Origin of the sequence: Curtobacterium sp. AB7 (genome assembly GCF_044909335.1) — a bacterium.
Lineage (GTDB): Bacteria > Actinomycetota > Actinomycetes > Actinomycetales > Microbacteriaceae > Curtobacterium.
On record NZ_JBIYED010000004.1, the window covers coordinates 1 to 230686 of the forward strand.

General features: G+C 71.4%; 199 protein-coding genes, 4 tRNA genes and 1 other RNA gene. 136 read left to right on the plus strand and 68 right to left on the minus strand.

Annotated elements, in window-relative coordinates; all coding sequences use genetic code 11:
- Positions 1 to 138: 138 nt before the first annotated feature.
- The 9 genes from gltX (at position 139) to ABH929_RS10330 (ending at position 14618) form a co-directional block, all read left to right on the plus strand.
- Positions 139 to 1626: a glutamate--tRNA ligase gene (gltX, locus tag ABH929_RS10290; protein WP_404561129.1), complete on the plus strand. Its 1488-nt coding sequence runs from the start codon at positions 139 to 141 to the stop codon at positions 1624 to 1626.
- Between the two features lie 10 nt (positions 1627 to 1636).
- Entirely contained in the window at positions 1637 to 2635 is a 999-nt protein-coding gene (locus tag ABH929_RS10295; protein WP_404561130.1) for an NAD(P)/FAD-dependent oxidoreductase, read from the plus strand.
- Positions 2636 to 2680: 45 nt separating this feature from the next.
- A tRNA-Gln gene (locus ABH929_RS10300) sits at positions 2681 to 2752 on the plus strand.
- A gap of 338 nt (positions 2753 to 3090) precedes the next feature.
- Positions 3091 to 5868, plus strand: a complete 2778-nt coding sequence (locus ABH929_RS10305; protein WP_404561132.1) for an alpha/beta fold hydrolase — start codon at positions 3091 to 3093, stop codon at positions 5866 to 5868.
- 340 nt (positions 5869 to 6208) lie between these two features.
- Complete coding sequence (locus ABH929_RS10310) at positions 6209 to 7138, plus strand: glycosyltransferase family 2 protein (protein WP_205462643.1); 930 nt, start codon at positions 6209 to 6211, stop codon at positions 7136 to 7138.
- Positions 7135 to 8097 carry a glycosyltransferase family 2 protein gene (locus tag ABH929_RS10315; RefSeq protein ID WP_111086028.1) on the plus strand — a complete coding sequence of 321 codons (963 nt, stop codon included), beginning with the start codon at positions 7135 to 7137 and terminating at the stop codon, positions 8095 to 8097. Before ABH929_RS10310 ends, ABH929_RS10315 begins: the two co-directional genes overlap by 4 nt.
- A complete protein-coding gene (locus tag ABH929_RS10320) occupies positions 8094 to 11645 on the plus strand; it encodes a glycosyltransferase (protein WP_404561133.1) in 3552 nt (1183 codons plus the stop codon). Before ABH929_RS10315 ends, ABH929_RS10320 begins: the two co-directional genes overlap by 4 nt.
- Positions 11632 to 13614, plus strand: coding sequence for a PIG-L family deacetylase (locus ABH929_RS10325; RefSeq protein ID WP_404561135.1), 1983 nt, complete (start codon positions 11632 to 11634; stop codon positions 13612 to 13614). The genes ABH929_RS10320 and ABH929_RS10325 overlap by 14 nt, the downstream gene beginning before the upstream one ends.
- Positions 13611 to 14618: a glycoside hydrolase family 16 protein gene (locus ABH929_RS10330; RefSeq protein ID WP_263092015.1), complete on the plus strand. Its 1008-nt coding sequence runs from the start codon at positions 13611 to 13613 to the stop codon at positions 14616 to 14618. Before ABH929_RS10325 ends, ABH929_RS10330 begins: the two co-directional genes overlap by 4 nt.
- A gap of 45 nt (positions 14619 to 14663) precedes the next feature.
- On the opposite strand, the gene ABH929_RS10335 is transcribed toward ABH929_RS10330, so the two are convergent.
- From ABH929_RS10335 to ABH929_RS10350, 4 genes are all read right to left on the minus strand, one after another.
- Positions 14664 to 15845 (minus strand): glycosyltransferase family 4 protein, encoded by a 1182-nt coding sequence (locus tag ABH929_RS10335; protein WP_404561136.1) that lies wholly within the window; start codon positions 15843 to 15845, stop codon positions 14664 to 14666.
- Complete coding sequence (locus ABH929_RS10340) at positions 15842 to 17389, minus strand: lipopolysaccharide biosynthesis protein (protein ID WP_404561138.1); 1548 nt, start codon at positions 17387 to 17389, stop codon at positions 15842 to 15844. Before ABH929_RS10340 ends, ABH929_RS10335 begins: the two co-directional genes overlap by 4 nt.
- Positions 17386 to 18300: a beta-1,6-N-acetylglucosaminyltransferase gene (locus tag ABH929_RS10345; RefSeq protein ID WP_263092012.1), complete on the minus strand. Its 915-nt coding sequence runs from the start codon at positions 18298 to 18300 to the stop codon at positions 17386 to 17388. Before ABH929_RS10345 ends, ABH929_RS10340 begins: the two co-directional genes overlap by 4 nt.
- A gap of 117 nt (positions 18301 to 18417) precedes the next feature.
- Positions 18418 to 18642, minus strand: a complete 225-nt coding sequence (locus tag ABH929_RS10350) for a hypothetical protein (RefSeq protein WP_404561140.1) — start codon at positions 18640 to 18642, stop codon at positions 18418 to 18420.
- 182 nt (positions 18643 to 18824) lie between these two features.
- Between ABH929_RS10350 and ABH929_RS10355 the strand changes: the two genes are divergently transcribed.
- The gene (locus tag ABH929_RS10355; protein ID WP_404561142.1) at positions 18825 to 20117 is read left to right on the plus strand and encodes a glycosyltransferase family 2 protein; all 1293 of its coding nucleotides are present in this window, start codon (positions 18825 to 18827) and stop codon (positions 20115 to 20117) included.
- Positions 20118 to 20351: 234 nt separating this feature from the next.
- Here the strand turns inward: ABH929_RS10355 and ABH929_RS10360 are convergent, their stop codons facing one another.
- Positions 20352 to 21671, minus strand: coding sequence for a glycosyltransferase family 2 protein (locus tag ABH929_RS10360; RefSeq protein ID WP_263092009.1), 1320 nt, complete (start codon positions 21669 to 21671; stop codon positions 20352 to 20354).
- 295 nt (positions 21672 to 21966) lie between these two features.
- Here ABH929_RS10360 and ABH929_RS10365 point away from each other — a divergent pair, with 295 nt between their 5' ends.
- From ABH929_RS10365 to ABH929_RS10420, 12 genes are all read left to right on the plus strand, one after another.
- The gene (locus tag ABH929_RS10365) at positions 21967 to 23250 is read left to right on the plus strand and encodes an ABC transporter substrate-binding protein (protein ID WP_263092008.1); all 1284 of its coding nucleotides are present in this window, start codon (positions 21967 to 21969) and stop codon (positions 23248 to 23250) included.
- 108 nt (positions 23251 to 23358) lie between these two features.
- Positions 23359 to 24384 carry a carbohydrate ABC transporter permease gene (locus tag ABH929_RS10370; RefSeq protein ID WP_205462630.1) on the plus strand — a complete coding sequence of 342 codons (1026 nt, stop codon included), beginning with the start codon at positions 23359 to 23361 and terminating at the stop codon, positions 24382 to 24384.
- A 95-nt stretch (positions 24385 to 24479) separates the two neighbouring features.
- On the plus strand, positions 24480 to 25292 hold the full coding sequence (locus ABH929_RS10375) for a carbohydrate ABC transporter permease (protein WP_240347742.1): 813 nt from the start codon (positions 24480 to 24482) through the stop codon (positions 25290 to 25292).
- 5 nt (positions 25293 to 25297) lie between these two features.
- Positions 25298 to 25768, plus strand: coding sequence for a hypothetical protein (locus ABH929_RS10380; protein ID WP_404561143.1), 471 nt, complete (start codon positions 25298 to 25300; stop codon positions 25766 to 25768).
- 21 nt (positions 25769 to 25789) lie between these two features.
- Positions 25790 to 26821, plus strand: a complete 1032-nt coding sequence (locus tag ABH929_RS10385) for a LacI family DNA-binding transcriptional regulator (protein WP_404561144.1) — start codon at positions 25790 to 25792, stop codon at positions 26819 to 26821.
- A 129-nt stretch (positions 26822 to 26950) separates the two neighbouring features.
- Complete coding sequence (locus ABH929_RS10390; RefSeq protein WP_404561146.1) at positions 26951 to 27586, plus strand: MBL fold metallo-hydrolase; 636 nt, start codon at positions 26951 to 26953, stop codon at positions 27584 to 27586.
- A 372-nt stretch (positions 27587 to 27958) separates the two neighbouring features.
- Positions 27959 to 28034 (plus strand) — tRNA-Glu (locus ABH929_RS10395).
- A gap of 33 nt (positions 28035 to 28067) precedes the next feature.
- Positions 28068 to 28143, plus strand: a tRNA-Glu gene (locus ABH929_RS10400).
- 66 nt (positions 28144 to 28209) lie between these two features.
- Positions 28210 to 28617 (plus strand): RidA family protein, encoded by a 408-nt coding sequence (locus ABH929_RS10405; RefSeq protein WP_404561148.1) that lies wholly within the window; start codon positions 28210 to 28212, stop codon positions 28615 to 28617.
- A 136-nt stretch (positions 28618 to 28753) separates the two neighbouring features.
- Complete coding sequence (locus ABH929_RS10410) at positions 28754 to 29197, plus strand: fluoride efflux transporter FluC (RefSeq protein WP_404561149.1); 444 nt, start codon at positions 28754 to 28756, stop codon at positions 29195 to 29197.
- Positions 29194 to 29583: a fluoride efflux transporter CrcB gene (crcB, locus tag ABH929_RS10415; protein ID WP_404561151.1), complete on the plus strand. Its 390-nt coding sequence runs from the start codon at positions 29194 to 29196 to the stop codon at positions 29581 to 29583. Before ABH929_RS10410 ends, crcB begins: the two co-directional genes overlap by 4 nt.
- The gene (locus tag ABH929_RS10420; protein ID WP_404561152.1) at positions 29580 to 30185 is read left to right on the plus strand and encodes a histidine phosphatase family protein; all 606 of its coding nucleotides are present in this window, start codon (positions 29580 to 29582) and stop codon (positions 30183 to 30185) included. Before crcB ends, ABH929_RS10420 begins: the two co-directional genes overlap by 4 nt.
- A 115-nt stretch (positions 30186 to 30300) precedes the next feature.
- Here the strand turns inward: ABH929_RS10420 and ABH929_RS10425 are convergent, their stop codons facing one another.
- Positions 30301 to 31368: an FUSC family protein gene (locus ABH929_RS10425; RefSeq protein ID WP_404561154.1), complete on the minus strand. Its 1068-nt coding sequence runs from the start codon at positions 31366 to 31368 to the stop codon at positions 30301 to 30303.
- 193 nt (positions 31369 to 31561) lie between these two features.
- On the opposite strand from ABH929_RS10425, the gene leuC reads away from it, so the two are divergent.
- The 6 genes from leuC (at position 31562) to ABH929_RS10455 (ending at position 38071) form a co-directional block, all read left to right on the plus strand.
- Complete coding sequence (gene leuC / locus ABH929_RS10430; protein ID WP_404561156.1) at positions 31562 to 33001, plus strand: 3-isopropylmalate dehydratase large subunit; 1440 nt, start codon at positions 31562 to 31564, stop codon at positions 32999 to 33001.
- Positions 33001 to 33597 carry a 3-isopropylmalate dehydratase small subunit gene (leuD, locus tag ABH929_RS10435; protein ID WP_205462620.1) on the plus strand — a complete coding sequence of 199 codons (597 nt, stop codon included), beginning with the start codon at positions 33001 to 33003 and terminating at the stop codon, positions 33595 to 33597. The genes leuC and leuD overlap by 1 nt, the downstream gene beginning before the upstream one ends.
- The gene (murA, locus tag ABH929_RS10440; protein ID WP_123294811.1) at positions 33597 to 34964 is read left to right on the plus strand and encodes a UDP-N-acetylglucosamine 1-carboxyvinyltransferase; all 1368 of its coding nucleotides are present in this window, start codon (positions 33597 to 33599) and stop codon (positions 34962 to 34964) included. Before leuD ends, murA begins: the two co-directional genes overlap by 1 nt.
- A gap of 98 nt (positions 34965 to 35062) precedes the next feature.
- On the plus strand, positions 35063 to 35836 hold the full coding sequence (locus ABH929_RS10445) for a lysophospholipid acyltransferase family protein (RefSeq protein ID WP_240347347.1): 774 nt from the start codon (positions 35063 to 35065) through the stop codon (positions 35834 to 35836).
- A gap of 79 nt (positions 35837 to 35915) precedes the next feature.
- Positions 35916 to 36929, plus strand: a complete 1014-nt coding sequence (locus tag ABH929_RS10450) for an NAD(P)H-dependent glycerol-3-phosphate dehydrogenase (RefSeq protein ID WP_111086095.1) — start codon at positions 35916 to 35918, stop codon at positions 36927 to 36929.
- A gap of 32 nt (positions 36930 to 36961) precedes the next feature.
- Positions 36962 to 38071 (plus strand): D-alanine--D-alanine ligase family protein, encoded by a 1110-nt coding sequence (locus ABH929_RS10455; RefSeq protein WP_404561158.1) that lies wholly within the window; start codon positions 36962 to 36964, stop codon positions 38069 to 38071.
- A gap of 13 nt (positions 38072 to 38084) precedes the next feature.
- Here the strand turns inward: ABH929_RS10455 and ABH929_RS10460 are convergent, their stop codons facing one another.
- On the minus strand, positions 38085 to 38570 hold the full coding sequence (locus tag ABH929_RS10460; RefSeq protein ID WP_404561159.1) for a DUF3515 family protein: 486 nt from the start codon (positions 38568 to 38570) through the stop codon (positions 38085 to 38087).
- Between the two features lie 24 nt (positions 38571 to 38594).
- Here ABH929_RS10460 and thiL point away from each other — a divergent pair, with 24 nt between their 5' ends.
- The gene (gene thiL, locus ABH929_RS10465) at positions 38595 to 39590 is read left to right on the plus strand and encodes a thiamine-phosphate kinase (RefSeq protein WP_404561161.1); all 996 of its coding nucleotides are present in this window, start codon (positions 38595 to 38597) and stop codon (positions 39588 to 39590) included.
- Positions 39591 to 39834: 244 nt separating this feature from the next.
- Here the strand turns inward: thiL and ABH929_RS10470 are convergent, their stop codons facing one another.
- A complete protein-coding gene (locus ABH929_RS10470) occupies positions 39835 to 40395 on the minus strand; it encodes an RsmD family RNA methyltransferase (protein ID WP_404561162.1) in 561 nt (186 codons plus the stop codon).
- Between the two features lie 86 nt (positions 40396 to 40481).
- Between ABH929_RS10470 and ABH929_RS10475 the strand changes: the two genes are divergently transcribed.
- From ABH929_RS10475 to ABH929_RS10505, 7 genes are all read left to right on the plus strand, one after another.
- On the plus strand, positions 40482 to 42710 hold the full coding sequence (locus ABH929_RS10475) for an ATP-dependent DNA helicase RecG (protein ID WP_404561163.1): 2229 nt from the start codon (positions 40482 to 40484) through the stop codon (positions 42708 to 42710).
- A gap of 43 nt (positions 42711 to 42753) precedes the next feature.
- Positions 42754 to 43239: a pantetheine-phosphate adenylyltransferase gene (gene coaD / locus ABH929_RS10480; RefSeq protein WP_111086053.1), complete on the plus strand. Its 486-nt coding sequence runs from the start codon at positions 42754 to 42756 to the stop codon at positions 43237 to 43239.
- A gap of 130 nt (positions 43240 to 43369) precedes the next feature.
- Positions 43370 to 43951, plus strand: coding sequence for a YceD family protein (locus ABH929_RS10485; RefSeq protein WP_404561353.1), 582 nt, complete (start codon positions 43370 to 43372; stop codon positions 43949 to 43951).
- 55 nt (positions 43952 to 44006) lie between these two features.
- Positions 44007 to 44210 (plus strand): 50S ribosomal protein L32, encoded by a 204-nt coding sequence (rpmF, locus tag ABH929_RS10490; RefSeq protein WP_017888273.1) that lies wholly within the window; start codon positions 44007 to 44009, stop codon positions 44208 to 44210.
- Between the two features lie 13 nt (positions 44211 to 44223).
- Positions 44224 to 44949, plus strand: a complete 726-nt coding sequence (gene rnc, locus ABH929_RS10495; protein WP_228506018.1) for a ribonuclease III — start codon at positions 44224 to 44226, stop codon at positions 44947 to 44949.
- A gap of 4 nt (positions 44950 to 44953) precedes the next feature.
- A complete protein-coding gene (mutM, locus tag ABH929_RS10500) occupies positions 44954 to 45925 on the plus strand; it encodes a bifunctional DNA-formamidopyrimidine glycosylase/DNA-(apurinic or apyrimidinic site) lyase (protein ID WP_404561166.1) in 972 nt (323 codons plus the stop codon).
- Positions 45926 to 45979: 54 nt separating this feature from the next.
- The gene (locus ABH929_RS10505; protein WP_404561167.1) at positions 45980 to 49807 is read left to right on the plus strand and encodes an AAA family ATPase; all 3828 of its coding nucleotides are present in this window, start codon (positions 45980 to 45982) and stop codon (positions 49805 to 49807) included.
- Between the two features lie 201 nt (positions 49808 to 50008).
- Here ABH929_RS10505 and ABH929_RS10510 read toward each other — a convergent pair whose 3' ends face one another.
- The gene (locus tag ABH929_RS10510; protein WP_123312276.1) at positions 50009 to 51037 is read right to left on the minus strand and encodes a TerC family protein; all 1029 of its coding nucleotides are present in this window, start codon (positions 51035 to 51037) and stop codon (positions 50009 to 50011) included.
- A gap of 233 nt (positions 51038 to 51270) precedes the next feature.
- Between ABH929_RS10510 and ftsY the strand changes: the two genes are divergently transcribed.
- Together ftsY and ABH929_RS10520 are read left to right on the plus strand one after the other, a co-directional pair.
- Entirely contained in the window at positions 51271 to 52140 is an 870-nt protein-coding gene (ftsY, locus tag ABH929_RS10515; RefSeq protein WP_111086057.1) for a signal recognition particle-docking protein FtsY, read from the plus strand.
- Positions 52141 to 52199: 59 nt separating this feature from the next.
- A complete protein-coding gene (locus tag ABH929_RS10520; RefSeq protein ID WP_139199230.1) occupies positions 52200 to 52358 on the plus strand; it encodes a DUF4175 domain-containing protein in 159 nt (52 codons plus the stop codon).
- Between the two features lie 189 nt (positions 52359 to 52547).
- Here the strand turns inward: ABH929_RS10520 and lipA are convergent, their stop codons facing one another.
- Positions 52548 to 53531 (minus strand): lipoyl synthase, encoded by a 984-nt coding sequence (gene lipA / locus ABH929_RS10525; protein ID WP_263091505.1) that lies wholly within the window; start codon positions 53529 to 53531, stop codon positions 52548 to 52550.
- Positions 53528 to 54295 (minus strand): lipoyl(octanoyl) transferase LipB, encoded by a 768-nt coding sequence (gene lipB, locus ABH929_RS10530; protein WP_263091506.1) that lies wholly within the window; start codon positions 54293 to 54295, stop codon positions 53528 to 53530. Before lipB ends, lipA begins: the two co-directional genes overlap by 4 nt.
- Before the next feature lie 89 nt (positions 54296 to 54384).
- Between lipB and ABH929_RS10535 the strand changes: the two genes are divergently transcribed.
- Both ABH929_RS10535 and ffh read left to right on the plus strand, forming a co-directional pair.
- Entirely contained in the window at positions 54385 to 55056 is a 672-nt protein-coding gene (locus ABH929_RS10535) for a hypothetical protein (protein WP_404561170.1), read from the plus strand.
- Between the two features lie 43 nt (positions 55057 to 55099).
- On the plus strand, positions 55100 to 56653 hold the full coding sequence (gene ffh, locus ABH929_RS10540) for a signal recognition particle protein (protein WP_111086061.1): 1554 nt from the start codon (positions 55100 to 55102) through the stop codon (positions 56651 to 56653).
- 181 nt (positions 56654 to 56834) lie between these two features.
- Here the strand turns inward: ffh and ABH929_RS10545 are convergent, their stop codons facing one another.
- Positions 56835 to 57974, minus strand: a complete 1140-nt coding sequence (locus tag ABH929_RS10545) for a glutamate--cysteine ligase (RefSeq protein ID WP_185021391.1) — start codon at positions 57972 to 57974, stop codon at positions 56835 to 56837.
- Positions 57975 to 58093: 119 nt separating this feature from the next.
- Here ABH929_RS10545 and aroA (ABH929_RS10550) point away from each other — a divergent pair, with 119 nt between their 5' ends.
- The 8 genes from aroA (ABH929_RS10550) to trmD all read left to right on the plus strand — a co-directional run bounded on the left by aroA (ABH929_RS10550) (position 58094) and on the right by trmD (position 67593).
- Complete coding sequence (aroA, locus tag ABH929_RS10550; RefSeq protein WP_404561173.1) at positions 58094 to 61306, plus strand: 3-phosphoshikimate 1-carboxyvinyltransferase; 3213 nt, start codon at positions 58094 to 58096, stop codon at positions 61304 to 61306.
- A 3-nt stretch (positions 61307 to 61309) separates the two neighbouring features.
- Positions 61310 to 62479: an acyl-CoA dehydrogenase family protein gene (locus ABH929_RS10555; RefSeq protein WP_404561175.1), complete on the plus strand. Its 1170-nt coding sequence runs from the start codon at positions 61310 to 61312 to the stop codon at positions 62477 to 62479.
- Positions 62480 to 62562: 83 nt separating this feature from the next.
- Positions 62563 to 63387 (plus strand): SDR family oxidoreductase, encoded by an 825-nt coding sequence (locus ABH929_RS10560; protein ID WP_404561177.1) that lies wholly within the window; start codon positions 62563 to 62565, stop codon positions 63385 to 63387.
- A gap of 4 nt (positions 63388 to 63391) precedes the next feature.
- Complete coding sequence (locus ABH929_RS10565) at positions 63392 to 65512, plus strand: FAD-dependent oxidoreductase (protein WP_404561179.1); 2121 nt, start codon at positions 63392 to 63394, stop codon at positions 65510 to 65512.
- 164 nt (positions 65513 to 65676) lie between these two features.
- Complete coding sequence (rpsP, locus tag ABH929_RS10570; RefSeq protein WP_111086066.1) at positions 65677 to 66090, plus strand: 30S ribosomal protein S16; 414 nt, start codon at positions 65677 to 65679, stop codon at positions 66088 to 66090.
- A 3-nt stretch (positions 66091 to 66093) separates the two neighbouring features.
- Positions 66094 to 66330, plus strand: a complete 237-nt coding sequence (locus ABH929_RS10575; RefSeq protein WP_111086067.1) for an RNA-binding protein — start codon at positions 66094 to 66096, stop codon at positions 66328 to 66330.
- 19 nt (positions 66331 to 66349) lie between these two features.
- Positions 66350 to 66895 (plus strand): ribosome maturation factor RimM, encoded by a 546-nt coding sequence (gene rimM, locus ABH929_RS10580; RefSeq protein ID WP_123294799.1) that lies wholly within the window; start codon positions 66350 to 66352, stop codon positions 66893 to 66895.
- A 5-nt stretch (positions 66896 to 66900) separates the two neighbouring features.
- Positions 66901 to 67593, plus strand: coding sequence for a tRNA (guanosine(37)-N1)-methyltransferase TrmD (gene trmD / locus ABH929_RS10585; protein ID WP_205462607.1), 693 nt, complete (start codon positions 66901 to 66903; stop codon positions 67591 to 67593).
- A 144-nt stretch (positions 67594 to 67737) separates the two neighbouring features.
- Here trmD and map (ABH929_RS10590) read toward each other — a convergent pair whose 3' ends face one another.
- Complete coding sequence (map, locus tag ABH929_RS10590) at positions 67738 to 68529, minus strand: type I methionyl aminopeptidase (protein WP_263091513.1); 792 nt, start codon at positions 68527 to 68529, stop codon at positions 67738 to 67740.
- A 167-nt stretch (positions 68530 to 68696) separates the two neighbouring features.
- Between map (ABH929_RS10590) and rplS the strand changes: the two genes are divergently transcribed.
- The 9 genes from rplS (at position 68697) to ABH929_RS10635 (ending at position 75951) form a co-directional block, all read left to right on the plus strand.
- Positions 68697 to 69053, plus strand: coding sequence for a 50S ribosomal protein L19 (gene rplS, locus ABH929_RS10595; RefSeq protein WP_123339832.1), 357 nt, complete (start codon positions 68697 to 68699; stop codon positions 69051 to 69053).
- Between the two features lie 132 nt (positions 69054 to 69185).
- Entirely contained in the window at positions 69186 to 69929 is a 744-nt protein-coding gene (lepB, locus tag ABH929_RS10600) for a signal peptidase I (RefSeq protein WP_205462605.1), read from the plus strand.
- Positions 69926 to 70624: a ribonuclease HII gene (locus ABH929_RS10605; RefSeq protein WP_263091514.1), complete on the plus strand. Its 699-nt coding sequence runs from the start codon at positions 69926 to 69928 to the stop codon at positions 70622 to 70624. Before lepB ends, ABH929_RS10605 begins: the two co-directional genes overlap by 4 nt.
- A gap of 280 nt (positions 70625 to 70904) precedes the next feature.
- The gene (locus ABH929_RS10610) at positions 70905 to 71228 is read left to right on the plus strand and encodes a DUF2469 family protein (protein ID WP_111086072.1); all 324 of its coding nucleotides are present in this window, start codon (positions 70905 to 70907) and stop codon (positions 71226 to 71228) included.
- Positions 71229 to 71333: 105 nt separating this feature from the next.
- Positions 71334 to 71681 (plus strand): Lsr2 family protein, encoded by a 348-nt coding sequence (locus ABH929_RS10615; protein ID WP_404561184.1) that lies wholly within the window; start codon positions 71334 to 71336, stop codon positions 71679 to 71681.
- Between the two features lie 152 nt (positions 71682 to 71833).
- A complete protein-coding gene (locus ABH929_RS10620) occupies positions 71834 to 72223 on the plus strand; it encodes a YraN family protein (RefSeq protein WP_263091517.1) in 390 nt (129 codons plus the stop codon).
- On the plus strand, positions 72220 to 73743 hold the full coding sequence (locus tag ABH929_RS10625) for a YifB family Mg chelatase-like AAA ATPase (RefSeq protein WP_263091518.1): 1524 nt from the start codon (positions 72220 to 72222) through the stop codon (positions 73741 to 73743). Before ABH929_RS10620 ends, ABH929_RS10625 begins: the two co-directional genes overlap by 4 nt.
- Positions 73740 to 74987 carry a DNA-processing protein DprA gene (gene dprA / locus ABH929_RS10630; protein WP_404561186.1) on the plus strand — a complete coding sequence of 416 codons (1248 nt, stop codon included), beginning with the start codon at positions 73740 to 73742 and terminating at the stop codon, positions 74985 to 74987. The genes ABH929_RS10625 and dprA overlap by 4 nt, the downstream gene beginning before the upstream one ends.
- Positions 74988 to 75012: 25 nt before the next feature.
- The gene (locus ABH929_RS10635; RefSeq protein ID WP_263091520.1) at positions 75013 to 75951 is read left to right on the plus strand and encodes a tyrosine recombinase XerC; all 939 of its coding nucleotides are present in this window, start codon (positions 75013 to 75015) and stop codon (positions 75949 to 75951) included.
- 3 nt (positions 75952 to 75954) lie between these two features.
- Here the strand turns inward: ABH929_RS10635 and ABH929_RS10640 are convergent, their stop codons facing one another.
- Positions 75955 to 76344: a M23 family metallopeptidase gene (locus ABH929_RS10640; protein WP_205462600.1), complete on the minus strand. Its 390-nt coding sequence runs from the start codon at positions 76342 to 76344 to the stop codon at positions 75955 to 75957.
- Positions 76345 to 76960: 616 nt separating this feature from the next.
- Between ABH929_RS10640 and ABH929_RS10645 the strand changes: the two genes are divergently transcribed.
- The 10 genes from ABH929_RS10645 (at position 76961) to ABH929_RS10690 (ending at position 85795) form a co-directional block, all read left to right on the plus strand.
- Positions 76961 to 78403, plus strand: a complete 1443-nt coding sequence (locus tag ABH929_RS10645; protein WP_263091521.1) for a sugar porter family MFS transporter — start codon at positions 76961 to 76963, stop codon at positions 78401 to 78403.
- A gap of 356 nt (positions 78404 to 78759) precedes the next feature.
- Entirely contained in the window at positions 78760 to 79689 is a 930-nt protein-coding gene (gene rpsB / locus ABH929_RS10650) for a 30S ribosomal protein S2 (protein WP_263091522.1), read from the plus strand.
- Positions 79690 to 79771: 82 nt separating this feature from the next.
- Positions 79772 to 80599, plus strand: a complete 828-nt coding sequence (tsf, locus tag ABH929_RS10655) for a translation elongation factor Ts (protein WP_205462597.1) — start codon at positions 79772 to 79774, stop codon at positions 80597 to 80599.
- Positions 80600 to 80725: 126 nt separating this feature from the next.
- Entirely contained in the window at positions 80726 to 81445 is a 720-nt protein-coding gene (gene pyrH, locus ABH929_RS10660; protein ID WP_123339825.1) for a UMP kinase, read from the plus strand.
- Positions 81446 to 81492: 47 nt separating this feature from the next.
- Positions 81493 to 82047 carry a ribosome recycling factor gene (gene frr, locus ABH929_RS10665; RefSeq protein ID WP_111086089.1) on the plus strand — a complete coding sequence of 185 codons (555 nt, stop codon included), beginning with the start codon at positions 81493 to 81495 and terminating at the stop codon, positions 82045 to 82047.
- 65 nt (positions 82048 to 82112) lie between these two features.
- A complete protein-coding gene (locus ABH929_RS10670) occupies positions 82113 to 83057 on the plus strand; it encodes a phosphatidate cytidylyltransferase (protein ID WP_263091523.1) in 945 nt (314 codons plus the stop codon).
- A 90-nt stretch (positions 83058 to 83147) separates the two neighbouring features.
- Positions 83148 to 83696, plus strand: a complete 549-nt coding sequence (locus ABH929_RS10675) for a DivIVA domain-containing protein (protein ID WP_205462596.1) — start codon at positions 83148 to 83150, stop codon at positions 83694 to 83696.
- A 60-nt stretch (positions 83697 to 83756) separates the two neighbouring features.
- Positions 83757 to 84749 (plus strand): transglycosylase SLT domain-containing protein, encoded by a 993-nt coding sequence (locus tag ABH929_RS10680; protein WP_404561187.1) that lies wholly within the window; start codon positions 83757 to 83759, stop codon positions 84747 to 84749.
- A 12-nt stretch (positions 84750 to 84761) separates the two neighbouring features.
- On the plus strand, positions 84762 to 85064 hold the full coding sequence (locus tag ABH929_RS10685; protein WP_240347341.1) for a hypothetical protein: 303 nt from the start codon (positions 84762 to 84764) through the stop codon (positions 85062 to 85064).
- Positions 85061 to 85795 (plus strand): alpha/beta hydrolase, encoded by a 735-nt coding sequence (locus tag ABH929_RS10690; protein ID WP_404561188.1) that lies wholly within the window; start codon positions 85061 to 85063, stop codon positions 85793 to 85795. Before ABH929_RS10685 ends, ABH929_RS10690 begins: the two co-directional genes overlap by 4 nt.
- Positions 85796 to 85886: 91 nt before the next feature.
- Here the strand turns inward: ABH929_RS10690 and ABH929_RS10695 are convergent, their stop codons facing one another.
- On the minus strand, positions 85887 to 87713 hold the full coding sequence (locus ABH929_RS10695) for a hypothetical protein (RefSeq protein WP_404561189.1): 1827 nt from the start codon (positions 87711 to 87713) through the stop codon (positions 85887 to 85889).
- Between the two features lie 184 nt (positions 87714 to 87897).
- Here ABH929_RS10695 and ABH929_RS10700 point away from each other — a divergent pair, with 184 nt between their 5' ends.
- On the plus strand, positions 87898 to 89640 hold the full coding sequence (locus ABH929_RS10700) for a hypothetical protein (protein WP_404561190.1): 1743 nt from the start codon (positions 87898 to 87900) through the stop codon (positions 89638 to 89640).
- Entirely contained in the window at positions 89637 to 90644 is a 1008-nt protein-coding gene (locus ABH929_RS10705) for a tetratricopeptide repeat protein (protein WP_263091528.1), read from the plus strand. Before ABH929_RS10700 ends, ABH929_RS10705 begins: the two co-directional genes overlap by 4 nt.
- Positions 90645 to 90814: 170 nt before the next feature.
- On the opposite strand, the gene glgB is transcribed toward ABH929_RS10705, so the two are convergent.
- The 3 genes from glgB to ABH929_RS10720 form a co-directional block, all read right to left on the minus strand.
- Complete coding sequence (gene glgB, locus ABH929_RS10710) at positions 90815 to 93370, minus strand: 1,4-alpha-glucan branching protein GlgB (RefSeq protein ID WP_404561191.1); 2556 nt, start codon at positions 93368 to 93370, stop codon at positions 90815 to 90817.
- Positions 93367 to 95367 carry a maltotransferase domain-containing protein gene (locus ABH929_RS10715; RefSeq protein ID WP_404561192.1) on the minus strand — a complete coding sequence of 667 codons (2001 nt, stop codon included), beginning with the start codon at positions 95365 to 95367 and terminating at the stop codon, positions 93367 to 93369. Before ABH929_RS10715 ends, glgB begins: the two co-directional genes overlap by 4 nt.
- A gap of 248 nt (positions 95368 to 95615) precedes the next feature.
- Positions 95616 to 97724 carry a glycogen debranching protein gene (locus ABH929_RS10720; protein WP_404561193.1) on the minus strand — a complete coding sequence of 703 codons (2109 nt, stop codon included), beginning with the start codon at positions 97722 to 97724 and terminating at the stop codon, positions 95616 to 95618.
- Between the two features lie 59 nt (positions 97725 to 97783).
- Here ABH929_RS10720 and ABH929_RS10725 point away from each other — a divergent pair, with 59 nt between their 5' ends.
- The gene (locus ABH929_RS10725) at positions 97784 to 98965 is read left to right on the plus strand and encodes a cysteine desulfurase family protein (RefSeq protein WP_404561194.1); all 1182 of its coding nucleotides are present in this window, start codon (positions 97784 to 97786) and stop codon (positions 98963 to 98965) included.
- A 24-nt stretch (positions 98966 to 98989) separates the two neighbouring features.
- On the opposite strand, the gene ABH929_RS10730 is transcribed toward ABH929_RS10725, so the two are convergent.
- Together ABH929_RS10730 and ABH929_RS10735 are read right to left on the minus strand one after the other, a co-directional pair.
- Complete coding sequence (locus tag ABH929_RS10730) at positions 98990 to 99619, minus strand: DUF1345 domain-containing protein (protein ID WP_404561195.1); 630 nt, start codon at positions 99617 to 99619, stop codon at positions 98990 to 98992.
- Between the two features lie 55 nt (positions 99620 to 99674).
- A complete protein-coding gene (locus ABH929_RS10735; protein WP_404561196.1) occupies positions 99675 to 100310 on the minus strand; it encodes a response regulator transcription factor in 636 nt (211 codons plus the stop codon).
- A gap of 533 nt (positions 100311 to 100843) precedes the next feature.
- Here ABH929_RS10735 and ABH929_RS10740 point away from each other — a divergent pair.
- The 10 genes from ABH929_RS10740 (at position 100844) to ABH929_RS10785 (ending at position 110371) form a co-directional block, all read left to right on the plus strand.
- Positions 100844 to 101995, plus strand: coding sequence for a glutathione-independent formaldehyde dehydrogenase (locus ABH929_RS10740; protein ID WP_404561197.1), 1152 nt, complete (start codon positions 100844 to 100846; stop codon positions 101993 to 101995).
- A 2-nt stretch (positions 101996 to 101997) separates the two neighbouring features.
- On the plus strand, positions 101998 to 102456 hold the full coding sequence (locus ABH929_RS10745; protein WP_404561198.1) for a hypothetical protein: 459 nt from the start codon (positions 101998 to 102000) through the stop codon (positions 102454 to 102456).
- A gap of 35 nt (positions 102457 to 102491) precedes the next feature.
- The gene (locus ABH929_RS10750) at positions 102492 to 103622 is read left to right on the plus strand and encodes a zinc-dependent alcohol dehydrogenase (RefSeq protein WP_404561199.1); all 1131 of its coding nucleotides are present in this window, start codon (positions 102492 to 102494) and stop codon (positions 103620 to 103622) included.
- A 103-nt stretch (positions 103623 to 103725) separates the two neighbouring features.
- Positions 103726 to 104835 (plus strand): peptide chain release factor 2, encoded by a 1110-nt coding sequence (prfB, locus tag ABH929_RS10755; protein ID WP_111086442.1) that lies wholly within the window; start codon positions 103726 to 103728, stop codon positions 104833 to 104835.
- 61 nt (positions 104836 to 104896) lie between these two features.
- The gene (gene ftsE, locus ABH929_RS10760) at positions 104897 to 105652 is read left to right on the plus strand and encodes a cell division ATP-binding protein FtsE (protein ID WP_111086441.1); all 756 of its coding nucleotides are present in this window, start codon (positions 104897 to 104899) and stop codon (positions 105650 to 105652) included.
- Positions 105649 to 106563 (plus strand): permease-like cell division protein FtsX, encoded by a 915-nt coding sequence (gene ftsX, locus ABH929_RS10765; RefSeq protein ID WP_111086440.1) that lies wholly within the window; start codon positions 105649 to 105651, stop codon positions 106561 to 106563. The genes ftsE and ftsX overlap by 4 nt, the downstream gene beginning before the upstream one ends.
- Before the next feature lie 89 nt (positions 106564 to 106652).
- Complete coding sequence (smpB, locus tag ABH929_RS10770; protein WP_205462589.1) at positions 106653 to 107129, plus strand: SsrA-binding protein SmpB; 477 nt, start codon at positions 106653 to 106655, stop codon at positions 107127 to 107129.
- Positions 107130 to 107230: 101 nt separating this feature from the next.
- Positions 107231 to 107607, plus strand: a transfer-messenger RNA (tmRNA) gene (ssrA, locus tag ABH929_RS10775).
- Between the two features lie 160 nt (positions 107608 to 107767).
- The gene (locus tag ABH929_RS10780; protein WP_404561201.1) at positions 107768 to 108574 is read left to right on the plus strand and encodes a hypothetical protein; all 807 of its coding nucleotides are present in this window, start codon (positions 107768 to 107770) and stop codon (positions 108572 to 108574) included.
- 129 nt (positions 108575 to 108703) lie between these two features.
- Positions 108704 to 110371 carry an APC family permease gene (locus ABH929_RS10785; RefSeq protein WP_404561202.1) on the plus strand — a complete coding sequence of 556 codons (1668 nt, stop codon included), beginning with the start codon at positions 108704 to 108706 and terminating at the stop codon, positions 110369 to 110371.
- On the opposite strand, the gene ABH929_RS10790 is transcribed toward ABH929_RS10785, so the two are convergent.
- The 6 genes from ABH929_RS10790 to ABH929_RS10815 all read right to left on the minus strand — a co-directional run bounded on the left by ABH929_RS10790 (position 110368) and on the right by ABH929_RS10815 (position 119228).
- On the minus strand, positions 110368 to 111672 hold the full coding sequence (locus ABH929_RS10790) for an LLM class flavin-dependent oxidoreductase (RefSeq protein WP_404561204.1): 1305 nt from the start codon (positions 111670 to 111672) through the stop codon (positions 110368 to 110370). The genes ABH929_RS10785 and ABH929_RS10790 overlap by 4 nt on opposite strands.
- Before the next feature lie 3 nt (positions 111673 to 111675).
- Positions 111676 to 113073 (minus strand): O-acetylhomoserine aminocarboxypropyltransferase/cysteine synthase family protein, encoded by a 1398-nt coding sequence (locus ABH929_RS10795; protein WP_404561206.1) that lies wholly within the window; start codon positions 113071 to 113073, stop codon positions 111676 to 111678.
- A gap of 172 nt (positions 113074 to 113245) precedes the next feature.
- A complete protein-coding gene (locus tag ABH929_RS10800) occupies positions 113246 to 113959 on the minus strand; it encodes a M50 family metallopeptidase (RefSeq protein WP_263091541.1) in 714 nt (237 codons plus the stop codon).
- A gap of 151 nt (positions 113960 to 114110) precedes the next feature.
- Positions 114111 to 114224, minus strand: a complete 114-nt coding sequence (locus tag ABH929_RS10805; RefSeq protein WP_240347339.1) for a Rax2 family protein — start codon at positions 114222 to 114224, stop codon at positions 114111 to 114113.
- Positions 114224 to 116038 (minus strand): glutamine--fructose-6-phosphate transaminase (isomerizing), encoded by a 1815-nt coding sequence (glmS, locus tag ABH929_RS10810; RefSeq protein ID WP_404561209.1) that lies wholly within the window; start codon positions 116036 to 116038, stop codon positions 114224 to 114226. The genes ABH929_RS10805 and glmS overlap by 1 nt, the downstream gene beginning before the upstream one ends.
- Positions 116039 to 116531: 493 nt before the next feature.
- Positions 116532 to 119228, minus strand: coding sequence for a LuxR C-terminal-related transcriptional regulator (locus ABH929_RS10815; RefSeq protein WP_404561211.1), 2697 nt, complete (start codon positions 119226 to 119228; stop codon positions 116532 to 116534).
- Between the two features lie 463 nt (positions 119229 to 119691).
- On the opposite strand from ABH929_RS10815, the gene ABH929_RS10820 reads away from it, so the two are divergent.
- On the plus strand, positions 119692 to 121209 hold the full coding sequence (locus ABH929_RS10820) for an MFS transporter (protein ID WP_404561213.1): 1518 nt from the start codon (positions 119692 to 119694) through the stop codon (positions 121207 to 121209).
- A gap of 59 nt (positions 121210 to 121268) precedes the next feature.
- Here the strand turns inward: ABH929_RS10820 and hisN are convergent, their stop codons facing one another.
- The 4 genes from hisN to aroA (ABH929_RS10840) form a co-directional block, all read right to left on the minus strand.
- A complete protein-coding gene (hisN, locus tag ABH929_RS10825) occupies positions 121269 to 122051 on the minus strand; it encodes a histidinol-phosphatase (protein ID WP_111086431.1) in 783 nt (260 codons plus the stop codon).
- Between the two features lie 18 nt (positions 122052 to 122069).
- Positions 122070 to 123242 (minus strand): hypothetical protein, encoded by a 1173-nt coding sequence (locus tag ABH929_RS10830; protein ID WP_404561216.1) that lies wholly within the window; start codon positions 123240 to 123242, stop codon positions 122070 to 122072.
- A 230-nt stretch (positions 123243 to 123472) separates the two neighbouring features.
- Positions 123473 to 124546, minus strand: a complete 1074-nt coding sequence (gene rsgA / locus ABH929_RS10835) for a ribosome small subunit-dependent GTPase A (RefSeq protein ID WP_404561218.1) — start codon at positions 124544 to 124546, stop codon at positions 123473 to 123475.
- A gap of 4 nt (positions 124547 to 124550) precedes the next feature.
- Positions 124551 to 125942 (minus strand): 3-phosphoshikimate 1-carboxyvinyltransferase, encoded by a 1392-nt coding sequence (gene aroA, locus ABH929_RS10840; protein WP_404561220.1) that lies wholly within the window; start codon positions 125940 to 125942, stop codon positions 124551 to 124553.
- A gap of 111 nt (positions 125943 to 126053) precedes the next feature.
- On the opposite strand from aroA (ABH929_RS10840), the gene ABH929_RS10845 reads away from it, so the two are divergent.
- Both ABH929_RS10845 and ABH929_RS10850 read left to right on the plus strand, forming a co-directional pair.
- Positions 126054 to 126815 carry a sigma-70 family RNA polymerase sigma factor gene (locus ABH929_RS10845; protein ID WP_205462577.1) on the plus strand — a complete coding sequence of 254 codons (762 nt, stop codon included), beginning with the start codon at positions 126054 to 126056 and terminating at the stop codon, positions 126813 to 126815.
- Complete coding sequence (locus tag ABH929_RS10850; protein ID WP_111086426.1) at positions 126812 to 127054, plus strand: zf-HC2 domain-containing protein; 243 nt, start codon at positions 126812 to 126814, stop codon at positions 127052 to 127054. Before ABH929_RS10845 ends, ABH929_RS10850 begins: the two co-directional genes overlap by 4 nt.
- 40 nt (positions 127055 to 127094) lie before the next feature.
- Here ABH929_RS10850 and ABH929_RS10855 read toward each other — a convergent pair whose 3' ends face one another.
- Complete coding sequence (locus ABH929_RS10855; protein WP_404561223.1) at positions 127095 to 128504, minus strand: LamG-like jellyroll fold domain-containing protein; 1410 nt, start codon at positions 128502 to 128504, stop codon at positions 127095 to 127097.
- Between the two features lie 65 nt (positions 128505 to 128569).
- Complete coding sequence (locus ABH929_RS10860; RefSeq protein WP_404561225.1) at positions 128570 to 129151, minus strand: hypothetical protein; 582 nt, start codon at positions 129149 to 129151, stop codon at positions 128570 to 128572.
- A 114-nt stretch (positions 129152 to 129265) separates the two neighbouring features.
- Between ABH929_RS10860 and ABH929_RS10865 the strand changes: the two genes are divergently transcribed.
- On the plus strand, positions 129266 to 129706 hold the full coding sequence (locus ABH929_RS10865) for a GNAT family N-acetyltransferase (RefSeq protein ID WP_123294768.1): 441 nt from the start codon (positions 129266 to 129268) through the stop codon (positions 129704 to 129706).
- A gap of 77 nt (positions 129707 to 129783) precedes the next feature.
- On the opposite strand, the gene ABH929_RS10870 is transcribed toward ABH929_RS10865, so the two are convergent.
- Complete coding sequence (locus ABH929_RS10870; RefSeq protein WP_404561227.1) at positions 129784 to 133530, minus strand: multifunctional oxoglutarate decarboxylase/oxoglutarate dehydrogenase thiamine pyrophosphate-binding subunit/dihydrolipoyllysine-residue succinyltransferase subunit; 3747 nt, start codon at positions 133528 to 133530, stop codon at positions 129784 to 129786.
- Between the two features lie 166 nt (positions 133531 to 133696).
- Here ABH929_RS10870 and ABH929_RS10875 point away from each other — a divergent pair, with 166 nt between their 5' ends.
- On the plus strand, positions 133697 to 135136 hold the full coding sequence (locus ABH929_RS10875) for a GuaB1 family IMP dehydrogenase-related protein (RefSeq protein WP_404561229.1): 1440 nt from the start codon (positions 133697 to 133699) through the stop codon (positions 135134 to 135136).
- Between the two features lie 95 nt (positions 135137 to 135231).
- On the opposite strand, the gene ABH929_RS10880 is transcribed toward ABH929_RS10875, so the two are convergent.
- From ABH929_RS10880 to ABH929_RS10895, 4 genes are all read right to left on the minus strand, one after another.
- Complete coding sequence (locus ABH929_RS10880; protein ID WP_111086420.1) at positions 135232 to 136269, minus strand: hemolysin family protein; 1038 nt, start codon at positions 136267 to 136269, stop codon at positions 135232 to 135234.
- A complete protein-coding gene (locus tag ABH929_RS10885) occupies positions 136266 to 137624 on the minus strand; it encodes a hemolysin family protein (RefSeq protein WP_263091941.1) in 1359 nt (452 codons plus the stop codon). The genes ABH929_RS10880 and ABH929_RS10885 overlap by 4 nt, the downstream gene beginning before the upstream one ends.
- Positions 137625 to 137781: 157 nt before the next feature.
- On the minus strand, positions 137782 to 138864 hold the full coding sequence (locus ABH929_RS10890; protein ID WP_404561231.1) for an NADH:flavin oxidoreductase/NADH oxidase: 1083 nt from the start codon (positions 138862 to 138864) through the stop codon (positions 137782 to 137784).
- A gap of 10 nt (positions 138865 to 138874) precedes the next feature.
- Positions 138875 to 139507, minus strand: coding sequence for an HAD family hydrolase (locus tag ABH929_RS10895; RefSeq protein ID WP_404561233.1), 633 nt, complete (start codon positions 139505 to 139507; stop codon positions 138875 to 138877).
- Between the two features lie 24 nt (positions 139508 to 139531).
- Here ABH929_RS10895 and ABH929_RS10900 point away from each other — a divergent pair, with 24 nt between their 5' ends.
- Positions 139532 to 140392 carry an NAD(P)H-hydrate dehydratase gene (locus ABH929_RS10900; RefSeq protein ID WP_404561235.1) on the plus strand — a complete coding sequence of 287 codons (861 nt, stop codon included), beginning with the start codon at positions 139532 to 139534 and terminating at the stop codon, positions 140390 to 140392.
- Positions 140393 to 140656: 264 nt separating this feature from the next.
- Here the strand turns inward: ABH929_RS10900 and ABH929_RS10905 are convergent, their stop codons facing one another.
- On the minus strand, positions 140657 to 141367 hold the full coding sequence (locus ABH929_RS10905) for a YceI family protein (protein ID WP_404561237.1): 711 nt from the start codon (positions 141365 to 141367) through the stop codon (positions 140657 to 140659).
- Between the two features lie 113 nt (positions 141368 to 141480).
- Between ABH929_RS10905 and ABH929_RS10910 the strand changes: the two genes are divergently transcribed.
- The 4 genes from ABH929_RS10910 to ABH929_RS10925 all read left to right on the plus strand — a co-directional run bounded on the left by ABH929_RS10910 (position 141481) and on the right by ABH929_RS10925 (position 145161).
- Entirely contained in the window at positions 141481 to 142746 is a 1266-nt protein-coding gene (locus ABH929_RS10910; protein WP_404561239.1) for a hypothetical protein, read from the plus strand.
- Positions 142743 to 143051 (plus strand): MTH1187 family thiamine-binding protein, encoded by a 309-nt coding sequence (locus ABH929_RS10915; RefSeq protein ID WP_404561241.1) that lies wholly within the window; start codon positions 142743 to 142745, stop codon positions 143049 to 143051. Before ABH929_RS10910 ends, ABH929_RS10915 begins: the two co-directional genes overlap by 4 nt.
- A 351-nt stretch (positions 143052 to 143402) precedes the next feature.
- Positions 143403 to 143588, plus strand: coding sequence for a hypothetical protein (locus tag ABH929_RS10920; protein ID WP_396288690.1), 186 nt, complete (start codon positions 143403 to 143405; stop codon positions 143586 to 143588).
- 307 nt (positions 143589 to 143895) lie between these two features.
- Positions 143896 to 145161: an MFS transporter gene (locus ABH929_RS10925; RefSeq protein ID WP_404561244.1), complete on the plus strand. Its 1266-nt coding sequence runs from the start codon at positions 143896 to 143898 to the stop codon at positions 145159 to 145161.
- 314 nt (positions 145162 to 145475) lie between these two features.
- On the opposite strand, the gene ABH929_RS10930 is transcribed toward ABH929_RS10925, so the two are convergent.
- From ABH929_RS10930 to ABH929_RS10955, 6 genes are all read right to left on the minus strand, one after another.
- Positions 145476 to 146147 (minus strand): response regulator transcription factor, encoded by a 672-nt coding sequence (locus ABH929_RS10930; protein ID WP_111086410.1) that lies wholly within the window; start codon positions 146145 to 146147, stop codon positions 145476 to 145478.
- Positions 146148 to 146234: 87 nt separating this feature from the next.
- A complete protein-coding gene (locus ABH929_RS10935; RefSeq protein ID WP_263091950.1) occupies positions 146235 to 147560 on the minus strand; it encodes a hypothetical protein in 1326 nt (441 codons plus the stop codon).
- Positions 147557 to 148714, minus strand: coding sequence for a sensor histidine kinase (locus ABH929_RS10940; RefSeq protein WP_263091951.1), 1158 nt, complete (start codon positions 148712 to 148714; stop codon positions 147557 to 147559). Before ABH929_RS10940 ends, ABH929_RS10935 begins: the two co-directional genes overlap by 4 nt.
- 384 nt (positions 148715 to 149098) lie before the next feature.
- Positions 149099 to 150301 (minus strand): homoserine O-acetyltransferase, encoded by a 1203-nt coding sequence (locus ABH929_RS10945; RefSeq protein ID WP_263091952.1) that lies wholly within the window; start codon positions 150299 to 150301, stop codon positions 149099 to 149101.
- A gap of 267 nt (positions 150302 to 150568) precedes the next feature.
- Positions 150569 to 151900 carry a bifunctional o-acetylhomoserine/o-acetylserine sulfhydrylase gene (locus tag ABH929_RS10950; RefSeq protein WP_123312349.1) on the minus strand — a complete coding sequence of 444 codons (1332 nt, stop codon included), beginning with the start codon at positions 151898 to 151900 and terminating at the stop codon, positions 150569 to 150571.
- Between the two features lie 348 nt (positions 151901 to 152248).
- Complete coding sequence (locus ABH929_RS10955; protein WP_404561249.1) at positions 152249 to 153340, minus strand: acyltransferase family protein; 1092 nt, start codon at positions 153338 to 153340, stop codon at positions 152249 to 152251.
- 123 nt (positions 153341 to 153463) lie between these two features.
- On the opposite strand from ABH929_RS10955, the gene ABH929_RS10960 reads away from it, so the two are divergent.
- The 5 genes from ABH929_RS10960 to ABH929_RS10980 all read left to right on the plus strand — a co-directional run bounded on the left by ABH929_RS10960 (position 153464) and on the right by ABH929_RS10980 (position 156857).
- Complete coding sequence (locus tag ABH929_RS10960; protein ID WP_404561251.1) at positions 153464 to 154237, plus strand: SDR family oxidoreductase; 774 nt, start codon at positions 153464 to 153466, stop codon at positions 154235 to 154237.
- 69 nt (positions 154238 to 154306) lie between these two features.
- Positions 154307 to 154840, plus strand: coding sequence for a phosphoribosyltransferase (locus ABH929_RS10965; RefSeq protein ID WP_173168683.1), 534 nt, complete (start codon positions 154307 to 154309; stop codon positions 154838 to 154840).
- Positions 154837 to 155556: a Type 1 glutamine amidotransferase-like domain-containing protein gene (locus tag ABH929_RS10970; RefSeq protein WP_111086446.1), complete on the plus strand. Its 720-nt coding sequence runs from the start codon at positions 154837 to 154839 to the stop codon at positions 155554 to 155556. Before ABH929_RS10965 ends, ABH929_RS10970 begins: the two co-directional genes overlap by 4 nt.
- Positions 155557 to 155561: 5 nt before the next feature.
- Entirely contained in the window at positions 155562 to 156245 is a 684-nt protein-coding gene (locus tag ABH929_RS10975) for a uracil-DNA glycosylase (RefSeq protein WP_404561354.1), read from the plus strand.
- 9 nt (positions 156246 to 156254) lie between these two features.
- Positions 156255 to 156857: a GNAT family N-acetyltransferase gene (locus tag ABH929_RS10980; protein ID WP_111086403.1), complete on the plus strand. Its 603-nt coding sequence runs from the start codon at positions 156255 to 156257 to the stop codon at positions 156855 to 156857.
- A 405-nt stretch (positions 156858 to 157262) separates the two neighbouring features.
- Here ABH929_RS10980 and ABH929_RS10985 read toward each other — a convergent pair whose 3' ends face one another.
- Complete coding sequence (locus tag ABH929_RS10985) at positions 157263 to 157961, minus strand: FadR/GntR family transcriptional regulator (RefSeq protein ID WP_404561255.1); 699 nt, start codon at positions 157959 to 157961, stop codon at positions 157263 to 157265.
- A gap of 205 nt (positions 157962 to 158166) precedes the next feature.
- Between ABH929_RS10985 and ABH929_RS10990 the strand changes: the two genes are divergently transcribed.
- Together ABH929_RS10990 and ABH929_RS10995 are read left to right on the plus strand one after the other, a co-directional pair.
- The gene (locus tag ABH929_RS10990; RefSeq protein WP_404561257.1) at positions 158167 to 159738 is read left to right on the plus strand and encodes a GntP family permease; all 1572 of its coding nucleotides are present in this window, start codon (positions 158167 to 158169) and stop codon (positions 159736 to 159738) included.
- A complete protein-coding gene (locus ABH929_RS10995; RefSeq protein ID WP_205462558.1) occupies positions 159735 to 160262 on the plus strand; it encodes a gluconokinase in 528 nt (175 codons plus the stop codon). Before ABH929_RS10990 ends, ABH929_RS10995 begins: the two co-directional genes overlap by 4 nt.
- 232 nt (positions 160263 to 160494) lie before the next feature.
- Here the strand turns inward: ABH929_RS10995 and ABH929_RS11000 are convergent, their stop codons facing one another.
- Both ABH929_RS11000 and ABH929_RS11005 read right to left on the minus strand, forming a co-directional pair.
- Positions 160495 to 161403 carry a L,D-transpeptidase gene (locus ABH929_RS11000; RefSeq protein ID WP_404561260.1) on the minus strand — a complete coding sequence of 303 codons (909 nt, stop codon included), beginning with the start codon at positions 161401 to 161403 and terminating at the stop codon, positions 160495 to 160497.
- Between the two features lie 26 nt (positions 161404 to 161429).
- Positions 161430 to 163094, minus strand: a complete 1665-nt coding sequence (locus tag ABH929_RS11005) for an ABC-F family ATP-binding cassette domain-containing protein (RefSeq protein WP_404561262.1) — start codon at positions 163092 to 163094, stop codon at positions 161430 to 161432.
- Between the two features lie 81 nt (positions 163095 to 163175).
- Here ABH929_RS11005 and ABH929_RS11010 point away from each other — a divergent pair, with 81 nt between their 5' ends.
- Both ABH929_RS11010 and ABH929_RS11015 read left to right on the plus strand, forming a co-directional pair.
- Complete coding sequence (locus ABH929_RS11010; protein WP_123294238.1) at positions 163176 to 163592, plus strand: HIT domain-containing protein; 417 nt, start codon at positions 163176 to 163178, stop codon at positions 163590 to 163592.
- A gap of 92 nt (positions 163593 to 163684) precedes the next feature.
- On the plus strand, positions 163685 to 163990 hold the full coding sequence (locus tag ABH929_RS11015; RefSeq protein WP_404561264.1) for an EthD family reductase: 306 nt from the start codon (positions 163685 to 163687) through the stop codon (positions 163988 to 163990).
- Positions 163991 to 164095: 105 nt separating this feature from the next.
- Here the strand turns inward: ABH929_RS11015 and ABH929_RS11020 are convergent, their stop codons facing one another.
- The gene (locus tag ABH929_RS11020; RefSeq protein WP_404561266.1) at positions 164096 to 164434 is read right to left on the minus strand and encodes a hypothetical protein; all 339 of its coding nucleotides are present in this window, start codon (positions 164432 to 164434) and stop codon (positions 164096 to 164098) included.
- A gap of 63 nt (positions 164435 to 164497) precedes the next feature.
- Between ABH929_RS11020 and ABH929_RS11025 the strand changes: the two genes are divergently transcribed.
- A complete protein-coding gene (locus ABH929_RS11025) occupies positions 164498 to 165397 on the plus strand; it encodes an NmrA family NAD(P)-binding protein (protein ID WP_404561268.1) in 900 nt (299 codons plus the stop codon).
- Between the two features lie 99 nt (positions 165398 to 165496).
- Here ABH929_RS11025 and ABH929_RS11030 read toward each other — a convergent pair whose 3' ends face one another.
- From ABH929_RS11030 to ABH929_RS11040, 3 genes are read right to left on the minus strand one after another with little or no spacing between them, the layout of a single operon-like run.
- Positions 165497 to 166384 carry an alpha/beta hydrolase fold domain-containing protein gene (locus ABH929_RS11030; protein WP_404561270.1) on the minus strand — a complete coding sequence of 296 codons (888 nt, stop codon included), beginning with the start codon at positions 166382 to 166384 and terminating at the stop codon, positions 165497 to 165499.
- Positions 166381 to 167055, minus strand: a complete 675-nt coding sequence (locus ABH929_RS11035) for a TetR/AcrR family transcriptional regulator (RefSeq protein ID WP_404561271.1) — start codon at positions 167053 to 167055, stop codon at positions 166381 to 166383. Before ABH929_RS11035 ends, ABH929_RS11030 begins: the two co-directional genes overlap by 4 nt.
- 9 nt (positions 167056 to 167064) lie before the next feature.
- Complete coding sequence (locus ABH929_RS11040; RefSeq protein ID WP_404561273.1) at positions 167065 to 167829, minus strand: acetoacetate decarboxylase; 765 nt, start codon at positions 167827 to 167829, stop codon at positions 167065 to 167067.
- A gap of 80 nt (positions 167830 to 167909) precedes the next feature.
- Between ABH929_RS11040 and ABH929_RS11045 the strand changes: the two genes are divergently transcribed.
- Positions 167910 to 168776 (plus strand): 3-hydroxyacyl-CoA dehydrogenase family protein, encoded by an 867-nt coding sequence (locus ABH929_RS11045; protein WP_404561274.1) that lies wholly within the window; start codon positions 167910 to 167912, stop codon positions 168774 to 168776.
- A gap of 72 nt (positions 168777 to 168848) precedes the next feature.
- A complete protein-coding gene (locus tag ABH929_RS11050; RefSeq protein WP_404561275.1) occupies positions 168849 to 170294 on the plus strand; it encodes an amidase in 1446 nt (481 codons plus the stop codon).
- Positions 170295 to 170468: 174 nt separating this feature from the next.
- On the opposite strand, the gene ABH929_RS11055 is transcribed toward ABH929_RS11050, so the two are convergent.
- From ABH929_RS11055 to ABH929_RS11080, 6 genes are read right to left on the minus strand one after another with little or no spacing between them, the layout of a single operon-like run.
- Positions 170469 to 171251: an ABC transporter ATP-binding protein gene (locus ABH929_RS11055; RefSeq protein ID WP_404561276.1), complete on the minus strand. Its 783-nt coding sequence runs from the start codon at positions 171249 to 171251 to the stop codon at positions 170469 to 170471.
- Positions 171248 to 172072 (minus strand): ABC transporter ATP-binding protein, encoded by an 825-nt coding sequence (locus ABH929_RS11060; RefSeq protein WP_404561277.1) that lies wholly within the window; start codon positions 172070 to 172072, stop codon positions 171248 to 171250. Before ABH929_RS11060 ends, ABH929_RS11055 begins: the two co-directional genes overlap by 4 nt.
- The gene (locus tag ABH929_RS11065; protein ID WP_214548594.1) at positions 172069 to 172956 is read right to left on the minus strand and encodes an ABC transporter permease; all 888 of its coding nucleotides are present in this window, start codon (positions 172954 to 172956) and stop codon (positions 172069 to 172071) included. The genes ABH929_RS11060 and ABH929_RS11065 overlap by 4 nt, the downstream gene beginning before the upstream one ends.
- The gene (locus ABH929_RS11070; protein WP_404561278.1) at positions 172953 to 173906 is read right to left on the minus strand and encodes an ABC transporter permease; all 954 of its coding nucleotides are present in this window, start codon (positions 173904 to 173906) and stop codon (positions 172953 to 172955) included. The genes ABH929_RS11065 and ABH929_RS11070 overlap by 4 nt, the downstream gene beginning before the upstream one ends.
- Positions 173907 to 173934: 28 nt before the next feature.
- Complete coding sequence (locus ABH929_RS11075; protein ID WP_404561279.1) at positions 173935 to 175488, minus strand: ABC transporter substrate-binding protein; 1554 nt, start codon at positions 175486 to 175488, stop codon at positions 173935 to 173937.
- 58 nt (positions 175489 to 175546) lie between these two features.
- Entirely contained in the window at positions 175547 to 176488 is a 942-nt protein-coding gene (locus ABH929_RS11080; protein ID WP_404561280.1) for an alpha/beta fold hydrolase, read from the minus strand.
- Between the two features lie 65 nt (positions 176489 to 176553).
- On the opposite strand from ABH929_RS11080, the gene ABH929_RS11085 reads away from it, so the two are divergent.
- Both ABH929_RS11085 and ABH929_RS11090 read left to right on the plus strand, forming a co-directional pair.
- Positions 176554 to 177489, plus strand: a complete 936-nt coding sequence (locus ABH929_RS11085; RefSeq protein ID WP_263092297.1) for a siderophore-interacting protein — start codon at positions 176554 to 176556, stop codon at positions 177487 to 177489.
- A 56-nt stretch (positions 177490 to 177545) separates the two neighbouring features.
- The gene (locus ABH929_RS11090; RefSeq protein WP_240347335.1) at positions 177546 to 178313 is read left to right on the plus strand and encodes an ABC transporter ATP-binding protein; all 768 of its coding nucleotides are present in this window, start codon (positions 177546 to 177548) and stop codon (positions 178311 to 178313) included.
- Positions 178314 to 178833: 520 nt separating this feature from the next.
- On the opposite strand, the gene ABH929_RS11095 is transcribed toward ABH929_RS11090, so the two are convergent.
- The 5 genes from ABH929_RS11095 to ABH929_RS11115 all read right to left on the minus strand — a co-directional run bounded on the left by ABH929_RS11095 (position 178834) and on the right by ABH929_RS11115 (position 184265).
- A complete protein-coding gene (locus ABH929_RS11095) occupies positions 178834 to 179202 on the minus strand; it encodes a Fe-S oxidoreductase (protein ID WP_131846467.1) in 369 nt (122 codons plus the stop codon).
- A gap of 2 nt (positions 179203 to 179204) precedes the next feature.
- Entirely contained in the window at positions 179205 to 180608 is a 1404-nt protein-coding gene (locus tag ABH929_RS11100; protein WP_404561281.1) for a dihydrolipoyl dehydrogenase family protein, read from the minus strand.
- Positions 180609 to 180663: 55 nt separating this feature from the next.
- Positions 180664 to 181485 carry an arginase family protein gene (locus ABH929_RS11105; RefSeq protein ID WP_404561282.1) on the minus strand — a complete coding sequence of 274 codons (822 nt, stop codon included), beginning with the start codon at positions 181483 to 181485 and terminating at the stop codon, positions 180664 to 180666.
- Between the two features lie 42 nt (positions 181486 to 181527).
- On the minus strand, positions 181528 to 182253 hold the full coding sequence (locus ABH929_RS11110; protein ID WP_123294264.1) for a PspA/IM30 family protein: 726 nt from the start codon (positions 182251 to 182253) through the stop codon (positions 181528 to 181530).
- A 95-nt stretch (positions 182254 to 182348) separates the two neighbouring features.
- Positions 182349 to 184265 (minus strand): TPM domain-containing protein, encoded by a 1917-nt coding sequence (locus ABH929_RS11115; RefSeq protein ID WP_404561355.1) that lies wholly within the window; start codon positions 184263 to 184265, stop codon positions 182349 to 182351.
- 301 nt (positions 184266 to 184566) lie between these two features.
- Between ABH929_RS11115 and ABH929_RS11120 the strand changes: the two genes are divergently transcribed.
- Together ABH929_RS11120 and ABH929_RS11125 are read left to right on the plus strand one after the other, a co-directional pair.
- Complete coding sequence (locus tag ABH929_RS11120; RefSeq protein ID WP_071255966.1) at positions 184567 to 184770, plus strand: hypothetical protein; 204 nt, start codon at positions 184567 to 184569, stop codon at positions 184768 to 184770.
- A gap of 47 nt (positions 184771 to 184817) precedes the next feature.
- On the plus strand, positions 184818 to 185408 hold the full coding sequence (locus tag ABH929_RS11125; RefSeq protein ID WP_404561283.1) for a 4'-phosphopantetheinyl transferase family protein: 591 nt from the start codon (positions 184818 to 184820) through the stop codon (positions 185406 to 185408).
- Here ABH929_RS11125 and map (ABH929_RS11130) read toward each other — a convergent pair.
- Positions 185392 to 186159, minus strand: a complete 768-nt coding sequence (gene map, locus ABH929_RS11130; RefSeq protein WP_404561284.1) for a type I methionyl aminopeptidase — start codon at positions 186157 to 186159, stop codon at positions 185392 to 185394. The two genes, ABH929_RS11125 and map (ABH929_RS11130), sit on opposite strands and share 17 nt — an antisense overlap.
- Before the next feature lie 32 nt (positions 186160 to 186191).
- Here map (ABH929_RS11130) and ABH929_RS11135 point away from each other — a divergent pair, with 32 nt between their 5' ends.
- Positions 186192 to 186464 carry a helix-turn-helix domain-containing protein gene (locus tag ABH929_RS11135; RefSeq protein WP_263090533.1) on the plus strand — a complete coding sequence of 91 codons (273 nt, stop codon included), beginning with the start codon at positions 186192 to 186194 and terminating at the stop codon, positions 186462 to 186464.
- Here the strand turns inward: ABH929_RS11135 and ABH929_RS11140 are convergent.
- The 4 genes from ABH929_RS11140 to ABH929_RS11155 all read right to left on the minus strand — a co-directional run bounded on the left by ABH929_RS11140 (position 186461) and on the right by ABH929_RS11155 (position 192910).
- Positions 186461 to 187789, minus strand: coding sequence for a M1 family metallopeptidase (locus ABH929_RS11140; RefSeq protein ID WP_404561285.1), 1329 nt, complete (start codon positions 187787 to 187789; stop codon positions 186461 to 186463). The genes ABH929_RS11135 and ABH929_RS11140 overlap by 4 nt on opposite strands.
- 26 nt (positions 187790 to 187815) lie before the next feature.
- Entirely contained in the window at positions 187816 to 191700 is a 3885-nt protein-coding gene (locus tag ABH929_RS11145; RefSeq protein WP_404561286.1) for a Pls/PosA family non-ribosomal peptide synthetase, read from the minus strand.
- A 308-nt stretch (positions 191701 to 192008) separates the two neighbouring features.
- Positions 192009 to 192080, minus strand: a tRNA-Arg gene (locus ABH929_RS11150).
- A 242-nt stretch (positions 192081 to 192322) separates the two neighbouring features.
- On the minus strand, positions 192323 to 192910 hold the full coding sequence (locus ABH929_RS11155) for a hypothetical protein (RefSeq protein WP_404561287.1): 588 nt from the start codon (positions 192908 to 192910) through the stop codon (positions 192323 to 192325).
- Positions 192911 to 192969: 59 nt separating this feature from the next.
- Between ABH929_RS11155 and argS the strand changes: the two genes are divergently transcribed.
- The 9 genes from argS to prmC all read left to right on the plus strand — a co-directional run bounded on the left by argS (position 192970) and on the right by prmC (position 204991).
- Positions 192970 to 194640 carry an arginine--tRNA ligase gene (gene argS, locus ABH929_RS11160; RefSeq protein ID WP_404561289.1) on the plus strand — a complete coding sequence of 557 codons (1671 nt, stop codon included), beginning with the start codon at positions 192970 to 192972 and terminating at the stop codon, positions 194638 to 194640.
- A 192-nt stretch (positions 194641 to 194832) separates the two neighbouring features.
- Positions 194833 to 195576: a DUF2993 domain-containing protein gene (locus tag ABH929_RS11165; protein ID WP_263090545.1), complete on the plus strand. Its 744-nt coding sequence runs from the start codon at positions 194833 to 194835 to the stop codon at positions 195574 to 195576.
- A gap of 57 nt (positions 195577 to 195633) precedes the next feature.
- On the plus strand, positions 195634 to 197061 hold the full coding sequence (lysA, locus tag ABH929_RS11170; protein ID WP_404561290.1) for a diaminopimelate decarboxylase: 1428 nt from the start codon (positions 195634 to 195636) through the stop codon (positions 197059 to 197061).
- A gap of 25 nt (positions 197062 to 197086) precedes the next feature.
- The gene (locus ABH929_RS11175; protein ID WP_404561291.1) at positions 197087 to 198394 is read left to right on the plus strand and encodes a homoserine dehydrogenase; all 1308 of its coding nucleotides are present in this window, start codon (positions 197087 to 197089) and stop codon (positions 198392 to 198394) included.
- 70 nt (positions 198395 to 198464) lie between these two features.
- Complete coding sequence (gene thrC / locus ABH929_RS11180) at positions 198465 to 199544, plus strand: threonine synthase (protein WP_123294272.1); 1080 nt, start codon at positions 198465 to 198467, stop codon at positions 199542 to 199544.
- Between the two features lie 77 nt (positions 199545 to 199621).
- On the plus strand, positions 199622 to 200560 hold the full coding sequence (gene thrB, locus ABH929_RS11185) for a homoserine kinase (protein ID WP_404561292.1): 939 nt from the start codon (positions 199622 to 199624) through the stop codon (positions 200558 to 200560).
- A gap of 193 nt (positions 200561 to 200753) precedes the next feature.
- Positions 200754 to 203015, plus strand: a complete 2262-nt coding sequence (rho, locus tag ABH929_RS11190; protein ID WP_404561293.1) for a transcription termination factor Rho — start codon at positions 200754 to 200756, stop codon at positions 203013 to 203015.
- Positions 203016 to 203018: 3 nt separating this feature from the next.
- On the plus strand, positions 203019 to 204101 hold the full coding sequence (gene prfA / locus ABH929_RS11195; RefSeq protein ID WP_111083862.1) for a peptide chain release factor 1: 1083 nt from the start codon (positions 203019 to 203021) through the stop codon (positions 204099 to 204101).
- Positions 204102 to 204115: 14 nt separating this feature from the next.
- Positions 204116 to 204991, plus strand: coding sequence for a peptide chain release factor N(5)-glutamine methyltransferase (gene prmC, locus ABH929_RS11200; RefSeq protein WP_404561356.1), 876 nt, complete (start codon positions 204116 to 204118; stop codon positions 204989 to 204991).
- A 120-nt stretch (positions 204992 to 205111) separates the two neighbouring features.
- On the opposite strand, the gene ABH929_RS11205 is transcribed toward prmC, so the two are convergent.
- On the minus strand, positions 205112 to 205762 hold the full coding sequence (locus ABH929_RS11205) for an HAD family hydrolase (protein WP_404561295.1): 651 nt from the start codon (positions 205760 to 205762) through the stop codon (positions 205112 to 205114).
- Between the two features lie 37 nt (positions 205763 to 205799).
- Between ABH929_RS11205 and ABH929_RS11210 the strand changes: the two genes are divergently transcribed.
- The 20 genes from ABH929_RS11210 (at position 205800) to ABH929_RS11305 (ending at position 230573) form a co-directional block, all read left to right on the plus strand.
- Complete coding sequence (locus ABH929_RS11210) at positions 205800 to 206474, plus strand: L-threonylcarbamoyladenylate synthase (RefSeq protein ID WP_404561296.1); 675 nt, start codon at positions 205800 to 205802, stop codon at positions 206472 to 206474.
- Positions 206471 to 207697, plus strand: coding sequence for an MraY family glycosyltransferase (locus tag ABH929_RS11215; RefSeq protein ID WP_111083866.1), 1227 nt, complete (start codon positions 206471 to 206473; stop codon positions 207695 to 207697). The genes ABH929_RS11210 and ABH929_RS11215 overlap by 4 nt, the downstream gene beginning before the upstream one ends.
- The gene (locus tag ABH929_RS11220) at positions 207694 to 208185 is read left to right on the plus strand and encodes a hypothetical protein (protein WP_404561297.1); all 492 of its coding nucleotides are present in this window, start codon (positions 207694 to 207696) and stop codon (positions 208183 to 208185) included. Before ABH929_RS11215 ends, ABH929_RS11220 begins: the two co-directional genes overlap by 4 nt.
- A gap of 107 nt (positions 208186 to 208292) precedes the next feature.
- Positions 208293 to 209153 carry a F0F1 ATP synthase subunit A gene (gene atpB, locus ABH929_RS11225; RefSeq protein WP_333925860.1) on the plus strand — a complete coding sequence of 287 codons (861 nt, stop codon included), beginning with the start codon at positions 208293 to 208295 and terminating at the stop codon, positions 209151 to 209153.
- 61 nt (positions 209154 to 209214) lie between these two features.
- On the plus strand, positions 209215 to 209451 hold the full coding sequence (atpE, locus tag ABH929_RS11230) for an ATP synthase F0 subunit C (RefSeq protein WP_027465781.1): 237 nt from the start codon (positions 209215 to 209217) through the stop codon (positions 209449 to 209451).
- 9 nt (positions 209452 to 209460) lie between these two features.
- A complete protein-coding gene (locus ABH929_RS11235; RefSeq protein ID WP_123937768.1) occupies positions 209461 to 210015 on the plus strand; it encodes a F0F1 ATP synthase subunit B in 555 nt (184 codons plus the stop codon).
- 2 nt (positions 210016 to 210017) lie between these two features.
- The gene (locus ABH929_RS11240; protein ID WP_404561300.1) at positions 210018 to 210812 is read left to right on the plus strand and encodes a F0F1 ATP synthase subunit delta; all 795 of its coding nucleotides are present in this window, start codon (positions 210018 to 210020) and stop codon (positions 210810 to 210812) included.
- A 107-nt stretch (positions 210813 to 210919) separates the two neighbouring features.
- Positions 210920 to 212548: a F0F1 ATP synthase subunit alpha gene (gene atpA, locus ABH929_RS11245; RefSeq protein WP_123312397.1), complete on the plus strand. Its 1629-nt coding sequence runs from the start codon at positions 210920 to 210922 to the stop codon at positions 212546 to 212548.
- Positions 212549 to 213451, plus strand: a complete 903-nt coding sequence (locus ABH929_RS11250; protein ID WP_123312398.1) for a F0F1 ATP synthase subunit gamma — start codon at positions 212549 to 212551, stop codon at positions 213449 to 213451.
- A gap of 47 nt (positions 213452 to 213498) precedes the next feature.
- Complete coding sequence (gene atpD, locus ABH929_RS11255) at positions 213499 to 214953, plus strand: F0F1 ATP synthase subunit beta (protein ID WP_065959250.1); 1455 nt, start codon at positions 213499 to 213501, stop codon at positions 214951 to 214953.
- A 1-nt stretch (position 214954) separates the two neighbouring features.
- Entirely contained in the window at positions 214955 to 215218 is a 264-nt protein-coding gene (locus ABH929_RS11260) for a F0F1 ATP synthase subunit epsilon (protein WP_027465776.1), read from the plus strand.
- Positions 215219 to 215223: 5 nt separating this feature from the next.
- Positions 215224 to 215985 (plus strand): YaaA family protein, encoded by a 762-nt coding sequence (locus ABH929_RS11265; protein WP_404561357.1) that lies wholly within the window; start codon positions 215224 to 215226, stop codon positions 215983 to 215985.
- A 104-nt stretch (positions 215986 to 216089) separates the two neighbouring features.
- Positions 216090 to 216668 (plus strand): hypothetical protein, encoded by a 579-nt coding sequence (locus ABH929_RS11270; RefSeq protein ID WP_404561301.1) that lies wholly within the window; start codon positions 216090 to 216092, stop codon positions 216666 to 216668.
- A 52-nt stretch (positions 216669 to 216720) separates the two neighbouring features.
- Positions 216721 to 217458 carry an FHA domain-containing protein gene (locus ABH929_RS11275; protein ID WP_404561302.1) on the plus strand — a complete coding sequence of 246 codons (738 nt, stop codon included), beginning with the start codon at positions 216721 to 216723 and terminating at the stop codon, positions 217456 to 217458.
- 3 nt (positions 217459 to 217461) lie between these two features.
- On the plus strand, positions 217462 to 218283 hold the full coding sequence (locus ABH929_RS11280; protein WP_123294286.1) for a PP2C family serine/threonine-protein phosphatase: 822 nt from the start codon (positions 217462 to 217464) through the stop codon (positions 218281 to 218283).
- A gap of 140 nt (positions 218284 to 218423) precedes the next feature.
- Positions 218424 to 219836 carry a serine/threonine-protein kinase gene (locus ABH929_RS11285; RefSeq protein ID WP_404561303.1) on the plus strand — a complete coding sequence of 471 codons (1413 nt, stop codon included), beginning with the start codon at positions 218424 to 218426 and terminating at the stop codon, positions 219834 to 219836.
- Complete coding sequence (locus ABH929_RS11290; protein WP_404561304.1) at positions 219809 to 225664, plus strand: Ig-like domain-containing protein; 5856 nt, start codon at positions 219809 to 219811, stop codon at positions 225662 to 225664. Before ABH929_RS11285 ends, ABH929_RS11290 begins: the two co-directional genes overlap by 28 nt.
- 72 nt (positions 225665 to 225736) lie before the next feature.
- Positions 225737 to 226708, plus strand: a complete 972-nt coding sequence (locus ABH929_RS11295) for a MoxR family ATPase (RefSeq protein WP_123294288.1) — start codon at positions 225737 to 225739, stop codon at positions 226706 to 226708.
- Positions 226705 to 228117, plus strand: a complete 1413-nt coding sequence (locus ABH929_RS11300; protein WP_111083878.1) for a DUF58 domain-containing protein — start codon at positions 226705 to 226707, stop codon at positions 228115 to 228117. The genes ABH929_RS11295 and ABH929_RS11300 overlap by 4 nt, the downstream gene beginning before the upstream one ends.
- Complete coding sequence (locus ABH929_RS11305; RefSeq protein ID WP_404561305.1) at positions 228114 to 230573, plus strand: DUF3488 domain-containing protein; 2460 nt, start codon at positions 228114 to 228116, stop codon at positions 230571 to 230573. The genes ABH929_RS11300 and ABH929_RS11305 overlap by 4 nt, the downstream gene beginning before the upstream one ends.
- Positions 230574 to 230686: the final 113 nt, after the last annotated feature.

Genomic DNA, 230686 nt, shown 5'->3' on the forward strand with positions numbered 1-230686 from the left:
CAAGGGGGACCTTGTGGGAGAGTAGGACGCCGCCGGACTTACCGTAGTAACACCAGGGAACCCCTGACCAGCACTGGTCAGGGGTTTTCTGCGTTCACGGGTCGCTCGAGCAGGGCGTGACGGTAGCATTGGCGGGTCATGACTGCGCCATTCACCTCTGCTTCCGGGTCCGAGATCCGCGTCCGTTTCTGCCCGAGCCCGACGGGGACCCCGCACGTGGGGCTCATCCGCACGGCGCTCTTCAACTGGGCGTACGCACGCCACACCGGCGGCAAGCTCGTGTTCCGCATCGAGGACACCGACGCCGCGCGGGACAGTGAAGAGTCCTACGCGCAGATCCTCGACGGCTTGCGCTGGCTCCGGCTGGACTGGGACGAGGGCGTCGACGCCGGCGGCGAGCACGGACCGTACCGGCAGTCGGAGCGCACCGCGATCTACGACGACGTCATCGCGAAGCTCAAGGCGTCCGGGCACATCTACGAGTCCTTCGTCACCCCCGAGGAGATGGAGGCCCGCAACAAGGCTGCTGGCCGCGATCCGAAGCAGGGCTACGACAACCACGAGCGGGACCTGTCCGACGACGAGCGCCAGGCGTTCCGCGACCAGGGCCGCGAGCCGGCGCTGCGACTCCGGGTCCCGGACCGTGACCTGAGCTTCGACGACCTCGTCCGTGGCGAGATCACCTTCAAGCAGGGGACGTTCCCGGACTTCGTGGTCGTCCGGCCGAACGGCAAGCCGCTGTACACGTTCACGAACCCGGTGGACGACGCCCTGATGGGCATCACGCACGTCCTCCGCGGCGAGGACCTGCTGTCGTCGACCCCGCGACAGATCGCCCTGTACGAGGCGCTGTACGAGATCGGGCTCGCACCGGCGATCCCGGTGTTCGGTCACCTGCCGTACGTCATGGGCGAGGGCAACAAGAAGCTCTCGAAGCGCGACCCCGAGGCGAACCTGTTCCACCACCGCGATGCCGGCATGATCCCCGAGGGGCTCGTCAACTACCTGGCGCTGCTCGGGTGGTCGATCGGTGCCGACCGCGACGTCTTCTCGATCGACGAGATGGTGGCGGCGTTCGACGTCACCGACGTCAACCCGAACCCGGCGCGCTTCGACCACAAGAAGGCCGAGGCGATCAACGGCGACCACATCCGGCTGCTCGAGGCGTCGGACTTCCGCTCCCGGCTCCTGCCGTACCTGACCGACCTCGTTGCCGACCCGCCGACCGCGGAGCAGACCGAGGTCCTGACGAAGGCGGCGCCCCTCGTCCAGGAGCGCATGCAGCTGCTCGGCGAGGCCCCGGCGATGCTCGGCTTCCTGTTCACCGCTGACGCCGACCTGGTGGTCGAGGACGACGCACTGGCATCGCTCAAGGGCGACACCGGCGCCGTGCTCACGGCCGGCATCGCAGCGCTCGAGCAGCTCGACGACTGGCGCACCGAGGCGATCGAGGGGGCCCTCCGGACGGCGCTCATCGACGACCTCGGGCTGAAGCCCCGGGTTGCCTTCGGTCCGCTGCGCGTGGGGGTCTCCGGGCGCCGGATCAGCCCGCCGCTCTTCGAGTCGATGGAGATCCTCGGCAAGGAGTCCACCCTGACGCGGCTCCGCGCCCTCGCGGCCCGCTGAGCGGCGAACGATGAGCACCGCGGACAGCGCTGCAGGGCCCACGGACGCGCCGAGCCCCCCGGTCGTCCACGACGTCGCGGTCATCGGCGCCGGACCGGCCGGCCTGAGCGCTGCGCTCAACCTGGTGCGGGCGAAGCGCACGGTGCTCCTCGTCGACGCCAACCGGCCGCGCAACGCAGCGACCCTGCGGTCGCACGGCTTCCTGACGCGCGACGGGATCTCCCCGCTCGAGCTCCGGAAGCTCGGTCGTGCCGAGGTCGAGGAGTACCCCGAGGCGACGATCGTGCAGGCCGTGGTCGACCTGGTGGCCCCCGACGCCGACGGCTGGCGGCTGCACGGGACCTGGCGCGGCACCGAGGTGGATGCGCGGGCGCGGACCGTCGTCGTCGCCACGGGGCTGCGCGAGGAGTTCCCGGCACTGCCGATGCTCCGTGCGTTCTACGGCACCGCGGTGCACAGCTGCGTCGAGTGCGACGCGTACGAGAAGGCGGGGGAGCCGCTCGCGTTCATCTGCGAGACCGACGACGTCGTGGACCGGGCACTGCTCATCGCGGCGTGGGCCGACGACCTCATCGTCTACACGAACGGTGTCGCTCCGCTCGACGACGCGGGGCGGGCGCGGCTGGCACGTGCCGGTGTCGTGGTCGACGAGCGGGTGATCGAGGACCTCGAGGGCGACCGGACCGGCATGACCGGTGTCCGGCTCGTCGACGGCCACGTGGAGCCACGGACGGGCGGGTTCGTCCGGCCGACCTGGCACGCCGACCTCGACTGGCTCTGCACCGACACGCCCGGCGCGCCGACCGCTCCTGAGCGAGATGCCCACGGACTCCTCGTCGTCGACCGGGTCGGCCGGACCACGGTTCCCGGGCTGTACGCCGTGGGGGACGTGACCCCTCCCGGGCCGGAGCAGCTCATCGTCGCCGCCGGGCACGGTGCCACGACGGCCGCGGCAGTGCACCGAGACCTCGTGGGTGGTCTCGTGGACCTCCGGGATGCTGTACAGTAGTTGATCGTGCCCCGGACAACGGGGACAGAAGGCCAGCAGGCCTTTTGGGGTATGGTGTAATTGGCAACACAGCGGTTTCTGGTACCGTCGTTCTTGGTTCGAGTCCAGGTACCCCAGCACTCGAAGAACAGCCCCCGGGATCCCCGGGGGCTGTTCTCGTCTCCGGACTCCTGCGTCTCCGAGCCTCCATCGGAGATCCACAGGCTCCGGACTGCGCATCCCGAGGTTGCGCGGAACCGCACGATGCTCCGCGCCCACCCGGGCCGGCCCCGGCCCTGAACCGTCCCCGTTCGCGGGCCGAGCACGCTGGCGGAGGTGCGCCGGGCCTCCCGGTCGGGTTGCGGGACCCCGCACCCCGCGTGACACGGCTCGTGGGCCGTACCGTGTCGGACGTACCGTCGCAGGACCGGCGCGGGACCCGCGGCGGCCCGCCGACGAGCATCCGAGGTGTCATCGTGACCTCCGCCGACCCGCTGACGACGACCGAGCACTGGACCCACCGCGCCGCGATCCCGCTGGCCGACGACCACTCCGTCCTGGACCGCTGGGACCGTGTGGTCGCGCTCCACGGCGACGCCGCTGCTCTTGCCGGGGACGGCCGTCCCTACACGTTCACCGAGGCGGACCGGGCGGCGCGCGACCTCGCCTCGGTGCTCGGGGCCGAGCTCCGACCCGACGACCACAGTGGTGCCGGCGTCGGCGCCGTGGCCGGTGGCGCGTCGAAGCCGGTCGGGGTGATGGCCGGCCAGACCACCGAGGCCGTCGTCGCGATCCTGGCGCTCGTCCGCGCGGGGCGCACCGTGGTGGTGCTCGACGAGCACCTGCCGGCGGTCCGCCTCGGGCACGTCGCACAGCTCGCCGGGGTCGACGAGGTCCTGGCGGACGCCGCACGCGCCGACCTGGCGGCGACCGTCGTCGCCGACCGTGACGGCCGGGTGCACGCACTCGACGAGCTGATCGAACGACGCGGCGAGACCGCGGGCAACGGAACGGAGACGAGCTCTCCGGCCGACGCGAACGGCACCACAGCGGCCGACAGCCGTGCCGGCACCCGCCCGGGCGGCCACGACGCGTTCGCGATCGTGTTCACCTCCGGCTCGACGGGCATGCCGAAGGGCGTCGTCCTGACGCACCGGCAGCAGCTCGCGAACGCCGAGCAGGACGCCGTCGCCCTCGGCACCGGACCCGGCGACCGCCTCGGCGTGGTCCTGCCGCTGTCGTTCGCCGCCGGTCTGCTGTTCTCGTTCGACACCCTGCTGAGCGGCGGCAGCGTCGTGCTCCTCGAACCCCGCGAGCTCGGGGTCGAACGCCTGCTCGCACGGTTCGCCGACGACGGTGTGAACGTCCTCGTCTGCACCCCGCACCTGCTGCGCTCGATCGTCGGCTCGCAGACGGCTCCCGGGGCGCAGGCGTCCGGGGCGGGCCCCGCGCTCGGCGGCCTCCGCTTCCTGATGACCACCGGCGAGGCGGTGACCGGTGCCGACATCGCTGCCGCCCGACCGCACCTCGACCCGACGACACTGCTGCTGAACGCCTTCGGGTCGAGCGAGACCGGCTGCGTGGCGTACTGCCCCGTGGAACCCGCTGCCCCGGTGCCCGAGGGCGTCGTGCCCGCTGGGTGGCCGCTGCCCGGCAAGCAGGTGCTCGTGCTGCGCGAGGACGGCAGCCCCGCCGACCCGGGGGAGACCGGCGAACTCGTCATCGTCTCCCAGGGCCTGACCGCCGGGTACTGGGGCGCCCCGGAGAAGACCGCCGAGCGCGCCGGACGCACCGACGATGGCACGCCGACCTGGCGTCAGGGGGACCTGGCCCGGATCGAGCCGGACGGGCGGCTCGTGCTGCTCGGACGCTCCGACGACGCCGTCAAGGTGCGCGGGTACCTCGTGGAACCGAGCGAGGTCGAGGCGGCGCTCCGCGCGATCCCCGAGGTGCACGACGCCGTCGTCACCGCGCAGGTCGACCCGCCCGCCGTCACGCGCCTCGTCGCGTACGTCGTCGGCCGTCCGGGCCAGCGCACGCCCGCGCCCGCGGCCCTGCGCCTGGCCCTGCGCGACCGCCTGCCGGAGTACATGGTGCCGGCGTCGATCGTGCCCATGACCGAGCTGCCGCGGAACGAACGCGGCAAGGTCGACCGTGCCGAGCTGCCGGGAGCACCGAGCATCGAGACCGAGATGGTCGAGGGCGAGTACGACCAGTGGGAGCTCGTGGTCGGGCAGATCTGGGCCGAGGTGCTGGGCCTGCGCGGCGTGCACCTCGACGAGGACTTCTCGGCCCTCGGCGGCGACTCGTTGTCGGCGGAGGAGATGCTCGCGCTCGTGCAGAGCCGTCTCGGCATCGACCTGCGCTCGTCGGACGTCCTGCAGCACCCGACGCTCCGGGCGTTCGCCCGTCGGGTGCGGAGCGGCACGACGGCGCTGCCGAGCCACCCCGACGTCGTCAAGGTGTCCGGCGCGCGCGAGTCCGGCCGTCCGCCGGTGTTCTGCTTCGCCGGCGGTGGAGCGCTCGCCCTGACGTTCCTGCCGTTGTCCCGCTACCTGCCCGAGCACGACGTGTACGCGTTCCAGCAGCACGGCCTCGAGCGTCGGGGCGTGCCGGACTGGAGCATCCAGGCCAGCGCCCGCCGGTACGTCGCCCTGATGCGCATCGTGCAGCCGCGCGGACCGTACCTGCTGGTCGGCCACTCGCTCGGCGGGCTGATCGCGCTCGAGATCGCCCGGCTGCTCACCGAGAGCGGTGAGCAGGTCGAGCACGTCGCGTTGCTGGACACCTACCTGCCGCGGACCGGGGCCGAGGGGGTCCGACAGCAGTTCGGACGGCTCGAGCCCCGCGAGCACCGCAACCCCGCCGTCCGTGTCGTCAGCCAGCGCCTCGCCGGGGCCGTCCGGCGGGTCATGCCGTCCGGCATGTCGTGGGGCGAGCACGTCGCGAAGCGCGCGCGGGCCTACAGCGCGGGCGTGCTGCGGCACGGTGGGCAGAAGGACTTCGACGCCTTCTTCGACCAGGCCGAGCTCGTCACCCGGCGGCACCACCCGACGCCGTTCCACGGACGGGCGACGTACGTGCTCGCCGATGCGAACCCGGACGCGACCGGCTGGTCCGCGCTGCTGCGCGGGCGGACCGAGACCGTGCGGATCGCGGCCGAGCACAGCTCGCTGCTGCGGGAACCGCACGTGGCCGACCTCGCGACGGCGCTGCGTGCGGCGTTCGCGACGGAGGGCGCGGCCCGGAACTGAGCCGGGTGACGGACGGGAGGCGCGGGGCCAGCTGGCACCGCGCCTCCCGTCCGCCTGTCGGAGCGTCCACGGCACGCGGCCGGCGCGGTGTTGCGGGTTTCCGTATCCGCAGCCGAGTGTCCGCAATGGACCGCACCGCGCATTGACCGCCTGCCAGCCCGCGACGATGGTTGGACACGCGGGGGAGAGTACCCACTCACCTGCGAAGCCGGCGGCGTCGTACCCGCGTCCCGCTGCTCGACCGACGACGGTCACCGTCGTCGATGCGTCATCCGAGGACGCGCCGCTCGTCACACGAGCCACAACCCGACAGCAACCCTGACCCGACAGGACCGCGCCCATGCCCGCACGTACCGTTCGCCCTGCAGACCCGAGGGTCTCCGTCGTCATCCCGGCGCGGAACGAGGCCCGAAACCTCGAGATCATCCTGCCGAAGCTCCCGCCGGTGTACGAGGTGATCCTCGTCGACGGCAACTCCGTCGACGACACCATCGCCACCGCGCAGCGCGTGATGCCCGACATCCGCGTCGTGCACCAGACCCGCAAGGGCAAGGGCAACGCCCTCGCCTGCGGGTTCGAGGCCGTCACCGGCGACGTCGTCGTCATGTTCGACGCCGACTGCTCCGCCGACCCGGACGAGATCCCGCGCTTCGTGCAGGCGCTCGTCGAGGGTGCCGACGTCGCGAAGGGCACCCGCTACTCGCTCGGCGGCGGCAGCGACGACATCACGATCGTCCGCAACATGGGCAACCGTGGCCTGAACATGCTCTGCAACATCATCCTCGGCACCCGCTACAGCGACCTCTGCTACGGCTACAACGCCTTCTGGGCCGACGTCCTGCCGGAGATCGGCCTGCTGTCCTCCGAGCTGCCGAAGCCGTCCGACGGCTCGATGCTCTGGGGCGACGGGTTCGAGATCGAGACCGTGCTCACCTGCCGCTGGTCGGCCGCCGAGCTCGCGATCACCGAGGTCCCCAGCCACGAGAAGCTCCGCGTGCACGGCTCGAGCAACCTGAACGCCGTGACCGACGGCATCCGCGTGCTGAAGTCGATCATGCACGAGCGTCGTCGCGCAGCGATCGGCCGCTCCGAGGTCCGTCGCGCGGCGATGAGCGTCGTGCCGCCGGCCGAGCAGCTGGCCGCCGCACCGCACGCCGCCGCACCCCACGCCGCGTCGGCCGGAGCGCACGCCTCGGTCCACGCGGCCGGGCACGCCCCGCACGCCGCTCCCGTCGCCGCCGTGGCCAGCCTCGAGGAGGAAGTCGCGTGACGACCGTCGCGGTCGTCATCTGCGCCTACACCCAGCAGCGCTGGGGCGACCTGCAGGACAGCGTCGAGTCCGCCAAGCGCCAGCCCGAGGCCCCCGAGGTCGTCGTCGTGATCGACCACGAACCCGAGCTCCTCGCCCGCGCCGCGGCGCGCTGGCCCGAGCTCCGCGTCGTCCCGAACACCGAGGACCGCGGCCTGTCCGGCGCCCGCAACACGGGCGTCGCCCTCACCGACGCCGACGTCGTCGCGTTCCTGGACGACGACGCGACGGCCGACCCGGACTGGCTCGGCCACATGCTCACCGCCCTCGAGGACCCGGACGTCGTCGGCGTCGGCGGCCGGGCCACACCGTCCTGGCCCACCGCCACCGGTGCCGGCCCGTACGCGGACGAGCTCCTCTGGATCGTCGGCTGCTCCTACCGCGGCCTGCCCGAGACCCCCGGCGACGTGCGCAACGTCATCGGCTCGAGCATGGCGTTCCGCCGTGACGCGATCATGCTCGCCGGCGGGTTCCGCTCCGGCATCGGCCGCGTCGGCAACCAGCCGCTCGGCTGCGAGGAGACCGAACTCTGCATCCGCATCGCACAGGCCCGTCCGGGTGCACGCATCCGCCACGAACCGCGCTCGAACGTCTCGCACCGGGTCTCCCCGGACCGCGTGACGATGCGCTACCTGCGCCGTCGCAGCTACTACGAGGGCATCTCGAAGGCCGTCCTGAGCCGACGCGTCGGCACGGGTGACTCGCTCGCCAGCGAGTCGACGTACCTGACGAAGGTCATCCCCGGAGCGGTGCTGCGCGAACTGCGCCACATCGGTCGTGGCGGTGCCCTGCGTGCCTTCGCGATCGTGCTCTCCGTCGCGTCGACCGTCACGGGTTACGCCGTCGGGCGTGTCCTCGGTGGCGTCGTCGTCCGCACCCCGGCTCCCGTCCCGGTCGCACAACCGGTGGGTACGCGGTGACCCGCGCGACCCTGGCGATGGTCATCTCGCCGATCGTGACCGGGGCGCTGTCCCCGACGTGGGACGGCGCCCTGTGGGTCGGCGAGGTGGACCGCGCCGACGTGCACGCGTCCAGCCACCGCGACGTGGTCGCACTCGAGGGCGCCGCGGGCTACCGGCGCGCTCGACTGCTCGTTCGCGACCACGGTGAGCCGCTCGGCTTCGTCGAGGCGGACATCACCGAGCGTCGCCGCATCGGCGGGACGATCGACGTCCGCGCCCTCCAGCGCGCGATCCGGCCGATGCCGGGACCCGAGCGTCGGCCGGCAGCAGGTCTGGTGCTGCCGTCCGTCACCGTGGTGCTCTGCACGGACGGGGCCGCTGGTACCACCATGCGGTCGGTGCTCGCCAACGAGTACCCCGACTTCGACGTCGTCGTCGTCTCGCACGGCGCCGACGACGGCGGCACCGCGACGGTCGAGATCGGCGGTCGGCACGTCACCACGATCGCCGCGCCGACCGGTGGCCTCGCGGCCGCCCGCAACGCCGGACTCCTCGCCGCGAGCGGCGAGGTCGTCGCGTTCGTCGCCGAGGGCGCCGTCGTGGACGGTGGCTGGGTCGCCGCGTTGGCAGCCGCGTTCGCCGCGGACCCCGACGTCGCCTGCGTCACCGGTCTCGTCCCCAGCGCCGAACTGCGCACCCCCGCGCAGCGCTGGCACGACGACCGCACCGCGGCCGGCCGCACCGTCCGCCGTCGGGTGTTCCGCCTCGACGACACCGACGACGCGCCCCCGCACCACCCCTTCGCCGCCGCTGCCTACGGCACCGGTGACAACCTCGCCGTGCACCGCGCGACCGCGCTCCGGATCGGCGGCTTCGACACCGCCTTCGGACCGGGCACCCGCGTCGGTGCCGGCGACGACCTCGACCTCTTCACACGACTGCTGTTCGCCGGATCCGCGATCGCCGTCGAACCGGCCGCCATCGCGTGGCAGCGATCGGCGGACGACGTCGCGTCGCTCCGCGCCGCTGCAGCCGCGCACGGCCACGGACTCGGAGCCTGGATGACCAAGAACGCCATCGACCGCGAGTCGCTCACCGCATCGGTGGACGCAGCGCCCGAGGCGCTCAGCGCCTTCGCACGACTCGGCCTCGAGCAGGGCGACCGTGCGACGGACATCGCCGGCGACCAGCCCGGTGACGCGAACCGCGTGCCCGACGCGGTCGACGCCGAGTTCGCCGCCACCCAGCGGCGGCTGCGCGGGGTCGAGCAGCGCTCGGTCCTGACGGCGCCGTTCCTGGCGCTCGTCGAACGCCTGCGTGGCGGCGGCACGATCGACCGGAACGCCCGTGGTCGTCACGAGCTCCGGCACGGCATGGCCTCGGCCGGTCCCGCCCGCCCGCTCGCGGTGGACGCGATGAGCCCGATCGCTCGACTCACCGCAGCGGCGATCGTCGTCCTGACGCTCCTCGTCGCCGGGGTCGCCGCGATCGCCGGACTCCCGGTGCTGCGGGGGAGCGCGATCGGCGTGTACCTGTTCGCGCTGCTCGGCGTCGCACCCCTCCTGCTCGTCCGCCCGATGCCGCTGGCACGCTTCAGCGTCTTCGCGGTCACGGCGTCGCTCGTCGGCACGATCGGCATCGGCTACACGATGGCGACGTTCCAGCTCTGGAACCCCACGGTGCCGTTCGTCGGGGTCGTCGTGCTCACCGCCGTCGCCCTCGCGATCGCCGTGCCGCGTGACGTCGCCGAACTGCAGCGCGCCCGCCTCGAGCCGGCCGCCGACGGCACCACGGCCCGTCGCTGGACCACGACCGACACCGTCACCGCCGGCTCGGTCGTCGGCCTACTCGTCATCGTCGTCGCCGCGCTCACGCACATCGGCGACCCGGTACCGGACGGGCTGTTCGGGTCGCTCGGGCCGGGCCTGGTCATCGGACTGGCGATCGTCGTCGCCGCTGCCGTCGTCGCCCTGGTGCGCGGTCGCGGACTCGCGATCCCGGTCGTCGTGCTCGGCGGGTCGATCCAGCTCGCACAGGCCATCACCTACGGCATGCCCACCGTGATGGCGGCCGCCCGCCACATCGGCGTGCTCGAGTACATCCGCCGCTGGGGCTCCACGAACCCGGCCGCCGACATCTTCCAGACGTGGTCCGGCCTGTTCGCCGGCGGCGCCTGGGTCGCGGACGTCGGTGGGATCGACAACGCGATGACCATCGCCGCGTGGGTCCCCGTCCTGCTGGCCTTCAGCACGACGATCGCCGTCGGGGTCCTGGCCGCCAACTGGCTGTCCGGCAACCGTCGCCCCTGGATCGCCGCGTTCCTGACCGCGATGACCGGCTCGCTCAACACGACGTACTTCTCGCCGCAGTCGGTGGGCATCCTGATGTCCCTGGTGATCCTCGTGCTGGCAGTCGGCCCGCTGCGACGCACCGCGGTGACCGCAGCCGACGGCGTCCGCTCGACGATCCTGCGGGCACGCCGCGTCGGCCTGTCGCGGATCATCGCGATCACCGTGATCGGCATCGTGCTGGTCGTCACCCACCAGATCTCGCCGTACCTGACGGTCGCCGCACTCGTGACGCTCATCGTGTTCCGGCTGCTCCGCCCCTGGTGGCTGCCCGTCGTGGTGCTCGTGCCGGCCGTCGGCTTCGCGCTGCTGAACGACGACATCCTCGGCAAGTTCCTGTCCCTGGGCGCCGTCGGCAAGGTGCTCGACAACGTGCAGCCGCCGTCGCACGACATGACGGTCCTGCCGAAGCCGCTCGTCACACGGCTCGCGTTCGACATCCCCGCGGCAGCCCTCGTGGTCCTCGGCCTCGTCGCCGTGATCACCGTGCTGATGCGCCGCGACCGCGTGCACTGGGGACTGCTGGCCACGGCGGCGAGCCCGATCTCGCTGCTCGTGGCGACGAACTACGGCCAGGAGGGCATCTTCCGTGTCGTGCTGTTCGCGACACCGTGGATCGCGATCCTGGCGGCTGGGCTCCCGATGCCCAGCGGCCGGCTGGCTCCCGTCGGTCGACTCGTCACCCGTGCGGTGCGGCCCACGGCGGTCAAGGTCGTCATCGCTGCGGCCGCGGTCGCCGCGATGGTCGGGATCGGCGCGTTCGGTCAGACCGCCCTCGACTGGAACCGCGTCCCGACGCGCAGTCAGTCGGCGGCGACGCAGTTCTACGACGCGAACGCGCCGAAGGGCTCCATGATGCTGCTGACCGGTTCGGCGAACGCCGTCCCGAGCAACACCGGTGCACGCTACTTCGACGTCGGGGCGCTGTCCCGCGAGGTCCTCGGGGCGTACCCGGAGCCGGAGGGCTACGACGCCGAGGCCGACGTGTCCACGATGACCCGCCAGCTCGTCCTGGACTGGCCGGCGACGAAGTACTACGCACTGGTCGCCGAGCCCTTCGGCGCCTACGACGAGCGGTACGGGTACCAGACCGACGCCGACTACCAGGAGCTCGCGGCCGCCATGGCCGACTCGCCCTACTGGAAGCGCGTCTTCGGCTCGGGCACCACCGCCGTCTACGAACTGACCCCGGCAGGACTCGCACATGCCACGAACTGAACACCGCACGACCCGGGCCCCCCGGCGGACGTGGCGCACGCGCGCCGCGTCCGCCGGGGCGGTCCTGGGGGTCCTGGCGGTCGTCGTCGCCGTCATCGCCGGACCCGGCGGTGCGATGTCCGCCGACGCACGAGGCCGGAAGACACCGCCGCCGAGCACCCCGACCAGCACGTCGACGCCCACGCCGAGCAGCACACCGACGAGTGGCACGCCCTCCGCGAACGCCGACTGCAGCGCTGGCCGGGTCCTCACGATGGTGGCGCACGCCGACGACGACCTGCTGTTCTCCGGAACCGAGCTCCGCGCCGACATCGACGCCGGCAAGTGCGTCCGTTCGGTCGTCGTCACCGCAGGTGACGCCGGCAAGCCCGCCTGGTACTGGCAGGCCCGCGAGGACGGGTTGATGGCGTCGTACGCGTCGATCGCCGGCGTCTCCTCGAACTGGACCGCCGGGCAGCTGTCGGTCGCCGGCCACACGCTCCGCACGGCGACCCTGGCGACGGCCCCGCGGCTCAGCCTGGTGTTCCTCGAGCTGCCGGACGGCAACATCGACGGCTCCGGCTTCGCGGCCACGGGCGGCGAGAGCCTGGAGAAGCTCTACGAGGGCCAGATCAGCACGATCCACACCGTCACCGGGGCAGCCCAACCGACCTCCTTCTCGCTGACCGACCTGCGCGCGACGTTCTCCGGGCTCGTCACCGGGTACGCGCCGACCGAGATCCACACGCTCGAACACGGCGGCACGTACGGCGACGGCGACCACAGCGACCACCACACCGTCGCGTACCTCGCCGACCAGGCGCAGTCCGCCTACACGGCGACGCACACGTTCACGGGCTACCTCGGGTACCCGATCGCGGACCGTCCGTCGAACCTGAGCTCCGCGCAGACGGCCGCGAAGGCCGCCGCCTTCTTCGCGTACGCCGCGTACGACGGTGAGACGTGCGGTTCCACGTCCGCCTGCGCGTCGCGCCCGGAGGGCTCCTGGCTGAGCCGGCAGTACGCCGTCGGCTCGTCGGCCCAGCCCCCGACGGACCCGCCGACCTCGCAGGGCACCGACGTCACCGCCGGTGCGACCGTCACCGCGAGCGCCGAGAACCCGGCCGACGGTCAGACCGCCGTGAAGGCCGTCGACGGTGTCGTGAGCGGCTACCCGGACGCCCCGACGGCGGAGTGGGCGGCGCCCGGTGGCCGGGCGGGCACGTGGATCCAGCTGAACTGGTCCGTCGGCACGACCCTGCACGAGATCGACCTGGCCGACCGGCCGAACGGCGACGACCAGGTGACCGGCGGCACGCTGACGTTCTCCGACGGCACCAGCGTCGCCGTCCCGTCGCTCGACAACGGGGGAGCCGTGCAGCGCGTCGCGTTCAGCGCCCGACAGGTCACCTGGGTGCGGTTCACGGTCGGTTCCGTGAGCAGCACGACCCGGAACGTCGGCCTCGCCGAGATCCGGGCGTTCCGGCCGGCGGACACCACGCCGACGCCCACGCCCACCCCGACGCCGACGCCGACGCCGACGCCGACCCCCACCCCGACGCCGACGCTGTCGGACGTCACCGGGTCGGCCACCCCGACCGCCGCGTGGGACGACCAGTCCACCGGGCAGACCGTCGCGAAGGCCGTCGACGGCGTCGTGTCGGGCTACCCCGACAACCCGACGGCCGAGTGGGTCGCCCCGTGGGGCCGGACCGGGGTGTGGATCCAGCTGGACTGGGCCGCCTCCCAGCACCTCGGTCGGATCGTCCTGCACGACCGCCCGAACAGCTCGGACCAGGTCACCAGCGGCACCCTGACGTTCTCGGACGGCAGCCAGGTCGCGGTCGGCACCCTGCCGAACGGCGGCGACGCCCTGACGGTCGACTTCACCCCGCGTGACGTCACCTGGGTGCGGTTCACGGTGACGGGCGTCTCGAACAGCACAGGCAACGTGGGACTCTCCGAGATCCGCGCGTGGACGACCGGGTGACCGACGAGCAGGGTGACGGCCAGGAGGCCCGCCCCACCTGGTCGGAACACGTCGCCGACGACGCGGCATCGGCCCACGGCGCCCCACCGGCACACGGTCGCGGCCTGTCCCGGCACCGACCGCCGCGGCGCCCCGGCACCCGCCGGACCGCGCTCGCGGCCGGCGCCCTGCTCGTGGCCGCCGGCATCGTCGCCGGCACCACGACCGCGACCACCACGGCGAACGGTGACGACGTGACCCTCGACGACCCGAGTGGCGTCTCGATGCCGAGCTCCGAGCCCGAGGGGTGGACCCGGGTGTTCGGCGAGGACTTCGCCGACGCCGCCACGAACCGCACGTTCGAGTCCCGGTACTCGGACCGGTTCGTCGCCTACCACGGGTTCGCCGACACCGCGGGGACGGGGCGCTACCAGGCGTCGACCCTGTCGACGCACGACGGCGTGCTCGACGTGCGTCTGCGCACCACGCGCGCCGGGGTGCCGCTGGCGGGAGGTGTCGTGCCGCTCGTCGACGGCGAGTGGGGCGGGCAGACCGCCGGCCGGTACAGCATCCGGATGCGCAGCGACGAGGTCGACGGCTACGGCGTCGCCGTGCTGCTCTGGAGCGACGAGAACCTGTGGTCGGACGGTGAGATCGACTTCCCCGAGGGAGCGCTCGGCGCGCCCGCGTGGCTCAACGTGCACTGCCTGGCCGACCCCGCCGAGAAGTGCATCCACCAGCAGACCGAGGCGTCGCTGAAGGACTGGCACACCTACACGATCGAGTGGACCGCCGACCGGATGTCGTTCCTGGTCGACGACGAGGTCGTCGGCACCACGACGGAGAACATCCCGACCGCTCGGATGCACCTGGTGGTGCAGGCCGGGTCGAACGCCGGGAACCCGCCTGCGGACGCCGCCGGGTCGCTCCTCATCGACTGGATGACGATCGACGTGCCGGCGGACGGTGCCGAGCCGAGCGCGTCGGTGCCGGACGACACCGCGACGACGGTCCCGAACGACTGAAGCGGCACCGACGTCGTCGTCGGCACCGCTTCAGGTCGTCGTCCGTCAGTGCTTCGCGTGCACCTCGAGCGACCGGAGCAGCGCCGCGACGTGCCGCTCCCGGCCGTACCGGTCCCGCACCCAGGCGCGGCACCGGTCCGCCAGTCCGGGTTCCGTCTCGGCCGCGTGCAGCGCCTCGAGCACCTTGTCGGCCAGCGCGCCGGTCTCGGTGGGGTCGACGGTGAACCGCGCCCACTCACCGCTGAGGATCTCGGCGGTGCCGCCCGACGCCGCCGCGACGACGGGTCGTCCGGTGGACATCGCCTCGACGACCACGCGGCCGAACCCCTCGGGCTCGATGGAGGGTGCCACCACGACGTCGGCTGCGTGCAGCAGGGGGACGACGTCGTCGCGCTCGGGCACCACGACCACCGACCCCTCGGGCAGCCTGGCGATCGCGCGCTGCACGGCGGGGGCGTCCTGCGGGTACAGCGCACCCGCCAGGACGAGCACCGGAGGCGGGGCGGGCGGTGTGCCGGGCCCCACGAGGACGCGGGCCGACGCGTGGACGCGACCCCACGCCTCCAGGAGGGCCAGGACGCCCTTCGACCGCGTGAGCCGTCCGTAGTAGAGCACCACGGGGCGGTCCTGGTCGATGCCGAGCGCAGCGCGTGCTCGGCGCGTGCTCGTCGGCGTGGCGGCGGGGAACGCCGCGGTGTCGACGCCGTTCGGGACCACGTCGACGCGGTCCGGCGGGGCACCGACGGCGGTCCAGGCACGTGCCATCGCCGCCGAGACCGCGAGGTACCGGGTCCGGCCGCCGGCGAACGGGCCGAGCCGACGGTAGTTCGGAGCGTGGTGCAGGTGCACGGCCAGGGGGACGCCGGACACGAAGGACACGACGCGGCCCCACGGCAGGAACTCCGGACGGTTCAGCCACAGGACGTCCGGGCGCGAGCGGCGGAGGCGCAGGCCCTCACGGACGAAGCGGAACACGTCCGTCGGGACGGTCCGGATGCCGAAACGGTAGTCGCGGGCATGGCGCAGTCGGACACCGAGCCGGTCGAACACCGCGCGGCCCTCGTCCGGGTCGCCGTCCGGGCCGGCGCGGTGCCACACCTCGACGTCGTGGCCGGCCGCGACGAGCTCGCCGACGTCCTCGACGACGCAGCGTTCGACACCGCCGGTGATGGCGAGTCCGTTGGTGGCGACGACGACACGCAGCGGACGGGGGGCGGGACGGGTCATGCGGATCCTCCGCGAGCGAGTTTCAGGCGGCGGAAGAACCAGGGCAGGCACGCTGCGACGCCGACGATGCGCACGGTGTTCCAGGCGAGGTCCTGCGGCGGGAGGAGCGAGGCCGCGGCGACGACGATCGCGATCGCGATGGCGAGCAGCACACGGCGGCGGGGGCCGCGCCACTCGCGGCGGTCCGGCAGGGAGGCCTGCTGCAGCGCGGCGAGGATGCCGTAGGCGATGACCGTGGCGATGCCCGCGCCGACGATGCCGGTCAGGGGCACCAGCACCAGGTTCGCCGCGATGTTGACGACGCCGGCGACCGCGCCGATGACGCCGACCGTCACCCCGCGGCGCTCGACCAGCAGGAGTCGACCGGTCGCACCGCTCGCGACCACCGGGAACGCGGTCAGGGCGACCACGAAGACGACGACGGTGAGGGACTCGACCCGGTACGACGCCGGCGCCAGGATCGGCAGCGCCACCGGCGACACGAGCGTCACGGCGACGAGCACGGGGGCGAGCAGCATGTAGAGCTCGTCCCGGGCGTGCATGGCGAGCCGGCGGCGGGCCACGGCGTCGCGAAGGGCGGCGAAGTGCGGCGCCCAGGCCTGGTTCGTGAAGGTCAGCAGCAGGATGACCGCGGAGCCGACGACGTAGGCGATCTGGTAGCGGGCGACCTCGTCGGCACCGAGCAGGCGCTGCACGACGAGCCGGTCACCGGCGTTCAGGACGAAGTACGACAGGCTGCCGAGCGCGATCGGGACACCGAGCTTGAAGGCCCGGATCGTGGTGCGGTGGTCGAACAGACCGCGGAGGCGCGGCTTCGTGGCGATGATGCCGATGACCATCGCGGCGCCCTGCGCCACGACCCCACCCCAGGCGTACGTGGTCGCGTCGGCGTGCACGGCGGCGAGGAGCCCGAGGCCGATGATCGACCCGCCGACGGACGACAGCAGGCTCGTCACGGCGAACACGCGGATGCGGTCCTGGGCGACGAGCAGCGCGAGGGACAGCTGCACGATCGCAGCGGGCCCGGTCCAGAGCACGGCGACGAGCAGCAGGGGGTGCTGGTCGACGAAGCCCGCGGCGTCGCCCCAGAGCGGGATCGACACCAGGGCGAACACGGTGACCGTGACCGCGGTGACCATGCCGACGAACATCAGGCCGCGGGCACGCCGGTCGTCGCCGTCCTCGGCGCGCTGCAGCACCGACGCCTGGTCGATGCCGCAGACGGCCACGACCACCAGGGCCTGGTACAGCGCGATCGCCGAGGCCAGCACGCCGAACTCGGCCGGTGGCATCAGGTGCGCGAGCACGGGGGAGATCAGCGAGCTCACGACGAGCTGCATCGACCAGACGACCACGTAGAGCAGACCGCGGCCGAACAGGACGGACGAGCCGCGTGCGACGGCGATCGAGTCCGTGTCGGTGGACAGCGCGCCGGGGGCTGCGGGCTGCACGGACGCCTCGAGCTCGTCGTCGTCGGGCTGCTGTGCCGCCAGCGCAGCCGCCTCGGCCGCACGCGCCTCGCGTCGGGTCTGGGGGACGGTCACTGCGCCACCACCACCGGCTGGTCGTCGGCGGACGTGCGGAGCCCGAAGGTCGCGTCGACCACGTCGAGCAGGTCGGTGCTCCGGGACGTCGAGAACTTCCGGGCGAACACGTACGGGGTCGACTGGTCAGCCGCCGTGCGACGTTCCAGCACCCGGCCGGCGTCCTCGATCCCGAGCCACGGCGGGCTCTTCTGCTTCGTGCCGTCCCACCCGATCCACCAGAGCGGCTGCGCCGCGTGGGCGTCCGCGAAGTCGGGGGTGAACGCCGGGGTCAGCAGGACCGACGGCACGAAGGTCTCGTCGCCGATCCACACCCGCTCCCAGAACGCCACCAGGTCGGGGCGCCCGTCGAACACGTCGACGACCCCCTGCGCGTGGTGCCGGGCCAGGACCTTGAGCTGCGAGCCGCCGCCGAACACGACGTCGCGCGGCACCCGACGGGGGACCGGCAGGCGCAGCATGTGCTTCCGCCACGCCCAGTGCCGGAACCGCACGCGCGACCGACCGCCGTCGCGACCCCACGCGGGGTGCGGGAGTGGCTTCGCCTCGACGAACGACCGTCCGGGGTTCGCCGTCAGGAGCGCCGAGATCTCGTCGGCGTCGGCGAGCGGGTAGTCGCTGCCGGTCAGCAGCGCCACGTGCGTGGCGTCGGTCTGCGCCAGGGCAGCACGGTAGCCGGCGACCTCGGCCGCGACGTTCTCCCACTTCGCCCATCCGGTGCGCATCCGCGGCAGCACGTGCACGCGGTCGGGCAGGCCGGCGGTCATCGCCTCGAAGACGGCGTCGTCGGTGCTCGCGTCGCAGTGCAGGAACACCGGGAACGGGTCGAGCGCCGCCACGAGCCGACGGACGTGCGTCGGGTCCTCGTGGGCGAGGACGATGCACGCGAGTGGCGTGGGAGTGATGGCCATGCCCGCGACGCTAAGCGGGCCCGGCAGCACCGACAAGGGAGGTCGGGACCACCTGCGGGGGAACGGCGGTTTCCCGCAGGCGCCCCCCGATCGAGGGGGATCGCGGGGAGGATCGCGTCAGCGGGCGCGGCGGAACCTCGGGCAGTCGCAGAGCGCGCAGTCCGTGCCCGGACGGTAGTGCTCGTGCGCCGCCTGGGCGTGCCCGCACGTGCCGCACGCGGCGTCGTCGGCATTGAGGTGCACCACGACGAGGTCGGAGGCGTCGGGGTCCGGAACCAGGTGCAACGTCGGGCGCGGACGCCTGGTCAGGCCGAGCCGGTCCATCGTTCGGGCCAGCGGCATGCGTCCTCCTCGTGTCCGGCGGGGACCGGGGTCGCACCGGCGGGTCGACCGGCGTCTCCCGCGAGTCTAGTGGCGGCAAACCGCAGCCTCCCCGCATCCTCCGAGCATCGCGGTTGACCCCCTGTCGACGCGCGCGGAGCATTGCCACGTCCACCCGACCAGACCGGCCCGACGGGACGAACATGACCGACCACACCACCACCGCGGAACGAGCCCTCACGCTCGACCCCGCGATGCCCTCGCCCGACGCCCCCACCTGGGTCGGCGCTGCCTGGGTCGGCGCCGTCGACCGGTCCGCGGCGCTCGCCGCCGACACCGTGCACCTCGCCGGCGCCAGTGGCTTCCGTCGCGCCCGCCTCATGGTGCGCGACGGCCGCGACGTCGCGGGGTTCGTCGACGTGCGCGTCGACGACCGCGGGGCGGTGGACCCGGCCGAGCTGGGACCGGCCCTGCGTCGGTTGCCGGCCCCGGGCCTCCCGGTCGACGCCCCCGCGGACGGCGCACGCGTCTCCGTCGTCATCGGCACCCGCGAGCGCCCCGTGGCGCTCGCCCGCGCCGTGCGCTCCGTCCTCGACTCCGCGTACGACGACTTCGAGCTGTTCGTCGTCGACAACGCCCCCGTCACCAGCGGCACCCGCGACGTCGTGGCCGCCATCGACGACCCGCGCGTGCACTATGTCCTCGAGGCACGTGCCGGCGTCTCCCGGGCCCGCAACGCCGGACTCGCCCGCGCCACCGGCGGCATCGTCGCGTTCATCGACGACGACGTCGTCGTCGACCGCCACTGGATGGCCGCCATCGCCGCCGCCTACGAGCGCGACGCCGACGTCTGGTGCGTCACCGGCCTGGTCCCCAGCGGCGAGCTCCGCACCCCCACGCAGCGCTTCTTCGACGAGCGGGTGACCTGGGCGCGGAACCTCGAGCGCCGGGTGTACCGCACGTCCGCCCCGCCCGCCGACGAGCCCCTGTTCCCCTTCACCGTCGGCGCGTTCGGCACGGGCGCGAACATGTCCGTGCGCCGCGACGCCGTCCGGCAGCTCGGCGGCTTCGACGTCGCCCTCGGGCCCGGCACCCGCGCCCGAGCCGGTGAGGACCCGGACCTGTTCACCCGCGTCCTGCTCGCCGGTGGGGCGCTCGCCGTGGAACCCTCGGCCGTCGTCTGGCACGAGCACCGGAAGGACCGTGCCGCGTTGCGCTCGCAGGCGATCGGCTACGGCACCGGGCTCGGTGCCTGGGTGACGAAGCTCGTGCTGCGGCCCTCCACGGCCTTCGCGGTGCTGCGGCGTGCGGCCGGTGCGCTCCGGCGGCTCGGCGCGCTCGGGCAGGGTGCCGACGAGCGCCCCGTCGACGCGAGCGGCGGCTGGCCCGTCGACGCCGAGTTCACCGAGGCGACGCGCGGGCTCAAGCGCGCCGAGCTGACGGCCGCGCTGGGCGGGCCGTGGCGCTACGTGGCCGGGCGGCTGACTGCGCGCTGAGGCGCGGATGCCGGCGGGCGCGGCGAGCGGAGTCGCCGCACCAGGTTTGCGACAAGACGGTCGTCGTACGACACGTGTCTTGTCGCTTGTTGCGCGTGCAACGGTTGCGTGCGCGTGGGTGCGACATCCGCGACGTCGTACGACCACGCGAGTGTCGCTTGTTGCGTGCGCAACGGACGGACGGGAGGCCCGTGGCGACACTGCCACGGGCCTCCCGTCCGTCACGCTCCGCGACTACGGCCGGAAGCGGCCGGCCTCGACGTCGCGCCAGCGGCGTCGGCTGCGGAACCAGGCTGCCGGGCCGGCGGGGAACCCGCGCAGCTCGTGGTAGGCCAGGGTCTTCGGGATGCGCGTGGTCGAGGCGTCGTTGGTGACCTCCGTCGCGGCGTCCCGGCGACCGGCCAGGCGGGAGAGCATCTGCTTCGACTTGACCTTCGCGGCGAGCGGCATCAGGCGGGCGAGGACGGCGACGTGCCGCTTGTCCTTCGCGGCGAGCGCGAACATCAGCGCGGTGAAGCCGACGCCGTTGCCGTGCAGCTGCTTGTGCAGGTCCTCGATGGTCTGGCGGTGCCGGTGGTGCACGACCGCGCGGGGCTCGAAGCCGATCTTCCCACCGCGCCACAGCGTCTCTATGAACATCGCCAGGTCCTCCCCACCACGGGCCGGGGAGCCGGCGCCGAGGGTGTGGTCGAAGCCGCCGACGGCCTCGATCAGGGTGCGTCGGTACGCCATGTTCGCGCCGGCGCCGTACGCGCCGATGCCGTAGACGGCGAAGTGCTTGAGGACCTCGCCGGACGGGGTGACCGCCGAGACGCGGGCGTGGCGCATGGTGCCCTGGACGTCGTCCGGGACGATCGTCACGGGCGAGAAGGTGCGCTCGGCGCTGAAGCCGCCGTAGTACGCCTCGTACCAGATCTGCGCGGGGGTGGTGAGCTCGCTCGGCAGGATCACGCCGGTGACGGCGTCCAGGCCGGGCTCGCTGACGAACCGGGACCCGATGGCGCGCAGCCACTGCGGGTCGACGCGGACGTCGTCGTCGGTGAAGGCGATGACGTCGCCGGTCGCAGCGGCGACGCCGGCGTTCCGTCCGGCGGACAGACCGGGGCGGCGTTCCTCGACCAAGCGGACGTTGCGCCCGGCGAGCATCGCGGGCAGGGCGTCGCCGGCGGGGACGCGGACGCGGTTGTCGACGAGGATGACCTCGTGCCGCGGGTAGTCGAGGTGCTCGAGGACGTCGAGCAGCTTGCCGAGGTCCTCGACGCGGTCGACGACGGTGGACACGACGACCGAGATGGTCGGCAGGTCGTCGTCGGACACCGCGGGGACGTCAGCCAGGACGGTCTCCTGCAGCGCCTCGAGGGCGCGGGCCGCGTCGGCGGGGTCGTCGGTGAGCCGTACGTCGAGGGTGCCGGTGGGGTGGCCGCCGCGGTAGCCGATCACCATGGCGGACTCGCCGGTCTCGTCGGCGACGAGACGGGGGAGCGGGGCGTCGAGGTCGACGCCGATGACACGGCGCGGTGCGGGCACGGTGTCGGCGGTGTGGAGGGTGGCCATGTCGTGGACGCTACGTGGGGCAGTGGGTGCGGACAACGGCGCAGGACCCCAGTGGCGGTGTTCATGCGGAGTTCCGCAGTGGCGCGCGGGAGTTCCTCGAACGAGGGTGAGCGCTCACCCAGGAAGTCTCCGGGACTTCCAAGGTCACGCTCAGGTCACGGAACCGATGCAACCGGTTGCGGAACCCCTGCGGCGGGCGTAGCTTCCTCCACCAGCAGGCAGCGGCGCCTGCTCCAGGGCAGTGTCGTCGAACCCGGTCGATGCCCCCTGGTGATCTCAATGAGGAGACAACGCTGTGAAGACAACACGCTCCAGGGTGCGGTTCGCATCCGTTGCCGGGGTCGCCGTCATCGGCCTCGTGCTCACCGGCTGCTCGAGCGGGAGCTCCGGCGCCGGCTCGGACGACGCCAAGAGCGGCCAGGACAGCCGCGGGCCCATCACCTACGTGCAGGGCAAGGACAACTCCAACGTCGTCCGGCCGCTGATCGCGAAGTGGAACAAGGCCCACCCCGACGAGAAGGTCACCTTCAAGGAGCAGTCCGACCAGGCCGACCAGCAGCACGACGACCTCGTGCAGCACTTCCAGGCCAAGGACGCCAACTACGACGTCGTCGACGTCGACGTCGTCTGGACCGCCGAGTTCGCCGCGAAGAGCTGGCTGACGCCGCTGACCGGTGACATGGAGATCGACACCTCGAAGCTGCTGCCGGCCACGGTGAAGACCGCGACCTACAACGACACCCTGTACGCCGCCCCGCAGACCTCGGACGGCGCACTGCTCTACTACCGCAAGGACCTCGTCAAGACGCCTCCGACCACGTGGAAGGAGATGATGGCCGACTGCCAGATCGCGAAGGACAAGGGCATCGGCTGCTACGCCGGGCAGTTCGCGAAGTACGAGGGCCTGACGGTGAACGCCTCTGAAGCGATCAACGGCTCCGGTGGTTCGGTGCTCAGCAAGAGCGGGGACCCGGACGTCGACACCGCGGACGCCAAGGCCGGCCTGCAGAACCTGGTCGACGCGTTCGAGGACGGGAACATCCCGGCCGAGGCGATCACCTACCAGGAGGAGCAGGGCCGCACGGCGTTCGAAGCCGGCAAGCTGCTGTTCCTGCGCAACTGGCCGTACGTCTACAACCTGGCGAAGACCGACGGTTCGAGCAAGGTCAAGGACACGTTCGGCATCGCCCCCATCCCGGGTGCGGACGGCACCGGTGCCTCGACGCTCGGCGGGCACAACGCCGCGATCAGCGTGTACTCGAAGCACAAGGCGACGGCGCACGACTTCCTCGAGTTCCTCATCTCGAACGACACGCAGAAGTTCTTCGCGACGCAGGGGTCGCTCGCCCCGGTCGTCGGTGACCTCTACACCGACTCGGAGCTGACGGCGAAGCTGCCGTACCTGCCGACGCTGCTCAAGTCGATCGAGTCGGCGGAGCCGCGGCCGGTCACGCCGTTCTACCCGGCGGTGACGAAGGCGATCCAGGACAACACCTACGCGGCGCTCAAGGGATCGAAGTCGGTCGACGAAGCCCTGAAGGACATGCAGGACGCCCTCAAGTCGGCGACCAGCAGCTAGCAACGCGCGGCGCACGCCGCATCGGACTGGAGGCACGGTGCCATCCCGGCACGTGCCTCCAGTCCGCCCCTACTTGCGTTCCGACACCCCCGGCAAGGAGGCCGACACGTGTCAGCAGCAACCGAGATCCCCGCAGCCATCCCGAACCCGACGGGCACGGAACCGAAGCGCCAACGGCGCAAGGGCGGACTCAACGCCGAGCACGGCCGGTGGGCCGTGTACCTCATCGGCCCGACGATCCTGCTCCTCGCGATCGTCATCGGCTACCCGGTCGTCAGTGCGATCATCCAGTCGTTCCAGCTCGACCAGGGCCTCGACAAGGCCACCGGCCTGTTCGTTCAGGGCGGGTTCGCCGGCATCACGAACTACGCGCACTGGCTCGGCCAGCAGTGCGGCAACGTCACCTGCCCGCCCGGCAGCCTCGGCTCCCAGTTCTGGGTGTCGATGGGCAACACGTTCTTCTTCACGGTCGTCACCGTGGCGTTCGAGACGGCCATCGGCGTGTGGATGGCGATCATCATGAACCGCAACTTCACGGGCCGCGCCCTCGTCCGCGCCGCGATCCTGGTGCCGTGGGCGATCCCGACCGCCGTCACCGCGAAGCTCTGGTACTTCATCTTCGACGCGAACGGCGTCCTGAACCACGTCCTCGGGCAGCAGATCCTGTGGACGAGCGGCGAGTGGGCGTCCCGGTGGGCGGTCATCATCGCCGACACCTGGAAGACCACGCCGTTCATGGCACTGCTCATCCTGGCGGGGCTCCAGCTGATCCCGGAGGAGGTCTACGAGGCCGGCAAGATGGACGGCGCGTCGACGTTCCAGCGCTTCGTGCTCATCACCCTGCCGCTCATCAAGCCCGCGCTGATGGTCGCGATCCTGTTCCGCGTGCTCGACGCGCTGCGCATGTACGACCTGCCCGCGATCCTCACCGGCGGTGGCGGTGGTTCCGGCAACGCCACCACGACCCTGTCGATCCTGGTCGTCGAACAGATCCGGCAGGGCTTCAACTCCGCGTCGGCCCTGTCGACCATCACCTTCCTGGTGATCTTCATCGTGGCGTTCGTCTTCGTCCGGTTCCTCGGCGCCAACGTCGTGCAGACGCAGGCCGCCCAGCAGAAGGGTGAACTCAAGTGACCCTCGCAGCAGACCGCCCCCGGTCGGTGCCAGTCCCCGGCGAACGTGCTGGCGCACGCGCCGACGTCCGGGTCCGCCGCGACACCGGCCCCCGCATCCGCACGGCCGTGCAGGCGATCGTCATCGCCGTGTGGTGCCTCCTGCCGTTCTACTGGATGGTGGTGACGAGCTTCCGCGACGTCGGTTTCACGTTCGACGCCACCCCGTGGCCGACGCACGTCACGCTCGACAACTACGCGACCGCGTTCTCCACGTCGCTCGGCAACCACCTCGGGCGGGCGCTGGCCAACAGCCTGCTCATCGGCGGCGTCGTGACGATCATCGCCCTGCTCGTCGGCACGACGGCGGCGTACGCGCTGGCCCGCCTCGAGTTCGGCGGGAAGTCCTTGATCGCCGGCGCGATCCTGGCGGCGTCGATGTTCCCGGGCGTCGCGCTCATCTCCCCGCTGTTCCAGCTCTTCACGGACATCGGGTGGATGGGCACGTACCAGGCGCTCATCCTGCCGAGCATCTCGTTCGTGCTGCCACTGACGGTCTACACGCTCGCGTCGTTCTTCCGCGAGATGCCGTGGGACCTCGAGGAAGCAGCGCGCATCGACGGCTGCACCCGGGTGCAGGCGTTCCGGCGGATCATCCTGCCGCTCGCCGCCCCCGCGGTGTTCACGACGGCGATCCTGGCGTTCATCTCCAGCTGGAACGAGTACCTGATCTCCTCGCAGCTCTCGAGCGACGCGACGCAGCCGGTGACCGTGGCGATCGCCTCGTTCGCCGGGTCGCAGCCGCACCAGGAGCCGTACACGGCGGTCATGGCAGCGGGCACGATCGTCACGATCCCGCTCGTCATCCTGGTCCTCGTCTTCCAGCGACGCATCGTGGCCGGCCTCACCGCCGGTGGCGTGAAGGGGTGACGACCATGGCACAGCGCGGACCCACCCGGCCCACGGCCCGGATCGAAGAGGCGATCGGCTTCGTCGGCATGTTCGGCATCCTGTTCCTCGGTGCCACGGTGTTCTGCGAGGTCACCGGTCGCCCGGCACTCGGGTGGGCGCTCACCCTGCTGGTGTGCGTGCTCGGGGTCGTGGCGCTCGACCGCTGGCGGGTCGCGGTCCTCCGCCGCCACGCGGCCGTCGACGGGGTCACCGACGGCATCGGTGCCGCTCCTGCCGCCGCCCCCGTCCGCACCGCTCGCGGCGACGACACCCGTCGTCAGCCACGGCCCTCGGCGGACGGGCGGGTGCACCAGCACAGCGGGTGGGACGAGCTCGCACCAGCGGGTCGTCGTGCACCGCACCGGGCGCGCCGGACCGCAGCGGCCGTCGCGCACACCGTCCCCGGCACTGCTGCCGACCGTCCGGCGGGCGTGACGCACCGTACGGACGGCTGACGGGCCTCCCGGGTCGCATCGATGGGGATCCAGGAGATCGCGACCGTCACGGGACTGTCGAAGTCCACGGTGTCGCGAGCGCTGCGCGGCATGGAGAACGTGGCGGAGACCACGATCGACGAGGTGCGTCGGGTCGCCGACGAGCTCGGGTACGTCCCGAGCTCGGCGGCGGCCGGCCTCGCCACCGGGCGGCAGCGCGCCGTGGGCGTCGTCGTCCCGGTGATCGACCGGTGGTTCTACGTCAAGGCGCTCGGTGGCGTCGATGCGGAACTCCGTCGGGCCGGGTACGACCTCGTGCTCTACAACCTGGGCGGGCCGGGCGGCGACCGCGACCGGGCGTTCCGACGCTCGATGCTGCGGCACCGGGTCGACGCCCTCGTCCTGCTGTCCCTGGTGCTCGACGCGACCGAGCGTGCCGAACTCGAACTCACCCGGCACCCGATGATCGTCATCGGCGGACCCGCACCGGGCCTGCGGAACATCGGGGTCGACGACCGAGCCGTCACCCGGGTCGCGGTCGACCACCTGTGCGGACTCGGGCACCGACGGGTCGCCTACGTCGGCGGGCAGGACGAGGCCGGCATGAACGTGGCGGTGCCGCACCTGCGGCGGGACGGGTTCGTCGACGCGATGCGGATCGCCGGACACGCGGTGCCTGATCGGTGGCTGCTCGACGGACGGTTCTCGTTCGCCGGAGGGCTGGCGGCGGGTGCGGCGCTGTTCGGCGGGAGCACGGTGGCGGGTGTGGCGGGCGTCGGGTTCGATCGTCCGACCGCGGTGTTGTGCGCATCGGACGAGATGGCGCTCGGGGTGCTCCTCGCCGCCGGGCAGGCCGGGCTGTCGGTGCCGGGAGACGTCTCCGTGATCGGGATCGACGGCCACGAGTACGGCACCACCGTGGGCCTGACGACCGTGGCACAGGACCCGGAGGCGCAGGGGCGGGCAGCGGCGCGAGCAGTGCTGGCCGAGGTCGACGGCGGCGCTGCCGGAGCGATCGTCGCGGCGCCGGCGCACCTGGTGGTGCGGGGGACGACGGGACCGCCTCCGGGGTGAGGGTGTGTGGTGGTGCGTGGGCGGGATCGACTCGGAACGACGTTCCCGATGTCGTACGACAACGGGAACGTCGTTCCGGGTCGGCGCCGGCCGAGTCGGCCCGAGCCCGCCGCGGGTAGCGTCGCCCGCATGGAGGTCACGAAGCTCGAACACGCCTGCCAGATCCTGTCGGACGGCGACACCCGCCTGGTGCTCGACCCGGGGAACTTCACCCGCCCCGTCGACGTGACCGGGGTCGTCGCGGTCGTCGTCACCCACGAGCACCCCGACCACGTCACGCCCGAGCAGCTGCACCGGATCCTCACCGCCAACCCCGATGCCGTCGTGTTCGGCCCCGAGGGTGTGCGCGCGGCGCTCGCCGATTCCGGCATCGCGGTCGAGGTCGTCACCGACGGGGACCACCGCACCGTCGGCCCGTTCGGACTCGACTTCCACGGCACGCGGCACCAGCTCATCCACTCCTCGGTGCCCATCGTCGACAACACCGGCGTGCTCGTGAACCGCACGCTCTTCCACCCCGGCGACTCGTACACCGACCCGGGCGTCCCTGTCGGGGTCCTCGCTGCACCGGTCGGAGCCCCGTGGCTCAAGGTCGCCGAGATGATGGACTACGTCGCCGCGCTCGCCCCGGCCCGTGCCTACCCGATCCACGAGGCCACGCTCTCCGACATCGGCTACGGCATGCACACCGGTCGGCTCCGCGAGGCGCTCGCGCCGAGCGGCGTCCTCGAGATCCTGCGGCCGGGGGAGTCGCTCACGATCTGACCGCGCGGGACGCGACCGTTCCTGCCCACGCGGCGCGGCCCCGGACGTGCACGCGGTCGGACGGGAGGCCCGTGGCGGGCCCGCCCCGCGCCTCCCGTCCGCTGGGCGGTCGCGTCCACGGCCGCGCGACCGATGCGTGCGCATGTTGCGACAGCACGCTCGTCGTTCAACGGGTGTTTCGACGCTCGATGCGCACGCAACGGATGCGTGTGCATGTTGCGACAGAACGCGCGTCGTTCAACCGGTGTTCCGTCGGAATCTGCACATGCGACGAGCGCCGTATGCCGGGCGCGGCATGGCGGCACACCCGGGCGACACGCCTCGTTTTGGAGCGATGCGCGGCTTGTGCAATACTTGTCGAGTTGTCGGAACGGCCCCATCGTATAGCGGCCTAGTACGCTGCCCTCTCACGGCGGTAACGCGGGTTCGAATCCCGCTGGGGTCACCACAGGTGACATGCTCCGAGTCCGACAACAGCCGCGGCCCCATCGTATAGCGGCCTAGTACGCTGCCCTCTCACGGCGGTAACGCGGGTTCGAATCCCGCTGGGGTCACCAGCACACGAAACCCCCGACGAGCTCCGGCTCGCCGGGGGTTTCGTCGTCGTGTGCCAGGCTGAGGCCGTGTCCAGCGCCGTCCAGCTCATCCGGTCCGCAGCCCTCAGCGACGTCGCGGAGTACGCCTACGCCGCAACCGTCCCCGCCGGTACACGGTTGGTGTTCCTGGCGGGGGCGTGTCCGCTCGACGAGGACGGCGGGACGGTCGCCGTCGGGTACGTCGCCGGGCAGGCCGCGCAGTGCGTCGCGAACCTGCGGATCGCGCTCGCGGCCGCCGGCGCGGGGATCGACGACCTCGTGCAGACGCGGGTGCTCGTCGCGACGACCGAGCAGCAGGACCTCGTCGCTGCCTGGGACGTCGTCCGCGCCGCGATGGGGGACCACGACGTGCCGAGCACACTGCTCGGCGTGACCGTCCTCGGCTACGACGACCAGCTCGTCGAGGTCGAAGCGATCGCCGCCGTCGCCGACTGACGCGGTACGCTGATCGGGTCGTCAGACCCGGCAGTGGGGCCTGCCGGACCCAACCGCGCACCAGCCGCCAACGGTCCCTATCCCGAGAACACCGCACGCGCGGAGACGATCCGGCGTGCTCGGCGATAGGAGCACCATGACCGACGAACGACCACCGCACCTCCGCTGGGGCTTCCTCGGCCTCGTCGCGCTCGGTGGGGCGATCGGCACCGCCGTCCGGGCCGTGCTGGCCGACGCGTTCCCCGCGCACGACGGCATCAGCTGGGTGATCCTCGTGATCAACGTCGTCGGTGCCTGTTGCCTCGGGTTCCTGCTCGACGCCCTCGCGCACCGCGGCCCCGACGTCGGACGCCGCCGCTCACTCCGGCTCTTCGTCGGCACGGGCGTCCTCGGCGGGTTCACGACGTACAGCACCCTCGCCGACGACACGGCGCAGCTGCTCGACGTCGGTCGGTGGGGTGCGGGCAGCGGGTACGCGCTGCTGTCGGTCGTCCTCGGGCTCGCCGCCGTCGCGCTCGGCATGTGGGTCGCGGCGCGGTTCCGACCGCGGTCGACCGGTCCCGACGGAGGCGCCTCGTGAACCCGCTCGACCTGCTGCTCGTCGCCGTCGGCGGGGGAGTCGGTGCCGCGCTCCGCTTCCTGCTGGACGGACTCGTCAAGACGCGCACGTCCCGCTCGCGGACTGCCGGGTTCCCGCTCGGGACCGTGCTGATCAACGTGACCGGATCGCTCGTCCTCGGGGTGCTCACCGGCCTCGGGCAGGCCGGCACGATCCCGCTCCCGGCGGTCGCGGTGCTCGGGACGGGCATGATGGGTGGGTACACGACGTTCTCGACGGCGAGCGTCGAGACCGTCCAGCTCCTCCGATCCGGCAAGCCCCGGCTCGCCGTCCTGCACGGCCTCGGGATGCTCGTCGTCTCGGTCGGCGCAGCTGCGCTCGGCCTCTGGATCGGAAGGAACTCATGACCTCGGAACGCCCCGGCGAACTCGTCCTCGTCCGTCACGGAGAGACGGAGTGGTCGAAGAGCGGGCAGCACACCGGCCGCACCGACATCCCGCTGACGGACAACGGTGTCGAGCAGGCGAAGCGCGCCGGCCGGTACCTGGCCGACCGCTCGTTCGCGTTGGCCCTGTCGAGTCCGCTGCAGCGTGCGCGCGACACCGCGCACCTGATCGGCGTCGACCCCGAGCTCGACGAGGACCTGTACGAGTGGGACTACGGCGCGTACGAGGGGCTCACCACCCCGCAGATCAAGGTGCTGCGCCACGGGCCGTGGGACCTCTGGACCGACGGAGTGCCTGCCGGTGACACCCCCGGTGAGAACGCCGCGGAGGTCCGGGTCCGCGTCGAGCGCATCCTGGACCGCGCTCGTCCGGTGCTCGCCGACGGGCAGGACGCCGTGTTCATCGCGCACGGCCATGTGCTGCGTGCCCTCGGCGCCGCGTGGATCCGGCTCGCGCCGCAGGACGGTGCCGTTCTGAAGCTCGGCACCGCATCGATCAGCGTCCTCGGTTACGAGCACGGCCGCCCGGTCATCGACGCCTGGAACATCCAGCCCCGCGACTGACGCGCCCGTTCTTTCCCCGAACGCGCGCGATGGTCGGTGGAATCGGGCGTACCTGGTCAGAAGAAATGGTCAGGTATGCCCGGAACGACCAGGTACGGCACGGGTCTCCAGGTACTCAGACGGTACGGATCGCGCTCGTGGCACCCAGGGCACGGCCGCGACGCCGCTCGATCGCGCGCCCCGCGAACAGCAGCCCGACGCTGACGAGCGCACCGAGGGTGGTCTGCGCGACCCGGTCGAGCGCGAGGAGCTCCGGGGCCTCGGGCAGGCTCAGCCACGACACGGCGAGGGCGAGCGGCGTCAGGAACAGCAGGCAGACGGCGTAGTTCCGGGCGACGAAGATCTCCGCGAAGAACTGCCCCACGACGGCGATGACGACGATCCACCACGCCGACGGCTCGAGCAGCAGGATCCCGACGGCGATCACGGTGCCGCCGATCGTGCCGATGAAGCGCTGGAACGCCCGGATCACGGTGTGCCGCTGGCGGAGGGCCGGCAGGGTCGACACCACCGCGATGACGGCCCAGTACGGGTGCCCGAGCCAGGGGATGGTCGACGCCACCGCGCCGGCGACGAGGGACCCCACGACGTTGAGCGCCACGGTCTCCCACAGCGCGGCCGTGCGGAGGATGCCGAAGCCGCGCTGCTTGAGCGGCGCCAGCGGCCGGAACCGGTGCGGGGCGCGCGGGTGCCACACGTGCCGGATGACGAACCCGGACATCGCGACGAGCCACGCCCAGACGACCGAGCAGACGATTATCGTCGCGACGAGCGGGACGTCCGCGGGCCTGAGCGGCACGAGGGCGGAGACCACGAACGCGAACACGGGGAAGATCGGCTGCGCGGGGATCGTCCGCAGGGTCGACAGGGTGCAGACCGCGATGACGAGCACCACGACGAGCCCGGCCGCCTGCAACCAGAGCGGGGAACCGAGCAGGGCGACACCGATGCCCGCGAACATGCACAGGGTCTGCAGCGCACCCGCGACGCCGGTGGTGACGGCGCGCTGCCGGTACGGCTCGGTCGCCCCGAAGATCGCGGTGAAGCCGGCGAACATGGCGAACGCGGCGTAGCCCGGCATCCCGAGGGCGATGAGCAGCGCCAGTGGTGCACCGCCCGCGATCGCTGCGCGTGCCGCGCCCTCGAGGTTGATCGTTCGGGTCGAGTGCGCAGGTGTCGTCATGTCCCGACCATCTTCCCACCGCGACGGGTGTCGCGGAGTCGCCACGGGCCTCCCGGTCGACCGTCGCACCACGCGGCGCCCGTGACCCGCGTTGGTATACCAACCTGGTAGAGTCGGCGGATCGCGCCGCGTCAGCGGTGACGGCAGCGCCGCACCAGCGGCGCCGGACGACGAGAACGAGGGAGTCGAGCTCATGGGTAGGACGCTCGCCGAGAAGGTGTGGGACGACCACGTCGTGGTCAAGGGCGAGGACGGGAACCCGGACCTCCTCTACATCGACCTCCACCTCGTGCACGAGGTCACGAGCCCGCAGGCGTTCGACGGTCTGCGCCAGGCCGGCCGCCCGGTGCGCCGGTTGGACCTGACGATCGCGACCGAGGACCACAACACCCCGACGCTCGCCATCGACCGCCCCATCGCGGACCCGACGAGCCGGATCCAGATCGAGACCCTGCGCCGCAACTGCGAGGAGTTCGGCGTCCGCCTGCACTCGCTCGGCGACAAGGAGCAGGGGATCGTGCACGTCGTCGGCCCGCAGCTCGGCCTGACGATGCCCGGTATCACCGTGGTCTGCGGCGACTCGCACACCAGCACCCACGGGGCGTTCGGTGCGATGGCGTTCGGCATCGGCACCTCCGAGGTCGAGCACGTGCTGGCGACGCAGACCCTGCCGCTGAAGCCCTTCAAGACGATGGCCATCACGGTCGAGGGAACGCTGCGCCCGGGCGTCACCGCGAAGGACATCATCCTGGCGGTCATCGCCAAGATCGGGACCGGCGGCGGACAGGGCTACGTGCTCGAGTACCGCGGCTCCGCGATCCGCGCGCTCTCGATGGAGGGCCGGATGACCATCTGCAACATGTCGATCGAGGCGGGAGCCCGCGCCGGCATGGTCGCCCCCGACCAGACCACCTACGACTACGTGCAGGGCCGCGACCACGCGCCGACCGGTCAGGACTGGGACGACGCCGTCGCGTACTGGGACACCCTGGCGACCGACGACGACGCCGTCTTCGACGCCGAGGTCTTCATCGACGCCGACGAGCTCGAGCCCTTCGTCACCTGGGGCACCAACCCCGGTCAGGGTGTCTCGCTGTCCGAGCGCGTGCCGGACCCCGCGAGCTACAGCGACCCGAACGACCAGGCCGCGGCGCAGCGGGCGCTGGAGTACATGGACATCGCCGCCGGCACCCCGATGAAGGACATCGCCGTCGACGCGGTGTTCATGGGCTCGTGCACGAACTCGCGGATCGAGGACCTGCGGGCCTTCGCGTCGATCATCCAGGGGCGCGAGAAGGCCCCCGGTGTCCGCGTCATGGTCGTGCCGGGGTCCGCACGCGTGCGGCTCGAGGCCGAGGCCGAGGGGCTCGACGTCGTGATCAAGGAGTTCGGGGCCGAGTGGCGGTACGCCGGGTGCTCGATGTGCCTCGGCATGAATCCCGACCAGCTCGCGCCGGGGGAGCGCTGCGCCAGCACCTCGAACCGCAACTTCGAGGGGCGCCAGGGCAAGGGCGGCCGCACCCACCTGGTGTCGCCGCTCGTCGCCGCCGCCACCGCGATCCGCGGCACGCTGTCCAGCCCGTGGGACCTGGAGAACTCCGAAGCGAACACCGTCCTGGAAGGGGCAGTCTGATGGACAAGATCACCACTGTCACCGGCATCGCCGCCCCGCTCAAGCGGTCGAACGTCGACACCGACCAGATCATCCCCGCGGTCTACCTCAAGCGCGTCACGAAGACCGGCTTCGAGGACGCCCTGTTCTCCGGCTGGCGGCAGGACCCGGCGTTCGTGCTGAACCAGCCCGAGTACCAGGGCGCGAAGGTGCTCGTTGCCGGTCCTGACTTCGGTACCGGTTCGTCGCGCGAGCACGCGGTGTGGGCGCTCCGCGACTTCGGCTTCGCGGTCGTGATCTCGCCCCGGTTCGCCGACATCTTCAAGGGCAACGCGGGCAAGCAGGGCCTGGTCACCGCGATCGTGACCGAATCGGAAGTCGAGCGGCTCTGGGCCGAGATCGAGCGGAACCCGGGGGTGTCGGCGACCGTGGACCTGGTGGCGCAGCGCGTGTCGCTCGGGGATGTGGACGTCCCCTTCGAGATCGACGCTTACACTCGTTGGCGGTTGATGGAAGGGCTCGACGACATCGGGCTCACCCTCCGTGACGAGACCTCGATCACGGAGTTCGAATCCCGCCGCTCCAGTTGGCGGCCGAAGACATTGCCGGTGAAGTAGTGAACTCTCTCGTACAGGACGCAGCGGCCGCAGGGGCGCGCGTGGGCCTCAAGTCGGACGAGATCGTCATCCGCGGGGGCAAGCCGCTCGTGGGGCGCATCGAGGTCCGCGGGGCGAAGAACCTCGCGACCAAGGCCATGGTGGCTTCGCTGCTCGGTGACACCCCGTCGATCCTCAAGGACGTCCCGGACATCTCCGACGTCAAGGTCGTCCGCGGGCTGCTCGAGGTGCACGGCGTGCGCATCACCGATCCTGCGCGAGGCGAGCTCATCCTCGACCCGGCCAACGTCGAGTCGGCGCACTTCGCCGAGATCGACGCCCACGCTGGCTCGAGCCGCATCCCGATCCTGTTCTGCGGCCCGCTGCTGCACAAGCTGGGCGAGGCGTTCATCCCCGACCTCGGTGGCTGCCGCATCGGCGACCGCCCGATCGACTTCCACCTCGACGCGCTCCGCGCCATGGGTGCCGTCGTCGACAAGCAGGTGAACGGCATCCACCTGACGGCTCCGAACGGGCTGAAGGGCGCGTCGATCGAGCTGCCGTACCCGAGCGTCGGTGCGACCGAGCAGGTCCTGCTGTCGTCCGTCCTGGCGACCGGCGTCACCGAGCTGCGGAACGCGGCGATCGAGCCCGAGATCATGGACCTCATCGCGATCCTGCAGAAGATGGGCGCGATCGTGTCCGTCGAGCCGAACCGCGTGATCTTCATCGAGGGCGTCGAGTCGCTGCGCGGCTACACCCACCGTGCGATCAACGACCGCAACGAGGCAGCCAGCTGGGCCTCCGCCGCACTCGCCACCGACGGCGACATCTTCGTCGAGGGGGCGAACCAGCAGGAGCTCATGACGTTCCTCAACGTCTTCCGCAAGGTCGGCGGCGGCTTCGACGTGCAAGAGGACGGCATCCGGTTCTACCGCGAGCGCGACACCCTCAAGCCCGTCGTCATCGAGACCGACGTGCACCCCGGCTTCATGACCGACTGGCAGCAGCCGCTCGTCGTGGCGCTGACCCAGGCCGAGGGCCAGAGCATCGTGCACGAGACCGTGTACGAGAACCGCTTCGGCTTCACCGACGCGCTGAACGAGATGGGCGCCGACATCGTCGTCCACAAGGAAGGCCTCCCCGGGCACGACCGCCGTGTCGCCCGCCGTCCGTTCGAGCAGGCCGCGGTCATCACCGGTCCGACGACGCTGCACGCGGCGAACGTCCGGGTCCCCGACCTGCGCGGTGGCTTCAGCCACCTCATCGCGGCGCTGACCGCCGACGGCGAGTCCCACATCACCAACGTCGGCATCATCAGCCGCGGCTACGAGCACTTCATCCCGAAGCTGCGGAAGCTGGGCGCCGACTTCGACTTCGCGGGTTAGTCGCGGTGTCGGTTCCGCAGCCGGGTGACGGTCCGTCGCGTCCGGGTGACGGCCCGTCGCGCCAGGGCGATGGCCGGGAGGCCCGTGACGCGTCCGCCGTGCAGGTCGCGACCGGCCTGCCGGTGCGTGGACGGCGTTGGAAGCGTGGGGAGCTCAACCCCGCGTTCCGCATTGTGGCGTCGGTCGTCATCCCGACGTTCCGGTTCTCATCGAACTACCACTGGTACGGCCCGAACCGCCTGCCGGCGGACGGTGCCTTCGTGCTCGCGCCGAACCACTTCACGAACATCGACCCGCTGGTCGTCGGCACCGCCGTCTACATCAGTCGGCGGGCCCCGCGCTTCCTGGCCAAGGCGTCGCTGTTCAAGGTGCCCGTCTTCGGCAAGCTCATGTCCGGCATGGGCCAGATCCCGGTCGAGCGCTCCGGCCGCACCCGGTTGAGCGACCCGCTCGGCGGCGGCCGGTCGCTCATCGAGCAGGGTGGAGCGATCATCGTCTACCCCGAGGGCACGCTCACCCGCGACCCCGACCTGTGGCCGATGCGCGGCAAGACCGGCGCGGTCCGCATCGCGCTCGAGAACGACGTGCCGCTGATCCCGATGGCCCACTGGGGCACGCAGGGCATCATGGCGCGCTACTCGAACAAGCTCCGCCTCTTCCCGCGGTCGCGCGTGGACGTCATCGTCGGCGACCCCGTCGACCTGTCCGCCTACCGTGGCCGACCGATCGACCAGCAGATGCTGATCGAGGCCACCGAGCTGCTCATGCAGCGCATCACGGAGCTGCTCGAGCAGCTCCGTGGCGAGCAGGCCCCGAAGACCCGCTGGGACCCGGCGGCGAACAACCAGAAGGAGACCGGCCGGTTTGAGTGACCTCCGCCCGCACGACGATCGTCCCGACCCCGTCGCCGCAGCGCCGGGTGCCTTCGACACCGCCGCGATCCGGGTGGTGATGCAGTCGACCGACAAGCCCCGTGTCGCGGTCATCGGTGCCGGCAGCTGGGGCACCACGTTCGCGAAGGTGCTCGCCGAGGGCGGTGCCTCCACGGTGGTGTGGGCCCGTCGTCCCGAGGTCGCCCGCGAGATCACCGAGACGAAGCGGAACTCCGACTACCTGCCCGGCATCAACCTGCCCCGCACCCTCACGGCGTCGACGTCGCTCGAGCAGGTGCTCGACGGCGCCACCCAGGTGTACGTGTCGGTGCCGTCGCAGACCCTGCGCTCGAACCTCGACGCGATCCGTGAGCTCCTGCCCGCCGGTGTTCCCGTCGTCAGCCTGATGAAGGGCGTCGAGAAGAGCACCGGCCTGCGGATGAGCGAGGTCCTGCTCCAGGGGCTCGGCATCGACCAGGACCGCATCGCCGTCGCGAGCGGACCGAACCTGGCGCTCGAGATCGCCCGCCGGCAGCCGACCGCCGCCGTGGTGTCGTCGTCGAGCGTGGAGACCGCGACCGCTGTCGCCGCCGTCGCGACGAACCCGTACTTCCGGTCGTTCATCAACACCGACGTCATCGGCACCGAGTTCGGCGGCGTGCTGAAGAACCTCATCGCCGTGGCGATCGGCATCGTCGACGGCGTCGGTTACGGCGAGAACACCAAGGCGTCGATCATCACCCGCGGCCTCGCCGAGATGACCGAGTTCGCGGTGTCGCTCGGCGCGCAGCCGTCGACCTTGTCGGGCCTCGCGGGCCTCGGTGACCTCATCGCCACCTGCCAGTCGCCGCTGTCCCGGAACAACACCGCCGGGCGCCTGCTCGGTCAGGGGTACCGGTTCGACGAGGTCGTGCGGCAGATGAACCAGACCGCCGAGGGTCTGGCGTCCGTCGCACCGATCCTCGAGCTCGCCGCCGCGAACGGCGTCGACATGCCCATCGTCAGCCAGGTCGGCGAGGTCCTCGCCGGTAGGCTCGATCCGCGCAACATCGCGCCGCACCTCACCGAGACCGACGAGCCCCAGGGCGAGTGACCGGTCTCGCACCGAGTCACGAAGGGACTCCCGTGCCCACGATCCCCGAGGGAACCGACGTTCCCACGACCACCGTCGCCGTCCTGTTCGGCGGGCGCTCGAGCGAGCACGAGATCAGCTGCGTGACCGCCGGCGGCATCATGGACGTCGTCGACCGCACCGAGTACGAGATCGTCCCGATCGGCATCACGAAGGACGGCGCGTTCACGCTGCAGTCCGACGACCCCTCGCAGTGGGCGATCCGCGACGGCTCCCTGCCGACCGTGCCCGACAACGGCACGCGTGTGGCGTTCCCGACCTCGCCGGCGACCAACGAACTCGTCGTCTCGCACCCGGACGGCTCGGTCACGACCGTCGCCGTCGACGTGGTGTTCCCGATCCTGCACGGTCCGTTCGGCGAGGACGGCACGATCCAGGGCCTGCTCGAGATCGCGGGTCTGCCCTACGTCGGTGACGGCGTGCTCGCGAGTGCCCTGGCGATGGACAAGCACGTCGCGAAGGCTGTCCTCGAGCACGCCGGTCTGCGGGTCGCTCCCTGGACGACCGTGCTCCGCCGCGAGTGGGCAGCCGCCCCGGTCGACGTCGCCGAGACGATCGCGGCGCACGGCTGGCCCCTGTTCGTGAAGCCGGCGCGCGCCGGGTCGAGCATGGGCGTCTCGCGCGTCGACGGGCCCGACGAGGTCGGTGCCGCGATGGACCTGGCGTTCGAGCACGACTCCAAGGTGATCGTCGAACCCCGGGTCGTCGGCCGCGAGGTCGAGGTCGCCGTGCTCGAGGGCCGTGACGGTGCACCGCGCACGAGCCTGCCCGGCGAGATCGTCGTGGCCGAGGACGGCTTCTACGACTTCGCGTCGAAGTACCTCGGTGGCGACGAGTCGCTGCTGTGCCCGGCGCCGCTCACCGAGGCGCAGACCGACGAGATCCGGTCGATCGGTGCCCGTGCGTTCGAGGCCATCGGCGGCTCGGGGCTGGCCCGCGTCGACTGCTTCCTGACCGACGACGGCTTCGTCGTGAACGAGGTCAACACGATGCCCGGGTTCACCCCGCTGTCGATGTACCCGCGCTGCTGGGCGGCGTCGGGTGTGTCCTACGGCGAGCTGGTCAGCGAGCTCATCGAGCTGGGGCGCGCCGCCGTCCGCTGACCGCCAGCGGGCGTCAGCCCTGCACGTCGGACGGGTCCAGGCACTTGTGGCCGTCCTTCGGCAGCGTCGACACCGCCGTCGCGAGGTCCTGCAGCACCGCGCTGCCGGTCTTCGACGTGTCGACGACGACCTGCACCGCGGGGGACCGTCCGAACGTCGTGTAGACGATCTGCTTCCCGCGGTCGTCGCGGATCCAGTCGACCGACCCGAGCGTGACGCACGGCAGGTCGGAGACGGTCGGCACGGCCACGCCGCAGTGGTACAGCGCGGCCTCGGGGTCGCCCCAGGCCGCTGTGGACTGCGCGTTGGTGTTCCGCAGGTCGTACGTCGAGTCCACGGTCGCCGGCAACCGCACCTGTGCCGCCGCGCACGCCGCTGCGTTCGCTGAGGGTGCCGCGCTCATGCCGACGGCGTTGGTGCACCCGGTCAGCCCGGCGGCGAGGGCGATCACGACCCCCGCGATCGCGAGGGTGCGAGGGGTGCGGCGCGCGGTGTCCATCGCGGTCCAGGCTACCGTTCTCGTGTGGACGCGACGTACGACGCCTGGGCCGGACCGACCGTGGGGGCGCTCGGCGAGCTGGTCGTCCTCGACCGGATCACGAGCCGCCTGCCGACGGGCTCGCCGCTCGTGGGCCCCGGGGACGACTGCGCCGTGGTCGCCGCTCCCGACGGCCGGTTCGTCGTGACGACGGACATGATGGTGCACGGCCCGGACTTCCGGTGGGCGTGGTCCTCACCCGAGGACGTCGGGTGGAAGGCCGCCGCGACGAACCTCTCCGACGTCGCGGCGATGGGCGCGGTGCCGAGCGGCCTCGTCATCGCCCTCGCCGCACCGCAGGACACCCCTGTGGCGGTGCTCGAGGGCATCGCGGACGGCTTCCGCCTCGCTGTCGACGCCCTCGCACCCGGATGCGGTGTGGTCGGCGGCGACCTCTCCACCTCGGCGACCTTCACGGTCGCGGTGACGGCGTTCGGCGACCTCGGTGGTCGCGCCCCGGTGCTCCGGTCAGGAGCTCGTGTGGGCGACGTCGTGGCGGTGTCCGGCGAACTCGGTCGCGCTGCCCGCGGGCTCGCACGGCTCTTCCGTGACGGCGTGGACGCGCAGGGCGAGCCGGACCGTGCAGCGACGGTGGCGAGCGGTGCGGACGCCGATCCCGGCGTCGACCGCCAGCGCCGACCCGTGCCTCCGATCGGCGACGGGCCCCGCGCCGCTGTCGCCGGGGCGACGGCGATGCTCGACCTGTCCGACGGCCTGGCGATCGACGCCGGGCGGCTCGCCCGTGCGAGCCGGGTGACGCTCGAACTCGACGCCGACGCCCCGCTCGACGAGGTCGCGCTGCACGGCGGCGAAGACCACGGCCTGCTCGCGACCTTCCCCGCGGGGGCTGTGCTGCCGGGTGGCTTCCGCCGCATCGGTGTCGTGCGCGACCGCGGCGACGCGGACCTGCTGCGCGCCGGGTCTCCCGTGCCGACGACCGGCTGGGACCCGTACGCCGACTGGGACGGTGCCGCCGGCTGACCCACCCGGCCCGGGCCGGACGGAGGGGACATGGCGGAGCCGAGCCGGGCCTCCCGGTCAGTGCGCGCGCATCTGTCGACGGAACACGCGTCGATCACCTGGTGTCCTGTCGGAAGATGCGCACGCATCCGATGCATGCGCATCTTGCGACACGGCACGCGTCGATCGACTCGTGGATCGTCGCGAAACGCGCCCACCCAGCGACGCCCACCCAGCGACGCCCACCCACCCACGCCCGCGCGGCTCAGCCAGCGGCGACGGCCTCCCACGCCACGGTCTCGCCGTAGCTGCGCTTGCTGAACGGGTCGAGCCCAGCGGGCCACGTCGGTTCGGCGGAGCGCTTGCTCCGCTCGACCACCACGACGGCACCGGCGGTCAACCGCGGCACGAGCGTCTCGAGCACCTCGGCGATCTCGTGCTCGGTCACGTCGTACGGCGGGTCGATGAACACCAGGTCGAACGTGCGCACCGTCCCGCGCAGGTACCCGAGCACCGGCTGCGGCTGCACGTCGATCCGCACCCCGGGGATTCGCTGCTGCACGGCCTTCGCGTTCGCCCGGCACGCCTGCGCCGCGGCCGACGCGCGGTCGACCAGCACGACCTCGACCGCACCGCGCGACGCCGCTTCGAGCCCGAGGGCACCGGTGCCGGCGTAGAGGTCCGCGACGGACGTGTCGTCGACGAGCCCACGGGCCTCCAACGACGAGAAGAGTGCCTCGCGCACCCGGTCGCTCGTCGGCCGGGTGCCGGACTTCGGCACACGGAGCGTCGTGTTGCCGGCGGCGCCGGCGATGATGCGGGTCATGCAGCCACCGTATCGGCCGGCGGCGTCGTCCACAGGCCGGACGGGAGGCACGTGGCACGTCGGTCGTGCCCGGTACCGTGGTGTCCGTGGTCACCACCGGAACCCCCGCTGCGCCGGCCGCGCCCGACCTCGGTCCGGCGCCCCTCGACGCGCGGCTCGCGAACGTGCTCGGTGGCCGGACCGCGTCCGCGATCGAGAAGGCGTTCGGCCACCGCACGGTGGGGGAGTTCCTCGAGCACGCACCCCGGCGCTACGCCGAGCGCGGCGCGCTGACGGCGCTCGACTCCCTGGCGATCGGAGAGCCGGTCACCATCGTGGCCGAGGTGGTCGACGTCCGCGAGCGCACGATGCGCGCCCGCCGCGGATCGATCCTCGAAGCCAAGATCGGCGACGGCAAGGGGCTGCTCACCCTGACGTTCTTCAACCAGGGATGGCGCACCAAGGACCTGGTGCCCGGTGCCCGCGGCATCTTCTCCGGCAAGGTCAGCGACTACCGCGGTGCCCGCCAGCTCGCCCACCCGGACTACGAGCTCTTCCACCCCGACGACCCCCGTGCCACGGCCGACCCCGGATCGGACGAAGCAATCCGGTGGTCACGGCAGCCGATCCCGATCTACCCGGCGACGGCCTCGCTCACCTCGTGGCAGATCGCGAAGTCGATGGGCATCGTGCTCGACACCCTGCCGGACCTGCCCGACCCGGTGCCGGCCTCGGCGCGCAGCCGGCTCGACCTCGTCCCGTTCCGCCGGGCGCTCGAGCTGCTCCACCGCCCCGAGAAGGTCGCGGACTTCAAGCGCGCGCAGGACGCCCTGCGCTACCGCGAGGCGTTCGTGCTGCAGACCGCCCTGGTGCAGCGCCGGATCCGCGCCCGACGCACCGCGGCGACCCCGCGGGTGGCCGTTCCCGGTGGCATCCTCGAGCGCTTCGACGCCACCCTGCCGTTCACCCTGACCGACGACCAGCGTGCCGTCGGCGCCGAGATCGACACCGACATCGCCCGCACCTGGCCGATGCACCGGCTGGTGCAGGGCGAGGTCGGCTCCGGCAAGACCCTCGTGGCCATCCGCGCCATGCTCACGGTGGCCGAGTCCGGTGGGCAGTCCGCCCTCATCGCCCCGACCGAGGTGCTGGCCGCACAGCACCTGCGGTCCATCGTGAAGTTCCTCGGACCGGACCTGGCGGCCGAGCTCCGTCCGGTGATCCTGACCGGGTCACAGTCCACCGACGAACGCCGACGGGCCCTGCTCGCCGCGGCGTCGGGCAGCTCGAGGCTGGTGGTGGGCACCCACGCGCTGCTCGGCGACCGCGTCGACTTCGCCGAGCTCGGGCTCGTGGTCGTCGACGAGCAGCACCGCTTCGGCGTCGAGCAGCGTGAAGCGCTCCGGACCAAGGGCGCCACCCCACCGCACGTCCTGGTGCTCACCGCCACGCCGATCCCGCGCACCGTCGCGATGACGGTGTTCGGCGACCTCGACGTCTCGACGATCACCGGGCTGCCCTCCGGTCGTGCCGGCGTCGAGACCTTCACGGTCCCGCTGGCGGAGCACCCCGGGTGGGAGTCCCGCATCTGGTCCCGGATGGCGGAGGAGCTCGACAAGGGGCGTCAGGCCTTCGTGGTCTGCCCCGCGATCGACGACGCCCACGCCGAGGACGACGGCGAACCCGCGCCCGCCGAGTCCGAGGACGACGCCCCCGAGCGCGCGCCGGCGACCGTGCTCGCCACCGCCGAGCGGATGCGCACGATGCCCGTGCTCGACGGCCGGCGGATCGCGGTGCTGCACGGCCGGATGACGGCGGAGGAGAAGGACCGCGTGATGACGTCCTTCGCCGCCGGCGACCTGGACGCCCTCGTCGCGACGACCGTGATCGAGGTCGGTGTCGACGTGCCGAACGCCGCGATGATGGCCGTGCTCGACGCCGATCGCTTCGGTGTCTCCCAGCTGCACCAGCTGCGCGGCCGCATCGGGCGCGGGCAGTGGGCGGGCGTCTGCCTGCTCGTCACCACCGCCGAGCTCGAGACCACCTCGCGGGAGCGCGTCGACGCGGTGTCCGCCTCGGACGACGGCTTCGAGCTCGCCCGGGTCGACCTCGAGCTCCGGCGCGAGGGCGACGTGCTCGGCGAGCGGCAGTCGGGCGGCCGGTCGTCGCTCAACCTGCTGCGCGTGGTCGAGCACGCCGACCTCATCGTGGACGCACGTGGCGAAGCCGAACGGGTCCTCGAACCCGATCCCGAGCTCGACGGGTCCCCGGCCCTACGCGAGGCACTGGCGCGCCGCCTCGACGAGTCCGACGCGGCGTTCCTCGGCAAGAACTGACCCCTGCCCGGACGCCCCGGCCTGGACCGGTATCGTCGCTGCCATGGCGCAGATCGCGGTGGTCCCCGGTTCCTTCGACCCCGTCACGCTCGGGCACCTCGACGTCATCGGTCGAGCTGCCGGGCTGTTCGACGAGGTGCACGTGCTCGTGGTGCACAACCCGGACAAGAAGCCCGCGATGTTCGAGGCGGTCGACCGCGTCCGGCTCATCGAGGAGTCCCTGGCCGAGGTCGGGACGCCCGGAACGGTCCGGGTCGGGGAGTGGACCTCCGGGCTCCTGGTCGACTACTGCCGGCAGGTCGGGGCGAAGGTGCTCGTCAAGGGCGTGCGGTCGGGCGAGGACGTCGCGTACGAGACCCCGATGGCGATCATGAACCGGCACCTCGCCGACGTCGAGACCGTGTTCCTGCTGCCCGACGCCTCGCGCTCCCACGTGTCGAGCTCGCTCATCCGCCAGGTGTCGACGCTCGGCGGTGACGTCACCCCCTACGTGCCGAAGGCCGTGGCGGCGGCCCTCGCCGCGCGCTGAAGCGCGCGCTGAGCCGCGCGCTGAGCCGCACGCCGAGCCGCAGGCACGGTCGCCCGACGCGCGGACACACCCCCGCCTGCCTCGACTCTCGGCTGCGTTCACGCTAGAGTTGACGATCGTGTCTTCCCACGTGAACAGCCCCTACGCCCTGCGCGTGCGCGACCTGGCGCACCGTCCGGGCGAGATGCGCGAGCACTCGCTCGACATCGTGGTGCCGGACGCGCTGGGAGCCGGTGTGATCGCGGTGCGCGAAGGTGCTCCGCTGCGCATCGACCTGCGGCTCGAGGGCCTGCACGAGGGTGTCCTCGTGTCCGGTCACGCCTCGGCCGACGCGACGGGGGAGTGCTCGCGCTGCCTCATCGACATCAGCGAACCCGTCGAGGTCGATTTCGCCGAGCTGTTCGCGTATGATGCCTCGGAGGATTTCGACTTCTTCGTTCGCGATGACCACGTGGACTGCGAACAGGTCGTTCGAGATGCGGTGGTGCTGGCGCTGCCGTTCCAGCCGGTCTGCCGACCGGACTGCCCAGGCCTCGACCCGGTGACGGGCGAGCGACTGGCCGACCTCGATGAGCAGCCCGTTCACGAGACCCTGGACCCGCGCTGGGCAGCCCTCACCGGCATCCAGCTCGAAGCAGCCGAGTGTGCCGCCCACGGCGACACCACCGACACGAAGACCACCGAGGGCGAGGAGCGGGCCGAGGCCGAGTAGGCCCCGACACCGCCAGCCCCCGTACCGACCACCGACCAACCGAAAGAGATTCACCATGGCCGTTCCCAAGCGCAAGCAGTCCCGTGCGAACACGCACGCCCGTCGTTCGCAGTGGAAGGCCACGCCGATCCAGCTCGTCAAGACGATCGAGAACGGTCAGGTCACCTACAGCCTCCCGCACCGCGCGAAGGTCGTCGAGGACTCGGCCGGCACCCCCCTGTACATGGAGTACAAGGGCCGCAAGGTCGCCGACGTCTGATCGGACCGAACGCATGACGACGACGTCCGGCGCAACGGGGTCCCGCCCCGTTGGGCCGGACGTCGTTCGTCTGCAGGGCCAGCTCGGGGTCGACATCGACCTCGAGCTGCTCCAGCTCGCCCTGACGCACCGCTCCTACGCCTACGAGCACGGGGGCATCAAGCACAACGAGCGCCTCGAGTTCCTCGGCGACTCGATCCTCGGCCAGGCCGTGACCGTGAAGCTCTACCGGTCCTTCCCCGACCTCGACGAGGGTGACCTCGCGAAGCGTCGAGCCAGCCTGGTGTCGACGGTCGCCTTGGCCGAGATCGCCCGGATGATCGGGCTCGGCCAGTACCTGCGCCTCGGCAAGGGCGAGGAACAGACCGGCGGCCGCGACAAGTCGTCGATCCTCGCTGACACCGTCGAGGCCGTCATCGGCGCCACCTACCTGTCCGCGGGCCCCGACCCGGCGACCGACCTCGTGCTCCGCCTGGTCGAGCCGCTGATGATCGACCCCGACCGGTTCGGCGCCGCGATGGACCCGAAGACGAGCCTGCAGGAGCTCGCGGCGAGCCTCTCGCTCGGCAACCCGGCCTACCGCGTCACCGAGACCGGCCCGGACCACGACAAGACCTTCAGCGCGACCGTCGTCCTGCAGGGCGAGGACATCGCGGTCGGCACCGGCTCGAGTAAGAAGGCCGCCGAGATGTCCGCGGCGCTCGACGCCTGGACCCGGCTGTCCGGCCGAGCGGCCTGACCGCGTGCCCGAACTCCCCGAGGTCGAGGTCGTCCGCGCCGGCCTCGAACCCGCGGTCAGCGGCGCTCGGGTGCTGCACGTCGACGTCGTGGACGACCGAGCGCTCACCCGGCACGACGGACCGGCCGAGGACTTCGCCGACCGCCTGACCGGTCGCACCATCGCCGCAGCAGTCCGTCGGGGCAAGTTCCTCTGGATGCCGTTGGAGCCGGAGCACGAGGGCGACCGGCCCGAAGCGCTCGTCGCCCACCTCGGCATGAGCGGCCAGATCCTGCTCGGCCGCGGTCGACCGGCGGCGAAGCACCGCCGCATCCGCATCGACGTGCAACCCGTCGGCACCGCCCGCGACGGCACCACCGAACCCGCGGTCGAGCTCGAGTTCGTCGACCAGCGCACCTTCGGCTCGATGGCGATCGACGCGATGGTGCCGACGGTGGACGGCGCCCCCGCGGGGTTCGCCGGGCACGTCGACGCATCGGACCCCGGTGCCGTGTGGCGCCGGAGCGTGCCGCAGCAGGTGTCGCACATCGCCCGAGACCCGCTCGACCCCGCGTTCGACGACGACCGCTTCACCGCCATCGCCCGGAAGCGTTCGAGCGGCATCAAGCGGATCCTGCTCGACCAGGGCGTCGTGAGCGGCATCGGCAACATCTACGCCGACGAGTCCCTCTGGGCTGCGAGGCTGCACTACGACCGACCGGCCGAACGGCTGACCCGTGCCGACCTCGCACGCCTGCTGCACGAGGTGCGCAGCGTCCTCCGGCGGGCGCTCGAGGACGGCGGGACGAGCTTCGACGCCCAGTACGTCAACGTCAACGGGCAGTCGGGGTACTTCTCGCAGCGGCTGAACGTCTACGGGCAGCAGGGGAAGCCCTGCCCCCGCTGCGGCACGACGATCGTGCGCGAGGCCTTCATGAACCGGTCGAGCCACATCTGCCCCGTGTGCCAACCGCGTCCCCGCGCTCGCACGCGTTAGCCTGACGCCCAGCAGCACCACAGCGCCGCACGAGCGAGCACACCCGGAGACCGCATGTACTTGAAGAGCCTGACCATCAAGGGGTTCAAGTCCTTCGCGCAGCCGACGACGTTCGCGTTCGAGCCGGGGGTCACCTGCATCGTCGGCCCGAACGGGTCGGGCAAGTCCAACGTCGTCGACGCCCTGGCCTGGGTGATGGGTGAGCAGGGGGCGAAGACCCTCCGCGGCGGCAAGATGGAGGACGTCATCTTCGCGGGCACCTCGACCCGCGGGCCGCTCGGCCGTGCCCAGGTGCTGCTGACGATCGACAACACCGACGGGCTGCTGCCGATCGACTACTCCGAGGTGACGATCGCGCGCACGCTGTTCCGCAACGGCGGCAGCGAGTACGCCATCAACGGCGAGAACTGTCGACTGCTCGACGTGCAGGAGCTCCTGAGCGACACCGGGCTCGGCCGCGAGATGCACGTCATCGTCGGGCAGGGGCAGCTCGACAAGGTCCTGCACGCCACCCCGGAGGACCGCCGCGGCTTCATCGAGGAAGCCGCCGGCATCCTGAAGCACCGTCGCCGCAAGGAGAAGACCCTCCGCAAGCTCGACGCGATGCAGACGAACCTGACCCGCCTGTCCGACCTCGCGGGCGAGATCCGGCGCCAGCTGAAGCCGCTCGGACGCCAGGCCGAGGTCGCCCGCAAGGCCCAGTCCGTCGCCGCCGTCGCGCGGGACGCCAAGGCCCGCATCCTCGCCGACGACGTCGTCCGACTGCGCCGGGAACTGCACGACCACCAAGAGGTCGAGGCTGGTCGCAAGTCCGAGCGCATCGTCCTGACCGAACGACTCGACCAGACCCGGGTCCGCCAGCAGCACGTCGAGCAGAGCATGGTCGGGGACGACGTCGACCGCGCCCGGACCGTGGTGCACCGTCTGGAGAGCGTGCAGGAGCGCCTGCGCGGGCTGTCCAGCCTGGCGAACCAGCGGCTGATGTTCCTGGCGCAGCAGGCCGACGCCCCGCAGCAGGGCCCCTCGATCACCCCGGAGCGGGTGGCGGGTGTGCGTGCCGAGGCCGATCGTCTCGCCGCCCGCGCCGACGAGATGCAGGGCGGTTCCGCCGAGACCGCCCGTGCGGTGCAGGCCGCCCGTGACGCGCTCGACGCCCTCGACGAACGCATCGCCGCGCAGGCCGCCCGGGTCTCGCAGCACGACCTCGAGGCGCAACGGCTCGCGAACGCCGTCGACGTGGCCCGGTCGAAGCGCGGGTCCACGGTCGCGGACCGTGAACGTCGCGAGCGCGCCCTCGCCGAGGCGGGCGAGCGCGCCGAGCGTGCGACGGCGGCTCTCGCCGAACTCGGCACCGATCCGTCCGAGGGCGTCGACGACGATGCCCTCGCCACCACGCTCCAGGCGGCTCGTGCGCAGTTGGAGACTGCTCAGGCCTCCCGCGACGAGCAGCGCGACCGGCTGCACGCCCTCGAGCGCGAGCGAGATGCCCTCGACGCGCGGGTCGCGGCGCTCGGCATGTCGATCGACGTCCGCGACGGTTCGCAGGCGCTCATCGACGCCGGACACGCGGGCATCGTCGGGCGCCTGGCCGACGCGCTCACGGTGACGCCCGGGTTCGAGGGCGCCGTCGCCGTCGCGCTCGACGGGCTCGCCGACGCCGTCCTCGCCGACGACCGGTCGGTCGCGCTCGACGCCGTCGACCACGCCCGCTCCGCGGACATCGGTCGCATCGACGTCGTCGTCGCAGACGCCGAGGTCGTCCCCACGGACCTGCCGGACACGCTGCCGGCCGGCGTCCGCCGTGCACTCGACCTGGTGCAGGGCCCGCCGGCGATCGCCGCGATCCTGCGGAACACCCTGATCGCGGACGTCCCAGCGCGCGAGGACGAGGACGAGTACGAGCACGAGGACGGACACCCGGACACGCTCGACCTGGAGGCCGTGCTCGCCGCCGCCCCCCAGGCGACGGTCGTCACCCGTGCCGGCGACCTCGTGCGCGCCGTCCGCGTGACCGGCGGCGGGGAGCGCGTGACCTCGCGGATCGAGCTCGTCGCGGAGCGCGACGACGCCGTGACGCGACGCGACGCCATCAGGGCGGACGCCGAGGACGCAGCCACGGGCCTCCAGGCAGCACGCACCGCCGTCGAGGACGCACGCCGCCGCGCGGACGAGGCCGACGCTGCGTCCCGCGCCCACGCCAAGGCGACGGCCGAGTACGACCGGGCCAGCGCCTCGTCGCGGGCGAAGGCCGAGAACGCGGCGGCCGAGGTGGAGCGCCTGCGCGCTGCCCTCGCCGAGACCGACGGCGCCGTCGAGGTCGTCGAGGCCGCCCTGACGGAGGCCGAGACGGCGCTCCACGCGTTCGCCGAGCAGGAGCGTCCCGTCGTCGACGCCTCCGAGCGTCCGGGCCTGCAGGACGCACTCGAGGCCGCACGCGCCGCCGAGGTCGAGCAGCGCATCCAGGTGCAGACCGTGCGCGAGCGCGTCCGCGCCGAGCGGCACCGTGCCGACCAGCTCGAACGCCAGCTCGAGGCGGAGCGCGCGGCGGCGGAGGAAGCAGCGCGTCGTGCGGTGATCCGCCGCGGGCAGATCGAGACCGCCGAAGCCGTCCTCGCCGACCTGCCGGGTGTGCTGGGCGCCGTCGACCGGTCGCTGGCCGAGGCACGCGTGCAGCTCGCGACCGAGGAGTCCGAACGGTCGAAGCGGAACACCGAACTGCAGGCGATCCGGAACGAGGAGCGCGAGCTCCGCGACCGGCTGCAGACGATCACCGACGGCGTGCACTCACTCGAGATGGAGATCTACGAGAAGAAGCTGCACGTGTCGGGCGTGCTCGACCGGGCGCTGAGCGACCTCGGGCTGACCGAGGCCGTGCTCGTCACCGAGTACAGGCCGACCGTGCCGGTGCCGGTCGACGTGCTGGTGGACCCGCGGGTGCTCGCACGGAAGCACCGCGACGCCGAGCGCGCGGCGGCTGCCGCGGCGGGGCTCGACGGGCCGGCGGACGGTGCCACGGCGCCGGTCGACGAGGCGGAGACCGACACCGACATCGTCCCCGACGACGGCACGGCGGACCTCGACACCAGCGCCGGCGACGACACGGTGGCGCTCGTCGACGCCGATTCGACGTTGCCCGGCGGCCCCGCCCTGCCCGAGTTCGACGTCACCGACGAGGTCGACCCCGACGACGTCGAGACCGTGCCGTACGTCCGCGCCGAGCAGGAGCGCCGCCTGCAGGCCGCCGAACGCGACCTCGGGCGGCTCGGCAAGGTGAACCCGCTCGCGCTCGAGGAGTTCCAGGCCCTGGAGCAGCGGCACGCGTTCCTCGCCGAGCAGCTCGAGGACCTGCAGAAGACCCGCACCGACCTGATGACGATCATCGACGAGCTCGACACGAAGATGCAGACGATCTTCGAGTCCGCGTTCAACGACACCAAGGACGCCTTCGACGTCATCTTCCCGATCCTGTTCCCGGGCGGCTCCGGCTCGATCACCCTCACCGATCCCACCGACCTGCTCGGCACCGGGATCGACGTGCAGGTGAAGCCCGCCGGCAAGAAGATCGACCGCCTGACGCTGCTGTCCGGTGGCGAGCGGTCCCTGGCCGCAGTGGCGCTGCTCGTCGCGATCTTCACCGCCAGACCGTCGCCGTTCTACATCATGGACGAGGTCGAGGCCGCCCTCGACGACGCCAACCTCGGTCGCCTGCTGACGGTGTTCGAGCGGCTCCGCGAGTCCTCGCAGCTCATCGTCATCACCCACCAGAAGCGGACGATGGAGATCGCCGACGCCCTGTACGGGGTGTCGATGCGGCAGGACGGCGTGTCCGCCGTCGTCGGGCAACGGGTGCAGCGGCGCGAGCCCGCCGACGCGGTCGCGTAGCCGTCTGGCTGGCCGGCCGGTTGGCTGGCTGGCTGAGACTCGCGCTGAGCGACAGTTCACGCGCTCCGGAGCGCGTGAACTCTCGCCCAGCCCGAGACTCGGCGCGCGCGTCCCGAGACTCGGGGACGGACAGACGGGAGGCACGGTGCCAGCTGGCACCGTGCCTCCCGTCCGCGTTGCCGCCCGTCCAGGGCGTCGCGACTACTCCGCGTCGGCCGCGACCGACTCCTTCGGCTCGCCCGTCGGGGTGAGCCCGCGCTCCTGACGCTTCTTCGAGACGACGAGCGAGGCGGTCGTCGCGACCGCGATGGTCAGCATGATGAAGCCCAGCGAGAACCAGATCGGGATCTCGGGCGCCCACTCGATGTGCTCGCCGCCGTTGATGAACGGCAGTTCGTTGACGTGCATGGCGTGGAAGACGAGCTTCACACCGATGAAGCCGAGGATGACCGCGAGGCCCTGACCGAGGTAGATCAGACGCTCGAGCAGCCCGGCGATCAGGAAGTACAGCTGCCGCAGGCCGAGCAGCGAGAACGCGTTCGCGGTGAACACGATGAAGGCGTCCTGGGTGAGCCCGAAGATCGCGGGGATCGAGTCGAGTGCGAACAGCACGTCGGTCAGACCGATCGCCACCATGACGAGCAGCATCGGGGTGAACAGGCGCTTGCCGTCGACCTTGGTGGTCAGGCGGTCGCCGTCGTAGTGGTCCGACGTCGGGATGATGCGCTTCAGGATGCGGATCAGGCGGGAGTCGCCCTCGTCGCCACCGTGGTCGTTGCCACTGCGGGCCTGCGACCACGCGAGCCAGAACAGCAGCGCACCGAACAGGTAGAACACCCACGAGAAGTTCTCGATGATCGTGACGCCGAGGGCGATGAAGATGCCTCGGGCGACGAGTGCGATCGCGACGCCGACCAGCAGGACCTTCTGCTGGAACTCCTTCGGCACGGCGAAGCTCGTCATGATGATGAGGAAGACGAACAGGTTGTCGACCGACAACGCCTTCTCGGTGAGCCACCCGGCGAAGTACTCACCGCCGGCCTGTCCGCCGCCGAAGACCAGGATGCCGAAGCCGAACAGGATCGCGAGTCCGATGTAGAACACGGACCAGAACGCGGATTCGCGGATGTGTGGCACGTGCGGGGTACGCACGTGCGAGTAGAAGTCGAACACCAGCAGGGCGAGGATGCCTGCGATGGTGAGGAGCCAGACGAAGAGTGGGACGTCCACGGTTTCCTTCAGGTAGGCGACGTACGAGTGCGTGTCGTGGGACGACACGTGGGTACGCCGAGGCCTGAAGGTCTCTTCCGCCGTGTCGCACCGGATCCGGTGCTGCACGACCGGCGCCCCGGGACCGGATCGTTCCGGGCCGTACTGACGGGGTCACCGAGAGGGAATACTCCCCTTCGTGAGACCGAGCATACCGGGCACAGCGGACATGCGCCGCGCTCTAAGCTGGGAGCATGGCGAGTTCCTGGTCACTGTCCTCACGGCTGCGCGGCCTCTTCCAGCGCAAGACGATCGACGAGACCACGTGGGAGGACCTCGAGACCGCGCTGATCGGCGCCGACTTCGGTCCGGACATCTCCGAGGCGATCATCGAGGACCTGCACGCGCGCGTCGACCGGTACGGCACGACCGACCCGGCCGACCTGCAGCGCATGCTGCGGGAGGTGCTCGAGGAACGGCTGTCGAAGCTCGACACCACGCTCAAGCTCAGCGCGCGGCCCGCCGTCGTGCTCGTCGTCGGGGTGAACGGTGTCGGCAAGACCACGACGATCGGCAAGTTCGCCAAGTTCCTGAAGACCTACGACCGCACGGTCCTCGTCGGTGCGGCCGACACCTTCCGTGCTGCCGCGGTCGAGCAGGTCGCGACCTGGGCCGAGCGCGCCGGCGTCGACGTCGTCCGGCCGTCGCAGCCCGGGCAGGACCCGGCCTCGGTGGCGTACCAGACCGTCGAGAAGGCGATCCGCGACAACACCGAGATCGTCGTCATCGACACCGCCGGCCGCCTGCACACCAAGGCCGGCCTGATGGACGAGCTGACGAAGATCAAGCGCGTCGTCGAGAAGCAGACCGAGATCAGCGAGGTGCTGCTCGTCCTCGACGCCACGACCGGGCAGAACGGCCTGGCCCAGGCGCAGGCGTTCATCGAGGGTGCCGGGGTCACCGGCCTCGTCATCACCAAGCTCGACGGCTCCGCGAAGGCGGGGTTCGTGCTCAGCGTGCAGGAGAAGACGGGCATCCCGATCAAGTTGATCGGCCAGGGTGAGGGCATCAACGACCTGACCGGTTTCACCCCGCACGTGTTCGTGCAGAACCTCGTCGGCTGATTCCGGGTACTGTCTCCGCAGTACAGGGATCGTCCAGGTACACCGGAAGGAGCCCCTCAATGCCCGCTCTCCTGATCATCGCGATCATCGTCGGCCTCGTCCTGCTCTTCAGCGGCATCTTCGTCGGTGCGCTGAAGTTCCTGCTGTGGGTCGGGATCGTCCTCATCATCCTGGCCGTCATCGGTTGGCTCCTCAGGAGCATCCGCGGTCGCGCATAGCGCTCGCGTCGCCCTGAACGGGCGGATGGACGAACGGGAGGCACGGTGCCAGCTGGCACCGTGCCTCCCGTCTGTCCGTGCCCGAGTCTCGGGCCGCGCGCGCCGAGTCTCGGCCTGGGCGACACTTCTCGCGCTCCGGAGCGCGAGAAGTGTCGCTGAGCGCGAAACTCGCGCAGCACCGCGCGAGACTCAGACCGCCTGGCGACCCGGCGCCGCGTCGAGCAGGTGCGACAGGTGCTCGGGAACCGAGCCGCCGCGCGCGACCGTGGCGCGCGCCCACAGGCGTCCGGCGCGGTACGACGACCGGACGAGCGGGCCGGCGAGCACCCCGGCGAAGCCCATCTCCTCGGCGACCTCGCGCAGCGCGACGAACTCTTCCGGCTTGACCCAGCGCGCCACCGGCAGGTGCCGCGGCGACGGGCGGAGGTACTGCGTCAACGTGATGATGTCCGTGCCGGCGTCGAACAGTCGTTGCAGCGCGTCCTCGATCTCGATGCGCTCCTCGCCCATGCCGAGGATCAGGTTCGACTTCGTGACGAGTCCCGCTTCGCGACCCTGCGTGATGACGTCGAGGGAGCGCTCGAACGTGAACGCCGGTCGGATCCGCTTGAAGATCCGCGGCACGGTCTCGACGTTGTGGGCGAAGACCTCGGGTCGGGCGTCGAACACCTGGCCGAGCTGATCCGGGCGGCCGTTGAAGTCCGGTACCAGGATCTCGACGCCGGTGCCGGGGGAGTGCTCGTGGATCTGGCGGATGGTCTCGGCGTAGAGCCAGGACCCGCCGTCGGCCAGGTCGTCGCGGGCGACTCCGGTCACGGTGGCGTACTTCAGGCCCATCGACACGACCGAGTCGGCGACCCGGCGGGGCTCGTCGCGGTCGAGCGGCTCGGGCTTGCCGGTGTCGATCTGGCAGAAGTCGCACCGGCGGGTGCACTGCGAGCCGCCGATCAGGAAGGTGGCCTCGCGGTCCTCCCAGCACTCGAAGATGTTCGGGCAGCCGGCCTCCTGACAAACGGTGTGCAGCTGCTTGTCCTTGACCAGGGCGGACAGCTCGCGGAACTCCGGGCCCTGGGTGGCACGGGTCTTGATCCACCCGGGCTTCGTCTCGATCGGGGTCTCGGCGTTGCGGGCCTCGACGCGGAGCATCCGGCGGCCTTCGGGGGCGAGGGTCATACGAGGGTCTCCTGTCGAGCGGGCGCAGTGCTGGTGGCTGCGGTGCTGGTGGCTGCGGTGCTGATGCTCGCGGCGCTGCGTGCCGCGCGGCTGATCCGGTCGCCGCTGCGCATGCCGTGCTCGGCGGCACGGATGCGGTCGACCACGACGTCGGCGAGGTCGGCCACCGTGACGGGGTGCCCGGCGGCGGCGCTCAGCGTCGTCACCCCGGCGTCGGCGATGCCGCACGGCACGATCGCGGCGTAGGCGTCGAGCGCGTTGTCGCAGTTGATCGCGATGCCGTGGGTCGTCACGCCGTCGGCGACGTGCAGCCCGATGGCGCCGACCTTGGCGGGTGGCGCGCCGGTCGTCGGGACGGCCCCGGTCGTCGGCGACGACGTCCACGCGCCGCTCCGGCCGTCGATGCGCCGTGCGTCGACCCCGACGGTCGCCGCCGCGTCGATGATGACCTGCTCGAGGTCGCGCACCCATGCCACGACGTCGATCGGAACGGCCAGTCGGACGATCGGGTAGGCGACGAGCTGCCCCGGGCCGTGCCAGGTGATGCGTCCGCCCCGGTTGACGTCGACGACCGGGGCGCCGTTCGTCGGCAGGTCGGACGGCTCGGTGCGCCGGCCGGCGGTGTACACGGACGGGTGCTCGCACAGCACGAGGGCCCCGGGGGAGCGGCCGGCGACGACGTCGGCGTGGAGGTCCCGCTGCAGCGCGAGTCCCTCGGCGTAGTCGAGCAGCCCGGCAGGCCGCACGATCTCGAGTTCCGGCATGCGAGCGAGCCTACGACGGTTTCTGGACGGAGTACAACAACGGGGGCGACCTTGACCTGAACCGTGGTTGAGGGCTTCGGATGGCGAACATGGACATCCGCCAGGCACAGCTCGCCACCCGCTCGCTCGACGACACCGCCCGGTTCTGGGAACAGCTCGGCTGCCCGGTCGACCGCGCCGACGGAGTCGTCGAGGTCGCTGTGGGGTCCACGCGCCTCCTGTTCCGGGAACTGCCGTCGATGACCGGTGCGCTGCACCTCGCGATCACGATCCCGGCGGGCACGTTCGACGTGGCTGCCGAGTGGATCGCCGGGATCGCGACGGTGCTGGTCGACGCCGACGGGCGTGACGAGTTCGAGGGCCCGCCGAACTGGAACTCGCGATCGGTGTACTTCGAGGGACCGGACCAGCAGCTGCTCGAGCTCATCGAACGGCGGGATCTCGCCGCTGGGGCAGGTGCGACCCGTGCCGGTGTGTCCACCGGGCCGCTGCCGCTCGTCTCCGTCAGCGAGGTCGGCATCGCGGTGCCCGACGTTCTCGGTGCCGTCGGGACACTGCGCCGCGCCGGACTCGAGCCCTACGCCAACCCGGCAGGCGAGGGCTTCGCCGCGGTCGGCGACGTCGACGGTCTCGTCATCCTGGTGTCGTCGGAACGGCGCTGGTTCCCGACCGGTGACCGCCTGCCGTCGACCGCGCCGGTGGTCCTCGACGTCGGGCTGGACACCCCGGTCGAGCTCACGCCCGGCGTGCTGCTGCGCTGACCGACCAGGACCCGCGCTCCGAGCCTTGTAGAATCGACGGATCATGGCGCAATTCGGTTCACTCTCCGATCGGCTGACCGAGACCTTCCGCAATCTGCGGAGCAAGGGTCGGCTGACTCCGTCCGACGTCGACGGCACCGTCCGCGAGATCCGGCGGGCGCTCCTCGACGCCGACGTCGCGCTCGAGGTCGTCAAGGCGTTCACCGCTTCCGTGCGCGAGCGTGCCCTCTCCGACGAGGTCAACCGCGCGCTGAACCCGGCGCAGCAGGTCGTCCAGATCGTCAACGAGGAACTCGTCGGCATCCTGGGCGGGCAGCAGCGTCGCCTCGAGTTCGCGAAGAAGCCGCCGACGGTCATCATGCTCGCTGGTCTGCAGGGTGCCGGTAAGACCACCCTCGCCGGCAAGCTCGGCAAGTGGCTCAAGAAGGACGGCCACACCCCGATGCTCGTCGCGGCGGACCTCCAGCGTCCGAACGCTGTGCAGCAGCTGCAGGTCGTCGGCGAGCAGGCCGGCGTCCACGTCTTCGCGCCGGAGCCCGGCAACGGCGTCGGTGACCCGGTCAAGGTCGCCAAGAACGCCATCAAGGCCGCGGTCGACCAGCAGTACGACACCGTCATCGTGGACACCGCCGGTCGTCTCGGTGTCGATGCCGAGCTGATGAAGCAGGCCGCGAACATCCGCAAGGCCGTCGACCCCGACGAGGTCCTGTTCGTCATCGACGCGATGATCGGTCAGGACGCCGTCGTCACGGCCCGCGCGTTCCAGGAAGGCGTCGACTTCACCGGTGTCGTGCTGTCGAAGCTCGACGGCGACGCCCGCGGTGGTGCGGCCCTGTCGGTCGCCAGCGTCACCGGTCGCCCGATCATGTTCGCCTCCACGGGTGAGGGCCTCGACGACTTCGAGCCGTTCCACCCGGACCGCATGGCGAGCCGCATCCTCGACCTCGGCGACATCATGTCGCTCATCGAGCAGGCCCAGTCGGCCTTCGACGAGGACGAAGCCCGCGCGGTCGCCGAGAAGATCGCGTCCGACTCGTTCACGCTGAACGACTTCCTGCAGCAGATGCAGCAGCTCCGCAAGGCCGGCTCGATCAAGGGCATGCTCGGCATGCTCCCGGGCGCCAAGGGCATGCGCGAGGCGCTGGACAACTTCGACGAGCGCGAGATCGTCCGCACCGAGGCGATCATCCAGTCGATGACGCCGAAGGAGCGCGAACTCCCGAAGCTCCTCAACGGCTCGCGTCGACTCCGCATCGCCAAGGGTGCCGGCTCCACGGTCACCGAGGTCAACGCCCTCGTGAACCGGTTCGAGCAGGCCGCGAAGATGATGAAGACCGTCGCCCGTGGTGGCGTGCCGCAGATGCCGGGCATGGGTCCGATCCCGGGCATGCACGGCGGCAAGAAGCAGCAGCAGGGCGGCAAGAAGAAGTCGAAGGTCGGCAACCCGGCCAAGCGTGCGGCGATCGCCGCCGGTACCGCTGCCGCTCCGCAGCAGGCGCCGAAGGGCTCCGGCCTCGGCCTCGGCGGTGCCGCCAAGGGCGGCAAGGCGCCGACCGAGGAAGAGCTCGCGAGCCTGCAGAAGTTCCTGGGGCGCTAGTCGCGACCGCTGACGGACGGGAGGCCCGGTGCCAGCTGGCACCGGGCCTCCCGTCCGTCTGCGCGCACCTCGCGACGTTCCTTCCCAGAACGGGCGCGATGGCAGGCGGCATCGGGCGTACCTGGTCGGAAGTAACGACCCGGTACGCCCGATCCGACCAGTTACGCGGAGCGGCCCGGGGTCACAGCGACTCGCGGAACTCCGTGACCAGGTGGCGGACGACCTCACGCAGGTCACCGCCGTGCTCCTGCGCGACCCGCAGCTGCCGCTGGTACGACGCCCCGTTCGCGATCATCGTGTCGAGGTGGTGCAACTCCTGCTGGCAGCCGAGCCGCTCGGCCACCGGGTCGAGCCGCTGCACCAGGTCGTGCACCTCGTCGGTCACGAGCCGCTCGTCGCCGGCGGCATTCGTGATGATCTCGGCCTCCATGCCGTAGCGGGCGGCGCGCCACTTGTTCTCGCGGATGAACCACGGCTGCATCGTCGGCAGGGTCTCGCCGGCGTCGAGCCGGTCGGACATCGTGGTGACCAGGCACTGCACGAGCGCGGTGACGGCACCGACCTCGTGCAGGGTCGAGATGCCGTCCGACACCCGGTTCTCGAGCGTGCCCCACTTCGGCGACGGGCGGATGTCCCAGCGCAGGTCCTTCACGCTGTCGATGACGCCGGTGTGCGTGAGGTCGCTCACCACCTCTTCGAAGTTCGCCCAGGCCCCGAGGGCGGGCGGCAGGCCACCGGTGGGGAGCTGCTGGAACATCAGCGCGCGGTTCGAGGCGTAGCCGGTGTCGATGCCGGCCCAGAACGGGCTCGACGCGGTGAAGGCCTGCAGGTGCGGGACGTACGCGAGCATCGCGCCGAGGATCGGCAGGGCCTTGTCGCGGTCGTCGATGCCGACGTGCACGTGCACACCCCAGATGAGCATCTGACGGCCCCACCAGCGCGTCCGGTCGATCAGGGTCGTGTAGTGCTCACTGTCCGGGGTGATCTCCTGCTGGTCCCAGACGGCGAACGGATGCGTGCCGGAGCACATGACCTGGGCGTCGAGCGGCTCGGCGGCGTCGATGACCTCGCCGATGATGCCCGACAGCTCGCTCGTGGCGTCGCCGACCCGGGAGTGCACGCTGGAGACGACCTCGACGGTGTTCGTCAGGAGTTCCTCGGTCACCCGCTCGCGGTCGCCGATCCGTTCGTGCACGGCCGCGATGACGGCAGGGGCACGGGGCGTGAGGTCGCCGGTCGACAGATCGACCAGCGGCAGTTCCCACTCGACGCCGATGGTCGACGGAGGGGACTCGGTGAAGCGGATGTCCATGCTGTACATCCTGCCCGGAAGGTTGTCGGACACGCACAACGACGGCGGGTTCTGGTCGTGCGGATCCGATTCACAGTAGTTCCACACCGGGCGTACCGTTGATATGTACAGAGCAGGAAGAGGTACGCATGCAGTTGGTCGTGCGCGGCACGTCCGCACCACTCGTCGGTGAACTCGACGTCCCGGTCTCGAAGTACCACGCGCACCGCGCGCTGGTGCTCGCGTCGCTGGCGAAGGGGACGAGCATCGTCTCCGGCATCAGCGCCACCCGTCAGGTCGAGTGGACCGTCGGCACGCTCCGCGCCCTCGGCGTCGACGTGAAGCGTCGCGGGGACGAGTACCACGTCACCGGGCTGGGCGGCCGGTACGCGGCCACCGACGTCGTCGACCACGGGTCCCGTGGCGCCGACGGCATCCTGAACATGGGGTCCTCCGGCACCACGCTCTACTTCATGACGGGTCTTGCGTCGCTCGCCGACAAGCCGATGACGCTCGCCGGCATGAAGTACTTCCAGCGCCGGCCCATCAAGGCACTGCTGACTTCCCTGACCCAGATGGGCATCGAGCTCGAGGCGACGAACGACTGCCCGCCCGTCACCGTCCAGCCGAAGCGCCCCCGCGGCGGTGACGTCACGATCGCCGGCACCCTGTCGCAGTGGGTCTCCGGCCTGCTGCTGGTGGCCCCGTTCGCCGAGCAGGAGACCCGGATCCACATCACCGGCGACCGGCTCAACGAGCAGCCCTACGTCGAACTGACCGTCCGGATGATGCGACAGTTCGGCCTGACGGTCGAGGTCTCCGACGACTGGCTCGAGTACCGGATCCCGGCGAACCAGCAGGCCTCCCCGCACGACTACGTCATCCCGCCGGACATCGGCTCCGCCGCGTTCGGCATCGCCGCGGCCGGCATCCGCGAGTCGAACCTGCTCCTGCGCGGCATGACGGCCTTCACCACCGCCGAGACCGACCACCCGGAGAGCGAGTTCCTCGACCTCGCGACGGCGATGGGCGTCCCGATGCGGATCGACGAGGAGACCGGGTTCGTGCGCATCGAGCACGACGGCTCCCCGCTGCGACCGCTCGACATCGACTGCCAGCCGATCCCCGATCTGCTGCCGGTGCTGTCGACCATGGCCACGTTCGCCGAGGGCACCACCCGGCTCTGGAACGTTGCCCACATCCGGTTGAAGGAGTCCGACCGTGTCGCCGCGATGCTGCAGCTCAACCGCATGGGCGGCCGGGCCGAGCAGGGTGCGGACGAGCTCCGCGTCACCGGCGTCGGGGCCGAGGGGCTCCACGGCGCGCAGATGTCGTCGTTCAACGACCACCGCGTGCTCATGTCGCTCGCCGTCGCCGCCTCGAAGGCGCGCGGCACCTCGGGGCTGACCTACCCGCGGGCCTACCGGATCTCGTACCCGACGTTCCTCGAGGCGATGAACTCCGTCGGCCTCGACATGGAGGTCGGCGACGCCCTCGCCGCGCAGATCGCTCGCGACGACCGGGCCGACGCGGCCGAGGCCGCCGAGATCGCCGACGCCCGCACCGACCTCGGCGAGCGCACCGACGGGGAGCGCACCGACGGCGAGCGCACTGACGGCGAGCAGCAGCCGCTCGCGCCCACGACCCTGGAGCCGCTCGCGCTCGCCGGTGTCGACGCCGACCCCCTCGTGCTGAGCGAGAAGGTCCGCGCGCTCGCGACGACCGATCCCGACGGCCTCGCGGTCATCGAGGTCGGCGGCGCAGCACCCGTGAACACCACGTGGCGGGAACTGCAGGACGAGGCCGACAAGGTCTCCGCGCTCCTGCTCGAGCTCGGGGTCCGCACGGGCGAGTCGGTCGCCATGCAGCTGCCGAACTGGCGCGAGTTCGTCTCCATCACCCTCGGGGCGATCCAGATCGGGGCGGTCGCGACGCCGATCATGCCGGTGTTCGGTCCGCGCGAGACGACGATGACGCTCGCCCGGTCCCGCGCCCGCGTGGTGTTCCTGCCGAACGTGTTCCGCAAGCGCCGGCCCGCGCTCGAGCTCCTCGACGTCATCGACGAGGCGAAGGCCCAGCAGCGCCGGCTGTCGGTCGAGCACGTCGTCGTGCTCCGGTCCGAGGCGCGCGGCCAGGTCGACGCCCCGACCAACCAGCCGCCGCTGCCGGCCGATGCCCTGGACCGGGTGGCCGCGAGCGACTGGCACTGGCGCTACTTCGACAACGCCCTCGACGCCGTGCACGTGGACGTCGACGAGATCACCTCGCGCGCGCCGGGCCCCGACGACGTCTGCCAGCTGCTGTTCACGAGCGGCACGACGGGGGAGCCGAAGGGCGTGCAGCACCCGCACCGCACCCTCGGTCTGGCCACGGCCATGCACGTCGCGCAGTCCGGTCTGACGAGCGCGGACCGGATCTACATCCCGTCGCCGCTCGCGCACCAGACCGGGTTCCTGTACGGCATGCTGCTGGCGTTCCGGCTCGGTGCGCCGCAGGTCATCCAGCCGGTGTGGGACGGCACCGTGGCGCTCGAGCAGGCGTTCGGCGTCGCGAAGGCGTCGTTCGTGCAGTGCGCGACCCCGTTCCTGACCGACCTCGTGGACCTGGTCGAAGCCGGTGCCGCCCAGCCCGAGTCGCTGCGGATCTTCGTGCCGACCGGTGCCGCCGTGCCGCGGGCCCTCGCCCAGCGGGCCGCGACGGTGCTCGGCACGGCCATCCTCGGCGCGTTCGGCACGAGCGAGACCTGCCTCGGCGCCCTGTCCAGCCCGAGCGACGACCCGGCGGCAGCGTACGGGCACGACGGTCGTGCGCTGCCGGGCATCCGGATCCGGATCGTCGACGACGAGGGCCACGAGCTCCCCGCCGACACCGAGGGCAACTTCGAGCTGCACTCGCCGACGATGTTCGACGGCTACCTCGACCGCCAGGACCTGACCGACGACGTCTTCACCGAGGACGGCTGGTACAAGACCGGCGACCTGGCGAAGGTCGACGCGAACGGCTTCCTGTCGATCACCGGCCGGATCAAGGACGTCATCAACCGTGGCGGCGAGAAGATCCCGGTCGTCGAGATCGAGAACCTGCTCTACCAGCACCCCCTGGTGACCGACGTGGCGATCGTCGCGATGCCGGATGCCCGACTCGGTGAGCGTGCCTGCGCGTTCGTCGTGCCGGCCGCCGGTGCCGAGCGGCTCGACTTCGCGGCGTTGCAGCAGGCGCTCGACAAGGCGGGCGTGAGCAAGTACTACTGGCCGGAGCGGCTCGAGTACATCGACGAACTGCCGCGCAACGCCGTCGGCAAGGTCCAGAAGAACGTCCTGCGCGAGCAGGCGGCCGCGCTCGTCGCGACGAAGGAGAACTGAGAGATGACGATGGTCACGGAGCCGGACACCGAGACGGCCTTCCAGCAGCTCAAGGCCGAGGTCACCGAGTGGGTCCGCGGCCGTGGTGAGGAGTGGGCCGACGAGATCGAGCGCACCGGCCAGGTCGCCCCGGAGCTCTTCCAGGAGCTCAAGGACAAGGGGTGGCTGTCGCTCGCGGCGCCGACCGAGCTCGGCGGACGGGGCATCCCGTTCTCGCGCTACCTCGAGATCATGGAGATCGTCTCCCGCTCGCACGCGTCGATCCGCATGCTCGTCCACGTCATCAACGGCACGTGGCGCGCCATGGCGCCGTACGCGACGCCCGAGCAGATCGAACAGGTCGTGAAGCCGAGCGTCGCGGGCGACAAGCTCGTCGCGTTCACCCTGACCGAGGCCACGGCCGGCACCGGCGCGGACATCCGCACCACCGTCCGCCGCGAGGGCGACACCTACGTGATGAACGGCGAGAAGCACCTCATCACGTTCGGCGTCAAGGCCGACTACTGGCTCATCGCGGCCCGCCTCGAGGGCACCACCGGCCAGGACGGCACGGTCGCGTTCCTCATGCCGAACTCCGGTCTGCCGGGTGCCGAGGTGATCGACGACTCCGACACCATGGGCATCCGCGGTACCGACCACGCGATCCTGCGCTTCACCGACGTGCCGGTACCGGCCAGTGCGCTGCTCGGCGCCGAGGGCCAGGGGCTCGAGGTCGCGCTCGGCGGCTTCCTGCTGCCGAGTCGCGTGTCCGTCGCGATGAGCGCCGTCGGCCTCGCCGAGCGCGCGAACGAGCTCGCCGTCGAGTACGCGAACAAGCGGGAGACCTTCGGCAAGCAGCTCTCCAGCCGCCAGGCGATCCAGTTCTACCTGGCCGAGAACTACGCCGACATCGCCGCCGCCCGCGCCCTGGTGCTCGAAGCCGCCCGCGCCTACGAAGAGGACCGCCCGGACGCCGGCACGCTGTCCAGCGCCTCGAAGATGGTCGCGGTCGACATGCTCGCCCGCGTCACCGACAAGGCCCTGCAGGTGCACGGCGGCCAGGGCTACTGGAAGCGCAACGCGATCGAGCGCGTCTACCGCGACGCGCGCGCGCAGCGCTTCGAAGAGGGCACCAACGAGATCCAGAAGCTGGTCGTCGGCCGCGCCGTCGTCACCGGCAAGGCCGGGTTCTAGACAGCAACCACCCACCGGACGGGAGGCCCGTGGCAGGCCCGCCCCGCGCCTCCCGTCCCTCCCCACGCACGTAGAGGACCGCAGTGACCGACAACACCAACGCACCCATCGCATTGATCACGGGCGCTTCGCGCGGCATCGGCCGCCTGCTCGCGCAGAAGCTCGGCCAGCGCGGCGTGACAGTCGTGGTCACGTACAAGGGCAACTCCGACCTGGCCGAGGAGTCGCTGGCCGACGTCAAGGCCGCCGGCGGCGACGGCATCACCGCGCAGGTCGACATCGAGCAGCCGGAGTCGATCGACGCTCTGTTCGACCTGGTGCGGGACACCTACGGTCGCCTCGACCACTTCGTCGCGAACGCCGCTGCCAGCGCGTTCAAGCCGGTCAAGGAACTGAAGCTGCACCACCTCGACCGCAGCTACGCCACCAACGCCCGCTCGTTCGTGCTCGGGGCGCAGCGTGCCGCCGAGCTGATGGACCGCGGTGGGCGCATCGTCGTCGTGACCTCGTACGGATCGCTCCGCGCGTTCCCGACCTACGCCGCGCTCGGCGCCGCGAAGGCCATGAGCGAGTCGTACATGAAGTACATGGCGGTCGAGTTCGGTCCGCGCCAGATCACGGTGAACGCGGTCAACGGTGGCCTGATCGACACCGACTCGCTCGAGTACTTCTACACGAAGGTCCCCGGCCAGGCGCCGATCGACTCGGTGTTCGAGAAGCTCCCGCTGCAGCGCCCCGGCACCGCCGACGACATGGCGGACGCGGTGGACTTCCTGCTGTCCGACAAGGCCGGCTACATCACCGGCCAGGTGCTGTCGGTCGACGGCGGCCTGACCGTGATCGCCCCGCCGTTCTGGGCGGACACGACGTCGCCGCTGCGCGACGCGGTGCTTCCTCCGGCAGAGTAGGGGCATGAGCACCGTCGCCATGCCCGAGCTCGCCGTCGTCTCTTCGCCGTGGACCCTCGGCCCCCTGACCCTGCCCAACCGGGTCGTCATGGGGTCGATGCACACCGGACTCGAGGTGCACGACGACGGTGGGGCCGGCATGGCGGCGTTCTACCGCGAACGTGCCGCCGGCGGCGCCGCCTGCATCATCACCGGCGGCATCGCGGTGAACGACGAGGCCCGGGGCGGCCCCGACTTCGCCGTGTTCGGTGTCGGGGGAGCGGACGAGCGGTTCCGCGCCGCGGTCGACGCCGTGCACGACGAGGGCTCCACGATCCTCGCGCAGCTGTTCCACGCCGGGCGGTACGCGCTCGCCGCGGGGATGGTCGACCGGCACGGGGACCCCCAGCGCGTGGTGGCACCGTCGGCCCTGCCCTGGGCGGCCGCCCGTGGCGTGGTGCCGACCGAGCTGACGCCGGCCGAGATCGAGCGCACCATCGAGGACTTCGCCGCCGCGGCCCGGTCCGCGCGCGACATCGGGTTCGACGGCGTCGAGATCATGGCGTCCGAGGGGTACCTCATCAACCAGTTCCAGTCGCCGCTGACGAACCTGCGTGACGACGAGTGGGGCGGTTCTCCCGAACGCCGACGCCGCTTCACGATCGCGGTGGTGTCGGCCGTGCGTGCCGCGGTGCCGGACCTCGCCGTGACGATCCGGCTCTCCGGCGCCGACCTGATGCCCGGTTCGTCGTCCGAGGACGACGTCGACGCGCTGGTGCACGACCTGCTGCCGCTCGGGCTCGACGGCATCTCGGTGGGGATCGGCTGGCACGAGTCCCGCACGCCGACCGTGCAGGCCGCCGTGCCGCACGGTGCCTGGCTCGCCTACGCCGCGCGCATCGCCGGGGTCGTGCGCGCCTCGTCGTACCCAGACGTCCGGGTGATCGCGTCGAACCGGATGACCGACCTGCGCGACGGTGAGACCGTCCTCGCCGACGGGAGCATCGACGCCGTCGCCCTGGCCCGACCGTTCCTCGCCGACCCCGCACTCGTGAACCGGTCGCTGGCGGGCCGGTTCGCCCTGGTGAACACCTGCATCGGCTGCAACCAGGCCTGCCTCGACCGCTCGATCGTCGCCGCGCCGGTGTCCTGCCTGGTGAACCCGCGCGCCGCCCGCGAGGTCGCGTTCCCCGCGCGTCCGACCACCGACCCCAAGCGCGTCGACGTCGTCGGCGGGGGACCGGCCGGACTCGCCGCAGCCGTCGACGCCGCCCGACGGGGCCACCACGTCACCGTGTGGGAGGCCGCCGACCGGCTCGGTGGCCAGTTCGGCCTCGCCGCGCTCGTCCCCGGCAAGGAGGACTACGCCGCCACCGTGCGGGCTGCCCGCGCCGAACTCGACGAGCGGGGGGCCACGGTGCACCTCGGCCGCCCGGCGACGCCCGCGGACCTCGCCGACAGCGACGCCGTGGTGCTCGCCGCCGGGGTGGTCCCGCGCGACGTCGACATCCCCGGTGCACACCTGCCGCACGTCCTGTCGTACGAGCAGGCGCTGCGCGATGGCGTGCCGGCCGGCACCGTCGCGATCATCGGTGGCGGCGGCATCGGCGTCGACACCGCGGCGTTCCTGACCGAGTCGCCGGACGAGTCGGTCCGCGCCACCGAGTTCGCGGCGCGCTGGGACCTCGACGTCTCCGAGGAGCTCGTCGGTGACGTGCCCCAGCGGCTGCCCGCCGCGTCGCGCACGATCCGGCCGGGCTCCGACGTCACCGTGCTGCGCCGATCGGGCAAGTTCGGGCAGGGCGTCGGGATCACCTCGCGCTGGGTCGCCATCGGTCGCCTCCGTGACGCCGGGGTGCGCATGGTCGGTGGCGTGCAGGAGTACCTGCGCATCGAGCCCGGTGTCCTCTGGATCCGCGACGAGCACGGCGAAGAGCGCGCGATCCCGGCGGACAACGTCGTGGTCTGCGCCGGGCAGGAACGCGCGATCGACACCGAGGGTGACGTGCCTGACGGACTCGTGACGGGCCTCCAGGCCGCCGGTGTGCCGTTCGCCGTCGTCGGCGGCGCACGCGACGCACGGAGCGTGGACGCGGTCCGCGCGACGTCCGAGGCCCTCGAAGCGGTCCGGCGACTCGCGCCGTAGCGCGTCGGCTCGCATCGCGGCCCGGAATCTGTAAGAATGAACGGTCGAATCGCCGCAGCTCGACCCTCTATCCAGCTGTGAGCGATCTCTCTCGAGCTTTCACCGTGTGTGCCCCCACGCCCGCGGTTCCAGTTCAACCACAACGTAAGCAAACAGGAGCAATTGTGGCTGTCAAGATCCGTCTGAAGCGTCTCGGTAAGATCCGTGCGCCCTACTACCGCATCGTCGTCGCCGACTCGCGCACCAAGCGCGATGGTCGTGTCCTCGAGGAGATCGGTCAGTACCACCCGACCGAGGAGCCCTCGGTCATCAAGATCGAGTCCGAGCGTGCGCTCTACTGGCTCGGCGTCGGCGCGCAGCCGACCGAGCAGGTCGCGGCCCTCCTCAAGCTGACCGGCGACTGGGCCAAGTTCAAGGGCGAGAAGGACACCGCGTCCAAGGTCAAGGTCGCCGAGCCGAAGCAGGCCTTCCAGGTCGACTCCTCGAAGAAGGCCGTCCTCAAGCCGAAGTCGGAGAAGACGGCTCCCGCCGCCAAGACCGACGACGCCGAGACCGCCGACGAGACGACCGAGGCGTAGTCCTTGCTCGAATCCGCGCTGACGCACCTCGTCAAGGGGATCGTCGATCACCCTGACGACGTGCGCGTCGCCAGCTCCACCTCCCCGCGGGGCGAGGTCCTCGAGGTGCGCGTGCACCCCGAGGACCTCGGCCGCGTGATCGGACGTGCCGGGCGGACCGCCAAGGCACTCCGCACCCTCGTCTCGGCCCTGGCCGACGGCAAGCGGGTGCGGGTCGACGTGGTCGACACCGATTCCTAGGGAGACGACCCAGCTCCGGGTGGGTCGAATCACGAAGGCACACGGGCTCAAGGGCGGCATCAAGCTCGAGCTCTACACCGACGACCCGGATCGTCGGTTCACCCCCGGTGCCACGTTCACGCTCCAGGTCCCCGACGACTCACCGTGGTCGGGCAAGACCCTCGAGCTGGACGAGCTCCGCTGGTACAACGGTCACCCCGTCGCGTTCTTCGCCGGGATCGACGACCGCACCGGCGCCGAGTCGCTCGCCCGGATCATCCTCTGGGTCGAACAGGACGCCGACGCCGAGACCGGCGAGGACGACGCCTGGTACGACCACCAGCTCGTCGGGCTGAAGGTGCTGCGCGACGGCGTCGAGGTCGGCACCGTCGCCCGCGTGGACCACATGCCGGCGCAGGACCTGCTCGCGATCGACACCCCGTCGCGCGGCGAGGTCCTCGTGCCGTTCGTCGCGGCGATCGTGCCCGCGGTCGACATCGCGTCCGGCACCGTCACGGTCACGCCGCCGCAGGGCCTGTTCGAGGACCCCGAGGACACATCACGTCCCGAGACGGTCACGGACTAGCAGCCGTGCGCATCGACATCGTCACGATCTTCCCGGAGTTCTTCTCCGTGCTGGACGTGTCCCTGCTCGGCAAGGCCCGCTCCGGTGGGCTGCTCGACCTGCACGTGCACGACCTGCGCTCCTGGACGACCGACCGGCACCGCACCGTCGACGACACCCCGTACGGCGGTGGCGCCGGCATGGTGATGAAGCCGGAACCGTGGGCGCAGGCGCTCGAAGCCCTGCTCCGGCCGGACGGCTCGTCGACCCTCGTGGTCCCGACACCCGCCGGCACACCGTTCACGCAGTCCATCGCCCGCTCGCTCGCCTCGACCTCCGACCACCTCGTGTTCGCCTGCGGGCGGTACGAGGGCATCGACGCCCGCGTCTTCGAGTGGGCGGCGTCACGCTGCTCGGTCGTCGAGCTCTCGCTCGGCGACTACGTGCTGAACGGTGGCGAGGTCGCGGCGATGGCCATGATCGAGGCCGTCGGGCGACTCGTCCCCGGCGTCGTCGGCAACCCCGAGTCCCTGGTCGAGGAGTCCCACGAGGACGGCCTGCTCGAGTACCCCTCGTACACGAAGCCCGCGTCCTGGCGCGACCACGACGTGCCCGAGGTGCTGCTCAGCGGCCACCACGGCAGGGTCGCCGCGTGGCGGCACGAGCAGCAGGTGGAGCGGACGCGGCGCGTCCGGCCGGACCTGCTGCCCGACTCGTAGCGCCTTCCTGCCTCCCCCCCCGAGACTCGGGCTGAGCGACAGTTCTAGCGGTCGCGATCGCGAGAACTGTCGCTGGGCATGAGACTCGGCTCCGCCGTTTCGGACTGGAGGCGCGGGGCGGGCCCGCACCGCGCCTCCAGTCCGTCAGGTGGTCGCGCCGGCGCGCTGGGCGCGACGCAGGGTCAGGACCTCGGGTCCGGCCTCGGTGACCGCCACCGTGTGCTCGACGTGCGCTGCGCGCGAGCCGTCGACGCTCCGCAGCGTCCAGCCGTCGTCGTCCTGGTACAGCTCGTCGGTGCCCTGCATGAGCCACGGCTCGATCGCGACCACCAGGCCCGGCCGGAGCTTCAGACCGCGACCGGGACGTCCGTCGTTCGGCACGTGCGGGTCCCCGTGCATCGTGCGACCGACTCCGTGCCCGCCGAACTGCAGGTTGACGCCGTAGCCCGCCCGCTTCGCCACGTGCCCGATCGCGTGCGACACGTCGCCGAGCTTGTTGCCGGGCGCAGCCTGCGCGATGCCAGCGGCCAGGGCGCGCTCGACGGTGTCGATGAGCGTCTGGTCCTCGTCGCGGGGCGTTCCGACCTGCACCGACACGGCCGAGTCCGCCACCCAGCCGTCGACGCTCGCGGCGAAGTCGAGGCTGACGAGGTCGCCGTCCTGCAGCACGTGGTCGAACGGCAGGCCGTGCAGCGCGGCGTCGTTCACCGAGGTGCACAGGTTCTTGCCGAACGGCGACTTGCCGAACGAGGGGTGGTAGTCGACGTAGCAGCTCTCGGCACCCCGGTCGGCGATCATCCGGGCGGCGACGCGGTCGAGCTCGAGCAGGTTCACGCCGACGTCGACGGTGTCGAGCAGTTCGTCGAGGACGTCGGCCACGAACCGACCGGCGGCGCGGAGGCCGTCGAGTTCCGTGGGGGTGCGCAGTTCGATCATGGGTCCATCCTCGCTGTTTTGCCCCCGGCGTTCCGTGTGGCAGTATGGATCGCTGTGCCCTGGCTGGACTCTGCCACGGGGGAGTCGCCGACACCGGGCACGCACCACCACTTCATCAGACATCGATCCGCGGCGACCCGTGTGCGTCCGCAGAGAGTAGAACAGCCATGAGCCAGCTCCTCGACAACGTCGACGCAGCATCGCTGCGGACCGACGTCCCGGATTTCCGCGCCGGTGACACCATCAAGGTGCACGTGAACATCGTGGAAGGCACGCGCTCGCGTATCCAGGTCTTCCAGGGTGTCGTCATCGGCCGCCAGGGCCACGGCATCGGCGAGACCTTCAAGGTCCGCAAGGTGAGCTTCCAGGTCGGCGTCGAGCGCTGGTTCCCGGTGCACTCGCCGATCATCGACCACATCGAGATCGTCACCAAGGGTGACGTCCGTCGCGCGAAGCTCTACTACCTGCGCGAACTGCGCGGCAAGGCGGCCCGCCGCAAGATCAAGGAGAAGCGCGACGCCTGATCGCCTTCACAGTGAGCGTCCGCGAGCCGGACGCCGCTGCTGGCCCCTCGCCGATGTACGGTTGTGCATCGACGGGGGGCTTTCCCTTTGCGCCCGCTGAACCCGGGCGGGCACGTGTGAACGAGAGCGGAAATGACGGACACGACTGAGGAATCCGGGCGCAGACCCCGGCCCGAGAAGCAGCGCAACGGGGTCCTCACATTCCTCCGCGACCTCGTCATCATCTTCATCGCGGCGCTGCTCGTGTCGTTCTTGGTCAAGACGTTCCTGATCCGCTCGTTCTACATCCCGTCGGCGTCGATGGAGAACACGCTGCAGATCAACGACCGCGTGATCGTCAACGAACTCGTCCCGGGTGTCGTGGCGCTGAAACGCGGCGACGTCGTCGTGTTCAAGGACCCGGGTGGATGGCTCGCCGGGTCCGAGGTGCCGAGCGTCACGCCGGACACCCAGCCCGCCAAGGCGATCGACTGGGTCCTGACGCAGATCGGCCTCGGGACCGGTGACAGCGACGACCACCTCATCAAGCGAGTGATCGGTCTGCCGGGGGACAAGGTCTCCTGCTGCAACGACCTCGGGCAGATGTCCGTGAACGGCGTCCCGATCAAGGAGCCGTACCTCAAGCTGCCAGCCGGCGCTCCCGCCTCGGCGACCGACTTCTCCGTCACCGTGCCGAAGGGCACCATCTGGGTGATGGGCGACAACCGCAACGACTCCAAGGACTCCCGGTACAACGGGGACACACCGTCGAAGGGGTTCGTGCCGTTGTCCGACGTGACCGGCCGTGCGTTCGTGATCTCCTGGCCGACGAGCCGCTGGACGTGGCTCGACGACCACCCCGAGGTGTTCGCCGGGGTGGAGGAGCGCGACCAGTGACACCCGTCCGCCCCTCCCTCCGCGTCGAGAAGCGGCTGCTGGCCGACGGCCGTGTCACGGTCATCGGGATGGACGAGGTCGGACGCGGTGCGATCGCCGGTCCCGTCGGCGTGGGCGTCGCGGCCGTGACGATCGACGTCGGCCGGGTGCCGCAGGGTCTGGCTGACTCGAAGCTGCTGTCCGCAACCCGCCGGACGGACCTGGTCCCCGTCGTCACCCGGTGGGCACGCACGGCCGTCGGCATGGCGTCCGCCGAGTACGTCGACCGGCAGGGGATCGTCCCGGCGCTCGGAGCCGCGGGGGCGCAGGCGCTCGAGTCGCTGGTCGCCGACGGGCTGTCGCTCGACGGCGCAGTGGTCGTGCTGGACGGTTCGTTCGACTGGCTGACCCGTGCCGTCCCCACCTCGCTCCGTCCGACGACGGACCCGCTCGAGGTCGTCGTGCAGGTCAAGGCCGACCGGGACTGCGCCTCGGTCGCCGCAGCGTCGATCGTGGCGAAGGTCGCGCGGGACGCCCTGATGATCGCGGCGCACGACGAGGCACCCCACTACGCCTGGGCGTCGAACAAGGGCTACGGCTCGACCGCGCACTACGACGCCATCCGCGCGGTCGGGGCGCACGCGCTGCACCGGAAGTCGTGGTTGCACCAGGCGTCGAGCGTGTCACTGGACGGCTTCGACGCGCTCGTCAGCTGAGGCGCTGCGGTCGCCCCTGCCCGGCGGTGGCCTCAGCGGTCCTGCCGCGGCGGCGGCCCGTTCGGCGGCCCTCAAGGTTCCGAGATCTCGGCATCTCGGCGCACGCCCGGTGCCGCTGCGGAACCTCGGCAGAGCGCACGCGGCGTGTTGTGGAACCTCGGTGAGCTCGTTGGGGAGCGGCCGGCCTCGGTGCGTTCGCCCTTCACGTTCGCGGCGCTGGGGCACATGGCTGCGGGGTGGTCGCGCACTGGTGCGGCTGCCGCCGTAGACTGTGGGCGCAATGGATGAAGACGAATTCGACGACTACGACCGCGAGGTCGAGCTGGCCCTGTACCGCGAGTACCGCGACGTCGTGTCGCAGTTCCGCTACGTGGTCGAGACCGAGCGGCGTTTCTACCTGGCGAACGAGGTCGAACTCGTACGCCGGGACACCGAACACGATTTCTACTTCGAACTGACGATGAACGACGTCTGGGTGTGGGACGTCTACCGTTCCGACCGGTTCGTGAAGGGCGTCCGCGTCCTCACCTTCAAGGACGTGAATGTCGAAGAACTGACATCGCGAGAACTCGAACTGCCGAAGGAACTCGCACTCGACGAGTGATCGTCAATTCCGGTGCATTCGGTGAATCGCCGGTGATCGGTGACGTGCCGGAATTCCACGCGCTATTCTGGTCGGGATTTCCCGTCCAATGAACAGGAGCCGCGCATGGCACAGAAGGTCACCGTCCAGCTCGTCGACGACCTCGACGATTCCCCCATCACCACCGGTGAAGGTCGCACGGTCGAATTCGGTTTCGACGGCTCGTCGTACGAGATCGACCTGACGAACGACAACGTCGACAAGTTCCGCGAAGCGATCTCCGACTACATCGCCGCAGCGCGCAAGGTCTCCGGTCGTCGCACCGGCAGCATGGTGCCGAAGTCGACCCCGAAGCGCGGCAACTCCGAAGAGCTCGGCAAGATCCGCGAGTGGGCGAAGGAGAACGGCTACGAGGTCTCGACCCGTGGTCGCATCTCGACCCAGGTGCAGGAAGCGTACGCAGCCGCACACTGAGCCGCTGTCGACGAAGGACCCGGGTGATCGTGATCACCCGGGTCCTTCGTCATTCCTCCCCAAGGGCGATCGTCGTCGTCTGATTCCACAGAGCCGTCGTCGGCGCCCACCCACGCTGCCGTTCCCGCGATCGTTGCCGTGGAGGCAATGACATGGAACAGAAGCTGCATGATCGCCCCGGACGAACACTCCGGAACAGCCGCCTGGGGCGGTTCGGCGAGGACCAGGCCGTGGCGTGGTTGCACGAACGGGGATTCCGGGTCCTCGAGCGGAATTGGCGGTGTGCCCGGGGCGAGATCGACATCGTCGCGTGGGATTCCTGCACACTCGCGTTCATCGAGGTGAAGACGCGATCCGGTACGACGACGGGGCATCCGTTCGAGGCGATCACGGCGACGAAGCGCACCCGGATGCGACGACTCGTGGCCGAGTGGTTCGACGCCCATCCGGAGGTGTCGGCACGCGCGATCCGCATCGACGTCGTCGCGGTCCACGTCGACGGCCCCCGGGCGGTCGTGCACCACGTGGCGGGTGTGCTGTGACGGGCATCGGGCGCGCTGCGGCTGTCGCCCTGCTCGGCGTGACCGGGCGCCGGATCGAGGTCGAGGCCCACCTGACCAGCCAGCTGCCCGCCTTCAGCATCATCGGACTGCCGGACACCTCGCTCGGCGAGGCGCGCGAGCGGGTCCGTGCCGCCGCTGCGAACGCCGGGTGTCCGTTGCCGGCTCGCCGGATCACGGTGAACCTGACGCCGGCGGCGATCCCGAAACGGGGTTCCGGGTTCGACCTGGCGATCGCGATGGCCGTGCTCGCCGGCGCCGGACTCGCACCCGAGGTCAGTGAGCGGATCGTCTACATCGGGGAGCTCGGTCTGGATGGTCGGGTCCGACCGGTCGCCGGCGTCATCCCGATGCTGCTCGCCGCCCGCGACGCCGGGGCCGACCGGGTCGTGCTGCCGATCGGCAACCTGCCCGAGGCCCGCGTGGTCGACGGCGTGCGCAGCACCGGGGTCGACTCGCTCCGGGCCGCCGCGATCGACGCCGGCGCGCTGCTGCCGCCCGTCGAGGTCGACGCCGTACTACCGGTGCCGGTGCCCTCGGTCCAACGGCCGGTGGCCGAACTGTCGGACGTCGTCGGGAACCCGATCGGGGTGCGCGCCGTCGTCGCGGCGGCGGCCGGAGGGCACCACGCTCTCCTGCTCGGTCCGCCCGGTGCCGGCAAGACGATGCTCGCCGAGCGACTCCCCGGACTCCTGCCTGACCTCGACGACGCGACAGCGCTCGAGGTCGCCGCCGTCCGGTCCGTCGCCGGACTCGGGCCGGCGTCGTGGAGCACGAAGCCCCCGTGGGAGGCCCCGCACCACTCCGCGTCGGCGATCTCGCTGATCGGCGGCGGCTCCGGTGTGCTGCGACCCGGAGCAGTGTCGCGGGCGACCGGCGGCATCCTGTTCCTCGACGAAGCACCGGAGTTCCCCCGAGCGGTGCTCGACGCGCTCCGCCAACCGCTCGAGTCCGGTCGGATCACCATCCACCGGGCTGCGGGCGCCGCCGAGTTCCCGGCGCGGTGCCAGGTCGTGCTCGCTGCCAACCCCTGCCCGTGCGGCAACGCCGGCGGAGCGCACGGGCAGCCGTGTGAGTGTCCGCCGAGTGCGGTCCGGCGGTACCTCGGGCGGATGTCCGGACCGCTGCTCGACCGGATGGACATCCGGGTGCTCGTACCCCGGGTGACGACCGGGAAGATGCGCGGTGCCGACGGGAGCACCCCGACGACGGCCGAGGCCCGCGACGGTGTCGCCGCGGCCCGCGCTCGGATGGCCGAACGCCTCCGGGGCACCGGGTGGACGAAGAACGCCGAGGTCACCGGGGCCTGGCTGCGTGCGGACGGTCGGATCGAACCGGGTTCGACCACCGAGCTCGACCGGGCGCTCGACCTCGGCACCCTGACCATGCGCGGGTGGGACCGGGTGATGCGGCTCGCGTGGACCCTCGCCGACCTCGAAGCGGTCGACCGTCCGAGCAGAGCGCACGTCCGGGGCGCCCTCGCCCTGCGGAGCGCGCTGTGAGCGGCGTCGGGCCCGGCCACGGCAGCGAACTGCTCGCCGCGATCCGGCGGCTCCTCGGGACGGACGAAGCGTCGGATCCGGTCGAGACCGCTGCCCGCGTGGCGTGGTCCGTGATCGTGGAGCCGGGGGACTCCGTCGCCGGTGAACTCATGTCGGCCCTCGGGCCCGAGCGCGCCCTGGGGTCGGTCCTGCTCGCGGCCGACGGTGCGTTCGACGAGCTGCTCGAGCGCTGCGGGGAAGCGGGTGTGCCCGGTGCGGAGGACCCCGATGCGCTCGTTGGTGTGCTGCACACGGCCATCGACCGGTGGCGACCGCGCTTGGTCCGGTCCGACGTGGCCGACGTCGTCGCCTCGGCCGACGCCGTCGGGGCACGACTGCTCGTGCCCGGGTCCGCTGGGTGGCCGACGGCGATCGACGACCTCGGCCCCCACGCACCGCTCGTCCTCTGGATCCGCAGCGCCACGGCGGGTGTCGGCGACGGGGCCCCCGCCCTGGCCGTGGTCGGGTCACGGGCGAACACCGTCGCCGGGGCCGAAGCAGCCGCCGAGATCACCTCGGCCGCCGCGGACGTCGGCTGCACGATCGTCAGCGGCGGCGCCTACGGGATCGACGCGGTCGCACACCGGGTGGCGATCGCCGCGGGGGCCACGACGGTCGCGGTCCTGGCCGGGGGGATCGACCAGCTCTACCCCGCCGGCAACGTGCAGCTGCTCCACAACGTCGCTCGGCAGGGTGCCCTGGTGGCGGAGTCGGCACCGGGGACCCGTCCGACCCGGTGGCGTTTCCTGGCCCGGAACCGGTTGATCGCCGCCCTCGCCGACGCCGCCGTCGTCGTCGAGGCCGGCGCGCGGTCCGGTGCGCTCAACACCGCGCACCACGCCGGGCAGCTCGGTCGCCCGGTGTTCGCCGTCCCGGGGGCGTTCGCGTCCTCGGCGTCGGTCGGGTGCCACCGGCTCGTGGCACAGGGCCGGGCGCAGCTCGTCGTGCACCCGGGGGACCCGGTCGCCGCGATGCGTCCCGTGGCCGCGTCCGGTGCGTCCGCGGTTGCGGACGAACCCCTCGTGTCGGTCCAGCGCGATCCCGAGGTCGTCCGGGTCCTCGACGCGCTCGGCCGTCGTGCCCTGCCGGAGGCCGAGATCGCTCGACGGTCCGGGCTGTCAGGAGCCGACGTGGCGGATGCTCTCGCGCTCGCGCAACTGCAGGGGCTCGTGGCGCACAGCAGCGGCGGGTGGGGCCGCGCATGACGTCGGCCAGCCGTACGCTGACGACGTGGCGGACCGAGCAGAGCAGAAGGAAGCGCGACTCGTGGCAGCGGTCGACTCGTTCCTCGGGCACGCTCGACACGCCAGGGGGCTCAGCGAGCAGACGCTCCGCGCGTACGCGAACGACCTCGACCAGTTCGTCGGGTTCGCCGCCCGACGCGGCGTCGTCGGCATCGACGCGGTCGACCTCGAACTCCTCCGTGACTGGTTGTGGGAAGCCGACCAGCGGGGGCTCGCACGGTCGACGATCGCCCGCCGGTCGTCGTCGGTGCGGGCGTTCACCCGGTGGGCGAGCGAGACCGGGGTGACCGCGACGGACGCCGGTGTGCGGCTCCGTGCGCCGAAGGGCGGTTCGCACCTGCCGCGGGTGGTGTCAGCCGACCAGGTTCGTCAGCTGCTCGACGGCCTCGCGGCCCGTGCAGCGACCGACGATCCCGGGGCGCTGCGGGACCTGGCGCTCGTGGAGCTGCTGTACGCCGCGGCCATCCGGGTGAGCGAGCTCGTCGGCATCGACGTCGCCGACGTCGATCGCGGGCGGCTCACGGTCCGCGTGCTCGGGAAGGGGGGGAAGGAACGGGTCGTTCCGTTCGGTGTCCCGGCCCGTGACGCACTCGAGGCGTGGACGTCGCGGGGGCGTCCGACCCTCGCGGCGCGGGCCGACGTACCGAGCACAGCACTGTTCCTCGGCGACCAGGGCGGCCGGCTCGGGGTGCGCAGTGCGTACCGCGTGGTGGCTCGCCTGCTCGGGGACCTCCCCGGCGAAGGGCCGAGCGGACCGCACACCTTCCGGCACACCGCGGCGACGCACCTGCTCGACGGGGGAGCGGACCTGCGGGCGGTCCAGGAACTGCTCGGGCACGCGAGCCTCGGGACGACGCAGATCTACACGCACGTGTCCTCGGCACGGCTGCGCGAGGTCTACCGGACCGCTCACCCGCGCGCCTGACGCTCACCCCGGCCAGGCGGACTCCGGCAACAGCACGGGCCACTCGGCCGGGGGAAGGTACGCCGTCGGGTCCACGTAGCGGCCGTCGACCCGCGCGCCGAGGTGCAGACACGGTGCCGAGGCCGGGCAGTGCCCCACGGACACCCGGCCGACCGGATCACCCTGGCGGACGTCGTCCCCGGCGGCGACGAGTGGCTGCACCGAGTCGAGGGTGCTGACGAGCCCTCCGCCGTGGTCGATCGTCACGACGCTCCTGCCGCCCACCGGTCCGGCGAACGCCACCGTACCGTCGTCGACCGCCGCCGCGGTCGTGCCGAGCGGCGCCGGGACGTCGATCCCGCGGTGACCGGCGGCGTAGTCGTCGGACGGTGGTTCCCACCCGCGCTCGACCACCCGCGAGCCGGTCGGCCAGACCCACGGCTCGGCAGCACGGGCGGCCGCCGTGCGGTCCCGATGGCCGCGGAGGTCCTGCGGCGCGGGCCCAGGCGCGAGCCCAGGCGCGGGCCCGGGTGCGGGCCCGGGTGCGGGCCCAGGTGCGGGCCCAGGCGCGGGCAACGACGCGGTGGCCATCCCGGACGCCCCCAACATCCCGACCACCACCACCACCGCGACGACCGGGGGGAGCCGAGTGCCGGAGCCGGGGAACAGGAACATGCCGCCACTCTGTCCGCCCGGGACCGGCCACACGACCGAGGTGAGGCGGTCCGTGGAGGGCGGGGCGGGCCTCCCGGCCTGTGGAGGGACGACGCGACCGCAACGAACGAGCATGCGGACGCGTCTCGCGACGAAGCGCGAGGCGATCGACGCGTGGACTGTCGGAGAGGTCGTGCGCAGGCCCAGCCCCCGACCCGACCGCCCCGCGCCCGGGCGCACCCGGTTATGACCACATCCGCCACGAGGAGTACAGTCGGGGCCGCTCCGGACCACGCAACGCCGCACGGACGGCGAACGAGCCGACCGCCGGGGCACCGTGCCCACAGCAGCACGGCCGGCAGAACCCAGGAGCATCGTGTCCAACACAGCCACCGGGCACGGCGAGGACCGTGCGTTCAAGGGGAAGGTCACCGCGTTCGCCATCGCAGCAGCGGTGGGCGGTTTCCTCTTCGGTTTCGACTCGTCGGTCATCAACGGCGCCGTCGAGGCCATCAAGGGCGAGTTCGGCCTGTCCGAGGCGGCGAGCGGCTTCGCGGTCGCGTCCGCACTCATCGGCTGTGCGTTCGGCGCCTACTTCGCCGGTCGACTCGCTGACCGCTGGGGCCGCACCCGGGTCATGTTCTGGGCCGCCGTCCTGTTCTTGGTGAGCTCGATCGGCTCCGGCTTCGCGTTCGCCACGTGGGACTTCGTCCTGTGGCGTCTCGTCGGTGGCCTCGGCATCGGTACGGCCTCGGTGATCGCGCCGGCGTACATCTCCGAGGTCTCGCCGAAGGCGATCCGCGGGCGTCTCGCCTCGTTCCAGCAGCTCGCCATCACGCTCGGTATCTTCGCCGCGCTGCTCTCCGACCAGTTCTTCGCCGTCACCGCTGGTGGCGCCTCCGAGGTCGTCCTCGGCCTGCCGGCCTGGCGCTGGATGTTCCTGGTCGGCGTGATCCCGTCGGTGGTCTACGGCATCCTGGCGATCACGCTGCCGGAGTCGCCGCGGTACCTGCTCGCCAAGGGACGGACGGAGGACGCCCGTGCGGTCATGACGAAGATCGTCCCGCGCGACACGGTGAACACGAGCCTGGAGGAGATCCAGGACGGCATCAAGAAGGAAGCCAACGAGAAGAAGGGCTCCATCCGGGGCAACCGCTTCGGCCTGCAGCCCATCGTCTGGGTCGGGATCATCCTGGCGGTGCTGCAGCAGTTCGTCGGCATCAACGTGATCTTCTACTACTCGACGACGCTCTGGCAGGCGGTCGGGTTCAAGGAGAGCGACTCGTTCCTCATCTCGACGATCACGTCGGTGGTCAACGTCGCGGTCACGTTCATCGCGATCTTCCTGGTCGACAAGGTCGGTCGGAAGCCGCTGCTCGTCACCGGTTCCGCCGGCATGTTCGTGTCGCTGGCGATGGTCGCGATCGCGTTCTCGCAGTCGACGATCGTGGACGGCAACCCGAGCCTGCCCGGCTCGTGGGGCGTCATCGCCCTCGTCTTCGCGAACCTGTTCGTCGTGTCGTTCGGTGCGACGTGGGGTCCGCTCATGTGGGTACTGCTCGGCGAGATGTTCCCGAACCGCATCCGTGCCACGGCGCTCGGCATCGGCTCGGCCGCCAACTGGGTCGCGAACTTCATCGTCACGATCACCTTCCCGGTGCTGTCCGGCTTCAACCTGACGGTCACGTACGGCATCTACGCGCTGTTCGCGCTGATCTCGTTCTTCTTCGTCATCGCGAAGATCCCCGAGACCAAGGGTCGCTCGCTCGAGGAGATGGGCATCTCCGCCGAGGGCGACACGGTGAACGCGAAGGCGTGATCAGACGCGCCTGACACACCCAGAACACCGGACGGGGCCCACGCCGCCGGTTCCGGCCCGTCGCGCCAGCGACGGGCCGGCCGTGCCGGTGGGGAGGCCCGGATCACGTCAGCCGGTCGGCGCGCGTGATCCGGGCCTCCCGTCTGCTAGCATTTCTCCAGCAGTGCGCTGATGCGCGCTGACTTCGCGTGTCCACCAAGCCGCTTTCGGCTCGGTACCCGACCACCGGTCCTGCTCTCACGAGCGGGCGGTCGCGTGCCAGGACACCAGGGATCACGACCTCCGGTCGTGCTCGACACAACCGCAACAGGGGCACAGCGCAGCTGTGCGCCGAGAACACAGAAGGAGGACGGCACATGGCCGTCGTCACCATCCGCCAGCTGCTCGACAGCGGCGTCCACTTCGGACACCAGACCCGTCGGTGGAACCCGAAGGTGAAGCGCTTCATCCTCGCCGAGCGCTCGGGCATCCACATCATCGACCTGCAGCAGTCGCTGGCCTTCATCGACCGCGCGTACGACTTCGTCAAGGAGACGGTCGCGCACGGTGGCACGATCCTCTTCGTGGGCACCAAGAAGCAGGCGCAGGGCTCCATCGCCGAGCAGGCGACCCGCGTCGGCCAGCCGTACGTCAACCAGCGTTGGCTCGGCGGTCTGCTCACGAACTTCCAGACGGTCTCCAAGCGCCTCGCGCGCATGAAGGAGCTCGAGGAGATCGACTTCGACGACACGACGAAGGGCTTCACCAAGAAGGAGCTCCTCATCAAGAAGCGCGAGCTGGACAAGCTCCACAAGACCCTCGGTGGTATCCGCAACCTCACGCGGACCCCGAGCGCGCTCTGGATCGTCGACACCAAGAAGGAGCACCTCGCCGTCGACGAGGCGCAGAAGCTCGGTATCCCGATCATCGGCATCCTCGACACCAACTGCGACCCCGACGAGATCACGTACCCGATCCCGGGCAACGACGACGCGATCCGCTCCGTCGGCCTCCTCACCCGCATCGTCGCCGACGCCGCGGCCGAGGGCCTGAAGACCCGCCACAACGGTGGCGACGACGAAGCGGCCGCAGAGCCCCTCGCCGAGTGGGAGCAGGAGCTCCTCAGCGGCGGCGACGCCGCGACGCCGTCCGCCGACGCCGCTCCCGAGGGCGCGACCGTCGAGGAGAACAACGCTGACGCGCAGGTCGCCGCGAAGGAGATCGGCGAGCCGATCGCCGACGACGCGAAGAACGCGGAGCCGACGGCCGAGGCCGAGGCAGCCGCGGAGACCACCCCCGCCGAGTGACCTGTCGCAGGCGCCGGATCCGATCGGGTCCGGCGCCTGCTTCACCACTCTCCACACACGTACCGTCCAGAAAGGACAGTCAATGGCAAACTTCACCGCTGCTGACGTGAAGAAGCTCCGCGAGGACCTCGGCGCCGGCATGATGGACGCGAAGAACGCGCTCGTCGAGGCCGACGGCGACTACGACAAGGCCGTCGAGCTGCTCCGCATCAAGGGTGCGAAGGCCGTCGCCAAGCGCGACGACCGTGCCACCTCGGAGGGCGTCGTCGTCGCTTCCGCCGAGAACGGCGCCGCCACGGTCGTCGAGCTCGCGAGCGAGACCGACTTCGTCGCGAAGAACGAGAAGTTCACGACGCTGGCCGACAAGGTGCTCGGGGCCGTCGCGGCCGCCGGTGCTGCTGACGTCGCCGCCGCGAACGCCGCCCCCGTCGACGGCAAGACCGTCCTCGAGGTCGTCAACGAGTCGGCCGCCGCACTGGGCGAGAAGCTCGAGGTCCGCACGGTTCGCCGTGTCGAGGGCTCGGCCTTCGAGATCTACCTGCACAAGACCAGCCAGGACCTGCCGCCGCAGATCGCCGTCGTCATCGCGTACGAGGGTGACAACGCTGCCGAGGCCCGCTCGATCGCCCAGCACGTCGCGTTCGCGAACCCGACGTACCTGACCCGCGACGAGGTCCCGGCGGACGAGATCGCCAAGGAGCGTGCGACCGTCGAGGCGATCACGCGCGAGGAGGGCAAGCCCGAGGCTGCGCTCCCGAAGATCGTCGAGGGTCGGGTGAACGCCTACATCAAGCAGGTGTCGCTCCTCGACCAGGACTACGCGAAGGACAACAAGATCTCCGTCGCGAAGGCCGCCGAGAACGCCGGCATCACGATCCAGGGCTTCGCCCGCGTCAAGGTCGGCGCGTAACGAACCCGTGACGGGGTCAGGAACCAACCAGGTTCCTGGCCCCGTTTTTCGCGCCTCCGGACGCGACACACACGCGACACATCCGCGAGTACATTTCCACGAGACCACGACGAAGGGTGCGATCAGATGACCGACGAGAAGACCGGACGACGCCGCGTACTGCTGAAGCTGTCGGGAGAGGCCTTCGGGGCCGGATCGCTCGGTGTGAACCCCGACGTGATCGGGGCCATCGCCAAGGAGATCGCCGTCGCCGCGCGCGAGGTGGAGATCGCGATCGTCGTCGGCGGGGGCAACTTCTTCCGCGGCGCCGAGCTCTCGCAGCGCGGCATGGACCGCGGCCGCGCCGACTACATGGGCATGCTCGGCACCGTGATGAACGCGCTCGCACTGCAGGACTTCCTCGAGCAGGCCGGGGCCGCTACGCGCGTGCAGTCGGCCATCGCGATGACCCAGGTCGCCGAGCCGTACATCCCGCGGCGCGCCGAGCGACACCTCGAGAAGGGTCGCGTCGTCATCTTCGGCGCCGGCGCCGGTCTGCCGTACTTCTCGACCGACACGGTGGCCGCGCAGCGAGCGCTCGAGATCAAGGCCGACGAGGTCCTCGTCGCCAAGAACGGTGTCGACGGCGTGTACACGGCGGACCCGAAGAAGGACGCCACGGCCGAGAAGCTGCACCACGTGACCTACCAGGACGCGCTCCTGAAGGGCCTGAAGGTCGTCGACGCCACCGCGTTCTCGCTCTGCATGGACAACGGCATGCCGATGCACGTCTTCGGCATGGAGGGCGAGGGCAACGTCCAGGCCGCCATCCGTGGCGAGCGCATCGGCACGGTGGTCAGCAACTGACCCGCACCGCTGACTAGACTCGACGCCAGTACCGAAGGAGTAACACCGTGATCAGTGATGTCCTGACCGAAGCCACCGAGAAGATGGCGAAGGCTGTCGAGGTCGCCAAGGACGACTTCTCGACCGTCCGCACCGGCCGCATCAACGCGGCGCTCTTCCAGAAGATCCCGGTCGAGTACTACGGCACGCCGACGCCGCTCGCGCAGCTCGCGTCGCTGCAGACGCCCGAGGCCCGCACGCTCATCGTGACGCCGTACGACAAGACGGCGCTCAAGGAGATCGAGCGCGCGATCGCGACGTTCCCGAACCTCGGCGCCAGCCCGACGAACGACGGCGACATCGTCCGCGTGACGATCCCGGAGCTCACCAAGGACCGCCGCAAGGAGTTCGTCAAGCTCGTGCGGACGAAGGGCGAGGACCACAAGGTCGTCATCCGGAACATCCGCCGCAAGGCCAAGGACGACCTCGACGCACTCAAGGGCGAGATCTCGGACGACGAGATCTCGCGCGGCGACAAGGACCTCGAGGCCCTGACGAAGAAGCACGTCGACCAGATCGACGAGTCGCTGAAGAAGAAGGAAGCCGAACTCCTCGAGGTCTGATGCGGCGCCCGGACCAGGGCGGTGAACGCCCCACAGCAGAGCACGGACCCGACCAGACCGGGCCCGTGAAGAAGGGGCTCCGCCAGGACTTCGATGCGCGTGCCCGAGCGGCCCGCACCGACTTCGAGGCGCAGCTCCGCCAGCGCAAGGCCGACTTCGGTGCGCGCAACGAGGCCCTGACGGCGCGGACCGGGCGCAACCTGCCGGCGGCGATCGGCATCGCGCTCGCGTTCGCCGTGGTCATGCTCGGCACGCTCCTCATCTGGCCGCCGTCGTTCATGGTCGTGGCGGCGTTCCTGCTCGGCGTGGGCGTCTACGAGCTCACGAGCGCCATGCGCTTCGCGGGCCGGGACGTCCCGCGGATCCCGAGCGTCGCCGTCGCGATCGCGATCGTGCCGGCGGCGTTCCTGCTCGGGCAGGTCGCGGCACTCTTCACGCTGCTCGGTGGCATCGTCCTGATCAGCCTCTGGCGTCTGGTCGAGGTCGCGCTCTCGCGGCAGAAGCCGTCGGCAGGCGACGTGTTCCGAGACGTCACGAACGGCCTGTTCGTGCAGGCGTACATCTCGTTGCTCGGCGCCTGCGTCGTCCTGCTCTCCGCGCAGTCGCGGGGCAACCTCTGGGTGATCGGTTTCATCCTCGTCGTCGTCGCTGTCGACACCGGTGCGTACGCCACCGGGTTGAACCTCGGCAAGCACCCGATGGCGCCGCGGATCAGCCCGAAGAAGACGTGGGAGGGCTTCGCCGGCTCGGTCGCAGCGAGCATCATCGTCGGCATCCTGGTCGCCTGGCTCATGCTCGGCCTGCCGTGGTGGACCGGCGTCGTCCTCGGCGTGCTGATCTCGGGGTCGGCGACCCTGGGTGACCTCACCGAGTCGATGATCAAGCGCGACCTGGGCATCAAGGACATCTCGTCCTTCCTGCCCGGGCACGGCGGTCTGCTCGACCGCATCGACAGCATCCTGCCGTCGGCTGCCGTCGCCTACGTGCTGTACCTGATCGTCAACCACTGACCGACCTCGATCGACCTCGTCGGCCCACCCTGAGCGCTGCCCTCAGCGCGCCCAGGTTGTGCCACGGTTCGGGACTGGCAGAATGACGCCGTGGCCACCACCTTCCCGACCGCAGCCCGCTCCGCCCTCGGATACGACGTCGACGAGGTCGAGCGTTTCCTCGAGGACGCCCGTCGTGCGTACTCCGCCGACGACAGCGCCCCCGGCATCGAGGCGGCGAAGATCCGTGCCACCGCGTTCTCGATGCGCAAGGGCGGCTACTCGACCTCGCACGTCGACGCAGCGCTGGAGCGTCTCGAGGACGCCTTCGCGGCCCGGGAGCGCGAGCGGGAGATCGGCGATGCCGGGCAGAAGGCCTGGTACGCCGAAGCCCGCACGAAGGCCTCCGACGTCGTGGCTCGCCTCGAGCGGCCCGACGGACAGCGGTTCAGCCGGGTGAGCGTGCTCGGCACCGGTTACCACCCGAAGGACGTCGACGCGTTCGCGGCCCGCCTCGGCGGCTACTTCCGCGAGGGCAAGCCGCTGAGCCTCACCGAGGTGCGGTCGATCGTGTTCCGCCCGAAGCACGGCGGCTACCGCGAAGCCCAGGTCGACGCGCTGCTCGACGCCGTCGTCGAGGTCATGCTCGCCGTCCGCTGACGACGCGCTGCACCCAGGTGCTTCGCTTTCCGTGATCGTTCCGTTACCCTGGTCCTACTCATGGGCAGGCACACGGCAGACCACAGCTCCGACCGCGATCTCCGCGAGCACCTGAGCCTCCAGGCTTCGGGTGAACGCCGCGCGGCACTGAACCGAACCCGTACGGCGGACACCTCGGTGCTCCAGGCGAACCCGCAGGTCCTGCCGGAGACCGGTCCCGTCGCGACGCCGAAGTCGGTCGCGGCGAACCGCGTGTCCGACGAACGCATCGCCGCGTTCGCGCACGAGGCCCCAGCGTCCCGGGTGGACCCGCGTGCCGTGAAGCAGCAGAACGCGACGGCGATCCAGCGCACCGCGACGGCGCAGCAGCCGAACCGTGGCGCAGCCGCTGCGGTCAACGCCTTCGCACGGAAGCGTTCCTCGGTTCCCGCGTTCTCGTTCGTCGGGGTCTTCCTCTTCGTCGGGGCGTCGCTCTTCAACCCGCTCCAGGCCGACGTCGCGCAGGCCGCGGTCGACACCCCGGTGCTCGTGAAGACGCCGCAGGCCCCGCAGCAGTACACCGCGCACGGCACCTACGGCGACGCCGCTGCCGACCGCGACGGCTACGGCGTGACCGTGCCGGCCCCCAAGGTCGTCAAGCCCGTCGTCGAAGAAGCAGCCGACGACGCCACCACCGACGAGACGACCGACGCCGCCGCGACCGAGAGCGTCTCCGCCGCGAACACGCTGGCCGCCGTGGCCGCGACGCCCGACGCGGGCAGCGCACAGGCCATCGCCCTGCAGCTCGTCACGGCCCGGGGCTGGGGAACCGACCAGTACAACTGCCTCGTCTCGCTATGGAACAAGGAGTCCGGCTGGCGGGTGAACGCCTACAACCCCAGCGGTGCGTACGGCATCCCGCAGGCGCTCCCGGGCAGCAAGATGGCGACCGCCGGTGCCGACTGGCAGACGAACCCCGCAACGCAGATCACCTGGGGGCTCAACTACATCGCCGGTGTCTACGGCACGCCCTGCGGCGCCTGGGGCCACAGCCAGGCGAACAACTGGTACTGATCGGCAGTTGGGGTGCCGCGCAGCAACCGGCCGCGGCGTCCCCGTGGTCGCGACGTCGAGCCTGACGAGGACACCGGCCTCGACCGGCTGATGAGTTCGTGGAAGCGCACCGAGGTGCGTCGCGGGCGCGAGTACCTCGTCCAGCCCGTCTCCGCGGCGTCGGCGCTGAAGGAGTACGTCTGCCCCGGGTGCGGCGGAACCGTCCTGCCCGGCACCGCTCACGTGGTGGTCTGGCGATCCGACGGGGTCCTCGGCGACGCTGCTGACCTGGCATCACGCCGACACTGGCACAACCACTGCTGGAGCATCGCATGACCGACGACGGCGAGATCCGCTCCGCCACGCAGCTGCCCGCCCGCCGCACCGACGTCGAGCTCGTCACCGACGACCACGTCACGCTGGTCGGGGAACTCGCCGAACCGGCGTCGGGCCCGGCACGGGGCACCGTCGTGACGCTGCACCCACTGCCGACCGCGCACGGCTTCATGGACTCGCACGTGCTCAAGAAGGCCGCCGCGCGTCTGCCGGCTCTGGCGGACATCGCGGTCCTGCGCTTCAACTTCCGGTCGGTGACGTCGCCGCGCGGCACGTCCGAGGGCGTGTTCGGCGAGGGCGTCTCCGAGGGCTTCGACCTACGCGCCGCCGTTGCCGAGGTGGTCGACCGTGGTCTTCCGACGCCGTGGTTGGTCGGGTGGTCCTTCGGCACCGAGGTGATCCTCAAGCACGCCCTCGAGCACGTCGAGGCCGGCACCGTGGCGGGCGTGGTCCTGCTCTCACCGCCGTTGCACCGCACCACGGAGGACGAGCTCGCGCGCTGGGCGGCCGTGGACGTCCCGGTGGTGGCCCTGGTGCCCGAGCACGACGACTTCCTGCAGCCCGACGAAGCGATCGCCCGGTTCGCCGTCGCCCCGAACGTCCGGGTCGTCCCGATCGAGGGCGCGAAGCACCTGTGGGTCGGGGAGCGGTACGTCCGGATCGTCCTCGACGCCGTTGCCGACCTCGTCGTGCCGGGCAGCGCGCCGCTGCCGACGCACTGGCCGGTCTGACGGCATCCACCGGTTCGACGCACGGTGCGTGCCGACCTCGGTGCGGTGAGCGGACCGGGAGGCGCGACCCGCGCCTCCCGGTCGGCTCGCGTCAGCGTTCGGTCGCGTCCACTGCGTCGTCGGCTGCTCCAGGGGCGGTCCCCAGCAGGCCGGTCGCGTGCGTGAGCACGCCGCGCAGGTTCTCCAGGTAGCCCGCCACGGCCTCGCGCTCGGTGCGGATCGCCGACAGTCGGTCCTCGGCCTCGGCGGTGATGGCAGCCGTCCGCTCCTCGGCATCGGAGACCATCCGGTGCACGCGGTCCTGGGCGTCGGCGACGATGGTGCGGGCGTGCTCCTGCGCCTCGGCGGTGCTGGTGCGCTCGAGGTCGTCGGCTTCCTGCTGGAGCCGTTCGGCGCGCTCACGGGCCTCGGTGGCACGGCGCGTGGCCTCGGCGAGCTGCAGGTTCGCCTCGTCGAGGTACTTCTGCGTCTCGGTGACGGTCTCGTGGTGCTTCTGCAGGTAGTCCTGCTCGGCGTCGTCCCGGCGTGCGGAGAGCTCGGACTCGAGCGTCGTGCGGGCCTCGTCGCGCTCGCGGGCGACCTCGGCGCGGGCCTCGTCACGTTCCTTCGCCAGGTCGGCGCGGGCCGTGTCGATCTCCTGACGGAGGGCGGTGCGCTCGGACTCGAGCGTGTCGAGCTCTGCCGAGCGGCGGTCGGCGATCTCGGTGTCCACCTCGGCGTGCTCGCGTTCGCGGCGTGCGGCGAGCGCGTTCTCGTGCTCGCGGTCCGCGCGTTCGGCGGCAGCATCGGCTTCGGCGCGCTCCCGCTCGATTCGGGTGTCGTGCTCCTCGAGCTCGCGTGCGATGCGATCGGCGGTCTCGTGCACGAGCCGCTCGTTCTCGACGCGCGTCTGTTCCTCGTCGACGCGCAGCTGCGCACGCGATGCCTCGGCCTCCTGCGCCAGGGCGGCACGCGCCGAGGCGAGTTCCCGGTCCCACTCGGCACGGGCTGCGGCGAGTTCCTCGTCCACGACACGGCGGCGGTCGGCGAACTCGCCGTCGATCTCGGCGCGGCGGCGGTCGACCTCGGCCTGCAGCTCGGCGCGGCCGGTCTCGATCGCCAGGGCGTGCGCCTGCTGCTGCTCGTCGCGCTCCCGGTGCCACGCAGCACGCCCCTCGGCGACCTCGCGCTCGAGTGCCTGACGGCGGGTGGACTCCTCGTGGTCGAGGTCCTCGACCCGGCGGGCGTGGTCGGCCTCGAACACGGAGCGGCGGTGCTCGGTCTCGCGGTCGAGGTCGGCCGCGGCGGTGCGCGAGTCGGCCGACTCGCGCTGGGCGATCTCGCGCAGCTCGGCGACCTCGTGCTCGACCTGGGCGCGCAGGGCGTTCGTCTCACGGATGGCGACGGAGCGGACCTCGGCGGCCTCGGTCACCGCGGCACCTCTGATGGCGGCGGCCTCGTTGCGGGCGTCCTGTGTCAGGAGGCCGGCTTCGGCACGGGCACGCTCGACGGTGTCGGCGGCCTCGGCCCGAGCACGGGTGAGTTCGTTGGTCGAGCGGGTGCGCGCGTCCTCGAGGGTGTCGCGGGCTTCCTCCTGCGCCTCGCGCACGGTGCGGTCGGCCTCGGCCCGGCTCGACGCCCGCAGACGCTGCGCGTCGATGTCCGCCTGACTGATGAGACGAGTGGACTGCTCCTCCGCCACGCGCAGGGTGGACTCGAGTCGTGTGCCCAGGCCGCTGTAGGTGGGGGTGCCGGCTTCGTCGAGCTCGCCCTGGAGCTCGGAGACGCGGGACTGCAGGAGACGGATCTCCTTCGCGGCGTCGGCACGGTCGGTGTTCGACTTGATGAGCTCACGGCGCAGGTCGTTCAGTGAGCGGTCGACGTCGTCGCGGCGGTACCCGCGCAGCTCGGTCCCGAACTCTGCCTCGTCGTTCGCCACGTGTCGCTCCTGGGTGCTCGGCGGAGGGCCCGATCCGGCCCGCGGTCGATTGTAGTGGTGGCCCGACGGGGTCGTCTGAGTCCGGCGACAGCCCGGATGGATGCGCTGCTCAGCCATGCTCGCTATCCTGAGTCGCTGATTCGCGCGCCGACATCCCCACCCCGGCGCGGTAGGGAGAGTGTTCGTGCGATTCGTCCTGGCGATCGTCAGTTTCGTCATCGGCCTGCTGCTCGTCGCGTTGGCGGTCGGACAGCGGACCGTGTTCGCTCCGCCGTCCTCGCTCGTCGCGGACAGCTCGACCACCAGCTCCGCTCCGGTCACCGTGATCCCCGGGTCGACGCTCAACGCGAACCCCGGCTACCAGCGCATCAACGTGTCCGGCTCCGGCAAGGTCTTCGCGGCGTACGGCAAGACGGCCGACGTCGACGCGTGGGTCGGCGACGCCGAGCACACCACGCTCCGGTTCGACGCCGAGAGCGCGAAGCTGGTGGGCAAGACCACCGGCTCCGAGGCGTCCGTCCCGTCGCCGAAGGGCAGCGACCTCTGGTACCAGGAGTACGACGGCTCCGGGCAGTTCACGGTCCGTCTGCCACAGGACGTCTCGGTCCTCATCGTCAGCGACGGCACCGCCGCCGCCCCGAGCGACGTCTCGGTCACCTGGCCGAAGGACACCGCGACGCCGTCCGTCGGGCCACTGCTGGTCGCCGGTGGCGTCTTCGCACTCGGCGGCATCGTGCTGCTGGTCCTGGCGTTCCTGCACCAGCGCCGCGGTCGTGGGCCGCGTCGTCGCAGCGGTGGCACCCGACCGCCGCGCGTGCGGGCGTCGCGCCGCGCCGCCGCCGCCGGTGCCCAGGTCCCGACCCGGGGTCGCCGCGGTTCGCGCGCGTTCATCGCGGTCCCCGTGGTGCTCGTCGGCACGCTCGCACTGGCCGGCTGCTCGTCCGACTACTGGCCGCAGGGTGGGGATCCCTCGCTCGCGACCCCGACCCCCACGGCCAGCGCGACCGGCGTGGCGGAGACCACCGAGCCCACGGCGGCGACCAAGCAGCAGATCACCCGCGTGGTCGAGCGGATCGCAGCGGTCGCCGAGAAGGCCGACGGAGCCCGCGACACCGACCTCGCGACGACCCGGTTCACCGGTGCCGCGCTCGACCTGCGGACGGCGAACTACGCCATCCGCGGCAAGGACTCCGAGGTCAAGGCCCCGCCGGCGATCTCAGCCGGCCAGGTGTGCGTCGCGTTGCCGCAGCAGACCGACACGTGGCCGCGCACGGTCTTCGTGATCGTCGCCGAGGACTGCGACGCCAAGTCGGCACCGCAGGCCCTGACGCTCGTGCAGGACACCGCGCGCGACCCGTACAAGGTCGCCTACGACGTCTCGCTCGAGGCCGACGCGAAGATCCCGAGCCTCGCGCCGACGTCGATCGGCGCGGCGCTCCTGGCCCCGCAGTCGAAGCTCCTCGCGATCGCCCCGGACCAGGTCGCGACCGCCTACGGCGACATCCTGTCCAAGGACTCGAAGAGCGAGTACTCCGACCTGTTCGCCACCGAGGGTGACGGCCTTCGCACCACCATCGGCAAGGCGTACAAGGACAAGAAGGCGGAGTCCCTGCCGGACACGGCGAAGATCGAGTACTCGTCCGAGGCCCCGGAGGACTCCTCCGTCGCGATCGCGACCGACGACGCCGGCGCGCTCGTCTCCGCCGACCTCAACGAGATCGAGAAGGTGACCCCGACCGCCTCCGGCGCCGAGGTCAACACCGAGGGTGCCGTCAAGGCACTGTCCGGGGTCGACACGAGCAAGAAGGGCATCAGCGCCACGTACGGCGTCCAGCTGCTCTTCTACGTGCCACCGGTCGCCTCGGATGACAAAGTGGTCCTGCTCGGGTTCACGCAGGGCCTGACCGCAGCGAGTGAGGTGCAATGAGCAACATCCCCCCGACCCCGTCCGGGCTCCGCGGAGCCGTGGACCTGTCGTCCCTCGTCGACCGCGCACAGCGGCCGCCCCAGCCGCCCGCCGGTGCTCCGGCGCAGGCGGGAAGCCCGACCGGAGCTGCGGTGCCGGGCACCGAGACCGGTGGCGACCTGACCGTCCCGTCGCTCGTCCTCGACGTCACCGACGACACGTTCCAGGACGTCCTGGAGCTGTCGTCCGTGGTGCCGGTCATCGTCGACATCTGGGCCGAGTGGTGCGGGCCGTGCAAGCAGCTCTCGCCGATCCTCGAGCAGCTGACCGCCGAGTACGGCGGGCGCGTGCTGCTCGCCAAGGTTGACGCCGACACGAACCCGCAGCTCGTCCAGGCGTTCCAGGCGCAGTCGATCCCGACCGTGGCCGCGCTGATCGGCGGACGCCCGCTCGGGCTCTTCGTCGGCGCGCTGCCCGAGGCGCAGGTCCGCGACGTCTACGAGCAGGTCCTCCAGGCAGCCGAGCAGAACGGCGTCTCCGGTCGCGTCACCGTGGACGGTGCCGCCGCGACCGACGACGCCGCCGAGCAGGGCGAGCCGGAGCCCGAGCCGCTGCCGCCGCACCACCAGGCCGCGTACGACGCGATCGAGCAGGGCGACTACGCCACGGCGATCACCGAGTACAAGACCGCGATCCTGCAGGACCCGCACGACCAGATGGCCGTCGCGGGGCTCGCGCAGGTGTCGCTGCTGGACCGGCTGAACGGCCACACCGCCGACGACATCCGTGCCGCCGCCGGCGCGGGTCCGAAGGACGTCCCGGCGCAGCTCGCGGTCGCCGACCTCGACATCTCCGGTGGCCACGTCGAGGACGCCTTCGGGCGCCTGCTCGACCTGGTGCCGACGGTGTTCGGCGAGGACCGTGAAGCCCTGCGCGTCCGCCTCGTCGAGTACTTCGAGCTCATCGGGACCGACGACCCGCGCGTGGTCGCGGCCCGCCGTCGCCTGGCGAGCGCCCTGTACTAGACGCGCGCGACGAACGGACGGGAGGCCCGTGGCGGATCCGCCACGGGCCTCCCGTCCGTTCGTGCGGGCGTTCCGACCCCTTGCGCAGGCCATGAGATGACGAATCGCGCGTGGGAGGCCGGGATGTCCGGCCTCCCACGCGCGAAACGGCTTCGTACGCGCGGAACGTCCTACTGCGCGAGCTCGAGCCAGACGGCGCCGAGCGGCGGCACCACGAGGTGCGCCGACGCCGGGCGGCCGGCCCACGGGGTGTCCTCGGCCGTGACGACCCCGAGGTTGCCGACACCGGAGCCGCCGTACTCTGCGGCGTCGGTGTTGAGCACCTCGTGCCACTCACCGGCGCTCGGCAGGCCGAACCGCCGCTCGACGGGCACGCCCGAGAAGTTCACGAACACCGCCAGCCGGTCGTCGCCGGCCTTGCGCAGGAACCCGAGTGTCGAGTGGGGTGCGTCGCCGCCCTCGATCCACTCGACGCCGTCGGCCGTGCTGTCGTGCGTCCAGAGGGCGGGCGTGTCCTTGTAGACCCGGTTCAGGGCAGCGACGAGGTCCTGCACGCCGCGGTGCCCGGGTTGGTCGAGAAGCCACCAGTCGAGCCCCTTCGCCTCGGACCACTCTGCGGGCTGGGCGAACTCCTGCCCCATGAAGAGCAGCTGCTTGCCGGGGTGCGCCCACATGAACGCCAGGTAGGCCCGGACGTTCGCGAGCTTCTGCCACTCGTCGCCGGGCATCTTGCCGTAGAGCGAGCCCTTGCCGTGCACGACCTCGTCGTGGCTGATCGGCAGGGTGAACTGCTCACTGAAGGCGTAGACGAACGAGAACGTGATCTCGTCGTGGTGGTAGCTGCGGTATGCGGGGTCGCGCTGCACGTACTCGAGCGAGTCGTGCATCCAGCCCATGTTCCACTTCTGGCCGAACCCGAGCCCACCAGCGCTGGTCGGCTGGGTCACGCCGGGCCACGAGGTGCTCTCCTCGGCGATCATCACGATGCCCGGGTAGCGCTTGTACGCGGTGGCGTTCGTCTCCTGCAGGAACGCGACGGCGTCGAGGTTCTCGCGGCCGCCGTGGATGTTCGGCAGCCAGTCGGTGCGGGAGTAGTCGAGGTACAGGATCGAGGCGACGGCGTCGACGCGCAGGCCGTCGATGTGGAACTCCTCGAGCCAGTACAGGGCGTTGGCGACCAGGAAGTTCCGGACCTGCGGCTGCCCGAAGTCGAACACGTACGTGCCCCAGTCGAGCTGCTCGCCGCGGCGGGGATCCGGGTGCTCGAACAGCGCGTGGCCATCGAAGCGTCCGAGTGCCCACTCGTCCTTCGGGAAGTGTCCGGGGACCCAGTCCATGATCACGCCGATGCCGGCGGAGTGCAGGCGGTCGATCAGGTACCGCAGGTCGTCGGGGGAGCCGTAGCGTGCGGTCGGGGCGTAGTACCCGGTGACCTGGTAGCCCCACGAACCGCCGAACGGGTGCTCGGCGAGCGGCAGGAACTCCACGTGCGTGAAGCCCGTGTACTGCACGTGCCCGATGAGCTGGTCAGCGACCTCGCGGTACGACAGCCCGGGGCGCCACGAGCCGAGGTGGACCTCGTAGACGCTCATCGGCTGGTCGTGCGTGGTCGTCTCCGCGCGGCGTTCCATCCAGGCGCGGTCGCCGTCGGACCACGTGTAGCTCGACTCGGTGATGACCGAGGCGGTGGCCGGGGCGATCTCGGCCTCGCGGGCGAACGGGTCCGCGCGCTCGACCCAGCCGGAGTCGGTGAGGATCTGGAACTTGTACCGCTGCCCCGCGACGGCCCCGGGCCAGAACAGCTCCCAGACGCCGAGGTCGCTCAGACGGCGCATCGCCGTGGTGCGGCCCTCCCAGCCCTCGAAGTCGCCGATCACGCGGACGGCGGTGGCTCGGGGTGCCCACACGGCGAACGCGACGCCGTCGACGCCGTCGATCGTGCGGACGTGCGCGCCGAGGTGGTGCCAGAGCTGCTCGTCGCGGCCCTCACCGAACAGGTGCAGGTCGAGTTCGCCGAGCGTCGGGGCGAACCGGTACGCGTCGTCCGTCGTCCAGGTGGCGTCGTCCTCTTCCGAGGACTCGTCGAAGTCGTAGTCGGCCTCGACCCGGTAGCGCCCGAGCTCCTCGGCGGTGGCACCGGCCCAGAGACCGTCGCCCTCGTGGGTCAACTCGACGTCGTCGCCGTCGAGCCGGACGAGCCGGACCGCCTGCGCCAGGTGACGCACCACGCGGACGCTCGTGCCGCCGTCGACGGCGTGCGGGCCGAGGACGTCGTGGGGCTGGGACCAGCGGCCCTCGGCGACCTGTTGGCGCAGCCACTGCTCGACCGGAGCCGGGCGCGGGCTCGTGCTGTCGGCGGTGGCGGGCTCGGGATCCGGCAGTGTCGGGAGGGCGGTCGACGGCGCAACGGTGGACGGGCCTCCGGTCGGAGTGCCCGAGGACGCGACGGCGTCGACGGACGGTCCCCGCGGGTGCGTCGCGTCGGCGGGGTGCCCCGCCAGCGTGGCGGACTCGGCGACACCGCGGTCGGGCGCCTCGCGCGGTGCAGCGGGAGCACCGGGCAGGTCCTCGTCGGGGGCGGAGACCCGCGGCTCGTAGCGCGGTTCCGGCGCGGCGTCGGACGGCGTCCGCGCGGGCACGGGCGGCGGCGGAGGCGGTACCGGCGGCACGGCGGGGCCGCGGCGCGACGGCGGGGTCGGCTGGGGTGCGGTCGGGTCGTTCGTCATCGGTGCAGTCCTTCCACGACGAGCAGGTGCACGGGTTCCTGGAACGCGTCCAGGCGGACGTAGTTCGACGCGCCCCAGACCCAGCGCTGCCCGGTCACGACGTCACGGACGTCGAACCGGCTGTCGGCCGGCAGGCCGAGCGCAGCGAGGTCCAGGTGCACGGTGGTCTCACGCGCCGAGTGTGGGTCGACGTTCGCCACGACGATCACGGTGTCGGCGTGCCCGGAGCGGATGAACTCGCCGGACAGGTGCTTCGAGTACACGACGGTCGCGGGGTCGTCCGCCGCGTGCACGTGCAGGTTCCGCAGCTGGCGGAGCGCAGGGTGCGCGGCACGGAGTCGGTTGAGCATCGTCACGTACGGGGCGAGCGATGCGCCCTCGGCCTCGGCCAGGGCGAAGTCACGCGGCTTGTACTCGTACTTCTCGTTGTCGATGTTCTCTTCCGAGCCCGGTCGGGCGACGTCCTCGAACAGCTCGTACCCGGAGTACATGCCCCACGTCGGGGCGCCCGTCGCGGCGAGCGCCGCACGCACCTTGTACCCGGCGCGACCACCGAACTGCAGGTACTCGGTGAGGATGTCCGGCGTGTTCACGAACAGGTTCGGGCGCAGGTAGTCGCTCGTCTCGTGCGACAGCTCCTCGAAGTAGGACTCGACCTCTTCCTTCGTGTTCCGCCACGTGAAGTACGAGTACGACTGCTGGAACCCGACCTCTGCCAGTGCGCGCATCATCGCCGGACGGGTGAACGCCTCGGCCAGGAACACGGTGTCCGGGTGCTCGTCGCGGACTTCGCGGATCACGCGCTCCCAGAACCAGAGCGGCTTGGTGTGCGGATTGTCGACCCGGAAGATCCGGATGCCGAAGTCGATCCAGTGCCGCAGGACGCGGAGGACCTCGGCGACCAGGCCCTCGGGGTCGGAGTCGAACTGGATCGGGTAGATGTCCTGGTAGCGCTTCGGCGGGTTCTCGGCCGTGGCGATCGAGCCGTCGGCGCGTTGCGTGAACCAGTTCGGGTGCTCGGTGACCCAGGGGTGGTCGGGGGAGCACTGCAACGCGAAGTCGAGCGCCACTTCCATGCCGGTGTTCTTCGCGGTCTCGACGAAGTCGCGGAAGTCGTCCTCCGACCCGAGGTCGGGGTGGATCGCGTCGTGACCGCCCTCGGGGGAGCCGATCGCCCAGGGGCTGCCGGGGTCGTGCGGCCCCGGGGTGAGCGTGTTGTTCGGGCCCTTGCGTGCGGTCGTGCCGATCGGGTGGATCGGCGGCAGGTAGACGACGTCGAAGCCCATCCGGGCGACGGCGGGCAGACGACGGGCAGCGGTGCGGAAGTCGCCGCTCTTCCACGAGCCGTCCGCGTTCTTCTTCGCGCCTTCGCTGCGCGGGAAGAACTCGTACCAGGCGCCGACGCCGGCGCGGGTGCGCTCGACGTCGAGCAGCTGCGTCGGAGAGTGCGTGCGGAGCGAGGTGAGCGGGGCTTCCTCGACCTCGGCCACGATGCGCGGGTCGTCGACGGCGGCCAGGCGCTCGGCCGGGTCGAGGTCGGTGTCACGCACCTTGGCTGCCGCACGGGTGGCGGCGGGGGAGTCGGTCTCGTCGGCGAGGCGGTCGAGCAGCAGGGCGCCGTCGAGGAGCGTCGCCTCGGTGTCCACCCCGGCCGCGATCTTCAACCGTGCGGCGTGCAGCCACGTGGCCCAGTCGTCGGAGTAGGACTCGACGTGCCAGGTCCAGACGCCGACGTGGTCGACCTGGACGGTCGCCTCGTACCGGTCGGTCCCGGGCGCGCCGAGGGCCAGGGGGACGGTCCTGGTGCCCCCGTCCGGGCGTTCGAGGACGAGGTCGGCGCCGATGATGCCGTGTCCTTCTCGGAAGACGGTCGCACCGAACGTGATCACCTCGCCGTCGAACGCCTTGCCGGGGAACCCGTTCGGCGTCCTCGGGGCGAGCTCGGTGATCGGGATGCGCCCGATCTTCGGTCGGCGGGGTCGGTCTGCGGTGGCCACGTGCCGAACCTACCCGGAAGCCGCCCGGACGTTCCCCGGAACGCGTGTCGTGTGGACAGCTCGTCGGTCGCTCGTGCCGGTGGAGGGACGGACGGGAGGCGCGGGACGGGGCCGCCACGGGCCTCCCGTCCGACCGCCGATTGGGACCACGTTGCGCCCCGCCGTGGTCATCGCGCCCCGACTCTCCGGGGCGCGATGACGTTGACGGGGCGCAGCGCGCGAGCGCGCGAGCGCCCGAACGCCCGGCGCTAGGCCGGCTCGAACAGGTGGATGCCGGGGCCGTAGGCGGTGAACACCTGACCGGCGGGGCGGAGCCGCTCGTGGTCACGGTGCTTCTCGCTCGACCACGCGAGGCGGTAGCCGAGCACGTCCTCGCGCACCGGCAGCGTCAGGTCCCGTGTGCGCCCGCTGCCGTGCACGACGACCAGCACGCGGTCGTACGGCTCGTGTTCCGGCGTCGACTCGGCGAAGTACTGCAGGACGCGGTGCACCGGCTGGTCCCAGCCCTCGATGGTCATCGGGTGCCCGTCCGGTCCGTACCAGGTCATCCGCGAGGCGCCCGGGGTCTCCTGCCCCTCGACGCCGAAGCGCGTCGGCCGGAGTGCGGGGTGCGCCTGCCGGAACCGGGCGAGCGCGGCGACGGCCTCGGTCATCGACTCGGCGTCCTCGTCGTCGGACCAGTCCACCGGGGTGAGGTCGTCGGAGACGACGTACGCGTTGTTGTTGCCGTGCTGCGTGCGGCTCCGCTCGTCGCCCGCGGTGAGCATCGGCACCCCGGCGGAGAGCAGCAGCGTCGCCGCGAGGTTCCGCATCGACCGGCCGCGCGCTGCCCGGACGCCGCGGTCGGCGGTGTCGCCCTCGACGCCGTGGTTGAACGAGCGGTTGTCGTTCGAGCCGTCGCGGTTCTCCTCGCCGTTCGCCGCGTTGTGCTTGCCGTCGTACGACACCAGGTCGAGCAGCGTGAAGCCGTCGTGGGCGGTGACGAAGTTGACGCTCGCGAGCGGGCCGCGCTCGGCGCCGAACAGGTGGCGGGAGCCGGTCAACGCGCCGGCCAGCGCACCGATGCCGGTGTGGGGCATGCCGTTGCGGCGTTCCTCGGCGATGTCGGTGAGCCAGAACTGGCGGACCGTGTTGCGGAAGCCGTCGTTCCACTCACTGGTGCGGTCGCCGGCCGCCCCGAACGAGCCGGTCTTCCAACCGTCGGGTCCGACGTCCCACGGCTCGGCGATGACCAGGGTGTCCTGCAGGTCGGGGTGGTTCCGGATCCGCTCGAGCAGCGGGTGCGACGGGTCGAAGACGTGGTCGGCGTTCCGGGCCAGGGCGGCCATCAGGTCGAAGCGGAAGCCGTCGACCTGCACCTCGCGCGCCCAGTAGACCAGGCTGTCGACGATCAGGTCCGCCGTGGACTCCACGGAGGTGTCCAGGGTGTTCCCGCAGCCGGTGGTGTCGTAGTAGGTGTCCCGGAACGGCGGGTTCGCCTGGGTCCACCGGTACCGGTCCGCGCCGTCGATGCCGCGCAGGCTGGTGGTGGGTCCGCCGAGGCCCTCTTCCGCCGTGTGGTTGTAGACGACGTCGAGCACCACCTGGATGCCGGCCTCGTGCAGCAGTCGGACCATGCCCTTGAACTCGCGCAGGACCGCGGACGCGCCCTCCGCCCGTGCGGGTGCCGAGGCGTGCGCGGCGTGCGGCGCGAAGAACCCGAGCGTGTTGTAGCCCCAGGCGTTCTCGCGGCCGGCGTCCCGCAACCAGTTCTCGGTGTCGAACGCGTGCACCGGCAGGAGCTCGAGCGTCGTGACGCCGATCCGGTACAGGTGCGCGATGGTGCTCTCGTGCGCCACCCCGGCGTACGTGCCGCGCAGGTGCTCCGGCAGGTGCGGGTTCGCGGCGGTCAGGGTGCGGACGTTCGCCTCGTAGACCACGGCGCGGTCGAGCGGGATCGTGGGCTTCACGACGCCGCCCCAGTCGAAGGCGTCGTCCACGACGACGCTCGTCCAGCGGGGCGCGCGGGTCCCGGTGTCGGTTCCGGTCCCGGTGTCGGCTCCGGCCTCGTCGGCGCCGGTCGGGACGATGCCGCGCGCGTACGGGTCGAGCAGGGGCCGCGTCGGGTCGAACTCGTTGCGCGGTCCGACGGGCCCGTCGACGAGCAGGTGGTAGCGGTCACCCGGGGCGATGCCGGGGGTCTCGGCCGTCCACAGGTCGGTCGCCGGCAGCCGCTCGAGCGGGTACCGGACCGGCTGCCCGTCCGCTCGCTCGACGACCACGACGACGGCCGTGGCGGTGGCGGACCGCAGGGAGAACCGCGGGACGTCGGCCCCGAGGTCGAACCCCGGGGTGTGGTCGATCGCTGTCTCGTGCACCCGACAAGGGTACGAGGACCGACGCGTATCCTGGACACCGCTCGTTCCAGGGGGTGCAGATGCCGGTCTACCTCGACCACGCCGCGACGACGCCGATCCTGCCGGAGGCGCTCGCCGCGTTCACCGACGCGCTCGGAACCGTCGGCAACCCGTCGTCGATCCACAGCGCCGGGCAGCGTGCGAAGATGCTGCTCGAGGACGGCCGCGCCGCGGTCGCCCGGTCGCTCGACGCCGACACCGTCGAGGTCGTGTTCACCTCCGGCGGCACCGAGAGCATCAACCTCGCCGTGAAGGGCCTGTTCTGGGCGCGTCAACGCGACCGTGCCCGCCCCCGCATCGTCGTGCCCGGCGGCGAGCACCACGCCACCGTCGACACCCTGACCTGGTTGGAGACGCACGAGGGTGCCGTCATCGACGTGGTCCCGTTGGACGCGCAGGGTCGCGTCGACCTCGTCGGACTGGAGGCACGACTCGCCTCCGCCGACGACGTCGCCCTGGTCACGTTCCTGTGGGCGAACAACGAGGTGGGCACCATCCAGCCCGTGTCACGCATCGTGGAGCTGGCGCACGCCGCCGGCGTGCCCGTGCACAGCGACGCCGTCGCCGCCTACGGCCAGGTGCCGGTGTCGTTCGCCGCGTCCGGCCTCGACGCCCTGAGCGTCTCCGCCCACAAGGTCGGTGGGCCGGTCGGCATCGGTGCGCTGGTGCTCGGGCGGAAGGCCACCGTCGAGCCCCTCATCCACGGCGGCGGGCAGCAGCGGCAGGTGCGGAGCGGCACCCAGGACGCCCCCGCTGCGGCGTCGTTCGGCGTCGCGGCCGCGACGATCGCCGCCGAGCCGATGCCGCATCCGTCGCTCGTGGCCCTGCGCGACCGGCTCGTCGCCGGTGTCCGCGCGGCCGTGCCGTCCGCCGTGCTGATGGGCGACCCCGACGACCGGCTGCCCGGCAATGCGCACTTCACGTTCCCGGGCTGCGAGGGCGACTCGCTGCTGTTCCTGCTCGACGCGGCCGGGGTGGCCGTGTCGACCGGTTCGGCGTGCCAGGCCGGCGTTCCCGAGGCGTCGCACGTGCTGCTCGCGATGGGACTGTCGGAGCAGGACGCCCGCGGCGCGCTCCGGATCACGCTCGGACACACCTCGACCGGTGCCGACGTCGACGCCTTCCTGGCGGCGCTGCCGGACGCGGTCGCCCGGGCCGGGGCTGCCGGGATGGCGTCGCGGGAGCCGTTGCTGGGGCGGTAGCCGGTCGGTGGGCGGTGGTCGTCCTCACCCTCCCTGGGCGAGGCCGGTGATCAGGTTGATGGCGACTGCGACCACGAAGGTCCCGAAGAAGTAGGACAGCAGGGCATGGCCCAACGCGATGCGGCGTGAGGGGGTGGACGACTGGGTGATGTTGCTCGCGCTGTAGGCCATCCCGATGGAGAACGCCGTGTAGGCGAAGTCGCTGTACGACGGATCCTCGTCCAGGTCCATGTCGAAGCGATGGCTGTCGTCGATGTAGTACATGCGCGCGTACTTGAAGGCGTAGACGGTGTTCATGACCGCCCACGCCGCCACGACGCCGACCACCGCGAGGATCGCGGCCGCGGATCCGACCGGATCGTTCTGCTGGCTGCGGACGAGCGCGAACACCACGAGGACCAGGCTGAGGAACGTGGCGGCGATGATGAGCAGGTCGACCACCTTCCGTGACCGGTCCTCGTGCCGGGCGAGGGAGCGGGTCCGTTCCGGGTCGGCCGGCCACGCCGTCGACCACGCCCAGGCGAGGAACACCCCGGAGGCGATCGACCAGCCGAGGAGCGGCGACAGATCGGGGACGCCGAGGAGCACGGCGATCAACGCAGCCGCTCCGCCGATGATCGCGGCGATGCCGGCCTTCACTGAAAGGTGGGACATGACGCTTCCTTCCTGCACGGCGGCTCCCTCGTCCGGGCGCGCATCCGTCTCGATGTCACTGCGTGTGCGACCACCCGGGCCGGGCGTGCGTGAGGGGGACGTAGAGGCCGGTAAGCTCGGCGCGCACGGCGGCGAGCGTGCGAGACGTGGCGTCCAGCTTCATCAGGATGTGCTCGATGTGCGCGGCGACCGTGCGGGGAGCGATCGTCAGCGCTCGGGCGATCTCGACGTTGGAGCACCCTTCGACCACGTGTCCCAACACCTCGAGTTCCCGAGGCGTCAGACCCCGCAGGCGCACGGCCGGTGAGAGCACGACGACGCCGTAGGCCACCGCGCTGATATCGCTCTCGCAGGTGAGCACGGTCACCCGCACGTACCCGTCCCGCGACTGCCGGTGTCCGCGCGGCCACAGGAACGACGCGGAGACCCCTCCCTCACCGATGACGTCCCTCGCGGCGTCGACCAGAGCCGAACCGGTGGAGAGGAGGTCGTCGTCGGACAGGCCCGGGAGGCGAGCGACTCCCCGGTCGGGAAGGAGCACCACGCCTGCTCGTGCTCCGCCGACGAAGGCTGCGGACGCGGCGAGTGACCGGAAGGGGTCGATCCCCGACGCGAGCTCCGGTACGAGTCGTGCCAATCGGCGGCGCAGCGACTCCGGCGGCGGGTCCGCGTTCCGGGACAGCACGGTCATGAAGCCCACGTGCCGACCCCCGTCCTCGAAGAGCGCGACGGACAGCACCTCACGGAATCCCGCGGGGAACAGACACCCCGCCCAGGTCCGGAGGTCGCGCGACGCGGAGGGCAGGTCCGACAGGCTGGTGGGAGGCCGTTCGCGACCGAGCTGTCCGCCGTGCCACCCCGTTCGGCGAGCGCCATCCGCGCACCGTCGAAGGGGATGAGGGGGTGGAGCTCGTCCAACAGCGCCTGGGTCCGCTCGTGGACCGGACCCGGGCGCGCCGCGATCTCAGCGAGCTGGAACGCACCAGTGCGTGTCACGGGACTCGACCACCTCAGGACCATCGCCAGCATGAGTGAAAGGAACTGTCCGAAACCGTCGCTCCACGGTCTACCACGGTCAGCCGACCTCCGCGCGGCTGCTCGCGGGAAGCGCGGATGGGCATGTCTGCCGATGGTGCTCCGTCCCCGTGGGGCGTGCCATTGGTGTGTCGCCCGGTGCATCGGCCCGCGGCGTCCGAAGGCACGTCACGCAGTGAGGAGACGACCATGAAAGCTGTCGTGTACGAAGGGCCGCGCGAGGTCGCGGTGAGAGACGTTCCGGACGCGCGCATCGAGCGCTCCACCGACGTGCTGGTGCGCGTCACGACGACCAACATCTGCGGGTCCGACCTCCACATGTACGAGGGGCGCACCAGCTTCGAGACGGGACGCTGGTTCGGCCACGAGAACATGGGCGTGGTGGTCGAGGTCGGAGAGGGCGTCGACAAGGTCGCGGTCGGCGATCACGTCGTGCTCCCGTTCAACGTGGCATGCGGTCACTGCAAGAACTGCGAACGAGGGCTGACCAACTACTGCCTCACCGCTCAGCCCGTCCCGGATTGGGCCGGCGCGGCGTACGGGTTCGCGGACATGGGGCCGTGGGCGGGCGGCCAGGCTGAGCTGTTGCGGGTGCCGTGGGGCGATTTCAATTGCCTCCGTCTGGGAGAGGACGCTGAGGAGAAGTCCGCCGACTACGTGATGCTCGCCGACGTCTTCCCGACCGGGTACCACGCGACCGAGATGGCCGGAGTGCGGCCGGGGGACCAGACCGTCATCTACGGTGCCGGCCCCGTCGGCTTGATGGCCGCCCTGTCGGCGACCATCCAGGGCGCGGGCAAGGTCATGGTCGTGGACCGCCATCCGGATCGACTCCGGCTGGCGGAATCGATCGGTGCGATCGCGATCGACGACTCGAAGGTCGACCCGGTGCAGGCTGTGCTCGAGCAGACGATGGGACTCGGCGCTGACAACGGCTGCGAGTGCGTCGGCTACCAGGCGCACGACCCGGGCGGGGACGAGCAGCCGGAGCTCACGCTCAACCGTCTGGTGCAGTCGGTCCGGTTCACCGGGCGGATCGGCACCGTCGGTGTGTTCGTGCCGCAGGACCCGGGCAGTCCCGACGAGCTGGCGAGACAGGGGCGGATCGCGTTCGACATGGGACTGCACTGGTTCAAGGGCCAGACGATGGGGACCGGGCAGGCACCCGTCAAGAAGTACAACCGCCGGCTCCGGGACCTCATCGCCGCGGGCAAGGCAACGCCGTCGTTCATCGTCAGCCACGAGCTGCCACTCGACCAGGCACCCGAGGCGTACGAGCACTTCGACAGCCGCGACGACGGGTGGACCAAGGTCGTCCTCAAGCCGGGGAAGGCGGGCTGATCATGGCTGGGAGAGCGGCTGCCGCAGTCGGACTCGGCGTCGCAGGTGTCGCGGCGGGCCTCGTCGCACGCTCCCTCGTCAAGAAGGAGCGCGAGTCGGACGGCGACGGCGCACACCCCGAAGGGTGGAAAGCGGTCACCGTCCTCGGCGACGCCTCTGACTTCGCGCGCGATGGATACCCCGAACCGTTGCAGCGTCTGGCGGGATCGCTCGAGATCCGGATCGACCCGGCTCCCGGAGTCGAGGGCTTCGAGGTCCACGCCCGAGTCCGCAAGGGGGTGGACGTGGACGGCGACCCGAACGCTGCGTTGCGTGCAGCGCTGCGCGATGCGAAGCAGGTCTTCGAGACCGGCGAGATCCTCCGAGCGACACCGAGACCGCACGGAAAACGCCCGCGCACCCTGCTGGGCGCTGCGGTCGACACGGCAGAAGACGATGCGAAGGGCGAGGGTGTGCTGTGAAGGCGCTGTGCTGGACCGGAGTGAACGAACTCTCTGTGGAGAACGTCGACGATCCGGAGATCCTCAACGCTCAGGACGCCATCGTCAGGGTGACGTTGAGCACGACCTGCGGGTCCGACCTCCACCTCCTCGGCGGGTACGTCCCGACCATGCGGGCAGGCGACGTGCTCGGTCACGAGTTCATCGGCGAGGTCGTCGAAGTCGGATCGGCCGTCACCAAGCACAAGGTCGGAGATCGCGTCGTCGTCTGCTCGTTCATCAGCTGCGGGAAGTGCTGGTACTGCCGGAACGAGCTCTACTCGCTCTGCGACAACGGCAACCCGAACGCTGGCATCCCCGAGATGCTCTGGGGTCAGGCACCCGGCGGCTGCTACGGCTACTCCCACGCGTTGGGCGGGTGGGTCGGGAGCCACGCCGAGTACATCCGTGTGCCGTACGCCGACCAGGGCGCCTTTGCCGTTCCCGAGGGGGTCAGCGACGAGCGGGCGCTCTTCGCCTCCGATGCCGCCCCGACCGGATGGATGGGCGCGGAACTCGGTGGCGTCCAGCCAGGCGACACCGTCGCGGTCTGGGGCGCCGGTGGCGTCGGGCAGATGGCTGCGCGGGCCTCGCTGCTGCTCGGTGCTGAGCGCGTCGTCGTGATCGACCGCTTCCAGGAGCGGCTGACCCAGGTGGAGCGGGTCATCGGCGCGGAGACCATGAACTACGAGACCAGCGAGGTGACGGCCGAGCTCCGCGAACGCACCGGGGGACGAGGCCCCGACGTGTGCATCGAGGCGGTCGGCATGGAGGCGCACCGCGAGCGACCGGACTTCGCCTTCGACCAGCTGAAGCAGCAGCTGCGGCTGCAGACGGACAGACCCACGGCCGTCCGTGAAGCGATCTTCGCCGCACGCAAGGGCGGCAGCGTCTTCGTGCTGGGGGTGTTCGGAGGCTTCGTCGACAAGTTCCCGCTGGGGGCGGTGATGAACAAGGGCCTCACGCTCCGGTCCGCTCAGCAGCACGGGCACCGGTTCATCCCGATGCTCCTGGAGCGGATGGCGCGGGACGAGATCGTCACCGAGCACTTCGCGACGCACGTCATGCCGCTCGACGACGGACCCGCCGGCTACGCCATGTTCAAGGACAAGACCGACGGGTGCGTCCGGGCCGTCTTCCGCCCCTGACCGTCGGTCGTCCGCGCGGGCGGTCGCGACCGACCTGGCGGACCCGCACCGGGCCTCCCGGTCGGTCTGACGTGGCGGGCTCGCGCCGGTAGGATCGGTGACCATGGTCGAACTGGACTTCACCGAGCAGCTCTCCGCCCTCCGAGAGACCTTCGGCAACATCCGCTCGGTGGTCGACGTCGACCGCCTGCAGCGCGAGATCGCCGACCTCAGCGAGCAGGCCGGGGCCCAGGACCTCTGGGACGACGTCGAGCACGCGCAGCAGGTGACGAGCGCGCTCTCGCACCGGCAGTCGGAGCTCAAGAAGATCACCGACACCGAGCGACGCATCGACGACCTCGAAGTGTTGGTCGAGATGGCGAACGAGGGTGACGACCAGGACTCGGCCGACGAAGCCGTCGCCGAGCTCAAGGCGATCCAGAAGACCATGGGCGACCTCGAGGTGCAGACGCTCCTCGACGGCGAGTACGACGACCGCCCCGCCGTGATCACCATCCGTGCCGGGGCCGGTGGCGTCGACGCCGCGGACTTCGCCGAGATGCTCATGCGCATGTACCTGCGGTACGCCGAGCAGCACGGCTTCAAGACCACCGTGATGGAGACGTCCTACGCCGAGGAAGCGGGCATCAAGTCCGCCACGTTCGAGGTCGACGCGCCCCACGCCTTCGGCACCCTGTCGATCGAGGCCGGCACCCACCGCCTCGTCCGCATGTCGCCGTTCGGCGCCGCGGGCAAGCGGCAGACCTCGTTCGCCGCGGTCGAGGTCATCCCGCTGATGCCGGAGACGATGGTCATCGACATCCCCGAGAACGACATCCGCGTCGACGTCTTCCGCTCGTCGGGCCCCGGCGGGCAGTCCGTCAACACGACGGACTCCGCGGTCCGCCTGACGCACATCCCGACCGGCACCGTCGTCTCGATGCAGAACGAGAAGTCGCAGATCCAGAACCGTGCAGCTGCCATGCGCGTGCTGCAGTCGCGCCTGCTCCTCCTGAAGAAGGAAGAGGAGAACGCGAAGAAGAAGGAGCTCGCCGGCAACATCACGGCGAGCTGGGGCGACCAGATCCGGTCCTACGTGCTGGCGCCGTACCAGATGGTCAAGGACCTGCGGAGCGAGCACGAGGTGAACAACCCCTCAGCCGTGTTCGACGGCGACCTGGACGGCTTCATCAACGCCGGCATCCGCTGGCGCAAGCAATCCGTCGACGCGTAGGGGTTCGTGAGCCGCGCGCCTCGCTTGCTTTCCGAGCGGGGCGACCTACCCTGATCCGGTCATGATCAAATTCGACCAGGTCACCAAGGTCTACTCGGGCAACCCGAGTCCGGCGCTCGACAACCTCACCCTCGAGATCCTCAAGGGCGAGTTCGTGTTCCTCGTGGGCGCCTCGGGTTCCGGCAAGTCCAGCTTCCTGCGACTCGTGCTCAAGGAGGAGAAGCCCTCACGCGGCCAGATCCACGTGCTCGGGCAACGCCTCGGCTCCCTGGCGTCGCGGAAGGTCCCGTACTTCCGGCGCAACCTCGGCGTCGTGTTCCAGGACTTCCGACTCCTGCCGAACAAGAACGTCTTCGACAACGTCGCGTTCTCGCTGCAGGTGATCGGCAAGAGCAAGGGCTTCATCAGCGAGGCCGTGACCGACGTGCTGAAGCTCGTCGGTCTCGCGGGCAAGGCGACCCGCATGCCGCACGAGCTCTCCGGTGGTGAGCAGCAGCGCGTGGCGATCGCCCGCGCCGTCGTCAACAAACCGGCGATCCTGCTGGCCGACGAGCCCACCGGCAACCTGGACCCCACCACGTCCGCCGGCATCATGGCGCTCCTCGAACGCATCAACCAGGGAGGCACCACCGTGCTCATGGCGACCCACGACGCCAGCATCGTGAACCAGATGCAGCGTCGGGTCATCGAGCTGTCGAACGGCACGGTCCTCCGTGACGAGCAGTCCGGCGGCTACCAGACCCAGGCGGTCCCGATCCAGCGCGGCACCGTGTCGAACACCACCGGCATCCAGACCATCCCGGGGCTCATCCGATGAGGCTCGGGCTCGTCATGTCCGAGGTCGGCTCGGGCCTTCGGCGCAACGCGTCGATGGTCGTCTCCGTCGTCCTCGTGACCTTCATCTCGCTCACCTTCGTCGGGACCGCGATCCTGCTCCAGATGCAGATCAACCAGATGAAGGGGTACTGGTACGACCGGGCGCAGGTCGCCGTCTACCTGTGCACCGACACCGACACCACCGGCAACTGCACGGGTGCCAAGGCCACCGAGGACCAGCGGAAGCAGGTCCAGGCCCAGCTCGAGTCGTCCACCCTCAAGCCGTACATCGAGAAGACGTACTACGAGGACCAGGACCAGGCGTTCACCCGCTTCAAGGAGCAGTTCAAGGACTCCGCGGCGACCGAGTTCGTCAAGCCCGAGTACCTCAACGAGACCTTCTGGGTGAACCTGAAGAACCCGTCGCAGGCCGACGTCCTCGTCGAGAGCCTGTCGAAGGTCGCCGGTGTGCAGAGCGTCGTCGACCAACGTGGCTACCTGCAACCGATCTTCAACCTCCTGAACGCGTCGTCGTACACGGCGATCGGCATCGCGGCGCTCATGCTCGTCGCCGCCGTGCTCCTCATCGCGACCACGATCCGGTTGTCCGCGTTCAGTCGACGGCGAGAGCTCGGCATCATGCGGCTGGTCGGTGCGTCGAACCGGTTCATCCAGACGCCGTTCGTGCTCGAGGGGGTGATCGCCGCCGCCATCGGAGCCGTCCTGGCGGGTGGTGCCATCACCGCGGTCGTGTGGTTCTTCGTCCGGAACTTCCTGGCGGAGCGCTTCACCGGCACGGCGTTCATCGGCATGGGCGACGCGGCCATCGTGGTGCCGTCGGTGATCGTCATCGGGGTGTTGCTCGCCGCGGTGTCGGCGTCGATCGCCATCCGCCGCTACCTCAAGGTCTGATCCGCCGCGCCGGGAAGGTGCGTGGGGTCCCTGCTGTTGGGTAGTCTGTAGGGCTGCGCAGTGCAGCGCCCGGAACGAGAGGAGTCGTCATGGCGAAGGAACGCGGTGAGAAGATCGTCGCGACGAACCGTCGCGCCCGACACGACTACCTCATCGAGGACACGTACGAGGCCGGCATGGTCCTGTCCGGCACCGAGGTGAAGTCGCTGCGCATGGGACGCGCCTCGCTGGTCGACGGGTACGCCTACATCGACCGGGGTGAGGCCTGGATCGATGCGGTGCACATCCCCGAGTACACCGAGGGAACGTGGAACAACCACGCACCGCGGCGCAAGCGGAAGCTGCTCCTCCACAAGCAGCAGATCGTGAAGATCTCGCACAAGACGTCACAGGGCGGCTACACCCTCGTGCCGCTGCAGATCTACTTCCACGACGGTCGGGCCAAGATCGAGATCGCGGTCGCCAAGGGCAAGCGCGAGTTCGACAAGCGGCAGGCCCTGCGGGAGAAGACCGACAAGCGTGAGGCCGAGCGGGCCATGCGCACGAAGAACCGCGTCGGCGAGTAGCGCCCTCGCGCCTCGGTCAGCTAGACTGAGGGACTGCTCCGATCGGAGCAGCGGCAACACAACTCAACAGCGTGACAGCGGCTCGCACGTCCGGCCCGCATGGGGATGATCGGTTTCGACATTGCCTGTGTGCCGACGGGAAGCGGGCCGAGGACCCACGGTTATCTCGTGAACGATCCGTGGAAAACAACAAGTGCCAATTCCAAGCGCACTGACTTCGCTCTCGCTGCGTAAGCAGCCCAGCACATGAAGTCCGTCGGCCAGGTGACCGTCCCCTAACCTGATCCCGGCGTCATCCAGAGGACTTGCTGCACGGTTGCGCCTCAGGGCCGTGCGGGACTTGCACTGAGACTGGGCCCGTCGTCCTAGAAGCCGGTAGCAAAGGACGGGGCCGAGCAGAACGAACCATCCGGATACGCCCGTAGAAGACGTCGAATTGCAGCGATGGACGGGGGTTCGATTCCCCCCATCTCCACCATTCGCCGGTCGTCGAGCCGCTGTCACCACGTGTTGCACGAACGCCCCGTCACCGTCCCTGGACGATGCCGGGGCGTTCGCTGTCTCGCCACGTCAGGGGACTACGCTCCGGAGGGGGCGCAGGGAAATGCCCGCGTCGATCCCGAACGGAAGGCCCCCACGTGGTGCAGGAGATCGCGATCCGAGTCCGTCTGCGCGAGCAGGAGCGAGTGGTGCTCGCCGACTACGAGCGGATCGTCGGGTCCGTCGCGACGGTCGCAGCCCTCGCCGCCTGGCTGCCCACGCCCGACGCTCGCCTGGTCGTCCGCGGCCGGGGTGCCGAGCCCGTGCGCCTCGAGACCGTCACCTACGGTTCGGTCGTCGAGATGCTCGTCGTGCTCGACCAGCGCTCGGCTGCCGTCGAGCGGGGTGCTGCAGCGATCGCGGCGCTGATCTCGTCGGTGCGGCACGAGCACGTCGCCGACGACGTGGCCGGGGTCGCCGGTGAGCTGGACCGCCTGGACCGCGCTGCGCCGCGTGGGCGGTCGGTCGTCGAGCGGACGCTCCGCACGTTCCTCGAGGGTGCGCGCGCCGACGTCCTGGCACGCAAGACCACGACCCGCGTGCGGACCGCGCAGGCGCTGTTGCGTCTCGCCGAAGACGACGCGGTGCTCACCGTCGAGCGGGTCACCGATGCGCTCGCGCCCGTACTCGAGGAGCACGCGGTCGATGTCGCGCTGGACACGGGTTCCGCCGTGGTCGTCGAGCCGATCGACGGGGTCGAGTCGCCGGAGCAGGCCCCGCTTCTGCCGCTGCCCTCGGGGGAGGCGAAGCAGGAGAAGTCGGAGAAGAAGCCGTCCAAGAAGAAGTCCGACAAGAAGAAGTCGGACGAGAAGAAGTCCGACAAGAAGAAGTCCGACAAGAAGAACGACGGCAAGAAGAAGTCGGACAAGAAGAACGACGGCAAGAAGAAGAAGTCCAAGAAGTAGCAGCCTGAGTGCTTATACAGCACAATTGTTTCCGGCGTGTTACAAAATCCGACCAAGCCGCGGCCACGGTGCCAGAGTCGATGAGCGCGACCCCCGTTCGTGGGGCCCGCTCACTCGACGGGAGCAGCAGTGGCTACAACGACGACGCCGGCGTTGCCGGACTCAGGCCTCAAGCGGAACGTGGGCTTCATCGGGCTCATCTGGGCCTCGACGGGGTCGATCATCGGCTCCGGTTGGCTCTTCGGGTCGCAGGAGGCCCTGAAGACCGCCGGCCCGGCCGCGATCATCTCGTGGCTCATCGGTGGTGTGGCGATCCTCGTCCTCGCCCTCGTCCACGCCGAACTCGGCGGCATGTTCCCGATCGCGGGCGGGACGGCGCGGTTCCCGCACATCGCGTTCGGGGGCGTCGCCGGTGCGTCGTTCGGCTGGTTCTCCTGGTTGCAGTCCGTGACCGTCGCCCCGATCGAGGTCGAGGCGATGATCAAGTACGCGCAGCACTGGCAGTTCGCGCACCCGTGGCTGCACACCACGACGGTGGACGGGGAGACGCAGCAGCTGCTCACCGGCGCGGGCATCGCGGTCGCCGTCCTGCTCATGGCGGTGGTCACGGTGATCAACCTGTTCAGCGTCCGGATCCTCGCGAACACGAACTCGGCGGCGACGTGGTGGAAGGTCGCCATCCCGCTGCTGGTCATCGTCGTGCTGGCGTTCAGCGGGTTCCACGGCTCGAACTTCACGGCGGCCGACGGCTTCATGCCCGAGGGTGCCAAGGGGGTCCTGGCGGCCGTGTCGACCTCCGGCATCATCTTCGCCTTCCTCGGCTTCGAGCAGGCCGACCAGCTCGCGGGTGAGGCGAAGAACCCGCGACGGGACATCCCGCGTGCCGTCATCGGCTCGGTGCTCATCGGGCTGGTGATCTACCTGCTGCTGCAGGTCGTGTTCCTCGGGGTGCTCCGGTCGGATGCGATCCAGGGGTCCTGGGCCACCGCCGACTTCACGAAGTACACGGGGCCGTTCGCCGACATCGCGATGGCCGCCGGCATCACCTGGCTGGCGGTGGTCATCTTCATCGACGCGATCATCTCGCCCGCGGGGACCGGGTTGATCTACGTGACGGCGACGAGCCGCATCTCCTACGGGCTCAGTCGCAACGGGTACTTCCCGAAGGCGTTCGAGTGGACGACGAAGCAGGGCGTGCCGTGGGTCGGGCTCGTCACGGCGTTCGTCGTCGGTTGCGCGTGCTTCGCTCCGTTCCCGTCGTGGCAGGGGCTGGTGAGCCTCATCACGAGCGCGTCGGTCCTGATGTACGCCGGTGCCCCGTTGGCGCTCGGTGCGTTCCGGAAGCGGATCCCGGAGATCGAGCGCCCCTACCGGATGCCCGCCGCTGCGGTCCTGTCGCCGATCGCGTTCATCGTCGCGAACCTCATCATCCTGTGGACCGGGTGGGACACCGACTGGAAGCTCGGCGTCGCGATCCTCATCGGTGCCGTGGTGATCGTCCTGAACAACGTGTTCCGTGGCCGGTCCAGCGTCCGGCCGCGATGGGACTGGAAGGCGGCACAGTGGCTGCTGCCGTACCTGATCGGCATGGGGCTCATCGTGTTCCTCAGCGACTTCGGTCCGCTGACGCACCCGGTGTTCCCGCTGTGGATCGACATCGTCGTCGTCGCGGTGTTCTCGCTGGTGGTCTACTACTGGGCGATCAACTCCGCGTCGGACCGTGCGGAGATCCTCCGAACGGCCGACGACGTGCGTGACGTCGAGGAATCAGGCGTGGTCGAGCCGGTCCACCACTAGAAGTCGAACAGGTTCGCCCGGATGCCCCCGGCGCCGTACTCCCGCCGCAGGAGCCCATGGCGCCGGAGCACCGGCACCAGGTCGCCGAACATCCGGTGGATCTGCGCCGGGTGCAGGTCGCCCGAGAAGATGATGCCGTCGTTGTCGGCGTCCGACCCGAGTTCCTCGATGAAGTCGGCGAACTCGTCGGCGGTCCCGACGAAGCCCTCGTGCGAGGACACCCGCCCCTTGCGGGCCTTGCGTTCCAGGAGCGTGCGCAGCGGGGCGTCCGGGGTGTCGCCGAGCAGCCCGCGGATCGTGCCGGCGGAGACGTGGTCGCCGAAGGTGCCGTCCGGCACGGGAGCATCGAGGTCGAGCGCGAGCAGGTCCGTCTCGGAGTCGCTCGACCACGCGATCGCCGCGGTCCGCAGGTCGTCGTCGGACGGGTGCCGGGACGCCTCGACGATGCGGTCGGCCTCGTCGGACGACGAGACGATCTCGGGCTTGAGGACGAACAGGATGCGCAGGTCGGCGGCCGTGCGTCCGGCGCTCTGCGCTGCGGCGATCACGCGACCGCGGTAGTCCGCCACCGCGGCGGCCGACAGCGGCGCGAGCGCGAGTTGCACGTCCGAGTGGGTCCCGGCGAACGCGAGGCCCCGACCGGAACCACCGGGGGAGACGACCACCGGGTCCGAGTCGAGCGGCAGTGCGTTGAGCGGCCCGTCCGCGGTGAAGTACTCGCCCTCGTGGTGGAAGGCGTCGAGCGCGTCGCCGTCAGCGAAACTCCAGTCCGATCGGTTCCCGATGAACCCGGATCCCCAGGAACCCCAGAGCCGGCGGAGCAGCGTGATCCACTCCTCGGCACGGTCGTACGCCTGGTCGTGCGGCAGCGGTGGCAGACCGGCGTGCCGGGCACTGCCGACGTCGGTCACGACGTTGATGCCGAGGCGCTCCGACGACAGGTGCGCCAGCGTGGCGAACTGTCGTGCAGCCAGGTACGGCGGCGTGAAGCCGGCGTTCACGGTCGGCGCGATGCCGATGTGCGAGGTCGCCGCGAACAGGTACGGCGCGAGCAGCAGCGGGTCGTGCTTCGGGCCGCCGTACGCCTGGCGGATGCGCAGGTCGAGCGTCGACGGGTTGCCGAGCGAGATGGCGTCCTCGGCGATGACCAGGTCCATGCCGGCCTGCTCGAGCGTGCGGACCGACTGCTGGTACAGGTCGGGCTTGGTCCAGTCGTGGCCCCAGTCCCAGTCCGAGCGCCCCCACGCCTGCGGGCCGAACCCGCGCGAGAAGAAGTACCCGAAGTGTTGCGGTCGTGCCATCGTCTAGAGCTCCTCCGAGATCACGTGCGTGCCTGGGACCGAGTGTTCCAGGGACGCGCGCTCCGCGTCGGACGTGCCACGGGCCTCCAGGCTCTCCCCGTCGATCCCGGAACGCAACGCGGCGAACCCGCGCTCCAGGTCGCGGAGCAGGTCCGCGACGTCCTCGATGCCGACCGACAGTCGGATGAGGCCGTCGTCGATGCCCTGGTCGGCGCGCTCCGCGGCGGTCTTGCCGGCGTGGGTCGTCGTCGCGGGGTGCAGGATCAGCGAGCGGACGTCACCCAGGTGGGTCATCCGGCTGAACAGCTGGACGCTGTCGATGAAGGTGTGCGCGGCGGCTTCGCCGCCCGCCAGCGTGAACGCGAAGACGGAGCCGGCTCCGCGCGGCAGGTAGCGCTGGGCGAGGTCGTGGAACGGACTGGAGGCCAGACCCGCGTGGTCGACGCTCGTCACCTCCGGCTGTGCTTCCAACCACTGCGCCACCGCCAGCGCGTTCGCGCTGTGGCGTTCGACGCGCAGGCTCAGCGTCTCGATGCCCTGGCGGATCAGGAACGCGTTGAACGGCGACGGGGTGGGGCCGATGCGCGAGGCGACGACGTCACGGGCGAAGACGACGAACGCCCGGTTGCCGTAGCGCTCGACGTAGCTGTCGCCGCCGAGCGACCGCTCCGGGTTGGTGAGGTGCTGCCAGCGCTCGGGGGAGGCGGACCAGTCGAACGTGCCGCCGTCGACGACCACACCGCCGAGGCCCGCGCCGTGGCCGGACAGGAACTTCGATGCCGAGTGGATGACGATGTCGGCGCCGTGCTCGACCGGGCGGACCAGGTACGGCGTCGCCAGCGTGTTGTCCACGATCAGGGGGACGCCGGCGCGGTGCGCGGTGTCGGCGACGCCGGTGATGTCGAGGACGTCGTTCTTCGGATTCGGGATCGTCTCGGCGAAGAACGCCTTCGTGTTCGGGCGGACGAGCCGTGCCCACTCGTCGAGGTCGCGCTGGTCGGCGACGAAGTCGACTTCGATGCCGAGACGGCCGAGGTTCTGCACGAGCAGCCCCTTGGTGCCCTCGTAGATGCTGCGCGCGGCGACGACGTGGTCGCCCGCCTGCAGGAGGCCGAGGAACGCGATGGTGGCCGCCGCCTGGCCGCTGCCGACCAGGATCGCCTCGACACCACGCTCGAGCAGGGCGACGCGGCGCTCGACGTCGGCGTTCGTCGGGTTGCCGAGGCGGGTGTACGTGTAGCCGTCCTCGGTGCCGGCGAAGCGGCCGCGCGCCTGGTCGAAGTCGTCGAAGAGGAAGCCGGAGGACATGTGGATGGCTGGGATCCGTGCGCCGTGCCCTGCGTCGGGCACGAAGCCGCCGTGCACCTGTTCGGTCGAGAAACCGTGATCGTCGTTCGCCATGGGACACCTCCGGGAGTCGTCTGGCGGTAGCCTCGCAGCCTTCGCCGTGCGGACAGGCGATTGCGGCGTTCCGTTACGCGGGACGGGGACGCAGTGCCGGTCCCGATGCGGAACGACGAGGTCGACGTCGTCCGACATCGAGGACGTCGTTCCGGGTCGACCGGCGCCCCCGTCAGAAGAGTGCGCGCACGCCCGCCGCCACGGTGTCCCAGACCTCGAGCAGCGGGACCCGTGCGAGCCACACCGCCAGGCCGTTCACCAGCACGAACAGCACGAACCAGACGCCGGCCGGCACCCGCATCTCGGCTGCGGCGATGTGGAAGTCCGTCTGCACGCGGGCACCGGTGAGCAGCCACCGTGCGACCTGCGCGACGGACCGCAGTCCGTCGACGACGAAGAACGCGCCGACGGCGGCGACCACGAGCACCGTGGTCTCGGACGGACGCAGTGCCACCCACAGCGCCAGGACGTCGAACCCGAGCACGACGAGCAGCCCGAACCAGTTCCGCACGAACACCAGCGCCACGAGCCCGATCACACCGAGGACCGCGACGGGCAGCCACCGCGAGCCGTGCAGGACCCCGGTCACCAGGAGCACCCCGGCCCAGAGCGGCGCGCTGTACCCGGCGTAGAGGTTGAGGATCCGGACGAGCCAGCGGGTGCCGCCGGGGACCCGCCCGAGCTGGACCCAGGCTTCACCGGAGCCGTCCGGGTGCAGGTCGATGCGCTGGATGCGGCCGCCGAACGGGACGACGACGACGCAGTGCCCGACCTCGTGGGCGATGGTCGCGGCGATCCGGGCGACGCGTCCGACGAGCGGCAGGAAGGGCAGGAGCGCGCCGACGAGGAGTGCGACGAACACGAGGGGCGGGGCTGCGGTGGTCAAGGGACCAGCATCGCAGCCGTGTCCCGCGAACTGCCCGAGACCCGGCGTCGAGGACGATGTGGAACGACATCCTCGACGTCGTACGACATCGAGGACGTCGTTCCGAGTCGTTCCGCTCCGGCCGTCGGCGCCCGGCCCGCGCGCGCCGGGGTCAGCCCAGGACGGTCGGCCCGGCCACCACGACGACGAGCACCGTCGTCATGGCGATCGCGAACGCCGTGAGCACGACCAGGAACGTCGTCAGGTGGTTCATCCGACCGCGCATCACTCGACCGTCACCGACTTCGCCAGGTTGCGCGGCTTGTCGACGTCGCAGCCGAGCTGCAGCGCGAGTTCGCGGGCGAGCATCTGCAGCGGCACGACGGCCTCGAGCGGACCCCACGGCGCCGCCATGGCGCCCCAGGCGAGTCCGCCGGTGCCGCGGCTGCCGAGCGCCGGGATGTCCGACCCGTCGCCGCCGATGGTGATGACGAACCCGCCGCGGGCCCGGACCTCGGCGATCGCCGACTGGATCTTCGGCTCGCCGTGGTCGATCACGACGACGGGGGTGCCCTCGTCGACGAGTGCGAGCGGACCGTGCTTCAGCTCGCCTGCGGGGTACGCCTCGGCCCAGAGGTAGCTGAGCTCCTTGAGCTTGAGTGCGCCCTCGGCGGCGTACGGCAGGCCGGCACCGCGGCCGAGGAACAGGAAGCCGGTGGCCTCCTTCACGCTCGACACCAGGAGCGGCATCCGGTCGGCGGACACCTGCGTGGCGTGCTCGATGCGCGACGGCAGGTCGAGCAGTTCGTCGACGAGCGCGTGGGCACGTGCGACCTCGATGCGGCCGGACGCCACGAGCGCGGAGATCACCGCGGCGACGCCGACGACGACCTGCGCGGTGAACGTCTTCGTCGCGGCGACGCCGATCTCCGGACCCGCGTGGCAGTCCAGCACGGCGTCGGCGCGACGGGCCAGCGAGGAGTGCATGTTGTTCGTCAGCGCGAGCACTGGGTGGCGGTCCTCGAAGCGGTCGAGCGCGCGGAGCACGTCGGCGGTCTCGCCGGACTGGCTGATCGCGACGACCAGGGTGTCGGGGCCGAGCACGGCCTGGTCGGCCTCGCTGGCGACGACGATGTCGGTCGGGACGCCGCCGATGCCGCGCAGCGCGGTGGCGATGACCTGGCCGGCGTTGAGCGAGGTGCCGCACGCGACGATCGCCAGGCGCTGGAATGCGGGCAGCCCGAGGCCGACCCACATGCTGCCGTCCGCGGTGCGGCGGGCGATGCGGTCCAGGATGGTGCTGACGACGTCGGCCTGCTCGCCGATCTCCTTCGCCATGTGGTCGGGGTGGTCGCCGAGGTCCAGCGCGGTGGCGGCGAACGGCGACGGGGTGGGGAACGGCACGGGCACGGTGATCCCGTTCGACGACCAGGTCCAGGCCTCGCCGAGCTCGACGACGTCACCGTCGCGGAGCGCCACGAAGGTCTCGCACCACTCGGCGATCGCACCGATGTCGCTCGCCACGAAGTCGCCGCGGGCGGACCGGGCGACGACGAGCGGGGAACGGTCCGCGGCCACGACCATCCGGCCGTCGCGGGCGTCGAGGACGACGATCGCCCACGACCCCTCGAGCTGCGCGGTCGCGATCTGCACGGCGAGCATCAGGTCCGGGTCGACGGCCAGGGCACGCTCGACGAGGTGCGCGATGACCTCGGAGTCGACCTCGGAGCGGAACCGGTGGCCCTGCGCCGTGAGCATGTCGCGCAGGCGCTCGGCGTTCTCGATGATGCCGTTGTGCACGATGCTGATCCGGCGCGAGCAGTCGGCGTGCGGGTGGGCGTTCGCCTCGCGCACGGCACCGTGCGTGGCCCAGCGGGTGTGGCCGATACCGACGCCCGTCAGGGCGTCGCCGGACCGGGCGGCGACGAGCGTGCGCAGGTCCCCGACGCGGGAGACCGATCGGATCGTCTCGGTGCGTCCGGCGGCGGTCCGGACGGCGATGCCGGCGGAGTCGTAGCCGCGGTACTCGAGTCGTTCGAGTCCGTCGAGCAGGTAGGGCGTCGCGTCGTCAGACACGCGGGCCGCGATGATGCCGCACATCGGCTGTCCCTTCGGGGGAACGGGGTGGGGGAGTGGAGCGGGGGTTCGGCACCGACCGCCGTCGGGTCTGCCGCGCGTCCGGGTCCTCGCGGTCCTGACCGGCGCCCGTCCTCGGATCAGGCGAGGACGGACGACGGAGTGGGTGGGCCACGAGGTTCGGGTACCGGACGGGGTACCGCGGTCTGGCCCCTGGGGAGGGGCACGGCGGTCGGTGCATGAGAAGCCTCACCCGGCGACGCCGCCACGGCAACAGTCGTCGACTGCTCTTGCGGTTCCCCGCGTGCGGGGGACGCCGCGGTGCGGTCGCGTGCGGACTCCCGCAACGCGCGCGCTCCGCATGAAGCGACGCGCCAGCGGCGCGCGGCGCCAGCGCCGACCGAGCCTGCGAGGTCGGTTGCATGAAGACCGCGAAAAGACGGACGGGAGGCCCGGTACCAGCTGGTACCGGGCCTCCCGTCCGTCCTGTGGTCGCGTCGACCTGTGCGCTCTTCGACTACGTGAGCAGCGCGACCAGGTGGGAGCGCGACCGCGCGCCCACCTTGCGGTAGATCTGCGTGAGTCGCAGCTCCACCGTGCGCTGCGACATGAACAGCGACGACGCGATCTCGCGGTTGCGGTAGCCCTCCGTCACCTTCTGCACCACGGCGCGCTCCTCGGCCGTGAGCGAGGTGAGCACCGCGGAGGCGTCCGGGGCGCTCCGAGGCGTGCCCGGCATCGACGCGGACAGCACCGGTGCGGACCGGAGCGACGGCCCCGTGCCGAACGGCGGCATGGCCGCTGCCGGTGCGGGGGTGACGAGGGGACGGCGCATGCCGGCCGCCTCGTACGCCGCCGCTGCTGCCGCACCGAGGCGCGGACGCTCGGCGGGGTTACCGACCGTCGCGAGGGCCGCGAACGTCCGTGCCCGCTCGAACTGCGAGTCGTGCGGCTGGAACAGCTCCAACGCGCGGCGACGGGCGGTGTCGCGGGTGGTGTCGTCGGCGACGAGCGCGAGGCTCCTCGCCAGCACGAGCGCACCCCAGCGACCCGGACGGGCGTGGTGGTCCGCAGCGAGCCGCGCGGTGATGGTGCGGGCGTCGTCGATCCGTCCGAGGCGCGCGTACGCCTCGACCAGGTCGCCGAGGTGCCGGAGCACCGCGGGGTTCCGCAGGGACCGGCCGATGGCGTCCGCCGCTTCGAGTGCGGCGGCTGCCTCCTCCAGTCGGCCATCGAGCAGCAGGACCCGACCGCGGAGCGCGTGCAGCTTCGCCGTCGCGCCCCACAAGCGGCTCGTCGAACGCTGCTCGAGGCACCGGTCGACGACGGCGAGGGCCTCGGCCGAGCGCCCCTCGGCGAAGTGCCGCCAGGCGATCGCGATGGCCCGCGACGGCTCACGGAGCCGCTCGACCACCGAGGAACCGGCCTCCCAGACGTCGATCGCGCGGAGCGCCTGCCGGAAGTTCCCGGAGCGCACCTCGTTCTCGGCGGTCAGGTAGCGGGCTGCCTCGGTCCACACCGGCGCCGTCTGCGGGCCACGGGCGAGGACGAGTGCGAACACCCGACGCGCGCTCCGGTACCGCTCGGCGATGCTCAGCGCGTGGGCGAGGAGCAGCAGGGCCGGGTCGGACATCGCCAGCAGCACCGACGTCGCGAGTCCGTCGTGCAGGTCGGTGTCCGACGGCAGGGTGCCGTCGATCGCCGCGATGAGCTCCCGCGCGGTCGCCGTGATCTCCAACGTGTGCGGAGATACCGACGCCTCGAGGGGCTCGACGCGGTGCAGCAGGTCCCGCGCCTGGTCGAGCTCCCACGCCTCGGCACGGAAGCACGCCACCATGGCCATCAGCCCGGCGACCGCGTCCACGTCGGCCGGTTCGGTCGCGTCCACCGACACGAGGAGTTCGTCCGCGTGCACGGCGTCGCCGCTGAGGTACTGCGCCGAGTACTGCAGGCGCAGCCGGCGGACCTCGTGCGCCGTCGTCCGGAACGGACGGAGCGCGGCGAGGTAGCGCGCGGCGAAGCCGAGCAGCCGGTTGCCGAGCAGGGCCTCGGCGACCCCGAGCAGCGCGACGAGCTCGTCCTCGGTGCCGCCACCGACGTGCAGGGCACGCTCGGTGAGGGCGATCGCGGCGTGCACGTTGCCGTCCACCACGTAGGACCGTGCGGCGCCGAGCAACGCGACCACGTCGGGGACGTCGTCGACGAAGCTCCGGTGCCACGCGGCTGCCCGCGGGTCGGACTCGGTGCTCGCCGTGGCCAGCGCGGCGTGCGCCGCGCGGCGGTCACGGGCGGGCATCCGCCAGTACAGCGCGGATCGGACGAGGGGGTCACGGACCGTCACGCTCTGGCCCCGCACGGTGGCGAGGCCTGCTCCGACCAGGTCGTCCAACTCGTCGCGGTCCCAGGCCGTGGTCTTCGCGACCGGCACCAGGGCGAGTTTCGCGAGGACGTCCAGATCTCGTCCCGCGGCGGACCCGAGTGCGAGGGCTGCGAGGGCCTCGGTCGTCGGAGTGGGTCGGAGCGGGAGCACGATCGGCTCCGCGCCGGTGAGCTGCTCGCGGCTGAGCACCGCGAGCTGTTCGCGGAGTGCGCCGGGGTTGCCGCCGGTCTCCGCGGCGAGGACGGCGAGGACGCCGTCGTTCGCTTCTTCCGGTGCCATGGTCCGGGCGAGGATCAGTGCCTCGTCGGACGGCAGCGGCTCGATGCGGAGCGTCGGCAGGGCCGCGAGCGGACCGTCCGACGGCACCGAACGGACCGTCGCCACGACGCGCAGGGCGGTGCCTGCGAGTCGGCCGGCGAGGAACGCGATGAGCTCCTGGCTCTCGACGTCCATGCGGTCGAGGTCGTCGATCAGCACGAGCGTCGGCGGCAGGGTGAGGGCGTGCACGGCGTCGAGGAAGTCGTGCGCCGCCGCCAGTCCGGCGGTCACGGGGACCGCCGTCTCACCCGTCTGCAGGAGATGGGCGATGTGCGCCGTCGCACGGGGGTCGTCGAGCGCGGTGAACAAGGAGGTCACGCCGGCCAGCGGCCAACGGGATTCGCTCCCGTTGACACCGACCCGCACGACGGGGAGGGAAACGCGGTTCGAGACCGCGTCGAGGACGCTGCTGCGTCCGGAACCAGGGTCGCCGACCACGACCATCGCGGACTCCCGAGGGAGTACAGCGAGGGTCGCGATCCGGTCGACCTCGAGACGTCGACCGGTGAGTGCCATGACTCACCGGCCTCCGGGCCCGGAAGTGGATCCTGCGGAGAGGTCGTCGGCGAGCGCGGTGAACGCTGCGACGGGGCGCCGTGAGGCGGACCGGACTGCTGCACGGTGGGTGGCCGTGTCGGAGTGCGGACGGATGGCGGCGACTGCGCGCGCGCCGGAGCTGTCGTGGATTGAATGCGGTCGACGAGTGAGGGTGCACTCGGTTCCGCTCGGGAACGATGATGTCATCGTCTGTATCACCCCTCGGGTTAGGGTCTTCGGACGAACACGGTCGGCTGCGCACGTGCACTCGGATCTAGGGAATCCAGGTGCTTGCGTGACCTTCCGTAGGAGCACGATAACTCAGGTCCTGGCCATCTGAGCCGCCCCGCGCACCGCGTATCCGGCAACGGTGCCCCCAGTCCGGGGGGCCACGACGAGGGGTGTCACCCGGTGGGGGACGGTCGGTGTACGAACGATGGTGATGTCCAGCCCTGACCCGACCGACGCCCGCCTCGACGACCGTACGCGTTGGAGGGCCTTCGCCGTGTGCGTCGCGGTGGCCGCCCTGACGATCCTCGACCTGTCGAAGGTCAACGTCGGGCTGCCGTCGATCGAGAAGTCCCTCGACGCCACCAGTTCATCCCTGCAGCTCATCGTGGCGGGGTACGCGCTGGCCTTCGGCCTCGCCCTCGTGCCCGCCGGTCGGCTCGGCGACCTGAAGAGCCGCCGTGCCCTGTTCATCATCGGACTCGTGGCGTTCACCGTGTCGAGCCTGCTCTGTGCCGTGGCGCCGACCATCGAGGTGCTCATGGTCACGCGGATCCTGCAGGGCTTCGCCGCCGGCACCCAGATGCCGCAGGTGATCGGGCTCGTGCAGCAGCTGTTCCGAGGCCCGGAGCGCGGACGGGCCTTCGGGCTGTTCGGCGCCATGATCGGCATCTCGACGGCACTCGGCCCGACGATCGGCGGGGGCCTCATCGCGATCGGCGGCGAGGAGAACGGCTGGCGGCTGCTGTTCTGGATGAACGTGCCGCTCGGACTCGTCGCGCTGTTCTTCGCGATGCGGCTGCTGCCCAACGGTGCACAGGTGCAGGCGAAGGACCGCGAGCTGGACATCGTCGGCATCCTGCTGCTCGGCGCCGCCATCGTCACGTTGATGCTGCCGTTCGTGCTCACCACGGGTGCCGGCGACTCCGGTGCCCGGTGGCTCTGGCTGGTCGCCTTCGTCGTGTTCCTCGGCCTGTTCGTGTTCTGGGAGGTCCAGTACAAGCAGCAGGGCAAGTCGCCGGTGGTGCACTTCGAGCTGTTCCGGTTGTCGTCGTACCGCAACGGGCTGTCGATCGTGGCCGTCTACTTCGCGGCGATCCCGGCGTCCTTCCTGATGGTGACGCTGTTCCTGCAGGAGGGGCTCGGGCTGTCACCGCTGTTCGCCGGCATGGTGAGCATCCCGTTCGCGGCCACGAGCGCCGTCGGGTCGTACATCGGCGGACGGATCGTCGACCGGGTCGGACGGGCCCTGGTGGTCTTCGGGCTGTTCATGGTCGTCGTCGGCTTCGTGCTCCTCATGCTCGCCGCGGTGCTGACCCCGCCGGAGGTCACGCCGTGGGCGATGGCCGGGGCGTTCCTGGTCGGCGGGCTCGGCGGCGGGTTCGTGGTGTCGCCGAACCAGACGCTCACCCTGGCCGAGATCCCCGTGGAGCAGTCCGGGGTCGCCGGGTCCATGCAGCAGCTCGGGCAGCGCGTCGGGACCGCGATCGGAACCGCGGTGGCGACGAGCATCTTCTACGGGATCGTGCGGGGTGCCGCCGCCGGTTCGGACGGTTCCGGCGGTTCCGGCGGCTTCGCCGGCGGGAGTCGGCTCGACGCGTACCACGACGCGTTCCGGAGCGGCACGACGTTCACGGTGTCGCTGATGGCGCTCGCGCTCGTGCTGGCGGTCGGGGACCTGGTGGTGCGGCGGCGCGCTGCCCGGCGTGAGGCGGCGGCTGCGGCTGCCTGAACGACTCGGAACGACACCCGCCACGTCGTCCGACGTCGAGAGTGTCGTTCGGGGTCGTGCTAGCGGCGGATGACCTCGACGACGGCGTCGTGCACCAGGCCGTTCGTCGCGAGTGCACTGCCGTGCCAGGCCCCGGGGTCGCCGTCGAGCGAACTGAAGCGCCCGCCGGCCTCTTCCACGATGGGCACGAGGGCCGCGATGTCCCACGGCTTCAGGTCGGGTTCGCCCGCGATGTCGATGACCCCCTCGGCGACCAGCATGTACGACCACATGTCGCCGTAGGCGCGCGTCCGCCAGACCTTGCGGGACAGGTCGACGAGGGACTCGAGCCGGTCGTCGTCGTCCCACTGCTGGATGCTGTTGTAGCTCAGGCTCGCGTCGGACAGGTCCGCGACGCCGGAGACGCGCAGCTCGCCGTCGAACGAGTGCGCGCCGAGCCCCTCGGCCGCCCACCAGCGCTTGCCGAGCGCGGGGGCGCTCACGACGCCGAGCACCGGGCGTCCGTCGACCGCCAGGGCGATGAGCGTCGCCCACACCGGCACGCCGCGCAGGTAGTTCGCGGTGCCGTCGATCGGGTCGACGACCCACTGACGGTGCCCCTCGCTGGTCGCCTCGGCACCGGTGTCTGCCGTGGTCTCCTCGCCGAGGAACGCGTCGTCGGGTCGTTCCGTCGCGATCCGCTCGCGCAGGGCGTGTTCGACGGCCTGGTCGGCGTCGGTCACGTGCGTGCTGTCGGCCTTCTTCGACACGTGCAGGTCGGCGGCACGGAACCGCTCGAGGCTGATCGTGTCGGCGATGTCGGCGAGCGAGCGGGCGAAGTCCAGGTCGGCGCTGAGGTCCACGGGTCGAGCGTAGCGGGGCTACGCGGCGACGACCTCTTCCTCTTCGAGCCGGGTGACCTCACGCTCGCGGGCGATGCGGGTGCGGCGGGCCACGAGGCCGTGCACGACCACGCAGAGCAGGACGGCGGCGGCGAGCCACAGCGCGAGCACCAGGGATGACCGGCCGAGCGAGGCGTCGGGGAAGTACTGCAGGTCCTGGGCCGCCTGCAGCCAGGCTGCGCCGCTCCAGAAGGAGTGGAGCGCGGCGAAGAACCCGGGCACGAACGACGCCTGGAAGATGCCGCCCGACGACGTGAAGTTGAGCATCACGAACAGCATCGTGAGCACGGGCGTGGTCCACCGCCCGAGGACCGGGTGCAGGCCGACGCCGATCGCGACGATGATCGCGTCGTACAGCCAGGCGAACAGGAACACCTGCCAGTGGTGGGTCGTGATGACGCCGTAGATCGGTCCGGCGACGATGACCCCGATGCCGGCGACGACCCCGGCGGTGGCGAGGCCGACGACCGCGGTCCACACCGCGCGGAGCTTCGTCGCGACGGACGCCACGGCGATGGCCGATGCGTAGCCGCCGACGCTCAGCGCGACGAGCAGGAAGAACAGCCCCTGTCCGGTGCTGTCCTGCTCACCCGTGGGGACGACGTCGACGACCCGGAACGGCACGTGCTGCTCGTACGCGATCGGCAGGAAGACCTTCTGTGCGGCGCTCGCGGTCGTCTCCGACGCTGCCGTCGAGACGTAGAGCGTCGCGCCCGTGGCGGTCGGGGCGTACACGGCGGCCAGGTCGCGGTCGCGGATCTGCCGCTCGGCGTCCTTGGTCGACGCGACGACGTGGGCGACGAGGGCGCCGTCGGACTCGTCGGTGACGGTCTGCGCGAACACCTGGGTGGCGGCGGCCTGCCCGACGATGCCGACCGGTAGCTCCTTCGGTGCGGGGGCGTGGAAGGCGCCGAGGTAGGCGAGGCCCATCCCGGCGGCGAGGAACAGCGGCACGAGGATGTGCGTGGCGAAGGTCAGGAGCACCCGTCCGAGGCCGTCCGGGCGCAGGACGCTGTCGGTGCGCTGCGGTCGCGGTGCTCGCGAGGACTTGTGGGTGGGGGAGTGGTGCGCGTGCGACGTCGTTGTCGTGCTCGAGGACGGGGCGTCGACGGCGGGGGTCGGCGCAAAGTTGTACTTTGCAACTTCAGACACGAGGGTTCACTGTATAACACCGCTGCACACTTGTCGACGCGTGCTGGCCGGTGGGTCGAGGCCCGAGCGCAGTGGGGCGAAGCGCCATGCCCGAGCGCCCTCCGCCGGGGTTCCACGACATGCCGCATGCGGTTCCCCGAGGTTCCACGAACGGCCCGATCTGCCGCCGAGATGTGCAGATTTCGGAACCTCGACGGCGGCGCGGGGCGCGGGCGCAGCTCGGCGCCGGGCTACTCGAGGCCGGGGTCGGAGGCGCCCATGCCCGTCAGGAGCGCGCGGAACGAGTCGAGCCGTTCGACACCGGTGGCGCCGAGCTCGCCGTCCTGCACCCGGTCGACGATCTCCCAGTCGTGCGCCTGCGCCAACGGGATGTCGTCCCGCGCGGGCCGCACCGGGATCGCGTGCGCGGCGAACGCGCGGAAGACGTTCGCGGGGTCGACGTGGCCGAGGCCGAACGACCGCACGCCGGGGGTGTCGATGATCCAGCCGCCGTCACGGACCCGCAGCGCGATCGACGACGACGAGGTGTGCCGCCCGCGCCCGGTCACCGAGTTCACGACGCCGATCGCCCGGGTGGACCCGGTCAGGGCGTTCACGAGCGTCGACTTGCCGACACCGGAGTGCCCGACGGTCACGGTCACCTTGTCGTCGAGCAGGTCGTGCAGGGCCTCGAACGGGACGTCGTCGGACCGGCTCGTCACGATCCGCAGGTCGAGGCACGCGAAGTGGGCCAGGAACGGCGCCGGGTCGGCGAGGTCCGTCTTCGTGATGCAGAGGATCGGGTCGAGCCCGGCGTCGAACGCGGCGACCAGGTAGCGGTCGATGAGCCGGGTGCGGGGCTCGGGGTCGGCGGCCGCCACGACGATGAGCATCTGGTCGGCGTTCGCCACGATGACGCGCTCGACCTCGTCGGAGTCGTCGGCGCTGCGGCGGAGCAGCGTGGTGCGCTCGGCGACCTTCACGATGCGCGCCAGCGACCCGGGGTCGCCGGAGACGTCGCCGACGAGCGACACGCGGTCGCCGGTGACGACCGACTTCTTGCCGAGCTCGCGGGCCTTCGTCGCCGTGATGACGTGCTCGGATCCGGAATCGGAGTCGGACCCCGTCGCCACCAGCACGCCGAACCGCCCACGGTCGACGTTCGTGACCCACCCCACGGGCGCGTCGTCGTACGTCGGCCGGGTCTTCGTGCGGGGCCGGTTGCCCTTCGGGTTCGGACGCACCCGCACGCTCGACTCGTCGTACTGTCCGTACGGCTCGTCCGCGTCGGAGTCGTCACCGTCGACGTCGTCCCACCAGCTCATCGGATCAGCGCTCCATATCCGGTGTGCCGGAGGCGGTCGCGACCAGGTCGGCCCACAGCTCGGGGAACTGCGGCAGCGTCTTCGCCGTGCACCCGATGTCGTCGACGGCGACACCGTCGACGACGAGGCCCACGACGGCGCCGGCGGTCGCCATCCGGTGGTCGTCGTACGCGGCCCAGTCGCCGCCGTGGAGCGTGGCAGGCTCGATGCGCAGGCCGTCGTCGAGTTCGCGCACTGAGCCTCCCGACCGGTTCACGTCCGCCGCGAGCGCGGCGAGACGATCCGTCTCGTGCCCACGCAGGTGGCCGATCCCGGTGATCTCGGTCGGCCCGCCGGCCAGCGCGGCCAGCGCGACGAGCGCCGGTGCGAGTTCGCCGCCGCGGCTGAGGTCCAGGTCGAGACCCGGCAAGGAGGCCCCACCCCGGATCCCGACGCCGCCGTCGACGAGCAGGTCGTCGCCGTCACGGGCCACGGTCGCGCCCCACAGGGGCAGGAGCGTCTCGAGGTCGGCGCCGACCTGCGTGGTCTCGCGCGGCCAGGTACGGATGCGGACGGTGCCACCCGCGACGAGCGCGGCGACCGCGAACGGCGCGGCGTTCGACAGGTCGGGCTCGATCGTGACGTCGCGCGCGGCGATCGAACCGGGGTGGACGACCCACTCGCCGACCGCGGGTTCGTCGACGGTCACGCCTCGGGCACGGAGCGCAGCGACGGTCATCTCGATGTGCGGCAGGCTCGGCAGGCGCTCCCCGACGTGGGTGAGGTGCAGGCCCTCGTCGAAGCGCGGCGCGGAGAGCAGCAGGCCCGACACGAACTGCGACGAGGCCGACGCATCGATCGACAGGTTGCCGCCGCGCACCGAACCGGTGCCGGTGAAGGCAAACGGCATCGAGCCGTCGCCGTCGTCGGTGACGTCGACACCCAGGTCGACGAGCGCCCCGATGATCGCGTGCATCGGACGCTTGCGGGCGTAGGGGTCGCCGTCGATGACGACCGGGCCGACCGCCAGGGCGGCCAGCGGCGGCAGGAACCGCATCACGGTGCCGGCGAGGCCGCAGTCGACGCGGACGTCGCCGTGCATCGGTGCCGGGGTGATCCGGAGGTCCGGGCCGTAGGGGTTCGGCTGCGCACCAGGTGCCGGCTCGACCTCGTCGATCCCGACGCCGAGCTGCCGGAGCGCCGTGATCATGAGCGCCGAGTCGCGCGAGTGCAGCGGCAGGCGGATGACGGAGGGGCCGTCCGCGAGGGCGGCGAGCACGAGCTCGCGGTTCGTCAGCGACTTCGAGCCGGGCAGCGCGACGTCGCCGCGCAGGGGACCGCGCGCGAGCGGGGCGATCCAGGGGGCCGGGTCCGCGGCGGCCGGTGCGCCGCTCTGGGAATGCGTCGTGTCTGCCATCGGTTCACAAGACTAGTGAAACGATCGGGAGGACCCTTGGCGACAGCACTCGCACCCTCGCGGCCGCGCCTGCCCGGCGTGTCCACGTCGCTCGCTCTAGACTGGCCCGCGATGACGACCGACGAGCCGCAGGCAGCACCGCACGACCTGGTCGAGGAGACCGAGGAGCAGCTCGACGCGGTCGAGGCGGAAGAAGAGGCGTCGTTCGTCGACGCGAAGACCGTGCCGGCCGACGAGCTCCGCGCCCTCTTCGAGACCCAGGCGCTGCCCTTCATGGACCAGCTGTACGGCGCGGCGATGCGGATGACCCGCAACCCGGCCGACGCCTCGGACCTCGTGCAGGAGACCTTCGTCAAGGCGTTCGCCGCGTTCCGTCAGTTCAAGCAGGGCACGAACCTGAAGGCCTGGCTGTACCGGATCCTGACGAACACGTTCATCAACACGTACCGCAAGAACCAGCGGAACCCGTACCAGGGCACCATCGACGAGCTCGAGGACTGGCAGCTCGGCGGCGCCGAGAGCGTCACCCAGTCGATCTCCGCACGCTCGGCCGAGGCCGACGCGATCGACCACCTGCCGTCGTCCGCGGTCAAGGACGCCCTGCAGGCCATCCCCGAGGACTTCCGGATGGCCGTGTACTTCGCCGACGTCGAGGGCTTCTCGTACCAGGAGATCGCCGACATCATGAAGACTCCCGTGGGGACGGTCATGAGCCGTCTGCACCGTGGCCGCCGGCTCCTCCGAGGGCTCCTGGCGGACCACGCCCGTGAGACCGGCATCGTCCCGGACGCAGCGTCGACGGCGACGATGCGCGGACGAGGCCGGAAGACTGCCGCGACCCAGGGTCGCGTCGATGGGAAGGAAGCACGATGAGCGGCTGCGACTGCTCCAAGGCGAAGGCCGAGCTCGAGGAGTTCCTGCACGGGGAGCTCTGCCGCGAGGACGCGGCGGACATCCGTGAGCACATGGACGACTGCGAGGACTGCACGACCGAACACCGCGTCGGCGTCGTCCTGATCGAGACCGTGCGCCGCGCGTGCAAGGAGACCGCTCCGGAAGAACTGCGTGGCGAGATCCTCGCGCGCATCCGGCTGGAGCAGTCGACGCACTGATCGATCGGCGTCGTCGTGGCGGTCCGCGACCGGCCGCGTCTCACCGTCCTGCGGCGTGGTGCGCTGCGATCGTCGCTGCGTCCAGCACGGCGGCGTGGACACGGACCGTGTCGACGTCGCCGGTGTACGCGTAGTCGCCCGCATCGGGCCAGCCGGCAAGGGTCTGCCGCCCTGCTCGCCAGTGCCCGTCGTACTGTCGGAGCGACGCGGCATCGGCCCGGGTGCCCTGCTGTACGGCGTCGAGCCAGAGGGTCATCGACCGCGGCTGGAAGGTCGCGACCGCGTGGTGCCAGTCCCCGTCGGTGACGGCCGCGGACGATCCCACGGTGAACTTAAACTGGGTGCCCGACCCCTCGACGCCGAAGCGGAGGCGACCGCTGCTGTCGATGTAGAGGTGCCGGTCACGGTGCGTCGACGCGGCGTTCCGGTCGGATCCGAATCCGAACAGGCGACCGCCGCCGGTGTCGGTGGTCCGGAACCACACCTCGATCGTGAAGGCGTTCGGGGCGCTCACGGCGGAGTCGGTGACGGCCCAGGTCTCGGCACTGCCCGTGGTCCCGAAGGTCGCGTGGGGGTTGTCCGCGCAGCCGCCGATCGTCCGGGTCCCGTCGCCGATGAACTGCCCGCCGGCACCGGTCCCACTCGAGTCGGTGACGAGCCGGTCGTCCTTGTCGGCGAAGTCCCACGCGAGCACTGCGCCGGGAGCGGGGTCGTGGAAGCACCCGAACGTCTGGCTCCGGAGCGACGAGGCGGAGTTCGTGGTGCCGCTGAACCCCGCCGACGCCATGGTGCCGAGGACGATCGTCGTGGCAGCCAGCGCGGCGACGATCGGCAACGCGGTCTGCGTCGGACGCACCACACCGGCCGGTGTCAACGCTGGTGCGTGCAGTTCCCTCCGTGGCGTCCCGCACCGTCGGCACGGCTGACCGGCCACGATGTCCCGGTCGGCCCGTGCCAGTGCAGCGAGGACGGCGGCGACGGCGACCGTGAGGGCGACCGACGTCCAGGCTCCCGATCGGATCCACACGGTGAGCAGTCCGATGCCGGGGAAGCGGAGCACCCCGACGCCGTGGACGGCCGTCGGGGCCACCGTGCTCCGGTCCGCCAGCGCGTTCGCATCGCCGCGGAGCCGGAGCGCCCCGTCCTGCTCGATGCGTTCGAGGCGGTGCAGCCGGAGTCGGTCGTCGTGGTCGGGGTCGTCGACGAGCAGGACCCGTCCGGGCGTGACGGCCTCGGCATCGACGGGCATCGCCGCCACGATGTCGCCGGCCCGGACACCGGGTGCCATCGAGTCGGACACGACGGTGGTGACGTGCCACCCGAAGGCCGCGGGCAGGGCAGCCCAGACGGCGACGAACAGCACGGACCAGAGCACGGTCCGCGCGGCGACCGCGAGGAGCAGCCGCGGGGCGTCTCCGACGCAGGGTCGGGTCTCGGCGCGGTTCGGCAACGGCTGCTCCTCGGGTCGTGTGCGGCCGGGTTCGGCCGCGTTGGTCGGTCTCGGACGGAAGCGCGTCAGTCGGTCTGGGCTTCCCAGACGAACGTGGTGCCGGCTTCGGACTGCTGCGCGGTGTTCGGGGTCTCCGTGTCGAGGTCGTAGGTGAACCGGTACGTGGTGCTCGCCGTGCCGACCGCTGGCTTCCAGTCGTCGACGCCCGTGCCGAAGGAGTCGAGCGCCATCAGCCCGGCGAGGGTGCCGTCGTGCACGGTAGAGGCTGCGGTGAACGTGCTGCAGTCACCGGCCGTTCCGAGTGCGCCGCGTTCCACCTTCATGTCGAGGTGCTGCGCGAGCGCGTCGACGTCGGACTGCTCGTCCGTGTAGAGCTTGACGGTCGTCGGGTTCGTCGTCTCGGCGGTGACGGTGATGCAGTTCGAACCGCCCTCGCCGGGGACGAGGGCGTCGGTGTCGAACAGGGCCTCGCTCTGGTCGTCGTCGGTGAGCTTCACGGCGCCCGTGCGCCAGGCGTTGCCGGCGTTGTCGGTGGTGTCGGAGAAGGCCGCGTACGAAGCGGTGGCGATGAGTGCGCCGCTCGCGACGACGGCGAGGGGGAACGCGATCCAGGCGGCGGTGCGGCCGTGGCGAGAGGTGATGTGCATGGCTGTCCTTCGGTCGGGATCACCCGGCGGGTGATATGACAGAAGCATATATGAATATCAGTTGCTCGAAAACCCCGTCGCAACACGTCGCAGCGCCCGGGTAGGGTCGCCAGCATGACCCTCCTCGTCGAGTCGATCACCACCTGGTCCGACACGGACGTCTCCGACGTCGCTGCCCTCGTCCGCCTGCTCGGCCACGAGGTCGACGACGCGGCGATGCGTGCACGCCTCGAACGGCTCACGCCCGAGGCGGGACACCGCACCTGGGTGGTACGTGGCGACGATGGTCGCGCGGTCGCCGTCGCCGGCGCGCAGGTCACCTGGGCGTACGCGAGCGACGAGCCGACGGCGCAGCTCCTGCTGTTGGTGGTCGACGACACCGCCAGGAGGCTCGGCACCGGTTCCGCGCTCATCGGCACCTTCGAAGCATGGGCCGTCGAGCAGGGCGCGCGTCGGCTCAGTGCCGTCAGTGCGGCCGCGACGGACAGCGCGCACCGGTTCTACCAGAAGCGCGGGTACCACGACGCGGGTGTGCGCTACACGAAGATCGCGTAGCCGTCACGTTCCTCGCGAACGTCGAAGCGCCCCGTGCAGGAGTCCCTCGGACTCCCGCACGGGGCGCTTCCTGACGCTCAGGCCGACGCGCTCAATGCCTTCTCGATGACCTCGGTGGCCTCTTGTGCGGACCGCTTCGACGACCCGGTGGCCGGCGCGGCACTCGCGGCACGGGCGGCGACCGACAGCGGCCGACCGTCGAGGTGCGTCGACAGGTTCATGCAGACGAACGGCCAGGCGCCCTGGTTCTCCGGCTCTTCCTGCGCCCACACGACGTCGGCGTCCGGGTAGCCAGCGAGGACCTCGAGGATGCGCTCGAGGGGGAGCGGCGCGAGCTGCTCGAGTCGGACGAGCGCGACGTCGGTGACCCCGCGCTTGTCCACCTCGGCGCGCAGGTCGTGGTGCACCTTGCCGGAGTGCAGCACCACGCGGCGGACCGTCGCCTTGTCGGCCACCCGGTCGTCGTCGATCACTTCCTCGAACGTGCCGTTCGTGAAGGCCTCGACCGCGCTCGTCGCCTGGCGCAGGCGAAGCATGGCCTTCGGGGAGAACACGATCAGCGGCTTCTGCGGACGCTCCCACGCCTGACGACGCAGCAGGTGGAAGTACGACGCCGGGGTCGACGGGCGGGCGACGACCATGTTGTCCTCGGCGCACAGCTGCAGGTAGCGCTCGATGCGGGCGGACGAGTGGTCCGGTCCCTGGCCCTCGTAGCCGTGCGGCAGCAGCAGGACGAGGCCGGAGCGCTGCCCCCACTTCTGCTCGGCGGACGAGATGAACTCGTCGATGACGGTCTGGGCGCCGTTCGCGAAGTCGCCGAACTGCGCCTCCCACAGCACGAGTGCCTCGGGCCGCTCGACCGAGTAGCCGTACTCGAACGCCATCGCCGCGTACTCGCTGAGCAGCGAGTCGTAGATGGTGAAGCGGGCCTGGTCCTCGGTGAGGTTCGACAGCGGCAGCCACTCCTGGCCGTTCGACCGGTCGTGGAACACCGCCTGGCGCTGGACGAAGGTGCCGCGGCGGGCATCCTGGCCGGCGAACCGGACCGGCTTGCCCTCGACCAGCAGCGAACCGATCGCCATGAGCTCGGCCATCGCCCAGTCCACGCCGCCGTTGCGCGTCATGTCGGTGCGCTTCGACAGCAGCTGCTGCAGCTTCGGGTGGATCGAGAAGCCGGCGGGCGGGTTGCTGTGTGCGTCCCCGATGGAGCGGACGAGCTTTTCGGACACTGCGGTCTCGCGGACCTCGACCTCGGAGTCGTCTTGCTGCGCCGCCGGGCGTTCGAGCCCCTGCACGGCGCCGTCGTCGTCGACCTGGATCACCGGGATGGTGCCGGTCTGCGCCTCGTGCGTCTCGGCGAAGGCCCGCTCCAGGCGGTCCTGGAAGTCGCGGTGTGCCTCGTCGTACTCTTCCTGCGTGATGTCCCCGCGGCCGACGAGGGCCTCGGTGTAGAGCGTGCGGACGGAGCGCTTCGCCTCGATCAGGTTGTACATGAGCGGCTGGGTCATCGAGGGGTCGTCGCCCTCGTTGTGCCCGCGGCGGCGGTAGCAGATGAGGTCGATGACGACGTCACGGTGGAACGCCTCGCGGTACGCGAACGCCAGGTCGGCGACGCGTGCGACGGCCTCGGGGTCGTCGCCGTTCACGTGGAAGATCGGCGCCTGGATCGTCTTCGCGACGTCGGTGGAGTACACCGAGCTGCGCGCCGACTCGGGCGGGGTGGTGAACCCGACCTGGTTGTTGATGACCAGGTGCACGGTGCCGCCCGTGCGGTAGCCACGGAGCTGCGACATCTGCAGCGTCTCGACGACCACGCCCTGACCGGCCATCGCCGCGTCGCCGTGCACGAGCACCGGCAGGACGTTGGTCGAACCGGGGCCCTGCTTGTCCTGCTTGGCGCGGACGATGCCCTCGAGCACGCCGTCGACGGCCTCGAGGTGGGACGGGTTCGCCGCGATCGTCACGGGGATGCTCGAGCCGTCCGAGGTGCGGAACAGCCCCTCGGTGCCGACGTGGTACTTCACGTCGCCGGATCCCTGACCGGACACCGAGCCCGGCAGGGACGAGCCCTCGAACTCACGGAAGATCTGGCCGTACGTCTTGCCGGCGATGTTCGTCAGGACGTTCAGGCGACCGCGGTGGGCCATGCCGATCGCGACCTCGGCCAGGCCGACACCGGCGGCGTGCTGGATGAGCGTGTCGAGGAAGGCGATGGTGGACTCGCCGCCCTCGAGCGAGAAGCGCTTCTGTCCGACGTACTTGGTCTGCAGGAAGGTCTCGAACGCCTCGGCCTCGTTGAGCTTGCCGAGGACGCGCAGCTGTTCCTCCTTCGACGGCTTCGAGTACGGGACCTCGATGCGTTCCTGCACCCAGCGGCGCTGCTCCGGGTCCTGGATGTGCATGTACTCGATGCCGACGGTGCGGCAGTAGGCGTCGCGCAGGATCCCGAGGACGTCGCGCAGCGGAGCACTCGTCGTGCCGGCCAGCCCGCCGGTGACGAACTCGCGGTCGAGGTCCCAGAACGTCAGCCCGTGGCTCTCGATCTCGAGGTCGGGGTGCGTGCGCTGGCGGTACTCGAGCGGGTCGATGTCGGCCATCAGGTGCCCGCGGACGCGGTAGCTGTTGATGAGCTCCTGCACGCGAGCGGTCTTGTTGACCCGGTGCGCCAGGTCGACGTTGATGTCGTTCGCCCACTGGATCGGCTTGTACGGGATCCGGAGCGCCGCGAAGATGCCGTCGTAGAAGCCGTGCTCGCCGATGAGGCGCTCGTGCACGTGCTTGAGGTACTCGCCCGAACCGGCGCCCTGGATGACGCGGTGGTCGTAGGTGCTGGTCAGCGTGATGGTCTTGCCGATGCCGAGCTCGACGAGGGTCTTCGACGCCGAGCCCTGGAACTGCGCCGGGTACTCGAGGGCGCCTGCGCCGATGATGGAGCCCTGCCCCTTCGTCAGGCGGGGGACCGAGTGCACGGTGCCGATGCCGCCCGGGTTCGTGAGCGAGATCGTGGTGCCCTGGAAGTCGGCCGGCGTCAGCTTGTTGTCGCGGGCCCGCTTGACCAGGTCTTCGTAGGCCGACAGGAACTGGCCGAAGGTCAGGGTCTCCGCACGCTTGATGCTCGGCACGAGGAGCGACCGGGTGCCGTCCTTCTTCGGGACGTCGATCGCGATGCCGAGGTTCACGTGCGCCGGGGCGACGACGAACGGCTTGCCGTCGCGCTCCTCGTAGAACACGTTCTGGCTCGGGAAGTCCTTGAGCGCCTGCACCATCGCCCACCCGATGAGGTGCGTGAAGGAGATCTTGCCGCCGCGGGCACGGCGCAGGTGGTTGTTGATGACGATGCGGTTGTCGATCATCAGCTTCGCCGGGATCGTCCGGACGCTCGTGGCCGTCGGGACGGTCAGCGAGGCGTCCATGTTCGACGCCAGGGTCTTCGCCATGCCCCGGAGCGGGGTCGCCACGTCCTCGTGGGTCTCCTCGTGGTCGTCGGCGGCGTCGTTGGCCTCGGCCGGGATCGGCTGCGGCGACGGCTGACGCGACGTGGTCTTCGCCTGGATCGGACCGCCGGCCGGAGCGGACGCGCCCTCGGCCGGAGCGGGCGTTCCCGGCGCGGCAGCGGGCGCAGCAGCGGCGGTGTCAGCGGCGGTGGTGTCGGCTGCCGGAGCGCCACCGACCTGCGTGCGGTGGTAGCTCTCGAGGACCGGCCACCAGGACTTGTCGACCGATTCCTTGTCCGCGACGAACTGCTCGTAGAGCTCGTCGACGAGCCACTCGTTCGCCCCGAATTCGCCCGCGGTCTCGTCCGTTCCGGTCAGATGGCTCGACACAGCCGATCGCCCACTCTCCGTCGATAGATGCTCGTGTGTGTCGTGCGGTGCAACCCTGCCCCGCACAGGTGCCAAGCCTAGCCGCTCGCACATGTCCGTTCGGTGTCAGCCGCGGCGCGAGTCGGGGCCCGGTCCGGCCTCCGGGCGGAGCCGTACAGTGGGGCGCATGAGGTTCTACGAGACGCGGCCGACACACGACCTGACCTACTCCGACGTCTTCCTCGTCCCGAGCCGTTCCGGCGTGACGAGCCGCTTCGACGTCGACCTCGCGTCGAACGACGGCAGCGGTGCCACGATCCCGATCGTGAGCGCCAACATGAACTCGGTCACGGGTCCGCGTCTCGCCGCGACCCTGGCCCGGCGCGGGGGCCTCGGCGTCCTGCCGCAGGACATGCACCTGCAGGACCTCGACGCCGCGATCCGCTGGGTGAAGGACCAGCCGGTCGACTACGACACCGCCTACGACATGGGCTCGTCCACCACCGTCGCCGAGGCGCTCGAGCAACTGCTGCCCGTCGCCGGTCGGGGCGTGGTGGTCCGCGACGCCGCCGGGGAGTACCTCGGGTGCGTCCCCGCCAGCCGGCTCGGCGACGCCGGTCCCGACGCGACGCTCGGCGACCTGCTGCACGGCGCCTCGACCGCGATCGACGCCGAGGACGCCGGCACACCCCGCCACGTCTACGACGTGCTGAGCGGCGCCGAGGTCGACTTCGCGCCCGTCGTGCGGCACGGCAAGGTCGTCGGCACCACGAGCCGGACCAGTGCCATCCGCTCGGACATCTACACGCCGGCCGTCGACGCGTCGGGTCGTCTGCGCGTCGCGGCCGCGATCGGCATCAACGGCGACGTCGCGTCCAAGGCGCAGGCCCTCGCCGCCGCCGGGGTCGACGTGCTCGTGCTCGACACGGCGCACGGACACCAGGAGGGCATGCTCCGCGCGCTCCGCACCGTCGCGGGGCTCCGGCTCGGCATCCCGCTCGTCGCCGGCAACGTCGTCACCGCCGACGCCGTCGCCCACCTCGTCGACGCGGGCGCGGACATCATCAAGGTCGGTGTCGGACCCGGCGCCATGTGCACCACGCGCATGATGACCGCCGTCGGTCGGCCGCAGTTCTCCGCCGTGCTCGAGACCGCAGCCGCCGCCCGGTCGCTCGGCGCGCACGTCTGGGCCGACGGCGGGGTCCGCTACCCGCGCGACGTCGCCCTGGCACTGGCGGCCGGCGCCTCGGCCGTGATGATCGGCTCGTGGTTCGCCGGCACCCTCGAAGCGCCGGGTGTGCTCCGTCGCGACGCCGCCGGCAAGGCCTACAAGGAGAGCTGGGGCATGGCGTCCGCCAAGGCCGTCCGCGAGCGCTTCGAGCGGCTCGACCCGTACGAGCGGGCCCGCAAGGAGCTCTTCGCCGAGGGGATCTCGTCGTCGACGATCTACCTCGACCCGGAGCGCCCGAGCGTCGAGGACCTGCTCGACATGATCACCACGGGCGTCCGGAGCTCGGCCACCTACGCGGGCGCCGCGTCGCTGGCCGAGTTCTCCGAGCGTGCCCTGGTCGGCATCCAGTCCGCCGCCGGCTACGAAGAGGGCAAGCCGCTTCCCGTCAGCTGGTAGCGCGCGCAGGCGGGCGCGGCCCTGGTCGCGACCACGAACGGACGGGAGGCACGGTGCCAGCTGGCACCGTGCCTCCCGTCCGTCTGTTCCCGCGTCTACCGGCGCCGGGTCGCGTCCTCGACCTCGCCGACGAGCTCCTCGAGGATGTCCTCGAGGAAGAGCACGCCGAGGGTCCGGCCGTCGGCGTCGAACGCCCGCGCGACGTGGCGGCCCGCAGCCCGCATGGTGGCCAGGGCGTCCTCCAGGTCCATCTCCGTGTAGAGCGAGATGAGCTGACGGATGCGCTTCGGCGGCACCGGGTCGTCGAACTCGTCCGGCCGCAGGTCGATGACGTCCTTCACGTGCACGTAGCCCGTAGGGGAGCCGTCCTCGCCGACGAGCACGTACCGCGAGAACCCGCGCTGCGCCACCGCACGCTCGACGTCCGCCGGGGTGGCGTCCTCGGGCAGGGTGACGAGCTCGGCCATCGGCACGGCGACGTCGCGGACCTTCTTCTCGGTGAACTCGAACGCCAGGGCGAGCTTGCCGTCGTCGGTGAGGGTGCCCTCGCGGCGGGACTGCTCCACGATGGTCTGCACCTCTTCCACCGTGAAGGCGCTGACGGCTTCGTCCTTGGGTTCGACGCGGAACAGGCGCAGCACGGCGTTCGCGACCTCGTTCAGGCCGACGATGACCCAGTGCAGGCCGTGGCCGATGTACCAGAGCGTCGGCACGAGCAGCAGCGCTGCGCGGTCCGGCATCGAGAACGAGATGTTCTTCGGGACCATCTCGCCGAACACCACGTGCAGGAACGAGACGAGCAGCAGCGTGATCACGAACGCCACGGTGCCGATGACCTCGACGCTCCAGCCCGTCAGGTGCAGCGGGACCTCGAGCAGGTGGTGGATCGCCGGCTCGGAGACGTTCAGGATGAGCAGCGAGCAGACCGTGATGCCGAGCTGCGTGGTCGCGAGCATGCGGGTGGCGTGCTCCATCGCCCACAGGGTCATCTGCGCGGCCTTCGAGCCTTCTTCTGCGCGCGGTTCGATCTGGGAGCGGCGGGCGGAGATGACGGCGAACTCGGCGGCGACGAAGTACGCGTTGCCGAGCAGCAGCACGAAGAGCCAGAAGATACCCCACCAGTCGGAGCTCATCGGGTACTGCCCTTCGTGGCGGGGATGATGATGGCGGTCGCCGCGGTGTCCGTCGGCGGGGGCGTCGGGGTCCAGCGGATGCGGTCGATCCGACGGCCGTCCAGGCGCTCGACCCGGAAGACGCCGCCGTCGAGCGGGACCTCGTCGCCGACGACGGGCAGACGGCCGAGCGTCGACATGAGGAAGCCGCCGACGGTCTCGTACGGGCCGTCCTCCGGCACCTTCACGCCGGCGCGGTCCTCGAGCTCGTCGGGGCGCAGGAGACCCGGGAAGGTCAGCCAGTCGCGGGAGCGGACCACGTCGATGCGCGCGCGGTCGTGCTCGTCGGAGACCTCGCCGACGATCTCCTCGATGAGGTCCTCGAGCGTGACGACCCCGGCGGTGCCGCCGTACTCGTCGACCACGATGACCATCTGGTAGCCACGGCCACGGACCTCGGCGAGCAGGGTGTCGCCCGGCATCGTCTCAGGCACGCGTTCGGCATCGGTCATGAGTGCACCGACGGGGACCTCCGGGCGCTTCTCGCGGGGGACGGCGACGGCCTGCTTGACGTGCACGATGCCGACGACGTCGTCCGCGTCCTCCTCGATGACGGGGAAGCGGCTGAAGCCGGTCTTGCGGGCGAGGGCGATGACGTCCTGCGCGGACTCGGACACCCGGATGGTGGAGAGCCGCGGGCGTGGCGTCATGACGTCGCTGGCGCTGAGCTCCGAGAACGAGATCGTCCGCTGGAGGAGCGTCGCGGTGTCCTGCTCGAGCGACCCCTCGGACGCCGAACGGCGGAGCAGCGAGGTGAGCTCCTCGGCGCTGCGAGCACCGGACAGTTCCTCTTGCGGCTCGATGCCGATCGACCGCAGCACGGCGTTCGCGGTGCCGTTGAGCACTGCGACCGCCGGCTTGAACACGGTCGTGAAGGCGATCTGCAACGGCACGACGAGCTTCGCGGTCTGCAGTGGGAGCGCGAGCGCGAAGTTCTTCGGCACGAGCTCGCCGAGGATCATCGACAGCAGGGTCGCGATGACGAGCGCAATGATCGATCCGACGGTCTCGACGATGCCCTCGGGCAGGTTCATCGCCAGGAACGGCGCCTCGAGCAACTTCGCGATGGACGGCTCGAGCAGGTAGCCGGTGAGCAGCGTGGTCAGCGTGATGCCGAGCTGCGCACTGGACAGGTGCGTCGAGGTGACCTTCAACGCCCCGATGACGGGTGCCAGGCCCGGCTCACCGCGGTCGCGACGCGCTTCGACGTCGGCGCGGTCGAGGTTGACCAGCGCGAACTCGGACGCGACGAAGACGCCGGTGCCGAGAGTCAGCAGGATGCCGCCGACGAGCATGACGATGTCGATCGGACTCATGATTCACCCCCGTCCGCGCGCGGGGATGACGTGCAGCTCACCGAGTGAGCGGCGGATGAGTGAGGCGAAGAACTATTCGGGGGATCGTCCACAGTGCTGCCAATCGTACTGCCTGCCCGCGGGGCCGACCGAGAATCCGTTCAGGAAGGCTGCGCGTCTACGCCGTGACCCGCGCGCGGTGGTACTGCTGCGGCTCGTAGTCGACGGTCACGCCGAGCTCGACGGCCACGCGCAGCGGGAAGCCCGGGTCGCGCAGGAACTCGCGGCCGACCATAACGACGTCGGCCTGCCCGGTCGCGACGATCTGCTCGGCCTGGAAGCCCTCGGAGATCATGCCGACCGCGATGGTGCCGATGCCGGCGTCGCGCTTGATCGCCGCGGCGTGCGGCACCTGGTAGCCGGGGCCGACCGGGATCGGCGCGCTGGCGACGTTGCCGCCGGTCGAGACGTCGGCCAGGTCCGCGCCGCGCACCGCAGCCCACCGGGCGACCTGCGTGGTCTCGTCGAGCGTGACCCCGCCGTCCACCCAGTCGGTCGCCGAGAACCGCACGACGATCGGGAAGCCCTCGCCGACCTCGGCACGGACGGCGTCGAGGACCTCGAGCAGTGCCCGGGCGCGGTTCTCGAGCGACCCGCCGTACTGGTCGGTGCGGTGGTTGCTCAGCGGCGAGAGGAACTGGTGCAGCAGGTACCCGTGGGCGGCGTGGATCTCGACCAGGTCGAACCCGGCCTCGACGGCGCGGCGAGCGGACTGCGCGAACGCCAGTGCGACGACCCGGATGTCCTCGGTCTCCAGCTCGCGCGGGACCGCGTAGCCGTCGAAGGCCACGGCGGACGGGGCGACGGTGGACCAGCCGCCCTGGTCGGCGGGGACCGAGCCGTGCTCGGACTCCCACGGGCGGAACGTCGACGCCTTGCGGCCGGCGTGGGCGAGCTGGACACCGGCGGCAGCGCCCTGCGCGTGCAGGAAGTCGACGATCGGCTTGAAGGCGTCGCGCTGCTGGTCGTTCCAGAGCCCGAGGTCCTGGGGGCTGATCCGGCCCTCCGGCACCACGCCGGTGGCCTCGACGACGACCGCACCCGCACCGCCCTTGGCGAAGCCGCCCAGGTGGACGAGGTGCCACGCGGTCGGCAGGCCGTCCTGCTCCTCGGCCGAGTACTGGCACATCGGGGAGACCCAGATGCGGTTGCGGACCGTCAGGTCGCGGATGGTGATCGGCTCGAACAGGGCGTGCGTCACGCGGGACTCCTCAGGGGACGGGCGCCGGCTCGGCCGCGAGTTCCGTCAGGAACGACCGCAGTGACGCCGACGACGTGTAGTGGTGGCCGACCGCCCCGATCGCTTCCGCGCCGGTGGCGTTCTCGGCCCTGTTGTCCACGAACACCATCTGCTGCGGCTCGATTCCCAGACGCGCGCACGTGTCGCGGTAGATGGATGCGTCGGGCTTCAGGACGTGCTCCTCGGCGCTCACCACCACCGTCTCGAACAGCGAGCCCATCGGGGAGCGTCGGTACGGGTCACCGAAGTCGAAGCCGGCGTTCGACAGCAGCGCCACCCGGGTCCCCGCGTCGTGCAGCTCCTCGACGATCGCCAGGGTCTCCGGTTCGACCTCGAACCACCCGGTGAAGTCGACGGCCCAGAACCGGTGGATGTCCGTGATGCTCCAGCTCCGCCCGACGCGCTCGCCGATCGCCCGCCAGTACGCCACGACGGACAGGTCGCCGCGGTCGAGGTCGTGGCGGAGCTCCTGGTAGACGGGGAACAGTTCGTCGGCGGGCACCCCGGTCAGCTCGACGAGGGCATCGCGCGACGCGTGCGGCGTCCGGCTGATCACCTCGCCGTAGTCGAAGACCACCACGCGACCAGGCAGGAACAGGCTCATGCGCTCCACCGTAACGTGGGGCCGGTGAACGACTTCGTGCCCGTCCAGCCGTCCGATGCCGCCGCGTGGGTGACCGCGCCGACAGGGGAGTCCACCAAGTACCGCCGTGGAGTGCTCGGCATCGCGACCGGCTCCGACCAGTACCCGGGTGCCGCGGTGCTCGGGGTCGACGCCGCGGTCCACACCGGTGTCGGCATGGTCCGGTACGTCGGGCCGTCGCGGGCGTCGGACCACGTCCTGGCGCGTCGCCCCGAGTCCGTCGCCGGCGCCGGTCGGGTGCAGGCCTGGCTCGTCGGCTCGGGCATCTCGGCGTCATCGCTCGGCGACCTGGACGACACGACCGCCTCGGCCTTCACACACGCTTCGGACGACGGCGTCCCGGTCGTGGTCGACGCCGGTGCGATCCCGCTCGTCGACCTCGGGCCGCTCGCCGTCCTGACCCCGCACGCGGGGGAGCTCGCGTCACTGCTCGGCGTCGCCCGCGAGTCGATCGAGCAGGATCCCGCCGCCGCGGCGCTCCGCGCGGCCGAGCAGACCGGCAGCGTCGTGCTGCTCAAGGGCGAGCGCACGCACGTGGTCACGCCCGACGGATCGGTCCGGTTGGTGGCGTCGTCGGCGACGCCGTGGCTCGCGGCGGCCGGTGCCGGGGACGTGCTCGGCGGGGTGCTCGGCGCGCTCGTGGCGTCGCGGCAGGGTTCCGTCGAGGCTGCGGGGGCGTCGCTGACGCCGTCGGACCTCGCGCACGTGGCCGCGTCGGCCGCGGTGGTGCACGGGCTCGCGGCGCGGCGGGCGTCCGGCGGCGGTCCGTTTCCGATGGCCGCGCTCATCGCCGAGCTGCCCGGGGTCGTGCGGGACCTGGTCGTGGACGGCGACGCGCGCGGGTAGCGGTCGGAGCGCATGCACCTTCCGACGATCCACGAGGTGATCGACGCGTGTTCTGTCGGAAGATGCGCACGCAACGGGTTCGTGCGCATGTTCCGACGGGACACCACCGGATCGACGGGTGGAAGGTCGCAACATGCGCACGCATGTGCGAGGGGGCGCGGCCTGGTACGCGAGCGGGGACGGACGGGAGGCCCGGTGCCAGCTGTCACCGGGCCTCCCGTCCGCCTGTCGCGCACGTCGCGGGCGTGACGCGCGTCGCGGACTTCAGCTCGCGGGGGTCGCGTGCACCAGGAACTCGACCGTGCCGGAGTCGTCGACCTTCACGAAGCCGAGGCTCGGCGCCTGCACGCCGTAGTCCGAGAACGTGACCGGGATCGAGCCGGAGATGTCGACGCCGTCGCCGTTCAGGCCGACCTGCAGGTCGGCGGTGACGTCCTTCGTGACCCCGTGCAGCGTGAGCTTGCCGGCAGCGGTGACCTTCGTCGTGTCCGAGCCGCTCGGGACCGCGTCGGTGATCGGCTCGGTGAGTTCGAACGTGGCCTCGGGGAAGGCGGAGGTGTCCATCGCGGAGTCGCGGAAGTACGAGTCGCGCTGGTCCGAGTCGGTGGCGATGTCGGCGACCTGCACCGTGATCGTCGCCTTCGTGATGCTCGTGCCGTCGACGGTCGCGCTGCCGGAGACGCTGTCGGTGCGGCCCGTGACGGTCACGTCGGAGCCGTTGAGGACCTCGTGCAGGCGGTAGCCGGCCTCGGAGTCGCCGCCGACCGTCCACTCGCCGGACAGGTCGGAGTCGTCGAGGGTGGAGGCCTCGCGGCTGGCGGCCACGGACGGTGCCGCGGACGCCTTCGCGTTCTCGTTGCTCGTGTAGACGTTCGTCGCGACGAACGCCCCGATGACGCCGAGCACGACGACGGCGGCGATGACGGAGGTCCAGATGACGGCCTTGCGGCGCTTGCGCGGGGGTTCGGTGGTCACGAGCAAGACGGTGACACGTCATGGTTGGGGGAGCCTGGGATTCTCAGCCGGTCCGGGTGTGCTCGCTGCGGTGTGCTCGCTGCCGGTACGCCCGCTGCCGGTACGCTCGTCCGGTGCTGAGGACCGGGAACCCGTGGATCGAACGCGTCGGGTTCGTCCTGGCGTTCGCCGCCGTGCACGCGGCGCTGTGGTGGCTGACCGTGGTCTCGGCGAACCTGCCGCTCGGCGACGTGACGATCACGTACAGCCGGTGGATCGAGACCGGGCGGAGCGCGGACTTCTGGGTCGGGATCGACGGCGAGTGGGTCTACCCGATCCTGGCGATCGTGCCGATGGCCGCCGCAGCCCTCGGTGGGATCGCGTCGATCGGCTCCGGGTGGCTGCTGCTGATGGTCCTGCTCGATGCCGTGGCGTGCGCGTTCCTGTGGCGGTTCCGGGCGCGTGGCGCGTCCGGCTCGCGAGCGGACGGCTCGTCGTCGCGTGGCGTGCGGGTCGTGTGGTGGTGGCTCGCCTTCCTGCTCGCACTCGGGCCGATCGCGCTCGGTCGCATCGACACCGTCGCCACGGTGTTCGCCCTGGTCGGGGTGGCCTTCGTCGCCTCGCGGCCGGCTGTCGCCTCGGCGCTGTTCACCGCCGGCGCGTGGACGAAGGTCTGGCCGGCCGCCCTCGTCGCCGTGCTGCTGCTCCTGCGCAGGGGGCACCGCCGCGGCGTGCTGTCGGGAGCGCTCGTGCTCAGTGCGCTCATCGTGCTCGTCGACGTGCTCTGGGGTGGTGCACCGTACCTGCTGTCGTTCATCGGGGAGCAGACCGGGCGCGCGTTGCAGATCGAGTCGCCGCTCGCGACGCCGTTCATGTGGGCGGCGGCGTTCGGGGCTCCTGGTGCTGCCGTGTTCTACAACCAGCAGATCCTGACGTTCGAGGTCTCCGGAGCCGGCACGCACGCCGCCGCCGCGGTCTCGACGCCGCTGATGGCCCTCGTGGTCGTCGCCGGTGTCGTGCTCGCGCTGTGGGCAGCCCGCCGTGGCGCTCGTCGGGCCGAGCTCGCGCCCGTGCTCGCGCTGCTGTTCGTCGCCGCGCTCATCGCCACCAACAAGGTCGGGTCCCCGCAGTACATCGGGTGGCTCGCCGTGCCGATCGTGTGGGGGCTGGCCGCCGGGACGCCGAGTGTGCGCCGGTTCGTGCCGATCGCGATCGCCGCACTGCCCACCGCTGTGCTGACACAACTGATCTACCCGGCGTACTACGACCAGGTGCTCACGCTGCAGCCGTGGATGCTCGTGGTGCTGACGCTGCGGAACGTGCTCGAGGTGGCGGTCCTTGCGTGGACCGTGGTCGAGCTGGTGCGGATGGGCCGGGGCGCGGGCAGGATGGACGCATGATCGTCGCCTTCTCCGTTGCTCCGTCCGGTGGTCCCTCCGAACAGGCGGACGGCTCCGTGCACGATGCCGTCGCCGCGGCCGTGCGGGTGGTCCGCGAGAGCGGCCTGCCGAACCGGACGTCGTCGATGTTCACCGAGCTCGAGGGGGAGTGGGACGAGGTCATGGAGGTCGTCAAGCGCGCCACCGAGGCCGTCGGTGCCTACGGCACGCGGGTGTCGCTCGTGCTCAAGGCCGACATCCGACCGGGGCACACCGGCGAGATCGACGGCAAGCTCGAGCGGCTCGAAGCGGCGCTCGGCGAGTAGCGAACCCGCTGGCGCGCGCTGCGGGTGCAGCGCTCCGCGCTTGTCGCGCCGCCGTGCCCGGGTTCGACGGCGGGGGTCCGGTCCGAGCACCACGAACACGGTGAGCAGCGCGATGCCGGCGAGCACGGCGATGAGCACGATGACCATGCCCATCGGGTCGGTGGCGTCCTCGCAGTTCGCGGGCGCACCGGCGCGGCACGAAGCGAGCACGGTGGCGGTGAGCGTCACGTGCTCATTGAACATCGAGGCCCGCGCGACACGCCGACGCCCTCCCGCGGATGTCGGTGGTCGGGTGTCTCATGGCCCGTATCGAGCCACATCCGGTGGCCCCGAGACGACGAGGAGCGCGTGATGACCCACGACGGCTGGTGCCCTGACTGCGACCTGCGAACGGTCGTCATCGACACGGACGAACAGGGCGAGAACGCCTGGGCCACGTGCGCCGAGTGCGGCGTCGGCTGGACGCACCGTGACGAGCTCCCCGAACTCGCGCCCGCATCGACGCGTCCCGCCCACACGGAGCGTCAGGCGGCCTGACCCGGTTCACCTCGGGTACGGCCGACCCAGCTCGGTGCGACCCGTGCTGGCCGCGCACGGCGACTTCCGTTCGGCCTTTGGAGCGGTCTACACTGCTCGGACCGGATGGTCGTCGCCACCCGGACCGTCCCGTTCGCTGCTGAACCCGGACCGGCACCCCGTTCGGGCGTGGCCGCGCTGCCGATCGGCTCGTGGACCGCGACGATCGCGGGACGCCTCCGTCACCACCGTCGCCCAGGCGACACCGTCCAGCCGGACACCCCGATCCGACGCCGCCCGTGCAGGACGTCGTCCGAGAACAGGCCCCATGTCACAGCTCACGCCTGCGCGTCGCACCGCCGCGCTCATCTCGCTCGCCCTCGGCGGCTTCGCCATCGGGTCGACCGAGTTCGTCGCGATGGGCCTGCTGCCGAACATCGCGCAGGCGCTGCTGCCGCAGCAGTACGGCCTCGACCCGGACGCCGGCATCGCGCACGCGGGCTGGCTCGTCAGTGCCTACGCCCTCGGGGTCGTCGTCGGTGCTCCCACCATCGCGGCGATGTCGGCGAAGTTCCCGCGCAAGGGCCTGATCCTCGTGCTGCTCGTCGGGTTCGTCCTCGCGACGATCGCGAGCGCGCTGCTGCCGTCGTTCGGCCTGGTGCTCGTCGCCCGGTTCGTGGCGGGTCTGCCGCACGGCGCCTACTTCGGCATCGCCTCGATCGTCGCCGGCGACATGATGGGCCCGGGCAAGCGCGGCAAGGGCATCGCGATGGTGCTGCTCGGCCTGTCCGTCGCGAACGTCGTCGGCGTCCCCGCGATCACCTGGGTCGGCCAGCTCGCCGGCTGGCGGATCGCCTACGGCGTCGTCGCCGCACTGTTCGCGCTCACGTTCCTCGCCGTCGCGGCCTTCGTGCCGAAGAGCGCCCGTGACGAGCACGCGACGATCGGCCGGGAGCTCCGCGCCTTCCGCGTGCCGCAGGTCTGGATCGTGATGGGCCTCGGCGCCGTCGGGTTCGGTGGGTTCTTCGCCGTGTACTCGTACATCTCACCGCTCGTGCAGCACGTCACCGGCATGCCGGAGTCGTTCGTGCCGATCGTCCTGGTGGTCGTCGGCATCGGCATGGTCGTCGGCGGCATCCTGGGCGGACACCTCGCCGACCACAGCGTGAAGCGCACGATCTACTTCGGCATGTTCTCGCTCATCGGAGCCCTGCTGCTCACGGTGCTGACCGCGCAGTGGCTCTGGGGCATGCTCCTCGGTGCGTTCCTGCTCGGGGCGACGTCGTCGGCGATCCCGCCGGCGGTGCAGTCCCGGCTGATGGACGTCGCCGGCGATGCCCGGACGATCGCCGCGGCGCTCAACCACTCGGCGTTCAACATCGGCAACTCGCTCGGCGCGGCCCTCGGCGGTGCGGTCATCGCGGCCGGCTTCGGGTTCGTCGCGCCGGGTTGGCTCGGCATCGTCCTCGCGCTGCTCGGCGTCCTCGTCACGATGGTCAGCTACTCGGTCGAGCGTCGCACCACGCGCCGTGCCGCGCTGCGCTCCCCGTCGCCGAGTAGCGGCCCGATCACCGCGCCCGTCCCCATCCACTGATCGCGCGCGGGCGCCGCCAGCGCGGTTCGCGAAAGCGACAGTCCGCCGCGAACTGTTCGCGGCAGACTGTCGCTTCGGCGGAAGGGACCGCAGGCATCGGCGGCACAGACCGCAGGCCGGTCCCGATCGCCTGACCCCGCGCGGTGGGCGTGCCCACCCATCGGACGGGAGGCCCGTGGCGACGCCGCCACGGGCCTCCCGTCCGATGTGGTGTGCGGCAGACCGCCCATGGTGAGCAGCAATGGTCGGGTTCCGTGATGGGACCCGACCATTTGTGCTCACGAAGCGGGCAAGCGCCGCACGTGCGCCACGCGCTACAGGCCCAGCGGGCCGCCGTCCTGCACGATGATGCCGTCGGTGATCGCCCGCTTCCGGAGCGCCACCTTCGTGCCCACGTCGAAGCCCGCGACGCGGTACTTCTCGCGGATGCGCTTGAGGTAGCTCTTCGCCGTCTCCTCGGAGATGCCGAGCTGGTACGCGACGCTCTTCACGGGCTCGCCACCGCCGTACAGGGCCATGACGCGACGCTCCTGGGCGCTGAGCTTCGGGACGCCACCGACGTCGCCGCTGTTGATGGCCAGGTCGAGCTCGGCGGAGACGTACTGCTCACCGCGCTGGGCGGAACGGATCGCCTCGACGATCATGTCCGCGTCCTCGCTCTTCACCAGGTAGCCGAGGGCACCGGCCGCCAGGGCCTCGCGCACCACGTTCGGCTCCGAGTAGGTGCTCATCACGACGGTCTTCACGCCGGCGGTCTTGAGCGTCGAGATCTTCAGCGACACCGGGATGGAGTCCTTGAGGTCCAGGTCGAGCAGCACCACGTCCACCGGGAACGCCGGGCTCGTCAGGAGCTCGGGCCAGGTCGTGACGGCGGCCACGAGCGTGATGTCGTCGGCGGCGCTCCGGATCCACTCCGTGAGCGCGCCGAGGAGCATCCTGTGGTCGTCGACGAGTGCGAGTCGGATGGGTTCCTCTGGAGTCGCCATGCGGGCGTCCTTTCTCGGGGGCAGTTCGTGCCCGATCCTAGGAGGGAGGGGCACGTGGCACGGGCAGGCTGTCCGGGTGTCCGGCAGCTACATCGACGGATGTCGGTCCACGACGCAGTGGGCGACGATGTGGAGCGCGCCGTCGCGGACGGTCTCGGTGTACGGACCGATGCGCTGCAGGGCACTCCAGGCGGTGGGGCCGAGGCGTCGGCGCTGGACGCCGCGGGACTCGATCACGACCGGCACGTCCATCCGCTCGTCGGTGACGGGGTGGCCGTCGGACCCGACCGGGCCGAGCGTGACCGAGACGACCGGCAGACCGGGGGTGGCGGTGCGGCCGTCGCCGACCATCTGCCACAGGGCCTGCAGCAGTCCGTCGCGCTGGGCGGGGGTGAGGTGTCCGGCGAGGGCACCCGGATCGGCGACGCTCACCGAACGCCCGAGGTGGTCGGACTCCGTGATCGCGTGGTACAGCCAGGTCTCGCGTCGGCCCTCGATGAGGTGCAGGCGGAGCTCGGTCGCGAGCGAGGCGGCGACGGAACTCGAGGCGTCTGACAGCGGCAGGGGATCGGTGCCGTTCGCGACGGCGTCGAGCAGCTTCTCGGCGGCCAGGTCGAGTCGGGCGAGCTCGTCCGAGGCGAGCATGCCGACGGCGAACTGCGGCGCCTGCACGTTGCTCTGCACGAGCACCCGGTCGAGTTCCCGCTGCACGAGCTGCCGGAACCGCTGCACGACGTACAGGGCGATCGACGGCGGCACGACGACCAAGGCCAGCAGGGACACGATGCCCGGCAGCGTGTCGTTGGTGATCGGGGTCGAGGCGACGCTCATGCCGATGAACGCCAGACCGAGCACCGCGATGGCGGCGGCGACCTCGCGGGCCGGCCGGAGCGTCGCGATCGGCAACAGTGCGAAGCCCGCGGCGATCGACGCCGACGCGGTGTGGGCGATGTCGTGCTCGGGCCAGATCCCGATGAAGTCGAGGGTCACGACACACGCGAGCACCACGCAGATCAGCACGAAGGCCAGCCCGGTCAGCCGCTCGCCGTAGGTCAGCACGCTCAGGCCGACACCGACCGCGGCGACGATGTAGAGCATCCAGGCGGCTGCGGGCAACCACGGGTCGGAGAAGTCGGACCAGCGGACCAGGAAGTACACGATGCCGGAGACGGCCTCGATCGCGGTGAGCACCGCGGCGCCGAGGCCGAGGTACCCGGCTCCGAGCGAGGCGCCGGGCTTGGCGGCCTGGCGGAGCGACCGTGCGCCGGTCGAGGTCGAGGGGAGCCCGCGGGCCTGCCGACGCTCGCTGGTGCGGTAGCGCTCGCGCGCCTCGCGGCGGGTGCGGGGCGGTTGCTGGCCGGTCGACTCGCCCGGCAGGCCCCGGCTGATGGTGTCCTCGGGGACCCGGGTCATCGCGGTGCCTCCAGGACGACGGTGGTGCCGGAACCCGGCGCGGAGAAGAGCTTGGCGTCGCCGCCGACCTCGCGCAGGCGGCTCACGACGCTCTCCTTGAAGCCGAGTCGTTCGGCGCTGACGGTGGTCAGGTCGAACCCGACGCCGGAGTCCGTGACCATGGCGCGCACCATGTCGTTGTCGTGGACGATCGTGACGTGCGCCTCGCCGACACCGGCGTGCCGGCGGACGTTCTCGAGGCACTCGCCGAGCGCCAGCAGGAACGCGTCGAGCACGTGCGACGGCAGCAGCACCTGACCGGTGCCGTGCCAGCTGACCTCGAGGCCCATCCGCCCGAAGCGCTGCTTCACCGACTCGAGGGTCTGGCCGAGCGGCGACTCCTCTTCGCGGGTGAGTGAGTAGTCGCCCGACTGCGACGGCTGCGGGGTCGCGCCGAGTCGCAGGTGGCGCAGGAGCCGGGCGTCCTCGGCGGCCTGCTCGCGCATGGCCTGCTCGGAGACCCCGACACCGGAGTGTGCGAGGAGCGTGAGCGTCGCGAGGACCGTGTCGTGCAGCAGCCGCGCACCCTGCCGCCGCTGTGCCTCGGTCTCGCTGGCCTGGCGTTCGGCGCGGTGCGCGGTGCCGATGCTGTAGATCCGTCGGGCGACGCGGGGGATGCTGCGCGAGATCCAGACGGCCACGACCGCGATGAGCACCCAGCCGAGCAGGGCGCCGCTGACGGGCGTCGACAGGACCGTGCCGGTTGCCCAGACCATCACGACCACGACGACGCCACCCGCGGCGATGGTGAGTCCGAGGCCAACGGGGTGCCCGCGCTGCGCCATCAACGGTGCGGAGAGGGAACCGCCCGCGAGCGTCATGACGGCGCTGGCGACGAGCGGGCGGACCGACTCGTCCACGCCGGAGAACAGGAGCGCGAGCGAGGCGAGCCCCGTGACGAGGATGGCGGCGGTCCACCACACGGTGCCGCTGCGGCCGAAGAACACGAACGCCGCCACCATCGCGGCGATGCACAGCAGGGCGCCCACGAGCGGCAGGGCAGGGACGGCGGCGGCGGAGACCACGCCGACGACGCTGATGAGCGCGCAGACGATGCCCACGACACGGGTCGTCGCCCGCAGCAAGCGGTCGCGTTCCTGTGCGATGAATTCCATCGATGTCCTGGTTGGTGACGAGCTGGTGTGACGGGTCGTGCGGGTCGTGCGGGGAAACCGAGCCTCGTTCAGTCCGGGCTCGCAGCCATCCAACCACGGGCGACACCCGTTGGGGGGTGTTCGGCGCGCCGTGCCGTGCACGCCGCGCGTGCCGCCGTCCTGCCGCGGGTGTCGCGGGTGCCGCGCGCGCCGCCGTCCCGCCGCGGGTGCCGTGCGCGCCGTGTCACGCGCGCTGTGCCGCGCGCGCCGCGCCGTGCACGCCGTGTCGCGCTCAGTCGTCGAGCAACCGCCGCAGGTGCGCGCCGACGTCCCGCCGCGGGTGCCGTGCGCGCCGTGTCACGCGCGCTGTGCCGCGCGCGCCGCGCCGTGCACGCCGTGTCGCGCTCAGTCGTCGAGCAACCGCCGCAGGTGCGCGCCGACCTGCTCGTGCTCGATGAGGAACCCGTCGTGCCCGAACTCGCTCTCGATCACCGCGGCCGTGTCGCCGTCGAGCGTGTCCGGCACCCCTGCGGCGATCCGGTGCTGGTCCTCGATCGGGAACAGTCGGTCGCTCGAGATCCCCACCACGAGCGTGCGGGCCGTCACGAGTTCGAGTGCAGCCCCGACACCGCCCCGACCGGCCCCGACGTCGTGGGAGTCCATCGCGTGCGTGAGGGTGATGTACGACGACGCGTCGAAGCGCCGGGTGAACTTGTTGCCGTGGAAGTCGAGGTAGCTCTCGACCGAGAACCGCCCGTCGTCGCCGAGCGGGGACACGTCGCTCTGCCACGACCGGGCGAACCGGCCGTTCAGCTCGTCCGACGCCCGGTAGGTCATCAACGCCATCCGCCGCGCGAGCGCCAGCCCGCGGTGCGGGCCCTCGCCGGCGTCGGCCTCGTAGTAGTCGCCGCCCGCGAACGCCGGGTCCATCTGGATCGCCGAGCGCTGCAGGGAGTTCGCCGCGATCTGGTCCGCCGTCGTCTGCGCCGTCGAGGCCAGCACCGCCAGCCGCTGCACGCGTGCGGGGTGCGACACCGCGAACTCGAGCGCGTGCATCCCGCCCATCGACCCGCCGACGACGGCCGCGAACACGTCGATGCCGAGCCGGTCGGCGAGCTGGCGCTGCACTTCGACCTGGTCGCGCACGGTGACGAACGGGAACCGCGAGCCCCACTCGACCCCGGTGGGTGCCACCGACGACGGCCCGGTGGTGCCCTGGCAGCCGCCGAGCATGTTGGGCGCGATCACGAACCAGTGGTCGGTGTCGATCGCGAGGCCGGGTCCGACGACGTCGCCCCACCAGCCGGCGGTGCGGTGGCCCGGACCGGGTGCGCCCGCGACGTGCGAGTCGCCGGTCAGCGCGTGGAACAGCAGGACGGCGTTGTCACGCGCCGCGTTGAGCGTGCCCCACGACTCGTACGCCACCCGCACGGCCGGGAGCCGCCCGCCGCGCACCCACTGCTCGCCGAGGGATGCGAAGTGGCGCGCACCCGGGTGGTCGCCGGGGCGCCAGGCGCCGGTGACCGGCGGTTTGCCGAGGGTGCCGAGTTCGGCACCGGGCACCAGGGTGGACGGCACGGAGTCCTCGGGGGTTGTCTGCCAGTCCATGGTGCGTCCAGTCTGCCGGGAGGCGCGGGTCGCCGCCGCCGTGTTACGTCACGTCCGCCCAGTGGCCGGGTCGTCGGGCCGTGCTCGCCGTTTGCGTGCGTGCGCATGTTCCGACATCGTGCGCGTTGTTCGACTCGTGGATCGTCGCACCATGCGCACGCACCGGATGCGTGCGCAACGAGCGACGTCCCACGAGTCGATCGACTCGTGGGACGTCGCAACATGCACAGGCATCGAGCGCGTCGTGCCTCGCTGCTCGAGCGAACGCTAGGCGCGCTGGCCCTCCTGCGAGACCGCTCGGGCCGCGGCGAGCCCGGCCTCGAGGTCGGCCTTCAGGTCCTCGATGTTCTCGATGCCGACGGACAGGCGCACCAGGCCCGGCGTGACCCCGGTGGTGAGCTGCTGCTCGGGCGTGAGCTGCGAGTGCGTGGTCGACGCCGGGTGGATCACGAGCGAGCGCACGTCGCCGATGTTCGCCAGGTGCGAGAACAGCTGCAGGTTGTCGACGAACGCCTTGCCCGCGGGCACGCCGCCCTTGAGCTCGAACGACAGCACGGCGCCGACGCCCTTCGGCGCGTACCGGTTCGCCGCGGCGTACCACGGCGACGTCGGCAGTCCGGCGTAGGCGACGGTCGCGACGTCCGGGTGCCGGTCGAGCCACTCGGCGATCTCCTGGGCGTTCGACACGTGGCGCTCGATGCGGAGCGACAGGGTCTCGATGCCCTGCAGCAGCGCGAACGCGGTGTCCGCCGAGTTCGACGCCCCGAGGTCGCGGAGCAGCTGCACACGGGCCTTCACGATGTAGGCGAGTTCGTTGCCGACGGCCTCGGCGAAGACCGCGCCGTGGTACGACGGGTCGGGCGTGTTGAACTCCGGGAACTTGTCCGGGTGCTGCGACCAGGCGAACTTCCCGCCGTCGACGATGATGCCGCCGATGACGGTGCCGTGGCCGCCGAGGAACTTCGTCGCCGAGTGCACGACGATGTCGGCCCCGTGCTCGAACGGACGGATGAGGTAGGGCGTCGCGATCGTGTTGTCGACGATCAGCGGGACGCCGGACTCGTGCGCGACGTCGCTGACGCCGGTGATGTCGAGGACGTTGATCTTCGGGTTGCCGATGGTCTCGGCGAAGAAGAGCTTCGTGTTCGGGCGGACGGCGCGGCGCCACTCCTCGAGGTCGTCCTGGTCCTCGACGAACGTGGTCTCGATGCCGAGCTTCGCCAGCGTGTACTTGAACAGGTTGTACGTGCCGCCGTAGATCGACGACGACGACACGATGTGGTCGCCCGCGCCGGCGATGTTCAGCACGGCGTACGTCTCCGCCGCCTGACCGGACGCCACGAGGAGTGCGCCGCTGCCGCCCTCGAGTGCCGCGATGCGCTGCTCCACGACGTCGTTCGTCGGGTTCATGATGCGCGAGTAGATGTTGCCTGGCTTGGCGAGGGCGAACAGGTCGCGGGCCTCGTCCGAGTTCGCGAAGACGTACGAGGTCGTCTTGTAGATCGGGGTGGCGCGGGCACCCGTGGTCGGGTCCGGCTGTGCCCCGGCGTGGACCTGCGTGGTCTCGAACCGCCACTGCGCGGCGTCGTGCTCGGTCATCTTGGTGCTCCTGTCCGGTGCGGCTGGGTGATGGGTTCGGGTGAGCTCGAGGGGGCCACGCCGGCCGGTCCCGAGCAGACGCGCCAGCGGCTGGTCGGCCGTGCCCGGTGGGGATGCTGCGTTGCGTCGGGTGTCACGGTACGCAGGTGGCCGGGCCCGCACCACCGCACCCGCCTTCGGACGTAACGCGCACGCCCGACGCGCCACGGGCCTCCCGTCCGTCCGTCCGCACCGCGCTGTCACCGTCGGACGGTGCGAGGTCGGTGGTTCGGTGCGGCGCTGCCGCGCCGCACCGAACGGGCAAGCTCGCACCGGCCGGAGGAACGCGCACGGTGCGAGGTGGCACCGCTACGCCGCGTCGCGGCGGAACAGCCAGCGGACGTTCGGTTCCAGCAGCCAGCGCATCCCGCGGCGCACGAAGGGCTGCGCCAGGAAGAGGCTGACCGCGCAGGCGATCGCGACCATCAGGAGCACGAACGGCCACGCGGAGTGCGGACCGGCGAGCACGCCGGACTCGCGGATCGGGTAGAGCACGAACGTGTGCAGCAGGTACACGTACATCGTCGCCGCACCGAACTGCGTGAGCCAGATGTTCCGGCGGGGGATGAGCACCAGGAACGACGCGGTCAGCAGCGTCGCGAGCAGCATCAGGCCGAACCGGACGGCACCGGCCCACCAGGCGTCCTCGCCGAGACCCGAGTACGAGTCGTCGTAGAAGAACCAGTGGTGCAGGTCGAACTCCTTGAACTGCGGGATCCACACCGCGCACGACACGGCCCACGCGGCGAACACGACACCGGCGGCGACACGCACCCGGACGACGGTGCGACGCGAGGCCTCGTACCAGCGGTCGAAGAGCCCCCACTGCTTGACCTGCCACCCGAGCAGGAAGAACGGCAGCAGGCTGATCGCCCGCGAGAGGGACAGCGTCGAGTCCACGTTGTCGAAGTAGCCGACGCCGATGCTGAACACGACGGCCCAGAACAGCGGCCACCGCAGCTGCGCCAGGTACGGCAGGATCAGCTTGAAGATGCCGAGGGCCAGCAGGAACCACAGGGTCCAAGTCGGCTGCGTCGGGTTGAAGTCCTTGCCGCCCTCGACGATGCCCTGCACCACCGTCCAGATCGTCTGCATGATGATGTACGGCACGACGATGTCGGTGATCGTCCGGCGCATGCGCTTCGCCGTCGGGGTGTCGGCCGACGAGAAGTAGCCGCTGATCACACCGAACGCGGGCATGTGGAACGCGTAGATGAACGTGTAGAGCGCCAGGGCGTGGTCGCTCGCAGTCGTCTGGCGCTGGATCGCGTGGCCGATCACCACGAGGGTCACCGCGACGAACCGCGCGGTGTCCCACATCGGGATACGGCGCGGCGCCCGGCCGGGTTCGAGCTGCGTCGCCGGGGCCGAGGGTGCGGGAGGGGCGGCATCCGTCGTCATCGTCGGTCACGTTACCGGATCGTGACCTGGACGGCCCGGCGCGGTGCGGGAACGGTCCCGCTCGGTACGGTGGTCGGACCAGGCCACCACACGTCCTGGTCACCGACGCAGGAGGCAGATCACATGGCAGCACGGCGCGCAGTCGTCACCGGAGCGAGCTCGGGCATCGGGGCGGCCACCGTCCGGCTCTTCCGCTCGCGGGGCTGGGACGTGCTCGCCGTCGCACGCCGGGAGTCGAAGCTCGAGGCGCTCGCCGCGGAGACCGGGGCCGACGTCCTGGTGGCGGACATCACGAGTGCTGCCGACGTCGAGGCGCTCGCCGCCCGCGTCGCCGAGCTCGGCGGCGCCGACGTCCTCGTGAACAACGCCGGCGGCGCGTTCGGCTCGGCCAGCGTCGAGGAGTCCGACGTCGACGACTGGCGGGCCATGTTCGAGGTGAACGTGATCGGCACGAAGCGCGTCGTCGCAGCGCTGCTGCCGCACCTGCGGGACCGTGCGCGCGACACCGGGGGAGCGGACATCGTCACGGTGACGAGCACGGCCGGCTTCGTGGCGTACGAGAACGGCGGCGGCTACAACGCCGCGAAGTTCGCCGAGCACGCCCTGGTCGGCGCGCTCCGGCTCGAGCTGAACGGCGAACCGCTCCGCGTCGTCGAGATCGCCCCCGGTCTGGTGAAGACCGACGAGTTCGCGCTCACCCGCTTCCGCGGTGACGAGCAGAAGGCCGCGGCGGTCTACGACGACGTGCCGGACCCGCTCGTGGCCGACGACGTCGCCGAGGCGATCGTGCACGCGGTGGAACTGCCGCCGCACGTGAACCTCGACCTGGTCACGATCCGGCCGGTCGCGCAGTCGGCGCAGCACAAGCTCGCGCGCGGGACGCTCACGCCGCGCTGACCGTCTGCGCAGCGCCCGGGCGGTGACGACGGGTCGCGGCCGCGGGGTCCCTGCCGGTACCGTGGTCGGATGCCGATCAGCAGCGAACCCGAGCCCACGGCCCCGGCTCAGTCGACCGTGACCGTGACGAGCGGGCCCGAGGTGCTCGGATGGCTGGAGTTCGGTGACGCCGCACGCCTGCTCGCGAAGGACGTGCTGTCCTCCGGCTTCGAGCCCGAGGTCGTCGTCGCCGTCGCCCGCGGCGGGCTGATCATCGCCGGTGCCGTGGCCTACGCGCTCGGCACCAAGGAGTGCGGCTCGATCAACGTCGAGTTCTACACCGACGTCGAGCAGCGCCTGGACGAGCCCGTCGTGCTCGCACCCGCGCTCGACGCCCCGAGCCTGGCAGGCAAGCGCGTGCTCGTCGTCGACGACGTGTCGGACTCCGGCCGGACCCTGCGCCTGGTGGTCGACATCATCCGGAACGCCGGTGCCGACGTCCGCAGCGCCTGCCTGTACTCGAAGCCCGGCACCGTCCTCGAGCCCGACCACGTGTGGCGCCGGGTCGACGGCTGGATCACGTTCCCGTGGAGCGCCCTCGCACCGGTGACGGCCGAGTCGTGAGCATCCACCTCGTCGGCGGCGGACTCTTCGCCGCCTCGGACGCCGCAGCGCCCTTCCTCGCCGAGGCCACCGCACGGTCGGCAGCCGTCGGCCGGACGGTCCCGCGCATCGCCCTGCTCTCCGTCGCCGGTCCGGACGGCGGCAGTCCGTCGTCGACCGCCGACATCGCCGAGGTGCTCGGTGGTGCCCGCGCGGCCGAGGTCGTCGTCACCGAGGTTGCGGCCGGCCAGGTGTTCGACACGACCGTCCTGAGCGACGTCGACGCGCTCGTCGTCGGTGGCGGTGTCACTCCGGACTACCTGGGAGCGATCGCCCCGCTCGTCGACCAGCTCCGGTTGCTCGTCGCCGACGGCCTGCCGTACCTGGGCTACTCGGCCGGCGCGATGATCGCCGCCGACCGCGCACTCGTGGGCGGCTGGCGCATCGGCGGCGTCGAGATCTGCCCCGAAGCAGCCTCTGAAGGACTTGACGAGGTCGAGCTTCGCGAAGGCCTCGGCCTGGTCGACCTGACCATCGACGTCCACGCGGTTCAGGCCGGCACCCTCGCCCGCCTGATCGCGAGCGCCGAGGCCGAGTTCGTCACCGCCGGCCTGGCGATCGACGAGGACACCGCACTCGTCGTCGGCGAGGGCGCGCTCGAGGTCCGGGGTACCGGCAGCGTCTGGCGGGTCATGGCCGGCGAGGAGTCGGTGGCCGTCGCCACGATGGGCGCGTAGCCGTGGTGGAACCACGACCGCTCGCCGACCTGGTCGACCCGGGCTGGGCGTCGGCGCTCGCTCCGGTGGAGGCCGACGTGCACCGCATGGGTGCCTGGCTCCGTGACGAGACAGCGGCTGGCCGCACCTACCTGCCGGCCGGCGCCGATGTCCTCCGGGCCTTCACCATGCCCTTCGACGCCGTGAAGGTGCTCGTGGTGGGGCAGGACCCCTACCCGACGCCGGGCAACCCGATCGGGCTGTCGTTCGCCGTCGACCCAGCGGTCCGTCCGGTGCCGCGCAGCCTGGCGAACATCTACAAGGAGCTCAGCGCCGACGTCGGCGTGACCCCGCCGGCGCACGGTGACCTGCGTGCGTGGTCGGACCAGGGCGTCCTGCTGCTCAACCGTGTGCTCACGGTCCGTGCGGGCGACGCCGGCAGTCACCGCGGCAAGGGCTGGGAAGCCGTCACCGACCAGGCGGTCCGCGCACTCGTCGCCCGGGGGACCCCGCTCGTCGCCGTGCTGTGGGGCGCGCAGGCCGCGTCCGTCCGGCCGCTGCTCGGCGACACCCCGGTGGTGGCGTCGGCGCACCCGAGCCCGTTGAGCGCCTCGCGGGGCTTCTTCGGCAGCCGGCCGTTCTCGCAGGTCAACGAGCTGCTGCAGGAACAGGGCGCGGCACCGGTCGACTGGTCGCTGCCCGCTCAGTAGGCTCGGCACGTGCTCGAGGAGGAATACCAGCGACGGCGGGTCCTGCCGCGGCACCTGCGTGCCCGGCCGGCGAGCGAGACCGCCTTCGAGTACCGGATCCGTGCTGCCGAGGCGAGCGACCTGCCCGACGTGCGCGAGATCCACACGCACTACGTCCGCAACTCGTCGGTGACCTTCGACCCGTCGGCGTTCACCTTCGCCCGGTGGAAGCAGCGCTACGACGACATCCGGAAGCGCAAGCTGCCGTTCCTGGTGGCCGAGAACCCGGCCGGGCAGATCCTCGGCTACGCGCTGGTGGACGCCTGGAACCCGCGCGACCGGTCGAACCGGGTGGTCGAGGACTCGATCTACCTCGGAGCGGCCTCGGGTGGCAAGGGGCTGGGCCGTGCGCTCATGGAGGCCCTGCTCGACGAGTGCCGGTCCGCCGGGGTCCGCGAGGTCGTCGCCGTGATCGCCGACCGGCAGGCCGAGGCCTCGATCCGCCTGCACGAGCGGCTCGGCTTCGAGGAGGTCGGCCGGATGGGCAAGGTCGGCTACAAGTACGACCGGTGGCTCGGCACGGTGACGATGCGCCTGCGGTTGCGCGGTCCCCGCCTCTTCGCGCGCAGGTAGCGCCGGGCGGCGCGCCCGGCGCGTCCGGCGCGCCCGGCGCGTCCGCGCGCCCGGCGCGCCCGGCGCGCCCGTCGGCCTGCGCCGAGGTTCCGAAATCCGCGCATCTCGGCGCGCGATCGCGCGTCTTGCGGAACCTCGGCGATCAGCGCGCGGCATGTCGTGGAACCCGGGCGGCTGTCGGACGGGAGGCCCGTGGTTGCGTCGCCATGGGCCTCCCGTCCGCCCTTCGGGCGCGTCTCGGGCGCGCGGGGTTCCGAAATCCGCGCATCTCGGCGCGCGATCGCGCGTCTTGCGGAACCTCGGCGATCAGCGCGCGGCATGTCGTGGAACCCGGGCGATCGACAGGACCGGGACCCCGGCGACCTTCGGCACCGGGACCCCGACCCGCACCGCGGCCAGCCGCGGTCAACCGCGCGGGGCCTCGGCGATGAACTCGTCGCGCGTGACGCCGACGAGCGCCGTCGTCGCGGCCGCCGCGGCGGCCCCGTCACCCGCGACGAGCGCGTGCCCGACGGCCTCGTGGCGGAGTGCTGCCTCGCGCGTCCAGCGCGTGATGGTGTCGCGCGACTCCGACGTGCGGGTGCGCAGCAGCGCCTCGACGGTGCCGGCGAAGTGCGCGAAGACGGCGTTGCCGGAGCCGGTGAGCAGGGCGCGATGGAAGCGGACGTCGGCCTCGAGGTACGCGCGGCTGTCCTCGCGCGCGCAGGCGGCGAGCATGTCCAGCGCGGCGTCGAGGACGACGGACGCCCCGGAGCCGCCGGCGGTGAGCGACGCCGCGACGGGTTCCACGCCGAGCCGCAGTTCGAGCAGTTCCCGCTGCTGCACGAAGTAGGCGGGCGAGGCGCCCCGCCACCGGATGACCGTCGGAGCGAGCAGTTCCCACGACCCGATGCCGAGCACCTGCGTGCCGACGCGCTGTCGGGGTTCGACGAGCCCGAGCGACTGCAGGACGCGGAGCGCCTCGCGCACGACCGACCGGGACACGCCGAACTCGTCCGCGACCAGTTCGGGCCGCACGACCGTGCCGGGCTCGAGCGCGCCGTCGACAATCCGCTGCCCGAGGGCGTCGAGCACGTGGGCGTGGAGTCCTCGGGCCGGGGGCATCGTTCCTCCATGCAGTACGGGTGGCGCGGTCGACGTGACGTCGGTCCCATCGAAACGGCAGACTGCGTCCGAGGGCGGATGGCGCGCGGCGGATCGTCGTATAGTCTGATTAATCAGATTATTGAGGGTCGGCATCTGCAGCGCCAGCCACTCTCGACACGAAGGCGACGGAGCCGCGCGGCAGCGGCTCCAGAAAGGGGCACCGATGCCTCACGCTCCACTCGACGCGCTCGCCCACCCCGTCGGCACGCTCGCCCACCCCGTCGGCACGGTCCTGGCCGCCGAGGGCGGCGGTACCGAGACGGTCGACCCGTCCGGGCCGATCCCACAGCTGATCATCGCCGCCCTCGTCGGCATCGTCGTGATCATCGCGCTCATCACCTGGCTCAAGGTCCACCCGTTCATCGCGCTCGTGATCGGTGCCCTGGGCGTCGGAATCGGGGCGGGGCTCGCGCCGGACAAGGCAGTCGTGAGCTTCGGCAACGGCTTCGGTGCGACGATGACGAGCGTCGGCATCCTGGTCGGCCTCGGGTCGATGTTCGGCAAGATGCTCGTCGACTCCGGCGCCGCCGACCGCGTGGTCGACACCCTGGTGCGCAAGTCGTCGAAGGCCGCACTGCCCTGGACGATGGCCCTGATCGGTGCGCTGATCGGCCTGCCGATGTTCTTCGAGGTCGGCCTCGTGCTCCTCATCCCGATCATCGTGCTCGTCGCGAAGCGCAGCTCCGTGCCGATCATGAAGATCGCCGTGCCCGCCCTGGTCGGCCTGTCGACGATGCACGCGTTCGTCCCGCCGCACCCCGGCCCGCTCGTCGCGATCTCGACCGTCGGCGCGAACCTCGGCACCACGCTCGCCTTCGGCATCGTGCTGGCGATCCCGGTCATCATCCTGGCCGGACCGGTGTTCGCCCAGTTCGCGGCCCGCTGGGTCGACATCCCCGCGCCCGACCTGTTCGGGTCGCGTGGGTCGGACTCCGGTTCGGCGTCCGGTCCGCAGGACCCCGCCTCGGGCGGACGGGAGGCCCGGCGCGGCCCCGCCACGCAGGACACCGCATCCCTGCCGAACGGCAAGAGCGACTTCACGCGCGTCATCAGTGAGCCGCGCAGCCCGTCGTTCACCGTCGCGCTCATCGGCATCCTGCTGCCCGTCGTCCTCATGCTCGCCCAGGCCGTCCGCGAGGCCACGATGCCCGACGCCGCCGGCTCGTGGGTGAGCCTGCTCGACTTCCTCGGGTCCCCGATGATCGCGATCGGCATCGCCGCGATCTACGCGATGGTCTTCTTCGCGATCGGCGGCGGCATGGACCGGTCCGCCGTGGCGAAGTCGCTCGAGAGCGCGCTGCCCCCGGTCGCCGGGGTGCTGCTCATCGTCGGCGCCGGCGGTGGCTTCAAGCAGGTGCTCATCGACACGGGCATCGGCGGGGTGATCGCCGACGCCGTGAAGGACTCCGGCATCTCGGTGCTGCTCGTGGCCTGGGTCGTGTCGGCACTGGTGCGCGTCGCGACGGGGTCGGCCACGGTCGCCACCGTCACCGCCGCGGGCATCATGGCCCCGATCGCCGCTGACCTGTCCTCGCCGATGACCTCGCTGCTCGTGCTGGCGATCGGCGCGGGCTCGGTGTTCCTGTCGCACGTCAACGACGCCGGGTTCTGGCTCGTCAAGGGCTACCTCAACACCACCGTGGGGCAGACCTTCAAGACGTGGACGGTGCTCGAGTGCCTCATCTCGGTGCTCGGTCTGCTCGGGGTGCTGCTGGCCGGGGTGTTCATCCGATGAGCGGCGACTCCGCTCTGGATGCGCGTGTCCTGGTGGTCATGGGGGTCTCCGGTTCCGGCAAGTCGACCGTCGCCGCGATGGTCGCCGAGCGGCTCGGGTGGGACTTCGCCGAGGGCGACGCCATGCACCCGCAGGCCAACGTCGACAAGATGCACGCCGGTACACCGCTCACCGACGAGGACCGCTGGCCGTGGCTCGACGTCGTCGCCGGCTGGATCCGCGGGCACCTCGACGCCGGCACGCACGGCGTCGTGACCTGCTCCGCCCTGAAGCGGTCGTACCGCGACGTGCTGCGGGCTCCGGGCGTGGTGTTCGTCCACGTGGCCGGTGACGGCGCGCTGATCGAACAGCGCATGTCGCAGCGGTCTGGGCACTTCATGCCGACGTCGCTCCTGCAGTCCCAGCTCGCGACGCTCGAGCCGCCGCAGGACGACGAGGCGCACCTGACGATCGCGGCTGACCGGACCCCGGACGAGGAGAGCGCCGAGGTCGTCGAGCGGCTCGGGCTCGGCGGCGGCCGCTAGCTGCTGGCGCCGCGTTCGCATCGTTCGCCGCGTTCGCATCGTGAGCAGAAGTGGTGGGGTCCTGTGACAGGACCCGACCCCCTCTGCTCACCATGGGCGGTCTGCCGCGCCTCCCATCGGACGGGAGGGTCGTGGCAGCGCCGCCACGGGCCTCCCGTCCGATGTCGGGGTGCGTGCACCCCGCTCGTCGCGCGATCGTGCCGGCGCACGAGCGCGGGCACGTCGTCGCTCCTCAGCTGAACCGGATCGGGGTGCCGACCGGCAGGGCGGCGAGGGTGCGGGTCATCTCCGCCGAGATCCGCACGCACCCGTGCGAACTGCCGGTCGGGTCGGGGTAGTAGTGCAGCGCCGTCAGTGCCGCGTTGCCGCCGTACGACGGGATCCGCGACGAGTGCGCCCCGGTCAGGATGATCGGGTTGCCCTGCGTGTACGTCACGCGGGTGTCCACGTACGCCGCCTCGACGTAGGTGGCGGTGTCGGACGGCGTGGGGTCCTCGGGGGTACCGAGCCGGGCCACCTCGGTCGCGGTGACCTGGCCGCTCCGGGTGACGACGGACACCGTGCTCCGGGCGACGTCGACGCGGATCATCCGGTCGGTGTCGGTGACCGTGAAGTCGGCGGCCCGTGCCCAGGCGAACGTGGCGCTCGGCGCGTCCGGGTGTCCGCCGTCACCCGGGGTGCGGTTCCGGGCCGGGGTCGAGACGAGGAGCATGCCGCCGTCGACTCCGGGCGACCGGCCCCACACAGCAGTGGCGGCGGGCAGGTCGATCGTCGACACCAGGTGCGACAGCGTGGCCACGGGGCGGGCGCGGCTCGACGGGCTGGCGTACAGGGCGACGAGGTCGTGCCGTGGGGTGGCGATCTGCCAGGTGTCCGCGGGGCGGACGTCCCCGCCGTCGAGGAGTTCGGGGACGACGCCGTCGTGGAACGCCAGCGGCAGGGCGGCGAGGGTGGCGGCCGACGGCGCTCGGGGGACGGCCGCGAGCGTCGGTGTCGGTGTCGGCGTCGCGGTCGGTGTTGCCCGTGCGGCGCGGGTCGGGTCGGCGCCCGGACGGTCGGCGGTCACTCCCACGACGACGGCGGCCGCGACGGCGAGCGCAGCCGCACCCCCGACCACGGCGATCAAGCCCCTGCGTCGCATCGGCCCCCCTGTGCTCCTGGTGTCGGTCAGCGTTCGGTGACCCGGCCGGCGTCGACGTGCCACTGCCGGTCGAGGCGGACGGTCTCCAGCATGCGCCGGTCGTGCGTGACGAGCAGCAGGGTGCCGTCGTACGACTCCAGTGCCTGCTCGAGCTGCTCGATGGCCACCAGGTCGAGGTGGTTCGTCGGCTCGTCGAGCACGAGCACGTTCACCCCGCGGGCCTGCAGCAGCGCGAGTCCGGCGCGGGTCCGTTCGCCGGGGGAGAGCGCCGACGCGGGCCGCCCGACGTGGTCGGCCTTCAGCCCGAACTTCGCGAGCAGCGTCCGGACGTCGGCGGTGGTGTACTCGGGCACGATCGCCTCGAACGCCGCGGCGAGGGACTGGTCGCCGGTGAAGGCCGCACGGGCCTGGTCGACCTCGCCGACGGCGACGCTCGACCCGAGGGAGGCGGTGCCGGTCGTCGGTGCCTGCTTGCCGAGCAGGGCCCGGAGCAGCGTGGACTTGCCGGCACCGTTCGGTCCGGTGATGCCGATGCGGTCCCCGCCGTCGACCTGCAGCGACACCGGGCCGAGCGTGAAGTCGCCCTGCGTGAAGGTGGCGTCGGACAGGGTGGCCACAACGGCCGAGGACCGGGGAGCGCTGCCGATCGTGAACTCGAGCTGCCACTCCTTGCGGGGCTCCTCGACCTCGTCGAGCCGCGCGATGCGGGACTCCATCTGGCGGACCTTCTGCGCCTGCTTCTCGCTCGACTCCGAGGCGGCCTTGCGCCGGATCTTGTCGTTGTCCGGAGCCTTCTTCATGGCGTTGCGCACGCCCTGGCTCGACCACTCGCGCTGTGTGCGGGCGCGGGAGACCAGGTCGGCCTTGGTGGCGGCGTAGTCCTCGTACGCGTCGCGCTTGTGCTGCCGGGCGATCTCGCGCTCCTCGAGGAACGAGTCGTACCCGCCGCCGAACAGCCGGTTGGACGACTGCGCCAGGTCGAGCTCGAGCACGCTCGTCACCGACCGCGCCAGGAACTCCCGGTCGTGGCTGACGAGCACGACCCCGCCGCGCAGGCCCCGGACGAACCCCTCGAGCCGGTCCAGCCCGTCGAGGTCGAGGTCGTTGGTGGGCTCGTCGAGCAGGACGATGTCGAACCGCGACAGCAGCAGCGCCGCCAGCCCGACCCGAGCGGCCTGCCCACCGGACAGAGCGGTCATGAGCGACTCCGGTCCCACGCCGTCGTCATCGGCTCCGGTCTCCAGGCCGAGGTCGGCCAGGACGGCGGGGATGCGGTCGTCGAGGTCGGCGGCGCCCGCGGCGAGCCAGCGGTCGAGCGCCGTCGAGTAGCGGTCCGCGGCGGCGTCGCCGGCGTCCGGGTCGCCGAGCGCGGCGGCCGCGGCGTCCATGGCTTCGGTCGCCTCGGCCGAGCCGGTCCGTCGGGCGATGTACGCGGCGACGGTCTCGCCCGCGATCCGCTCGTGCTCCTGGGGGAGCCAGCCGACGAACGCGTCGGTCGGTGCGAGCGACACCGTTCCCGCCAGGGGCTCGTCGACACCCGCCAGCAGCCGGAGCAGCGTGGACTTGCCGGCGCCGTTCACCCCGACGACGCCGATCACGTCGCCCGGCGCGACCGTGAGGTCGAGGGAGTCGAACAGCGTGCGAGCGGCGTACCCGCCGGACAGGCCCTTGGCGACGAGCGTGGCGGTCATGCGCCAATCGTCCCACGCGGCGGCGCGCGCACGGCACCGCCGTCGGAGCGCCCGGGGCTCCGGGTGCAGCACACTGGACGGATGGCATCCTGCGTCTTCTGCGCGATCATCGCCGGCGACGAACCGGCCGTCTGGGTCGAGCGCGAGGACCACGCCGTGGCGTTCGCGCCGCTGCCCGGGTCCGCGCTCGCACCCGGGCACACCCTCGTCGTACCGGTCGAGCACGCCGACGACCTGCTCGGCGCCGCCCCGGTGGCGCTGGCCGCGACCGTCGCGCTCGCGCAACGGGTCGCACGAGCGATGCGGGGCGCGCTCGGCGCCACCGGCACCGTCGTGCTGCAGGCCTCCGGCGCCGATGCCGGGCAGAGCGTGCGGCACCTGCACTTCCACGTCGTGCCGTGCTGGCCGGACGACGGCACGACGCACTGGCCGGAGCCGCCCTCGGCACACGTCGTCGACGGTGACCCGCACGCACTCCTCGCCGAGATGTTCGAGTAGCTCCGGGAGCACACCCGGGCAGCGGTGCGCGGAACGGAGTGGAGTGGGCGCTGCACCGTCACCCGTCCCGCCGACACCCGCAGGAGCACACCATGACCACGAAGATCACCCTGATCATCGACAACCCGGCCGACCCGTCGGCGTTCGAGCAGTCCTACGTGGAGCTCGAGGCGCTCGCCGCGGAGCTGCCCGGCCTGCAGCGGCTCGAGGCGGCGAAGGTCTGGCCGAAGGAGGACGGCACGCCCACACCGGCGCACCGCACCCTCGACCTGTACTTCGCCTCGTACGGGGACGCCTCCGACGCGGTGGCGACCGCCGAGGCCGGCGCGTTCTTCCAGCAGCTCGGCGGGACCGGCGCCACGTTCACCGGCTTGTTCTCCGACATCGAGCACGAGTAGCACCGTCGGCCGGGGCCGGGTGCCGGGCCTGGCCGGGCGCCGGGCCCGGGCCCGGGTCTCGGGCTGAGCGACACTCCTCGGGCCCCGCGCCGCGTGGAGTGTCGCTCAGCGCGAGTCTCGGCCTGGCAGACCCGGCAGACCACGCACCGGCACCGGCGCCAACCGGCCGGCGCCGACGGGCAGCACGCCCGCGCGGTACTCGAGCACCTCGGCATCGCCGACGGTCGCCGTCGCCGTGCCGAAGCGCCATGCCCGGTTGAACAGGTACACCCCGATCACGGTCCGGCCGTCGTCCGCGACCGCCCACGTACCGGTGCCCCACTGCGCCGGGTGGCCGACCCCGTCGATCGTGACGGTCGGGCGGGCGAACCAGGTGAGCAGGGGGCGAGCGAGCCGGAGCTCGATCCGGCGCTTCGTCGTGCCGGAGGGGAGAGTCGTGTCCACCTCCGCAGGATAGGGCCAGCGCACCTGTGCCCGCCGCACCCGCGCACCCGTAGCGTGGCCGCCATGACCGCCACCGTCCTCGTCGCCGGCGCCACCGGAGACCTCGGCGGACGCATCGTCCGCCAGCTCCTGCAGCACGACACCCGCGTCCGCGTCCTCACCCGCCCGTCCAGCACCGGCGCGCAGCGGCAGTTCGCCGACGACGACCGCATCGACGTCGTCACCGCGGACTACACGGACGCACCGGCTCTGGTCGCGGCGCTCGCCGGGGTCGACGTCGTCGTCTCCGCGGTGAGCGGCACCCGCGCCGTGATCGTGGACGCCCAGCGGGCACTGCTCGACGCCGCGGTCCAGGCCGGCGTCCCGCGGTTCATCCCCTCGGACTACGCCGCCGACTACCGCTCGATCACGCCCGGCTCGAACCGCAACTTCGAGCTGCGCCGCGAGTTCGCCGCCACCCTCGACGCTGCGCCGATCCGTGCGACCTCGGTGCTGAACGGGGCGTTCACGGACATGCTCACCGGTCAGGCGCCGCTGATCCTGTTCGACCGCCAGCGGGTGCTCTACTGGTCGTCGGCGGACCAGGTGCTCGACTTCACCACGAAGGACGACGTCGCGCGCGTGACGGCGCTCGTCGCACTCGACGCGGACGCCCCCCGAGTGGTCGAGGTCGCCGGTGACCGCGTCACGGCACGGTCGATCGCCGACACGCTGTCCCGACTGACCGGCACCCCGTTCCGACTGCAGTGGGCGGGCACCACCGGCACGCTGTCGGCGATGGCACGGATCGGCCGACGGCTGTCGAAGGACGACGCCGAACCGTTCCCGGCCTGGCAGGGCATGCAGTACTTCGTGAGCATGTTCAGCGGCGAGGCGGAGCTCCACCACGTCGACGACGAGCGCTCCGGCCCGCACGGGTGGACGAGCGTCCGCGACGTGCTCGCCGCCCACCTGGGCGTCTGACGGTCCGACCGGGAGGCCCGCCCCGCGTCACGCAGGACGGCCGGCGGTCCGCCGCCGTGGCCGTCACGGGCACGCGCCGGCCGGGTCCTGCGCTGACGGTCAGGCGCCGCGGACGGCCCTGACGATCTCCTGCCGTGCCGCTCGTCCGCTGCGCGTCGGCAGCAGGGGGAACACGTGCAGGGCGCCGGGTCGCTCGTGCAGCGTGACGTCCACGCCCGCGGACCGGGCGGCCTCGACGAGCAGGTGCGCGTCGGGGTTGAGCACGTCGTGGGTCCCGGTGTGGACGAGCATCGGGCCGAGGCCGTGGAACGCGCCCGACAGGGGACTGACGACCGGGTCGTCGATCGACAGGCCGTCGGCCCACAGGTGCCCGAGGACACGACCCCCGTCGCGACCGAGCCACGGGTCGCTCGGTTGCACCTGGGGGATGCGCGGGTTCGAGAAGCCGAGGTCGAGCGCCGGTGACACCAGGACGGTCCGGAGCGACCGGACGCCCTGGTCGCGCAGGGTCTGGGCGACGGAGAGCGCGATCTGTCCACCGGCGGAGTCGCCGGCGAGCTGCACCCGCCCGCGCTGGTCGATGATGCGGCGTGCGACGTCGAGGACCAGGTCGTGCGCCTGCCGGGCGTTGCCGTCCGGCAGGAGTCGGTAGATCGGGACGGTCACGGTGGCGCGCGCCTCGGCGGCGAGCTGGGCGATGAGCGCCCAGTGCTGCGGGGCGATCTCGTGGACCCACCCGCCGCCGTGCACGTACACGAGGTCGCGGAGCGGTGGCTGGCGGCTCGGGGTCACCGTGTACACGGGGGAACCGTCCTGACGGTGGACGTCGACGCGTACGTCGGGCCGGAGGCGCTTCGGCGGTCCGAACGGCTCGGGGCGGAGGGCCTGTCGGCGGACGGCCCGGTGCGCTCCCGCCTCGGTGACGAACGGAGCGTTCGCGTGCGTGGCCCGCAGGAACAGCGGGACCGCTGCTTCGGGGACGATCACGGTGTGCCTCCTCGATCGTCGGTGTCGTCGGTGTCGTGCACCGGTTCGCTGAGCCCGAGGAGTGCACCCCGCACCGCGGCGACGCGGATCGTCGCGGCGTCGTCGTACAGCACCGTCTGGCCGACCGCGCCGACGTGCGCGGCGACGACCGCGCGGGTGAAGACGTCCGGTGCGACGGTGAGGCGTCGGCCCTGCGCCGTGACCGACTCGACGAGCAGCGGTTCGAGTGCCGCGTGGAAGGCGTCGGTGTGCGCTCGGAGCAGTGCCCGGAGCTCGGGTTCGTGTCGCGCCCGGGACAGCAGGACCGAGCGGATCGCGTACCACTTGCCCTCGGGGGGAAGGCCGCCGAGGACCCCGGAGACGATCGCGTCGACGGACTGCGGGTCGGTCGTGCCGAGTGCGGCCCGGAAGCCGTCCTCGAGCCGCTCGACGACCACGGCCTCCTGCGCTTCGTACACCGCGAAGAAGAGCTCGTCGGTCGTCGCGAAGTTCGAGTAGAAGGCCCCGCGCGTGAACCCCGCACGCGCGACGATCGCCTCGACGCTGGCCGAGGCCGAGCCGGTCTCGTCGAACAGCGCCTCGGCCGCGCGGACGAGTTCCGCGCGGGTGCTGCTGCGCCGCCGGGTGGGTCGGGCGGGTGCGGCGGTGTCGTCGCTCACTCGTGGGGACATCGGCTCATCCTAGGAGGCGTCGTCCGACTGGAGCGGGTCGGCCAGGTAGTCGTGCACGGACCGCACCGGCGCGAGCGTCAGGTCGGTCAGGACGTGTGAGGCGCTGATGACCTCGAACACCGGCAGGTCGGCCATCGGCGCGAGGGCGTGCTCGAACAGCTGCAGGCGGGCGGGCCCGGTCCAGGCCGCCTTCACGACGATGTCGGTGATCTCGGTCCGCACGAGGTCGGCGGCCCGCAGCCCCAGCGTCGTCACGTCGGGGACGAGCTTCACCATCCAGGTCGGCACCGTGATCTGCGCCGCGGCCTCCACCGGGTCCATCGGCTCCCACTGGTACGCCATGGTCGCCGTCGCCACCCGCTCGGCCCCGCGGTCCAGCGTGCCGACGAGGGCGCCCTGGTCGACGCGCAACCCCGGGGTGCCGAGCACCTTCGGGTAGGCGCTCAGTTCGCGACCGGCGAGCGTCGCCGCGGAGTTGTCGAGGTACATGGCGTGCAGGTACTCGCCGACCTCGCCGTCGTGGGTGACCTGGATCGCCTGACCGGACTCGACGTAGGGGCCGTAGCCGTCGACGTCGCCCATCTTCATGACCTCGAACCGGACCAGCGGCGCGTCGACCTGCAGCGGCTCCGGCACGACGGCGCGGAGGGCGTCAGGGTCGGTCCGGTACACGACGTTGAAGTACTCGCGGTCGGTGAAGCGCGTCGGGCGCAGCGGGTAGACCGGCGCGGTGAGGGGCGTGGTGGCGTGGCGGAGGACGTCCGAAGCCTGCATGGGAACTCCTTGTCGAGTTGCGATACGTTCCGTATTGAGTACGTTGTGTATCGAACCTACACCCGAGAACGAAGGACACCATGGGCTTCTCCCTGCCGACCGACATCCGCAACCGACCCGTCGCCGTGATCGGCGGTGGGACCCTCGGTCGTCGCATCGCCCTGGTGTTCGCCAGCGCCGGCGGCGAGTCCCGCGTGTACGACCTCGCCGAGCCGGTCCGCACGGCCGCCGTCGAGTACGTCGAGCGCGAGCTCCCGGCGCTCGCCGCGGCGCGGGACGGGGGCGCGGTCGGCACCGTCCGCGCGTTCGACGACCTGGACGAGGCCGTCGCGGGTGCGTGGCTCGTCGTCGAGGCGATCCCGGAGCGCCTCGACCTCAAGACGACGGTGTTCGGCCAGCTCGACCGCGCCGTCGGGGCGGACACGATCCTGGCGAGCAACTCCTCGTCGTACGCGAGCCGACTCGTGATCGACGAGGTCGAGCACCCCGAGCGCGTGCTGAACATGCACTTCTACATGCCGCCGGCGCAGAACGCCGTCGACCTCATGAGCGACGGCGAGACCGACCCCGCGGTCATCGACCTGCTGCTCGAGGTCCTGCCGACCTACGGCGTCCGCCCGTTCGTCGCGCGCAAGGAGTCGACCGGGTTCATCTTCAACCGCATCTGGGCGGCCATCAAGCGCGAGTCCCTGGCCGTCGTCGCCGACGGGGTCTCCACGCCCGAGGACGTCGACGCCATGTTCGCGGTGAACACCGGTTCGCCCGCGGGACCGTTCCGCATGATGGACCAGGTCGGACTCGACGTCGTCCTGGACATCGAGGAGCACTACGCGGCCGAGGACCCGCACCTGCCCGAAGGTCCGCGGCAGCTGCTCCGGCAGTACGTCGACGCGGGGTACCTGGGCGTGAAGACCGGCCGCGGCTTCTACGCGTACGACCAGCACTGACGGACGACCAGCACCGTCGGACGACCAGCACCGTCGGACGACCAGCACCGTCGCCGCCTAGGCTCGGGAACCGTGTTCGAACTCCACCACCTCGCCGCGCAGGAACTCTGGGACTGGATCCGCCGGGGGGAGGCGACCGCGCTCGAGGTGACGGAGCACTACCTCGCCCGCATCGAGCGCATCGACCCGGCCCTCGGCGCGTTCGTGACGGTCACGGCGGACGCCGCGCGCACGAGAGCCGACCGTCTCGGGGACCTGGTGCCGACGTCGAGACCGTTGTGGGGCCTCCCGTCCGCCGACAAGGACCTGTACGACCGCGCCGGGGTCCCCACGCGCAGCGGCACCGCGAGTCTGCCGGAGCGCCCTGCCGGAGCCGACCACCCGCTCGTCGCGGCGCTCGACGCCGCCGGCACGGTGAGCCTCGGCAAGACGGCGTCACCGGAGTTCGGCATGTCCTCGTCGTCGGAGACCCGGTTCGGCGTGACGCGGAATCCCCACGACACGACCCGCGCGCCCGGTGGGTCGTCGAGCGGGGCGGCGGTCGCCGTGGCGGCCGGGCTGCTGCCCGCGGCCGTCGGGTCCGACGGCGGGGGATCGGTCCGGATCCCGGCCGCCGCGACCGGACTCGTCGGCCTGAAGCCGAGCCGCGGGCGGGTGCCGTCGATGCCCGGCCGCTCCGGTGTCGGCGGCCTCTCCGTCGCCGGGCCACTGACCCGTTCCGTCGCGGACGCGGGGATGCTGCTCGACGCGCTCGTCGCGCCGACCGGGCTGCCGGAACCGTCGCCGTACGCCCTGGTCACGCCGTCGCGCGATGACGGCCCGTTCACCGCTGCGGCCGTCCGCGGTGAGGGACGCTTCGTCGTCGGGCTGCTCGACGGCTCACCGTGGGACGACACCGTCGAGGTCGTGGTCGACCCCGCGGCGCGTGCCGCAGCCTCGACCGCAGTGCGGGTGCTCGGCGAACTGGGGCACGGCGTCGAGGACGTGCAGATGCCGCGGGCGCCGTACGCCGACGCGTTCCGGGTGGCGTGGGAGAGCTCCGCGGCGCGGCTGCCGATGGTCCCCGGCATCGACCTGACGGCGCTCACGCCGCTGGTGGCGTGGCTCGTGGAGCGGGGACGGCGGCTCACCGGCACGCAGGTGCTCGACGCGATGACGGCGCTCGACACGTTCTCGGCGACGCTGATCGGTGCGTTCGACCGGTTCGACGCCGTGCTGTCCCCGACGCTCGCGCTGACCCCGCGGCCGCTCGGCTGGTACGGCGACGACCCGGACGAGGACTTCCGCCGCCAGTGCGCGTACTCGCCGTGGACCTCGATGGCGAACGTGGCCGGGCTGCCGGCGATCACCCTGCCCGTCGGGGTCACCGCCGACGACCACCCGGACGGCGGCGGTCTGCCGATGGGCGTCCAGTTGATCGGGCGTCCAGGGGGCGAGCGCGTGCTGCTCGCGATCGGGGCCCAGCTCGAGCGGCGGCTGCGGTGGCAGCGGCGGCACCCGGCGGCCTGGACCGCCTGACCTCGGGTCGGTGCGTGCGCATGTTCCGACAAAGCACGCGTCGATCACCTCGTGGATCGTCGCACCATGCACGTGCATCCGGTGCATGCGCATGGTCCGACAGGCCACGCGTCGATCGACTCGTGGGATGTCGCGAATCGCGTGCCGCCCGCCCGCCCCGCCGCCGCGCCGCCCCTACCGCAGCGTCGGCGCAGCCTCCACCAGCGCTCGCGTCACCGGGTGCACCGGCGCATCGAGCAACGACACCGGCCCGTGCTCCACGATGCGCCCGGCCGACATCACGGCCACGGTGTCGCACAGCCGCTGGACCACACCGATGTCGTGCGACACCAGCACCAGGGTCAGCCCGAGGTCGTCGGCGAGCGAGCGGAACAGCTCGATGACCCGTGCCCGCACCACCACGTCGAGGGCGCTCATCGGCTCGTCGCCGAACAGGATCCGCGGCCCGTGCACCACGGCCCGCGCGATCGCGATGCGCTGCCGCTGCCCGCCGGAGAACTCGTGCGGGTACCGGTCGACGACGTCCGCCGGCAGGTCGACCCGCTCCAGCACGTCGCGCACCAGCGCCCGGTGATCCCCGTCGATCCGCAGTGCCCGCAGCGGTTCGCCGACGATCGCGCCGACACGCATCCGGGGGTCGAGCGACGCGTACGGGTCCTGGAACACCACCCCGGTCTCGCGACGGAACCAGCGCATCGCGGCCGCGGATCCGGACGCCACCACCCGACGACCGGAGGCGGTCACGGAACCCGCGGAAGGTGCCTCCAGGCCGGCGAGCAGCCGCACCAGGGTGGACTTGCCGGATCCCGATTCGCCGACGATCCCGAGCCGCTGGCCGGGGGCGACCGCCAGGTCGACGCCGTCGACGGCGGTGCGGACGGGGCCCGGTTCGAAGGGCCCGCGGCGGGGGAGCCGGTAGGTGCGGTGCAGCCCGACCCCGTCGAGGATGGCGGTCATGCGGGGCCCCCGGACGGACGGGCACGACGGGCGGTGGCGCGCGCGGCGTCGACGAGCGCGACGGTCGCGGGGTGCTGCGGCGCGGCGAGCAGCGACGCCACCGAGCCCTGCTCGACGACCCGTCCGCCGTCGAGCACGACGGCGGTGTCGGCGATCCGCGCGAGCACGGCGAGGTCGTGCGTGACGAAGACCATGCCGGCCGGCAGCCCTTCGAAGAGGTCGAGGATCCGCGCCTCGGTCGTGACGTCGAGCGCCGTGGTCGGCTCGTCGGCGACGAGGTACGCGGGCTGCCCGGCCATCGCCATCGCGATGCAGATCCGCTGTCGCTGCCCGCCGGACAGCTGGTGCGGGTACTGCCGCAGCAGCGAATCGGGGTCCGGCAGTCCGACGTCCGCCGCCAGGGCGGTCGCCGCGGCACGTGCCGCCCGCCGGTCGAGTCCGCGGTGCAGCCGCAGCGGCTCCGCGACCTGCGCGCCGACGCGGCGCAGCGGGTCGAGGGCGGTGCCGGGCTCCTGGAAGACCATGCCGATGCCCGATCCACGGTGCTTCGCTCGCTCTCGGTCGGGCAGGCCGACGAGTTCCGTGCCGTCCAGGCGGATGCTGCCGGTGACGGTCGCGCCGGCGGGCTCCAGACCCATCAGGGCGAGCGAGGTCATGGACTTGCCGGATCCGGATGCGCCGATCACGCCCACGCGTTCGCCGGGAGGCACGGTGAACGTCACGTGGTCCAGGATCGTCCGCCCCGCGATGCGGACGGAGAGCCCCACCACCTCGAGTCCGCCGGCTGCGGTGTCGCTGCGGCCGTGGCTGCGGTCGGTCATGCGGTCACCCCCGGGGTGGTCGTGGCCGGGTCGCTGCGGCGGTCGCCGCCCGCTGCGCGGTCGTTCGTCGTCAGCCGTGGGTCGGTGGCGTCGCGGATCGCGTCACCGAGCAGGGAGAGCGCGGCGACGACGAGCGCGATCGCGGCCCCCGGCCAGGTGGCGCTCCACGGGTGCACGCCGATGTAGGTCTGCAGGTCGGAGAGCAGGTTGCCCCACGACGCGGTGTCCGACCCGGCGCCGTAGCCCAGGTACGACAGACCGGCCTCGGCGAGGACCGCGGTGGCCATCGCGAGCGAGAGCTGCACGGTGAACAGCGGCGCGGCGTTCGGCACCAGGTGGCGGAACAGCACCCCGCCACCACCGACGCCAGAGGCCCGCGCGGCGGTGACGTAGTCGCTGCGGGCGATCCGGCGGATCTCGCCGCGGGCGACCCGGGCGATCGTGACGCCGAAGGACAGTCCGACGCTCACGATGACGACCCCGAGCGAGCCGCCGAACACCGCGGTCAGGAGCATCGCGGTCAGCAGGGTTGGGAACGCCACCAGGATGTCGAGCAGGACGGCCGTGCCCTCGCGCACCCAGCGGGCGGTGAGCGACCCGATCGCGGTCAGGACGATGCCGACGACGCTCGCGATCACCCCGGCACCGACGGCGACGAGCACCGTGGTGCGGGTGCCGGCGAGCAGGTAGCTCGCGATGTCGCGGCCGGCGGCGTCGGTGCCGAACCAGTGCGCGGCGCTCGGGCCCTCCCACTGGTGGAACGGATCGGCGCGGAACGGGTCCTGCGGCGTCCACACGAGCGACACGGCGGCGAGCACCACGAGCAGGCCGAGCACGACGACGGCGAAGACCCCGGTGGGGCGGGAGAGCAGGCGACGGATCATCCGGACACCTCGCGTTGGCGTGGGTCGAGGGCGCGGTGCACGACGTCGACGGCGAAGCCGACCAGCAGCACGAGCCCGGTGAGCACGAGCAGCTCGGACTGCACCTTGGTGACGTCGCGGCGCCCGACGTCGGTCACGAGCATGCGTCCGACCCCGGGCAGCGTGAACAGCTGCTCGACGACGACGGCCCCGACCAGCAGCCCGGCGATCTGCACCCCGAGCACGGCGAGAACGGTGAGGGCCACCGACGGCAACCCGTGCCGGAGCAAGGCCTGCGTGCGCGTCAGCCCGATCGCGGCCGCGGTGCGGACGTGGTCGGCGTCGAGCACCGACAGCGTCGCGGACCGGGTGAAGCGCAGGATGACGGCACCCTCGACAGCGCCGATGGTCAGGGCAGGCAGCACGAGTGACGCGAACGCCCGCCCCGGCTCGGACCAGCCGTCGAGCGGGAAACCCTGCGTCGGCAGCCAGTGCAGCGTGACGGCGAACAGCGCGACGAGCAGCATGCCGGCCCAGACGACCGGGATCGCGGCGACGGCCTGCGCCACGAACCCGATGACGGAGCCACCCGGTCGACGGCGGAGCACCGCGGCGACGACTCCGAGGGGGACGCCGATCACGAGCGCGGTGACGAGCGACATGCCCGCGAGGGGCAGCGTGATCGCCAGCTTCTGCGCGATCTCCGGCGCGACCTGCCCGTTGGTCACCAGGGACCGGCCGAGGTCGCCGCGGAACACCCCGCCGATCCAGTCGAGGTACTGCACCACGACGGGTCGGTCGAGGCCGAGCTGCTGCTGGAGCTGCTCGACCTGCGCCGGGGTCGACTGGGTGCCGGCGACGACCTGTGCGACGTCGCCGGGCAGCACCCGGAGGGTCGCGAAGATGATGACGCTCGCGACGAGCAGCCCGACGACGAACAGCAGCAGCCTGCCGACCAGGAACCGGGTCACGTGCTCGGAGCTCCGGGCGCGGGTCGTCTCACTTGACGGCGAGCTTCGACAGGTCGAGTCGCGAGTTGCCGCCGTCCACGGGGAAGCCCGTGACGCCGGCGCGCACCGCGGTGATCTCGGTGGCCGTGTAGAGCCACTCGCCCGCGGCGTCCTCGCTCACGATCTTCGCGGCCTTCCGCAGGGCGTCGACCTTGGCGTCCTCGTCGGTGGCCGCGATCGACTGGGCGTACAGCGACTGCACCTCGGCGTTGTCGTAGCCGAAGTAGTAGTCGGGGTTCGCCCAGTTGCCGAAGTCGCGGGCCTCGACGTGGTCCACCATCGACAGGTCGAAGTCGCGCTCACCCGACTTCGGCGCCTGGAACACCGACGACAGCCAGGTGGCGAAGTCGACCCGCTTGACGGTCAGGGTGATCCCGACGTCGGCGAGCTGCGACTTGAGCACGTCGCCGATGGTCGCCGGGTAGATGTTCGCGTACGTCAGCGTGAGCTGCAGGTTCTCTTGACCGGCGGCGGCGAGGAGCTGCTTGGCGTTGTCGGGGTCGTACGCGTCGATGTCCGTGAGGTCCTCGTACCCGGGGTCGAGTTCGGGGATCGGCCCGCCCTGCTCGACACCCGTGCCACCGATGGCCTTGATGAGGGCCTTCGGGTCGATCGCCTGCCGGATCGCCTGGCGCACGCGCTTGTCGGTGAACGGCGCCTTCCGGTCGTTGAACGCGAGCGTGTACTTGTCGGTCGTCTTGCCGGAGTGCAGCGCGATGTCCGAGTTGCCGTCGAGCTGGCTCTTGAGTGTTCCGTCGACCGGGTTGAGGACGTCGAGGTCGCCGTTCGCCATGGCGTTGACGGCCGTCGACGGGTCGGTGATGTACCGGAAGACGATCTTCGCGACCTTCGCCTTCGTGCCCCAGTAGTCGTCGTTGCGGTCGAAGGTGAGCGAGTCACCCTGCTTCCAGCTCGCGACCTCGTACGGTCCGGTGCCGTTCGCGCTGTCCGACAGGTCGTTCGTCGCGGCCTTCTCGAGCACCAGGCCGGCGCGGCCGGTCAGGTTCCACAGCAGGTCCGAGTCGGGCTTCGCCAGCTTGAGCTCGACCACGCCGGTCGACGGGGACGTGATCGAGGTGACGCCGGCGAGCTTGGCGGAGTCGACGTAGGTCTCGTTCGACTTGACCTGCTCGAGCGACCAGACCACGTCTGCCGCGGTGACGTCCTTGCCGTCCTGGAAGGTGATGCCGTCGCGCAGCGTGAACGTGTAGGTCAGGCCGTCGTCGGAGACCTCGTGTTCGGAGGCCAGCACGTCGCGGACGTCGCCGTCGGCGGTCCGGCCGACGAGCCCCTGGTACACGTTGTCGATGAGCACCTGGTCGAGCGCTGCACCGGACTGCGTGCGGATGTCGAGGCTGGTCGGTTCGAGCACCAGGCCGACGCGCACGGTGGCGTCGGTGCCGCCGTCCTCGTTCGACGAGCCGGAGCAGCCGGTCAGCGCGAGGGCGGAGACGACGGCGACCGCGGTGGCGGCGAGGGCAGCGCGTCCGATGCGCGTGGTGCGCGCAGCCCGAGCGGTACGGCGGGGCAGGAGTGGACTCATGGGGTGTGGGTTCCTTCCGGGCGCGAGGGCGATGATCAGTGCTCGCGCTCGCACGAGGTTACCGGCGGCCGGTGTCGTCCGCGGTCGGTTCTTCGATCCGGTGCAACAAACCGTGACGTTCCGCCCATGCCCGGATCGCCGCAGCGAGTTCGAGCGGCGCCTGGTTCTGCACCGCGTGCCGGGCGGTGACCGTCACGATCTCGGCGTCCGGCAGCCGCTCGGCGAACGCGGCGTGCAGCTTCGGCGAGACGTACCCGCGGTCGCCGCGGACGAGCAGGATCGGCACGCGCAGGGCCTCGAGGTCGGGCCACGCGTCGGCGAAGCGCCCCACCGACGACGTGCGGCCGGCGGGCAGGTGCGGGAAGTGGTGACGCCGCACGAGCGCGCCGTCGTCGCCGAGCCGCGTGGTGTGTCGCGCCTCACGCAGCAGCACGTGCCGATCGTCACCGACACGTGCTTCGATCGCCCGGTCGACGACCTGGTCCAGGGTGGCGAACGGTTCCTCGGCCTCGAGCGCCCGGGCGATCCGGTCGACTGCCCGCTGCGCGAAGTCCGGCGACATGTCGACGAGCACGAGGCCGGTGACCCGCTCCGGTGCCGTGGCCGCGAGCCGTGCCGACAGGATCGCGCCGAGGGAGTGCCCGACGACGACCCCCGGCGGCACCCCCAGGGCGTCGAGCGCCGCGAGCACGGTCGGCGCCGTCACGGACGCCCCGTAGTCCGCGTCGTCCCGCCACGACGACCGGCCGTGGCCGGGCAGGTCGAGGGCGACCGCCGGCTCGCCGACGGCGAGCGCGGTCTGGTCGAAGCTGTGGGCGTCGATGCCGAGCCCGTGCAGGTAGGTGATCCGGGCCTCCCGGTCGCCCCACCGGATGGCGGACGTCTCCTGCCCGTCATCGGTGCGGACCACCTGCCTGGAGGCGCGGAGCGGCTTCGTCACGCCGCTCGCGCGGGCGAGCGCGGCCAGGTCTGCGAATTCTTCGTCGGGGGCATCGGACACGAAGCGATCTTCGCACCGTCCGCGGGGTCTGGAGGCGTTAGGTAAGGCATGCCATACTCGGATCCGTGGCAACCCGGTACCGCGTCTTCCCCGTCCGTGTGGCAGCGGTCACGTCGCTCACCCCGCACTTCGTCCGGGTGACGCTGACGGGCGACGCCCTGGCGGACTTCTCCTCGGTCGGGCTCGACCAGCGGATCAAGGTCGTCCTGCCGCTCGACGGCGTGGGCTTCTCCGAACTGCCCGAGGACGAGGACTGGTACGCCGCCTGGCGTGCCCTGCCGGACGCGGAACGGAACCCGCTGCGCACCTACACCGTCCGCTCGTTCCGGCCCGACGCCCGCGAGCTCGACATCGACTTCGTCGCGCACGGTGACGCCGGACCCGCATCGCGGTGGGTGTCGTCCTGCCGGGTCGGCGACGAGCTCCGGATCGTCGGACCCCGCGTGCCGGAGTCGCCCGAGGACCTGCCGACCGGTGCCGCCGAGTTCGCACCCGGGCACGCGAACCGCATCCTGCTCGCCGGGGACGAGACCGCCGCCCCGGCCATCTGCGCCATCCTCGAGGCGCTCGACGTCTCGACCGTCGGCCACGTCTTCATCGAGGTGCCGACCGACGCCGACCGGTTGCCCGTGACCGCCCCCGCCGGGGTCGAGGTCCGCTGGATCGCCCGGAACGGTGCGACCCACGGCGTGCGCATGACCGACCAGGTGCACGCCTGGGCGTCGTCGGTCGTCGCCGGTGCTGCGTCCGTCGCTGGTCCTCCGTCGGTCGCCGCCGGGCCCGCTTGTGGGGACGCCGTCGAGCTGGCGGACGTCGACGTCGACGAGCAGGTGCTCTGGGACGTGCCGGCCACCGAGGAGTCACGCCCCGTGTACGCCTGGATCGCGGGCGAGGCCGGCTGCGTCAAGGAGCTCCGACGGCACCTGGTGCGCGGCGTCGGCATCGACCGGAAGCAGGTCGCGTTCATGGGGTACTGGCGGCACGGCAAGGCCGAGAACTGAACGCCGCAGCCGGACTGCCGACCAGCGAGGCCGGAGTCCCGACGACCGCGCTCGGCGTGCGTGGGCTGACGCTCGCGTACGACGACCGCATCGTGGTGGACGCGCTCGACGTGGACGTCCCCGACGGTGAACTGACCGTCATCGTCGGCCCGAACGCGTGCGGCAAGTCGACGCTGCTGAAGTCGCTCGCACGCACCCTCAAGCCCCGAACCGGCACCGTGTACCTCGACGGAGCGCCGATCGACTCCTACCGTCCGAAGGCCGTGGCCCGGCGGGTCGGCATGCTGCCCCAGACGCCGATCGCCCCGGACGGCATCACCGTGCGCGACCTGGTGTCCCGCGGGCGGTTCCCGCACCAGGACCTGCTGCACCCGTCGTCCGGGTCCGACCGGCGTGCCGTGCAGGCCGCCCTCGAGCAGACGTCGACGGTGGAGCTGGCGGACCGGAGCGTCGACGAGCTCTCCGGCGGGCAGCGGCAGCGGGTGTGGATCGCGATGGTCCTGGCGCAGGAGACCGACATCGTGCTGCTCGACGAGCCGACGACGTTCCTCGACATCGCCCACCAGTACGACGTGCTCGAGTTGGCCTCGGCACTGCACGCCGCGGGTCGGACGGTCGTCGCGGTGCTGCACGACCTGAACCAGGCGGCGCGCTACGCCACCCACGTCATCGCGATGCGCCAGGGGTCGATCGTCGCCGCCGGACCCCCGGCCGCGGTGCTGACGGCCGACCTCGTCGAGGACGTCTTCGGCCTGCCGTGCGTGGTCGTCCCCGACCCCGAGACCGGCACGCCCCTCATCGTCCCCCGTCGTCCCGCCGCCTGATCCGCGGCCGCGCGCTCCGGGCCCGCCCGGGCCCACACCCCGCCCGCCCGCACCCCGCACCCCGCCCGCCCGCACCCCGAGGTTCCGAGATCTCGGCATCTCGCGCCGCATCCGGGCCGTCCGTGGAACCTCGGCGCGACGCACGCGGCATGTCGTGGAACCTCGGCGGCAGGGGTGGAGGGCGTCTGACCGACCGCTCGACGCCGCCCCGACGGGGTGTCGCGACCGACCACCGTTCCTCAGCCGGTCAGGAGGCCGGACCCACGGCGGACGGGAAGCCCGTGGCGGCCGTGATCCGTGCCTCCCGTCCGCCGTTCGGTCACGTCTCGTCGCCTGGCCGGCCCTCACCGGAGGTCACGGCGCACCGCGTGTGCTGCGCCGAGTGGTCACGGACCGTCGAAAGCGGCCGGAGTCGCCGACGGTCTGCGACCACTCGGCGCCGGCCCGACGGGGTGTCATGACCGATCGGCACACGGCAAGGGGGGGGGGTACAGGAGTGGGCGCCGCGCACGGCTACCCGTCAGCGGTAGCCGCCGTCCTCCAGCCCCGCCTCGACCTCGAAGCGGTTGCGGAGCGGGTCTCGGCCGGCGACGGCGTACAGCACCGGCATGAGCATGCCGTACCGCCGCCACTGCTCGACGTGCACCCGCTCGTGCCGCAGCACCCGGGCCCCGTCGTTGTCCCGGGTCAGGTACACCGACCCCACGCAGGTGCCGCCACGACGGAACACCCACCGTGGCAACCCCGAGCAGACGACGAGCCCGTCGACCACGCGGACGCGACCGGTCGACAGCGGCACACCGATCGCCAGGCCCACCGCCGTGGCGAACAGCCAGCCCACCCGCGACACGGGGGAGTCGAGCAGCGCCCGGCGTGCCAGTCCGCGCATGCTCAGGCCGGGCGGCCGTAGGTCTCGAGCAGACGGAGCCAGATCTCGTTCATCGTCGGATAGGCCGGCACCGCGTGCCAGAGGCGGTCCACCGGCACCTCGCCGACGACGGCGATCGTCGCCGCGTGCAGCATCTCGGCGACGTCCTGGCCGACGAAGGTGACGCCCACGACGACCCCGCGGTCCTCGTCGACGACCATCTTGGCGCGGCCGGTGTAGCCGTCGGCCTGCAGCGCGGAACCCGCGACGCCGCCGAGGTCGTACTCCACGGCACGGACGTTCAGCCCCTGCTCACGGGCGGCCTTCTCGGTCAGGCCGACGCTCGCGACCTCGGGGTCGGTGAACGTGACCTGGGGGACCGCGGCGTGGTCGGCGGTCGCGACGTGCGCGCCCCACGGTTCGGTGTGCAGCGGCGTGCCCTGGTGCCGGGCGGCGATCGCCTCACCGGCCGCGCGGGCCTGGTACTTGCCCTGGTGGGTGAGGAGGGCGCGGTGGTTGGCGTCGCCGACGGCGTACAGCCAGTCGGTGCCGTGCACGAGCATCGTGTCGTCGACCTCGAGCCAGTCGCCGGCGGTGAGCCCGACGGACTCGAGCCCGAGGTCGGCGGTGTGCGGGGTGCGGCCGGTGGCGGCGAGCACCTCGCTCGTGATGACGGTCGTGTCGTCGTCGAGCGTCGTGGTGACGAGTCCGTGCTCGTCGCGGTCGACCCGCACGGGGCTCACGCCGGTGCGGACGTCGACACCGAGCTCGCGGAGGGCATCGGTGACGAGTTCGCCGGCGAACGGTTCCATGCCGCCGAGCAGCCCGTGCCGGGCGACGAGGGTGACCTTCGCGCCGAGCGATGCCCAGGCGGTGGCGAGCTCGGAGCCCGCGACACCGCCGCCGATCACGAGCAGGCTCTCCGGCACCTGCTGGGCGCTGGTGCCCTCGCGGGTGCCCCACGGCTTCGCCTCGGCGAGACCCGGCACGTTCGGCAGCGCGTGCAGCGACCCGGTCACGACGGCGACGGCGGCACGGGCGGTGTGCGTCTCACCGCCGACCTCGATGGTCTTCTCGCCGGTGATGCGGGCGTGGCCGCGGATCAGGGCGATGTCGGCGGACTCGAGCCAGGAGACCTGACCGTCGTCCTTCCAGTCCGAGGTGAACGAGTTGCGGCGGGCGAGCACGTGGGCGGCGTCGAGGTCGCCGGTGACGGCCTGCTTCGCACCGTCGAGCCGCTTCGCCGCTGCCAGGGCATGGCCGCTGCGTAGCAGCGCCTTCGACGGCATGCACGCCCAGTAGGAGCACTCGCCGCCGACCAGTTCGGACTCCACGATGGCGACCGCCAGGCCGCGCTTGTGGGCGTAGTCCGCCACGTTCTCGCCGACTGCGCCGGCGCCGATCACGATGAGGTCGTAGTCCGTCATGAGGCCGAGCGTACGCGGACCGGCATGGGGTGCGCCCGGCGCGCCGGGTCGGTTCTCAGGCCACCCGGGAGGCGCTGGTCAACGCCCCGACGACGCGCAGGATCACGCCGAGGTCGTCCACTGCACGGTCTGGGTCGACGGGAGCGAAGCCGGTGAGCGCGGCGCCGGCCAGGCGGCGGCCGCGGGTCGCGGCCTGGATCCGCTCGACCAGTCCCGCTCCGTCGAGTCCGAACGGCACCGGCTCGAGCAGGCCGTCGACCTCGGACGGGTCGAGGACGTCGAGGTCCACGTGCACGAACACCGACGTGGCACCGGTGGCGTCGACCGCGGTGGCGAGGGCGTCCGGGGTGGCGGCGTCGACGTCGAGCCGGGTGATCCCGGCACGGTCGAGGGCGGCGTCCTCGGCGTCGTCGAGCCCGCGGACGCCCGCGACCACCACCGAAGAGGCGGCGAGCACCGGCAGCGTGGGGAACAGCTCGTCGGAGCGGTCGACCAGGATCCGGAGGGCCGCGGTCTCGGCGGCGACGGGCTGGGCGCGGTTGAGTGCGCGGTACCCGCTGGACCCGGCGATGCGCACGAACGCGGTGTCCGGGCCGAGGCCGACGGTCGCGCCGAGGACGCTCGCACCGTCGCCGCCGACGACGAGGACGGGTTCGCTCGCGACGCCGGTCTCCTCGGCCACGCGATCGGCGACGGCGAGCACGGAGGTGTAGCGCGCGACGGCCGTCTCGAGCCGGTCGCCCGCGCCGGCGGGGACGTCGACCACGGTGGTGGACGCACGGGGGAGGTCGGCCGCGATCGCGGTCGCTCCGTCCCCGAGGCGCATCGCGCGCGACGACGCCGAACCCTGCCACTGACCGACCACGAGGAACTGCATCGTCTCAGTCTGTCAGTTGGGGTCCGGCGTCGTCCGGGAAGGTCAGAGGCTCGACGAGCCGCCGGACTTCAGCGCGGCGAGTCGCGCTTCGACCTCGGCGTCCTTGCCGACGTCCTCGAGGCTCTCGAACTGCGCGTCGAGGCTCGACGACTGCAGTTCCTGCTGCCCGAGGACCTTGGCCTCTTCGCGACGGACCTTCTCCTCGAAGCGACCGAGGTCGCTCGTCGGGTCGAGCACGTCGATGTTGCCGAGGGCGTCGTTGACCTTGGACTGCGCCTCGGCCGTCTTCGAGCGCGCGACGAGGTTGTCGCGCTTCGCACGGAGCTCCTCGAGCTTCTGCTCCATGCCGGCCAGGCCGGTCTTGAGCTTCTCGACCGCTTCGTTCTGCGAGGCGAGGTTCGGCTCGGCGTCCTTGACCTCCTGCTCGGCGGCGATCTGCTTGCCGATCGCGATCTTCGCGAGGTTGTCGAACTTGTCCGCCTCGGCCGTCTTGCCCTCGGCGCGGTACTTGTCCGCGGCGGTGGAGGCGTTGGCGGCCTTCTGGCCCCACTCCGACGAGGCGCGCTTGTCCTCTTCGTGGTCCTGCTCGAGCAGGCGCACGTTGCCGATCGTCTGCGCGATCGCCGTCTTCGCGTCGGCGATGTTGTTCGTGTAGTCGCGCACGAGCTGGTCCAGCATCTTCTGCGGGTCCTCGGCGTTGTCGATGAGCTGGTTGATGTTCGCTCGCACGAGGGTGGAGATGCGGCCGAAGATCGTCTGCTTTGCCATTGCTGTTCCCTTTCCTGGAAGGTCTGACGTGGTGTGTCTGGTCTGTCGGGTTCTGGTCTGTGGGGTTCGTGGTCCGGCCGTGGGGTGGAACGGGCTCAGAAGCGGCCGCCGCCGGAGAACCCGCCGCCGCCCCCGCCGCCGCCCCCGCCGCCGCCGCCGCCGAAACCGCCCCCGCCACCGAAGCCGCCGCCCCCGCCACCGAAGGAGCCGCCGCCGAAGCTGCCACCGCGACCGCCGAGCAGGCCGCCGAGCACGATGCCGGTGACGAGGCCGCCGAGTTGTGCGCCGTTGCCGCCGCCCCCACCGAAGCCGCCGCCCCCGCCGCCCCAGCCGCCCATGTCGTCGTTCGCCGAGTCCATCGCCGCGGCGGCGTACTGCTCGGCCGCGCGTGCTGCCTGCAGTGCCTGTCCGGGGTCGGTGGTGGCGAGCTGCACGGCGTCGTCGAGGGCGCGTTCGGCCTCGGACAGGCGGGTGCGGGCAGTCGGTCCGATGCCGCCACGGTGCAGCGAGATGTACTCGCGCGCCTGGCTGATCCGGTTGCGGGCGTCGCGCAGGGCGTCGTCGAGGGCGCGGGACGCCCGGCGCTGCTGCTCTTCGGCGCCCCGGGCGGCCGCGATGGCCTGGTCGATCTCGGTGTTCGCCTTCGTGAGGGCGTCGACCGCGGTGATCGGGTCCTTCGGGTCGAACCCCTGCCGCAGGACGGTCTGTGCCCGGGTCACGGCCGCGGCGAGGTCGGGACCGCCCACGGTGAGGGTCCGGGCCGCGGCGACGTCGCCCTCGATGTCGATGCGCATGGCCTCGGCGCGCGCGGTGGCCTCGGTGAAGGTGCCCTCGGCCGCGATCGCGCTGTTCGTGAGCTGCTGCACCTGCGCCAGGGCGTGCTGGGCGTCTCGCACGGCGATCACCGCTTCCCCCTTGTCGCCGGCCGCGATCGCCGCGGTGGCCGCGTTCGAGCGTTCGGTGGCGTAGGCGAGGACCTGGTGGGCCTGGTCGACGTTGTCGGCCACGGTCGCGAGGGTGCGTCCGGTGTAGTTCGCTCGGACGCGGTCGAGCGAGGCCGCTGCTGCGCCGACCGACGCCGGGGCCTCCGCGACCGCCTGGGCCAGCGCGGCGGCTGCTTCCTCGACGCCGTCCTCGAGCGACCGGAGCTTGTCGAACGACTCGGTCTGTTCCTCGATCGAGGCGTGCGCCTGCTGGCAGATCGCGATGATCTGGTTCGCCCAGTCGGCACGCTGCTGCGGGGAGTCCGGGATCTCGTCGTCGAGCTGCTGCCGGAACGTGAAGGCCTTGCGCACGGCCTGCTGCGCGGCGGCGACGGCGTCGGCGAAGGGCTTCGCGGCGTCGGGACCGAACTGGGCCGTGGCGAACCCGACCTCTTGCTCGGCGGTGCGGAGCTCGTCGTCGATCGTCACGAGCGCGCCGCCGGCGGTGCGCTCGAGGTCGGCGAGGGACTCCTGCTGCGCCTTCGTGGCCGCGGCGGTCTTCCGCTTGTTCCGGGTGCGGATGACGAGCACGACGACGACCAGGCCGACGACGATGACGAGCAACAGGATCCAGAGCCAGGTCAGGTTCGGCGGTGCCTGGGTGTCCGTCAGGCCGTTCGCGAACGCCACGGCTGCACCGGACCAGTCGTCCTGCTTCAGCGCGGGGAGCAGGGAGTCGTTCACGGCGCTCTGCACGTCGGACTCGGAGATGGCGGTCTCGTTCGTCTGCTGCACGTCGTAGTTGCGGTCGTCGACCGCGACCGACAGCAGGATGCCGTCGGTGTCGATCTGGTTCTGCTCCATGACCGCGGATCCCCACGCGGTGTGGTCCGTCGGATCGGTGAACGTCGGCACGAACACGACGTACAGCTGCGTCTGGGTCTCGGCGTACAGGTCCTGCACCGCCTGTTCGACCTGCGCCTGCTGCGAGGAGCTGAGGGCGTCGGCTTCGTCGAGGACGTACGCCCCGCCCAGGTCGACCGGTGCCGTGGCCTGCGCGGTCGCCGCCGGAGCCAGGACGATCAGCATCGCCACGACCGCTGCCGTGACGCGACCCCAGAGTCGCGCTGTCCCCCGTTCCGTCCTCGACCCGCCTGTGCCCGATCCGCGCTGGACCGTTCGCATCCGTCCTCCGTCCGTCACCGGTCGGCGCCGTCGACGCCGTCCCGAACCGCGCCTGAGAGCGCCGTCGCCCGGAGTCTATCCACGGCGTGGGGGCGTCGGACGGACTCTCGGCGAACACTGTGGACAAGCCGATCCATGGGTGTCTTGTCCCCCGGAGCGGGGTAGGCTGGCGGCACTGTTCGACGACGAACGGAAGGGAACAGCAATGGAGCGAACCACGAGTACCGAGGTCGTCCCGCTCGAGGACGGCTACCACCGCGTCTCGACGCCGGCGACCGGCGTGATCGGCTTCGTGCGCGAGCACGACGGCCGCTACGAAGTGCTGCGCGGACGCGTCCGCCAGGCGACCCGGTCCGAGGGTCTCTACAGCACGATGAACGTCGCACTGATCGCACTGACCCACGCGTAGCGACCACGGCCCTGGGCCGGCCACCCGCACACCCGTAGGCTGCGTGCGTGGGTGAGTCGGGCCTCCAGGCCGTCGTCGTGACGCTGTGCGCGACGGGTGCGGACCGCGCTGCCGACCGGGAGGCCCTGGTCGCCGCCGTCGCCTCGGCTGCGGCGGTCGAGACGGCCGCCGTGCGCGCGGGGCGCGTCTGCCCGCACTGCGCGAGGACCGACCACGGTCGCCCCTGGGCCACGGTGCACGGCACCGCCTTCGGCGTCAGCCTGTCGCGCACGACCGGTGTGCTCGCGGTCGCGGTCGCGCCCGGCCCGGTCGGCGTCGACCTCGAGCGGGTGTCCCGCGTCGGCGCAGCGCCCCTCGACGCCTTCACGCCCGGCGAGCGCGAGCGCTCGGCCGGCGATGCCGGCTTGCTCGCGGCCTGCTGGGCGGCGAAGGAGGCCGTGCTGAAGCGCGATGGTCGGGGCCTGCGCGTCGACCCGCTGACCGTGGACGTGGACGTCGACGCCGCAGCCGGCACTGCGCGGTTCGAGGGGCGAGACCACCCGGTGTCGGTCCACCGGCCGGACCCCGACCTGGTGCTCGTCGTCGCGGCCGGCGGGCTGCCCGTCGTGGTCGAGGGGCCGCTCAGCGGGGGAGTGTGAGCACCTCGGCGCCGTCCTCGGTGATCGCGATGGTGTGCTCGGTGTGGGCCGTCCGGGCTCCCGTGGCACTGCGGAGCGTCCAGCCGTCGGCATCGGTGACGAGCACGTCGGTGTCCGCCATCACCCACGGCTCGAGCGCGAGCAGGAGGCCGGGCCGGAGCGTGTAGCCGCGGCCCGCGCGGCCCGTGTTCGACACGTGCGGGTCCTGGTGCATGGTCGAGCCGATGCCGTGGCCGCCGAACTCGACGTTGACGGGGTAGCCCGCACCCTCGAGCACGGTCCCGATGGCGTGCGACAGGTCGCCGATCCGGGCCCCGGGTCCGGCGGCGGCGATCCCGGCGGCCAGCGCGCGCTCGGTCGCGTCGACGAGGGCGAGGTCCTCGTCGCGCGGGGTGCCGACGACGAAGCTCACGGCGGCGTCGGCGGCGATGCCGTCCAGCGACACCGCGAGGTCGAGGGTGAGCAGGTCGCCGTCCGACAGGGCCCGGTCGTGCGGCAGCCCGTGCAGCACGGCGTCGTTCACGGCGGTGCAGATGTGGTGGCCGAACGGACCGCGGCCGAACGACGGTGCGTAGTCGACGTAGCAGGAGTCCGCGCCGGCGTCCTCGATCATCCGCTTCGCCCACCGGTCGATCTCGAGCAGGTTCGTGCCCACGCGGGTCCGGTCGCGCAGGGTCTGCAGGATGGTGCCGACGAGGGCACCGGTGGCACGGGCCTTGTCGACCTCGGCGGGCGTCAGGATCTCGATCACGCGGATGATCATACCGGTATTACTATGTGGGGATGGTCCGTCTCCCGCTCCGCCCCGACGAGGTCGCGCGCGGCCGCCGTCTCGGTGCCCTGCTCCGCCGCGCACGTGGCCCACGGTCGATCGTCGACACCGCCCTCGCCGCCGGGATCTCGCCCGAGACCCTCCGGAAGATCGAGACCGGGCGGATCGCGACGCCGGCGTTCTCGACCATCGCCTCCGTCGCCGGCGTGGTCGGACTGTCGCTCGACGCGGTCTGGTCCGAGATCAGCTGCGACCCAGCGGACGACGGCGAACTGGCTGGCTAGTCGACGAGCGGCGCGGGCAGTGCCGGCACCGACGCCTCGTCGATCCACGGGCCGGTGACCGCCCTGACGGCCTCGACGTCACGGCCGGCGGCGTCCGCGAAGGCCTCGAGCACGTCGGGCACCGTCACCGAACCGTGCCGGTGCCGTTCGGTGATGTTGCGCAGCCCGGCGCAGAACGCGTCGTCGCCGAACGTGCGGCGGACGGCGTGCAGGGCGAGGGCGCCGCGCTTGTAGACCCGGTCGTCGAACATGTCCTTCGCGCCGGGGTCGCCGACGACGAGGTCCTCGGGCTGGCCGAGGACCTCCTGCCGGTACTGCGCCGCGAGCACGTCGGCGGTGTCGCCGCCGTGGTGCTCGGACCACAGCCACTCGGCGTAGCAGGCGAACCCCTCGTGCAGCCAGATGTCCTGCCAGCGGGTCACCGTCACCGAGTTGCCGAACCACTGGTGCGCGAGCTCGTGCGCGATGAGCCGGTCGGTGCCGTGCTCGCCGTCGACGTGGTTCCGGCCGAACACCGCCAGCCCGTGGGCCTCGAGCGGGATCTCGAGCTCGTCGTCGGTGACCACGACGCCGTACGCCGCGAACGGGTACGGGCCGAAGCGATCCGAGAACAGCGCGAGCATCTCCGGCACCTGCCCGAAGTCGGTCTTCGCGGCGGCCGCCAGGTCGGCGGGGTGGTGCAGGGTCACGGGCACGACGGCGCCGCGGAGCCTCGTCGTGCGGTACCGCCCGATCTGCACCGTCGCCAGGTACGTCGCCATCGGCTCGGTGGTGGCGTAGGTCCAGCGGGTGCCGATGCGGTCCCGTTCCTTGCCGAGCAGTTCTCCGTTCGCCAGGACGTCGTACGCGGCCTCGGCGGCGATCTCGAACCGGTAGGTCGCCTTGTCGTCCGGCCGGTCGTTGCACGGGAACCACGAGGGTGCCCCCGTCGGCTGGGCCGCGACGATGACGCCGTCGGTGAGCTCCTCCCACCCGACCTGGCCCCAAGCGCTGCGGACGGGGCGCGGGTTGCCGCGGTACCGCAGGTGAACGGTGAACGTGGTGTCGGCCGCGATCGGCGACGCCGGGGTCACGGTGACCTTGTGCACCGCCTTCGACACCTTCTTCGCGCGGGTGCCGTCGACGTCGGCACGCTCGACGCTCAGGCCGTGCAGGTCGATGACGATCCGGTCGAGGGGTTCGTGGGCACGAGCGGTGATCGTCGCCGTGCCGTCGAGGCGGTTCGTGGCGACGCGGTAGTCGAGACGGAGGTCGTAGTGCTCGGCGCTCCAGCGTCGGTCGCCGCTGTGCGGGGTGTACGGGTCGGCAGCGGGGGTGTTCGGCACGGTCCCAGTCAACCCCATGGCGCCGGTCAGTCCGCCACGGTGGCCGGTTCGGCTGTCCACGGAGCGATGGGGTTGCCGGACCAGCGGGACCCGGTGGGCACCTGCTCACCGCGCATCACGAGCGAGGCGGGCCCGACCGTGGCGCCCGTGCCGATGCCGGCTGCGGGCAGGACGACGCTGTGCGGCCCGAGGGTCGCACCGGCGTCGAGCCGCACGGTGTCGAGCTGCATCACCCGGTCGTGGAACAGGTGGGTCTGCACGACGGTCCCGCGCGCCACCGAAGCGCCGGCGCCGATCGTGACGAGGTCGGCCTCGGGCAGCCAGTAGGTCTCGAGCCAGGTGCCGCGGCCGATCGTCGCGCCGAGGCTCCGCAGCCACGCCGCCAGGGCCGGGGTGCCGGTGGCCTGCTCGGCGAACCAGGGCCGGGCGACCGTCTCGACGAAGGTGTCCTGTACCTCGTTGCGCCACACGAACGACGACCACAGCGGGTGCTCCCGGGCGGTGATCCGGCCGACGAACGCCCACTTCGCGATCGTCGACACCACGGCGGCGACGGCCCCGGCGACGATGAGCACCGGTCCGGCGAGCAGCACCGTCCAGCCGACGCCCACCGCCGACCACAGGGCGAGCAGGGTGCCCGCCACCCCGAGGGCGATCGCAGCGGACACCATCGGGGCCACGAGCCGCAGCAGCTCCCAACAACCGCGCGCGACCTTGAGCCGCACGGGCGGGCGGAAGGTGCGCTCCTCGTCGAACTGCGTCGCCGCACGTCGCAGCCGGACCGGGGGCGAGCCGAGCCACGACGACCCGCGCTTGGCCTTCTTCGGCACGGCGGACAGCACCGCCACCAGCGCCTCGCGCGGGACGGAGCGTCCGGCGCCCGTCATCCCGCTGTTGCCGAGGAACGCCCGGCGCCCCACCTTCGACCGGCCGATCCGCACCCGGCCGCCACCGAGCTCGTACGTGGCGACCATGGTGTCGTCGGCCAGGAAGGCACCGGACGCGATCTGCGTCAGCGCGGGGATGAGCAGAACCGTGGAGATCTCCGTGTTCCGGCCGACCTTCGCCCCGAGCAGCCGCAACCACACAGGCGTCACGAGCGAGGCGTACAGCGGGAACAGCAGCGTCCGCGCCGCGTCCAGCACCCGCTCCGTCGACCACGCCTGCCAGCCGATCCGTGAACGCACAGGGTGGCGACCCTCGTGCAGCCCGATGCCGAGCAACCGCACCGACCCCACCACGAGCACGGCGTACACGGCCCCGGCGACGACGGTCGCGAGCGGCACGGTCGCGAGCGCGCGCAGCACCGCGTCGCCGAGCGTCGACGCGCGCCCGACCAGGGCGACGGCGACCAGCAGCCCGACCGCGACACCGATCACCGGCAACCCAGCCACGGCCACGGAGCCGGCCCCGTACGCCAGCAGCCAGCGTCGACCAAGCGGGGGACGGGCCTCCCGGCCGTACCTGGCCGACCCGACGCGTTCGGCAGGCGAACCCGCCCAGCGCTCACCGGCGGGCACCCGCCCGGCGACGGCCGAGCCGGCCTCGACCTCGGCGCCCACGCCCACGTGCGCCCCGGGCAGCAGCGTGGTGCGGCTGTGCACGACGGCGTCGTCGTCCACGCGGACCCTGCCGACGCGGAACACGTCACCGTCCACCCAGTGCCCCGCGAGGTCCACCTCGGGCTCGATCGACGCACGCTTGCCGATCGTGAGCATCCCGGTGACCGGCGGCAGCGTGTGCAGGTCGACGTCCGTGCCGATCCGCGCCCCGAGCGCACGGGCGTAGTAGCTGATCCACGGGGCCCCGGCGGTCGAGGGACCGTCGACCGCCTCGGCGATCCGCTCCGCCAGCCAGACCCGCAGGTGAACCGAGCCACCCCGGGGGTACGACCCCGGCCGGACCCCGACCAGCAGCAGCCGGGCCAGCACGACCGTGAGCGCCATCTTGCCGATCGGCGTCACGAACACCAGCAGCGCGACGACGAGCGCCGGCCAGGGGAGCACCGGCAGGAACGGCAGCGTCGTCGCGTGCAGCACCGCCGCGACCAGGGCCGTCCACGTCAGGACCCGCAACCCGCGCAGCACCTGCACCGGCAAGCCGAGCAACGTCATCGCGAGCCCCGTCGTCGGCGGGACCGGCGTCACGTCGCGCGATGCGGCCGCCACCGGACCGGACTCGTCCAACGCGGCCGCCAGCGCGCCGATGCGCGGGTGGTCGTAGACGTCGGCGACGGTCGTCGACGGGAACCGCTCGCGGATCGCCGACACCAGCTGCGCCGCCGTCAGCGACCCGCCACCGTGCGCGAAGAAGTCGTCGTCGACGCCCGACACCGGCACCCCCAGGATCGCCGCCCAGCGCTCCGCGATCCACGCCACCGTGTCCGGCAGCATCGCGGCGTCGGTCGCCCCGGGCAACGGCCACGGCAGGGCGGCACGGTCGACCTTGCCCGACGTCCGCGTCGGCAACGAGTCCACCACCGCGACGAGCGGGACGAGCGCAGCGGGCAGCTCCTGGCGCAACCGGGCGTTCGCAGCCGCGACGTCCACCGTGGCACCCGCCACCGGCGCCACGTACCCCACCAGCACCTGGTTGCCCGCCGGGGTGCGCTGCACCACGGCCGCACCACCGGCCACGTCGTCGAGCGCCTGCAGGGCCGCGTCGATCTCACCGAGCTCGATGCGCCGACCGCCGAGCTTCACCTGGTCGTCCGCGCGCCCCTGGAACACGAGCCCCTCGGGGTCGTACCGCACCAGGTCACCGCTCCGGTACGCCCGGTCCCACCCGAGCTCCGGGAACGGCGCGTACTTCTCCGCGTCCTTCGCCGGGTCCAGGTACCGCCCCAACCCGACACCACCGATCACGAGCTCACCGACCCCGCCCGGATCCACCCGCTGCCCGACACCGTCCACGACCGCCAGGTCCCACCCGTCCAACGGCAGCCCGATCCGGATCGGCTGCCCGCCGTCGAGCAGTGACCCGCACGCCACCACCGTCGCCTCCGTCGGACCGTACGTGTTCCACACCTCACGATCGCGACTGGCGATCCGCGCCGCCAGCTCCGGCGGGCACGCCTCACCGCCGAAGATGACCAGCCGCACCTGCTCCAACGCATCGTCCGGCCACAGCGCCGCGAGCGTCGGCACGGTCGACACCACCGTGATCGTGTGCGCGATCAACCACGGTCCGACGTCCACCCCCGTCCGCACCAACGACCGCGGCGCCGGCACCAACGCGGCACCGTGCCCCCACGCCAGCCACATCTCCTCGCACGACGCATCGAACGCGACACTCAGCCCCGCAAGCACCCGGTCACCGGGACCGATCGGCGCCGCCTGCAGGAACATCCGCGCCTCGGCGTCGACGAACGCCGCAGCACTGCGGTGGGTGACCGCCACGCCCTTCGGCACCCCGGTCGACCCCGACGTGAAGATGATCCACGCGTCGTCGTCCAGGCCGGGGAGCTCGGCGCTCGCCGCGGGGTCCGTCACGGGCAGCTCGCCGCCGTCGCGGTCGCGCAGGACGCCGCCGGCCCCGATGACGCCGACGACGCCGGCCTCGCCGAACACCAGGGTCGCGCGTTCCTCGGGGTCGTCGGCGTCGACGGGAACGTAGGCGGCTCCGGCGGCGAGGACCGCGAGGATCGACAGGTACAGGTCACGCCCGCCGGAGGGGATCCGCACCCCGACCCGGTCACCCCGGCGAACACCGCGACGGGCGAGGTCGTCGGCCTGCGCGCGCACGAGGTCGAGCAGGGCGGCGTAGTCGACGGTGCCGGCGGGGTCTTCGAGCGCGGTGGCGGTCGGGTGGGTGGCCGCGGTGGCCGCGAGGACGTCGAACAGGGTCCGTGGTGCGGGGGCGTGCCCGCCGCGGGCGAGTTCGAGCTGCGCGTTCCCGGTGCCGGTGGTCATCGGTTCCCTCTTCCCGGTCGCGTGCAGGACGACCGGCCCGTGATCCTAGGGGACCGAGGTGTCGCGCTCGGAAACACGGGGTAGCGCGGTGCGCGCGGGCTCTTCGTGAGCAGAAACTGTCGAGTCGCGTTCCCCGACCCGACCATTCCTGCTCAGCATCCGCCTCATCATCCGCGCGAACGCCGACATCGGCCACGAGATGCGCGACCCCTCCCGGAGAAGCCTCGACGGGGAAAGGCCGCCGCAGGCGGCATCGGCCGGTGCCGACTCCACGAAGCGGAGACGGCACCTCGGCCGGCGATTTCCAGTGCCCCCAGGAGGATTCGAACCTCCGCCCCTGCCTCCGGAGGGCAGTGCTCTATCCCCTGAGCTATGGGGGCCAAGGGGTGCAACAACCGTAGCAGGTCCGGCGCGCCCTCCCGGACAGCGCGTGTCGCGCACGAGACGCGGCTGCAGGGCGGACGGGAGGCGCGGTGCGGGCCCGCCACGGGCCTCCCGTCCCCACCGTGCGCGCGTCGCGGGCCCGTGCGGGGTTGCGCGCTCCGTGCGGCGCTGCAAGCGCGCACCAGGCGTGCACCCTCGCACCGGGCGGCGGACCCGGCACCGTGCCGGCGCGGGCGCGTCAGCCCGCGGGCGTCGCCGTCGCCGTCGCCGTCGCCGACCCTGACGGCTGCAGCGCTGCGCGCACCGCGTCGACGACCGGCTGTGCGCCGCCGGGCTCGGTGAACAGCGTCGACTGCGTGGTGATCCAGTACGGGTCGGCGAAGGCGTCCGCGCGGCCGACGGCGTCGTTCAACGCGAAGTAGCCCTCGACGCGGTAGGTGGGGACCGATCCGCCCCGGTCGTACAGCGCGTCCTTCAGGTTCGTGAGCGACTTCTCAGGCAGGTCGGCGACCGCCAGGGTGATCGTCTCGGTGTCGTCGTCGGTGGCGACGAACTGGCAGACGCGACCCCGCTGCTTCGCGATCGTCGCGGCGGGGGAGCCCTTCGCCGGGGTGAAGGAGTCGTCGAGCGCGAAGGTCGTCCCGTACACGGACAGGGCCTCGGTCGGCAGGAGCTCGGCGCAGGTCTGCGACACCGTCTTGCCCACCGGGGCCGCGCTGGGCGTCGGGTCGCTGTCCCCGCCGCCCGAACAGGCCGACAGGGCGAGTGCTGCTGCGACGGTGACGACGGCGACGGAGCACGCCCGGGCACGGCTTCGGGTGGTCATCCCGACATGATGGCCCATCGTCCGGCGTGCACCTGGGTGTCCCGGTAGACTCGTCCGCCGTGACTCCTGCCGAACTCTCCGCCGCGTACCTGTCGATCCTGACCGGGATCGTCGAGCGACGAGGCGCGTCCGAGACCGTGACGATCGAGGACTCCCACGTGGTGCTCGAGCGTCCGAAGAACCGCGCGCACGGCGACTGGGCATCGAACGCCGCGATGCAGCTCGCGAAGCGCATCGGCACGAACCCGCGCGAGCTCGCGACGGAGATCGCCGGCGAGCTGACCGAGCTCGACGGCGTGGCCTCGGTCGACGTCGCCGGCCCGGGGTTCATCAACATCACGCTCGAGGCCGCAGCGGCCGGTGAGATCGCCCGCACCATCGTCGAGGGCGGCGACGCCTTCGGACACGGCGACCTGTACGACGGCGTCCGGATCAACCTGGAGTTCGTGTCGGCGAACCCGACCGGCCCGATCCACATGGGCGGCGTGCGCTGGGCGGCGGTCGGCGACAGTCTGGCCCGCGTGTTCCAGGCGCAGGGCGGCCTCGTCACCCGCGAGTACTACTTCAACGACCACGGCGCGCAGATCGACCGCTTCGCCCGCTCGCTCGTGGCGTCGGCGCTCGGTGAGCCCACGCCGGAGGACGGCTACGGCGGCGCGTACATCGCCGAGATCGCAGCGCGCGTCATCGCGACGCTCGACCCCTCGGTCGACGTGAGGGACCTGCCGCGCGACGAGGCGCAGGAACTCTTCCGGCGCGAGGGCGTCGACTTCATGTTCGCCGACATCAAGTCGTCGCTGCACGACTTCGGCGTCGACTTCGACGTCTACTTCCACGAGAACGCCCTGCACGAGTCGAAGGCCGTCGAGCGTGCCATCGCACGGCTGCGGTCGTCGGGTGTGATGTACGAGGCCGAGGGCGCCGAGTGGCTCCGCACGACCGACTTCGGCGACGACCGCGACCGCGTGGTCATCAAGTCCGACGGCGAGCCCGCGTACATCGCCGGCGACCTGGCGTACTACCTCGACAAGCGCGAGCGCGGCTTCGAGCGCAACCTGATCATGCTCGGCGCGGACCACCACGGCTACGTCGGTCGGATGATGGCGATGTGCGCCGCGTTCGGCGACGAGCCGGGCACGAACCTCGAGATCCTGATCGGGCAGATGGTCAACCTGCTCAAGGACGGCGAGCCGATGCGCATGTCGAAGCGCAACGGCACCATCGTCACGATGGAGGACCTCGTCGACGCCGTGGGCGTCGACGCCGGCCGCTACTCGCTCGTCCGGTTCGCCAGCGACACCGCGATCGACATCGACCTCGACCTGCTCGTCAAGCGCACCAACGACAACCCGGTGTTCTACGTGCAGTACGCCCACGCACGCACCCAGTCGGTGGCCCGCAACGCCGAGGCCGCCGGGGTCGATCGCTCCGTGTTCGACGCCTCGCTGTTGACGCACGACTCCGAGGGTGCGCTGCTCGGCGCCCTCGCCGAGTACCCGCGCGTGGTGCGCCACGCCGCGGAGCTCCGCGAGCCGCACCGCATCGCCCGGTACATCGAGCAGCTCGCGGGCCTGTACCACCGCTGGTACGACGCCTGCCGCGTGACCCCGCTCGGCGACGAACCGGTCACCGACCTGCACCGCACGCGCCTGTGGCTGAACGACGCCACCGGCCAGGTCGTCCGCAACGGCCTCGGCCTGCTCGGCGTGAGCGCTCCGTCCCGCATGTAGCGGCAGCGGCGTCACGAGCAGACGGCCGAGCCGTTGTCGTGACGCGCCCCCTGACGGTCATCGCACCCCGGTGTGCGGGGGCGCGATGACCGTGGCGGGGCGCGATCGAGCGGGCCTCCCGACGCACCGCGCCCCGCCCCGCGCACCGCGCCTCCAGGCAGGCTGACGGGACCACGTGGAAGGCTGGGAGGCATGTCCACCGCCACCACCCGCCGCCGCTGGCCCGTCGTCCTGATCGTGGTCGTCGTCGTGCTCGCCGCCCTCGTCGTGATCGCCGAGTTCGTGCTCCGCGGGGTCGTCGACCGCATCATCGCCCAGCAGGTCGAGCAGTCGCTGCCCGACGGCACCACGGGCCAGGTCGAGGCGCACGCCGACGGCATCGTCATCCCGCAGCTGATCAGCGGCACCCTCGACCAGGTCGAGATCACGTCCGAGAAGCTCACCGTCGACGGCATCCCGCTCGCTGCCGACGTCACCGCGAAGGACGTCCCGGTGGACGGCAAGGGCGACGTGCACGACGTCGACGGCACGGTCACCCTGGCGTCGTCGAGCGTGGAGGACCTGTCCAAGTACAGCCCGCTGTTCGACCGGCTCACCCTGGTGGACGGCGGCGTCGAGCTGTCCGGGTCCACGGCGGTGCTCGGCTACGACATCACCTACGCGGCGAAGGGCGACGTGGTCGCGCAGGACGACGGCCGCGGCATCACGATCACCCCGAAGAGCGTGCGGATCACCAATTCCGACCTCGGTCTCAAGGTCGACTCGATCCCCGGCGTGACGAACGTGCCGGTGCAGGTCTGCACGGCGCAGTTCCTGCCCGAGGCGCTCCGCGTGCGCTCGCTCGACGTCTCGAAGGCCGACGCGACGGTGCGCATCACCGCGGACGCGCTGCCGCTCAACGAGCAGGGCCTGCAGACGGTCGGCAGCTGCGGCTGACCCCGTGGTGCGTAACGCGGCCGGGAGGCGCGGCTCGCGTCGGTAGGATCGGGTCCCGTGAGCGAGAACCCCCTTGCACCGCCGCGACTGCGGTTCCCGACGGATGCCTCCGAGCTGGTGGACCGGATCTGGCCCGCGTCCGCGACGCGGACCGACGACGGCGACCTGGCGGTCGGCGGTGTCAGCGCCACGGACCTCGTCCGGCAGTACGGCACCCCGCTGTACGTCGTCGACGAGCGGGACGTGCAGTCCCGCGCGGTCCGGGTGCGGAACGCGTTCACCGAGGCGTTCGAGGGCATCGGCACCCGTGCGCACGTCTACTACGCCGGCAAGGCGTTCCTGACGACGCAGGTCGTGGCGTGGATGGCCGAGGCCGACCTGCGCGTGGACGTCTGCACCGGCGGGGAGCTCGCGGTCGCCCTGGCCGCCGGCATCGACCCGGCGATGCTCGGCTTCCACGGCAACGACAAGTCCGACGCCGAGATCGCCCGCGCGGTCGAGGTCGGCGTCGGCACGATCGTGCTCGACAGCCACGAAGAGGTCCAGCGCGTCGCCCGTGCCGCTGCCGACGCCGGGGTGGTGCAGCGCGTCCGGATCCGCATCAACAGCGGCGTCCACGCGTCCACCCACGAGTACCTGGCGACCGCGCGCGAGGACCAGAAGTTCGGCATCCCGCTCACCGAGGCCGTCACCGCCGCCGAGGCCGTGCGCGCCGAGTCGTCGCTCGTGTTCGTCGGGCTGCACTCGCACATCGGTTCGCAGATCTTCGACGAGTCCGGGTTCCGCGAGGCCGCTCGACGCCTGATGGACGTGCACGCCACCCTCGTCGAGACCGGTCCGGTGCCCGAGCTGAACCTCGGCGGCGGCTGGGGCATCGACTACACCGAGGCCGACTCTGCCTTCGCGCCCGAGGACGTCGCGGACGCCCTCGCCGCGATCATCGCCGAGGCCTGCGCCGAGCGGGACATCCCGGTGCCCGAGGTCGCGGTCGAGCCCGGTCGCTACATCGTCGGGCCGGCGGGCATCACGCTCTACCGCGTCGGCACGATCAAGCCCGTCGCGCTCGAGACCGGCGACCCGGACACCGGCCACGCCACCCGCACCTACGTCTCCGTCGACGGCGGGATGAGCGACAACGCCCGGCCTGCCCTGTACGGCGCCGACTACACCGCTCGCCTCGCCCGGGCGTCCGAGGCGCCCGCCGTGCTCACCCGCGTCGTCGGGAAGCACTGCGAGAGCGGGGACATCGTGGTGAACGACGAGTACCTGCCGGGTGACGTCGAGCGCGGTGACCTGCTCGCCGTCGCGGCCACCGGCGCGTACTGCTGGGCGCTGTCGAGCAACTACAACCACGTGGGCCGCCCGCCGGTCGTCGCCGTGGCGGACGGCGCAGCCCGTATCCTCGTGCGGGGCGAGTCGATCGACGACCTCCTCGCCCGCGACACCGGCGTCCGCCCCGTGCCCCACGCCGGCACCGGCCGCTGACCCGACGAACAGGAACCAACTCCAGATGATCGAATACCGCAACGTCCGCGTCGCGCTGCTCGGGGCCGGCTCGGTCGGGTCCCAGGTCGCGCGGCTCCTGCTCGAGCACGCCGACGAACTCGCCTCGCGCGCCGGTGCCGGCCTCGAACTCGTCGGGATCGCCGTGCGCGACGTCGACGCCGCGCGTGACGTCGACCTGCCGAAGGACCTCTACACGACCGACGCCGAGTCGCTCATCCTCGGTGCCGACATCGTCGTCGAGCTGATCGGCGGCATCGAGCCGGCGCGCACGCTCGTGCTGCAGGCGCTGCAGTCCGGCGCGGACGTCGTGACCGGCAACAAGGCGCTCCTCGCGACCCACGGTCCGGAGCTCTTCGCGGTGGCCGAACAGGTCGGCGCGCAGCTGTACTACGAGGCCGCCGTCGCCGGTGCCATCCCGATCATCCGCCCACTGCACGACTCGCTCGCGGGTGACCGCATCGAGCGGATCATGGGCATCGTCAACGGCACCACGAACTTCATCCTCGACCTGATGGACCGCGAGGGCGCCACGTTCGAGGACGCCCTGGCGACCGCGACCGAGCTCGGGTACGCCGAGGCCGACCCGACCGCCGACATCGAGGGCTACGACGCCGCGCAGAAGGCCGCGATCCTGGCCTCGCTCGCGTTCCACACCTCGGTGCCGCTCGCCGCCGTGCACCGCGAGGGCATCACCTCGGTCACCATCGAGCAGGTCCGCGCCGCGCGCAAGGCCGGCTACGTCGTGAAGATCCTGGCGACCGCCGAGCGGCTCACCGACGAGGACGGCCGCGAGGGCGTCAGCGCCCGCGTGTACCCGGCCCTCGTGCCGGAGTCGCACCCCCTGGCGAGCGTGCACGGCGCGAAGAACGCCGTGTTCGTCGAGGCCGAGGCCGCCGGCGACCTCATGTTCTACGGCGCCGGTGCCGGTGGTGTCGAGACCGCCTCTGCCGTCCTCGGCGACCTGGTTTCCGCCGCACGTCGGCACGTCATCGGCGGCCCGGGTGTCGCGGAGTCGACCCAGTCGGACCTGCCCGTCTTCCCGATCGGCACCGTCCGCACGCGCTACCAGATCACCCTGCACGTCACGGACGCCCCCGGCGTGCTGTCGACGGTCGCCGGCGTGCTCGCGAAGCACGGCGTGAGCGTCGAGACCGTCGAACAGACCACCACGGGTGCCTCCGAGGGGACGGCAGCGCTCGTCATCGGCACGCACCTGGCGCGCGAAGCCGACCTGGCGGACACCGTCCGCGCGCTCCGCGGCGAAGACGTGGTCCTGGACGTGACCAGCGTCCTGCGCTTCGTCGGCGCCTGACGCACCACGGGCCTCCAGGCCGACCCAGAACCGAAACCAGACCGACCCACCGGACAGAGAGAGAAGCCTGATGGCCCACCAGTGGCAGGGAGTCCTGCGCGAGTACGCCGACCGACTCGACGTGACCGAGGCGACGCCGATCGTCACGCTCGGTGAGGGCGGCACGCCCCTCATCCCGGCTCGTCGGCTCTCCGAGCGCACCGGCGCCGAGGTCTACGTCAAGTTCGAGGGCATGAACCCGACCGGGTCCTTCAAGGACCGCGGCATGACGATGGCGATCTCGAAGGCCGTCGAGCACGGCGCGAAGGCCGTCATCTGCGCCTCGACCGGCAACACCAGCGCCTCGGCCGCCGCGTACGCCACGCACGCCGGCATCACCGCCGCGGTGCTCGTGCCCGAGGGCAAGATCGCCATGGGCAAGCTCAGCCAGGCCGTCGCCCACGACGCCCAGCTGCTGCAGGTCCAGGGCAACTTCGACGACTGCCTCGACATCGCCCGAGACCTGGCGGCGAACTACCCGGTGCACCTCGTCAACTCGGTCAACAACGACCGCATCGAGGGTCAGAAGACCGCCGCGTTCGAGGTCGTCGACGTCCTCGGCGACGCCCCGGACTTCCACTTCCTGCCGGTCGGCAACGCGGGCAACTACACCGCGTACTCCCGCGGCTACCGCGAGGACGTGGCCGCCGGTCGCACGACGAAGCTCCCGCGGATGTTCGGGTTCCAGGCCGCCGGTTCCGCACCGATCGTCCGTGGCGAGGTCGTCAAGAACCCCGACACCATCGCCTCCGCGATCCGCATCGGCAACCCGGCCTCGTGGCAGTTCGCCCTCGAGGCCCGTGACGAGACCGACGGCTACTTCGGCGCGATCTCGGACGAGGCGATCCTCGCCGCGCACCACATCCTGTCGGCCGAGGTCGGCGTCTTCGTCGAGCCCGCGTCGGCCATCGGTGTCGCCGGGCTGCTCGAGCGTGCCGATGCCGGCGTCGTGCCGAAGGGCGCGAAGGTCGTCATCACCGTCACCGGCCACGGCCTGAAGGACCCGCAGTGGGCCCTGCGCACCGAGGACGGCAGCGAGGTCACCCCGACGAGCGTGCCGGTCGACACCAAGTCGATCGCCGACGTGCTCGGACTGGTCGCGGCGCAGTGAGCCTCGACCGCTCGTCCGGACCGGGGGAGGGCGTCACCGCCCACAGTGCTGTACCGGCCGGACGGGCGGTCCACGCTGTGCCCGCCGGACGGGCCGTGCGCGTCCGCGTGCCGGCGACGTCCGCCAACCTCGGGCCGGGGTTCGACTCGCTCGGTCTCGCGCTCTCGCTGTACGACGAGGTCGTCGTCCGGGTCCGCCCGGAACCCGGTGCCACCGTCACGGTGCGGGGCGTCGGTGCCGGCGAGGTCGCCACCGACGACACGAACCTGGTCGTGCGTGCCGTCCGCCGCGGCCTCGAGCACGCCGGCGTCGACCAGCCCGGCCTCGAGCTGCACGCCACGAACGCGATCCCGCACGGCCGCGGGCTCGGTTCCTCGGCGGCGGCCATCGTCGCCGGCCTGATGGCGGCCCGCGGGCTGCTCGAGGGCATCGTCGACCTGGACGCCTCGACCCTGCTGAGCCTGGCCACCGAGATGGAGGGGCACCCGGACAACGTCGCCCCGGCACTGTTCGGTGGGCTCACCATCGCGTGGATGACGGCCGAGGGACCCGCGTACAAGCGGCTGCTGGTGCACCGCGGCGTCGCACCGGTCGTGTTCGTGCCGACGTCCACGCTGTCGACGAAGCTCGCCCGCTCCCTGCAGCCCGAGAACGTCCCGCACGCCGACGCCGCGTTCAACGTCTCCCGCTCCGCGCTGCTCGTCGCCGCGCTCATCCAGAGCCCCGAGCTCCTGCTCGCCGCGACCGAGGACCGCCTGCACCAGGCGTACCGGGCCAGCGCGATGCCCGAGACCGACGCACTGATCGGACTGCTCCGGCAGCACGGCCTCGCGGCCGTCGTGTCGGGGGCCGGACCGAGCCTGCTCGTGCTCGGCAGTGACCCGGCACAACGGCTCACGGCCGCGGATCTCGTCGCCCGACACGGGGAATCCGACTGGCGCGCGCTCATGCTGGCCGTCGATCTCGGTGGTGCTACAGTGGTGGCGCACTCGGCGCTCGAAGCCGAACCCGCGTAGTCGCCCGGACTGCTCGTGCCATGGGTCCCATCCCGTGGCCAGCTCCGACGCAGCGCAGGGTCCGGTGCGCGGGGGCACTCTCTTTCTGATCACCGAATCCCGGTCCGTCGTCTGAACGGCGGTCGATGCATACCCGTGCATCCGGGACGGTGGAAACTCTCCGCGTTCTGCGGTTCGAAAGGAAACACCGACCTTGACCGACAACAACTCCACCCCGGTGGAGATCCCCAGCGACCTGCGCGCCCTCCGCCTGCCGGAACTCCAGCGCATCGCCTCCTCGCTCGGCATCACCGGGCTCTCGAAGCTCCGCAAGGGCGACCTCATCGCCTCGATCGAGGACAAGCGCCCCGTCACGGACGACGTCCCCGCCGCGGCAGCGCCCGCCACGACCCCCGCCACGGCGCCGGTGACCGAGCAGCCGACGCTGCCGGAGCCCGCAGCCGAGGCACCGACCGCTCCGGTCGCCGACCCCGAGGCCCCCGCCGTCGAGAACGAGCCGGCCGCGCCGTCGCGTGTCCGCCGTTCGCGCCGTGCGTCCTCCGGTGGCACCGTGAACGCCGGCCCGACCTCGGCCGCCGAGCACACCAACGCCGGCCACACCGGCACCGAGGACCTGCTCGCGGGCCTCGACCAGGTGCGTGCCGAGAAGGACGCCCAGGAAGCCGCCCAGTCACAGACCGGTGGGCAGCGTCGCGGCCGCGGCCAGCGCGGTGCCGACCAGCAGGCCCAGCAGCCGAACGAGTCGGCCGAGCAGCAGACGCCGACCTCGGCACCTGCCCAGACCGAGCAGCCGGCCCGCACCGAGCAGCCGGCGCGCACCGAGCAGCAGAGCACCGAGGGCGAGTCGCAGGACCAGTCCGGTGCCGCCGACTCCGGCGACCAGAACGGTGAAGGCGGTCCGCGTCGCGGCCGTCGCAGCCGTGGTCGCGGTCGTGGCCGTGGGCAGAACGCCGAGAACGGCGAGCAGAACGGCGAGCAGCAGGACGGCCAGCAGCACCAGCAGGGCGGCCAGCAGAAGCAGAACGGCGGCGACCAGCAGAAGCAGGGCGACGCCAAGCAGGGCGACCCGAAGCAGGGCGACGCCAAGCAGCGCGACGCGAAGCAGGACGACCGCGCCGAGCAGAAGCAGCAGGCGGCGAACCAGCAGAAGCAGAACGGTCAGCAGAAGCAGGGCCAGCAGGCCCAGCAGAACGCCGACGACACCGAGGGTGGCCGTAGCCGTCGCCAGCGTGACCGCAAGCGCGGCCGTGGCGGCCAGAACGACGACTTCGAGCCCGAGGTCACCGAGGACGACGTGCTGATCCCGATCGCGGGCATCCTCGACGTCCTCGACAACTACGCGTTCGTCCGCACCACGGGCTACCTGCCCGGACCGAACGACGTCTACGTCTCCCTCGGCCAGGTGAAGAAGTACCACCTGCGCAAGGGCGACGCCGTCGTCGGTTCGATCAAGCAGCCCCGTGACAACGAGCAGCAGAGCCGTCAGAAGTACAACGCGCTCGTGACCGTCGACTCGGTCAACGGCCAGACCGCCGAAGAAGCAGCGGCTCGCGTCGAGTTCTCGGACCTCACCCCGCTGTACCCGAACGAGCGCCTGCGCCTCGAGACGGAGCCGGGCAAGCTGAGCACCCGCATCATCGACCTCGTGTCGCCGATCGGCAAGGGCCAGCGCGGCCTCATCGTCTCGCCGCCCAAGGCCGGTAAGACCGTCGTGCTGCAGGCCATCGCGGGCGCCGTCGCGAAGAACAACCCCGAGGCGCACCTCATGGTCGTCCTCGTCGACGAGCGGCCCGAAGAGGTCACCGACATGCAGCGCACGGTGAAGGGCGAGGTCATCGCCTCGACCTTCGACCGTCCAGCCGAGGACCACACCACGGTCGCCGAGCTCGCCATCGAGCGTGCGAAGCGCCTGGTGGAACTGGGCCACGACGTCGTGCTCCTGCTCGACTCGATCACCCGTCTGGGCCGTGCCTACAACCTGTCGACCCCGGCGTCGGGCCGCGTGCTCTCCGGTGGCGTCGACTCGGCGGCGCTCTACCCGCCGAAGCGCTTCTTCGGTGCGGCGCGCAACATCGAGGACGGCGGCTCGCTGACCATCCTCGCCACCGCGCTCGTCGAGACCGGTTCCAAGATGGACGAGGTCATCTTCGAGGAGTTCAAGGGCACCGGCAACATGGAGCTCCGCCTGAACCGTCACCTGGCGGACAAGCGGATCTTCCCGGCCGTCGACGTCAACGCCTCCGGTACCCGTCGCGAGGAGCAGCTGCTCTCCGCCGACGAGGTCAAGATCACCTGGCGTCTGCGCCGAGCCCTCGCCGGGCTCGACCCGCAGCAGGCCCTCGAGATCGTGCTGCGGAACCTCAAGGAGACGCAGTCGAACGTCGAGTTCCTGGTGCAGGTGCAGAAGTCGGTCCCGACGACCGGCGGCGCTCACCACAACGGTCACCAGGAGTAACGCGTGTTCGAGTCGGTGGCAGGGCTGCTGGCGGAACACGAGGACCTGACGCAGCAGCTGTCGGACCCCGCGCTCCACGCCGATGCGGCCCGGGCGAAGAAGGTGAACCGGCGCTACGCCGAGCTCAACCAGATCAAGTCCGCGTACGAGTCCTGGCAGGCGGCGGGGGACGACCTCGCCGCCGCCCAGGAGCTCGCGCGTGAGGACTCGGCGTTCGCGGACGAGGTCCCCGGGCTCGAGGAGCAGTTGGCGGAGCGCCAGGAGCGTCTCCGCCGGCTGCTCATCCCGCGCGACCCCGACGACGGACGCGACGTGATCATGGAGATCAAGGGCGGCGAGGGCGGCGAGGAATCGGCGCTGTTCGCGGCCGACCTCCTGCGCATGTACTCGCACTACGCCGAGACCAAGGGCTGGAAGGTCGAGCTCCTCGAGCGCACCGAGTCCGACCTGGGTGGCTACAAGGACGTCCAGGTCGCGATCAAGTCGAACACGACCGACCCGTCGCAGGGCGTCTGGGCGCACCTGAAGTACGAGGGCGGCGTGCACCGTGTGCAGCGCGTGCCGCAGACCGAGTCGCAGGGGCGCATCCACACCTCGACGACCGGCGTGCTGGTGTTCCCCGAGGTCGACGAGCCCGAAGAGGTCGCGATCAACCAGAACGACCTGAAGATCGATGTGTACCGGTCGTCCGGCCCCGGCGGGCAGTCCGTCAACACGACGGACTCCGCGGTCCGCATCACCCACCTGCCCACGGGCATCACGGTGGCGATGCAGAACGAGAAGTCGCAGCTGCAGAACCGTGAGGCCGGCATGCGCGTGCTCCGCGCACGCATCCTCGCGCGGCAGCAGGAGGAGCTCGACGCGATCGCCTCGGATGCGCGCAAGTCGCAGATCCGCGGGATGGACCGCTCGGAGCGCATCCGGACGTACAACTTCCCGGAGAACCGGATCGCGGACCACCGCACCGGCTACAAGGCGTACGACCTGGACCGCGTCATGAACGGTGCACTCGAGCCCGTCGTCCAGTCCGCCATCCAGGCGGACGAAGAGGCACGTCTGGCCGCCATCGGCGACCAGGACGCGTAACCCTGGAGGCACGGATCACCTCCGACACGCCCCGCACGTTCGCCGCGGATCGCCTGCTCGAGCAGGCGGCCGCGGCGCTCGTCGCATCCGGCGTCCCGACGCCCCAGGTCGACGCCGAGCTGCTGCTCGCGTGGGCGACCGACACCTCGCGCGGTGCCGTCCAGGCCCGTGCGATGACCGGGGGCGCGATCGCTCCGGAGCACGTCGAGCGCTTCCGGCACGCGATCGCCCGGCGGAGCACCCGCGAGCCGCTGCAGCACATCACCGGGCAGGCGTACTTCCGTGCACTGACCCTGGCGGTCGGCCCCGGGGTCTTCGTGCCCCGCCCCGAGACCGAGGGCGTCGTGCAGTTCGGCATCGACGCGCTCCGGGCAGTCGCGGTGCCGGCGCCGATCGGAGTCGACCTCGGGTCCGGCAGCGGTGCGATCGCGATCGCCATGGACACCGAGGTGCCGAACGCCGTCGTGTACGCCGTCGAGCGGTCGCCCGAGGCCCTGCCCTGGACCCGCCGGAACATCGACGCCCACGGCGGCACGGTGCGCCTCGTCGAGGGCGACCTCGCCGATGCGCTGCCCGAACTCGACGGCACCGTCTCGGTCGTCGTGTCGAACCCGCCCTACGTACCGGACGACGCGATCCCGATCGACCCCGAGGTCCGCGACCACGACCCCGCGATGGCGCTGTACGGCGGACCGGACGGCCTCGACGCCGTGCGCGCCCTGGCCGAGACGGCGTGGCGGCTGCTCGTGCCCGGCGGGGTGCTCGTCATCGAGCACGCCGAGCCGCAGGGCGCCGGCGTGCGCGAGGTCCTCGCGCGCCGGGGGTTCCGGACCTCGGAGACGCACGTCGACCTGACGGGTCGCGACCGCACGACCACCGCGACCCGGTAGTCGGACGCCCCCGGGCCTCCCGGTCGGTGTGTCGTGCTCAGCGGAAACGGGCGTACCTGGTCGTTCGGAACGACCAGGTACGCCCGTTTCTGGTTCCCATCGCGAACGTGATGGGAAGGATCAGGCGACGGGGGAGGCCTCGCGCTGCTGCGCGACGAAGGCGCGGACGTGCTCGCGCAGGTCGGTGTCGCGCTCGACGAGGACCGCGTGGATGCCGACGCTCCGGGCACCCGCGATGTTCTCCGGCATGTCGTCGGCGAAGAACGTGCGCTCGGCGGGCACGCCGTGGTGCTCCATCGCGCGGCGGAAGACCTCGGGCTCGGGCTTGCGGGCGCCGAAGTTGCTCGACGTGTCCAGGTGCTCGCCGAACAGCCCCGGCAGTGACGGCGCCCACTGGTGGATCCACCGCCCCGCGAGCGGCCCGTTGTTGGTGAGCAGGCCGACACGCCCGTGCTCGCTCGCGATCCGGACGGCCTCGATGCGTTCCGGCAGCTCGGTCATCGCGGATCCGCGGATGCGCGCCCACTCGGCCTCGGGGACGTCGCACTCCATGGCCCGCTCGAACGCGGCGAGGTACTCGTCGCCGTCGGCGAAGTCGCCGGCCTCGGCACGCATCTCGTGGCCGCAGTCCCACCAGCGGCGACGGAGCTCCTCGAACTCGTGTCCGGTGAACTCGGAGAGTGCGGCCATCCGCACCTGCCAGTCGTACCGGACCAGGACGTCGTCCATGTCGAAGAGGAACAGGAGGCGGGGCGCAGGGGACTCGTTCACGATGTCCTCCATTGTGTCGCACTATCATCGTCGAGTCATGGCATCCCGATACGACTGCACCGACTCCGACGGGCTCCTGACCGGGATGCGGCTCGCACGTGCCGCCCTCGGGCGCGGAGACCTCGTCGTCGTCCCCACCGACACCGTCTACGGCCTCGCCGCGGACGCCTTCAACGCGGCCGCCGTCCAGCGGCTGCTCGACGCGAAGGGCCGGACGCGGCAGTCGCCGCCGCCGGTGCTGATCCCCGGCCCGCCGACGCTCGACGCGCTCGCGAGCGACGTGCCGCAGCAGGTGCGCGACCTCGTCGCCGAGTTCTGGCCCGGCGGCCTGACCGTGATCCTGCGCGCGCAGCCGTCGCTCGACTGGGACCTCGGCGAGACGCGGGGCACGGTCGCCCTGCGGATGCCGGACTCGCGGATCGCGCTCGAGCTCCTGCAAGAGGTCGGTCCGCTCGCGGTCTCGTCCGCGAACTCGACCGGTGACCCGGCCGCGATGGACGTCGACGCCGCCGAGCGGATGCTCGGGGACAGCGTCGCCGTGTACCTGGACGGCGGGGCGATCGGCGAGCACGACGGCTTCGAGGCCTCCACCGGGTCGACGATCGTCGACGCGACGGGGCTGTCGGACGGCGGGAAGCTCCGCATCGTCCGGCACGGGGTGATCTCCGACGACGAGATCATCCGGGTCGTCGGAGCCGACCTCGTCGGATGAAGTACTACCTGCTGGCGGGGGCGATCGCCGCGGTCGTGAGCTTCCTGGTCAGCGTGCTGGTGTGGAAGCTCGGGCTCAAGTACAAGTGGTACCCCCAGGTCCGCGAACGCGACGTGCACCGCACGCCCACGCCACGCCTCGGCGGGATCGCGATGTACATCGGCGTCATCGTGTCGCTGTTGGCGGCGTGGTTCCTGTTCCCGTCGATCGCGGGGACCGACTACTTCCGGCTCGTGTTCTCCGAACCCGGGCGCGTGCTGGCGGTGCTCGGGGGAGCGACGATCATCGTGGTCCTCGGCGTCGCGGACGACATCTGGGACCTCGACTGGATGACGAAGCTCGCGGGGCAGATCATCGCCGCGGGCATCCTCGCCTGGCAGGGCGTCGCGATCGTGTCGCTGCCGATCGGCAACACGCTGGGCGTCGGCTCGTCCTACATGAGCCTGATCTTCACGGTGCTGGCGGTGGTGCTCGTGATGAACGCGGTGAACTTCATCGACGGACTCGACGGCCTGGTCGCCGGGGTCGCGATCATCGCCGGCGGGGTGTTCTTCCTCTACACGTTCTTCATCAACCGCGTGGTCGTGCAGACCGAGTTCTTCTTCAACCTGCCGTCACTGCTGACGGCGGTGCTCGTCGGGTCCTGCTTCGGGTTCCTCATCCTGAACTGGCACCCGGCCAAGCTGTTCATGGGCGACGCGGGAGCGCTGCTCGTCGGCTTCCTGATGGCCACGAGTGCGGTGTCGGTCACGGGCAACATCGACCCCGCCGCGGTGCAGACACGCCAGGCGCTGCTGCCGGCGTTCATCCCGATCCTGCTGCCCTTCGCGATCTTGATCGTGCCGATCCTGGACTTCGGTCTCGCGGTCACCCGACGGCTCAGCGCGGGCAAGTCGCCGTTCTCGGCCGACCGCAAGCACCTGCACCACCGCCTGCTCGACATGGGGCACTCGCACTTCCACGCCGTGCTGATCTTCTACGCGTGGACCGCCACCGTCGCGGTCGGGTGCCTGCTGTTCCTGTTCGTGGACTGGTACTGGGTGGTCGCCTTCGTCGCGGTCGGCTTCACCGTGTGCGCCGTCGCCACGTTCGCGCCGCTCGGCCGGAAGCGCACCGAGATCGCCGCCCAGACCGCCAACCGCTCCGCCGCCGTGGTGGACGCCAGCCTCGACCCGCTCGACCGGGCCGCCAACGACCGCACGATCCCAGGAGACATCACGTGACCGCACCGAACGCGCTCGACCACGTCCGGCCGGTGTTCCGCCGCATCATCACGTGGGGCGCCGTGCTCGCGGTCGCTCTGGCGATCGTCGGGGGAGTCGTGGGACTGCTCGTCGCCGACACTCCCGGGCTCATCGGCGGCCTGCTCGGAGCCGTGCTCAGCGTGGTGTTCCTCGGCCTCACCGCGGTCAGTGTCCTCGTCGCGCTGCGGGTGTCCAAGGGCCAGATGATCTCCGGCGCCTTCTTCGGCATCGTGATGGGCACCTGGCTGCTCAAGTTCATCGTGTTCATCGTGCTGCTCGTGGCCCTGAAGGACCGCACCTGGGTGGACTTCCCGGTGCTCGCGATCGTGATCATCGCGGGGGTCGTCGGGTCCCTGGTCATCGACGTCGTCGCGGTGGCGAAGGCCCGCATCCCGATCGGCGTGCAGCTGCCCGGCGACGGGTCCGGTGGCTCCGCGCACGCTGAGAACCCGACCCCCCGCAACTGAGAAGCCGGGAAGCCTCTCGCACCTGATAGGCTTCTCGGAGTCCGCCACCGGAGCCTTTCGCTCGGAGCGGGCAAGCCTCCACAACGTCCACCATCGCGTGCCATGATGTGCGCGCGCCGACACAGGAGACAGCGCTGCTATCCCACGCTCTTCCCCTGTCCCTCTCTGCTGCGGTTGACACCGTTGCGGCGGGGAGCAGCAAGGCCGCCGAGTTCCATGGTCCGTCGATCAACGAGTTCTTCCCGGATGCGATCTTCTTCGCCGGGACGCCGTTCGAGATCGATCGGGTCGTCCTCATCCGCTTCTTCGCCGTCGCCGTGCTCCTGGTGTTCGCCTTCGTGGGAACCCGCGCGCTGAAGCTCGTCCCGAACCGCGGTCAGGCGTTCATCGAGTACGCGTTCGACGTCGTTCGTCGCAACACCTTCGACAACCTCGGAGAGAAGGACGGCAAGCGATTCCTGCCGCTCCTGGCGACGATCTTCTTCGGCGTGCTGTTCATGAACCTGACCGGTCTGATCCCGGGCATGAACCTCGCCGGCACCAGTCGCATCGCGATGCCGATGATCCTCGCGATCGTCGCTTACGTCGCGTTCATCTACGCCGGCCTGCGCAAGCACCCGGGCACGTTCCTCCGGAACTCGCTCTTCCCGCCCGGGGTGCCGTGGTTCCTCTACATCATCGTGACGCCGATCGAGCTCGTCTCGACCTTCGTGCTCCGTCCGGTGACGCTCACCCTGCGACTCCTGATGAACATGGTCGTCGGGCACCTGCTGCTCGTCCTGTTCTTCTCGGCCACGCAGTTCTTCTTCTTCGACGCTTCGCTCGGCTTCAAGGCCTTCGGCGTCGGGACCCTCGCGTTCGGCATCGCGTTCAGCTTCTTCGAGATCCTCGTCGCGCTGCTGCAGGCCTACGTCTTCATGCTCCTCACCGCCGTCTACATCCAGCTGGCGCTGGCTGACGAGCACTGATTCCTCACTGACCCCCTACGGGACCGGCAACCGTCGGACCCGCACCTCGAAAGGAAAACACGTGGACGCAACGACCGTTCTCGCGGAGATCAACGGCAACATCGCGACGGTTGGCTACGGCCTCGCTGCGATCGGCCCGGCCATCGGTGTCGGCATCGTCGTCGGCAAGACGATCGAGTCCGTCGCCCGCCAGCCCGAGCTCCAGGGCCGCCTGACGACCCTCATGTACATCGGTATCGCCTTCACCGAGGCCCTGGCCTTCATCGGCATCGCCACGTACTTCATCTTCACGAACTAAGGTTCCTCGATGCACAACGCACTCATCATCGCGGCGGAGGAGACGCACAACCCCCTCATTCCGCCGCTGTACGACATCGTGTGGTCCGCGGTGGCCTTCCTCATCATCCTCGTGGTGATGTGGCGTGTCGTCACGCCGCGCATCACGAAGATGCTCGATGAGCGCACTGAGGCCATCGAGGGTGGCATCAAGAAGGCAGAGGCTGCTCAGGAGCAGGCCGCTGCTGCGCTCGACGAGTACAACAAGCAGCTCGCCGACGCCCGCTCCGAGGCGTCCCGCATCCGTGAGCAGGCCCGCGCCGACGCCACGGCGATCGGCAACGAGGTCCGCGAGCAGGCAGCGGCCGATGCAGCACGCATCACGGCCAACGCCCAGGCGCAGATCGAAGCCGAGCGTCAGAGCGCCGTCCAGTCGCTCCGGTCCGAGGTGGGCACCCTTGCCCTCGACCTCGCGTCCGGTGTGATCGGCGAATCGCTCAAGGACGACGCCAAGTCGTCGGCAGTCGTCGACCGCTTCCTCGCCGACCTCGAGGCCTCGCAGGCCACGAAGACGGGGGAGCACTGAGCATGCGCAGCGCTACCAGAGAAGCACTCGCGTCCACCAGGGCGGTGCTCTCGGACCTCGGTTCGAGCGCCGACCTGGCCGCGGGTGCCGAGATCCTCGCCTCCGGGCGTGCGATCGCCGGTGCGCCGCAGCTGCTCGGGCTGCTGTCCGACCCGACGGCCGACCCGGCCGGCAAGAAGGTCCTCATCGACCGCGTCTTCGCCGGCCAGTCGCACGCGACTCGTGCGGTCCTGACGGCAGTGGCCGGCTCACGCTGGTCCTCGCAGCAGGACCTGCTCGCCGGCATCGAGGACGCGGGCATCCGCGCCGTCGCCGCCACCGCGGGTCCGGGCTCACCGATCGAGTCCGAGCTGTTCGCCTTCGAGACCGCCGTCCGTTCGGACGCCGGCCTCGAGCTGGCGCTCGGCACGAAGCTCGGCAGCCCGGCGCAGAAGGGCGCGCTCGTCGAGCGGCTCCTCGGTGCCAAGGCGTCGCAGCAGACCGTGACGATCGTCTCCGCGCTCGTGCAGCAGCCTCGCGGCCGCCGCATCGGTGAACTCGTCCGTGATGCCTCGCGCATCGTGGCCGAGCAGGACGGCAAGCTCGTCGCGACCGTGGTCACCGCCACGGCACTCACGACCGCCCAGTCGGCACGCGTTGCACGCGGTCTGGCCGAGCGCTACGGCAAGGACATCAGCATCAACCAGGTCGTCGACCCCACGGTCGTCGGCGGGGTCCGGGTGCAGATCGGCGGCGACGTCATCGACGGCACCGTGTCCACGCGGCTCTCGGAGCTCCGGCTCCAGCTCGCCGGCTAGGCGTACGGTCGAAGCCGCTCCTCCCAAGTCCACAACGGGAACTGCCGAGTCCGGCAGCGTCACCCTCTCGGAGCCGAAGGGCCCCGGAAAACCACAAGGAAAATCCCATGGCAGACATCACCATCAGCCCCGATGAGATCCGTGATGCCCTGAAGGACTTCGTCTCGAACTACGAGCCGACGAAGGCCTCCACGGCCGAGGTCGGGCACGTCACCGACGCCGGTGACGGCATCGCGCACGTCGAGGGCCTCCCCGGCGTCATGGCCAACGAGCTCATCCGCTTCGCGGACGGCACGCTCGGCCTCGCGCAGAACCTCGACGAAGACGAGATCGGCGCGATCGTGCTCGGCGAGTTCGCCGGCATCGAAGAAGGCATGGAAGTCACGCGTACCGGTGAGGTCCTCTCGGCCCCCGTCGGTGACGGCTTCCTCGGTCGCGTCGTCGACCCGCTCGGCGCCCCGATCGACGGCCTCGGCGAGATCGCAGCCGAAGGGCGTCGTGCCCTCGAGCTCCAGGCTCCCGGCGTCATGTCCCGCAAGTCGGTGCACGAGCCGCTGCAGACCGGCATCAAGGCCATCGACGCGATGATCCCCGTCGGCCGCGGTCAGCGTCAGCTGATCATCGGCGACCGCCAGACCGGCAAGACGGCCATCGCGATCGACACGATCATCAACCAGAAGGCCAACTGGGAGTCCGGCGACGAGGACAAGCAGGTCCGCTGCATCTACGTCGCGATCGGTCAGAAGGGCTCCACGATCGCCTCCGTCAAGGGCGCACTCGAGGACGCCGGTGCGATGGAGTACACCACCATCGTCGCCGCCCCCGCGTCCGACCCGGCCGGCTTCAAGTACCTCGCCCCGTACACCGGTTCGGCCATCGGCCAGCACTGGATGTACTCCGGCAAGCACGTCCTCATCATCTTCGACGACCTGTCGAAGCAGGCTGAGGCCTACCGCGCCGTGTCGCTCCTCCTGCGTCGTCCGCCGGGGCGCGAGGCGTACCCGGGTGACGTCTTCTACCTGCACTCCCGTCTGCTGGAGCGTTGCGCGAAGCTGTCCGACGAGCTCGGCGCCGGTTCGATGACGGGTCTCCCGATCATCGAGACCAAGGCGAACGACGTCTCGGCGTACATCCCGACCAACGTCATCTCCATCACCGACGGCCAGATCTTCCTGCAGTCGGACCTCTTCAACGCGAACCAGCGTCCGGCTGTCGACGTGGGCATCTCGGTGTCCCGCGTCGGTGGTGACGCCCAGGTCAAGTCGATCAAGAAGGTCTCCGGCACGCTGAAGCTCGAGCTGGCGCAGTACCGCTCCCTCGAGGCGTTCGCGATGTTCGCGTCCGACCTCGACCAGGCGTCGCGTCGTCAGCTGGACCGTGGTGCCCGTTTGACCGAGCTCCTCAAGCAGCCGCAGTACTCGCCGTACCCGGTCGAGGAGCAGGTCGTCTCGATCTGGGCCGGCACGAACGGCAAGCTCGACACCGTCCCGGTGCCGGACGTGCTGCGCTTCGAGTCCGAACTGCTCGACCACCTGCGTCGCAACTCCGAGGTCCTCACGACCCTGCGGGAGACGAACCAGCTCAGCGACGAGACCGTCGCCGAGATGTCAAAGCAGATCGACGAGTTCTCGAAGAGCTTCCAGACGAGCGACGGCAAGACCCTCGGCTCCGAGCAGTTCGACGCGGCAGACGCCGAGGACGTCGACCAGGAGCAGATCGTCAAGGGTCGTCGCTAGATGGCAGCGCAGGTCCGGGTCTACCGACAGCGAATCAAGTCCGCGAAGACCACGAAGAAGGTCACTCGCGCGATGGAACTGATCTCGGCGTCGCGGATCCAGAAGGCGCAGGCCCGCATGGCTGCGTCCGGCCCGTACTCGCGAGCCGTGACGCGTGCGGTGTCGGCCGTGGCGACGTTCTCGAACGTCGACCACGTGCTGACCACCGAGCCGGAGTCCTCGACCCGTGCGGCCGTGGTGCTCTTCACCTCGGACCGCGGCCTGAACGGCGCGTTCAGCACGAACGTCCTCAAGCAGGGCGAGGAGCTCGCCTCCCTGCTCCGCAGCGAGGGCAAGGACGTCGTCTACTACCTGGTCGGCCGCAAGTCCGTCGGGTACTTCGCGTTCCGTGAGCGCGCGTCGGAGCAGCAGTGGGTCGGCAACACCGACCAGCCCGAGTTCTCGACGGCCAAGGAGATCGGCGACGCCGTCGTGGCGAAGTTCCTCCAGGACACCGCGGAGGGCGGCGTGGACGAGATCCACATCGTGTTCAACCGGTTCCTCAGCCTGGCGACGCAGGAGCCGCAGGTCGTTCGCCTGCTGCCCCTCGAGGTCGTCGAAGGGGTCGAGGAGCCCGAGGGCAACGAGCCCCTGCCGCTCTACGAGTTCGAGCCGGACGCCGATGCGGTGCTCGACTCGCTGCTCCCGGTCTACATCGAGAGCCGCATCTTCAACGCCATGCTGCAGTCGGCTGCTTCCGAGCACGCCGCCCGTCAGAAGGCGATGAAGGCGGCCAGCGACAACGCGGACTCGCTGATCCGTGACTTCACCCGACTCGCGAACAACGCGCGTCAGGCGGAGATCACGCAGCAGATCTCCGAGATCGTCGGCGGCGCCGACGCCCTCTCGTCGAAGAAGAAGTAGTCCGCGTCGTTCGCGGACAGATACCCACCCTCAGGAAGGCACCAGCCATGACCGACACCGCAACCACCGCGGTCGAGACGTCGTCGGCGCCCGGTGTCGGCCGGATCGCCCGTGTCACGGGTCCCGTCGTCGACATCGAGTTCCCCCACGACGCAATCCCGGAGATGTACAACCTCCTGTTCACGACCATCACCATCGGTGACTCGTCGCAGGAGATCGGCCTCGAGGTCGCCCAGCACCTGGGCGACGACCTGGTCCGTGCCATCTCCCTGAAGCCGACCGACGGCCTGGTCCGTGGCCAGGAGGTCCGTGACTCGGGCGCTCCGATCTCGGTCCCCGTCGGCGACGTCACCAAGGGCAAGGTCTTCGACGTCCTCGGGAACGTGCTCAACACGGACGAGAAGCTCGAGATCACCGAGCGCTGGCCGATCCACCGCAAGGCCCCGGCCTTCGACCAGCTCGAGTCGAAGACCTCGATGTTCGAGACCGGCATCAAGTCCATCGACCTCCTCACCCCGTACGTGCAGGGTGGCAAGATCGGCCTCTTCGGTGGTGCGGGCGTCGGCAAGACGGTCCTCATCCAGGAGATGATCCAGCGCGTTGCGCAGGACCACGGCGGTGTGTCGGTGTTCGCCGGTGTCGGTGAGCGTACCCGTGAGGGCAACGACCTCATCGGTGAGATGGAAGAGGCGGGGGTCTTCGACAAGACGGCCCTCGTGTTCGGCCAGATGGACGAGCCGCCGGGAACGCGTCTCCGCGTGGCCCTGTCGGCGCTGACGATGGCGGAGTACTTCCGCGATGTCCAGAAGCAGGACGTGCTCCTCTTCATCGACAACATCTTCCGCTTCACGCAGGCCGGCTCCGAGGTCTCGACGCTGCTCGGTCGCATGCCGTCCGCCGTGGGCTACCAGCCCAACCTCGCCGACGAGATGGGTGTGCTCCAGGAGCGCATCACCTCGACGCGTGGTCACTCGATCACCTCGCTGCAGGCGATCTACGTGCCGGCTGACGACTACACCGACCCGGCTCCGGCCACCACGTTCGCGCACCTCGACGCGACCACCGAGCTCTCGCGTGAGATCGCGTCGCAGGGTCTGTACCCCGCGATCGACCCGCTGACCTCGACGTCGCGGATCATGGACCCGCGGTACCTGGGTGCCGACCACTACGAGACGGCCACGCGCGTCAAGCAGATCCTCCAGAAGAACAAGGAGCTGCAGGAGATCATCGCCATCCTCGGTGTCGACGAGCTCTCCGAAGAGGACAAGATCACGGTCGAGCGTGCTCGTCGTATCCAGCAGTTCCTCTCGCAGAACACGTACATGGCGAAGAAGTTCACGGGCGTCGAGGGCTCCACGGTGCCGCTCAAGGACACCATCGAGTCCTTCCGCGCCATCGCCGACGGCGAGTTCGACCACGTTGCGACGCAGGCGTTCTTCAACGTCGGTGGCATCAACGACGTGGAAGAGAAGTGGGCACAGATCCAGAAGGAGAACCGCTGACATGGCGGGTCTCAGCGTGAGCGTCGTCTCGGCCGACCGTGAGGTCTGGTCGGGCGACACCACCATGGTCGTCGCACGCACGACAGAGGGCCAGATCGGCATCCTCGCAGGACACGAGCCGATGCTCGCGATCCTCGCGCAGGGTCAGGTCCGCATCACGCGGGCCGATGGGTCGACCGTCGCGGTCGACGCCGAAGACGGCTTCCTGTCGGTGGAGCACGACACGGTGACGATCGTCGCGCGGCAGGCCGCGCTGGCGTCCTGACCGGACTGACCGTCCTCCTCCCGCCTTCGGAGACGAAGCGGGAGGGTGGGGACACGAGCCGCACGCTCGATCTGCGTGCACTCTCGTTCCCGGAACTGGCCGAAGAGCGGGCCGCGGTGATCACCGCGGCCCGCTCTGTCAGTTCCGAGGAGTCCTCGGCCAGGACGGCTCTGAAGCTCGGCCCGAAGTCGATCGCCGAACGGTTCCGCAACCTCGAGCTCGACACGTCGGGCACGATGCCGGCGATCGAGCGGTACACAGGGGTGCTCTACGACCCCCTCGGCGCGCAGACCGCTGACGCGTCGACGCGGGCGTGGTGGCACGACCACGTGGTCGTGCAGTCGGCCATGTTCGGACCGATCGGTGCTGGTGACCTGATCCCGGCGTACCGCCTGTCGCACGACTCCCGGCTCGGGACGGTCCGGCTGGCGTCGCACTGGCCCGCAGCCTCGTCCCGGGTCCTGGTCGCACGGGCGGACGGCCTGGTGCTCGATCTCCGGTCCGAGGGCTACCGGCAGCTCGGTCCCGTCCCGGACGCGGTCGCCCCGCGCGTCGTGAGCATCGACGGCTCCGGTCGGCGGCGGGCGTTGAACCACTGGAACAAGACCGCCAAGGGCCGACTGGTCGCGCTGCTCGCGCGCACCGGAGCGGTCGTCGCGACCATGGACGACCTGGTCGACTGGGCCGCCGCGCACGGCGTCGTGGTCGAACGCAGCGACTCCGGCTGGGACCTGGTCGCCGAGAGCCTGGAACCCGCCACCGCCTGACCATCGCCCCGGTCCGTCCTCCACAGGATGGGCCGGGGCGCTGCTGTCCACAGGTGGTCGGTTCGTGCCTGACTGGAGGCCCGGATCAGGCTTCGATGGCGTGCATGATCCCCTTGACGGCACACACCCCCGACCACACCGCAGTCCGGTTCCCTCGCGAGATCGCGGCGGCGGTCACCCTCCCGGCAGCGGCCGCAGCGCTGGTCACGTCCGGCGTCGGCGCGGACTCCCGCGTCGGCGCGATCGCGATCGTCACCGCCTGCGGTGCGCTGTCCACCCGCATGGCGCTCATCCCGTTCCTCGCCAGCCGAGACCAGCCGGATCCGCGGGCCATCCGGGGGTTCGACCCGTTCGACGACCCGACGCCGCCGGCGTTGCACGGCAGCGGACCGGGACCGGACCGCGCTCGCCTGCGCACGGCCGGCGACCGTTGTGCCGAGGCCTGGCGGGTCTGGTGCGCCGAGGGTCGTCAGGTGGACAGTACGGCCGGAGCCGCCGGTGCGCTCGCACTCGGAGCCTGGTGCGCGTGGGCGCTCGGGTCGTCGGCCCGCGCCGAGACTCGGGCGCGCTACGCCCTCGAGACCCGTGCCGACGACCCGCTCGCCGGGTTGGTCCTGCGCTCGGTCCTGGCCGGCAGCGCGCCGACGTGGGCCGGTCCCCGTCGTGCCCGGCACCGATCGTGACCGATGCGGACGGCCGTCGGCGCGGTGTGGCGGGTCGACCGGATCGTCTACGGTGGAGGACACCACATCCGAAGGGCTCCGGTTGCGCGACGACGACATCGAGAACACCGTCATCCGGCGACCCCGCGGTGCCGGTGGCGGCGATCGCTTCGACGACGTGCTCGGCGACACCGTCATCCGACCGCCCACAGTGCAGTCCGAACCGGTCGGCGACCGTGCCGACGAGCCTGCCGACGACGGAGCCGACCCGGAGGACACGGTCGTCCGCGCCCGTGTCCGGAGCGCCGTCGGACCGAGCGTGCCCGCCGGCACCGCCACGGGCCTCCCGTCCGTCCCTGCCGCGCCCGCGGCGCGCGTGCCGTCGATCCGCATCGGCGACCGCACCTTCCGTCTGGACCACCCGGTCGTCATCGGACGGCGTCCGTCGCTGCCGCGGATCACCAGCGGCCCCGAACCGGAACTCGTGACGGTGCGGTCCGCCAACGGGCAGGTGTCGTCCTCGCACGTCCGCATCCACGCCGAGGGCGAAGCCGTGGTGGTGCAGGACCTGCGGTCCACGAACGGCACCGTCGTCCGACCGGCCGGCGCGCCGGTGTACCGCATGGCATCGGGTGCGTCGATCGTCGCGCTGACGGGTACGGTAGTCGAGGTCGGTGACGGCAACGCCATCGAGGTCCTCTCGCCGTACCTCCGGGTCGCACCGACGGCGGACGGGTTCCCACCGGTTCCCCCGTGGCCCACCGACCAGACAGCACACGGCACGCCCCGAACCCCCAGAGAGCGATCCTGAAACGTGACCGAACTCGGCCGAGCAGCCACTGCGCACGCCATCGACGTCCCCGGTGCCGACGGCGCCACCCTGACGCTCTCGTGGGGAGCCGCGACCGACGTCGGTCGTCGCCGTGACCACAACGAGGACAGCTACATCGTCGGGGCGCCGTTCTTCGTCGTCGCCGACGGCATGGGCGGACACCTCGCCGGCGACCGCGCGAGCGACGCCGTCGTGCGTCGACTCGAGCAGGTGACGCAGGAGCCCTTCACCACGCGGCAGGGCATCCAGCGCGCGCTGCTGCTCGCCACGGCCGACATCGAGCGTGCAGCCGGCGGCAACGCGATCGGAGCGGGCACGACCGTCACCGGCATCGCCCTGGTCGCGTCGCTCGGACAGCCGGCGGCGCTCGTCTTCAACGTCGGCGACTCCCGGACCTACCGGATCGAGGACGGCGTGCTGCGCCGCGTCACCGTGGACCACTCCGTGGTGCAGGAGATGGTCGACGCCGGGTTGCTGCGGGCCGAGGACGCCGAACAGCACCCGGACAGCAACGTCATCACCCGCGCGGTCGGCTTCGGCGAACCGCCGGCGCCCGACTGGTGGACCCTGCCGCTCCGCGCGGGCGACCGGTACATCGTCTGCTCCGACGGCCTGACGAAGGAGCTCGGCGACGCCGGCATCGCGCGCATCGCGGCGCGGGAAGCCGGTGCGCAGGGGCTCGCCGAACGCCTCGTCGGCGACGCGGTCGTCGCCGGGGGACGCGACAACGTCACCGTCGTGGTGCTCCAGGTCGACGCCGCCCCGGACGACGGCGACCTCGAGGACACCCTGCCGCGGCACTGACCGCCGGCGCACGACCCCCCGAACTGGGGGAGTGCGCCCGTCCACAGGCGGTCGGTGTGCGGATCGACGGTCACCGGCGCTTCGTACAATGACTGTGCCACGACGAGAGAGTTGGCCGCTCGGCCGGGGAGGAGATGGCGATGGCGCGTCGCCTGCCGTCCAACCCGCCCGTGATCGGCGGGTTCAGCCCCGTGCACGTCCTCGGTTCCGGTGGCTTCGCTGACGTCTTCCTCTACGAACAGGACATGCCGCGGCGTCAGGTCGCGGTGAAGGTCCTGCTCGACGAGGTCGTCGACGACCGCGTCCGCCAGATGTTCCAGGCCGAGGCCAACCTGATGGCCCGGCTCAGCACCCACCCGTCGATCCTGACGGTGTTCCAGGCGAGCGTCGCGGCCGACGGCCGTCCGTACCTCGTGATGGAGCTGTGCTCCTCGTCGCTCAGCGAGCGGTACCGGCGTGAGCCGATCCCGGTGTCCGAGGTGCTCTCGATCGGTGTCCGGATCGGGTCCGCCCTCGAGACCGCGCACCGCGAAGGCGTGCTCCACCGTGACATCAAGCCGTCGAACATCCTGCTCACGGCCTACGGCAACCCCGTGCTGTCCGACTTCGGCATCGCTGCGACCATCGGCGGGACGGACCCGGACGAGCCCATCGGCATGTCGATCCCGTGGTCGGCGCCCGAGGTCCTGATCGACGAGTCCCGGGGCACGATCCAGTCCGAGGTGTACTCCCTCGCCGCCACCGTGTACTCCCTGCTCGCCGGCCGCAGCCCGTTCGAGGTCCGGGGCGGCAAGAACGGTGCGAGCGACCTGATGAGCCGGATCGACAAGGGCGGCGTCAAACCCACCGGTCGGACCGACGTCCCACCGTCGCTCGAGCGCCTGCTCGCCACCGCGCTGTCCCGCAAGGTGCCGTCGCGCCCGACGACCGTGCTCGAACTCGTGCGCGGGTTCCAGCAGGTCGAGGCCGAGCTCGGGATCCCGCAGACCGCGGCCGACGTCGCGGTCGAGGCGTGGGCCATCGCGACCCCGACCCCGGAGGGCGACCGGACCATGATCCGTGAGCTCCAGCCGCCGTCGCGGGTCGGCGCCCGCCGCCGCACCCGTCGCGCGGTCCAGGGCGGCGTCGTCGCCGGTGGTTCGCAGAGCGTCGGCACCGTCCACCGCACCGGATCGGTCACCCGTGCGCGACGACGCACCCGGTCGACGCTCGTCTGGGCGACGTCCCTCGCCGTCGTCGTGGTCGCCGCCCTCGCGATCGCGACCGTGGTCGTCGTCGGGCGGCTCGGCGCCGGGGCGATCCCCGTGGTGGTGGACGTCCGCGCACAGCCCTCAGCGCAGGCGGTGTCGTTCTCGTGGGCGGACCCGGGTCTGCAGAGCGGTGACACCTACGTCATCTCGTCGAACGGCGCGTCCAGCCAGCAGACCGGCACCACGTTCGTCGTCTCCGGGCAGCGCGGCGACGAGGAGTGCATCTCCGTCGCGGTCAACCGCGACGGCAAGACCGGTGCAGCGAGCGCGCAGAAGTGCGCGACCGTCGGGAGCACCGGGTGATCCGCGCGCTCGTCGCGAAGCACCGATCCGCCGCCGTCACGACCGGGGTCTCCGTCCTGGTCGCCGCGGTCGTCGCGACGACCGCGATCGTCTCGACCGGGTACCACACGCAGCGCGTCGACCTCGGGGACGGCACCGTGTGGGTGCCTTCCGCCGAGTACGGAGCGGTCGGACGGGCCAACACCGGGGTCCTCCAGCTGAACACCGCCGTCGAGACCGCGAGCGACGACCTGTCCGTGCTGCAGCGCGGGTCCATGGTCTACAGCGTCGACCAGACCAAGGGGACCGTGGCCAAGGTCGACGTCGCCGACGCCACCGTCGGCGATGCCGTGACCTTGCCCGCGGGGACACCGCAGGTCTTCTTCGCGGGGGACACCGCGGTGATCGGCAACCAGGACACCGGCGAGCTGTGGGCGACGCCCGCGGCCGACCTCGCCGAGTTCGACGCCTCGACCAAGGCCGACCTGACGCTCGGGGCGGACACCGTCTTCGACGCGTCGGACGGACACGTCGCGGTGTACTCGGCGAAGACCGGCACGGCATCGCTCGTCGACGTCGGGTCGACGCTGTCCGTCGACCAACGGTGGAAGGTCGACATGGACCGCACCGACGACTTCCAGGTCGCGACCTTCGACGGCCACCTGGCCGTGCTCGACCGCACCAGCGGCGCGCTGTCGATCGACGGCCGCACCGTGGAGCTGGGGGACCGGGTCGGCGCGTCACCCGCGCTCCAGCGATCGTCGGACACCTCGTCCGACGTCACCGTCGCGGGCACCGCCGGACTCGTCCGGGTCAGTGCCTCGGGATCCGTCGACGCCACCGCGCTCCAGGTCTCCGGGCGCGCGGCGCGCCCCTACGTCGACGGGTCCTGCACCTACGCGGCCTGGGCCGGTGGTCAGGCGATCGACACCTGCGACGGCACCGCGCTCCAGCGGCTCGCGAGCACCGGTGGGACGAGCACGATGCAGATCCTGCACAACGGGCAGACCGTCGTCGCCAACGACCCCTCGAGCGGTCGTTCGTGGGCGATCGACCGCAGTGGCCAGCTCATCGACAACTGGGCCGACCTCATCAAGCAGGACGACGAGCAGCAGCAGGAGCAGGTCTCCGACGACGACCCCGAGGTGGACAAGGACCAGAAGCCTCCGGTGGCGGTGGACGACGACCTGGGCGCTCGTCCGGGACGCACCACGAGCCTCCCGGTCCTGCTCAACGACTACGACCCGAACGGTGACCCGATCATCGTGAGCGAGGTCGGGTCCATCTCTGAGTCCGCCGGCCGGGTCGCCATCGTCGCCGACGGCCAACGGCTGCAGGTGACGCTGTCGTCGCGCGCGACCGGCACCGTGACCTTCCCGTACACGATCACCGACGGCAACGGCGGGTCGGACACCGGGACCGTCCGTGTCACGGTGCGGCCGGAATCGCAGAACGAGGCCCCGCGGCAGGTGCGCGACACGTCCGCGGACGTGGTGCAGAACGGCCACGTCGTCAGCAGCGTGCTCGGCGACTGGGTCGACCCGGACGGCGACCCGGTGTACCTGAAGTCCGCGACCGCCTCGGACGGCGACCGGGTGTCGACCACCCCGGACGGCCTGCTCGACTTCCGCGCGGACAGCGGCCGGACGGGCGACCGTGCCGTGCAGCTCGTCGTGAGCGACGGACGCGCCGACGGCCGCGGCTCGGTGACCGTGCGCGTGGCGAAGCAGGGGAGTGTGCCGCTGCGTGCCGACCCGTTCCCAGTGCAGGGCTACGCAGGCAAGGCCCTCACGGTCGAGCCGCTCGACCACGTCCGGGGCGGCAACGGCACCGTGACCCTCACGAGCGTGTCGTCGTCGGCCGGGCTGACGGTCACCCCGAGCTACGACGCCGGTACCTTCCGGGTGCAGGGTGCGAGTGCCGGCGACCACCAGCTCGAGTACACCGTCACCGACGGTGTGAAGACGTCGAGCGGCATCGTGCGCGTCACGATCCTCGCCCCGCCGGACGCCTCGACCGCGCCCATCACGACCCCGAAGACGGTCTTCGTCAACACGCTCTCGAGCAAGGACACCGACGTCACCGCGACCGACATCGACCCCGCGGGCGGGGTGCTGCTCGTCACCGCCCTCGACGGACCCGAGCGGGGCAGCGGCGTCCAGGCGAGCATCCTCGACCAACACACCGTGCGCGTCACGCTGACCGCACCGCTCGACGGGCCGGTGTCGTTCGGCTACACCGAGACGAACGGCCTCGCGTCGTCCACCGGCACGATCACCGTCGTCGAGATCCCCAAGCCGGACCGGATCCAGCCGCCCGTCGCCCAGCCCGACAGTGCGACCGTCCGGGTCGGCGACGTCGCGAACATCGACGTGCTCGACAACGACACCCAGCCCGAGGGTGAACCCCTCACTCTTGAGCCCGAGCTCGTGCAGAACGTGCCCGGCGACGGCGGTCTGCTGTTCGCCTCGGGTGACCACCTGCGCTACCTCGCGCCGAAGACCCCCGGCAACTACACCGCCGTCTACCGGGTCGCGGGTCCGGACGGCCAGTACGCCGACGCCGCCGTCTCGATCTCGGTGCGCGAGCGGGACGCCGCGACGAACAACCCGCCGGTCCCGCAGACCGTGACCGCCCGGGTCGTGGCCGGTTCGTCGGTGCGGATCTCGGTGCCGCTGAACGGCGTCGACCCGGATGGCGACTCCGTGCAACTCGTCGGCGTCGGGTCGAACCCGGACAAGGGCTCCGTCACCGACGTCGCGTCCGACGCCCTGACCTACGAGGCGGGCGACTACTCGGCCGGCACCGACGAGTTCACCTACACCGTGGTCGACGCCCTGGGCGCGCGTGCCACCGGCACGGTCCGCGTGGGCATCGCGCCCCGGGCCGAACAGGCGTCGAACCCCGTCGCCGAGGCCGACCACGTGACCATCCGCCCCGGCGGGTCGGTGACCGTCCGGGTGCTGCAGAACGACTCCGACCCCGAGGGCGGCCAGCTCACCGTGTCGGCGGCCGAGCCCACCGCCGACGACGTGTCGGCGAAGATCCTGCGGAAGCGGCAGATCCGGGTCACACCCCCGAAGACCGCGAAGTCGGGCGACTACGCCGTGCTCTACACCGTCGCGAACGCGAGCGGGGGATCGAGCACCGCGTTCCTCACCGTCACCGTCGACCCGGACGCGCAGCCCCTCCGCCCCGAGGTCGACGACACCACCCTGGACCTCCAGGACATCCTGCGGCGCGAGAGCGTGACCGTCGACGTGCTCGAGAACGTCTTCTTCGCCGAGGGCACCGCTGCCGACCTGCGCGTCGGGATCGTGGACGGCTACGGCGACACCGCGCGGCTCACCGACGACGGACGGATCACGGTCCGGCTCACCGACGAGTCCCAGGTCATCCCGTTCTCGGTCGCACGGGTCGACCACCCCGACATCGTGTCCTACGGCTTCATCAACGTCCCCGGGTTCGACGACGCCCTGCCGCAGATCAACCGCTCGGCCGGTGCCGTCACCGTGAAGAGCGAGGCCACGGTCCGCATCCCGCTCGAGGACTACGTCGTGACCGCGAACGGCCAGACGGCGAAGATCACTGACCGCGGCACGGTGAAGGCGACGCACGCGAACGGTCAGAGCCTGGTCGTGGACTCGTCGACGCTGCAGTTCACCTCGTCGAAGCTCTACTACGGCAACGCGTCCATCTCGTTCGAGGTCACCGACGGCTCCGCGGCGAACGGGGGCAAGGGCCGCGTCGCGACCCTCGTGCTGCCGGTCACCGTGACACCGCGGTCGAACCAGCCGCCGGCGTTCACCGGGTCGGCGGTCGAGATGCAGCCGGGCGAGACCCGGACCGTCGACCTGACCAAGCTCACCGACTACCCGTACCCGAAGGACCTGCCGGAGCTGCGCTACTCCGTGGTGAGCAGGCCGACCAGCGGTGCCACCGCGACGATCTCCGGCCAGCAGCTGACCATCGCCGTGCCGGACACCGCGAAGAAGAACACGACGGCGTCGATCGGCATCGGCGTACAGGACGACGCCAACGCCGGACGTGCCGGCACCGTGACCGTCGGCGTGGTGGCGTCCACCCGGCCGCTCGTGCAACCCGGCGCCGACAGGTCGATCACCAAGCGTGGTGCGACCACGACCATCGACGTCCTGACGAACGACCAGCCGACCAACCCGTTCCCCGGTGAGCGGCTGCGCGTCGTGAACATCCGCGGGCTCTCCGGCGGGCTGCCGAGCGGTGTCTCGGTGACGCCGAGCGCCGACCGCTCCCGCCTGCAGGTCCGGGTCTCCGACAACGCGAAGCCCGTCGACGCCCACCTGCAGTACCAGGTCGCGGACGCCACGAACGACCCGGACCGGTACGTGTGGGGCGACGTCACAGTCTCCGTGCAGGACGTCCCCGACGCACCGGGCACACCGACCCGCACCGGCTCGTACGACGGCGGCCAGGCCACGCTCACGTGGTCGACGCCGCAGGGGAACAACTCGCCGATCACCGGGTACCGCGTGACGGGCACGAACGGCGTCTCGAAGAACTGCGGCACCGCGACCGTCTGCACGCTGACCGGGCTCGACCCGAAGGCGTCCTACCGTTTCCAGGTTGTCGCCACCAACGCGATCGGCGACTCGAAGCCGTCGGGCAGCTCCGCTCCGATCAGTGCGGACTTCGTGCCGGCGCCGCCGAAGGGCATCACCGTCACGCCGAACGCGTCGACGCCCAACCAGCTCGACGTCAAGTGGAGCGCCGTCGCCGCTCCGAACCGGGGCAGCGCGGTCGACAACTACGTCGTGACGATCGAGGGCCCGGGGCTGTCCGACACCCGTAACACCGGCACCGCGACGAACACCTCGTTCTCCGGAGCCCAGAGCGGCAGTCCGTACACCGTGAAGATCTCGGCGCGGAACGGAGCAGATCGCAACGGCACGGTGGTGCAGTGGAACTCGGCGTCGGCGAGCGGCAGCGCGGTCGGCGTACCGACGGCCGTTTCGGTGGGGACCCCGAACGTCGACGGATCCTCTGGCCGCACCGTCGTGAGCGTCGACTACTCGAAGTCCGACGGCCAAGGTGCGCCGATCCAGTCGTACGCGCTCGTGCGTGTCAGCGGCCAGGTCTCGTGCGGCCCGATCAGCGGCGGCCAACAGGTCGACAGCACCGGCTCCGGTGGCGGCACCCTCCGCGACGGCAACGCGGAAGACGGCAGCACGACCAGTTACGTGGTCGTGGCGTCCAACAGCTTCGGCTTCTGCAGTGTCAGCCGGCCGACGTCATCGGTGACGAGCTACGAGCAGCCCGGACAGGCCAACACGCCCTCCGTGCAGGTGACTGAGACCGCCAAGGGCGTGTACCAGCTGTCCGTGACTCCTCGAGGGGTGCAGAAGGGCCGCGCGGACCACTACCTGGTGCGGTACGACGCGGGCGACGGCTGGCGCGACCTGCCCTCGGGACCGACGGCCGCGCTCGGCTACGGCGTGGGGACGGCTGTCCAGGTCCAAGGATGTCGTGGACCCGGCAACAGCTACTGCGGTCCTGCCTCCACCGCCGCCGACCCGGCGACGCCTGTGCTGACCGAGCCGACCGTGCTGACAAAGACGGAAGGGCAAGCGCTCAGCGTGCGCGCACCGGCGAACGGGACGCTGACCCCCACCTACGAGGTCCGGTTCAACGGGAGCACGACCGACGCCGACGGCGCCGCCTACACGACGACGTCGGTCGTCCCGGACAGGGCACTCCTGCCGGGCATCCCCACGAAGATCACCATCACCGTGACGGTCGACGGACATGCGGACACGTGGGACTACGACGCAGACCCGGCCCCCGAGACGTCGACCGCGCCGACCGGCTGACCCCGCCCCGCCGCCCTTCCGCCGTACGCTGCACCCACCGCCATCCCCCGAGACGACGAGGACCACCCCCGCATGAGCATGACCCCGGAGCAGGCCACCTGGTTCGCCGACGTCGCAGGCCGCATCGTGACCAACGTCGAGCAGGTGCTCCTCGGGAAGACGTTCGTGATCCGCCTCGCGGTGACCGCGATGCTCAGCGAGGGCCACCTGCTCCTCGAGGACGTCCCCGGCACGGGCAAGACGAGCCTCGCGCGGGCGATGGCGCAGAGCGTGCAGGGGACGACGAACCGCATCCAGTTCACCCCCGACCTGCTGCCCGGTGACATCACCGGCATCAGCGTCTACGACCAGCGCACGCAGGAGTTCGACTTCCACCGCGGCCCGGTCTTCGCGAACATCGTCCTCGCCGACGAGATCAACCGTGCGAGCCCGAAGACGCAGTCGGCCCTGCTCGAGGCGATGGAGGAGTCGGCGATCACGGTCGACGGCGTGAACCACCGCCTGGCGGCCCCCTTCATGGTCATCGCGACGCAGAACCCCATCGAGCAGGCCGGCACGTACCGTCTGCCCGAGGCGCAGCTCGACCGGTTCCTCATGAAGACCTCGATCGGCTACCCCGACCACGCCGCCACCGTCAAGATCCTCGAGACCTCGTCGGCTCCGTCGGCATCGGTCCCGCTCGCGAGCGTCGTGCCCGCGGCGACGATCACCGAGATGGCGGCGCTGGCCCGCACGGTGCACGTCGACGCCGTCATCGCCGACTACGTCGCACGGTTGGTCGACGCGACGCGTTCGGCCAGTGAAGTCCGCCTGGGCGTCAGTGTCCGCGGCGCGATGGGCCTCATCCGTTCGGCACGCGTGCTCGCCGCGCTGAGCGGCCGCCACTACGTCACGCCGGACGACGTCAAGGCCCTCGCCGTCCCGGTGCTCGCGCACCGCCTGGTGCTCGACGCCGAGGCGGAGTTCGACGGTGTCAGCGCGCCGAGCGTCATCGCACAGCTGCTGGTGGAGACGCCGCCGCCGGCCGACCGAGTCACGACGTGACGGACCGCCGGCCCGTCTCCACGCGCTCACGCCGTCCGTCCTCGACGCGGTCGCGTCGCGGGACGACGGCGTACGAGCGCACGGGGACGGTCGCCGGCCTGACCAACGTCCGCTCACGGATCGTCGGTGACCGCGAAGGCGTCGCCGCGGATGCGGTCGTCGGGATCGTCCGGGTCTGGGCAACGGCCTGGAGGCTCGTCAAGCGTTCCTGGGGCGAGGTCTCGTCCGTCGTCACCGGGCTCGGGTGGACGGTCGCGGCCCTCACGCTCGTCGCGTTCGTTGCCGGCTACCGGTTCGGCCTGCGGGAGATCGTCGTCGTCGGGTTCGCAGGAGCGGTGCTCGTCGTCGTCGCGGCCATCGCGCTCATCGGCCGCACGCGGCTGGTGATCCGGATGCGCCTGCCGCAACACCGAGTGGCGGTCGGCGACGAGGCCGGCGTGGTCGTCACGGCGGAGAACCCGACGCGTCTGCCCTCGGTGCCGACGACGGTCGAGGTGCCGGTCGGCCCGGGCCTCGTCGACGTCGCGATCCCGGCGATCGGCGCGCACGGCACGTTCGAGCAGCTGGTGCCGGTGCCGACCGTGCGCCGCGGCGTGCTCGACGTGGGTCCGGTCACCGGTGTGCGCGCCGACCCGGTCGGGCTCGTCCGTCGCGAAGTCGTCTGGACCGCTCGCGAACAGGTCATCGTGCACCCGCGCACGATCGCGATCCCGTCGACGAGCACCGGGCTGGTGCGCGACCTCGAGGGGCAGGCGACCACCGACCTGTCGCCGGCCGACATCGCGTTCCACGCCATCCGCGAGTACATGCCCGGTGACGACCCCCGCACCATCCACTGGAAGTCGACGGCGAAGTCGGGCGCGCTGATGGTGCGCCAGTTCGAGGACACGCGCCGCTCGCACCTCGTCGTGGCGCTCGGCATCGCCCGGTCCGAGTTCGGGGACGACGAGGAGTTCGAGCTCGCGGTGAGCGCTGCGGCGTCGCTCGGTGCCCGTGCGATCCGCGACGGCCGGGAGGTCTCGGTCGTGGTGTCGGAACGCACCCCGGAGTTCGCAAAGCGTGCCGTCTACGCGGTGCGGACCCTGCCGACGGTCACCCCGACGCGACTGCTCGACGACTTCGCCTCGGTCGGACTCGCCGATGCGTGCCTGCCCATCGCCGAGGTCTCCCGGATCGTCGGAAGCGACACCGAGGGCATCTCGGTGGCGTTCCTGGTCGTCGGTTCGACGATCGGGCTGCCGGCGCTCCGGCTCGCGGCGACGCGCTTCCCCGTGGGGGTCGAGGTCGTCGCGGTGATCTGCGAGCCCGAAGCGCAGCCACGGTTCCTGCGGGTCGCGGGGCTGACCGTGATGACCATCGGCTACCTGGACGACCTCCGGCACGCCCTGCACCGATCGGCCGCCGCGTGAGCGCCGCTCCGGTGAGCACCCCGACGCCGCCTGCGGAGCGTGCCCGTCGGTCGACCCGGCGTTCCGATCGCCGCGACGCCCGGCGGCTCGTGCCGTTCCGTCTGGCCGGCGGGACCCTCGTCGTGTGGCTGCTGCTCGCGGTCGCGAGCGTGTCGTGGTGGCCGGTCTACCGTGACGACTCGATGATCGTCGCGGCGGTGGCCGCGATCGTGTTCGGCACCCTCGTCGCCCTCGTCGGCGCGGTCCTGCGACTGCCGCTGGTCGTCGTGGCGATCGCGACGGTGGCGGCGTTCACGCTCGCCGGTGTGCCCGCAGCCGTGCCCGGTCAGGCCAACGGGGTCCTGCCCACGGGCCAGGGCCTGCTCGCGCTGTTCGCCGGTGTCGCGCTCGGGTGGAAGCAGCTGGTGACCATCAGCCTGCCGGTCGGTTCGTACGAGGCGCTCCTCGTGCCGTACTTCGTGACGCTCCTCGTCGCCACGGTGACGGCCGTGAGCGTGGCGACCCGGGCCTCCAGGCAGGAACTCGCGAGCATCCCGGCACTGGTGCTGTTCGCGATCGGGGTGGTCGTCGGGCCGAGCCGGCTGGACACGTCGATCGTGACGGCAGTCGTGCTCGTCGCCATCGCGCTCGTCTGGGCGCTGACAGTGCGGCACGCACGTCGCGCGGTCGCCGTGGCGACCACGATCGGTTCGTCGGTGCCGATCGCACGGTCCGTCGTGCGCCCGGCGCTCGTCGGCACGGGGACGATCGTCGCGGCGGCCGTCGTCGCGACGGGGCTCGGGCTCGTCGCGCCGCCGACCAACGAGCGCACCGTGGCCCGCACGGACGTCGTGAAGCCGTTCGACCCCCGCGACTACGTCAGCCCGCTGAGCGGCTTCCGGGCGTACGAAGAGCAGAGCGCGGCGGACACTGCACAGCTCCGGATCACCGGACTACCGGAGAACGGGTTCGTGCGCATCGCGACGCTCGACAGCTACGACGGTGTGGTCTACCGCGTCGGCGGGTCGGACGGCTCCTCGTCGTCGGGGACGTTCGAGCGGGTGCCGACGTCGGTCGACGTCCGTGGCGTGGACGGCACCAGGGTGCGCGTCGGCGTGACCGTCGACGGCTACAGCGGCGTCTGGCTGCCGACGGTCGGGGACCTGGAGCGCGTCGACTTCACCGGGACCGACGCCGACGACGAGCGCGGGTCCTTCTTCTTCAACGGCTCGACGCAGACGGGGGCCGTGGTCGGCGGTGTCCGCGAAGGCACTTCCTACGACCTGACCGCCGTGGTCCCCGACCAGCCGACGGACGAGCAGCTCGCAGCGGCCCGCCCGGGCAGCGCCGCGGTCCCGACGGCGCGCGACGTGCCGGACGCCGTCCGCGAGACGGTCGAGGCGACGACCGACACCGATGCGACGTCGGGTGCGAAGCTCGTCGCGGTGATCCAGGCACTCAAGCGCAACGGGTACGTCAGCCACGGCGTCGGTGACGACCGGATGAGCCGTTCGGGGCACGGCGCCGACCGCATCCAGGAGCTCCTGACGTCGCCGCTGATGATCGGCGACCAGGAGCAGTACGCCGCCGCCGCTGCGCTGATGGCCGACGAGCTCGGGTTCCCGGCACGGGTGGTCATGGGCTTCACAGCCGGCGGCGACTCGGGGTCCGGCGGGGCGTCGGCGAGCGGGGGCACGACGACGTTCCGCGGCTCGGACGTCACCGCGCGCATCGAGGTCGACACCGCGCAGTGGGGGTGGGTGATGCTCAACCCGAACCCGAGTGTCCGTGAGATCCCGAACGAGCAGCAGCAGACGCCGCAGCCGGTGACCCGTCCGGAGACCGTCGTGCCGCCGCCTCCCGTCGACCAGCAGGACCAGGACCAGCAGGCGCCGCCGCAGAGCGACCGGAACACGCCGCCCGTGCAGCCGCTGTGGTTGCAGATCCTGCTCGCAGTGCTGCCCTGGGTGCTCGGTGCACTGGGGCTGATCGCCCTCGTGCTCCTGCCGTTCGGGGTGATCGTCCTGCTGAAGCGGGTCCGCCGCCGACGGCGCCGGCGTGCTCCGACGCCGCGCGGTCGCATCGTCGGGGCCTGGGACGAGTACCGCGATGCGCTCCTCGACCGTGGCCACGACGTGGCCGGATCGGCCACACGACGCGAGACGGTGGCCGGTGCTCCGGGTGAGGGCGGGACCGGACTGGCTGCCCTCGCCGACCGGGCGGTGTTCGGCCCGAGCGACGTCGACCAAGCCGCCGCCGACCGGATGTGGTCGGCGACGGACGATGCGGTGGGCACGCTGCGCACCGGTCGGACGCGCCGTGAACGCTTCCGCACCGCCGTGTCGCTCAGGTCCCTGCGCGGAACCGATCGGCTGCGCACGACCACCGGTCAGGGCTCGGCGAGACGCGGTGACTACGATGGCCGGAGGCCTGACGAGCGTCGTGGACGGCCGAGTGAGGACAGAGGCAGACCGTGATCAGATGCGAACACTGTGGATCGATGCTCCCGGAGGGGGCGATCTTCTGCGGTGAGTGCGGACGTGCGGTGACCGCCGGAGCGAGCCGTCGGCCGGTCGCTGCGACCCCCGTC

Bases quoted from the DNA above. Each gene is read 5' to 3' on its own strand.
- ABH929_RS10860 (WP_404561225.1), bottom strand. From the start codon at position 129,151: ATGCACATCACCTCTCGCCACGGCCGCACCGCCGCCTGGATCGCGTTC.
- ABH929_RS10420 (WP_404561152.1), top strand. From the start codon at position 29,580: ATGACCTCGGAACGCCCCGGCGAACTCGTCCTCGTCCGTCACGGAGAG.
- ABH929_RS10725 (WP_404561194.1), top strand. From the start codon at position 97,784: ATGCCGGTCTACCTCGACCACGCCGCGACGACGCCGATCCTGCCGGAG.
- ABH929_RS11215 (WP_111083866.1), top strand. From the start codon at position 206,471: ATGAAGTACTACCTGCTGGCGGGGGCGATCGCCGCGGTCGTGAGCTTC.
- ABH929_RS10950 (WP_123312349.1), bottom strand. From the start codon at position 151,900: ATGACCGAGCACGACGCCGCGCAGTGGCGGTTCGAGACCACGCAGGTC.
- ABH929_RS10885 (WP_263091941.1), bottom strand. From the start codon at position 137,624: ATGAGTCCGATCGACATCGTCATGCTCGTCGGCGGCATCCTGCTGACT.
- ABH929_RS11135 (WP_263090533.1), top strand. From the start codon at position 186,192: ATGGTCCGTCTCCCGCTCCGCCCCGACGAGGTCGCGCGCGGCCGCCGT.
- ABH929_RS11040 (WP_404561273.1), bottom strand. From the start codon at position 167,829: ATGCAGGCTTCGGACGTCCTCCGCCACGCCACCACGCCCCTCACCGCG.
- ABH929_RS11285 (WP_404561303.1), top strand. From the start codon at position 218,424: ATGGCGCGTCGCCTGCCGTCCAACCCGCCCGTGATCGGCGGGTTCAGC.
- ABH929_RS10880 (WP_111086420.1), bottom strand. From the start codon at position 136,269: ATGAGCTCCGACTGGTGGGGTATCTTCTGGCTCTTCGTGCTGCTGCTC.
- ftsY (WP_111086057.1), top strand. From the start codon at position 51,271: ATGGCGAGTTCCTGGTCACTGTCCTCACGGCTGCGCGGCCTCTTCCAG.
- ABH929_RS11270 (WP_404561301.1), top strand. From the start codon at position 216,090: ATGATCCCCTTGACGGCACACACCCCCGACCACACCGCAGTCCGGTTC.
- prfB (WP_111086442.1), top strand. From the start codon at position 103,726: ATGGTCGAACTGGACTTCACCGAGCAGCTCTCCGCCCTCCGAGAGACC.
- ABH929_RS11175 (WP_404561291.1), top strand. From the start codon at position 197,087: ATGATCGAATACCGCAACGTCCGCGTCGCGCTGCTCGGGGCCGGCTCG.
- ABH929_RS10945 (WP_263091952.1), bottom strand. From the start codon at position 150,301: ATGGACTGGCAGACAACCCCCGAGGACTCCGTGCCGTCCACCCTGGTG.
- ABH929_RS10565 (WP_404561179.1), top strand. From the start codon at position 63,392: ATGAGCACCGTCGCCATGCCCGAGCTCGCCGTCGTCTCTTCGCCGTGG.
- ABH929_RS10740 (WP_404561197.1), top strand. From the start codon at position 100,844: ATGAAAGCTGTCGTGTACGAAGGGCCGCGCGAGGTCGCGGTGAGAGAC.
- leuC (WP_404561156.1), top strand. From the start codon at position 31,562: ATGGGTAGGACGCTCGCCGAGAAGGTGTGGGACGACCACGTCGTGGTC.
- ABH929_RS10620 (WP_263091517.1), top strand. From the start codon at position 71,834: ATGGAACAGAAGCTGCATGATCGCCCCGGACGAACACTCCGGAACAGC.
- ABH929_RS10390 (WP_404561146.1), top strand. From the start codon at position 26,951: ATGGAGGTCACGAAGCTCGAACACGCCTGCCAGATCCTGTCGGACGGC.
- ABH929_RS10380 (WP_404561143.1), top strand. From the start codon at position 25,298: ATGGCACAGCGCGGACCCACCCGGCCCACGGCCCGGATCGAAGAGGCG.
- ABH929_RS10555 (WP_404561175.1), top strand. From the start codon at position 61,310: ATGACGATGGTCACGGAGCCGGACACCGAGACGGCCTTCCAGCAGCTC.
- ABH929_RS10470 (WP_404561162.1), bottom strand. From the start codon at position 40,395: ATGACCCGCATCATCGCCGGCGCCGCCGGCAACACGACGCTCCGTGTG.
- ABH929_RS10820 (WP_404561213.1), top strand. From the start codon at position 119,692: ATGTCCAGCCCTGACCCGACCGACGCCCGCCTCGACGACCGTACGCGT.
- ABH929_RS10990 (WP_404561257.1), top strand. From the start codon at position 158,167: ATGCCTCACGCTCCACTCGACGCGCTCGCCCACCCCGTCGGCACGCTC.
- coaD (WP_111086053.1), top strand. From the start codon at position 42,754: ATGGCGCAGATCGCGGTGGTCCCCGGTTCCTTCGACCCCGTCACGCTC.
- atpD (WP_065959250.1), top strand. From the start codon at position 213,499: ATGACCGACACCGCAACCACCGCGGTCGAGACGTCGTCGGCGCCCGGT.
- ffh (WP_111086061.1), top strand. From the start codon at position 55,100: ATGGCGCAATTCGGTTCACTCTCCGATCGGCTGACCGAGACCTTCCGC.
- ABH929_RS10850 (WP_111086426.1), top strand. From the start codon at position 126,812: ATGAGCGGCTGCGACTGCTCCAAGGCGAAGGCCGAGCTCGAGGAGTTC.
- rnc (WP_228506018.1), top strand. From the start codon at position 44,224: ATGACGACGACGTCCGGCGCAACGGGGTCCCGCCCCGTTGGGCCGGAC.
- ABH929_RS10610 (WP_111086072.1), top strand. From the start codon at position 70,905: ATGGATGAAGACGAATTCGACGACTACGACCGCGAGGTCGAGCTGGCC.
- ABH929_RS11100 (WP_404561281.1), bottom strand. From the start codon at position 180,608: ATGACGGACTACGACCTCATCGTGATCGGCGCCGGCGCAGTCGGCGAG.
- ABH929_RS10745 (WP_404561198.1), top strand. From the start codon at position 101,998: ATGGCTGGGAGAGCGGCTGCCGCAGTCGGACTCGGCGTCGCAGGTGTC.
- ABH929_RS11015 (WP_404561264.1), top strand. From the start codon at position 163,685: ATGACCACGAAGATCACCCTGATCATCGACAACCCGGCCGACCCGTCG.
- ABH929_RS10735 (WP_404561196.1), bottom strand. From the start codon at position 100,310: ATGACCGTGCTGTCCCGGAACGCGGACCCGCCGCCGGAGTCGCTGCGC.
- ABH929_RS10790 (WP_404561204.1), bottom strand. From the start codon at position 111,672: ATGGCACGACCGCAACACTTCGGGTACTTCTTCTCGCGCGGGTTCGGC.
- ABH929_RS10520 (WP_139199230.1), top strand. From the start codon at position 52,200: ATGCCCGCTCTCCTGATCATCGCGATCATCGTCGGCCTCGTCCTGCTC.
- lipB (WP_263091506.1), bottom strand. From the start codon at position 54,295: ATGCCGGAACTCGAGATCGTGCGGCCTGCCGGGCTGCTCGACTACGCC.
- lepB (WP_205462605.1), top strand. From the start codon at position 69,186: ATGACGGACACGACTGAGGAATCCGGGCGCAGACCCCGGCCCGAGAAG.
- ABH929_RS10690 (WP_404561188.1), top strand. From the start codon at position 85,061: ATGACCGACGACGGCGAGATCCGCTCCGCCACGCAGCTGCCCGCCCGC.
- ABH929_RS10815 (WP_404561211.1), bottom strand. From the start codon at position 119,228: ATGGCACTCACCGGTCGACGTCTCGAGGTCGACCGGATCGCGACCCTC.
- ABH929_RS11045 (WP_404561274.1), top strand. From the start codon at position 167,910: ATGGGCTTCTCCCTGCCGACCGACATCCGCAACCGACCCGTCGCCGTG.
- ABH929_RS10935 (WP_263091950.1), bottom strand. From the start codon at position 147,560: ATGACCCGGGTCCCCGAGGACACCATCAGCCGGGGCCTGCCGGGCGAG.
- ABH929_RS11120 (WP_071255966.1), top strand. From the start codon at position 184,567: ATGGAGCGAACCACGAGTACCGAGGTCGTCCCGCTCGAGGACGGCTAC.
- ABH929_RS10450 (WP_111086095.1), top strand. From the start codon at position 35,916: ATGCAGTCGACCGACAAGCCCCGTGTCGCGGTCATCGGTGCCGGCAGC.
- ABH929_RS10730 (WP_404561195.1), bottom strand. From the start codon at position 99,619: ATGTCCCACCTTTCAGTGAAGGCCGGCATCGCCGCGATCATCGGCGGA.
- ABH929_RS11110 (WP_123294264.1), bottom strand. From the start codon at position 182,253: ATGGCAAAGCAGACGATCTTCGGCCGCATCTCCACCCTCGTGCGAGCG.
- lipA (WP_263091505.1), bottom strand. From the start codon at position 53,531: ATGACCCTCGCCCCCGAAGGCCGCCGGATGCTCCGCGTCGAGGCCCGC.
- ABH929_RS10985 (WP_404561255.1), bottom strand. From the start codon at position 157,961: ATGCCCCCGGCCCGAGGACTCCACGCCCACGTGCTCGACGCCCTCGGG.
- ABH929_RS11005 (WP_404561262.1), bottom strand. From the start codon at position 163,094: ATGACCGCCACGCTCGTCGCCAAGGGCCTGTCCGGCGGGTACGCCGCT.
- ABH929_RS10845 (WP_205462577.1), top strand. From the start codon at position 126,054: ATGACGACCGACGAGCCGCAGGCAGCACCGCACGACCTGGTCGAGGAG.
- ABH929_RS10545 (WP_185021391.1), bottom strand. From the start codon at position 57,974: ATGTACAGCATGGACATCCGCTTCACCGAGTCCCCTCCGTCGACCATC.
- ABH929_RS10705 (WP_263091528.1), top strand. From the start codon at position 89,637: ATGAGCAACATCCCCCCGACCCCGTCCGGGCTCCGCGGAGCCGTGGAC.
- leuD (WP_205462620.1), top strand. From the start codon at position 33,001: ATGGACAAGATCACCACTGTCACCGGCATCGCCGCCCCGCTCAAGCGG.
- ABH929_RS10805 (WP_240347339.1), bottom strand. From the start codon at position 114,224: ATGCGCGGTCGGATGAACCACCTGACGACGTTCCTGGTCGTGCTCACG.
- ABH929_RS11145 (WP_404561286.1), bottom strand. From the start codon at position 191,700: ATGACCACCGGCACCGGGAACGCGCAGCTCGAACTCGCCCGCGGCGGG.
- ABH929_RS11075 (WP_404561279.1), bottom strand. From the start codon at position 175,488: ATGAGTCCACTCCTGCCCCGCCGTACCGCTCGGGCTGCGCGCACCACG.
- ABH929_RS11235 (WP_123937768.1), top strand. From the start codon at position 209,461: ATGCACAACGCACTCATCATCGCGGCGGAGGAGACGCACAACCCCCTC.
- ABH929_RS11055 (WP_404561276.1), bottom strand. From the start codon at position 171,251: ATGACCGCCATCCTCGACGGGGTCGGGCTGCACCGCACCTACCGGCTC.
- ABH929_RS10965 (WP_173168683.1), top strand. From the start codon at position 154,307: ATGCCGATCAGCAGCGAACCCGAGCCCACGGCCCCGGCTCAGTCGACC.
- ABH929_RS10680 (WP_404561187.1), top strand. From the start codon at position 83,757: ATGGGCAGGCACACGGCAGACCACAGCTCCGACCGCGATCTCCGCGAG.
- ABH929_RS10895 (WP_404561233.1), bottom strand. From the start codon at position 139,507: ATGAGCCTGTTCCTGCCTGGTCGCGTGGTGGTCTTCGACTACGGCGAG.
- tsf (WP_205462597.1), top strand. From the start codon at position 79,772: ATGGCAAACTTCACCGCTGCTGACGTGAAGAAGCTCCGCGAGGACCTC.
- ABH929_RS10795 (WP_404561206.1), bottom strand. From the start codon at position 113,073: ATGGCGAACGACGATCACGGTTTCTCGACCGAACAGGTGCACGGCGGC.
- ABH929_RS10995 (WP_205462558.1), top strand. From the start codon at position 159,735: ATGAGCGGCGACTCCGCTCTGGATGCGCGTGTCCTGGTGGTCATGGGG.
- ABH929_RS11025 (WP_404561268.1), top strand. From the start codon at position 164,498: ATGACCGCCACCGTCCTCGTCGCCGGCGCCACCGGAGACCTCGGCGGA.
- ABH929_RS11155 (WP_404561287.1), bottom strand. From the start codon at position 192,910: ATGACCACCCGAAGCCGTGCCCGGGCGTGCTCCGTCGCCGTCGTCACC.
- ABH929_RS11095 (WP_131846467.1), bottom strand. From the start codon at position 179,202: ATGCGCGGACTGGCACGCCGGGCGCTGCTCGACTCCCCCGTGTCGCGG.
- ABH929_RS11295 (WP_123294288.1), top strand. From the start codon at position 225,737: ATGAGCATGACCCCGGAGCAGGCCACCTGGTTCGCCGACGTCGCAGGC.
- ABH929_RS10940 (WP_263091951.1), bottom strand. From the start codon at position 148,714: ATGGAATTCATCGCACAGGAACGCGACCGCTTGCTGCGGGCGACGACC.
- ABH929_RS10930 (WP_111086410.1), bottom strand. From the start codon at position 146,147: ATGGCGACTCCAGAGGAACCCATCCGACTCGCACTCGTCGACGACCAC.
- ABH929_RS10345 (WP_263092012.1), bottom strand. From the start codon at position 18,300: ATGGCCATCACTCCCACGCCACTCGCGTGCATCGTCCTCGCCCACGAG.
- rpmF (WP_017888273.1), top strand. From the start codon at position 44,007: ATGGCCGTTCCCAAGCGCAAGCAGTCCCGTGCGAACACGCACGCCCGT.
- ABH929_RS10875 (WP_404561229.1), top strand. From the start codon at position 133,697: ATGAGGTTCTACGAGACGCGGCCGACACACGACCTGACCTACTCCGAC.
- ABH929_RS10955 (WP_404561249.1), bottom strand. From the start codon at position 153,340: ATGACGACGGATGCCGCCCCTCCCGCACCCTCGGCCCCGGCGACGCAG.
- smpB (WP_205462589.1), top strand. From the start codon at position 106,653: ATGGCGAAGGAACGCGGTGAGAAGATCGTCGCGACGAACCGTCGCGCC.
- ABH929_RS10615 (WP_404561184.1), top strand. From the start codon at position 71,334: ATGGCACAGAAGGTCACCGTCCAGCTCGTCGACGACCTCGACGATTCC.
- map (WP_263091513.1), bottom strand. From the start codon at position 68,529: ATGATCGAACTGCGCACCCCCACGGAACTCGACGGCCTCCGCGCCGCC.
- rpsB (WP_263091522.1), top strand. From the start codon at position 78,760: ATGGCCGTCGTCACCATCCGCCAGCTGCTCGACAGCGGCGTCCACTTC.
- rsgA (WP_404561218.1), bottom strand. From the start codon at position 124,546: ATGAGCTGGTGGGACGACGTCGACGGTGACGACTCCGACGCGGACGAG.
- rplS (WP_123339832.1), top strand. From the start codon at position 68,697: ATGAGCCAGCTCCTCGACAACGTCGACGCAGCATCGCTGCGGACCGAC.
- ftsE (WP_111086441.1), top strand. From the start codon at position 104,897: ATGATCAAATTCGACCAGGTCACCAAGGTCTACTCGGGCAACCCGAGT.
- ABH929_RS11260 (WP_027465776.1), top strand. From the start codon at position 214,955: ATGGCGGGTCTCAGCGTGAGCGTCGTCTCGGCCGACCGTGAGGTCTGG.
- ABH929_RS11035 (WP_404561271.1), bottom strand. From the start codon at position 167,055: ATGTCCCCACGAGTGAGCGACGACACCGCCGCACCCGCCCGACCCACC.
- ABH929_RS10920 (WP_396288690.1), top strand. From the start codon at position 143,403: ATGACCCACGACGGCTGGTGCCCTGACTGCGACCTGCGAACGGTCGTC.
- ABH929_RS11115 (WP_404561355.1), bottom strand. From the start codon at position 184,265: ATGCTGATCGTCCTGGCTCCGGCGGCGACCGCGCAGGCCACGGCACCG.
- ABH929_RS10460 (WP_404561159.1), bottom strand. From the start codon at position 38,570: ATGGACACCGCGCGCCGCACCCCTCGCACCCTCGCGATCGCGGGGGTC.
- ABH929_RS11165 (WP_263090545.1), top strand. From the start codon at position 194,833: ATGTCCACCGCCACCACCCGCCGCCGCTGGCCCGTCGTCCTGATCGTG.
- ABH929_RS10310 (WP_205462643.1), top strand. From the start codon at position 6,209: ATGCCCGCACGTACCGTTCGCCCTGCAGACCCGAGGGTCTCCGTCGTC.
- ABH929_RS11210 (WP_404561296.1), top strand. From the start codon at position 205,800: ATGGCATCCCGATACGACTGCACCGACTCCGACGGGCTCCTGACCGGG.
- ABH929_RS11105 (WP_404561282.1), bottom strand. From the start codon at position 181,485: ATGCAGTTCCTCGTGGTCGGTCAGTGGCAGGGTTCGGCGTCGTCGCGC.
- ABH929_RS10915 (WP_404561241.1), top strand. From the start codon at position 142,743: ATGATCGTCGCCTTCTCCGTTGCTCCGTCCGGTGGTCCCTCCGAACAG.
- gltX (WP_404561129.1), top strand. From the start codon at position 139: ATGACTGCGCCATTCACCTCTGCTTCCGGGTCCGAGATCCGCGTCCGT.
- ABH929_RS11010 (WP_123294238.1), top strand. From the start codon at position 163,176: ATGGCATCCTGCGTCTTCTGCGCGATCATCGCCGGCGACGAACCGGCC.
- ABH929_RS10325 (WP_404561135.1), top strand. From the start codon at position 11,632: ATGCCACGAACTGAACACCGCACGACCCGGGCCCCCCGGCGGACGTGG.
- ABH929_RS10425 (WP_404561154.1), bottom strand. From the start codon at position 31,368: ATGACGACACCTGCGCACTCGACCCGAACGATCAACCTCGAGGGCGCG.
- ABH929_RS10505 (WP_404561167.1), top strand. From the start codon at position 45,980: ATGTACTTGAAGAGCCTGACCATCAAGGGGTTCAAGTCCTTCGCGCAG.
- atpA (WP_123312397.1), top strand. From the start codon at position 210,920: ATGGCAGACATCACCATCAGCCCCGATGAGATCCGTGATGCCCTGAAG.
- ABH929_RS10960 (WP_404561251.1), top strand. From the start codon at position 153,464: ATGGCAGCACGGCGCGCAGTCGTCACCGGAGCGAGCTCGGGCATCGGG.
- pyrH (WP_123339825.1), top strand. From the start codon at position 80,726: ATGACCGACGAGAAGACCGGACGACGCCGCGTACTGCTGAAGCTGTCG.
- ABH929_RS10385 (WP_404561144.1), top strand. From the start codon at position 25,790: ATGGGGATCCAGGAGATCGCGACCGTCACGGGACTGTCGAAGTCCACG.
- thrC (WP_123294272.1), top strand. From the start codon at position 198,465: ATGGCCCACCAGTGGCAGGGAGTCCTGCGCGAGTACGCCGACCGACTC.
- ABH929_RS10295 (WP_404561130.1), top strand. From the start codon at position 1,637: ATGAGCACCGCGGACAGCGCTGCAGGGCCCACGGACGCGCCGAGCCCC.
- ABH929_RS10535 (WP_404561170.1), top strand. From the start codon at position 54,385: ATGGACATCCGCCAGGCACAGCTCGCCACCCGCTCGCTCGACGACACC.
- ABH929_RS10410 (WP_404561149.1), top strand. From the start codon at position 28,754: ATGACCGACGAACGACCACCGCACCTCCGCTGGGGCTTCCTCGGCCTC.
- ABH929_RS11000 (WP_404561260.1), bottom strand. From the start codon at position 161,403: ATGCGACGCAGGGGCTTGATCGCCGTGGTCGGGGGTGCGGCTGCGCTC.
- ABH929_RS11065 (WP_214548594.1), bottom strand. From the start codon at position 172,956: ATGATCCGTCGCCTGCTCTCCCGCCCCACCGGGGTCTTCGCCGTCGTC.
- ABH929_RS10350 (WP_404561140.1), bottom strand. From the start codon at position 18,642: ATGCCGCTGGCCCGAACGATGGACCGGCTCGGCCTGACCAGGCGTCCG.
- ftsX (WP_111086440.1), top strand. From the start codon at position 105,649: ATGAGGCTCGGGCTCGTCATGTCCGAGGTCGGCTCGGGCCTTCGGCGC.
- glmS (WP_404561209.1), bottom strand. From the start codon at position 116,038: ATGTGCGGCATCATCGCGGCCCGCGTGTCTGACGACGCGACGCCCTAC.
- ABH929_RS11240 (WP_404561300.1), top strand. From the start codon at position 210,018: ATGCGCAGCGCTACCAGAGAAGCACTCGCGTCCACCAGGGCGGTGCTC.
- glgB (WP_404561191.1), bottom strand. From the start codon at position 93,370: ATGACGAACGACCCGACCGCACCCCAGCCGACCCCGCCGTCGCGCCGC.
- ABH929_RS10335 (WP_404561136.1), bottom strand. From the start codon at position 15,845: ATGACCCGTCCCGCCCCCCGTCCGCTGCGTGTCGTCGTCGCCACCAAC.
- aroA (WP_404561220.1), bottom strand. From the start codon at position 125,942: ATGGCAGACACGACGCATTCCCAGAGCGGCGCACCGGCCGCCGCGGAC.
- ABH929_RS10355 (WP_404561142.1), top strand. From the start codon at position 18,825: ATGACCGACCACACCACCACCGCGGAACGAGCCCTCACGCTCGACCCC.
- ABH929_RS10360 (WP_263092009.1), bottom strand. From the start codon at position 21,671: ATGGCCACCCTCCACACCGCCGACACCGTGCCCGCACCGCGCCGTGTC.
- ABH929_RS10865 (WP_123294768.1), top strand. From the start codon at position 129,266: ATGACCCTCCTCGTCGAGTCGATCACCACCTGGTCCGACACGGACGTC.
- ABH929_RS11250 (WP_123312398.1), top strand. From the start codon at position 212,549: ATGGCAGCGCAGGTCCGGGTCTACCGACAGCGAATCAAGTCCGCGAAG.
- ABH929_RS10925 (WP_404561244.1), top strand. From the start codon at position 143,896: ATGTCACAGCTCACGCCTGCGCGTCGCACCGCCGCGCTCATCTCGCTC.
- aroA (WP_404561173.1), top strand. From the start codon at position 58,094: ATGCAGTTGGTCGTGCGCGGCACGTCCGCACCACTCGTCGGTGAACTC.
- ABH929_RS11060 (WP_404561277.1), bottom strand. From the start codon at position 172,072: ATGACCGACCGCAGCCACGGCCGCAGCGACACCGCAGCCGGCGGACTC.